The sequence below is a fragment of the Rhizobium leguminosarum bv. viciae genome, from assembly GCF_012276115.1.
In the GTDB taxonomy this organism is placed as follows: domain Bacteria; phylum Pseudomonadota; class Alphaproteobacteria; order Rhizobiales; family Rhizobiaceae; genus Rhizobium; species Rhizobium leguminosarum_T.
Map to the genome: position 1 here is coordinate 454,569 of NZ_WIEU01000001.1, position 228,340 is coordinate 682,908.

The following is a 228,340-nucleotide window of genomic DNA, read 5'->3' on the forward strand; positions in this document are numbered from 1 at the left end:
TGTCAAAGTCCGCTCAGGACATTTCTCAAATAATCGAGGCCGAGGCGCTCACCGTCCTTGCGCGCGGCTAAGTCCTTGCCCGGCCAACCATAGGCGGCATCTTCGTGTTCGATCGACAGCGTGCCATCGAAACCGGCACCGCGGGCCTGGCGCAGAAACCTCGGCCAATCGATGAGGCCGAGCCCTGGCAGCTTGTATTGCCACCAGCCCTTGCCATGATAACCGACAGCCTGCAGGTTCTCCGGATCGATTGCCGTATCCTTGGCATGAAGGATGGCGATGCGATCCTTCACCGCCCCCATCGCCTGATAGGGATCGACGCCGATGCGGATGAGGTGAGAGGGATCGAATTCCAAGCCGAAGCGGGGGTTCTCGATCCTTTGAAAAAGCTCCTGCCATCCTTTCGGCGTCGTCCCGATGAAATTGTCCTTCGGACCCGGCCAGTTCTCGATTGCGAAGGTCAGGCCATAGGGCTGCGTCTGCGCGATCAGCCCGTTGGCGAAATCGGCGAAGTCATCATAGTTGGTTTCGTCGCTTGCGGTGTCGTCCCGGCCCGGGAAGATCACGAAGATCGGGACGCCCGCTTGCCCGATCGCGCCGGCAAATTCGGCGGTCTTCGCCCGAAGTGCCTCACGCTTTGCGCGGTCGGCATCGAGCTGATTGCCGAAATAGGTGATCGACGACACGAAGAGGTCGCGGCTGCGTGCGAGCGCGACGGCGGCCTCCACCCGATCGGGCGTCTTGATATGACCGCCGACATCGATCTCGATGGCGTCGAAACCGGCCGATGCGGCGAAATCCACCACTTCTTCCAGAGGGCGATCGTTGAACGTCGAGGTGTAAAAGCCGATCTTCACCAAAATCCTCCCATCTTCACCAAAATCCGTGGGCCTTGCGGCCGTTTCAACCGTTCAGGCGATCCATGTTCTTGAGTGGCGAACGTGTGCGTTGCGCAGCGTCCGCCGATGCGAGCATGAGGGCGGCTGCCATCGGCATGACCGCCGCCCCCATGGCAGAGGCATCCTCTCCGAGCGAGGCGCGATGGAGCGAGGGAAGGTTGGTGTCCTCGGCATCGAGATGCTCGTGCACATAGCGCAGCAATTCGTCGACGATGCGGATCGGCAATCTGCCGCCGACGAGGACGGCGTCGGGGTCGACGACCATGCCGATATGCTTGACGGCGACAGCCAGATGCGCGCTCATTTCCTTCAGCCATTGCGACACAAGGCGCCTGCCATGCGCATCCAGCGTCAGGAGATCGTGGGGAACACTCACCTCGACGCCGTGCCGCGCAAGAAAATCATAGAGGAAGAACAGCGAGAATATCTCGCCGAGAAGCTGGACCTTATGGGCCTTCCCATCCCCGCCGTCGGCGATCGGCAGCCACCCGATTTCGCCGCTGAGGCCCATGGCGCCGCGATGACCGTTGCCGTCGAGCACGAGGCCGCCGCCCGGGCATGGATTGATGGCGATGTAGAAGAAGCTGCTGCTTTCAGCACCCAATCCATAATCGAGTTCGGCAAGGGCTGCGGCATTGGCTTCGTTTTCGATGAAGACGGGATGCTGCGTCAGGTTCTCCAGTGCGGCGCGCACATCGAATGCCGTCCATTCCTGATAGGCCTCGGGCTTGCCGAGGAGCGAAATCTCGCCAAGCCAATCCGGCATCGCCAGACCGATGCCGGCGAGGCGCGCGTCGTCGATGAGCCGGCTGCGCTGGAAATGCGAAATCGCATCGGCCGTGAGCTGTAGAAATTCCGCCGGCAGGATGAAGCGTTTCTCGTGATGCACGCGGGCGCGGACATTGCCGACGGCATCGACGGCCAGGATCGTCAGATGGTCGCGATCAATGTTGATGCCGATGGCAAAACAGGCATCCGGATTGATTTCGAGTTCGATCGCCGGCTGACCTCTCAGCCCATGCCGCCGGCGGGCTTCCATGATCAGGCCCTCATCGAGGAGGCGATCGACGATTCGGGCGATCGCCGGTTTGGTAAAACCCGTTCGCCTGGCGATTTCGGCTCGCGAAATCGGCGCCTGGCGATGAATGAAGCGCAGGACGACAGCCCTGTTGTGCTCGCCTGCATCTTCGACATTGGCGCCGGTCAGATCCGGGGACAGCCTGGCGCCGAGTGTCTGGTTCATGCTCGAAGTCCTTCCTTGCGCATAGGCTGAACCGCTCGTCATCCCTTGACCGCGCCGCTGGTCATTGCCCCGAGGATCAGCCGCTGGAGCGACAGGAAGGCGACGATCGCCGGAACGACCGCGATCAGGCAGGCGGCGGCAAGCAGCTGGATGGACGAGTCGGTTTGCATGCCGCGGAAGTTAAAGATCCCGACGCCGATCGGCATCAGATCATTTTTCGTGAGCAACAGAAAAGGCACCAGAAATTGCGACCAGCCGGCAATCACCGTGATGATGAAGACGGAGGCTATGCCCGGCGCCGATAATGGCAGAATGATGCGCCAGAAGACCGAAAATCGATTGCAGCCATCGATCATCGCCGCTTCGTCGAGGCTGCGCGGGATGCCGTCGACCGAGCTCTTCAAGAGCCAGGTCGCCAGCGGAACGCCAAGCGCGATATAGACCATGACGACGGCAAAATGCGTATCCAGCAGGCCGAGGCGGTTCATGTAGCGGTAGAGCGGCACCATGATGACAAGCGGCGAGATCATCTGGAACAGCAGCAAGCCCATCATTGACAGGCCCTTGCCCCGGAACTGAAAACGGGAAAAGGCGTAAGCCGCGGGCAGCGCGACGATCAGAACGCCCAGTCCGCTGAGGGCGGCAAGCTTGAGGCCGTTCCAGAGATAGATCGGAAAATAGCTGTTGTTCAAAACGGTGATGAAATTGTCGATGGTGGGATTGTTGGGAATATACCGCGCCGCGCCGCGATAGATCTCGCGCTTGTCGCGCATCGCCATCGACAGGAGATAGGTGAGGGGGCCGGCGAAAAACACGAACATTACCAGCATGAACAGATAGCTCATGGCATCACCGAGCCGCGTTCCGGTCCGTCCGCTCATTGCTCTTCCTCCTTCGGCAGGAACGACGCATAGATAAAGGCGAGCCCGAGGCTGATGATCAGCATGAGCACGGAGAGCACGCTGCCGCCGGACAGGTCATAGTTTCTAAAGACGATATTGAAGACGTAGAGCGAGATGACCTCGGTCGCACGCCCCGGACCGCCGCCCGTCAGCGTGATGATCGCATCGAAGGTATTCACCGTCTGGATCGTAATGAGGATCATGTTGACCAGGATTGCCGCGCGCAGCTGCGGCAGCGTGACGAAGAAAAACTGCTGCGATGCCGTCGCACCGTCGACCTCGGCCGCTTCATAAAGCGAGGGATCGATCGACTTCAGCGCCGCATACATGACGACCATCGAAAATGCCGTGCCGCGCCAGATGTTGGAAATGAGGGTGGACCAGGGTGCGATTGAGGGATCCGAGAGCCAGGCGACAACAGGCATATGCATCAGCCGCAGAATGCTGTTCAGCGCACCATAAGGCGCTTCGGAAAAGAGCATCTGCCAGATGATGCCGCCGGCAATTCCGGGGACGACCCAGGCAACGAGCGCCGTCGTCCTCAAAATGGTGGTGCCGAAAAGGCCGCGCTTTTCGCCGCGGATGACCACCACGGCCACCGCAAGACCTAAAATCTGCTGGCCGATGACGCTGCCGCCGACGAAGATCAGGGTCGCCCATAAAATGTCAGGCAGCTGCGGCGAGCTCAGGGCATTGGTGATCGATCCGAGCGTGTAGTCCTGATTGTCGCCGATCAGCGTGGCATTGGTGAATGAAAGCCTGAAAACGTCGATGACGGGATAAAGGTAGAAGATGCCGATGACGACGATCACGGGCATGATCCAGGGCAGGGGCGCACCGGCGAAACGGCGCATGAACGTTCTGCTTTGAGGCGGGCTGTCAGCCTCGATGGCAATGGGGCTCATTGGCTTCTCTGTCCGGGGTTGGCATTTGAGCACGACTGACCTGTTCGTGCCGGTGGCTGTCCCTCACCCTAACCCTTTCCCGCTCGCGGGGAGAGGGACGTGCCCTGCGAGAGGTAGATGGGTACGGAGAGATCCGCGGCACATCCCTTCTCCCCGCAAGCGGGGAGAAGGTGGCGGCAGCCGGATGAGGGCAGGTCGCGATTTAGCCGTGGCATCACAGACGCTTGTAAGCCTCCAATGCTGCGTTGAAGGCGGCATTCAAAGCGTCTTCCGGCTTTTTGGTCCCCGAGAGCACGTCGCCCATCATGATCTGGATCTGGTTGGAGATTTCAGGATAGATCGGCACGCCCGGGCGTGCCTGTCCGTCGACCAGAGCCTTGGCGAAGGTCTTGTTGGCTTCGGTGGAGAAGACCTCATATTTGTCGAACAGCGACTTCCTGGTCGGCAACTGCTGCTGCAGCGCGTTTGCCGGCCCCATATAGACCTCGCGTGCTAGGTTGGCGCACATCTCGACCTTGTCCTTGTCCTTGCTGAAGGAGGCGATCGTCCAGCCACCGGTGCCAGTCGAACGCTGATCGGCGCTGGGACCGGGGATCGGCGAGAAGGTCCAATTGTTGAATTCGTCTTCTTCGAGCGTGGCCTTCAGCTGCGCATATTGCCAGTTGCCGCCGATGAAGAGAGCCGTCGTCGCCGCGGCGGCCGCCGCATTCATATCGTCGTAATTCGCGATCGTGCTGACGCGCTTCGGCGCGGCACCCGAATCGACGAGATCCTTGAAATAATTCAGCGCCTTCAGGAATTTCTCCTTGTTCTCGCCTTCGCCGAACACTGGCTTGCCTGAGTCGTCGACGAGCTTGCCGCCCAGCGCCCAATAATTCGCGAGCCAGTCGAACGTCGTCCCTTCCCAGCGCCCGCCGTTGAAGAGAACGCCTTCCATGCCTTCCTTGGTGGAGGCGAGCGCGGCCGTTTTCAGGTCATCCCATGTCTGCGGCGCATCCGCGACGATCGACTTGTTGCGGTAGAGCACACGAAGATCGGTATCCCACCACCAGGCGCGGACCGTCTGGTCCTTATCCGTGATGCCGCTGCGGATGAAGGGGAACAGATCATCCACTTCCTCCTTCGAAAAATACGGCGTGAAGTCCGCAAGAACTTTATTGACCATGAACTGCGAGAGGACGAAGGAGTCGACAGCAGCGCAGTCAGGCGCGTTGCCGGCCTTGGCCTGCTCCAGCATCTTGGCCTGTTCGGTGCCGATGTCCGAGGACATGAATTGCATCTGCAATTTCCAGTCCGGATGCTTCTTGATGAAATCGACGAACAGCTTCTGATAGCCCTCGGCGATCGCCGGATCCGAATTGTTGGGACTATCGTTCGTCAGACGGACGACGAGGGATTTCGGCGCATCGGCAAGGCCGATCCTGTCCTTCGTGGCAAGTTCCTGGGCAAATGAAACGGATGCTGAAAATAACATGGTGCTCAGCGCAAATGCGCTGACGGTGGCACTCTTCATGATGGGTCTCCTCCCCATTTTGAACGGATACAGCCTAGCGGTCAGTTGACCTCTCCTCATTTCCGTGCTGCATTAATTAGATTAAGTTACTTTGATTTGATGTCAAGCCACAGCTTGGAAGGCCAGACCTGGGAGGTTGAGATGCTGGCGACAATCAACAGCAGCTAGCGCACAATTCCGGAAAATCGAGATCGATTTCCGGAAAAGAACATACGCCGTGAAAGTGATGGAGCGTCCCGCACGCGCGGCGCATCCACCGCAATTTTCCTGAAGAAGAGCACGAGGCAATCGCGGATGGCTGCGATGGCGCGAGTGCGGTTTTGCCCGGCTGAACTGCCGCGGGCAGTTAATTCCATGGAGGATAAGATGCGTCTACTCATTCTCGGTACCGGCGGAATGGCCAACCAGCATGCCGCCAACTTCAAGGCGATCGAAGGCGTCAGTGTCGTGGGCGGCGTCGATGTCGTCCCGGAAAGGCTCGCGGCCTTTTGCACCGAACATGGCATCGCCAATCATTTCACGACCCTCGAGGATGCTCTCGCCTGGGGCGAGTTCGACGCAGTGGCAAACGTCACGCCGGACCGCATTCACCACCCGACGACGCTGCAGGCGATCGCAGCCGGCAAGCATGTCTTCTGCGAAAAGCCGCTCGCCACCGATGCCGTCAAGGCCATGGAGATGACCGAGGCCATCGAGCGATCGGGCAAGGTCGGCATGGTCAACTTCACCTATCGCAATTCGCCCGCTCTTCAGAAAGGCCGGCAGATGGTGCTCGCCGGCGAAATCGGGGAGATCAGGCACGTCGAGGCCTCCCACCTGCAAAGCTGGCTGGTCGGTCGTCACTGGGGCGACTGGAAGAGCGAAAGCAAATGGCTGTGGCGGCTGAGCAAGAAGCACGGATCCAATGGCGCGCTCGGCGATATCGGAATTCATATCGTCGATTTCGCATCATACGGTTCCGGGCTCGACGTTGCTCATGTCTTCGCCCGGCTGAAGACCTTCGACAAGGCGCCTGATCATAAGATCGGCGAGTATGATCTCGATGCGAATGACAGCTTTACGATGAATGTCGATTTCTTCGGCGGGGCGATCGGGACGATCCAGGCGACGCGCACGGCGGCCGGACAGATGGATCAGCTGCGCCTCAGGGTCTATGGCGAAACCGGCTCGATCGAGATGATCTACGACACCGGAAAATCGACGCTACGTGCCTGTCTCGGAGAAGACGTCCACACGGCGACCTGGCGTGACGTCCCCTTCGATCCGGTCGAGACGAACTACCAGCGTTTCGTCCAGGCCGTGCGGGCGGGCAGGACCCAGGAACCCTCGTTCCGGCGGGCGGCCAATATCCAGAAAGTCTTGGACAAGGCGCTGGCCTCCGATCTCAGCCACGCCGATGAAGCGCTCGGCTGAGTCACGCCAAAGCGGCTGGTTGGGCCATCAGGCCGAAGCCGGCGGCAGCAGCAACGTGTTGAGGAAGGGCAGGAGGGCTGCACCGAGCGCAACGCCGCCGCCGCTGAAGCTCGCGGGTTTCATCGGCGAAATCCAGGGCGTCAGCAATGGTCTCGTCGAGGTGTCGCGCCGCTCGATGGAAAGCTGATGGATCAGCGCTTCGATCACGCCCTGCGGCAGGTCGCTGCCGATCATGACGACGCTCGGGGCGAGAAAACCGGCCATGGCGATGATCGGGTCGAGCAGATGGCCTGCGGCTTCCCGTATCCATTGCGACAGTAACGGCGAGGAGAATTCCTCTCCTTGCAGCAGGCGAGTGAATGCCTGGTCGCCGATCCGTGAACGCAGGGATTCGAAACCGACGACGGTGTTCAATTGTGCATTGTCGGGACCGGTCAGCATTTCGCCGATGCTGCCTGCCCGGCCATGCACGCCGGAATAGGGAATACCACGAATGAGAAAGCCGGCCTGAACGTCGTCGTCGATGATGATCATCGCAAGTCCGCCTTCCCTGCCGGAGCTGCCGATCGTGCGTTCGGCGAGAAGGCTCGCCGTGCACTCGTTCTCGACATAGGGACGCGCAATCGTCGACATCGCGGCGATCTGCTCGCTTTGAGCCTCTGTCCAGTCGTTGGCGGCGATGCCGAGGCCGATGATCGGCAATGCGGCGTGGCGATCGACCATATCCCTGACCGCCGCATGCACCACGCCGACTTTGTCTGCGGGATCCAGCTCGATATAGGCCCGGTCATGAACCTGGCCACTCAGATCAATGAGCACTGCCTCGCCACGCCTTTGGCGAAGCTTGACGCCGATCGAGAAGGCACCTTCCGGGCGCAAGGCAAACTCGGTAGCGGTGGCCCCTCCGCCAACGCCATTGCGGCGGTTGGAGGTGACAAGCTTTTCGTCAGCCAACCGGCGGAGAATATTGGTAATGCCGGGGCCGGTCAGGCCGCAATGCCGGCCGAGTTCCATCCGCGTCAGCGGGCCATGGCGGCGGATGGCTTCCAGAATGACGCGAATGTTCCTGTCGGCGATTTCGCCGGACCGCAGACCGACCGTTTTGGCGCGCTGGGCGCCCATCTCCTGAGTGTGAAGCCGACGCGGCCCTGACCGAAGATACCGCATGACTGTCTTCCCTAGAGCACCATCTCGGTTGTGTACTTCATCCACGGGCTATGGGAAAGCCGGGCTTAGCAGCCGCTTTTTGGGCTGAACGTCCTATCAATCGGGATCAGGCCATCACGGCGCTGACGACGCGCGGCGGGCGAATGCCGCAAAATGCGTCAACAGACCCTCGAAACGACACGGCAATCGGAGCTTCACTCTATCGGTCGTTAGTAGCTGCAAGGACGATCGTTGCCGAAGCCGTCGCGGCAGGCAGGTCTGAGCCCATAGTCGACGCTGCTATATCCAACCGAGCCAGTTTGCATCGAGTCATTCGAGGTCGTCGTGCAGGATGACGACGATACGGCAATCACGATGACGGCTATCGTGGCTGTCAATAATTTGCGGACTTGAAACATCCCACCCTCCCCAGCTACCTGAAATCTGCGATATCAGTGCAATTCTCGGTCAAATAGGGCCGACAGGGGTTTCGATAACTATTGTCGTCGATCAAGATCTCGTTATTCGGTGAAGGCCCAAGCGTTTCATTCAATAGCTCGTGTCGCGACAGCACAGCAGCGTTTCGCATCCCTTTCCAGCACCCGCGTTGAAGCGGACGATGAGATTTCCAGGTAATCGGGGTTGATATTCGCATAGCCGCGACGGGTTCCACAAACAGTTCCGCCATCGGCGAAAATCTCGACGATTCCGCAATCATGAAACAGACGAAGGTCCTTTCCGTCGCCAAGCTCCGCCACGTAATGGATCGAGCCGTCGTCCTGGGCGAGCCGGATCGAGAGAATACCGCCGGCGACGCCCACCTCGAAGGCAAGTTCGCCGCCCTGTGTCGCAACGACCTTGCTGCCTTCCAGGGTTCCGGAAAGGCGGATTTCAATGGGAGCCATCGGTAGCGAGAATTTGCCGCTTTGTTCCTCGACGACAGGGGCAGCGGCAAAGTGATCGTCGACTTCGATCGTCGGCAGCATACGCAGCCTCTTGCTGTCTTCACTCAAACTTAGAACACGTGGGAGGGACATCTCCCCGGAATAGGCTGAGCCCTCGGGCTTGCGATATTCCCAATTGAAAAGCCAGGCAAAGGCGATCTGGCGCCCTCCCGCTTCGAAACTCTGCATCGCGTAATAATCGGTGCCGAAATCCAGCAATTGCAGTTCCGGCATGTCGGATACGAAGCAGTCGTCGATAAACTCGCCGATCAGGGCGTAAAGGAGATTGTGGCGCCGTGTTCGTGGCTCGACATGGCCAACAAAACCCATCACCAGAACCCACTTTTCCTCCAGCCGAAAGAAGTCCGGGCATTCCACCGCACGCGCGCCTTCTTGGCGGAAGTTAACCGGCGCACGGTAGAGCGGCCTGAGATATTGCCAATCGAGGCCATCGCCGGAGCCGAACAACAACACCGCGGGATCGCCTTGGATCGATGCGCCGAGTATCATGCGATAGGCGTTGGCTGCGTCGTCCCACCAAACTTTTGGATCGCGGAAATCGTGCTCGACACCGTCGGGACGCTGCTCCAGCACCGTCACAATGCCTTCCGCCTTGATCATCAGCCGATCAGGGCGCGCTATTTTCTGAATTTCCCGATAGCCCTTGAAAAGGTCATAGGCAGGCAGGCGCTCGGTGTAAAAGAACATCAAACTTCCGTCTCGATCCCGAAAGGCATTGCCGGAGAATGCGCCTCCTGTGGCGCCGAGACGCCACAGGTTCTGTTCTGGATGCAGAAATACCGGCATGTGAAGCCAATTGACCAGATCGCGGCTGGTCGCATGTCCCCAGTGCATCGGTCCCCAATCACTGCCGCCGGGATGGAATTGATAAAAAAGGTGCCATAGCTCGTCGATCTTGCAGAGACCGACGGGGTCGTTCATCCAATGCCGAATTGGCGAGAAATGAAGCACAGGACGATCGGGATCGGACAGAAGCCAATCTTCAATTTCCGGGCCGGTGCGCTGAAGTATCCCTTTTTCTGAGAACTCAAACACAGTTATGCCGGTCTCGTTCACGGTTTGAGGCTGATATCCGTAGGCCCACAGAACAGCTTCCGGCGCATTGGTGACAATGGTGACCGCGCAAGCTTCCCTGTGGTGATATTTGAAAAACTCCGGATTGATGGCAAATGACCGAACCTGCCAAACCGTTTTCCCGTCAATGTCGATACGAAAAAAGCCGTCGCCCGCGGCCCAAAAATCCAAGCGGTACCCAGAGGGTAGGAACAGGTCTTGCTGCATCAACGGGTCACTTTTCCGGTCCATTTGGTTCGCCATGAACACAACTCCGAATAATCACTGGATTTTCGACCGACGGCCTGGCTATGCTCGGTCTAGTGAAACTCTGCCGACGATTGCCCGGGAACTGGAGTGCCCCTGAAAGCATTCACTGTTCTGTCCATCTCGACCTGTTCGACACTGCCTGAATCCAGAATTGTATTCCGCACCGAACCCTGTTGCACCAGTACCGCCGTTACCTCGAGCGCCTTCAAATTGCCCGTTGAAAGCAACGCGCCCACTTGCGTGGAAAAACAGGCGCTGTTTGGTGCGTCGTTTATCTGCGACATTTCGGTTGTGGCCACGATGTGATTATTGGCGATGTAGTTGCCGCTGCCGGAAACGACATTGATGATCACAGGCTTTGCTGCGAGAGGCTTGATATATTGAGTATCGATCGTTTCTGAAATGTGGTTGGCGATGACCGAATTGTTGCTGCCATCAATGTGCAAAAGTCCGAACAGGTCATCCAGGCCGTTATCGTACTTCTGCATGGGCGTCCACGGCTCGCGATCTCGCAAGAAGTGATTTGAGGACACCAGGTTTTCGCAACAATTCGCAGCAAAAACCAGCATTCCGGGATAGAAGGAATGGAATCTGTTTCCTGTGATCGAGGAACGCACCACGCCGGAAAAATGGACGCTGCTCGCGCCGCGCGGGAAGACGTTGTTTGAAGAGACCAGGATGCCGCCGTAATTTTCAGCGTAGACGGAATGTCCCCTATATCCGGCTCCGACAAAATTATTCGCTATCCTCGAGGCCTGCCCCATACCTTTCAATTCGATACAGTTGCCGCACTCTGCAATGAAATTATTGTCTATTGCCAGCGCATCCGCGTCATGAACAGTCACTCCATGTTCCAGGTAGATAAGGCCCATCCCCGTTATTCGGAATGAGTCATTGGCGCTGCCCACATAGATTCCCGTTTTGCCATTCCTGTAGGTATTTTCCGCATCATTCTGCCCCGAACCGTCGTCCATGAAGTGCAGGCCGTCGATGCAAAAATCGGCAAACTCCACGGAGCTTATGCGAGGATTGCCGCTGCGCTTGACGTAGAACGCGGCTCCGGCAGCCTCACCGCTGGCGGCGTCCGGAGACATGTCCACACGTATGCGACTTCCGCCCGGCCACACTTCGCGCCACTGCGCCAGCTCGTTTGCGGGTGTATTGAAACGGATGCTCGAAGACGTAAAGCCATGTCCCGAGCCCACAATCTTCAGGTAGCTCAGGTCAATAACGACCTGGGTGACAAGACGATAATCGCCTGGCGGAATGTAGATCACTGCTCCAGGTTTTCCGCCATCGTTTAGATCGGAAACCGATTGCCTGCTTTTAACATCCGCAATGATGCTGTTAATGACCGCTCCGATATCCTCGTAGGGGTTCCCTACCGGATACTTTGTTACATCGTACGAGTTTTCGCTAATCAGTTGCAGGCGACTGGTGGCGATGGATGGGCTCGTCATTCTTGTTTTTCTCCTGGCTATACAATCACCAGATGCTGGTGCGGGTATCCGGTTCAAAGAAGTGAAGTTCGTCGGCGTCGACAGCGATGCGCGCAATGTCACCGGCGCGGACTGTGCTCTTCGGAGAAAAGCGGGCTACAGCAGCCTTTTCGTTGCCGATGTCGACGACGGCGTCCGGGTCGCCGGCATCCACCCGGGTGGCGTCGATATTCAGATGCACCATGGATTCAGAACCTAGCGCCTCGACAAGGGTAACCGGGGCCGAGATCTCGGCCGAAGAGGGCCGGATTGCGGCGTCGTTCATATGCTCGGGCCGGATACCGACAATGACCTGACGGTTGGACGCACCTTTGAGCGAGGGGCGGTCTTCGAAAACCTGGTCGGGGATTTCCAAGCTGTTGCTGCCCAGGGTCAGCGTCCTCCCATTCAGAACGGCCTCGTACAAATTCATCGAGGGCGATCCGATAAAGGTGGCGACAAAGACATTGTCAGGACGATTGTACAGGTTTTGCGGTGTGTCGACTTGCTGCAGCACGCCGCCTTTCATGACAGCGACGCGGTCACCCATCGTCATCGCCTCGACCTGGTCGTGGGTCACGTAAATCGTCGTGACATTCAGTTTTCTCTGGAGACTGGCGATCTCGGCGCGCATCTGCACGCGCAGCTTGGCATCGAGGTTCGACAACGGTTCATCCATCAGGAAGGCTGCTGGTTTGCGGACGATCGCCCGTCCCATGGCGACACGCTGACGCTGGCCTCCTGAAAGAAGTGCCGGCCTGCGGTCGAGCAAAGTCGTCAGTTCGAGGATGCGGGCGGCTTCGTCTACGCGGCTGGCAATCTCGGTCTTCTGCAGGCCAGCCATCAGCAAGGGGAAGGCAATGTTCTCCCGCACTGTCTTGTGCGGGTAGAGCGCATAGGACTGAAAGACCATGGCGATGTCGCGATCCTTGGGATCGACATCGTTGACGAGCCTGTCACCGATCCTGAGTTGACCGCTCGTAATGCTCTCCAGGCCAGCGATCATCCTGAGCGCCGTCGACTTTCCGCATCCTGACGGACCGACAAACACCATGAACTCGCCATCCCTGATGTCGAAGCTCAGATCGTGCAGAGCGTGAAAGCTGTTTCCGTAGACCTTGTTGATATTGCGCAGTTCTATGCCGGCCATGCCTTTGCCTCCCTCATCCCTTTACAGCGCCGAAAGTCAGGCCGCCGACGATCTGTTTTTGCAGTGCGAGCGTTACGATGATGACCGGCAGCGAGTAGAGGACGGCGGCGGCGGTCATCGCCCCCCAGGCGAGCCCATAGACCGAATTGTATTCGGCGATGACGATCGGCGCCGTTTTGGTCGCCTCGGACGTCAGCAGCAGCGCGTAGAGGAACTCGTTCCAGCTTGTGATGAAGGTAAAGAGCGCGGTGACTGCTATCCCCCCTGTCATGACCGGAAGCACGATCTTTCGAAACGCCTGGAATCGTGTGCAGCCATCCATGCGCGCCGCTTCTTCCAGCTCCTTCGGTATGCCCTCGAAGAACGCCGACATGAGCAACAGTGCCAGTGGTACCGCGGCCGATGTGTGAGCGAGCACCAGGCCTGGAATGGTATCGAGCAGACCCAGCGACTTCAAAAGCTGGAACAGCGGAACGCCGAGCGCCACCGCCGGCACCATACGCGTCACCAGGGCGAAGAGCAGGAAAATGGTGGTGATCCGGCGCCGGTACTGCGTGGCGACGTAAGCGGCAGGCACGGCCACCGAAAGCGAGAGAGCAGTCGTCAGCACCGCGACGGTGAGGGAATTGACGAAGGCTCTCGGCAAAGTGGAGGATCGCAGCACCTCGCTGAAATTCTCGAACGAGACAACGGCCGGAAAGAAGCTTGGCGGGATCTGCTGGACATCAGCCGCGGGCTTGATGGAGGTCATGAGGAGATAGATGTAAGGCAACGCGTAGGATAGCACCAACACGAGGGCTGCCGCGTTGATCAAGATTCCGCTGAGATTGAGGCTGGGAGCTCTACGCATGGACCGGCCTCCATATCTTCCAATAGGCGACTGCCGCCAAGAGCATCATGACGATGAGAAACAATGTTCCGGACGCGGAAGCCTCGCCAAGATCGCCGAACCGAACCATGCGCTGGTAGATGTTCATCGAGAACACTTCAGAAGCGTGACTGGGACCACCCTGCGTTTGTATCCAGATCAGGTCGAATGTCTTTGCAGCATCCACGCCCCGCACGATCACCACGACGGCGATCACCGGCCGCATGAGGGGAAGGGTGACATGCCAAAAGCGCTTGAGCGCATTCGCCCCGTCGATCCGCGCTGCCTCCAGCAGGTCTTTCGGGATGTTCGTCAGCCCGGCATAGGACACAAGGGCGACAAAGGAAGTCGTCAGCCAGATGTCGGCAAAGGAAACAGAATAGATGACGATATCTTCGCTGGACAACCATGCGATGGCTTCTGGATCGCTAATCAGACCCAAACGGACAAGCCCGTAGTTCAGAATGCCGATATTGCCGACGAGCAAAAAACGCCAAAGTAGACCCGCGACGATGGGGGGAACCATCAACGGCAGAGCGAAGATCGTGCGATGCCACCGCGAATGATCGGCAAGCGCCGAAAAAAGCAGCGCCGCACAGAAGCCGAACGTGAACTCGAAGAACAGCGCGAAGAGCGAATACTGAAGGGTCCGCAGAGCGCTTTCCGCGACACGTTTCGACGTCAACGCGTCGACATAGTTCTGCAGCCCAACCCATTCGCGAATATGGGGCGTGATCGTATCGACCTTGAAAAAGGAATCGAATACCAGGAGCCCCACCGGGTAGGCGACCAGCACGCCAAGGATGGCGACTGCAGGCGCGAGCATGCAAAGTACAAATCGGTCTTCACCCGACATGTCCGTCTCCGAAAGCTAAGGGTGGGGCATATTTTGCCCCACGATGTGAAGGAATGTACGAGGTTAGTTGAGAATGTCCTCGATCGTTTCCTTGGCTTCCGTCAGGACCTCCCCGATATCTGCCTTGCAGGTGAGTGCCTGCTGGATCGCGGGCAGCACGGCTTCATCGACGATTTCCTGATATTTTTCATTGATCGGCCGGCCCTGGGTGGCAGGCGCGCTCAGCGTCTCAAGAAGTGGGGGGAAGTGCTCATAGCCGGCCTTGCCTGAATAGCTCCGATAGGCGGAATTCGTCGCTGCAAGGCCGAGGGGAGCTTCGATACCCAGGGCATTATTGGCGATAGCAAACGCGATGAATTTTTTCGCTGCGTCCTTGTGCTCGGATGTCGAGGGAACGACGTTGTACCAAGGGCCGGGAACAGCGGCGATCCCGGCGTCACCGGCCAGCATCGGCACCACGCCGACCTTGCCGCTGACCTTTGAATCCGGAGGCGTCATCTTGTAGGCGTGCGCCCAGAACTTCATCATGGCTGTTTTGCCCTGGTAGAACAGGTTCTGCGCCTCGCCCCAGCCGATTTCGTTCACATTTTCAGGAACGGAATGATCAATGCAGTGCGGCGCGATGTAGAACTCAAGTGCCTTCTTGTGCGCCTCATTGTCGATAATGACCTGCCCGTCCTTGTCGAGGATCACCCCTGGCGAACCCGCTTGCAGCACATGCGCCATCCATTCCTCTGAAAACGTGCCGATGGTGTCGGTGCCCCAGAAGTCGGTCTTTCCATCGCCGTCGGTGTCACGCGTGAAGAATTTCGCAATGTCACGCCACTGCTGCCAGGTTTTTGGCGGCGCCAGAGGATAGCCATACTTGGCCTGAAAAGCCTCTTTTTCCTCCGCCTTATCGAACAGATCCTTGCGATAGAACACGATTTCGGCATTGGCCCAGGCAGGCATACCCATCAACTTGTCACCGACCTTCGCATCGGCAAGCAAGGAAGGCGGCAGATCTGCACGAACCGCATCGGTGAAAAGAGCCGAAAGATCCTCGACGTGGCTCGCGAATTTCGCATTCCACACGACGTCGATCGTCACGACATCGAACGCGGAAGAGCCTGAGGCGATTTCGGCCGAGAACTTGTCAAAGACACCCTGATAGGGAACGGTCGTGAAGTTCACCTTGATGCCGCTTTCGGCAGTAAACTTCTCGGCGACCGCCTTCTGCAACATTTCGCCACCGCCTTCGACCAAGATATTGATGGTTTCGGCATTGGCAGTGGCAGCCATGAAAACAAGCGCAAGTGCGCTGGCACCAAGCAATTTCTTCATTGATTCCTCCCATTTGGCTCGCTGCACTTGCACTGAGCCCTCCTTCTTGCTGCGAAGGTAGTCCTCGTATGACGACGTTGTCAACTCGAAATGACGACGTTGTCAGAAAAATATGTCGACGTTGTCATGCGTCTGGTTTAAAACGAATCCCGGCAAGGAGATTGGCGTACATGGTCAGCATAGTCAGCGTCGCGAAAGTGGCGGGGGTTTCGAACAAAACTGTGTCTCGCGTCATTAACGGCGAACCATATGTGACCGAGGAAACGAGGGAGAGGGTCGAAAGGGCAATTCGAGACCTCGGATATGTGCCGAATATGGCCGCGCGCCAAATACGCTCAAGTCGCTCCAACACGTTTGGTATCATCGCTGACTACGTGTCGACGACGCCTTATTCAGTGGATATCGTTCGCGGGATCCAGGATTGGGCTAATGCCAACGGCAAGACCATTCTGATGGCAAACACCGGCGGTGCCTCCGAACAGGAAATTAAAATTTGGAAAATGTTCCAATCGCACCGCATTGACGGTGTTCTCTATGTAACGATGTACCATCGCATCGTTGACCCCGAAATCGGCGACGTCGCTATCCCCACAGTCATGATCAACTGCCGACCAAAAACGAGCGAATTGTTGCCGTCGATCGAACCCGATGACTATCAGGGTGCGCGAGATCTTACCCGCTATCTGCTTGAGCGGGGTCATCGAAAGATCGGCTACATCCGGCTCAATCCCATTTTGTTGGGAGCGGAACTGCGCCTCGATGCTTTCCGCAAAACCACCGGAGACTTTGGCCTTGCGGAGAGCGACCTAAGTATCCGTCTAGGCATGGAAGGACCGGTTGGAGCAGAGAAGAACTACGTTTTTGCCGCCGCCACCGAGATGCTTCAACAAAGAGATCGACCGACCGCAATCATGAGCGGCAACGACGAAATGGCGATCCAAATCTACATCGCGGCCATGGCATTGGGTCTCCGGATTCCCGAGGATGTCAGTATTGTCGGCTTTGACGATTTCCGGACGGTTTCCCTGGCGCTGAGGCCGGAGCTGACCACCGCCGCTTTGCCATATTACGATCTCGGTCTGCAAGGGGCGGAATTGTTGAATAGCGTCGTGGCGGAAAGCGAAGTTTGCCCGAGCAGTCGAGTTATGTCCTGCAATTTGGTGGAGCGACTTTCGGTATCCTCCTTGTAATCTAACCTCATGCACGAGAGCGTCTGGTCGAGCAAGCAAGCTTTCGCAAGGCCATGGCGTGACGGTGACATCCGGTAAACCCGGAGCGGTTCACTTCTTCCGGGCTTGACGCCAAATCAAAGTTACTTAATCTAAGACTCTGCAAGCCCGCTTGGAGGAGGGGCCGGGCAATCGCGATGTCGGTCGCGCCATCTACATCTCCCCCAAAACCATGACCACGACCCCAAAAGCATGACGACAAATTGTCAGCCGTCGATTTTCAACAGGATAAGCCATGCCTCTGACCATTGCCCAGCGCCTCGATCGTCTCAAAGTTCGCATTGCCGAGTTGGCGCATTGGCGCGATCGACAAAGTGCTGCGATCGACGGCTGGACTTTCGAGGGCGAGCCGATCGGCCATCACCAGGATTGGCCGCACCGCCAGGGGGTGGTGCATTTTGCCGCGACCGCTGAAGCGCCGGAGGCGTGGCCTCTCGACGATATTCGCCTGCAGCTCGATCTCGGCGGCGAGAGCCTGATTACGTTGAGCTATCCCGATGGCGAGACGGAAACATTCGGTCTCGATCCCTATCATCAGGAATTCCCGGTGAAGGGCCACCGCTTCTCGATCGCGACAGAAACCGTCGCCCGCTTTCCGTTCGGCGAGCCTAATCGCGCTCCGAGGCTCAATAAGGCCCGGTTTATCTGGCTCGACGGTCCCGCTCACCGCCTGCATCTTCTGTTGAAGCAGGTTGCCGAGGCAATCGATGCGCTCGGCGAGCATGAAGTCGTGCCGCACCTGATGGATGCCGCCGAACATTCATTGCGCAGCCTCGACTGGCCGTCGGATACGGCGGCCTATATCTCCCGCACATCGAGCGCCGTCATGCAGCAGAAGATTTGGGAACTGCCGGAGCTTGAGATTGATCCGGCAGGTCTCACGGATGAGCAGAGCGCATCGGCAGCCACAGCCTTCGAGGCTCTGACGGCGAGGCTGAAGGAGCTGCAGAAGCGCTTCCCGCCGAATGGAGAATTGCTGCTGACAGGCCATGCACATATCGATCTCGCCTGGCTTTGGCCGTATCGCGAGACGCGGCGGAAAATGCGGCGCACCTTCAATACGGCCCTGTCGCTGATGGAGCGCTCCGAGGATTTCCGCTTCAATCAATCGACCGCTCATTATTACGCGCAGATGGAAGAGGAAGACCCGGATCTTCTCGAGCGCATCAAGCAGAAGGTCGCGGACGGAAAGTGGGAAACCGTCGGCGGCATGTGGGTGGAGCCCGACACCAACATGCCGACCGGCGAAAGCCTCGCCCGTCAGGTTCTCTATGGCCAGCGTTATTTCGAAAAGACCTTCGGCACACGCCATACGGTCTGCTGGCTGCCCGATTGCTTCGGCTTTTCAGGCGCGCTGCCACAAATCCTGAGACAGGGCGGCATCGACAGCTTCTTCACGATCAAGGTCAATTGGAGCGAGACCAACCATATCCCCTCCGATCTCTTCTGGTGGAAGGGCCTCGACGGCAGCCAGGTGCTGACCCATACGTTCGACAATCCGATGCAGGGTTATAACGGCTTCGTGCAACCCGATTGCTACGTGCCGACATGGAAGAATTTCCGCGGCAAAACGCAGCATGATACCTCGCTGCTGGCCGTCGGCTATGGCGACGGCGGCGGCGGCGTCACGCCGGAGATGGTCGAGCGTGAGGTGCAACTGCGCGATTTCCCGGCTATCCCGCAGGCACGCTGGGGCACCGTCAAAGGCTATTACGAACAGGCGCACCGCACCGCAGGGGAAAAGAACCTTCCGGTGTGGGATGGTGAAATCTATCTCGAACTGCACCGCGCCACGCTGACGTCGCAAAGCGGCGTCAAGCGCAAGCACCGCCAGGCCGAACGGGCGCTGATCACCGCCGAAACCATTGCTTCGCTGGCGCATATGCTCGGCGCAGACAGGCCCCGAAGCCTCGAAGCGGATTGGCGCGTGGTGCTGAAGAACGAATTTCACGACATTCTGCCGGGCTCGAGCATCCGCGAAGTCTATCAGGATGCCGAGCAGGAACTGGACGGCGTCATCGAACATGGCAAGACCGAACAGACGGCGGCATTGCAGGCGCTGTCGGCCAATCTGCCGAAGGGTGGGATTGGCGATGCCCTCGTCGTCGTCAATCCGTCTCTTGCGGCCAGACCGCTCAGCGCGACACTCTCCGACGGCACCGTCATTGCGGCCGCCGATCTCGTCGCGCCCTTGTCCGTCACGGTCTTCGGCAAGGGCTCGCTCAAGCCGGCGGGCGGACTGAAAGCTGGCCCCGACCGTCTCGAAAACGACCACCTCTCGGTCTCCATCGGCAAGGACGGGGCGGTTGTAAGCCTCCTCCATAAGGCAACGGGCAGGGAAGCGGTCGACGGCTCGGCAAACCAGCTCTGGGTCTATCCGGCCGACAAGCCGCGCAACTGGGACGCTTGGGATATCGACGCGGATTATGCCGAAAAGGCCGTCCGCCTCGATGCGCCTGACAGTATCACCCTCGTGGAAGACGGCCCGCACCGCGCGGCGATCCGCGTCGTTTACCGCTACCGGAATTCGAGCGTCACGCAGACCTATGTGCTGACGGCCAACGCCAGGCGGCTCGACATCGAAACGACGATCGACTGGCATGATCGCCGCACGCTTCTGCGCACCCTGAACCCGGTCGCCGCGCAGGCCCGCAAGGCGACCTTCGAATGCGCCTTCGGCATCGTCGAGCGGGCGACGCACACGAATACGACCTGGGAGCAGGCGATGTTCGAGGCCGTCGCGCACCGCTTCGTCGATATCAGCGAACCGGACTTCGGGGTCGCGCTGCTCAACAATGCCAAATACGGCCACAGCGCGCGCGGCAATGTGATCGGCATGAGCCTCGTGCGCGGGCCGATCTATCCGGATCCGCTGGCCGATGAAGGCGAGCAGAGCTTCACCTATGCGCTGATGCCGCATGAAGGCGCCTGGCATGAAGGCGGCGTTCTCGACGAGGCGATTGATCTCAACCAACCGCTCGTCTCGGCGGAAGCCAGCGGTCTCTCCGCCGGCACTTTCGCGCCGCTTGCGATCACCGGAATCCCCGTCGCGTTCTCAGGCCTGAAGCCGGCGGAAGAAGGCGAGGGGCTCATCTTGCGCCTTTACGAACCGGCCGGCCGGCGCGGCAGCCTCTCCCTCAACCTGCCTTCCGGATGGGCAGCATCGCAGCCGCTGAACATTCTCGAAGAGCCGATGGAGCGGAAGGGACCTGCCGACATCATGCCGTTTGAAATCCGGACCTGGAAGCTGCAGAATGGCTGACGCCTGACTGCCCATACGTGCCGGGAATCAAATGGCCTATGGCGAGCATGTCGCACCATGATTTCAAGAACTGGCGGGCGCTCCTGAAAGCGGCCGTTATCCCCTAGAATTCGATGAGACGCCTGCCGCATCCAGCGGTCGAAAAGCGTCGGGTCGGGCGGCAAAGTTCGCAACTACGAAATCCACGAAAGCGCGGACTTTGGGTGAAAGCTGACGATTGGACGGCCAGACGAGCGAGAGCGAGCCGTACGGCACCATGAAGGAGGTCAGGACGGGGACCAAACTTCCGGTTCGCACATGGGGCTCTGCGACGTAAACAGGCAGATGCGCGAGGCCCAAACCGTCCCGTGCTGCCCGCAGCCCTGCGTCCGTGTTGTTGAATGTAAGGCTTCTCGGTAGAGGTAGCCGCTCATGCCGCTCGTATGGTGAGCGGAATGCCCACGGCGCGAGCCGGCCGCTGGATGGGTATTTGAAGTGAATGCAAGCATGTTGGGAGAGGTCATGCGGCGTTTCCGGTTGTCCATGGCGCTTGAGATAATCGGGACTTCCGCAAACGACGAAATGCTGATCGCCAAGAGGGCGGGCAATCAATCGTGCATCGGCAAGCTCGCCACTCCGCACGACGACATCCAGGCCCTCTGCCACCAGGTCGATGACCTTGTCTTCGAAATCGATGTCCAGTTCGATCTCCGGAAATTGCTCGGTAAAAATGGGTAGAATCGGCATGAGAAGGTGATGCCCGACGATATGCGGCACGCTGACGCGAAGGCGCCCCCTTGGTCGTTCCCGGCTTCGTGAGATTGTAGCCTCTGCGTCGTCCATGTCATCGATGATGCGTTTGTAGCGCTCGTAGAGGACCGCTCCTTCCTCCGTCAGGCTGATACTGCGCGTCGTCCGGTTGAAGAGCCGCACGCCCAGCCGGCTTTCGAGACGCGCCACCGCCTTTCCGATCGCAGACGGCGAAACTCCGGCAACCCGGGCGGCTGCGACATAGCTCTGCTGTTCAACGGCGTGAACGAAGGCGACAACGCTTGCTAGACTGTCCACAACAACACCCGATTGAAGATATTTTGTCCTTTATGTACGTCCATAAGCCGCAATTGATCAATATTGCATAGCAAATATCCTCTGTCTCGATGCGCAGCCAGCCAATATCAAAGGAGTGAGCGGTATGCGGGACTATGCAAAAGAACGACCCGAGCACACGGAAAAATACGTCGGAGAGAATGACCTATTTCTGGAAATATTTCATTCGCACGGCGCTTCGAGGCAGTCCATTCGACCGCCTTTGCTCTTTGTTCACGGCGCCTTTACCGGGAGCTGGATGTGGAGCAAATACATTCCGCATTTCATATCGGTTGGATGGACCTCTTATTGCGTCAACCTGCGAGGCCACTACAAAAGCAGGTCGATGGATTTAACAAAAATCCTGTTTGAAGATTACCTGGAAGACATCCGGCTGGTGATCTCCGAAATCGTCGAAGAATGTGGAACTCCTCCCATCGTGATCGCTTTCAGCATGGGAGGAATCCTGAGTCAGAAACTGGCGGAAAGTGTGAAGATTGCCGGGCTGGTCTTGATCGATTCCAGCATTTGCAAGCAAGTGCATGCGGAGGCGCCCTATCGCGATCTCGCGTTGCGAATGCCCGGCCTCGTCGTGCCTGCTCCCGTGCGCGACGAGCTCAGTACCGATGAAACATTCGAGGATATCGAATTCCAGCGGAAGTACCTGTCCATGGAATCTGCAAAGGCATTCAGCGCATTCTCCTTTCATTTCGGGGCGGAGGGGATTTCCATCGAAGGCGAGAAGATCGCCTGTCCCAGCCTCGTCATTTGCGCCGTCAACGACGAAACCGATCAACATCAAGGCCGGGCGACAGCGCGTCACATCGGTAGCGAATATCTAGGTCTCTGGGGTACCACGCATACGGGCCTGCTTGTTGGGCAGAGGTATTACGAAGCCGTAAGCCGCATTATGGCCTGGTTGGCACGCTTTGATAGATGATAGATCTTCCGATAGAGCATCATCCGCGACCGGCTCCCGAGCGCAGATTCGCAAGCCAAAACTCAATCCTCCAGGCCAAGGCTCGCCAGCAGGCGGCTGATATAGGCTTCCAAGCCGCCGACCATGTCGAAGCGGGTGGGATCGCGCAGCCAGAGCATCTGAAGGCCGTCCATTACCGCGATCAGCTCGGCCGCCATCGCCCGACCGTCGATCTTGCCGTCGATCGAGCCATCGGCGGCGGCCAGTTCGAAGGTGGCGGCGATGTCATGCTGCAGCTGGGTGGCACGATCGAGAAACCATGCCTTGGCCGGGTGATCCTTCACAAGGCTCTCGGCGTTCAGGATGGCGAAGGCCCTGACGACCTCGATCATTTCGGCGTTGCGGCGGAAGACCTCGACCATGCCCTTGAGCAGGCCGCGGAGATCGGAACGATAGGGCCCGATGAAGCTTTCACATTCGAGATCGCGCTTGTCCAGAATGGCAAGCAGGAGATCGACCTTGGTCGGGAAATGGTGCAGCAGGCCCGGCAGCGACAGGCCGGCGTCGCGAGCCACATCGCCGATGGCGGCATTCTGGTAGCCGTCTTCGGCAAAACGTCGCATCGCAGCCAATAGGATCTCCGCACGGCGCGCTTCGCCCTTGCGAGATCGGCGCCATCGCTTTTCGTCCTGTCCGGTCTTCGATTCGAAAAATTCTGCCATGGTCTCTTCCGTCTGCCTCTTTCTCCCGCGCTCCATCCATACATCACGGCTCAGCGGTTGACATCTTAAAAATACCGAGTAATCGGTAGGTTTAACAACTGCGTGGCGCGTGGAGAAGTTGGCGTCGCCGCCGGATGAATTGGCATCGAGCATGCTCGGCCAGCACTTCGCAATGCCCGAATTCCGTTGAAGGAGAGGTTTGCATGATCGATTCCATTCTCGACAAGATGACGCTCGAGGAGCAAGTCTCGCTGCTGTCAGGCGCCGATTTCTGGACGACCGTCCCCGTCGAGCGTCTTGATGTGCCGAAGATCAAGGTGACGGACGGGCCGAATGGGGCTCGCGGCGCGGGTTCGCTGGTCGGCGGCGTCAAGGCGACCTGCTTCCCTGTCGCCATCGCGCTCGGCGCCACCTGGAATCCAGATCTCGTCGAGCGCATGGGCGTAGCGCTTGCCCACCAGGCGAAGAGCAAGGGTGCCGCCGTGCTGCTCGCTCCCACGGTGAATATCCATCGTTCCGGTCTCAACGGGCGAAATTTCGAATGTTATTCCGAGGATCCGTTGCTGACCGCGGAACTCGCCGTCGCCTATATCAAGGGCGTGCAGAGCCAGGGGATCGCCGCAACCATCAAGCACTTCGCCGGCAACGAATCCGAGATCGAGCGGCAGACCATGTCTTCCGATATCGACGAGCGGACGTTACGCGAAATCTACTTTCCGCCTTTCGAACAGGCTGTCAGGCGCGCCGGCGTAATGGCCGTCATGTCCTCCTACAACCGCCTCAACGGCACCTATACGAGCGAGCATGCGTGGCTGTTGACCAAGGTGCTGCGCGAGGAATGGGGATTCGACGGCATCGTCATGTCCGACTGGTTCGGTTCGCATTCGACGGCCGAGACGATCAATGCCGGTCTCGATCTCGAAATGCCCGGCCCGGCGCGTGATCGCGGCGAGAAGCTGGTCGTGGCCGTGCGCGAAGGCAGGGTCGAGGCGGCGACCGTCCGGGCGGCGGCGCGACGCATCCTGCTGCTGTTAGAGCGGGTCGGTGCGTTCGAGAAGAGGCCCGACCTCACGGAGCAGGCGGTCGACCTGCCGGAAGACCGGGCGCTGATCCGGCGTCTCGGCGCCGAAGGCGCAGTCCTTTTGAAGAACGACGGCATCCTGCCGCTTGCCAAGACGTCGCTCGACCGGATCGCCGTGATCGGGCCCAACGCTGCGAGCGCGCGTGTCATGGGCGGCGGCAGCGCGCAGATCGCGGCGCACTATACAATCAGCCCGCTCGAAGGGATTCGAGCCGCCCGTTCCAATGCCAACAGCGTCAGCCACGCGGTCGGCTGCCGCCACAATCGCCTGATCGAGGTGGCCAAGGGAAAGATCACCGTCGAATATTTCAAGGGGCGTGGCTGCCAGGGCAATCCACTTCATGTCGAGACCGTCGACAAGGGCGAGTTCTTCTGGTTCGAACTGCCGTCAGGCGATCTCGACCCCACCAATTTCTCGGCGCGAATGACGATGCAATTCGCGCCGGAAGAGAGCGGCGATCATGTCTTCGGCATGACCAATGCCGGACTGGCGCGGCTCTTCGTCGATGGCAGGCTCACGGTCGACGGCCACGACGGCTGGACACGTGGCGAAAACTATTTCGGCACCGCCAATGACGAACAACGCGGCACGGTGGCGCTCGATGCGGGCAAGGCCCATACCGTCACCGTCGAGTACGACACGCCGGTGGCGACCGGGGAGGGGATCAACCTCACGGCCATCCGCTTCGGCGTCGAAAAGCCCTTGGGAGAGGCCGATATGCGGCAAGCCGTCGAGACGGCGCTGAATGCCGATGTGGCGCTGCTCTTCGTCGGCCGCGACGGCGAATGGGATACCGAGGGCTTGGACCTGCCCGACATGCGGCTTCCCGGCCGGCAGGAGGAACTGATCGAGCGGGTTGCGGCCGTCAACGCCAACACCGTGGTCGTGCTGCAGACCGGTGGCCCGGTGGAAATGCCCTGGCTCGGCAAGGTTCGCGCCGTGCTGCAAATCTGGTATCCCGGACAGGAGCTGGGCAATGCCGTCGCCGATGTCCTCTTCGGCGATGTCGAGCCCGGCGGACGCTTGCCGCAGACATTCCCGAAGGCGCTTGCCGACAATTCCGCAATAACAGACGATCCAGCCGTCTATCCCGGCAGGGATGGCCATGTGCGCTATGCCGAGGGCGTGTTCGTCGGCTACCGTCACCATGATACACGCGCCGTCGAGCCGCTCTTCCCCTTCGGTTTCGGCCTTGGCTATACGCGCTTCGGCTGGGGCGAGCCGCGGCTCTCAGCCAGCGAAATGGGTGCCGAAGGCGTGACTGTCAGCGTCGATCTGACCAATATCGGCGACCGGGCCGGGTCGGAACTGGTCCAGCTCTATGTGCGTTCGCCAAAGTCCAAGGTGGAGCGGCCGGACAAGGAACTGCGCGCCTTTTCAAAGCTTTCGCTGCTGCCCGGTGAAACAGGGACAGCCGTGATGAAGATCCTGCCGCGTGATCTCGCTTATTTCGACGTCGAGGCCGGCGCCTTCCGCGCCGAGCCCGGCGACTACCAGCTGGTCGTGGCGGCCAATGCCGCGGACATCAGGTTCATCATCGATCTGCCGTCACCGCTCGACACGCTGTTGCCGCCTGCATACGCAGCGGCCAGCCTCATCGGATAGTTCGCCGCCTCGACTATGCCGACTATTCGACCGACGAGGTGCGCGCTCGACAGGGCAATTCGGGCGCGACCATCTCTCAACCGAATTTCAACCGGCTTGGACCCTGGACGTCATCCAGGGAAGCGCGTCACAGTCCCGTGCCATTCGATTTAGGTGAAGGAAAACAGCGTTCAAGAGGCTTGCGGTCTGCCTGAAGCGTCGACCAAAAAATTTTTAAGATGTCCTCTTGAATCGAAAAACGCTCGAAACCAGATCATTTTCGTCGACAGCGCAAAGGCGGGTCGACCAGACCTGGGACGCGTTTCCGACGCGTCTCCATTCCATGTTGCTTTACGGAGGATATGGCTATGAGAAACGAACTTGACTTCGCACCCCTCTACCGGTCCAGCATCGGCTTCGACCGGGTCTTCAACCTCTTGAACAACGCGCAGCGGCTGCAGGCGATCGAGACCTGGCCGCCCTATGACATCGTCAAGACGAGCGAAGACGACTATCGTATCCAGATGGCAGTCGCCGGTTTCGCCGAGGCCGATCTCGAGATCACCCAGGAGCGGAACGTGCTCGTGGTGAAAGGCCAGAAGGCCGAAGGGAAGGATGGCGAATATCTGCATCGCGGCATTGCCGGGCGCGCGTTTGAACGTCGCTTCGAACTCGCGGACCACGTCAGGGTCGAGAATGCGTCCCTGACGAACGGTATTCTCTCGATCGCGCTGAAGCGTGAGGTGCCGGAAGCTATGAAGCCGCGCAAAATCGCCATTGGGGACGGCTCCTTTCAGCAGGCGCCTCTTCAGATCGAAGCCGAGCGCCAGGTGGCTTAAGGAGCGCTTCTCGATGAAGTCTCGGAAAAAGCCGTTCACGGTCGAAATCAGGAAACGCCGCGGGGCAAGTGCAAAGGACGCGGGAAAGCGTGCGCTCTCGAAGCTTCTTGACAAGCTCCGCTCCGGAGCCTCTGTTCCGGTAGCGCGATCCTGAATTGAGTTGGATGCAGGAGGGCCGGCTTGGTGGCCGGCCCATTGTCTGGCGAACCACCCTACTGGCTTCGCCGCATCCCCCCAAATGCTCCTAAGCGACGTCATCTTGCCGCGAATTACGTGGCTTCATCCCCTTTTTCACAAGGGCATTCGCGAAGAGATCAGACGGCGTCGGGCTGTTTGCGGAGATTGGAGACGACGCGCCGGTTCTGCACTTTGCAGGAGCGCTCCGTGCAGTCGCGGACTTCGCGCTCATTCCCGTAGCCCTTGGCCCACATCCGCTTTGCGTCCACACCCTTTGAGATAAGATAAGCCATTGCCGCGTCGGCACGCTTCTGCGACAGCGGCTCCATGTTAGACGCGGACCCTGAATCGTCGGCGAATCCTTGCAGCTTGAGCATCCAGGAGGGGTTGTTGTTGAGCCAGCTGGCTTGGTTGTCCAACGTCGCCATCGCGACGGAATCGAGCTTGGCAGAGTCCTGCGTAAAATAAATCCGTCGGCCGACATTGAGGATAAAATCTTGCTCGCTGCCAGCCGCGACGTTTTCGAAACCAGGCGCCGGATCGTTCGTCTGGCCGGTCATTGGCACCGCCGCAGGTTCTTCGAGCGAGGCGAGTTCGGTGGTGGAGCAGGCGGCAAGCGCCAAGAGCATTGTCGCGGCGAGAAGGCGCCTCGTAAATCCGGTCGCAATAGAGATCAAGGTGAAATTCCTTATTCGACCGGGGTTGTCTGGCTGACCTGAGTGGCGCTTTCAGCCTGGTCTGCGATATGCGGCAGGACCTGCACCGCAGTGCCGATGGGGCAACGCTGGTAAAGATCGATGGCGTCTTCGTTAAACATACGGATACAGCCGCTGGAGGCATCCTTGCCGATGCTCCACGGCTCCAGCGTGCCGTGGAAACGATAGCCGGTGTCGACGCCGTCGCGATGCAGGTACATGGCGCGTGGCCCGAGTGGGTTTTTCGGTGAGCCTCCCGCCACGAATTCGGGCAGTTCCGGATGGCGCTTGCGCATCTCCGGCGGCGGCGTCCAGCGCGGCCAGAGCGATTTGCTGTCGATCGTCGCGCGGCCAAACCATTTGAAGCCCTCGCGACCGACGCCGACGCCGTAGCGGATCGCCGTCTTGTTCTCCATGATCACGTAGAGAAAATGGTGCCTCGTGTCGACGACAACGGTGCCGATCGGCTCGCTGCTGAAATATTTGACAACCTGGCGGTGCCACTGTTTGTCGATCTTGGCGAAGTTGGTCCTTCGGAACGTCACGCCATTGTCGACAGCGGTGCCGTCGAAATAGGAAGACGCCGCGGCAAATGCCGGTTTCCGGACTGCACCGGCGCCAAGTAACGCCAAACCACCCAGCACAATATTTCTGCGAGTCCACGCCATCGGCAATATCCCCCTTAAAGCCAAGCAGCGAAAGCATCACTAAATCAGATTTTTCATTTGCGACAACAGAAAAATCATCTCCACACTAAAGGCAGAGATCGGCTTGCGGCCTTCTGGTCTGGTATTGCCCTATCGTTACTCTGGGAGAATAGCGTTGCACCCAACACAAGATGGGCGGCTTCGGGTACGTCGTCGCAACGTCGAGGGCGTCAACGTCTTCGACAAGGGTGTCCGAACGCCGAGATTTCTGGATCCGTCCGGCCGCGCTTCGAATTAGAGGGCCGGGGATTCACCTCCCCTCAAGATCGGCACGCATTCTTTGCGAGATGACGCTTCCGCAACCGCCTGCGAGCCGATGCTCTTCACATGCGGCAGTTCCGTTTCTTGTGCGAATGCCTCCACAAGATCATAGAGCATCTCTCGCGCAACGCCAGGGACCACATGATGGGGCAAATGCCCGACACCTTCCAGCAATCTGACGATCGGCCCCGGATGCTTCCTCCAAAGCCAATCAATATGCCAGTTCGGTGAAATCACGCGGTCCTCCATCCCGAAGAGAACGTGCAGGGGAAGATCGCCAGGCAGATCTGGAAGGCGCTCCATGTCTCGGTTGAAGGCGCGCAACTCGTCGGCCATCGTGCGGATGGTAATGGGATTGACCACGTGAGAGGCCGGCAGGTCCGAGAGATGAGAAGGCAGGGGATTGGGAAAAGAAGACGACCTCAGGCCCCGATCGAGAAAAAACGCGGGCCACCGGCCGATGACGTGCTGGCGGATCAACGGCCCGACCACCGGGGCGACCGCCGATCTAAGCACAATCAACGGCTTCGATGGCACAGGCGCGCAACATGGAGAAATGAGAAAAAGTCCCCTGACGAGGTCTGGTCTTCTTGCAGCAAGGTATAACGCCGCTGCGCTGCCGATCGAGTGCGCAACGATCCTCACCTGCGGCAGGTCAAGAGATGCGAGAAGGCGTTCAAGCCAGAAGGACTGTCCCTCAGGTCCACGCTCCGCCGGTGCAAGCGCCGTGCTCAGTCCATAGCCAGGGCGGTCGGGCGCAATGATCCGGAAGTCGCTGTTGTCGAAGGGAAGGAAAATTTCCTGCGCAAGGCTGCCGCAGCCATGCAGGAGGAGGACTGGAATGCCATGTGGGTTGCCACCGTCAAGGATGTGAACATCCTGATCTTCAATGTTAATTGTTGTTCCGAGCGTCGGCCGGGCTGATGGTTTCATTAACATGAGCCGCATAACGAAAATCGGAAGAAGAAGTTCCAGTCGGCTGCGAGACGACGCCTGCGGCATCGAGCCGCCAAAGTAGGATGCGGGGGAGGCACAGCGCTGCCGCCTTATCTGTGCTACCATCATCGCGGTCTCGAAGCGGAAAGATCGAATGCTCCTTCAGCGTGTCAGTTTCTATGTGCTTCTGGTCCTCGTGACCATTGCGTTCGTCGCCGTCGTCCTGCCGTTCTATTCGGCAATATTCTGGGCAGTCGTCCTCGCTATCATCTTCTTCCCGCTTCACGCCCGTATGGAGGCCCAGCTGCGTGGGCGGGCAAACCTTGCTGCAGCGCTCTCCGTGCTGGTCTGCCTTTGCGTCGTGATCATTCCGGGGTTGATCGTCCTCAGTTCACTCGTCCAGCAGGGCAATCTTCTCTACCAACGCATGGACAGCGGCGAGATCGATGTCCGGAGCTTTGTCCAGAAACTGCAAGAAGCGATGCCCTTGTTCCTCCGCGACTGGCTCCGGAGGATCGAGCTGAATGGCGTCGATACGTTTCAGGATCGCGTTTCCTCGGCATTGATGCAGGGCGGCGGCTTCTTTGCCGGGCGTGCCTTGAGCCTCGGCCAGAACACCGTGCGGTTCTTCGTGACCTTCGGCGTGATGCTCTATCTCCTGTTCTTCATATTCCGGGATGGGCGTGTCCTTGCCAGTGTCATCAGAAGAGCGCTGCCTCTCAGCGACGCCCATACCCTGCGCTTCACCTCCAAATTCACCTCGGTCATTCACGCGACCGTGCGAGGCAATATTATCATCGCCATCATCCAGGGTTTGATCGGCGGCATCGCCTTTTGGGCCCTCGGCGTCGAGCCAGCCCTGCTGTGGGGCGTATTGATGAGCTTCCTGTCGCTGCTACCTGCGGTCGGCGCCGCATTGATCTGGGTGCCCACGGCCATTTACCTGGCCCTGGCCGGCTTTTGGGTGAAGGCGATTGTGCTGGTTGCGGTCGGCGCCCTCGTCATCGGTCTTGTCGATAATCTTCTGAGGCCATCCCTGGTCGGCAGGGAGACCAAGCTTCCTGACTATGTCGTCCTCATCTCTACCATTGGCGGCATTTCTCTCGTAGGCGTCAATGGTTTCGTGATCGGGCCGTTGATAGCCGCTCTCTTCATCGCCGCTTGGGGAATATTCGTGGAGGAGGAGGGCACGTCGGATTCCTGACGAAGCGGCCGGTGCATTTAACGATGGCTTCCGGAACTTTCATCTCCCTGATTGGTTCAACAGATTCGAACCATCATCATGGAGGTGAAGCCATGAGCGCTTCGGGTGTCGCCGTCTTCGATAAGACGCTGCAAACCACAAATATATGGCTCGACGATCTGATGGCCGACCAGGGACCTGATCGGCAGCTCGCCTGGCACGTGCTTGGCGCGGTTCTTCATACGTTGAGAGATCGTCTGCCGATCGATCTGGCTGCGCATCTGTCGGCCCAGCTGCCGCTCCTCGTGCGCGGCGCCTATTACGACCGCTACGATCCTTCCAAACAACCCGTCCGCTCCCGTTCCCTGGATGAGTTCCTGGAGCAGGTGAACCACGAGCTTTCATCGACGCATCCGGTAGACGCGAAGGAGGCCGTGCGGTCGGTTTTCCGTGTGCTTTCCCACTACATCGATCCGGGCGAGGTGCGGAAAGTGCGCCACGGACTGCCGGCAGAAGTCCAGGCGCTCTGGCCGGATCCGGATATGCGCCATTAGGGCCTCAAGAGAGTGGCAGGAGCCGCAACCACATCGTTTCGGAAACGACTCTCGCCGGAACATTCGACGTCCACTAACCGCAAAAGGCAGGAGGAAAGACCATGAAAGTGTCAGAGATCATGTCGCGCGATGTAGAAATCGCCAACCCTAATCAGACGATAGCCGAAATCGCGAGATGCATGGCCGACAGGCAGATCGGCTTTCTGCCGGTCGGCGACAACGACCGGCTCGTCGGAACGATCACCGACCGCGATCTCGTCGTGCGCGGGCTTGCCGACGGATTAGGGGGCGATGCAAAGGTGCGCGAAGTTATGACGCGCGATGTCAAATATTGTTTCGAAGACGAAGATGTCGACGACGTGACCCGCAATATGGGGCAGGTCCAGGTCCGCCGCCTTCCCGTCGTCAATCGTGACAAACGCCTTACCGGCGTCATTTCACTCGGCGATGCGTCCCTGGCGGACACCGCTGCGGCGGGAGCCGGGTTGAAAAAAGTTTCCCGACCGGGCGGCGCTCATGCACATTAGAGGAGGATGATTTTAGGCCTGAAGCAAACAGCATCCTATCGTTTGAGATCATTCATCGTTGAGGTGGCAAGCTGACAGGTGCCCCGGTGCAATTTCCTTTTTCACCGGCACTTCCACATGACAGCGGTCCATCGCAAACGGGCATCGCGGATGGAAGTGACAGCCTTTTGGCGGGTTTATCGGGCTGGGGAGTTCGCCATCGACGGGCTTGAACTGTCGCTTGCCGGGTTCGATGCGCGGCACCTCGGCCAAGAGCGCTTTCGTGTAAGGATGGTTGGGCCGCCTGAAAACCTCCTCGACGGGCGCCTCTTCGACGATGCGGCCGAGATACATGATCGCAACGCGGTCGGAAATATGTTCCACGACGCCGAGATCATGGCTTACGAACAAATAGGTCAGGTCGAGCTTGTCACGAAGTTCCATGAACAGGTTGATCACCTGGGCCTGGATGGAAACGTCGAGTGCCGCGACGCTTTCGTCACAGACGAGGAATTTCGGCTGCACGGCGAGCGCGCGCGCAATATTGACGCGCTGCCGCTGGCCACCGGAAAACTGGTGCGGATATCGCTTTTTCATGGCCGGGTCGAAACCGGCCAGCATCAAGTATCTGTCGACATAGACGTCGCGTTCCGTCGAGCGGGCAAGCCCGTGGGTTCGAGGCGCCTCCCAGATAAGCTCCTCGACGGTCATGCGCGGATTGAGAGCCGCCATCGGATTCTGGAAAATCATCTGGCTGGCGAGACCGAACTGATGCTGCTCGCCTTTCGACATGGCGCTTCGGTCCATCCCTTTCCAGAGAATTTGGCCCTGGCTCGGCGAAGTGATCCCTGCAATAGCGCGGCCGAGCGTCGACTTCCCGCAGCCGCTTTCGCCGACAAGGCCGACAACCTCTCCGGGCCGGATGCTGAGGCTGACATTATCAAGCGCGTGAACGACAGGCGCCGGTTTGGCCAGTTTGAGCTTGAGCGCGATCTTAGCGGCGAGATCGGGCTTGGCTCCGAAGCGCTGCGACACGTTCCTCGCTTCGATCAGGGGCGCGGCGGTCGCCGTCATCATGCTACCTCTTTCGTTACGGGATGAATGCAGCGGAAGGAGCGATCGCCTTCCGGCATGAGCGCCGGCATGACCAGACAGCCGTCGGTTGCCCTATCACAGCGCGTACGAAAACTGCATCCCTGTGGGAGGCGGTTGATCGCCGGCGTCATGCCGCGGATCTGGTGAAGGGGCTCTCCGCGTCTGTTTTGCGAAGGCACCGACGCGATCAGACCGGCGGTGTAGGGATGGTGGGGATCGGTCAGAACCTTGCCCACCGGTCCGGTCTCGACAAGGCGGCCGGCATACATGACGGCGATCTCGTCGGCCAATCTTGAAACGATCGCCAGATCGTGGGTGATCCAGATCACCGCCGTATTTCCCTCTTCGGTGAGTTTCTGAAATTCGGAAATGATCTGGCTCTGGATCGTCACATCAAGCGCCGTTGTCGGTTCATCGGCGATGATGAGGTCCGGCTTGTGAAGAAGCGCGATGGCAATTGCCACGCGCTGGCGCATTCCGCCGGAAAACTGATGTGGGTAGGCGGCAAGCCTTTCTTCAGGGCTTGGTATTCCGACCAGTGCCAAAGCATCCCGCGCCCGCTGCCGGGCGGTATCCTTCGAGACCCGCTCGTGTGCTTGGACGGCTTCCACCATCTGCGTGCCGACCGTCAGGACCGGGTTGAGCGTCATCATCGGATCCTGGAATACCATGGCGATCCGCTTGCCGCGCAGCTGCCGCATCTCTTCGTCCGAATATTTCGCGATGTCGGCGCCGTCGAAGATGACCCGGCCGCCGGCAACCCGGCCGGGCTTATCGAGGAGCCGCATGATCGAGAAGCCGGTCACCGACTTTCCGGATCCGGATTCTCCCACAAGACCAAGGACCTTGCCGCGCTCCACCGTGAACGACACATCATTGACGGCGCAAAGGCTGGGGCGGCCCCTGCCGCTGCCGAATTCTGTGACGAGATTGCTCACTTGCAGCAATGGGGTCATGACATGTTCCTCGGGTTGAGGACATCGCGCAGCCGGTCGCCGACGAGATTGATCGCCGCGATCGTGACCAGAAGGGCAATGCCGGGGAAGAAGCTGATCCAGTAAAGGCCCGTCAGAAGATACTGGTAGCCCGTCGAGATCAGCATGCCGAGCGAGGGTTCGGTCACCGATGCACCGAGACCGAGGAAGGACAAGGTCGCCTCGAGCCCGATTGCCCGGGCGATCTGCATGGTGGCGATGACGATGACCGGCGCAAGACAGTTCGGCAGCAGATGCCTGAAGAGGATGCGCCACCCGGGCAGGCGCAGCATCCGAGCTGCCTCGATATATTCCTTCTCGCGCTCGACCAGAGCGGTGCCGCGCACCGTGCGGGCATAGGTGGCCCACTCGGCGATGATCAGTGCGATCACGACATTGGGCACGCCCTTGCCCAGGACGGCAAGCATCATCAGCGCCATCAATATGGTGGGAAACGAGAGCTGCAGGTCGACGAGCCGCATCATCGCGGTTTCCGTGCGCCCTCCCATGTAAGCGGCGAACAATCCGGCCGATGTTCCGATGATGGCAGCCGCGAAAGCCGATAGAACGCCCACCAGTAACGAGGTGCGCAGCCCATAGAGGATGCCGGACAGAATATCGCGGCCCTGGCTGTCGGTGCCGAGGTGATAGACAAGCCCGGTCATGGATTCGGACCCCGGCGGCAGCCGTCCATCCATGATGTCGAGCTGCATCAAATCATATGGATTTTGCGGAGAGATCCATGGCGCGAGCAGCGCTAGCCAACAGATGATCACCAGCGTGAGGAGGGCGATCGCGGCTGCGGGAGAGCTGAAGAAATCCGCGATCCCTTTCGACAGACGACTGGGTTCGGGCGCTGGAGCACTTGTATCTTGCGTGTTTGGTTCGGCCATGGGGTCAAGCCTTTCCTTCCAGCCGGACCCGCGGATCCAGAAGGGTGTAACAGATATCGATGATGAAGTTGAGGACGACGAAGAGCAGCACCATCATCATCAGGTAGGCGACGATGACAGGGCGATCGAGAAGATTGATCGAGTCGATGATGAGCTTGCCCATACCAGGCCACGCAAAGATGCTTTCGGTGACGACCGAAAAGGCGATCAGCGACCCGAACTCGAGGCCGATGATCGTCACCACCGGGATCATCAGGTTCTTGAGAACGTGCACGGAAATGATCCGCCGCTCTCGCAAGCCCTTGGCGCGGGCAAACTTCACATAGTCCTGGGGAAGGACCTCCTGCACACCGGCGCGGGTCAGCCGAAGAATGAGCGACGTCTTGAACAGAGCCAGGTTGAAGGCTGGCAATAAAAGGTGCCGGATGCCGTCCCCGGTCAGAAACGACCATTGTGCGCCGAGCAGTTGTTGCGTCGGGCCGCGGCCATTCGTCGGCAACCAGCCAAGCTCGACGGAAAACACCATGATCAGCATAAGACCGACCCAGAAGGTCGGAAGCGAAAAGCCCAGAATCGAGCCACTCATGATCAGCTTGGAGGAAATTCGGTTGGGGTAGAGCCCTGCATACAGCCCTAGCGGCAAGCCGAACAGTAGCGCAATGCCGAGAGCCGTGATCGCCAGTTCGAGCGTTGCCGGGAGACGTTCGAGGATCAGGCCCAGCGCCGGGCGCCCGTAAACGAAACTGTTGCCCAAATCCCCGTGCAGAAGTCCTTGGAGAAACAGCAGATACTGTTTCCATAGCGGCTGATCCAGACCGTAATGGGCGATGACGAGTGCCCGCTCCGCCTGATTGGCGTCCGGGTTGATAAGGATGTCGACCGGATTGCCGATCACATTGACGCCGATGAAGACAATGATCGTCATCGCGACAATGACGAACAGCGCCTGTATCAACCGCCTGATGATGGATGTGACCATTGAACCTCTCCCTACAGTGCCGCACGTCGTTGTCGCAAAACCGCTGCACACTTTTGCGCGACATGCTTTAGGCGACGGAGATCGCCATCCCGTCGCGCTGCGGATCGGCCGCGCCTTTCGAGATGCCGCCGTCGATCTTGATCGCGTGGACGGCGGCGAACGCATATGTCTGCGGCGACCGCGCCACCTGGTAGCCCTGCGCCCGCAGCTCGTCTTCGACAGAGTGTCGAATGCGATTGCAGATGTCGATCGTGTTTGACACCCCTACGATCCTTGGCGCCGAGACGGCCTCGAGCACGGACATGTCGAAATCGATCATGTTCATCAGGCATTGCGCAACAGCCGGCGCGATATAGCTGCCGCCTGGCGCTCCGATGACGATGCTCGGCTCGTCACCCTTGAAGACGATCGTCGGTGCCGCCGAGCTGGGACGCCGCTTGCCGGGTGCGATGGAGCCGGGTTTGCCCGGAAGCGGATTAAAGCGGCTCATCGTGCCGTTGTACATGAAGCCGAGGCCATCGGTGATCGCGCCCGAGGGACTGCCGAGGGTGTGGGTCATCGCGACGGCATTGCCATCCTTGTCGATCACCGAGATGTGGGTGGTGTCGCGTTGCGACTGATCAAGACGCGATACGCTGGCGATCTCACCCGCCTTGATCGCGCCGGCATGCGCCTTTGCATGCTCTTTCGACAGCAGCTTTTCATAGGGCACGTCGACATAGACGGGATCGCCCATATGCGCGTCCTTGTCGATCGTCATCCGCTTCATGGCTTCGAACAGGATGCAGACATGTTCGGCGCTGCCATGCTGCAGCGAGCCGACATCGAACTGCTCCATGATGTGCAGGAGTTCCAGCATCGGGAAGCCCGAGCCTGGTGGAGGCGAGGTGGCGATGCGGTTGTCGCGGTAGTCGCCCCAAACCGGCTCTACCTTCGACAATTCGTAACGCGCCAGATCCTCCCGATCAATCAAGCCGCCATTTGCCTTGAAATCGCCGGCGATCTGTTCGGCCAGTTCGCCGTGATAGAAGATGTCCGACCCGCCGCTTCGCGCGATGCGTTCGAGGGTCTCTGCCATGTCCTTGTTGACGAGCAGGTCGCCGACATTCTTGAGCGTGCCGTCGGCGTGGAAATAGGTTTGCCGGCCCGTTGCAGAAAAGCGCAGCTTGTCGAGCGTGTTGGCAAAACCGTCATTCGACTGGTCCTTGGCCCAATACCAGTGCATGTGGTTTCGGATCATGAAACCGTTACGGGCAAGGCGGATGGCCGGCTTGATGAGATCGGCCCAATCGAAGGTTCCGTAGTCGCGCAACGCGGTTTCATAGCCCTTGAGCGAGCCAGGGGTGCAGACGGCAAGGTAGCCGATATCGGAAATATTGCCTTCAAGCACGTAGCCGAAGCCGTCGCGGCTCTGGTGCTTGATCTTGTCGAGCCACATGTCCGGCGCAGCCTTCAACGGCGCGCGCGCATAAAATTCGAGGATCTCGTGCACGCCCTTTTTCGGCATGTAGACATGCATGGAGCCGAAGCCGCCGATGCCGGCCATCTGCGGGTCGACCACGCCCTGGACGAAAGCACAGGCAAGTGCTGCGTCGATGGCATTGCCGCCGTGTTCGAGAACTTCCGCGCCGGCTTCGACTGCCTCCGGCTGAGGCGCCACGATCGTTGCATTTCTCATTTCGCGCGACGGCCCTCCAGTACCTTTGCCAGGAAGGTCTTGACGTGACCGAGAACCTTCATCCGGTCGTGAGAGACGCCCGGAACACGATCGAATGTCACATCGACACCCGCTTTGCGGAATGAGCTCGCCAGGGCGGCAAGGCGCTCTGGCCGGGTTTTGCCGGCGTCGTTTGCGCCATCCATATAATATTTGCCGCCCGGCTTGTGGGTGATTTCCCAGGTCTCCAGATCGGCGTCACCGACGATCATGTGCACCGGCACCTTGGCGAGATCCTCGGGCCGGAAGGACTTGGCGAAGCGCGCCTCCAGATCCCGAATGCCGACCCACCAGTCCCGTGTCGGATCCAGAAGGGTGACGGAACCAGGTGCGCCAATCGATGCCGCCCAGAGCTTTTCCGGATGCAGGATGGTGAAACGGTGCACGAAATGCCCGCCACCGGAGAAGCCGAACATGGCAAATTTGGACCAGTCCTGGCGGTATTTGTCGGCCATCTCCGCGACCATGGCGAGGACGACCTCATCGTAGCGGATGTCGCCTTCCTTAAGAAACTTGTAGCCGGAACGCGCACCATCGCCGAGAACGCCAACCGGGAAGATCGGGCAAAGGATGGCGCAGTCGTTGTAGAGTCCGAATTCGGCAAAACCGTCGCGGAAGTCGATGGCCGACGTGCGCCCGGTGCCATGGACCGCGACTAGGAGGTCGAGCTTGCGGCCGTCTGCCGCCGTCGGCGGCACATAAAGCACCATATGGAGGCGGGGATCGGCCTGAGAGGCGAAGATGGCCGTCTGGCCATAGTCATAGATGGCCTTCGCCCGGGCGACGGCTTCGCCCGTTCCAAGTTCCTGCATGAATGTCTCCTGGGAGATGAAGAAAGGGGCGCCCTCGGGGCGGCCCCAATGCTGCTGTTCTTAAACCGCGTCGCATCGAATGGATCCATGCGACGCACTTCAAGTCTTTATTGGATGCGTGTCGCCCAAAACAGCTGCGCGCTTTTTGGGCGCCATGCATCAGTCCGCCGGCTTCACGTCGTAAGCGAGCGTATATTTGTCGCCGCGCGGGGTGTAGGACACGGTCTTCTTTGCGCCCAGCACGACGTTTTCGTAATGCATTGGGAGGAGCCAGAGGTTGTTGAAGGTCTCGGTCGACAGCTCCTTGAGAAGGGGCGCGCGTGCAGCTTCATCGAGTGTCGAACTCGCCTTGGCCAGCACCTCGTCGATCTTCGGATCGGACACGCCGCCGCCGTTATATCTGCCGGTCCCCTTTTTCTCGTCGCGCGTGGCGACGAGTGCAACAGTCGGATTGGTGGTTTCGCCGGTGTTCACACCCCAGGAGCCGAAATAGGTGCTGTAGGTGCCCTTTGAATAGGCTTCCGAATACATCGACCAGGGCAGGACCTCGACTTTCGATTTGATGCCGATGCGCGTGAACATCTGGCCGACCGCCTGCAGAACTTCGGCATCCTTGACGTAACGGCCAGAGGGGCCATGCAGGGTCAGGCTGAAGCCATCCGGATAACCGGCCTCAGCCAGAAGCGCCTTGGCTGCAGCAGGATCATAGCCCACCTTCTCGACTTTTTCGGAATAGCCCGCATAGCCTTGGACGACGAATTGGTCGGCCACCGTGCCATTCTTCTGCATGACGCGGTCGACGATTGCCGGCCGGTTGATCGACATCAGCATTGCCCGACGCACCCGTTCATCCTTGAGCGGGTTCTTGTCGAGATCGGAACCATCCGCAGCCTTCACGAAAGGCGAAACATCGCGGCTGACATCGAGGCCAAGATAAACGAAGCGGGAAGACAGGCCGTTGATGACTTGCAGATTATCGCTCGCTTCCACGCGTGCCATTCCATCGGCAGGAAGGGTTTCGACAATGTCGATCTCGTTGGAGAGAAGCGATGCCAGACGGGCGCCGTCATCGGGCAGGAAGCGCAGCGTGACGTTCGACCAGTGCGAGGGGCCCGCGAAATAGCCGTCATTGCGCTTCAAGGTCAGGTTGCTGCCTGGCGAATAGAAGACGAAGGAATAGGCCCCGGTTCCGATTGCACACTTGCCGTTGTCGAAATCCTGGACTGGCGCCTCCTTGCAATCGGCGCTGATAATGCGAATTCGGCTGACGGAATTCAGCAGGATCGGATCCGGAACCTTCGTCTCGACGACGATGGTATAGGGATCCGTGGCCGTGACATTGACAATATTGCGGGTGTAGGAAGCAAAGCTCTGGCTGGGCTTGTCGCGGGCACGCAGAAGCGAAGCAATGACGTCATCGGCGTTGAACTCGCTGCCGTCATGGAATTTCACGCCCTTCCGCAGCTTGAATTCCCAATGGGTCGGGTCGATGACCTTCCATTCGGTGGCGAGTTCCGGCGCATTTGCCGACGTTCCCGTGAGGTTTATGAGGCTGTCCCAGATATGGCGTGAGGTCGCATTGTTTGGCGCCGAACTATCTTCATGAGGATCTAGCGTCGTCGGCGTCGTCGACATCCCGATCGTCAGCGGGGTTTCCTGTGCGGCGACAATCGCAGGAATAGCAATCGTACCAAGCAGCCCGATCGCTGCCCGCGTCAATGTTTTTGCGGCCATTTCTTCAATCCCGGTTTAGCGTTTTTGGGCCGACCTTGCTTAGTCGGTGCGAGCAGGTTCCCATCCACTCTTGACACAAATTGGTAAGGGGGCCTCAAGGGGGCTGTCAAACGGAAAACAAGCGCGTTACGATAGGCGTAACTTGAAATTATGCCACTCCTTCAGCCTTGGTCGCGGAGAAAATTCTGGCCCCATGGACAAAAGAAATCCGTCAAAAAGCGATATCGTGCAGTCTGTTGATGTCTGCATCGAGGTATTGCTGAATGTCGCCAAAAACCCGGACATCAGACTGACAGAGGTGGCGCAGAACCTCGGGGAAACCAAGCCAAGAATTTTGCGCATGTTACGCACACTGGAACGGCGCGGCCTGGTGCGGAAGAGCGATACGGGCACTTACCGGCTGGGGACGACTGCGATCATTCTCGGGACCGCTGCCTCGACACAGGTTGATCTGGTGCGCATAACCAATCCTATTCTTGAAGAAGTCGGCCAGAAGGCGAACGAAACGACCCAGCTCAGGATCATCGACAATGGGGAATCCCTGTGTATTGCGAAGTTCGAACCGATGCGCGACTTGCGGGTGCAGGCGATGATCGGTCGAAGACGGCCGCTCACGGCCGGCTCGTACAAGGTGCTTCTCGCCTATCTCCACCCCCAGGTGCAGTTGCAAATGATCCCCGAGACTTTACCGCGGCTGACCAAGCGCACGATCACGGATCGTGGCAAGCTGGTTGCTGAATTGGATAAAATCCGCCGCCAGGGATTTTGTGTGAGTTACGGTGAAGTCAGCGATCAACTCGTCTCCGTCTCGGTGCCGGTTCTGGCATTCGACGGATCCGTGATCGCCGCGGTGAATGTCGGCGCCCCGGCCTTTCGCACGCAAAAAAGCGATGTCGACCGCTTCATCGTTCTGCTGAAGGAGGCCTCCAGCAAGATATCGGCCCGGCTGGGATGGTAGCGGCTTTTCGGCATGCCATATCGGATCTTGTCACGAGGTCTTCGGTTCGATTCTCATCAAGATCTGCGCGTCATGAATGTGCAGATGCCTCGCTCCAGATCGAATTCAGCGTTGATATCGTTTTGCATTAAGGCCGTCCAGGTCTGAGCGCCGCGGGGACTAAGGCAGGCGACATTGGAAAGGAGCCAGCTGCGACACCGAAGGCGTTCCTCCTTCTTGAAGCGGGGCCGGGTTGAAAAAAGTTTCCCGCCCGGGCGGCGCCCATGCACATTAGAACAGGATGATTCAGGACTGTTCGGCCTAAAGTCTGAATCCTGCTCTGATTTAAATAGTGGGAGCATGATGTCGTCCGAAACCGCGCACAGTTTCGGCATCATACCCTGGCAGCAGAAAGATGGCAGCATCGTATAGCGTCGTCTTCTCGATCGAAGATGTCAGGGGGTAAGGTCCATGAGCACGGTTCCGCTCCTGAAATCGACGGGCAAAGAGATATGTTCGTGCGTGATCAGCCATTTGCTGTTTGCGCGTTGGCAGCAGACGGTCGAACGCAGCCAAAATTCCTGCGGTCCCGACAAGTTGGTGTTGCCCTTGTCCTGGTGAAGCATATGCGCAAAGGCGACATCGGCGTTTATGGCGATGTTCAAATCGCGGGTTTCCAAGCCGATCGGGCCTTCGTATTCATTGAACCACCGCACAAAATTACTCCGGACCGCCTCAGATCCGATAAAGCGGAGAGGTGGCACGACATCGAAATAAACAATCTCGGGGGAATAGAGCGACATGAGCCGATCGATGTCCTTTGTCCGGCATGCCTCGACTCGACTGTCCAAAAGCGCTCTGAACTCGAATTCTGCTGAAGCCATTGCGCACTCCATGCGTGTGAACTGACCAAGAGACCCTCTCTTTGATGGATCGGCGGATGGGCGCATGTGTTTCGTCACGAACGCCGATTGCTGTTCAAAGTTCCCGCAATTCCTTCGTCCGGACGGCCGCTAGGATGTCATTCCCCGGCTTCCCCCGGGAACAGCGTCTTCAATCTGTGCTCGGCCGCTGCCCAAGCTCGAACGTGATAGCGCCGCAGAAGCAAGACGCTTAGAGCGAAGACAGAAACTCCGGAAACCACGCCGGGAGCCACCCCTGCATGGATGAGCGATGTGACCGCTATGCCTGTGAAGACGCCTGCGATTGCGCCATCGATCGTGCTTACCATTCCGGCCGTCGTTACGAAGAACTGCCACGGCGACGGCCTCAGTCCCTTGTCGACGAGCACGGCCGAGCGATCATCGTGGGTGGAATGAATGAGGTACTTCCGCATGGCGGGCGCTAACTCGGCATAATAATGCCGGATCCGGGCCATGCCACGGGCGTACACCATGTCTTCGATGGCGACCTGCACAGTGCGCACGAAAGTGACAAGACCGATGAAGAAGAGGCAGGGCAGCAGGATCAGGCTGAACAGCACGAAAGGCGTGCCCATCTGAGTGACTTGCGCGACGAAGGCCAGAGCGATCGTGCCGCTCGAAACCGATGTCAGGAACAGATTGGCGCGCTGATTGGCCTCCTGAATCGTGGCTGCGCGGGCAGTCTGCAGCACGAAATGCTCTGTTGTCATGCACTGCAGGATTTGCTTTGCACCATTGCTATCATCCGCCATCGCATCCTCCTTGCGCGGGCTCAGCAATTAGCCCATCAAAATCGACTGCGATCGGCGCGTCGCGTTCGTTTGCACCTCAATCTCACGCCAAATCGCTCCGGGAGGGGCCGCCCAAACCGCACGGCTTTCGACGGGAAGCCGAGAGCTGTCGCGACCTTATCTTTTGCCGCATATCTTGGGAGAACGCCGAGAGCCCCAATGTGTTGCGACTGGCCTGGGAGATTGCTCCATCTCGGGATAATTCTCGTTTCTGCTAGCCAACGAAGTTGATTTCGTAACCAAGCCCAGGCGCAGATTGCTCTCAGCAAACTCAGGGGAAAAGATCGGGGAGTTCGGCGCGTGCGATGCGTCGCAATCTGACCGCTTCTGCCATGTCTATCGAGCGATAGGGAAACCGCAAACGGGTGCTTACGGGTCCCCAATTGCCGATCGCACTCAAAAGTTTGTCGAGAGCGGCGTTCGAATAGCCAAATTCCTGGCGAAAGGGGACGATATGCGCGTCCATAAACGTGCAGATGCGTCGCTCCAGATCGAGTGCGGCGTCGATATCGTTTCGCATCGAGACCGTCCAGGTCTGAGCACCGCGGGGACTAAGGCAGGCCACGTTGGAAAAAGAGCCTGCTGCCACACCTTCCTTGGTGCCGGTTGCGAGATGATGGCCGGGGACGAAGAGCGAAAGCCCGGACAGATGCCGGCGTGCCTCGGCATACCAGGAGGCGTCGCCATCGGCGAGCTTGATGCCGATCACTTCAGGCACTGCTGCGCAGACCATGCCGAGGTCCTTTGGCGCCAGCACCCGTTTTGCATGCGGCGGATTGTAGAGGATGAGCGGAATGCCGTCGGCAGCCTCGGCCGCTCGTTTCAGGAAGTCGACCGCTTCGGCATCGTTGAGCGGCCACCAGTCCGGCAATATGACCTGAATGGCGCGGGGATCGAGCGCGGCGGCGCGGCGGACGCGATTGAGCATGATCAGCGGGTCGGGCTGGCAGGCGCCGATGACGAACGGCATAGAGGAAACCTTGCAGCGTTCGGCCAGCATTGCCTGGATACTGTCGAACTCTGCCTCCGTCTGATTGTGGAATTCGCCGGCCGTGCCATTTGAGTAAATACCGTCGACGCCGGCATCGATGAGGATGTCGACCTCTTCACCGAGCTTGTCGAATTCGATGCTGTTGTCGGCTGCGATCGGCAAAAGCAGGCTCGCCCAATTTCCGCCGATGGCGGGGCGCGGCGTCTTTGCGTTCATCTCGTGTTTCTCCGATGGATGACGGATCAGTTGAGGTCGTCGCGGATGCAGGCCTTGAAGTGTCCGGAAGCAATTTCCCGCAATTGCGGAACGGCGCCGGCACAGGCATCGAGAGCGCTCGGACAGCGCGTGCGAAAAACACATCCGCTCGGCGGACTGGCCGGACTTGGAATATCGCCTTTCAGGATCTGCCTGTTACGGCGGGCATCCGGGTCGGGCGACGGAATCGCCGAGAGCAGTGCGCGCGTATAGGGATGCTGCGGCCTCGCATAGAGATCGGCACTCGGCGCAATTTCCATGATGCGGCCGAGATAGAGCACGATCACCCGGTCGCAGATATATTCGACGACGGCAAGGTCATGCGAGATGAACAGCATGGTCAAGCCAAGCTGCTGCTGCAGGTCGCGCAGCAGGTTGATCACCTGCGCCTGGATCGATACGTCCAGCGCCGAGACCGGCTCGTCGGCGACGATGAATTCTGGCGATAATGTCAACGCACGGGCAATGCCGATGCGCTGGCGCTGGCCACCTGAAAATTCATGGGCGTACCGATTGATCGCATCGGCGGGCAGGTCGACCTCCGCCAAGGCCGACCGCGCCCGTTCAAGCCTGTCGCGGGCGGTGCCGATCCCCTGGATCTTCAGGCCTTCCGTCAGGATCTCGCCGATCGTCATACGCGGCGACAGGCTGGCGAAGGGGTCCTGGAAAATATACTGCATGCGCGGCCGTTGCCGTCTCAGCGCCGAGGCGGAAAGTGCTGTGAGTTCCGTCCCGTCGAAACGGACGCTGCCTGACGACGGCTCGACGAGGCGAAGGACGGAACGCCCGATCGTGGTCTTTCCGCTGCCGGATTCGCCGACAAGCCCGACGACTTCACCCTTGCCGATATCAAAGGAGATGTCCTGAAGAATGTTCAGCCGCGTGCCGCGGGAAGTATAGTGTTTCGAAAGGTCGCGGACGGAGAGCAGCGGTGCGCTCATCTAGATCTCCTGCCATCTGATGCAGCGGCTGCGGTGCTGCGGATTGACCTGTTCGAGCGCGGGAACCGCGATGCGACAGGCTTCGATCGCGAATTTGCAACGCGGGGAAAAGGCGCAGCCACTCGGCATGTTCATCAGGCTCGGGACCATGCCGGGAATGGCGGCGAGCTTTTCGCCGGCCTGTTTCATCCGTGCCGCATCGCCAAGGCGCGGCATGGAGGCGAGGAGGCCCATCGTGTAGGGGTGCCTGGGATTGCGGAAAACCTCGCCGACCGGCCCTTCTTCGACGATCCGGCCAGCATACATCACAGCGACGCGATGGGCGATTTCGGCGACGACGCCGAGATTGTGGGTGACAAAGAGCATGGCCATGCCGCGCTCGCGCTGCAGTTTGAGGAGCAGGTCGAGAATCTGCGCCTGGATCGTCACGTCGAGCGCCGTTGTCGGCTCGTCGGCGATCAGCAGCGCCGGATCGCAGGCGAGCGCCATGGCGATCGTGGCACGCTGGCGCATGCCGCCCGAGAGTTCGTGCGGATATTGGCCGGCGCGGCGTCGGGCGTCCGGTATGCCGACGCTTTCAAGCAGCGCGACGGCTGCGTTCGTCGCCGCTTTGCGGTCGCTACCGCGATGGATGCGGATCGGCTCGGCGATCTGATCGCCGATGGTGAAGACGGGATTGAGGCTCGACATCGGCTCCTGGAATATCATGCCGATGTCGTCGCCCCTGATCCTGCGCATGCTCTCTTCGTCGAGGGAGACGAGATCGCGGACCACGCCGTCCCCCGTCGCAAGGCGGATGCTGCCTGCGGCGATCACGCCGATGTTGCGGGTGAGCAGCCGCATGACCGACAGGCTGGTGACCGACTTGCCGGAGCCGGATTCGCCGACGAGCGCAAGCGTCTCGCCGGCGGCAACGGTCAGGTCGATATTGTTGACCGCCGTGATCTCGCCGCCGCGGATGCGGAAGATCGTTCGCAATCCTCTGATATCGAGCACGGGTTCGGCGGTCTGTTTCATCAGCCGGCTCAGTTCAGCAGGCCGGTTGCACGCAGGATCTCGTCGATCCGCGCCGTTTCGGCATCGTTGAGGGAGGCACGCGGCCGCGGCATGACGGCGGAATCAATGATGCCGAGGCTACGCATGGCTGTCTTGAAGGCGCCGATACCCGATGCGCCGCCACTGACGCGGCCCTGCGCGACCCAAACGATTTCGAACAGGCGGCAGAGGCGCTCCTGTTCCTTCTTCGCGGCCGCCCAGTCGCCGCGCTGGGCAGCATTCCAAAGGCGGACATAGCCGTGCGGATCGACATTGGCGATACCGGGGACAACGCCATGGGCGCCCATCAGCAGGGCGGTGTCGACGACGATCTCGGAGCCGGTCATCAGGAAGACGTCCTTGTGCTCGGCAAGATCGAGGAGCGCATAGCGGAAGTTGCCGTCGTCGCCGCTGGAATCCTTGAGACCGATAATCGCGCCTTCCCTGGCGAGCGTGACCACGGTCTGGCGCTGCAGCTTGACGTGAACGCAGACGGGAATGTCGTAGGCGACCAGGGGAACATCCACCGCGTCGCGGATATAACGGAAGTGGTCGAGGATCTCGGACTGGCTGGTGACCGTATAAAATGGCGCCGTCACCACGATCGCGTCGGCGCCGGCCGCCTTTGCGACCTTCGCATGGGCGATGACGCGATCCGTGGTCGGATCGATGACGCCGACGATCAGCGGCACCCGGCCATTCACCACCTTGGCCGAATGTTCGATGATTTCCCGCCGGGTCTTCTCATCGTGGAAGATCACCTCGCTCGTCGAGCCGAGCACGAATACGCCATGGCAACCGGCATCGATCAGATGCTCGAGCACGCGCGTATAGGATGGGTAGTCGACGGTGAGATCCGGATTGAGCGGTGTTACGACGGGAGGGACGACACCCTTGAATTTGGTCATTTTCGCTTCTTTCGATTGTCAGTTCAGTTCGGCACGCGGGTCGAAGGCATCTCTGAGGCCATCGCCAATGAAGTTGATTGCCAGCACGGCAAGGATCAGCGCGGCGCCGGGGAAGAGCCATTGCCACGGATATTGTTCGAGCACGGCGGTCGAGCGGGCCGCGTTCAGCATGTTGCCCCAGCTTGCCGCGGGCGGAGCGATGCCGAGACCGAGGAAGGACAGCCCCGCCTCGAGCAGTATGGCATTGGCAATCTGCAGCGTTGCATAGACCACCAGGATATCGATCGAGTTCGGCAGGCCGTGGCGAAAGAGCAGATGTCCGATGCCGGCGCCCATGCCGCGGGCAGCCATGACGAAGTCGCGTTCACGCAATTCCAGTAGCCGCGAACGGATCATGCGCGCCAGCAACGGCCAGGAGAGCAGCGAGATGACCAGCACCGTCGGCCAGATGCCGGTGCCGGCGATCGAGGCGAGCACAAGCAGGAAGATGACGGGCGGAAGGGTCATCACCAGATCGACGAAGCGCATCGAGACGGCGTCCGTCCAGCGGCCTGCAAGCGCCGAAATTGCCCCGAAGAGAAAACCGATGACTGCCGAAAGCGCGGTCGATGCAACGGCGACCAGCAGCGAAATCCGGCCGCCTTCGAGCACGCGCGCGAAGACGTCCCGGCCGACGCCGTCGGCTCCGAACCAGTGCTTTGCCGTCGGGCCGCTATTCATCGCCAGAAGATCGATGTCGTTCGGCCGGAAAGCCCACCATAGCGGATAGGAGAGGATCAACAGCAGCATTGGAACGGCAATGCAGACGCCGGCAACGGCTGCGCGATTGAGCAGAAACCGACTGAAGGCGCGGGCAAGTGGTCCGGGGCTCCGGCGTTCGGAAGAGCGTGCCAGCATGATCAACTCACCTTGATGCGCGGGTCGACGACCGCATAGGTGATGTCGGTCAGAAGGTTGACGACGATAACGCAGGTACCGATGATGAGCGTCGCGCCCATGATGACGGGGTAGTCGCGGGTCTGCACGGCATCGACAAGCAACAGACCCATGCCCGGCCAGTTGAAGACGCTCTCGATGAAGATGGCACCGCCGATTGCAAGCCCGATGGTGGAGCCGATCAGCGTCACGATCGGAAGAAGCGCATTGCGCAAGGCATGCTTGGTGATGACCCAGAACTCGCGAACGCCCTTGGCGCGGGCCGTGCGCACGTAATCCTGGTTCAGGACCTCGAGCAGCGAAGCGCGCATGTAACGCATGATCAAGGCGGCTTGCGCGACAGACAGAAGTGCCGCCGGCAAGATCAAATGGTGGAGGAGATCGCCCACCGAGAATTCCTCACCCGGCGTCAGCATGCCGCCTGATGGCATCCAGTGCAGGCGGACGGAGAAAATATAAAGGCCGATCAGCGCGCTGAGGAAGGCCGGGCTGGAAATCCCGGCAAGCGCAATCACCGACAAGGAGAGGTCGGCAAGCGAATTGCGGCGGACGGCGCCGATCACCCCGCAGGTGATGCCCGCGACGACGGCAAAGGCAAGTGCGGTGCCCATCAAGAGCACTGTCGGACCGATCCGTGACAGCACTAAACCCAGAACCGGCTGATCGAGACGCTTGATCGAATAGCCGAGATTGCCGGTCAGCGCCTGCTGCAGCCAGCCGAGATACTGCACGGGCAAGGGCTGATCGAGCCCGAGGCTTCGGCGCAGATCGGCAAGGTCTGACGGCGACATCGGCAGGTTCGGATCGATATAGGCATCGATCGGATCGCCGGGCGTCAGGCGCAGCAGCAGGAAGATCAGCATGCTCAGGGCGACGAGCATGCCTATTCCTATGATCAGGCGTCTGAGACTGTATTGGAGCATCGGCAATCCGTCTTATCGGGCCGTCTTGTCAGGCCGTCTTGTGAGGGTGGCCGAGGCCACCCTCGAGGCTTTCCCGGAAAACGCCTATTCGGCGATCGACCATTTCTGCGGGTTGGCCTGGTAGGGGCCGCCGCCCGGCGCAGGCGTCCAGACGAAATCCTTCACCTTGGTCGAGACGATGCCGTAGCGGTTTGCCACCCAGAGCGTCGCCCAGGGCAGGTTCGTGTTCATCACCTTGCAGACGTCCTGGTAGGCGGCATCCCGTTTGGTGCTATCAGGCTCGGCCAACGCGCTATCGAGCGCCTTGGTGAGGTCAGGCATGCGAACCCTGGCGACGTTCGGTCCGGCGGGAGGGATCTGCTTCTCGTTGAGGCCGACATTGATGCTTCCGGCATCCGGTCCATTCTGCAGCCCGGCATAAACCAACTGGAACTGGGCAATATCCGGCGTCGCATTGAGCACGATGCTGTTATAGGTCGGCGCATCGACGGCGCGCGGGACGATGTTGATGCCGACCTGGGCAAGCATCGCCTGGACTGCGGCAAGCACATTGGTCGCCAGCGGCGTGGTGTAATAGGTCAGAAGGGTGATCGGCTTGCCGCCATTGATCTGGTCCCAGCCGGCATCCGTCAGCAGTTGCTTGGCCTTCTCGGGATCATAGGTATAGCTGTCGATGCCTTGCGGTATCAGCTGTTCGGCGACATAGGCGCAATTGGCAGGCTTGGCCGCACCGCCATAAAGGCTCTGGATGATGGCATCGCGATTGATCGCGTACATCACCGCCTGGCGGACGCGCACGTCCTTCCAGAGCGGCGAATCGTGGTTGAAGCCGAGATAGTTGACGACGAAAGAGTTGCCTTCGATGACCTTGAAGTCCTTGTTGTCCTTGAAGGTCGGCACGTCGTTGGAATCGACATAGGTGAACTGAATTTCGCCGGATCTCAGCGCAGCGATTGCTGCGGCCGGGTTGGCGAAATAGCGATTGATGACGCGTTCCAGTGCGGGTTTGCCACCGCGATAATCGGTGTTTGCGGCAAGTTCGACATATTGATCCGAGACGTATTTGGTGAATTTGAACGGACCGGTGCCGATCGGAGCCGTGGACCACCACGCGTTCTTCGCCAGCTGGTCGGCCGGGATCGAGGAGAGCGCATGCTCGGGCAGCATCATCACCTTGGTCATCGTGTCGGGAAAACTGCTGCTCGGCGCGCTGAGCTTGATAACGACCGTGTGATCGTCCGGCGTCTCGACCGACGATATGCCCTTCAGCCGGGCAGCGAGCACCGAGCCGGTTTTCGCATCCATCGCAAGGCCCATGGTGAACTTCGTGTCCTTGGCGGTGAACGGTTTGCCGTCATGCCATTTGGCGTCCGCCAGCTTGAACGTGTAGGTCATCTGGTCGGAGCTGACCTCGTAGGAGCTTGCCAGCGCGCCGACGACCTTCTGCAACTTCTCGTCATAGGTGATCAGCGGTTCGTAGTAGACGCTGAGCCAGGTGAAGCCGGCGGTCGCGGCGAGCGGATTGAAGTTGCCCTGGAAGCCTCCGGGGCCGACATCGAAACCGCCCGACAGCGTGGCTGCCTGAGCCTCAGCTGCAACGCCGGAAACGACAAGAGCCGGAACGGCAGCCGTCGACAGCAGGGCGCCAAGCGCAATAACGGATAGTCTAGACAGTCTTTTCATGTGTTCCTCCCACGTTTGAACTCGTCTTGTTGTTGGCAATCACCCGGGCAATGCCTTCGTAGTGACGATCCAGGCGTCTGCGCGCCTCCTCCAGATCTTTTGCCTCGATCGCATCGACGATGGCGGCATGGTCGCGCCACGTCGCCATCGGATCGGCATTTTCAAGGTTGACGAAATCCGACGCCTTGTAGAAGGCGAGCCAGAAGACATCGATCAGCCGCACCAGCGTTTCATTGTCCTGGCAGCGAAACAGCAGTCGGTGGAACAGCTGGTCGTCTTCCGCAAAGGTTTCGCCCCGCTCGGCATGGGCGCGCATCCGATTGACGGTGGCGCGCAGCTCGGCGATGTCCTCCTCGCCGATCACGTCGATCGTTTTGCCGATCAATCCCACTTCCAGCGTGCGCCGGATTTCGAGGACCTCCTCGATCTGCCGCAAGGCGCCGCCGAGGCCATAAGCGAGGTTGTCGAGAAGCGGCTCGAAGGAAAAGGCCTTCACGAAGATGCCGACGCCGCGCCGCGTCTCCAGCACGCCGAGCGATTCCAACGCCTTGATGCCTTCCCTCAGCGAATTGCGGCTGACGCCGAGCTGGGTGGCGAGCTCTCCTTCAGCCGGAAGCAGGGTGCCGGGCGCAAGGCCATTGTCGTCGATATAGGCGCGAAGACTTTCCTGCACGGAGACATGCAACAGCGGCGCGCGCGTCAGCGGCTTCATCGATTTCAATGTCATGCCCGGTCACTTTCCCGCATCGCCGATAAGATGCATGTTACATATCGACTTGTAGAATATCTGTCAAATGGGCAAGTTTAAACGGCTGCCCCCAAACCTGCTCGAAGCCGTTTGAGGCGGTCGTTCTTGGGCGCCAGAAGGACAACAGGAACGGCGCGCTTTTGCTGGAATTACTTCATTGGAGACTTTGATCGACCTCTGGAGAATGGACCACCACCCGGTTGCGGCCGGTCTTTTTGGCAAAATAGAGGGCCGCATCCGCTTGTCGCTGCATGTGCTCTGCTGACACGAGTTCACCGTTTTGCATCGATATCGCTAGTCCGATGCTGACAGTGACCCAGGGACCGACGCGGGAGGTAGGATTTGGAAGAGACGCAGCTTCTACTCGGCTGCGAATTCTCTCAGCGATCACCCCGGCCTCCTGTTGGTCGGAGCCTGGGAGAAAGACGAGAAATTCTTCGCCTCCGTACCGGGCGACATGGTCCCGCTCGTCTCTCATGCTGCTCTGAATGATGCCAGCAACCTTCACCAGGCAGCGGTCGCCTTCGGCATGTCCGAGATTATCGTTGAGATGTTTGAAGTCGTCGATATCGCACATCAGCATCGCCGCGCCGCTCGTTCGTTTCAGCTCCTCGTTCCAGAAATGACTTAGCGTTTCCATCATCGAACGCCGGTTGGCGACACCCGTCAGCGGGTCGGTTCGTGCCAGCAATTCCAGCTGCGAGTTGGCGTCGGTAAGCTCCGCGAGGCGACTTCGATCTCGTAACTCGAGCAAGAAGGTCTTCTGAGCGAAGATGGTGGCGGTGCGTCGAGCAACCACGGTTGCAGCCACACCGCTTGCGAAAAACAGCGTCCCGGCCAGAGCGCTTCCCGCTTCAATGTCTGGATTGCGTAGCTGAAACACAAGGTAGATACCGAGGGCAGCAGCACCGATCGCCATCGCCCATCCGAGTGGAATCGGAAATATGATAATGGCAGTGACGGCCACAAAAAGCATGATGGTTAAATGCCGCTCGTAAAACTCGCCACCGGTGTTGACGCCCACCAAGGCGACCGACAGGAGGATGAGAAAAACAGCAGAGAGAAGGAAAACTCCCTGCACCCACAAAGCATGCGGCCGCAGGAAAGCTATCGCGGCGACAAGAGCTGCGGGGGGAAGGATGGAAGCCGGCCAAAGCATCGACATCACGGTTTCGGTCGGAAGCAAGATCGCATTGAGGCCCAACGTCAGGACGTCGAGCACGATAACCCAAACCATCCACGCGCGGATGATCTTGGCAGTCCGCGGCCAGGAGCGTTCGCCAAAAAGCCTAGCCAGCTCGCCATTGAGGCGGATATCACGCGTGCGTCCACCGAGCAGGCGCTCGACTTGCTCTACAATGGCCGGGCTCAACCTCTGGAGAAGTTTCCGCGAAGACGCCCTTACCGGTTTGATAGGAGCTGTGGTTCGCTCGGTATCCATGTGTCGGATCTAGGGAGCAGACGGTCGGAGACAAGACAAGCCGCGAATTCCGCCCCAAAGACGATATGCTTGCCCTAATGATTTTGCACCGGGGGACGACAGCATGTCGTTACCGTGTCATATCGGGCCAAAGTCTCACACGTGACAGGCCGAATTCAGGATTTGACTCCTGTCACCGCGATCACCTTTCAGTCGGTCGACCGACGCGTGATTTGCCCTCCGGTCAGAGCGGGATAGCAAGCGCTCGACTTGACGTCTCGTTTCCGAATGACGGCCGCTCACACCGTGACCTGATTTCGCAGCCGGCCCTCGTCGAGCAGGATCTTGACCGTCTGCGCTGCGTTGTGGCGCATCTCGATGGCTGCATGATCGGAATAGAAGGCATTGTGTGGCGTTATCACCCAGCCACCCCTCAAGCCAGTCGCTCCTAAACCAACTCGAGGAGTTGCCAGGTGATATCGAATTCCATATATTGATAGCATTACCATCAGTGCTAAGGAGTGCAATCATGGCAGCAGTTACAATACGCAATTTGTCTGAGGAGACACATCGTGCCTTGAGAGTGAGGGCAGCTCATCACGGCCGCAGTACAGAAGCAGAAATCCGTGACATTCTAGAAACAGCGGTACGGCCAGCTGAGCGCGTCATGTTGGGCTCGTTGCTAGCATCGATCGGCCGCGAGGCAGGGCTTTCCAACAACGACGTGGATAGTCTGCAGCTCGTCCGAGACAAAGCAGCTGCGGAACCCATGAGTTTCGAATGATCCTGATCGATACCAACGTCATCTCGGAGCCATGGAAGCCCACACCCGATAATCACGTGCTAGCGTGGATCGATGCTCAAGCAGTGGAAACGCTGTTCGTTTCGGCGATTACAGTCGCTGAGCTACGGTTCGGCATTGCCGCGATGCCTAGCGGAAGACGAAAGACCATCCTCTCCGATCGACTAGAACAGGAAGTTCTGCCTCTATTTTCAGGACGCGTTCTATCCTTCGACATGGCTGCGTCACAGAGCTATTCGGAACTAATGGCGCGAGCACGCGTAGCAGGTCGGGCAGTCGGTAGAGCAGATGCTTATATCGCCGCAACTGCCGCGGCGAACGGATTTATTGTCGCCACCCGCGACACTAGCCCTTTCGAAGCCGCAGGACTTAACGTTATCAACCCGTGGTTCGCAAGAACATAGCGGCGACAAAGCGTCAATGATTGCCCAGCCGCATCGCCAGCTCGCCCCATCAAGACCGGCAGATTGACAGCCGCCCCGGCCCGCACTTGGTCGCTCGCACGACAGAATCGCCTCCCTTGGGAATTTACTCATGTAGAACGCTGTGGGCCTCGATGCTCGGCGCAACCTTTTCGGGAGCGTCGAAGGCAGCAATTTTATCGATTAAAAGATGACTAAAATAATCATCTTATGTTGACAGGGCCAATTTCGCTCCATAGGTTCCGCCCGCATTCGTGACGTAGGGACCAAGCAATGGCGCGTATTTTTTTGAATGTTTCTAATATTCTATCACGATCGTATAGGGATAGCCTATCCGTCACTACCGCGATCGTACTGATCGGCATCGCATCATCGCCGGCTTCGGCCCAGAGTGCATCCACAGATGCAAGCGCGACGACGTTGGAACCGATCGTTATTCAAGGTGCAGCCTCTGATAGCAAGACCGACCGGACGTCCGTTGCTGCCAAGAACAGCTCGGCCGCGACCAAGATCAACACGCCGCTGGTCGAGACGCCGCGTTCGGTCTCGGTGACCACCGAGAAGGAAATCGAGCAGCGTGGCGCCCAGAGCATCATCGAGGCCGTGCGTTATTCGGCCGGCGTGACGACGGGACCGAACGGCTTCGATCCGCGCTTCGACCAGATCTACATTCGCGGCTTCAACGTTACGACGGTCGGCGACTATCGTGACAGCTTGCGCCAGCCCTACATCAATTACGGCATGTTCCGCACCGATCCTTATCAGTTGCAGCGTGTCGAGGTGATCAAGGGGCCGGTATCCGTTCTCTACGGCTCGGGATCGCCTGGCGGTCTCGTCAACAAGATATCGAAGCTTCCGACCGAAGAGCCGATCCGCGAGGTGGGTCTCTCCTACAGCACCAAGGATCGGGCTCAGGCGATGTTCGATTTCGGCGGGCCGATCAGCGAAGGCAACGACGATTTTCTCTATCGCATCGTCGGCCTTGCCCGCCACGGCGATACCAATTTCGATATTGCCGACGACCGCTATTTTCTGGCGCCCTCCTTTACCTGGAAGCCTGACGAAAGCACGACCTTCACGCTGTACGGTCTGGCACAGGCCGACGAGACCGACTCCAATGTCGGCGCGATCACGACCCTGGACGGCAGAATCCTCGACATCAGGCAGAGCGATCCCGATTACGACTACCAGAAGGTCAAGCAGCAGCAGATCGGCTATCAGTTCGAGCATGAATTCGACAATGGCCTGACGTTCCGGCAGAACCTGCGTTATTCGCATCTCGATCTCAGGGCTCGCTACCTCGGCGTTTCCAGCTGGACCGGGACCGTCGCACATCGCAACGCAAGTTCGATCCGGGACGAGATGAACGTCTTCCAGGTCGACAACCAGCTCGAGGCGAAGTTCGATACCGGCCCGCTTGCCCATACGATGCTGTTCGGGCTCGATTACACCAATCTCCAGTCGAACTGGGGCTACGGCATCGGGGCGGTGAACTCGGCCTTCGATTTCGATATCGCCAACCCGACCTATGGGGTGTCGGGCGCTACGCCGGACTATAACTTCATCGTTGCCGATGCCGATATGCGCCAGGTCGGCGTTTACGCCATGGACCAGATCGAGGCCGGCAACTGGCGCTTCAATCTCGGCGGCCGCCAGACCTGGGTGAACCAGACGCGTGACACGACCTACCCCTCCTTTGGGTTGAACGAGTCGGAAGACGTCAACAAGAATGCCTTCTCCTGGCAGACCGGCGCGCTTTACCTCTTCGACAACGGCATCGCGCCCTTCGTCTCTTACGCAACTTCGTTTGATCCGGTGACCAACCGGTCGACATCCGGCAAGATCCTCGAGCCGACAGAGGGTGAACAATACGAACTCGGCGTGAAATATCAGCCGCCTGGCACAGATATCCTGCTGTCGGCGGTCGCCTATCACATCGTCGAAAAGAATAAGCCGGTGCTGGTTAATCCGGTTACCCTTGCGTATGACTCGCTCGGCGAGGTGACGGGAAAGGGCATTGAGCTTGAAGCCCGCGCGGCTGTGGCCGATGGCCTGGATCTCATCGCAGCCTACACCTACAATCATTCCGAGGTGACCGGGGGTGGTGAAAACGAGGGCAACACGCCGGCTGTGACGCCCTCCCATGTCGCAAGTCTCTGGGCCAACTATACGTTCCAGGAAACCAACCCGTTCAACGGGCTGTCGGTCGGCGCGGGTGTCCGTTATGTCGGCGAGAATTGGACAGATACAGCCAATACGTCGAAGAATCCCTCGAGCTTCTACATCGATGCATCCGCCGCTTATGATTTCGGCGCGGTCGACAAGAAGTATGAGGGCCTGACGGCCGCCTTCAACATCCGCAACATTGCCGACGAACGCGACACTGTCTGCAACGAAGGCTTCTGCTATCTCGGCCAGGGCCGCAACATGACCGGAACCCTGAAATACCGGTGGTAAGGCACGGCAATGGAGACAAACGGGGTCTTCCAGCGCCCGACCTTGATCGCTGATCATCCCGTCGCCCACCAGGCCGTCGACCTCGACGGTCTGGTGGGCGACGGCCCGTTCTCCTATTGCCGCGGCAAGCTGCTCAGCGCTCTCCCGCAGACGGGCATCGTCGTTTCCTGCAGGGATCTTTGCGACCGAGCGATCTTCGACGAGATCATTGGCCGATATGCGCAAAAATTTCCGGGCAGCGACCGTCGTGCGATCGTCTCCATGTGGACGCTCTATTATTTCAGCATGCTGACGATTGCCCCCAGCGTCCACATGTTCGTGCACCGGATAGGGCTGTCGTTGGAGATCGATCGACTTTCGCTCGTCTGCAACGAGCAGACGGGCGAGCCGGAAGCATTCGTGATGTCCGGCAGGCCCGAGGCGACGAGTGACCCGGCCGGCGAGCTTCACCGGCTGATGCGCGGCCACGCCGAGCCTGTCATCGCGGCGATCGCCGTCAACGCCGGCGTTGCGCCGAAGCTTCTCTGGAACAATGTTGCGGCATATCTCTCCTGGATTCTGAAAGAGATCGCTCATCGCCACGAGCCCGCCCTCGTCGAAGGCGGCCTGGCGCTTCTGGACGAAGCTCAATGGCCGGGCGGCGGGCGCAACCCGATGTTCGGCATGATCCGCATTGCGCGCCAGCAATGCGGGCTCGAATTCGTCCGCCGGAAAGTCTGCTGCCTGCGCTATAACCTGCCGGGCGTCGGCGGCTGCGGCGAAGCCTGCCCGCTGCCGGAGGGGCGCCACTAGCTCCTATCGTCCCCGCGTGCAGAGACGGGTGCCCTGCGCACCAGTTATTGCCAATGCCCGCCAACCAGAAGTCTCGTCGTCAAAGCGCAGTCTCACCTGCCTGGACACCAGCGAGTGGCTTGACCATGAACAGGCATGGATGGTCCTCGTGCCAGAGCTTTGCAAAGACCTCTGCCCGCACAAACCCGTTCCGGTCATAGAAGCGCCGCGTCGCCTCGAATTGCGGTTCGTCGAGGCCGCGCGGGGCGAGCGTCTTGACCGTCAGCAGCCGCGCACCCGATTCATGTCCGAAACGTTCGGCCGCATTGATGAGATGGCGTCCGGCGCCGCGACCGTGATGTTCCGGTCGTGTCGCAATCAACGCGATCTCGATGGCGCCGGGCGGGTGCGGCTTCAAGGCCATCAACGCGGTCACCACATCCGCTTCGACATAGCCGAACACCGGCAGGTCTTCGATCGCCTGGGCGCTCGCTTCGATGACCTCGGGTTCTGAAAACCAGTCCGGCAAAGCCCCCATGATCGATCGGCAGAGCTCTGCCTTGCCGGTCAGGATCTCAATTGTTCTTCCCATTTTTTCTCGCCTCCGCTCGGTCGATTTAAACTTGACTCTTGTTATCACCTTAAAATAGACACTGCAATCACATCGTGTACTTCAGCTCAGCAAAGGAGCCCGAGACCGAACCGGCCAGCAACGACAGAGCCTGATTTTCCATTTGTAAAAAGGGTACAGGACTATGCAAGCATTGCATCGTGATGTGAACGGAAATGCCGTGGTCAACGCCATGATCGAAAACAAGGAAAAGCTCCTTAAAACGATTGAAAGCGTTGTCAAATCAAAGTCATATTCCGAGGATATCTTTCAAGATGGAGTCATTAAAGCCTATGGGGTCAAAACCGACGACATTCGTTGCCCGATCGGCTACGCCTTCCGGATGGTCTACAATCTCGCACTCGACGAGAGCCGCCGGCGACGCCAGAAGATGAACAACCATAGGTCGATAGACCAGATTCAGGAGATCACGGCTCCCGTCCCCACCGTGCTCGACCAGCTCGTCGCTGCCGAGACCCTGCGCAATGTGCTTGCCTCGCTCGAAGCGTTACCGAAGCGAACCAACGATGCCTTCATTCGCCATCGCCTCAACGGCGTGCCGCAGAAGGATATTGCAGCCGAACTCGGCGTCTCAAGGACGCTCGTCAACTTCATGATCAAAGCGGCAGAGGAGCATTGCCATCTGGCGATCGCCGAACCTGCCTTCCGCCCCGATCATGCACACCGACGGGAGCCTATCGTTTCGCCGCGTGCAGCGCCTGCTGCAAATCGCTCCACAGCAGTTCCGGCTCTTCCAGGCCTACGGCGAAACGAACCGTCTGCTCGCTCACGCCGAACCGGATGAAGGAGGTCATCCGGTCGGGGATCTGCAGCGCGACCTTAGCGGGGACCACCAGCGTTTCTGGTCCCCCCCAGCTGACACCGAGACGGATGTCGCGAAGGCTATTTACAAAGCGTGCGACATCGATATCGGGGTTGAGGTCGAAGGCAAACAGCCCGGCATAACCCGTCAGCGTCGCCTTTCCGGGATGCTCCTCGAATGCCGGGTGACGAACGCGTCCGATCGCAGAATGCTCCTTCAGCCGCCCGGCCAGCAAAAGCCCGCTGCGCTCATGCTCCTTGAGACGGACACGCAGCGTGCGCATGCCGCGCAGCAGCAGCCAGGCCTCGAACGGTGACAGTTTGGCACCGACATAGGGGTAAGACGTTGAATTGATCCTGGCGATGGCCTCTTTCGAGCCGACGACGACGCCGGCGACCGTATCGCTGTGACCGCCGAGATATTTCGAGGCGGCGTGAATGACGATATCGACGCCATGCTGGATCGGTTTCTGAAAGAGCGGCGTTGCCCAGGAATTGTCGATGATTGTAGTAACGCCGGCCTCCTTTGCCATGGCCGACAGCGCCGCAATGTCCTGCAGCTCGAAGACGAAGGATGTGGGGTTTTCAAGGTAGAGCAGCTTGGCACCCGACAACGCCTTGCGGACCTCGTCGTGGTCGGCGGGATCGACGAAATCCACTGCGACACCGAGCCTGGCGAGCAGCTTCACCAGAAGGCGGTAGACATCGTTGTAGAGATGGCGGACCGCAACGACCCGGTCTCCCGCCTCAACAAGACTGAGAATTGTCGATGTAATGGCGGCCGTTCCGCTGGAGAAAGCACGTCCATCCTCTGCGCCCTCGAGGCGGGCGACCAGGAGTTCGAATTCGCGAACCGTCGGATTGTCGCCGCGCGAATAGATGTAGTTGCGCGTGCGGCCGGCGAAAACATCCTCCATCGCCTCGTAACTGTCGTAGGTGAAGAGCGATGTCTGGAAAATCGGCGGAGACACGGCGTTGAATGCCGCCGGATCGACAGGCGTAAAGAGATCGTCAGCGACCGCATGGGCGCCAAGGTCGTGCGGGTTGATCGACTGGTTCATGGTCATCCTCTCATGGACAAAAGCTGGGATATGGACGGATGGAAGTCAGACGGTCGGCGGAGCGCTGCCGCAGCACGCGAAGTGCCCACATCAGGCAGACGGCCGATAACAAGCCGGTGAGGGCCGAGGCCAGGAACATGGCTGCCAGCAAGCCTGAAAAGCCAAAGAACGGCGGCAGTAGAGCCAGCAGCGGAAAAAGAAGATATCCATTCTGCGCCAGACCGATGGCAACCGCCGCTTTCGGTCTGCCCTGGGCCTGGAAGAGGATCAGCACCGTCTGCCGCAGGCCGAACAGCAGAAGGGGAAGGTGGGTTGCGACGATCGCTTGTCCCGCGATCCCGATCACCATCGCATCGTCGGTGAAAAACGAGGCAAGCTCTTCGGAGAAGACGAGCGCGGCCAATCCATAGGCGCCACTCACCGCACTGGTGACCACTGTGAGGATGCGGGCTGCCGACAACATCCGGGCCGTATCGCCTCGACCCCAGGCAAAGCTCAGGATCGACTGGGCCCCAAGTGAAATGCCGATGACGGGCAATGTTCCGACCGCGAGCAGCCGCAAGGCAATTCCGACGCCGGCGATGCCGGCTTCTCCGTGATAGGTGCCGGCGAGCGACACCATTGCCGCAATCGCGCCCGCGGTTGCGAGACTGGTCAGCGTCGTCGGTGCTCCCACAGCAAGGACAGGTTTGAGATAGCCGATATCTCCCCACCGCCAGCCAAACGTCAGCCGGACCGTCCCAAGTCGCCTGGCGTGGTAGGCGCCGTAGATGCAAAGCGCGACCAGTTGGGACAGGATGGTTGCGATTGCAACGCCCTGCAGGCCGAGACCGAAGCCGAAGATCACGATCGGGTCGAGGATCATGTTCAGCGCAAAGCAGACGACCAGCGTCCACATGCTGAAGCGGGCATTGCCCTCTGCGATCGCCAGGAAATCGAGAATGATCTGCGCCATCGTCAGCGGCACCGAGACCGCAATGATCATCAGATAATGTTGCGCAAGCGGCTGAAGGGCAGGTGTGGCGCCGAACAGCAGCAAATCTGGAAATGCGATGATTGCGACGGCACTTGCCGCGCCGAAAACAACGCCGGCAGCAAGACTGATCGAGGCAATGGCGCCGGCCCGGGATCGGTTGCCGGCTCCGAGCGTGCGTCCGACCTCCGTTGCGACACCGACGCCGATCCCCTCGCCGAAGGCGGCGACGAGCATGAGGACCGGCAGGACAATCATGATCGCCGCGATCTGGTTTTCACCGATCATCCCGACGAAGATCATGTTGATCGTATGATGGGCGGCGTTGATCGACAGGCCGAACATGGCCGGCAATCCTAGCCGAAGCAGCAGCCTGAGAAGCTCCGGACTGGCAAGGTCTTCCGGGGCGAGGCGCTGCCGTTTCCGGAAGCTGCCGCTTACGTCGCTCATATCGTTCATGACGCAGGCACCCAGAGACGATCGCCGAAGAAACGTTCGCGGCCGAGCATTACCAGGAGCGCCCGCTTGTGCGGAAAATCGAAATGCTTGACCTTGGCAAAACCGGAGCGGTCGAGATTGCGAATCTGCTGCTCGTGGCTGGCGCGTGGCTCACCGACGATGCGCTGCGTGCGGGGATCGTCGAGGAAGATGAAATGCATCAGCGAGGGAAGCCATGCGCTGATCCATTTCTTGCCGCGATAGCCGGGCTCGCCGATCGCCACATGCCATCCGCGATCATAGTCGTCGGCGTCGTAAAAAGGGCCGAGCCGGTTCTCTTTCGCCCAATAGACTTCGAAATAGCCGAAGGGAATGTCCGCGAAACTGCCGATCAGCGGCAGGACATGCGGATCTGCGATCCTTTCTTCCAGGATCTCGCGATGTTTGTCGATCGAACCCGCATCCTCCCAGATCGTGTTGACCTGTTCGTCGTTCATCCAGCGATGAAATGCTGCAAGATCGGTCTCGGGATCGGCCACCGTGAAGGCGATTTCCCGTTCCAGCCAGGGGATGAAACGCCGGTAGACCGTACCCTTCGGCTTTGCGGGCCGGCGCGGATGATAGCGGCCCGCGGTCATCTCCTGCACGGGCGGCAGCGGATAGGACAGCTGCGGCAGCCAGAGCGAGGGCCATTGCCATAGGATCGCCGAATCGAGCCTTCCGCCTGCATCCGCAATGCGTCTGGGAAGGCTTGTCTGATGCCCTTCGAAGACGACTGAGGTGATCGAGCGATCTTCTGCCGTCACGGCTTCGGCGGCTGCCATCAGAAGCTCTGCCGATTGCACCGGATCGCCATGGTAGAAGGTGACCGACGCGATGCCGGCATCGACCTCGAATGCGGCTTCGTGGTGGCCGTAAGCGGTCTTGAGGTGGATGAGATTGGGGGCGAGGCTGACGTAGCTGCGCGACTGCAGCACGCGCCTTTGTTTGCCGGCGTCGAAATCCATAATGTTCTCCTTGGCCGGTCGAGGACCGGTCGGGCTTTTGGCGCTGCGAGCATGAAGCGTGCTCTCGCGCCGATTTAGTAGAATGACGATCCATCTCCCGCTGAGTTTAGGGGTAAGTGAAGAAAAAAATTCTCATCAATTTTCTAAACTGCAGCCTGCCGGATCCGTCACTTGCGCATGACCTTCATCACCGCAGGAGCTGCGAATGGACAATCTTGAACCTCACGACGATCTCTGGATCGCCGTCATCGACACCGAGCGTCGCTACTCGGTCTGGCCGCAGGACAAGCGGATTCCCCTGGGCTGGGAGCCGGCGGGCTTTGCCGGTTCGCGCCAGCAATGCCTAGCGCATATCGCTGACGTCTGGGCGGATCCGCGCCCCCTCTCCTTGCGCTCGGCAATCGCCGGCGATGCGCGTCTCTGAAAACGGCTGGATGGCACGGATGAACAAACAGATCACAAACTTTGCAGATGCCTACCCGACCGATGTCGCAACGGACGCGGTCTTCGAGAGCTTCCCGCTGACGATCGCGCAGAAGCGTATCTGGTCGCTGGAGCAGATCGGCAATGACACGGTGTTTCCAGACCAGGTCATTTCGCTGCGATTAAGCCCGGCGGTCGACGTCAAGACTATTACCGGCGCCTGCCGGACGCTCGTGGCGCAACATCCGTCGCTTGCCACTCGCTTCCGCCGGCTGGCGGGCGGCCGCGTCGAGCAATACAGCGGCGCATTGAACGCGGTACCGATCGAGATTGTCGGTGAAGGCGCTGCTGTTGCGGAGGCCGATGCGTTGACCGCCCAGAAAGCCTTCCGCGACAGGCGCTTTGATCTGCTGGAGGGCCCCGGTGCACGCATCCAGATCGTCCTGCTTTCCGACGGGCAATCGCTTCTGGCGATCGTGCTGCATCCGATCATCTGCGACGACCGCGAAAAATCCGTTCTTGCCGGGTCGCTGGCGCGAATTCTCGATGGCAAACTCGTCGGCGACATGCATCCGCTAGAAATCTCGGCCGGGACACGGGAGGCCGATTGGCTGGAGACGGATGAGACGCGGGAAGCACTTGCCTATTGGCGCGACACCATCGGCCTCGACTATGCGGCCTCGACCTTTCCCACCCGCTTCAACAGCGGCGGGCTGGCAGGTGTGGCGCGCGCTCAGCATCGATTTTCGATCGAGCCCGATCTCTGGGAAAAGCTCGGGCGACATGCGAAGCATGGGGGATATGAGATCGAGCGCGTACTGCATGCCGGCTTTTGTGCGCTGCTAGCACGCTACAGCGGCAACTACGCTTTATTGACCGGGCTCCTGATCGCGCGGCCGGAGAAGCAACACCTTGCGAACCGCGGCCGTGCCGAACAGGTCCTTCCCCTCATCCTGTCGCTGACATCAAAAAGCTCTCTCGACGATGTCATCGCAGCGATCTCAACGGCAACGGAGGAGGGGCTTGCCCGGCTCGTTCCGCTGGAGCGCATCATCCAGGAGCTGGTCGTCGACGAAGCGGCTGCCCAGGAAGCCGTGGTCAAGGCGTTGTTCGAATTCCGCGAGCCGTATCCGGTCCCCAGGCACGCAACCAATCTGGAGCCGCTGGGGGCGCGCGCCGACAGCGAGTTATCCCTGGTGATCGAGGCGGGCCTGGATGGGGCCGCATCCGGGCTGATCGATTATGCCCAGGATCTCTATGACAGCGCGCTGATTGCCCGTGTCTCCCGGCATTTCACCCTTGTGCTCGAACAATTCGTCGCACAGCCGAATGTGCGGATCAAGGACATCGAACTCGTGGGGAGCGACGAACTCGACCAGTTGTCGGCGCCCTACGAAGACGAGGTCGTCAACGATGACAGGCCGGTCCACGAGCTGATCTCAGCCCATTCGCGCCAGACGCCCGAGAAGACGGCGATCGTCTACGGCGACGAGGAGTGGAGCCACGGCTGGCTGGAGGCAAGCACCAACCGACTTGCACATCGGCTGCGTCGTCTAGGTGTTCGCGCCGAGGTGACGGTTGCCATCTTCATCAAGCGATCGCCGGAGGCAATCGTCGGGATCCTCGCGACGCTGAAGGCGGGCGGTGCCTATATCCCGGTCGAGCCGGATCATCCGCCGGTCCGCAACCATCACATTCTGCGCGACGGTGGTGTCAAGATCGTTCTGACCCATAGCTGGCTTCGCCATCGGCTGCCGGAAGAGCTCGACACGATTATCCTCGAACTCGACAAGATCGACCTCGACGGCGAGCCGGATACGCCGCTTGATATTCCCACTCACAAGGATCAGCTCGCCTATGTCATGTACACCTCTGGATCAACGGGGTTGCCGAAGGGCGTGGCCGTCGAGCACGGCCCGCTGACGCACCATCTGCAGAACACCTCGCGTGTCTACGGCATGAGCTCGGCGTCGCGGGAGCTGCCGTTCCTGCCTTTCAGCTCGGATGGCGGGCACGAGCGATGGATGAACCCGCTGATGGAGGGCGGCAGTATCATTCTTCCCGATCAGCCGCTGTGGACCCCGGAAGAAACATTGACGGCCATGCGCAAGCACGGCGCCAACAATGCCAGCATTCCCACAACCTATCTGCAGCAACTGGCGGAATGGGCTGACATTACCGACGGCGCGCCGCCGATGCGGCTTTATTCCTTCGGCGGCGAGGGGCTGGCGCAACCGACCTTCGATCTTCTGTCGCGGGCGCTGAAATCGGAATGGCTGATCAACGGCTACGGGCCGACCGAAACCATCATGACGCCGATGGTCTGGAAGGTGAGGGCCGGCACGAAATTCCAGGGGGTCTATGCTCCGCTCGGTCGCGCTGTCGGGTTAAGGCGCGTCTATGTGCTCGACCCCGATCTCAATCCGTGCCCGATCGGCGTGACGGGCGAGCTCTATATCGGCGGCGAGGGTATCGCACGCGGCTATCTCGGCAAGCCGGACACGACGGCGGACCGCTTCATCCCCGACCCGTTCTCCAAGGATGGCGGCCGACTTTATCGCTCCGGCGATCTGACGCGTTGGCGTGATGACGGAACCGTCGAATTCGTCGGTCGTGTCGACCACCAGGTGAAGCTTCGCGGTTACCGGATCGAGCTCGGCGAGATCGAAGCGGCTCTGCTCCAGCAACCTGATGTCGGCGAAGCCCTAGTGATCCTGCGCGATGACGATGCCGGCGGCGACAAGGCGCTCGTCGCCTACGTCGTTCCCAAGAAAGACGAGAGGTTGGACGTCGAGACGATCCGCGCCGGCCTCGAGCGCAGCCTGCCATCCTACATGGTGCCGTCTGCCGTGGTCGAACTGGAGAAAATGCCGACCAATCCGAACAGCAAGCTCGATCGATTTGCGCTACCAGCGCCACAACCGGTCAAACGCACAATCGTCGAGCCGGCGACCGCGCTTGAAGAAGAGGTGCTGGATGTCTGGCGCCAGGTTCTCAAGCTGGAAGCAATCAGCGTAGAGGATAATTTCTTCGCGATCGGCGGCAATTCGCTCGGCGCGATCCGCATCCTTTCGCTGCTGCGGCAGCGCCGGCCGAAAATCCCGCTGATCGTCGCGGACATCTTCAACAACCCGACCATACGCTCCTTTGCCGGCGTGATGGAGCAGGGGGACGAGCGGGATCTGTCGGAGGTGATCGTGTTGCGCGCATCCGGCGCCAAGCCGCGACTCTATTGCTTCCCGGGCCTTCTCGTCAGCACCCGTGAATATGTCAAGCTCGTCGACTATCTCGGAGCCGACCAGCCGGCAACCGGCTTCATCTGCCACTCGCTTTCCGAGAAAAAGGCAGTCGGTGCTCCGGTCGAAGAGATCATCGAGAGCTATGTCGATTATATCAGGACGCATAGCAAAGACGTGCCCTGCTATTTCCTCGGCTGGTCGTGGGGCGGTCTTCTGGCCTATGAGGCTGCCCGCACCCTGGGCAACGAAGTTGACGTCAGGATGATGGCGATGGTCGACGTTTGCGATCTCGGATCGGAATTCGCGATCGGCGCAAAGCCGAGGTTCCGGCCGGGCGAGCGCGATGCGCTCCATCGAGACGTAGAGGCATGGCTTGGAAGAACGGCGATGCGCCCCGAATGGGACCGGCTGCTGTCGACGATGGACGCGGATACCTACGATCAATTCCTGCGTTTCGTCGGCGACGAGAAGGACCCGCTTCCGACCGACGGGCCCGATATCAGCAGTCGCGAGCATACGTTCTGGGTGCTGATCGACAATGCCCTGATCTTCCGCAAACATCGGCTCGTTCCTCACGATGTGCCGATCTATCCCTGGGCTGCCGACGACAGCCTCAATCGCGGCCTCAACCTGATCGACTGGCGCCGCCTGTCGCCGCGGGCGCGTGCGGCCGAAATCATCACCGGCACCAACCATCTGCACATGATCGGGTCTCCCGCCTTCCACTCAAGGCTCGCCCTGCGTCTCAAGGAAACAGAGAAGGATATCGCATGACCGTCGCTTTTGCCCGCAGGGATACCGAGCCGCTGGATATTGCCGGCATCGGCATCGGTCCCTCCAATCTGAGCCTCGCGTGCCTGTTCGAGTCGGTGCCCGAGATCAGGAGCCGTTTCTTCGAGCGGCGCCCGTCGTTCGACTGGCATCCCGGCATGATGATGCCCGGCGTCGAACTGCAATCGTCCTTTCTGAAGGACCTCGTCACCCCGGTCCTGCCGACCAGCCGCTGGTCATTCGTCTCCTATCTGGTTGCCCATAAAAGGCTCTACGCTTTCCTGAACGCCAATTATGACGCGGTTCCCCGGCAGGAGTTCGCGCGCTATCTAGCCTGGGTCGCCAACGGCGTGGACGGCCTGCGCTTTGGCACGGAGATCCGCGACGTCGAGCATCGCGACGACCGCTTCTTGCTGCGTTTCGACAACGGGCAGGAGGAGGCGCGAAACCTGGTGATCGGCACGGGGTCGTCGCCCTTCGTGCCCGACTGGGCAAAACCGTTCCTGGGTGCCGATTGCTTTCATAACAGCGAGGCCAAGTCGCGTCTCAGCGATCTCGGCGCTGCCCGCATCGTCGTGGTCGGCGGCGGCCAAAGCGGCGGCGAGGTCGTCGAAGCCTTGCTTACCGATCCCAGTTCCATGAAGGAGCTGACATGGATCAGCCGGCGTCACAATTTTGAGCCGATCAACGATACACCGTTTTCAAACCAGGTCTTCTCACCGGAATACGTGCAGGCCTATCTGAAACTTAGCGGCGAGCAGAAGCAGGCCGCGTTGAGGAACTCGATCCTGACCAGCGACGGCTTGTCGATTTCGACGATTCATTCGATCTATCGCCGCCTTTATGCGTTGCGTTATCTCGAACCGAGCACGCTCAATGCATCTTTGGCGCCAAATCGCGATGTGATCCAGATGGAGCGGGACGGCAATGCCTATCGGCTGATCGTCAGGAACCAATTCGACGGCGGGATCGAGGTGCTTCATGCGGATGCGGTGGTTCTGGCAACCGGCTACCGGTTCCGATTGCCGGATGCTCTCGGCTCGCTGGGCGACAGGATAACGCTCGACAGAAACGGCTATCCGCTTCTCAATGACGACTACACGATGCAGTGGACGGGTCCGAGGGCCAACCGGCTGTTTGCGCAGAATGCGGGGCGATACTCGCATGGCATCGCCGACTCTCAGCTCAGCCTGATGGCCTGGCGCAGCGCAACCATCGTCAATACGCTTCTCGGCCGGCAGCACTTCGATGCGGAACCCGACAACGGGCAACTCGCCTGGGCGACGGAGACCGCTTCCGCAATGCCTCATCAGCTCCGGACCGGCTATTCGGACGGCATGCTGTCGTCCTGAAACAGGCGTGTCGAAATGCCGGGGAACCCGGATTGAGAGCAAACAGCCAGCGCAACGACGTGCTGGCTGCCGCTTTCGACCAGACGGTGATGCCAGCGCCGGTCACGATCGCCGCCATCGACCATGACTGGGATGCCATCCTTCCAGGAAAAGGCGACGTTGCGGGGATCCTCGCGCAGCCCGACGCCGAGTGCCTTCAGATGGCTCTCCTTGAGCGTCCAGAGTGCGGCCGCCGCGCGCCCGCGTTCGGACGCAGGCAATTCCGCGAGCCAGCGCCGTTCGTCTGCACTGCAATAGCTATCCACTGCCGCCGCTTCGATCTCGGTATCGGCGCGCTCGCAGTCTATTCCCAGGTGGTCACATGCTGAAGCGACAGCGACCGCCACAAGCCCGTCGGTATTTGCGAGGCTGAATTGCGGCCTCTCACGCCCCTCAAGCCTCAGCTTGCCGCGGTTGTCCGGGGACAACAGGAGCTTGCTCGGCGATATCCCGGTATGCACGCTCAACAGCCGCCGCAGGAGATACCGGCCGGCAACGAAGGAGGCCCGATCCCGGTCAAAATAGTAGGTCGCGGCGCGCTCCCGTTCATCCGGTGAAAGCGACTGCATCCAGCGGTTTCGGTCGCCTTCGTTCTTAGAATACTGCCAGAGCGCGATTTCAATGCCGGCGGCTTGGTCTTCAGGTTGGTGCATTTTTGCTCGCCGTGGCTGCTATCTTCCTGAATTTTCAAGAACTCTGGGTCGTAACGCGTTTAATCGATCGCGGAAGTATTGGTCAACTCAGAAGATCTTCGAGAGTGAAGCGGGAACATTGTTTAGTTAATACTAAATTATTGAATCCGGTGCGAGATCTTGCATCAACCGAGTCATCAGCTGATGTGGAAAATGGCGTGAAACTGGTTCTTGAAACCGGAACATCGCTCAAGTCGATCGGTGAGTACGTTGTCCAGATCAACCAACTGATGGATGCGATTGCCACATCGGCGCGCGAGCAGTCGACTGGACTTGCCGAGATCAACACGGCCGTCAATCAAATGGACCAGGCGACCCAGCAAAATGCAGCGATGGTCGAGCAGTCGACAGCTGCCGTTGCCTCATTGTCCTCCGAGGCGGGCCCTCTGCGGGATCTGGTCAATCAGTTTCAATTGGACGACGAGAAAAGCACGGCGGACGTGCAGCGCATCATGAAGACTGCTGTCATCGGTGAAGGCGACGCGGGAGGATTGTTTATAATCGTGCTTTGCTCGACATGGCACGGCATGCTGCGACCGCTTTCTCCAGAGTGGCGGCCTGCCGTTCCGTCCGTCCCGGCGGCACAAAGGAAATGCAGCGCCACGCTGCGGTGTTATGGCTCCCCGCCGACCTGCCGCCGGCGCCAAGCCGCAGGTGCCTCTCCTGCACGGTTGCGGAAAAATCGGGAAAAATAAGCCGGATCCTCGAATCCAATTTCCCGGCCGACATCCTCGACAGAGCGGATTGTAAACTTCAGCAATCGCTTGGCCTCCAGTAGGCGTCGATCGAGCAGCAGATCCTTGACCGATTGGCCGAATACCTCGCGCGCGGCCTTGTCAAGCAGATGGGGTGTGGTCGCCAGATAATCGACATAGCGGCTGACAGGCCAGTCCTCTTTGTAATGATTGTCGATGGCTCGCCGAAGAGCAATGCCGAGAGCGCCCGCTGGTGATGTCATCTGGACATCTCTCGCCCCAGCAAGACGGGCCAACATCGACAGAGCGACCGAGACAAGACCGACGACAACCTTGTCCTCCTTACCGCCGCTGCCCCGATATTCGTCGGCAATCATTTCAAGCGTCGCCCCGAGCCGTGACCAGCCCGGATCGTGCGCCTCGCCAATGAGCAGTATTGGTGTGTCAAGATCGAGTGCCACCTGTGGATCTATCGCACCCAGTAAATCGTCAGATACCGACACAACGATCGCATCGGATTGCTCGCCGACATCGAAAGCATGAACCACGTTGCTCGGCACGAAGCTGATCGTTGGAGCCGAAAAATTCCAAGTCTGGTCGTCGATGCGATAGACGCCGCCGCCTCGAAACCAATAGGTGATTTGCCCCATGGAGGAATGCTTATGCGGCGCAACATGGCCGAAATGCACGCTTCTGCGCGCCATAACGGTCTCAACATGGAGGAACCCAACATCGAGTGAACGGCTCGGCTCGCCATAGACGAAGAATGAGGGAATATCGTTTTTTGCCATCGTACCGGAAAAAGTACCAGCGAATTGCCTGCTTTGTCCATGGCTCGAAATCACGCGCGGTCTTACCTTCCTGTCACAATCTCAAGGGAGGAACACGGGATGCGACCTGAAGATCACCGGGCAGACAAGACCCGCCCGTTCACCGGCGCCGAATATCTGGCGAGCCTGCGCGACGGCCGCGAGGTCTATATCAATGGCGAACGTATCGCCGACGTCACCACGCACCCGTCGATGCGCAACTCTGCCCGCTCGATTGCCCGCATGTACGACGCGCTTCACGACGAGAAGACCAAAGCGCGCCTGACGTCACCGACGGATACCGGATCCGGCGGATACACCCACAAGTTCTTCCGCGTCGCCAAATCGTCCGAAGACCTTGTCGCACAGCAGGGAGCGATCGCCGACTGGGCGCGCATGTCCTATGGCTGGATGGGCCGCACGGCCGATTACAAGGCCGCATTAATGAACACGCTCGGCGCCAATGCCGACTGGTATGGCCCGTTCAAGGACAATGCGCTCGCATGGCACAAGCGCGCGCAGGAAGCAGCATTGTTCATGAACCACGCGATCGTCAACCCGCCGATCGACAGACACAAGCCGGCCGATGCGGTGAAGGACGTGTTCGTCCACATCACCAAGGAAACCGACGCCGGCATCTATGTGTCTGGCGCCAAGGTCGTCGCGACCTCTTCGGCCCTGACGCACTACAACTTCCTCGCCCAGAGCTCGGCAACCATAACCGAGGACCCTTCGCTGTCCGTCATGTTCATCGTTCCGATGAATGCGCCCGGCATCAAGATGTTCTGTCGCGTCTCCTACGAACAGACGGCCAATGCGGAAGGCCAACCCTTCGATTATCCGCTCTCCTCGCGCTTCGACGAGAACGACGCCATCCTGGTGCTCGACAATGTGTTCGTGCCGTGGGAGGACGTTCTGGTGATCCGGGATGCGGCGAAGATCCTGTCCTTCCATCCGGCCTCAGGCTTCATGCACGGCTACTGCTTCCAGGGCTGCACGCGTCTTGCCGTGAAAATGGACTTTCTCGCAGGTCTCCTCGCCAAGGCGCTCCGCGCGACAGGCGGCGATGCCTTCCGCGGCAACCAGGCCATGCTGGGCGAAGTGATCGCCATCCGCCACCAGTTCTGGGCTTTTTCCGATGCAATGGCGCACAATCCCATTCCTTGGGCGAACGGCGCCGTGCTGCCGAACCTGGAGGCCGCGCTCTGCTACCGGACCTTCATGTCCGAAGCCTATCCCAAGGTCATCGACATCGTCCGGCGTACTGTGGCGTCCGGCCTCATCTACCTGCCGTCCTCGGCAAAGGATTTCCAGAACCCGGAGATCAATCGTTATCTCGCGCAGTATGTCCGCGGTTCCAACGATATGTCTCATATTGAGCGCATCAAGATCATGAAACTGCTCTGGGATGCGACGGGAACGGAATTCGGTGGGCGCCATGCTCTTTACGAGCTGAACTACGCCGGGGCGCCGGAAGAGGTTCGCTTGCAGGTCCTCAAAGGCGCCGAACGTGGCGGCCGCTTGAAGGAGATGGAAGCGCTGGTCGATCAGTGTATGTCAGATTATGACGAAAACGGCTGGACCGGCGACACCTGGCTGCCGCCGCTCAACGATATCCGTCCACTGCGCGATGCGGCCGAGTGAGGGTGGTGTGATGGCCGCTTCTGTCTCGAAGACCGAATTTCGCAATGCGATGGCGAGGGTATGCGCTCCCGTCAATGTCATCACCACCAACGGATCCGCCGGCCGCGGCGGGTTCACGGCGACAGCCATGTGCTCGGTCACGGACGAGCCCCCAACCTTGCTTGTCTGCATGAACAGCCGGTCAGCCCAGACGGGTATCTTTGTTGAAAACCGTCGGTTCTGCGTCAACGTCCTGACGCCGGAACACAAGGATCTGGCCAGCTATTTTGCCGGACAGCAAAGCGACATGGATGCGCGCTATGCAGCCGCCGACTGGATCAACCTGTTGTCCGGGAACCAGGCTCTCGCCAACTCGATCGTCTCCTTCGACTGCCGCCTGATCGAGGCGCGGCCGGTCGGGACGCACAACATTCTGATCGGAGAGGTCGTCGAAATCCGCTCGCGCAAGGACGGGCACGCGCTTCTGTATTTCGACCGTAACTATGTGCATGTGCCGACACAGACCGGCAGCTTCGGCGGTTGATTCCAGGCAGCCGCTCATGTCGGGAACCTTCAAAGGGATTTCAAAATCTCCCTTGACATGCGACTAAATAGTTAACATGTTAAAGATATCGGCGTCTGGGAGGACACATGCCACATTTGACCGTCGAATATTCGGCCAACCTGGAAGGTCGCGCCGATATGGGAGCCCTTTGCGGCACCTTGCTTGAAACGGTTCTGGAAACGGGCCTGTTTGAAATCGGAGCCGTCCGTGTGCGGGCGCTGAAAGCTGATCACTACGCCGTCGCCGACCGACTTGCCGAAAACAGCTTCATCGACCTCAATTTCCGTGTCGGCGCGGGCCGCAGCGCAGAAGAGAAGAAGCGTACGGGCGACGCTTTGTTTGCCGCGGCAAGCGCCGCCCTGGCTCAGCTCTTTGACACCCCCCACTTCGCGCTGTCGCTGGAAATCCGGGAGATCGACGCGGAGTTGAGCTGGAAGAATAACGCCATCCATCCGCGCCTGCGCGGCAAATAACCCAGACTGCCGCTGGTATCGCGAGCGGTTGAGCCAAGGATCATTCCATGTCCATACTTGAGGAAAACATCACCAAGGCGCAAGCCTATCTCGCCCGGTTCAGGGACAACGGCGTCTTGAATCGCATTGGAGGCGAGGACGTCGCTGCAGCCGACGGTTCGACGTTTGAAACGATTTCGCCGGTCGATCTGAAGCCGCTTGCCAACATCGCTCGTGGCAAGGCGGAAGATATAGACCGCGCGGCGAAGGCCGCCAAGGCTGCGTTCCCGGCCTGGGCGGCCATGGATGGCACAGCCCGCAAGAAGCTGCTGCACAAAATCGCCGATGCCATCGTGGCGCGGGCTGAGGAAATTGCCTTTGTCGAGTGCATGGACACCGGACAATCGTTGAAGTTCATGGCCAAGGCTGCCTTGCGCGGCGCTGAGAATTTCCGTTTCTTTGCCGACCGTGCGCCGGAAGCTCGTGACGGCAAATCCTTGCGCGCCGATGGCCAGGTGAACATCACAACGCGCAACCCGATCGGTCCGGTAGGCGTCATAACACCGTGGAATACACCGTTCATGCTGTCCACCTGGAAGATCGCGCCGGCGCTCGCGAGCGGTTGCACGATCGTCCATAAGCCGGCCGAATTTTCGCCGCTGACTGCTCGCCTGCTGGTCGAAATCGCAGAAGATGCCGGGCTGCCCAAGGGTGTATGGAACCTCGTCAACGGGTTGGGTGAAGATGCTGGCAAGGCTTTGACCGAACATCCGCTGATCAAGGCCATCGGCTTCGTCGGCGAAAGCCGCACCGGCTCCATGATCATGAAACAGGGCGCCGACACCTTGAAACGGGTCCATTTCGAACTCGGCGGAAAAAATCCCGTCATCGTCTTTGCCGACGCCGATCTCGAACGCGCTGCCGATGCGGCCGTATTCATGATCTACTCGCTGAACGGCGAACGCTGCACCTCGTCCTCGCGACTGCTGGTCGAAGCGAGCGTCTATGACACGTTCACCACGATGGTCGCCGAGAAAGCCACGCGCATCAAGGTCGGCCATCCGCTCGATCCGGAAACGGTGATCGGCCCGCTGATCCATCCGGTGCATGAGACGAAGGTTCTCGAATATATCGGCGTCGGCAAGGCCGAAGGCGCAACCGTTGCAGCTGGCGGGGCGAAATTCGATGGACCGGGCGGTGGCTGCTATGTCTCGCCGACGCTTTTCACCGGTGCCCACAACCAGATGCGCATCGCGCAGGAAGAGATTTTTGGACCGGTGCTCACAGCGATACCGTTCAGGGATGAAGCCGAGGCCCTCGCGCTTGCCAACGACGTCCAATACGGCCTGACGGGCTACCTATGGACGTCGGATCTCACCCGCGCCTTCCGCTTCACTGACCATCTTGAGGCGGGCATGATCTGGGTGAATTCGGAAAATGTGCGACATCTGCCCACGCCCTTCGGCGGCGTCAAGAATTCCGGCATCGGCCGCGACGGCGGCGACTGGTCCTTTGATTTCTACATGGAAACGAAGAACGTCGCCTTCGCCACGAAGCCCCACGCCATCCAGAAGCTGGGTGGCTGATTTTCAGAAAACCAACGAACACGAGTGCCTGTTTCATGGAGTGAGACAGGCCGGAGGAGGACTCAATGGCACTGCCTGCACCCAATCTCTACCCGCCCTTCAACATCGTGCGCCTCAGCCATGTCGAATTCGGCGTCAAGGATCTCGAAAAGTCGCGCGCCTTCTATGTCGATACGCTCGGCCTGCAGGTGACGGACGAGACCGCCGACACGATTTATCTGCGGGCGATGGAAGAGCGCGGGCATCACTGCATCGTGTTGAAGAAATCCGATAAGTCGGAAGCGCGCGACCTGGGCTTCAAGGTCTATGACGAGGCAGAACTCGACAAGGCAGCGCATTTCTTCAAAGGCAAGGGCTTGCCGGTGGAATGGGTCGAGCGTCCCTACCAGTCGCGCACCTTCCGCACCCGCGACCCGCACGGAATTCCGCTCGAATTCTATTCCAGGATGGACCGCCTGCCGCCGATCCATCAGAAATACGCACTCTACAGGGGCGTGAAGCCGCTGCGGATTGATCACTTCAACTGCTTCTCGCCCAATGTGGACGAGTCGGTCGCCTTCTACAACGAGATCGGCTTCCGGGTGACGGAATACACGGTGGACGAGGAAACAGGCCGCCTTTGGGCTGCCTGGACCCACCGAAAGGGCGGCGTGCATGACATCGCCTTTACCAACGGCACCGGCCCGCGCATGCATCACACCGCCTTCTGGGTTCCGACGCCCCTCAACATTATCGACCTGCTCGACCTGATGGCGACGACCGGTTGGGTTGCCAATATCGAGCGTGGCCCTGGCCGCCACGGTATTTCGAACGCCTTTTTTCTCTACATTCTCGATCCGGATGGTCATCGTATCGAGATTTACTGCTCGGACTACCAGACGGTCGATCCGGACCTCGAGCCGATCAAGTGGGACCTTAAGGATCCGCAGCGCCAGACGCTCTGGGGAGCGCCCGCGCCAAAATCCTGGTTCGAGCATGGCAGCGTTTTTGCCGATACGCCGGTACGCGATTCCGACCTCAAAGCCCAGCCGATCATCGCTCCTTAAACTTCCCACACCTCCCCACCTGGCGGACCTTCGGGTCTGCCATTTTTTGCACAGCAAGCGAGAAGCGACCATGCAGCTCAAGGATCCGACGCTCTTTCGACAGGCCGCACTGGTCGGGACCCAATGGATCGAGGCCGATCCGGACAATGCCATTGAGGTTACGAATCCGGCAACAGGCCAAATCATCGGCCGCGTGCCGAAGCTCGGCGCGACGGAGACTCGTGACGCTATCGTCGTGGCCGAACGCGCGCAAAAAGAATGGGCTGCACGCACCGCCAAGGAGCGCTCGGCCATCCTGCGCAAATGGTTCGAGCTGATGATGGCGAACCAGGATGACCTCAGTTGCATCCTGACGCTTGAGCAGGGCAAACCGCTGGCCGAGGCCAAGGGTGAAATTGCCTATGGCGCAAGCTTCATCGAGTGGTTCGCGGAGGAAGCGCGTCGCGTCTACGGCGACATCATTCCCGGACACCAGATTGACAAGCGAATCCTAGTGCTCAAGCAGCCCATCGGCGTGGTGGCCGCTATCACACCCTGGAATTTCCCCAATGCCATGGTTACCCGCAAGACTGGCCCGGCACTGGCCGCAGGCTGTGCCGTGGTTCTGAAACCGGCGTCTCAGACCCCTTTTTCTGCCATTGCTCTGGCCGTCCTTGCCGAACGCGCCGGCCTGCCTCTCGGTCTGTTCAGCGTGCTCACCGGTTCAGCCCGCGAGATCGGCGGCGCACTGACAGAGAGCTCGATCGTCCGCAAGCTGACATTTACCGGTTCGACTGAGATCGGAGCCGAACTCTATCGCCAGTGCGCGCCGACCATCAAGAAGCTGGGCCTGGAGCTCGGCGGCAACGCGCCCTTCATCGTCTTTGACGATGCCGACCTCGATGCTGCCGTCGAAGGCGCCCTGATCGCCAAGTTTCGCAACAACGGCCAGACCTGCGTCTGCGCCAACCGGCTCTATGTCCAGGAGGGTGTCTATGACGCCTTTGCCGAGAAACTGGCAACGGCCGTCGGCAAGCTGAAAACCGGCAGCGGCCTGGATGAAGGCGTTATCCTCGGGCCGCTGATCGATGAAGCTGCCGTGGCTAAGGTCGAGGAGCATGTCTCCGACGCGCTGGCCAAAGGCGCGCGCCTGATCCAGGGCGGCAGGCGACACGAACTGGGCGGCACCTTCTTCGAAGCGACGGTGCTCGCCGATGTCACGCCAGACATGGTGGTGGCGCATGAAGAGACTTTTGGACCGCTTGCGCCTCTCTTCCGGTTCAAGGACGAGAATGATGTCATCGCGCAGGCCAATGACACCGAATTCGGCCTGGCGTCCTATTTCTATGCAAAGGACCTCGCCCGCGTCTTCCGCGTCGCCGAGGCACTCGAATACGGCATGGTCGGCGTCAATACCGGTCTGATCTCGACCGCCGAGGCGCCTTTTGGCGGCGTGAAGCTTTCCGGCCTCGGACGCGAGGGGTCGAAATACGGTATCGAGGACTTCATCGAAATCAAATATGTTTGCCTCGGCGGCATCGCCTGAGGAGGCAAGGAGAAACCATGTCTCATCCCAAGTTCGTCAGCTTTTCCCGCAATGGCAGCACCGGTTATGGCCTTCTGATCGAGACAGGAGTTGTCGATCTCTCCGCTCGTCATGGATCGAAATGTCCGACCTTGCGGGAAGTTATCGAAGCAGGCGCACTCACCTTGCTGGCCGAAGACGCAAAGAGCCTTCCTGCCGATTTCCCGCTGTCCGAGGTCACTTACGAAATCCCGATTCCCCAGCCGGAAAAGCTGATCTGCGTCGGCGTGAACTTCCCGGACCGCAACGAGGAATACAGGGACGGCCAGTCGGCGCCCGCCAATCCGTCCTTGTTCATTCGCTTTCCGCGGTCCTTCACCGGCCATGACCAACCGTTGATCCGTCCACCGGAAAGCCCGCAGCTCGACTACGAAGGTGAGATCGTCATCGTTATCGGCAAGGGCGGCCGGCGCATTCCCGAAGCGCAGGCGCTCGATCACGTTGCAGCACTTTCTCTCTGCAATGAAGGCACGATCCGCGACTGGGTCCGCCATGCCAAGTTCAACGTGACACAGGGCAAGAATTTTGACCGCACCGGCTCGATCGGCCCTTGGCTCGTGCCCTACGTCGACGAAAACCAACTGGCTGACATCGAGCTAAAAACCCGCGTCAATGGCGAGGTTCGCCAGTCGGATCGTACAAGCCGCATGATCTTCTCCTTCCGCAAGATCATTAACTACATCTCGACCTTCACCACGCTGGTGCCGGGCGATGTAATCGTCACGGGTACTCCGACCGGCGCCGGCGCGCGTTTCGATCCCCCAATCTGGCTGAAGCCCGGTGATGTCGTGGAAGTCGAAGCCGACGGCATCGGCATCTTACGCAACACGATCGCCGACGAGGTTTGAGCATGCTGACGAAAGACCAGATCGAGGAAGCCGCAACCCGTCTCGACGAGGCCGAGCGCACCCGCGTGCAGACCGGGCTCCTGTCCCTGCAATACCCGCAGATCGTTATGGACGATGCCTATGCGATCCAGGGCACCTGGGTGCAAAGGAAGATCGCCGCGGGCCGCAAGGTGATCGGCTGGAAGATTGGACTGACCTCCAAGGCCATGCAATATGCACTGAATATCAATATCCCGGATTCCGGTGTGCTCTTCGATGACATGGTTTTCGAGGATGGCGCGACCGTTTCCGAAGACCGTTTCATCCAGCCCCGCATCGAGGCCGAAATCGCCTTTGTGATGAAGGCGCCGCTGAAGGGGCCGGGCGTCACCGTCTTCGACGTGCTGAACGCCACCGACTATGTGACACCGGCGCTCGAAATTCTCGATACCCGCATCCTGCGCATCGACCCGGAAACGAAAAAGGCCCGCACGGTCCATGACACGATTTCCGACAATGCCGCCAATGCGGGCATTGTTACCGGCGGGCGCGCGGTGCGCCCGGACCAGATCGACATGCGCTGGATGGGTGCGATCGTCAGCCGCAACGCCGAGGTCGAGGAAACTGGACTTGGTGCTGGCGTGCTCAACCAACCAGCGCGCGGCATCGCCTGGCTTGCCAACCGGCTGGCGCAATACGGCGACGGCATCGAAGCGGGACAGATCGTGCTCGCCGGCTCCTTCATCCGGCCGATCGAAGCCCGGCATGGCGACACCATTGTCGGCGACTTCGGACCCTACGGCACCGTCAGCCTGTTCTTCGAATAAGGATCGCCATCATGCCTGCCCCCAAGAACACTTTCAAACAAGCACTGCGGGAAGGCCGGCCCCAGATCGGTCTCTGGCAGGCGCTGGCCAATCCCTACACGGTCGAAATCTCCGCTGGAGCCGGCTATGACTGGCTTCTGCTCGACGCCGAGCACGCGCCCAATGACATCCCGCTTCTGGTGTCCCAGTTGCAGGCGATGAAGGGAAGCGACAGTCATGCGATCATCCGCCCGCCGATCGGTGAGACTCATATCATCAAGCAGTTGCTCGATATCGGCGCGCAAACCCTGCTTGTGCCGATGGTCGACAGCAAGGAACTTGCAGACGCCATGGTGAAGGCCGTGCGCTATCCGCCGCACGGCGTGCGCGGCGTTGGCGCTGCCCTGGCGCGGGCCTCTGCGTTCAACCGTATTCCCGACTATCTGCAAACCGCCAATGACGAGATCTGCCTGCTATTGCAGATCGAAAGCCGGGCGGGTCTCGCGGCGCTGGACGCTATCACTTCCACCGAAGGCGTGGACGGCGTGTTCATCGGGCCCGCCGATCTCGCTGCCGATATGGGCTATCTCGGTAAGCCAGGCGCATCGGAGGTCCAGGCCGAGGTCGAACGCGCGCTTTTGCGAATCCAGAGCCATGGCAAGGCTGCGGGCATTCTCACTGGCGACCTTAATCTTGCCAAGCGTTATCTTGAACTGGGCGCGACCTTCGTTGCTATCGGCAACGATGTGACGCTGCTCGCCAATGCCACGACAAAGCTGCTTTCCGATTTTCGGGTTGCCACGACGGCCAAGGCGGTGGCGACTGCAAACACCTACTGAGCTAAACGTCTTCGCCGCTTGGCTTGCCGTCAAGTTTCAGGGCGGCAAGGTCGTCAAGCATGTTGAGCAATTCTTCGACACGGCTTGCACCGAAGCGGGCATCGATGTCCGCATAGACCCGACGGCTGTCCGGCATCACCTCGTCAATGATGGCTTTGCCGGGCGGCGCAAGCTTTAGAAGCACCCGCCGCCCATCCGCCTTGTCCTTGTGCTTGGTGATGAAATCACGCTCCTCGAGCGAGCGGATCATGCGGGTGAGGCTTGGGGCCAGAATGAAAGCCTTTTCCGCGACTTCGGTGGCATCCAGCGTTCCTGCCTCAGCCAGCGCGCGGATCACCCGCCACTGCTGCTCGGTCACGTTATGGGCCGCAAGGATTGGCCGAAAGTGGCTCATCACCGCTTCACGGGCGCGCAGGAGCCCAATCGCAAGCGAGCGCCGCTCGCGGGAAGCGGGGCCGGCAGAACCCATGCCACTTTCTCTATCGTCGATCGGTTCATTCTTCATGCTGGTTCTTTCTATCCGGTGTTTCGGCGCTTGTGCAATCGCGGGCATTCGCAGATCCTGCTGGATCGAACCGCAATTAAGTTGACAAATGCCGCGAAGAGTATTTCCTTAACATAGAAACTATCTCGGCGGAGCCCGCGATTTTTCATTTAGTCTTTGGGAGGAGGCTAACATGCAGCAAATGGTGGAATTGGGGGCCCTGATCCCCAAGCAATGGCCAGTAACTCCCGTGGACGACTGGACTGATCAACTGAAATCAATCTGCGGGAGCTTCAATTCGCGCCGCGTCGAATGCAAGGTCGTCACCGGCAGCGCTACGATCATGGACGCTGGCGGTCTGGAACTGGCACAGGTGGCCAACGATCTCGACATCATCCATCGCGACTTCATCGACATCAAGCGTGACTACGGCGAGAACCTGTTCCTGTTGTTGCAACTGGAGGGAACCTGCGGCATCGAGCAGCGGGGTCGCCAATCAATCATCGCGCCGGGCGACTGCATTCTGGTGGACAGCTCGGCACCCTCCATCTTTCATTTCGGCGGTCATTTTTCCAACCATCTGTCCGTCCACCTGCCGCGCCAGTTGATCGTCGCCGGCAAGGCCGCACAGGTGGAGATCTCGCGGCGGCTCGAAGCCGAAGACCCCATGTCGGCGATGTTGCGGGCGCTGGTCGCCAAGCTGATCCGCACCGATGCACAGGACAAGCGGGCACAGAATTTGAGAGAGTTGCTGTTCAGCGCCACGCGTCAGGCCTTTGCAATGGATGAGGACCCGGATCAGTCTTTTCCGGTTGATAGTCCAGGCGGGCGACTGGAAATCGTCCAGATTCTGATCGACCGGCACCTCACCGACGAACACCTGACGCCTCAGTGGCTGGCCGACAAGGTTGGCATCTCGTTGCGCACGCTGCAGGATGACTTCTCGGCACTCGGAACCACGGCGACATCTCTTATCCGCCTGCGGCGCCTGCACCTGGTTCACGAACAGCTGCTCCAGATGAAGAACGGACCGTCCGCGCCAACTATCGCCGAAGTTGCCTATTCCGCCGGCTTCAACGACATCTCCTATTTCAACCGCTGCTTCCGCAAAGCCTTCGACTGCTCGCCGAAAGACATCCTGCAGCACTAGAGTCGCGTTTTTGTCCTATTCAGACCGCGCCGGAGCCCAAGACAGCGCGGCGCACATGGAATTGAATGCCTCTCGAAACATTGCTTTGGGAGGAGTTCGACATGAAGCGCTATACGCTGCTCATCGGCGGTACCGCGGTGGAAACCGCACATCACGTAGACATTCGCAACCCATCCACCGGCGACATCGTCGGTGCCATGCCGATGGCGACCCAGGCCGACCTTAATGCCGCAGTGGAAGCAGCCGGCCTGGCATTCGCGACGTGGAAGCTGAAATCCAGCACCGAGCTTGCCGACGCGTGCCGGGCCGTTGCTGCCAAAATCGAAGCCCATGCCGAGGAACTCGCGCAATTGCTGACCCTCGAGCAGGGCAAGCCGCTCAACGGTCTCGGTTCGCGTTTTGAAATCGGCGGCGCGCTCGCCTGGACCCGCCATACCGCGGAAATCGAACTTCCCATCGAGGTGCTTCAGGATGCGCCGGAGGGCCGCGTCGAACTGCATCGCAAGCCAATCGGCGTCGTCGCCTCGATCACGCCATGGAACTGGCCGGTGATGATCGCCTGCTGGCACATCATACCGGCGATCCGCACCGGCAACACCGTCATCATCAAACCATCACCGCTGACGCCGCTATCGACGATCCGACTCGTGGAGTTGATGAACGAGGTTCTGCCGCCCGGTGTTGTCAACGTCGTTACGGGCGAAAACGAGATCGCCGCCGCACTGACCGCCCATCCCGGCATCGCCAAGGTTACCTTCACCGGCTCCACTGCTACCGGCAAGAAGGTCATGGCCAGCGCCGTCGATACGCTGAAGCGTTTGACCCTGGAACTCGGTGGAAATGACGCCGGGATCGTCCTGCCCGATGCCGACCCGAAAGCAATCGCCGAGGGGCTGTTCTGGGGTGCCTTCATCAACAACGGCCAGACCTGTGCCTGCCTGAAGCGCCTCTACGTTCATGACAGCATCTACGACGCCGTCTGCGAGCATCTCGCCGCCTACGCCGCCAACATCCCGGTCGGCGACGGCATGGAGGAAAGTTCGGTGCTGGGTCCGGTGCAGAACAGCATGCAGTACGAGATCGTCGCCTCCTTTGTCGAGGAGGCGAGAGCCAGAGGTGGGCGCATTCTGACCGGTGGCAATCCCAACGGCGGCCCCGGCTATTTCTATCCGGTGACGCTGGTCGCCGACATCGATCATGGTGCCAAGCTCGTCGATCTTGAGCAGTTCGGCCCGGCCCTTCCGATCATCCGCTACAGCTATGTAGAAGAGGCGATCAGAAAGGCCAACGACAATCCGGCCGGTCTCGGCGGCTCGGTATGGGGGGCGGATCTCGCCAGGGCGAAAGAGGTCGCAAGCCGTCTCGAATGCGGTTCGGTCTGGATCAACAAGCATGGTGCAATCCAGCCGAATGCTCCGTTCGGCGGGGTAAAGCAATCCGGTATCGGCGTCGAATTCGGTGCCGACGGATTGAAGGAATTCACCACTATCCAGACCGTCTTCTGCTGACGTGAAACACCCGGCACGCGCTGTTTTTCCTGCGCTGCCGCGATGGAGCCTATCATGAACGAATTTGACTACATTATCGTGGGCGGCGGCTCGTCTGGTTGCGTCGTTGCCGCGCGTCTCTCCGAGAACCCCGGCAACAAAGTGCTGCTCATCGAGAGCGGCACGCGGGATGCCGACAAGTTCATCCATATTCCGGCGACATTTTTCAAAGTCATCGAAAGGGGCAAGGACGTCCAATTCTATGTCTCGGAACCGGACAAGGGCCTGAACGGCAAGCCGAACGTCGTGCCGCAGGGCCATGTCATCGGCGGCGGCAGTTCGATCAATGCGATGATCTACATTCGTGGCCAGCGGGAAGATTATGACACCTGGGCCCAGATGGGCTGCCGCAACTGGTCCTACGACAAGGTGCTGCCGGCATTCCGGGCTGTCGAGGGCAATCAGCGTCTCTCCGGCGAATTCCATGGCGCAGAGGGCGAACTTAAGGTTTCCGACCGTCGCTTCGGCCACGCCCTGTCTTGGGCGTTCATCCGCGCTGCGCAGGAAGCAGGCATCCCCTATAACGAGGATTTCAACGGCAAGGTCCAGGAGGGCGTCGGCTTCTATCAGACGACGACCCATAACGGCCGGCGCTGGAGTTCCGCGCAATCCTTCCTGCGCGACGCCGAAAAGCGTCCCAATCTAACGATCCTGACCAGTACGCGCGTTCACAAGGTGCTTTTCGAGGGCAAGAAGGCCGTCGGCGTCCTGACGGAGACAGGCACAACGTACAAAGCCCGCAGCGAGGTCGTTCTGACGTCCGGCGCACTCGCTACGCCTAAAATCCTGCAGCTGTCCGGGATCGGCGACGCCGCCCATCTGCAGAGCCATGGCATCGGCGTCGTTTCCGATCTGCCCGGCGTCGGCGAGAACTACCAGGACCATCTCGAGGCCACCGTTCAGGTCGAGGTCAAGGATCCGATCTCCATGTTCGGGCAGGACAAAGGGCTCAGGGCCGCTGGCCACATGCTGCAATACCTGCTGACCAAAACCGGCTTGCTGACCTCGAGCGTCGTGGAATCCGGTGGTTTCGTCGATACGGCCGGCGCCGGACAGCCCGATGTCCAGTTCCATGTGCTGCCAAGCTTCGTCGGATTTGGCGAACGCGCCGCCGTCCTCGGCCACGGCATTTCGATCGGCCCCTGCTTCCTGCGGCCCCAATCCCGTGGCACGGTAAAGTTGCGCTCGGCCGATCCGAAGGACAGAGCCCTGTTTCACGCAAATTCCTTCTCCAATCCGGCTGATCTGGAAACGCTTGTGCGCGGTGTCGAATGGGCGATCCGGATCACCGAGGCTCCGTCCCTTGCGCGGATCGTCAAGCGGCGGGTTCTGCCGGAACCTGGCATCGAGAAAGATCCGACTTCCCTGCGCAACTATATCCGGAGCATCTCCAAAACCGTTTTCCATCCGGCGGGCACCGCCAAGATGGGCCCCGCCGAAGATCGCATGGCGGTCGTAGGAGAGGATCTGAAAGTGCGCGGCGTCGAGGGACTTCGGGTCGCCGATGCCTCCATCATGCCGACGCTCGTGTCCGGCAACACCAATGCGCCCTGCATCATGATCGGCGAGCGCGCATCCCGCTTCATTCTCGGCAAGGAGGCCGCCGCATAAGCGAAAGCGGCGCCCTTTTTGACTTTCATGCAACGTTTCTTTGGGAGGAGAACACATGACCAAGACAACTCTGTTTCTTGCTGCATCGACCGCCGCGATCATCTTCAGCGGCGGCTCGGCCTTCGCAGCCCCCGCCTGCGGGCTCAGCAACGGCCAGAAAGCGGCCGGTGAACCGATAAAGGTGGGCGCCGTGGTCGGCCAGACAGGCCCCGATGACTTCTCGTCGTCCGCCGACGCGGCGCGAGCCTATTTCAATTGCGTCAACGAAAACGGCGGCATCAATGGCCGACCGATCGAGTATTTGGTTGAAGACGACCAGTGGAATCCGGAAGTCGCCAGTCAGGTCGCGACCAAGCTGGTAAAGGACGAGCAGGTCGTAGCCCTTGTCGGCAACGGGTCGTTCGTCGAAATGGGCGTCAACGCCAAACTCTATGCCGACGAAGGCGTCATGGCGATGGCCTCGGCGTGTGCCGTGGCGGAGTGCTTCGAATCCTCGAACATCGTTTCCACCAATGAAGGGCCTTTGCCCTCCAGCGTCGGTGCGGCGCAATGGGCCGTCGGCAATCTCGGCGCGACGAATGTCGTGTGCATTGGCCTCACCATTCCGTCGGTCGGCCCCTATTCCTGCGGCTGGACGGAAAAATACATGCAGGCAAAGGGGCTGGCAGGAACAAGCATCCTGCTTGACCCCGCCGCCGCCGACATGAATGCTTCTGTGCTGGAAACGGTCGCCAGCGGTGCCGACACGGTCCTCGTGAATCTGCCCGCCGGCATGGCGGCCGCCTACCTCAAAGCGGTCGAGGAACAGAATCTTCGCGACAATTTCAAGTGGATCTCCTCGACCCCGCTCTATGATGCCGACGTCCCCGGCATGCTTGGTGCCTATTGGGACGGCGTGATGAACGTCAACATCGAGTTGACCCCGATCGACGGCACAGAACCTGACGCCGCCAACTGGCGGGAGGTCATGCAGAAGCATGCCCAGCCAGAGGATCCCCGCGACACCTTCAGCCAGTCCGGCTATCTCTCGGCACGTTTCTTCGTCGATGCCCTGTTGAAGCTCGATCCGGCCAAGATCGATCGGGCCTCGGTGACCGAAGCCATTCAGCAGATCAAGAACGAGAACTCCGACCTGTTGTGTGGACCATACTATGTCGGCAAGGCGGACCGGCATATGCCGAACCATGCCAACATGATGGTGCAGATCTCAGGCAACGGCTTCAAGGTCATCAGCAAATGCGCGGACGTCGACAGCGCCTATCTCGATCCGATCCGCGCCGCTGAAAAAGAACTCGGCATCACCAACTGATTGGATACGCGATGAACGCTCTCGGCCTGTTCCTGGTTTCCGGCCTTGCCGTTGGGGCGCTTTATGCCCTCGGCGGCGTCGGGCTGGTGCTTCTCAACCGCGCCACGGGCGTGCTGAATTTTGCCTACGGCGCCATGGGCGCCGCAGGTGCCATGACCGCCTGGCAACTGTTGCAGTGGAACTGGCCGGAACCCATTGCCTGGCTCGCCTGTATCGGCATCGCGCTGGTCCTGTCTCTGGCGTTCGGCCGGCTGATCGCCCCGGGACTTGCCCATCGTGAACCGGTGGTCAAGGCGGTGGCGACCCTCGGGTTAGCGCTTGCACTGCTCGGCGTTATGAACCTGATCTGGACCGTCACGCCGCGCAAGCTTTCGTTGACACCCGACAGCCTCTCACTGTCGGTCGTCGGTTTGCGCGTGACCGCGACGCGGTTGATCGCACTGGCTGCTGGCATCGGCGTGACACTCGGCATGGGATTGTTCCTCGCCCGCACGCGCATGGGCCTGATGATGCGTTCGCTTGCCGACAACCGCGAAATTGCGGCCATCCTCGGAACACCGGTCAGGCGCGTCGAAACTTTCGCCTGGGGCATATCCGGCGTTCTTGCCGGCTTCACCGGTCTGTTGTTTGCCACCCTCGTCCGGCTCGATCCGGCGGTGCTGACCTTTCTTGTGATCCCGATCATTGCCACGACCATCATCGGCCGACTTGCCTCAATCCCCGCGACCTTCGCCGCCGGGCTCATCATCGGCATGTTCGAAAGCCTGCTGACCCTCTACAAACCGTTGGCGCCCTTCCGCGTTGCCACCCCCTTCATTGTCGCGATTATTGCGATGATGTGGATGCAGCGCGGCCGCAAACTGACATTCGCCGGACAGGATTGACGCCATGCAAACCGTCATCGAACCGCTCGCCGCTAAAATCTCCACACCCCCTACGGCCTTGAGACCACTATTGCAGAGATACGCGCCACAGATGTTTTTCACTGCGATGGCCGTCATCGTGCCCCTCGCCGCCAATGCGCTCTGGGTGAAGGTGTTGACCGGCACGGCAATTTATACGCTGACCGCCGCCAGCATCGCATTGTTGTATCGCCGGCTGGGGCTGGTATCCCTTGCGCAGGTGGCGCTGATGGGCTGCGGCGGCTGGATCGCGCTACGCCTTGCCCATGGCCTCGGCCTGCCGTTCGAACTGAACCTCCTGTCCGGCGGCTTGTTTGCCGGAGTGATCGGCATGGTCCTCGCCTATCCGGCGCTGCGCATGCGCGGTCTCTATCTGGCGCTGATCACCCTAATGGCCGCTGGCGGTTTCGGCATCCTCATCAACGTCTTGCAGTTCCCCAACGGCGGCGGCGGCCTGACCGGTTTTGCCGTCCAGGCCGTCACCTACATGCCGCGTCCATACCTGGCGGCGTCGGACAGCGCCTATTTCCGCTATTGCATGGTGGTCGTGGCGTTTGGGTTCCTGCTGATCGACTGGCACGAGCGCAGCCGCGCCGGCCGGGGCTGGGCGCTGATCCGCAAGAGCGAGGCCTCAGCCATGGCAGCGGGGGTGGACGTTACACGCTACAAGGTCTGGGGTTTTGCCCTGTCCGGCTTTCTGGCCGGAATCGCCGGCGCTCTTCTGGCGGGCAATCTCCAGCTTCTCGACGCCCGTTCCTTTCCGCCAGCAGAATCGGTGATGATCTTCGCGCTGACCATCGTTGGCGGTGCATGGCACTGGTATGGCGCGGTGATTGCCGCCCTGCTCTACCGGCTGGTACCGGCCTACCTCAACGACCTCGGTATCAATGGCGATACCGCCTATGTGATCTTCGGCCTTGCCCTGATCCACGCCCTGATCACCGCGCCGAAAGGCCTCGCCGGTCAGTTGACCGATGCGGTCAGAGTTTTGCGCTCACGGGAGGAGAAGCGATGATCTCGATCGACGACGTCACCGTCACCTTCGGCGGTGTCACCGCGCTCAACTGCCTGACCGTCATCCTCGATAAGCCGGTCTTCGGCATCATCGGCCCGAACGGAGCCGGCAAGACCACCTTCCTCAATGTCCTGTCCGGCTTCGTCACACCCCAGTCCGGCCAGATCACTATGGATGGAGCAGATATTCTCCGGCTCGCACCGCATCAGCGGGCACGCTGGGGGCTGCGCCGTTCCTTCCAGAAGGAGCAGGTGGTCGATGAACTGTCGGTCGAGGACAATGTTCGCGTCGTACTCGACCCCCTTCCAATGTCGGGAAACGATCGCGAACGTGCGCTGATGGCCGCTCTGGAGTTCGTGGGCCTTTCCGCCGTTCGTGGTCTGAACGCCGCTGGCCTCAACGCCTTCGAACGCCGGATGGTCGAGATTGCCCGCTGCGTTGTCGGCAAGCCGAGGCTGATCCTCCTCGATGAACCCGGCGCCGGGTTTTCACAGGGCGAAGTTGACAGGCTTCGCCAGATCATCGACGGCATCAGGGCGTTCAACAGCGCAACGACGCTGCTGATCGACCACGACGTCGATCTCATTCAGGCTGTCTGCCAGGACACGATGGTGCTCGATTTCGGGTCGCTGATTGCCGTTGGCGCGACTGCGGCTGTGCTGACGGATCCGAAGGTCCGCGCAGTCTATCTCGGCGTGGAGGATGTGGCTGCATGAGCACGTTTACGGTCAGCAATTTGTCAGTCGAGCGCGGCGGCAAGCGGGTCATCGATGATCTGAGCTTCACATTGCAAAGCGGTCGCATCACCGCCCTTCTCGGCCCCAATGGCGCCGGCAAGAGTTCGCTGGTGCTGGCGATTGCCGGTGCGCAGCCGGTCGCCTCGGGTACGGTGGCGGTCGATGGACGGGTCGTTTCCGGGCAATCGCCGGAGGTTGTGCGGGCCGCGGGCATTGCAGCGGTACCGGAAGGCCACCGCGTGCTTTCAGGCCTCAATGTCGAGGACAACCTGCAGGCCGCAGGCTTTCAGCAATCGGCAGCAGACGCCGCAAAGGCGGTGGACGAGGTCTATGCCATCTTCCCGGAACTGGCAGAGCGCAAGAAGCAGCGTGCCGGCTCCATGTCCGGCGGTCAGCAGCAGATGCTAGCTCTGGGCCAGGGCCTCGTTGCCCGCCCGAAATTCATCCTTGCCGACGAGATGTCGCTTGGGCTCGCGCCGCTGGTCGTCAAACGGCTGATGGCCGTGCTGTCCCGTCTCGCGGCCCAGGGAACCGGTATCCTGCTGATCGAGCAGTTTACTGCTCTCGCGCTTAAAGAGGCACACGACGCGCATGTCCTGTCGCGCGGCCGGTTTTCTTTCAGCGGGGCGCCGGAGATACTGCGGCAAAATCCCGACATTCTGCACAAGGCCTATCTCGCCTGAGTTCCACGTCCTGCCGCCCATCATCGGAGCGATGGTCGGGGAGACAGTTGCATCGATACTGGCAGGTTAGGCCGAACCGCTCTTCGACCCTCCTTGTAACCCGATCGTTTCCCGGCGGTTTCGTTCCGCCGCGAGAAGCAGAGTCAAGAAACATCCTCACCTTGGTTGGCCGGAAACGGGCTGGCGGAAACATAGCGTAAATGCCGCCCACCGGCAGCGACCATTCAGGAAAGAGTGGAGCAAGCTTTCCGGCACGGATATCCGCTCACCAGATAGGCCCGTTTGCGATTCGCAGCATGGGTATTCGTCATTTTAGGTCGAAGTAGCACGCGACCTACACCACCTCCCGGGACACGATCCAATGGAGTCCAATCCATCGCGTGCCAGGATTGCCGTGTAGCATCCTTCGATCTCGCCTCCCTGTCCCGCTATAAGTGGCGCGAAGTGAGGTGGCGGGCTTCGTCCTCCGCGGCATTCACAGCCGTCGCAAGCAGCGCGGATAGAGCAAAAATGAGCGATCTAGATTTCATTTCCCACTCTCTGCGATTCCGGGACACACAATACCGAAGCAAGTCGACAGCTCTTTGACTCCTGCCGCATTGAACCTCAGGCTCGCCGGTCTGCAACGCGTGCCATAGTGTCGGCGGGGGCCGGCAGGACAGCTCGGCCATTTGAGGCGGGCACCCGATAGGGTTAGCGTGTTAAGTATTGTAGAATATGCGGATATGCGCATAATTTCCGCGGCTGCCGCTGCTAGGCAAGATTGATCGAGGGCTCTGGAGATCCCATGGAAACAATCGTCGAGGACGCCCGTGTTGACGTAGTGTCGCCCGAACTCGTAGTCGATGCACTGTTTGCGTGCCGAAAGACGGCGGCGATAAGGGCGGCCATCGAGCTTGATCTCTTTACTCATATAAACGAGGGCGAGACGGCAGCATCGCTGGCGTCGGCAACAAGCGCCTCGGAGCGTGGGGTGCGCATCCTGTGCGACTACCTTGTGGTACATGGTTTTCTGACAAAGGAGAGCGGACAGTACCGAATGACGCCCTCGACCAGAATGTTCCTCGATCGCAATTCGCCGGCCTATATGGGCGCGGCCGTCGAGTTCACGGCCGCACCCGAAATACTGGATAATTTTCTGCGCGATCCGGCCGCCGTCGTGCGAAACGGCGGTTCGGCCGGGCTTGCGAACGTGTCGGCAGACAACCCCGTCTGGTTGAAGTTTGCGCACGGCATGGGCTCCTTTACCGGGCTCAGCGCCAAAATGCTGGCTGGCGAAATCTCCGGCTGGCCGAGGCCTCCCAAAAAGGTGTTGGACATCGCTGCAGGTCCAGGCGTTTTCGGGATCGAAATTGCGAAGGCCTTTCCAACGGCGGAGATCGTCGCCGTCGACTGGGTCGCAGTATTAGCGCTGTCGAGGCAGAATGCGGAAAAAGCCGGCGTGGCTGACCGGTACCAGACGATAGCCGGCAGTGCTTTCGATCTTGAGTGGGGCACGGGTTATGACCTTGTCCTGCTTCCGAATTTTCTGCACCACTTCGATTTGCCGACATGTGCCCAACTGTTACGAAAGATCATCGCCAGCCTTGCAGAGCATGGTCGGATCGTCGCGGTCGATTTCGTGCCGAACGAAGATGGCGTGTCGCCGCCTTTTCCCGCAGCGTTCTCCTGGGAGATGCTCGCCAGCACGCCGGCTGGCCAGGCTTATACGCAAAGTGAGTTGACCGAGATGGCAAGACTTGCCGGCCTTGTCGGCGTCACGGTCAAATCGATGCCACCAACTCCGGCAAGCGTTATTCTCTTTGAATAGCCGGTCGACCGTCATCTGCGTCGCCTAGCTGACACCTGCCGAGTCACTGCGCTGAAGCATGTGGCCGCTACAAAAAGCGCTTATCGTTCGCCGCATTTGCTCGTGCCCGGCGGTTCGATTCCGTTCAAGGCGGTCGTCCTGCTTTTTGTGGCAAAGCATTATGGACACAGCGATATTCTCATATCCCGCCGCATCCTGTAGGCTCGATATCTGCAGCCCTCAGGAATTTTAGATCGATGAAGAAAACTTTCAATCCGGCCTCGGTGCGTCGGCCTTTTGGAAATTACAATCACGGCCTGCTGGTGCCGCCCGGCGCATCGCTCCTGGTCACATCGGGCCAGCTCGGCATCGGTCTCGACGATGCTGTTCCGAGCGACATCACCGCGCAGGCGGAGCTCTGCTTCGAGGCGATCAAGGCGATCCTGCAGGAGGCGGAGATGAGTTTTGCCGACGTCATCCGTATTTCGGGCTTCGTCACCCGCCGCGAGGATTTCCCGGCCTATATGGCCGTGCGGGATCGCTATACGCTCGATCCGAAGCCGGTTTCCACCTTGCTTGTCATCGGCGGCTTTACGCGCCCTGAGTTCCTGGTCGAAGTGGAAGTGACGGCCGCGAAAATTTTCTAAAAGCGCTCCATCGCGTCTCCGACGCGGGCGAGGAATTTTGCCCGCGTCTCCGGCGTGCAATTGTTCATGTCGTAATGGGCGAGGAACGTCACCGGCCTCACCGGATTGATCTGCGCCCTCAGCACGCGCTTGACGATTTTCTTCGGCGGGTTGCCGGCGGCGAAGGCGCGGAAGGGCGTTGCGCCATAAGTCAGGACGGCTGCGAGCTTGCGGATGTGGCGCAGCCGCGATTCCACCTTGCCGTTGACCAGCTCGAAGGAAACGCCCGGCAGCCACACGCGGTCGAAATATCCCTTCAGGATCGCCGGAAAGCCGAAATTCCAGATCGGGGTGCAGATCACCAGCCCCTCGGCCGCCTTCAACCTTTCGACATGCGATCCCACCAGCTTCAGATTTTCCGGATAGTCGTGATAGACGAGCCGGTCGCGGCGCGAGAGCACCGGATCGAACTGCTCTTCATAGAGGTCGCAGCCATCCACCGTATGCCCGGCCTTCTGCAGACTCTCGACGGTCTGCCGGTAAAGCGCCTTGCCGTAACTTTCCTCGACCGGGTGAGAGTGGAGGACGAGAACCCTCATGAGGCCTCCATCAGGGCCGCCAGGCCGGGGAAGAGATAGTTCTTACCGGCGTTGAAGTCGAAATCGGGATTTTCCCAGGCGATCATCTTGCCGGGATTGAGCAGGCCCTTCGGATCGGTTTCCTGCTTGAAAGCGAGTTGCACAGCGTCGGTGCGCTTCATGCCGCCTTCTTCGAGCGTATAGCGGTGCGGGTTGAAGATCGGGCATCCATTGTCCTGATGGATCTTGATGATCTCCTCCAGCCGCTCCTCGGTGGTGTAGCGCACCAGCGGCAGGCCGGAGCACTGGATCTGGCCGTCAAATTTGATGAATTCGAGATGACCCGGCACTTCGTCACCAAAGATTTCGACCATCTTCCGAACCTTGGCGACATGATCCGGTCCCGGATATTGCACCTGCAGATAGGTGAAGCTCGGGTCGACCTTCAGCGCGCGCAATGTCGTGTGGTTCCAGGCAAGCTCGTAGGCATGCGGGATGCCACGCATGCTTTCCACCTTGTCGGAGCGGAACATGATCTCGCCCTTCTGCGCCGCCGTAAAGGCCAGAAAGGCATCCATGGAGTGCGGCGCGATCATCAGCACGACGATCGACTGGCCCTGACGGATGTAGGGTTTGTGGCGGGTGAAATAGTCGTGAGGGATGGGAGCGGCGATCGGGGCAATTTCCTTGACGAGAATGCCGTTGCATTTCGCCAGCGCGTCGGAAAAGCGCACCGCTTCCATGAAATCGTCATAGCCGACCAGCACGTCGACCCAGTCATAGGCAGGCGCAAGCGGCATCTCGATCTCGGTGATGATACCGTTGGTGCCGTAAGCGTGGCTCACCTTCTGGAGATCCCAGCCGGTGAGGTCGAGCACGCGCGGTTCGGCTTCCATGGTGATGACGCGCAGGCGCAGGATGTTTCCGAGGTCGCGCAAGCCGCCCCAGGTGATCGAGCCAACGCCGCCCGAGCCGCCGGCGATGAAGCCGCCGACCGTCGCCGTCTGCGCGGTGGAGGGGTGGAAGCGCAGCTCCTGGCCGGAATGGGCCTTTGTCTGCTTGTCGAGCTGGGCAAGCACGATGCCCGGTTCGCAGATGACGCGGCCGGGATGGATCTCCTTGATCTTGTCCATGGCGGCGAGGTTGAGCACGATGCCGCCGGAAAGCGGCATGGCCTGGCCGTAATTGCCGGTGCCGGCGCCGCGCGGCGTGACCGGCACGCCATGGGCATAGGCGACCTTCAGCGTCCTTATGACCTCTTCCTCGGTCTTCGGTGTGACGACGAGATCGGCGGAAACATTGTCGAGTTGCGCCTTCAGGATCGGCGAGTACCAATAGAAATCCCGGCTCTTCTGGCGCACCAGCGCCGGATTGTCCTCGACGGCGATGCCTTCGAGTTCCTTTTTGATCTTCTGATAATCGGCCATGTCAGGCTCCAACGACGCTATCGAGTTCACGGTAATCCGGCAGGCTGCGGTCGATCACCTTGCCGCGGCGAAGCACGACGCGGTCAGACTGCGGACGGGACAGGAATTCACTCCAGCGCCGCGCGCTGAAGAGCACGAGATCGGCCGGATCGCCGGCGGCGATGCGGCCCTTGTCCGGCCGTCCGACGATGGCGGCGGGCGAGGTGGTGACGACACGGGCGGCGGTATCGAGGGGGTGGTCGAGATGCAGAATCCGGACGGCCTCGCGGAAGACCTCCACCGGATCGAGATCGCCATAGGCATAGAAGGGGTCGCGGGTATTGTCGGAGGCGACCGCGGTCGCGACACCGGCGGCGGCCAACTCCTTGAACAGGGTGACGCCGCGCCAGCGCGGGGTGCGGCCGGGATAGCGGTCCTGCAGATACATGTTGCACATCGGCAGCGCGATGACCGCGATACCTGCCTTGGCGACCAACTCGACGGTGCGCGCGGCAGTGTCTTCGTCTTGGCGGGCGAGCGAGCAGCAATGACCGGCGGTCACCTTGCCCTCGAACCCGTTGCGCAACACGGCCTCGGCAATTGCCTTCAGCGTCTCGGCGCCGCGATCATCCGTCTCGTCGACATGCAGATCGATATCCAGGCCATGCTCCGCGGCAGTCCTGAAGAGCGTGTCGAGCTGCCAGACAAGCTCCGGCACCATCCTGGTGACACCGCCAAGCAGGCCGCCGGCCTGTCGGATTGTTGTGACGAGATCGGCAAAGAAGATGCTGTCTGCCATGGCATCCAGCGGGAAGAGGGCGACCGCCTGCAGTGCAATCCTCTCCTTCCAGGCATCCCGGATTTCGGAAAAGACCTCGAAGGAGATGCGATGCTGGGGCGCAAGCGAATCCAGGTGCGTGCGGATCAGGCTGGTGCCATGGGCATAGGCGGAGCGGAGCGAGAATTCCATGCGCCGTTTGACGTCTGCCGCCGACCAGTTGGCTTCCCGGTCGGCCCTGACCGCATCGAGCGCCCCCATGAAGCTGCCGTCGGGATTGGCCTGGCGCGGCCAGATATGGCCTTTGTCGAGATGGGTATGGATATCGGCGAAGCACGGCCAGACCATGCCGTCCTTAAGATCGGTCCTGGCATAATCGGCGGGTGCGGCGCCGGCCGGCCGGATGGCGGCAATGACGCCATCGGTAATGACGATATCGGCCTTGACGAGCCCCTCGACGGCGGGCGCGTCAAATCCCACAACGGCAACGGCGGGCAGCGTTGCATTGCTCAGCACGAAGCGGCCGGCATTGGGCGGGGAGATGAAGGAATAGGTCATCAGTTTTCCCGTTTCAGGCTGCTCTCATGCCAACGGTGCAGGCTCAGCCAGGAAATGAAAGAGGTGATAGCGAAGATCGCTACACCGAGCAGGGAGAGCATCAGCAAGGCTGCAAAGAGACGCGGGATATTCAGCCGATACTGTGCTTCGAGAAGCCGGAAGGCGAGGCCGGATCCCGCGCCTGCCGAACCTGCCGCAAATTCCGCGACGACAGCGGCGATCAGCGCAAGGCCACCGCCGATCCTGAGGCCGGTCATGAAATAGGGTTGGGCGGCAGGCAGTTTGAGAAAGAGCAGCGTCTGCCAGCGCGAGGCGCCATAGAGCTCAAAGAGGTTGATCAGATTGTGGTCGACGCTCTTCAGTCCCTGGACCATATTCGAAAGGATCGGGAAAAAGGCGACGAGGAAGGCGCAGATCAGCAGCGCTACCTGCGTCGACGGCGCATAGATCAGGATAAGCGGCGAGATGGCGACGATTGGCGTTACCTGCAGGATGACGGCAAGGGGATAGAAGGCAAGCTCGACCCAGCGTGACTGCACGAGAAAGATCGCAAAGCCGACGCCGCCGACAAGCGCCAGCATCAGCGACATGAAGGTGATCTTGGTGGTGACCCAGAGGGCAGGCGCAAGCGTACCCCAATCCGTCACGAAGGCGTTTGCCACAGCGGCCGGTCCTGGCAGGATATAGGGTGGCACGCCGGACAGTTTCACATAGGCGTACCAGACGAGGATCAACAGGGCGATGACGAGGAAGGGGATGGCGATGCGCAGCGCAAGATCGCGGCGCCTTGCGCTTGCGGTACCCTTAACCAGCAGCGGCGATGTGTCTGTTTCGTCACTCATCAATGATCCCCTGCCGAATTGATCGCCCCGATCAGCGAATGCGATACCGTTTCGCAGGCCCTGCGGTATTCTTCCGAAGTGCGGTAGTGCGCGTCGCGTTCGAGGCTGGTGATCAGCGGGACGTCGGCATGCACGCGCCCCGGCCTTGCCTTCATCACGACGATGCGGTTCGAGAGATAGGCCGACTCGAAGACCGAATGCGTCACGAAAATCACCGTAATGCCGGTCGCCTTCCACAGCCGCAGCACGTCGTCGTTGAGCTTCTGGCGGGTGATCTCATCGAGTGCGGCGAAAGGCTCGTCCATCAGCAGCAGCTTCGGCTTCGTCACCAGCGCACGGGCGATCGAGACGCGCATCTTCATGCCGCCGGAAAGTTCGCGCGGATAAGCCTTGGCAAAATCCTGAAGGCCGACGGTGGTCAGCACTTGCATGATCTGGTCATGCGCGGCGGTCTTCGAAACGCGCCTCAACCTCAGCGGCAGATGGACATTGTCGAACACGTTCTTCCAGGGCATCAACGTCGGCTCCTGGAAGACAAAGCCGATATCGCCCTCCGGCAGACCTCTGGAATTGATGCGCGAACTGGGCCAGTCGATCGTTCCCGAGGTGACATCGCCGAGACCGGCGATGATGCGCAGTGCCGTCGACTTGCCGCAGCCGGAAGGGCCGAGCAGGCTGACGAACTCGCCGCTTTCGACCGTGAGCGACATGTTCGAAAGGGCGACAGTGCCGCTGGAAAAGACCTTCGAGACCGCCTGCATGACGACCAGTGGCCGCTTTCTCGCTTCCTTCGAAGGCGCCGGCTTGGTTTCGGCTAGGGACATTTTCTCGCTCATCTATCGAAGGGGATGCGGTCCGCCGCCAGAGAAGCGGCGGACCTGGCCTGGGAGGCTTATTTCTTCAGCGCCATTCCGGCGCCCTTGCAGACGAACTTCGTCGTGAAGGCCTTGGTGTAATCGGTATCGGCCTTGAACACCTTGATGGCGGTCATCTCGTCGAAGAACTTCTTGTAATGGGCGTCGGTAATGCAGCCGATGCCCTTGTCGAGGCTGTCGCCGGATTCGATGATGCCGTATTCCTTCATCTTGGTGATCGAATAGGCGATCTGGCCGTCCGTTATTTCAGGATTGTCCTTCTTGATCAGCGCGTTCGCCTTGGCGTTGTCGCCGTAAAGGTAGTTGTACCAGCCCTCGATCGAGGCATCGACGAAGCGCTGCACGACGTCGGACTTGCCGTCGATCATCGCCTGCGTCGTCGTGATCATCGTCGAATAGGGTGAATAGCCGTTGTCGGCGAGCAGGAAGACCTTCGGTTCGAAGCCTGCCTGCTTCTGGATCTCGTAGGGTTCGGAGGTCAGGTACCCCTGCTGCGCAGACTCCTTGTCTGCGAGGAAGGGGGCGGGACTGAAGTTATAGGGCTTGTACTGCTCGTCCTTGAAGCCTTTGAAGTTGGCCTTCATCCATTCGAAATAGGTGAGGTAGCCGTCTTTGCTGAGGAACAGCGTTTTCAGCTTGGCGAGATCCTCGAACTTGTCGACGCCGTTGTCCGGATGAGCGATCAACACCTGCGGATCCTTTTGGAAGATCGCGGCGACATCGACCAGCGGAATGCCCTGCTCGACGGCGGATATCTCTCCCTGAGGACCACCCATGTAGAAATCGAGCTTGCCGGAGATCAGCAGCGCGCTGCCTGCAGCATTCGGGCCGCCCTGGACGATGGTGACATCGAGGCCGTATTTTGCATAGGTGCCGTCGGCGACGGCCTGATAGAAGCCGCCATGTTCGGCTTGGGCAAGCCAGTTGGTCCCGTAGCTCACCTTATCGAGGGCAAGCGCCGGCGAGGCGGCGGCAAGCATCGAGGCGAGGCCAAGGCAGCTCAGGAATTGTCTGTTCGTCTGTGCTTTCAACATGGTCGGCAGTTCCCCTTTTGTGGCAGAGGGAAGCCTTATCCGGCTCCCTTTTGAGAGAATTTGAGCCATTGCCATGCGCTTTGAAAAGCATCAAAATTCGTGCGCATTGATGCCTTTTCGGCATCTGTCGGAAAGCTGAAGATAATTTGTGCGGCCTGCGCAAAATTTATGCATCGGAGAGACCATGCTGCACTCCAGACGCCTTCTTTACATCAACGAGATCGCCCGTTGCGGTTCGATCCGCAAGGCGGCCGCGCGCCTTAACGTGGCGTCGTCGGCGGTCAACAGGCAGATTTTGGCGCTGGAGGAGGAGATCGGGGCGCCGCTTTTCGAGCGGCTGCCGCGTGGCCTGCGGCTGACGGCTGCCGGCGAGCTCTGCATCGAGCATATTCGCGATGTGCTGAAGAATTACGAGCGCCTGGAGGGACGCATCCGCAGCCTCAAGATGCAGCAGGCAGGCAAGGTGCGCATGGTGACGACCGTTGGGCTAGCCGCCGGGCCGCTGCCCGAAATCATCGCGCGCTTTCTTTCCGAGCATCCGCGCGTCTTCGTCCAGCTGCGCAACGACACTGGCGGCACGACGGCCAACCCCGTTGTATCAGGCGAGGTGGATATCGGTCTTGGCTTCAATATCCCCGCCATGCCCGGCATCCGCACGCTTGGAAATTTCGATATCCCGATCGGCGTCGTGCTGCCGCCGGGGCATCACCTGATCGGTCCCGGGCCGATCAACCTCGCCGATGTCACCCAGGAAAAACTGGTTCTGGCGCAGCCGGGCACCAGCCTGCGCGAGGTGATCAACCTTGCTTTTGCGCGCCTGCCCATTTCGGTCGAGCCGGTGCTGGAAACCAATGCATCGGAGATGCTGAAACAGCTGGTCAAATGCGGCACCGGGCTGACGCTGCTCAATCCGCTCGACGTCATCACCGAATGCCGGCGCGGTGAACTCGTCTTCCGGCCGATCGCCGAGCCGCATGCGCGTTACCAGCAGATGAAGCTGTTTGCCCGTGCCCGTGCGCCGCTCGACGCGGCCACCAGCCTTTTCGTCGAATATCTGCTCGCCGAACTGCTCGGCCTGGTGCAGGAATTGCAGGCCAAGGGTCATATCCCACCAGATGTGAAACCCGCGGCTGAACCTATTTCACATAGAGATTCGAAAGCGGATAGGCCTTGAGGTCCCGGAGCAGCCCGACGAACCCGTTGACTTGATGGCGGCAGATCGCCTCGCCCTTTTCGGCAGTGGCAACCGAGGCATCGCCGACCACACCGAAGGGATTGAGGTCATGCGCGATCCAGGCCAGCGAATGCGGCGGCAGAGGCTGAAGAAATTTGGATTGCTCCCGCATCCCTTCGGCCTTCGAGGAGAAATTCTGCGCCTTGTCCATCCGCACCAGCTCGGGGCGAAAGTGCAGCATCAACGACGTCTCGACATCGCCGCCGTGGATGCCGTATTTGCTCTCGTGATCGCTGACCATGCCTTCCGGATGGCCGAAACGGCCCCATTGCGTGGAGACCACCGCCATTTGATAACGCACGCGCAGTTCGCGCGCGACGATGCTCATGATGTCGACATTGCCCCCGTGGGAATTGACGATCACCATCTTCCGCAGCCCGGCTTCGGCAACCTTTGCGCCGATCGCCGTCCATACGGGGATGAGCAGCTCGGCACCGAGCGACAGCGTGCCGGGGCCGTAGATGTGTTCGTTGGCCTTGCCGATCTCCTGTGTCGGAAGGACCAGCATGTCCAGATCCTCCGGCCGCTGTCTCTTCAACTCCGCCAGCATGCCGGTCGCGATGGCGACATCCGTTGCGATCGGCAGATGCGGGCCGTGCTGTTCCGTCGAGGCGATGGGCAGAACGGCAATCGTGGTCTCGGGGGAGAGGCCGGCAAAATCATATGTATTGAGCTCGTTCCAGTAAAACGGCGTGGGCATGCGGTCTTCCCCTTTCGTCACCTGCTTCGATAGGGAGTAGGGAATAATGATGAGCCCGAAAAGCATCATTTTTTGCGCATGGCGCTGCTTTTTTTCGCGCGCATCGGCGGGCGTTGCTCCGCTGGCGCTTCCGCGTCCAAGGCAACCTCATTGAAGTTGTGGCTCGGGGCATCTTATGACCGCGGCTCGGAGAATTCATGAGCCAGATCGATAACCGTATGCAACGGAAGGGGTCTAATCAGGAGGCGGAGTTGCACTACCTCAGCAGACGGCGTTGACGCGCCCATGTCCAACAAGCAAGGTGGAACAGTTCATGCCAAGCCAGACACAACTGGAACTTTCCCGTCGAGATCTACTTATCTCGTCGGCCGCAACGATTGCGGTCACCGGAGCCGTCGCGCCCGCGGCGGCACAGTCCCCAGGAAATGACATGGCCTATACATCGAAAGTTTCCTTCGCGGTGAACGGTGAGAACCGCGATCTCGAGGTCGACAACAGAACGTCGCTGCTCGACGCACTGCGCGAGCACCTGCATCTCACCGGCACGAAAAAGGGATGCGATCACGGCCAATGCGGCGCATGCACCATCATGGTCGACGGCCACCGCATCAATTCCTGCCTGACACTGGCGGTCATGCACGAAGGCGATCAAATCACCACGATCGAGGGCCTCGGCCAGCCTGAAAACCTTCATCCGATGCAGGCGGCCTTCGTCAAGCATGACGGCTTTCAGTGCGGCTACTGCACGCCGGGACAGATCTGTTCCTCCGTGGCGGTGCTCGAGGAGATCAAGGCGAATATACCGAGCCACGTCACCGGCGATCTTACGGCAGAGGCGGCCGTCACTGCGGTCGAGATTCGCGAGCGCATGAGCGGCAATATCTGTCGATGCGGCGCCTATTCCAACATTATCGATGCCATTTCGGAAGTCGCGGGGATTAAAGCATGAGAGCCTTCACCTATGAACGTGCCTCATCCGTCGAGGCCGCAGCCAAAGCAGCCTTAAATCCTGAAACCAAGTTCATCGCCGGCGGCACCAACCTCCTCGACCTGATGAAGCTCGAGATCGAGACACCGGCGCATCTGATCGATGTCAACGGCGTCGGCCTCGACAAGATCGAACCCACGCCGGAGGGCGGGCTGCGCATCGGCGCCTTGGTCCGCAATACCGATCTTGCAGCTCATGAAACCATTCGCCGCGATTACGGCCTGATCTCCAGGGCGCTTGTCGCGGGTGCCTCCGGGCAACTGCGCAACAAGGCAACCACGGCCGGCAACCTCCTGCAGCGCACGCGCTGTCCTTATTTCTATGACCCGAACCAGCCGTGCAACAAGCGGCAGCCGGGCAGCGGCTGTTCCGCCATCGGCGGCTTCAGCCGCCAGCATGCGGTGGTCGGCACCAGCGAAGCTTGCATCGCCACGCATCCGAGTGACATGGCCATCGCCATGCGGGTGCTCGATGCTGTTGTGGAAACTGTCAAGGCCGACGGCAGTCGCCGCGCGATTGCGATCGCCGACTTTCATCGGTTGCCCGGCGACACGCCTGATATCGAAACCGTTCTTGAGCGCGGCGAGTTCATCACGGCGGTCCTGCTGCCACCCCCGGTCGGCGGCAAGCACATCTATCGCAAGGTGCGAGACCGCGCCTCCTATGCCTTCGCGCTGGTCTCGGTCGGAGCGGTGATCCAGCCGGACGGCACAGGACGGGTCGCCGTCGGCGGCGTCGCCCACAAACCGTGGCGCATCGAGGCAGCCGAAGCCGAGCTGCCGAAAGGCGCGCGAGCGGTGGCAGGCGTGCTTCTTGCCGGCGCCCGTCCGACCGAACAGAACCGTTTCAAGATCGATCTTGTCGAGCGCACGCTCGGCGCCGTCATTGCCGAAGCAAGGGGTTGAGCCATGCAGTTCGATACGCCAGCGACAACCAACCCGATCGACAATCTGAAGGTCGTCGGTCAGCCGATCCACCGCATCGACGGTCAGCTCAAGACGACCGGCCGCGCGATGTACGCCTATGAGTGGCACGATCCGAATATGCGCTATGCCTACGGCTATCCCGTCGGCGCGGCCATCGCCAAGGGCCGCATCACGTCCATGGACGTTTCCGCCGCCAAAAAGGCTCCGGGTGTGCTTGCCGTCGTGACGACGCTCGACATCGGCGAGCGGAAGAAGGGCAGGTTCAACACCGCCAAGCTTTTCGGTGGCGACGAGGTTCAGCACTATCACCAGGCAATCGCGGTCGTCGTCGCCGAGACCTTCGAGCAGGCACGCGCCGCAGCCTCCCTGGTCAAGGTCGACTATGCCGAAGAAAAGGGTGTGTTCGATCTCGGCCAGGCAAAGGATTCGGCCGTCAAGCCGGATGAATCGCAGCAGCCCGATACAGCGGTCGGCGACTTCGAGGCTGCCTTCGGGTCAGCTCCCGTCACTGTTGACGCGTCTTATACGACGCCCGACCAGTCGCATGCGATGATGGAGCCGCACGCATCGATCGCGGCCTGGAACGGCGACGAGGTGACCGTCTGGACCTCCAGCCAGATGATCGACTGGTGGCGCTCCGACCTTGCAACGACGCTCGACATCGACAAGGAGAAGATCCACCTCATGTCGCCCTTCATCGGCGGCGGATTCGGCGGCAAGCTGTTCCTGCGGGCGGATGCCGTGCTGGCCGTTGTCGGCGCGCGTGCGATTGGGCGCCCCGTCAAGGTTGCTTTGCCGCGACCGTTCATGATGAACAACACGACCCACCGGCCGGCGACGATCCAGCGGATCCGCATCGGAACCGAGCGTGACGGCAAGATCACCGCCATTGCGCACGAAAGCTGGTCCGGCGACCTTCCGGGCGGAGGACTGGAGACCGCCGTCAACCAGACGCGGCTCCTCTATGCCGGTGCAAACCGGATGACCGCGATGCGTCTTGCGACGCTTCATCTCCCGGAGGGCAATGCCATGCGCGCTCCGGGCGAAGCCCCCGGACTGATGGCGCTCGAAATCGCCATCGACGAGATTGCCGAAAAAGTTGGGATCGATCCTGTGCAGTTTCGGATCGTCAACGACACGCAGGTCGATCCGGAAAAGCCGCAGCGGCCTTTTTCCCAGCGCAATCTCGTCGGCTGCCTGACGCTCGGTGCCGAGCGGTTTGGCTGGGGTGAAAGGGGAAGGCCGGGTTCCAGGCGGGACGGCAGCTGGCTGGTCGGCATGGGCGTCGCCGCTGCCTTTCGCAACAACCTCGTCCTTCCCTCCGGAGCCCGGGTAAAACTCGACCGGGAAGGCGTCGTAACGGTCGAAACCGACATGACCGACATCGGGACGGGCAGCTACACGATCATCGCCCAGACCGCCGCCGAGATGATGGGAGTGACGATCGACAAGGTCGCCGTCCAACTCGGCGACTCGCGTTTTCCGGTTTCTGCAGGTTCCGGCGGACAGTTCGGTGCAAACTCTTCCACGTCTGGCGTCTATGCAGCCTGTGTCAAGCTGCGTGAAGCCATCGCCAAGAAGCTCGGCTTCAACTCCGAAGACATCGTCTTCGAGAATGGCGAGGTCCGCTCGGGCAATCGTTCGGTGCCTCTTGCCGAGGCCGCCGGTCCGGATGGTCTTGTCGGCGAGGACACCATCAAGTGGGGCGAGCTCACCGAGACGCATCAGCAATCGACATTCGGCGCGCACTTCGTGGAGGTTGGCGTCGACATTGCCACGGGAGAAAGCCGTATTCGCAGAATGCTCGCAGTCTGCGCGGCAGGTCGGATCCTCAACCCGATCACGGCCCGCAGCCAGGTGATCGGCGCGATGACGATGGGGGCCGGCGGCGCACTGTCCGAGGAACTGGCGGTCGACACCCGTCGCGGCTTCTTCGTCAATCACGATCTCGCCAGCTACGAAGTGGCGGTGCATGCCGACATTCCGCACCAGGAGGTGATCTTCATGGACGAGACCGATCCGATGTCCTCGCCGATGAAGGCCAAGGGCGTCGGTGAGCTCGGCCTTTGCGGCGTCGCGGCAGCAATCGCCAACGCCGTATACAACGCGACCGGCGTCAGGGTTCGGCACTATCCGCTGACGCTTGACAAGCTCATCGGCGGCTTGCCGGACGTGGCCTGATCACGTCGACGGCGGTCCGAAAGCCGGACCGCCGTTAATTCCTGTAGGATTTCCCATGCATCAGACACTTGCGCCCATCACAGCGCCAACTCCCGTCAGAGCCTCGTCCACCGACGATCCGGCGGAACTGCTTCGCTTCGCGATAGACGCCCATGGTCTTGGCGTGGCGGCACTTGCCACCCTCGTCGAAATCCGAGGCGGGGCCGCGCGGGCGCTCGGCGCTCATATGGCGGTTGCCGCAGACGGACGGTTCTGCGGCTATGTCTCCGGCGGATGCGTCGAAGCCGCCGTCGCTTCCGAAGCGCTCCTGGCAATGGCGCAAGGACGGGACCGTATGGTGAAATTCGGCGACGGCTCGCCCTTCTTCGACATCGTTCTTCCTTGCGGCGGAGGAATCTCCATCGCTATCCATGTTCTGAAAGATGTCGGCGCTCTGCAGCATGTTCTGGATCGTCTCGGACAAAGGCAGGCAGCCGGTCTTGTCTACTCGCCGGAGCGGCAGACGCTTATATCGGTCGACCCGCCGCTGCGGACGTGCTGGACCGAGGGTGATTTCCTGACCGTCTATCGTCCTCGCACTCGTGTCGTCCTTTCCGGACAGACGCTTGAAGCGCAGGCCGTCGCACGATTGGCCGAGGCTTCCGGCTATGATGTGATTGCCGTGGCGCCGGAGCGGCCGGTTGCCGATACCATCGATCCTTTCACCGCCGTCGTGCTCCTGCATCATGACATCGACGCCGAAGCCGCCATTCTCGAGACCGCGCTTCACTCGCCGGCGTTCTATATCGGCGCGCTCGGCAGCACTCGGACGCACCGTCGACGGGTCGAGCGATTGACAGCCATGGGTTTCAGACGCGACGACATCGGTCGTATCAAGGCGCCCATCGGGATGTTCGGCCCGACTCGGGATGCAACCTCGCTCGCCCTGTCTGTTCTGGCTGATGTCGCCGCGGCAAGACTGGTGGCTTATGCGTAAGGCGTCAGTCGCGATCGTCATTCTCGCTGCCGGCAAGGCAAGCCGGATGGGTGAGGGCGGGAAGCACAAGCTGCTGGCCGCGTTCGACGGCGTGCCGCTTGTGCGGCGGTCGGCATTGACCGCGCTCGCTGCGGATGCAGCCTCCGTTATTGTCGTCACGGGGCATCGCAGGAGCGAGATCGAGGCCGCGCTCGATGGGCTCGATCTGACTTTCGTCGACAACCCCGATTACACCAGCGGCATGGCAAGCTCGCTCATAGCAGGATTCTCATCGGGGGACGCTGACGGCGCCGACGGCATTCTCGTCATGCTGGCCGATATGCCCGGCATTTCCACGACGCATCTCGATGCCCTAATTTCCGCCTTTCGCAATGCGGGCGGCGAGGCTGTCGTGCGCGCTGTTTCACAGGGCAAGCCGGGCAATCCTGTCATCTTGCCCCGTTCTCTCACTCAGGCAGTCCTCAGGCTTGAAGGCGATGTCGGCGCGCGCGATATCATCGCCACATCAGGCCTGCCCGTGCTTGATGTCGATGTTGGCGACGCGGCCTTGCTCGACGTTGACACGCCGGACGAGATATTGGCGGCCGGTGGCGCGTTGAACTGACCCGCGGAAAATACAGTGAGATGAGGATGATTTGACGCAACGGTTCGAGCTGGATTCTCCGCGGCTTTGAATTCGCCACTCTCAGCCGCGGATATGCCAAGCCGTCATCTTGCAGCCGATGTCATCAACGCACCGACCTGAATGCCTCTCGCAGTTCCTCAGCGAAAAGCTGGGGCTGTTCCCAGGCTGCGAAGTGACCGCCCATATCGACACGGTGGTAATAATGCAGCGTGGGGTAGGCCTCCTTGCTCCAACTCTCCGGCGCCTGGTAGATCTCCTTTGGGAATACGCTGATTGCCACCGGGATCTTGATCTCTTTGGTCTTCTGGGCGTCGGAGCTGAAGTTGTTGTTGTTGTTTTCCCAATAGAACCGCGACGAGGATGCCCCAGTGTTGGTCAGCCAGTACAATGTGATGTCATTCAGCATTTCGTCCTTGGAAAAAACACGCTCGGGAATGCCCTCGCTGTCGCTCCATTGAGCAAATTTTTCGTAGATCCAGGCAGCCAGACCCGACGGCGAGTCGGAAAGCGAGTAGCCGATCGTCTGCGGACGCGTCACCATCATGGCCCCATACGCCGCATTCCGGCCGAAAAAGGTGCTTAACGAGTCATAGGCTTCCCGCTCGGGCGCCGAGAGCCCCTCAGGAGCCGGGTCTCCACTGTTGATCGCCTTGGTGAGATTGCCCGGAACCGTCGCCGGCATATTGAGATGGATACCAAGCAAGCCCTTCGGTGCCTGGCGCGCCAGCGCGTCGGAGATAACGGAGCCGTGGTCGCCGCCCTGGGAAACGTAGTGCGCGTAGCCGAGCCGCTTCATCAGGATGTCCCATGCTCGCGCAACGCGGTCAGGCCCCCAGCCAAGCTCCGTCGGTTTGCCCGAAAAGCCGTAACCGGGGATGGAAGGGATGACGACATCAAATGCGTCCTCCGCTTTACCGCCATAAGCAGTCGGATCTGTAAGAGGGCCGATCGCCTTGATGAACTCGAAGGTCGAACCCGGCCAACCATGGGTCAGAATGACCGGAAGCGCGTTGGGATGACGGGACCGCACATGAATGAACTGGATATCGACCCCGTCGATCGTCGTGATGAATTCCGGAAGTGCATTGAGCTCAGCCTCGGCCTTGCGCCAATCGTATTCAGTGCCCCAGTAACGGACCAGATCCTGGACGCGCGAAAGTTGAATGCCTTGCGAGGTGTCGCTCACGGTCTCCTTGTCTGGCCAACGCGTTTCGGCAATGCGCTTGCGCAGATCGTCAAGCTGTGACTGCGGAACGTGGATCTGGAACGGGCGGATCGTTTCGTCGGCCTCGATCGGCGTCGCCGGCCCGTCAGATGTGACGTCGGCGGCACTCGCTGGCACAAGGTAACCGGCTGGGAACAGCAACATCGGCCCAACCGCCATCACCATTGCTCCGCGGGCAAGCCGGCGCCAGGCGAGAATATTGTCAAACTTCTTCATGAGGCACTCCATGTTCTTGTCGCCCGGGGCGACATTTCGTGACGGAGTGATCTCTGACGGGTCTGCGTATCTGGCATGTTTCAAGAAATGCCAAAAACGTATCAAAGTGAGTGGCGGCTACACACACATGGAACGCGATCGTCAGCGCCAGAATAGGAAATCAAACACCTATTCCTGCCTGCGGAGGCTGCCCAGCATAGCCTTGAATCCCGCAACCGCCCGCTTCGAAACCGCCTCCGGGTTCTCGGCATTGGCGATCCACAGCGCCATATGGCTGCTGGCGCCATTGATGAGGCGAGCGGCGGTTTCGGTATCGATGTCGATGACCTCGCCATCGGCCTTGAGACGGTCGAGGCTGCGGGAGAGGGCGGCGATACAGCCGGGGGTGTTCTGCCATTGCGAGATGTCGCCGAGTACAGCCGGGCCATCGCGAAACATGATACGCTGGATTTCGGGCTCCAGCGCCATTTCGATATAAGCGGAGCACTCGTCGACAAAACCCTGCCAGCGCGTCGGAGCGGCGGCCGAGACCTCGTTCAGCCGTTCGGTCATTTCCGCATCGATTTCGATGATGACGGCCTGGAGCAGGCCCCTCTTGTCACCGAAGTGGTGATAGAGGGCCCCGCGCGTCAGTCCCGCTTCGCCGGTAAAATCGTCCATCGAGGCTTCCGCATAGCCGATCGTGCCAAAGGCACGCCGCCCGGCTGCGATAAGTTTGCCGCGGGTCTCTGCGATCATCTCCTGGCGCGGTTTGCGCATGGCTACTCCAATTGGCATACGCCGCGTATCTTTTTCATTGACATACGAGGCGTATGCATTATCTAAACACATACGCTCCGTATATAAGTGTTCTGTCCGATAGTTGGAAGGATCGTCCCATGTCAAATCCGTATAAGCAAATATTCGCGGCACCTGGAGCCAAGGGCTTCTCCGCAGCCGGCTTTTTCGCACGCCTTCCCATCGCCATGGCGCCGATCGGCATCGTTGCCATGCTCTCCCAGGCACATGGCGAATATTGGCTGGCAGGCGCCGTGTCGGCGACCTATGCGCTCACCAATGCGGTGATCTCGCCGCAGATTTCGCGAGCGGTCGACCGACTGGGCCAGACGGCAGTCGTCGTTCCCACAACCATCGTATCCGTGCTGGCGTTCATCGCGCTGATCACCGCGGCCAACCAGAACTGGCCGGTATGGACGCTATTCGCCTCAGCCTTCCTCGCGGCGGCTATGCCAAGCATTCCGGCGCTGATGCGGGCGCGCTGGACGGAACTCTTTCGCAACCAGCCCGAGCTCAACACCGCCTTCGCGTTCGAAAGTGCCGCGGACGAACTGGTCTATATCGCCGGCGCCTCGCTGTCGGTCGGGCTGGCCGTGGCCCTATTCCCCGAAGCCGGCATGATGGTCAGCACAGCTTTTCTGGCGCTCGGGACGACCGCCTTCATCGTGCAGCGCGGCACCGAGCCGAAGGTGCGTCATGTCGCCGGCGCGGCTTCGGTTGGCTCCGCCATCCGCCAACGCCCGGTGCAGCTCATCACGCTCGCGCTGATCTTCGTCGGCGCGATCTTCGCAACCGCTGAAGTGACTGTTGTCGCCATCACCAAGGAGCTTGGTCAGCCGAATGCGGCAAGCCTGGTCATCGGTGTCTATGCCCTCGGTTCCTTCCTAGTGGGCTTGACCCTCGGCGCGCTTAATCTGCGCATCCCCTTGCACCGTCAGCTGCTGATCGCTGTTGCGATCCTCGCACTGACCTCGCTGCCGCTGCTCGTCGCCGGCAGCTCGGTAACCTTGCTTGCTATCGCCGTCTTCGTCAGCGGCATCGCGATCTCGCCGACCTTTATAACGGCCTTTGGACTGATTGAGCGTCGCGTGCCGGAATCTGTGCTGACGGAGGGCGTCACCTGGGTGATGACCGGCATCGGCATCGGTATGGCGCTCGGCGCCTTCGTCTCGGGCTGGGTCGTCGACAGCTACGGTCCCCAGAGCGGATTCTGGGTGTCTGCAGCCGCCGGTGCAGCGACTGTCCTTATCATTGCCCTCGGTCAGCGTACCCTCTCGGGGGAGTGCACCGGCGGGGAAGATTGCGCGATGCTGGAGCCGGCGCAGTAGCAGGGCGGGCGGTGAGCGACGCAGGAGGCTGCCGACACGCGCGATGTGACGGACCTTGTCCGGCAGGATATTCTGCCGGGCGTTCTGTTGCCGGGAACATAGCTGAAGCAGATTGATCTGGAGCAGCGCGCAGGATGCTGGAACTCTGTCAGGCAAATCTTGCCTTCCACCGCCACCTACTTGTCCTCGCCGGCAACCTGGACTGGTCGACCTCATCACCGAAACCCGCCAACGCACCTCGTCAGCAGCGGTATCCTAATGGCGCACACGCGCCCGCGTCGCGAAGTCTGGCCGCGAATACCACATGATGATCGACGCCATGTTGCGCGGCGTGGGCAAGGGCACGGCCGCCGCGTCTGCTCGAGAGCTTCTTTTGACCGATATCCCGGTACGGCGCCCACCTAGAGGCACCGTCAAAAGGCGCAATGCGTCGATCGCGTTGTGCTCTTGCCGTCATTGTTCGCGCCAGCGAAGACCGTGAGATCCCGCTGAAGTCGGACTTGGCTTACAGAAATAGAGAAAATTATTGATCTCTTTGTGAAACATCGAATCCGGGGGGGCCTGACGACAGTCCTAGCTAGGACATAAATGTCATGCCGTCGCGCCAACTAAAAATTATCCGGCTCCCAACAGGGCCGATGCTGTAACAAGGGATCAGCTTTATGCAGCGGCCCACGAACATCACTCCGCCATTTGCATTGCTTCCGATATGGGTCGGAACAGTGCCTGCCCAACAACCCAAGCCCCGTGACCGGAACTGAAGTATTTCCAAAGGAGGTCGAGGTCCACGGATGTTGTTTTCAGTTCCTCCAGGAGTGCTAGGGCCATTTCGATAGCGGCCAGACCGATGGCGCTTTCCGCAAATGCGGATAGACCCGAGGGCCGGCTTGGGTCTTCGGCGATCTGCGCGGCGAGGATCGCGATAATCGGTTTCATGTGGGGGCCGTCGCCCGCGCGCGCGTTGAGACCGTCCACAACATAACGAGCCAGTCGCAGCACACGCCCGGCTTCTTCACCGACAATCTTCTCAATTTCGATAGTGAGCTTATTCCGATCCGAGATCACGGAAGCGATACGCTGCTTGATTGGCTCCATATCCAGGTCGAACTTCCATCGCTCGATCTTCTGAAACAGCGCGCTGAGAGCTACCTGACCCTCTCCGCCATAGATGGTTTGCTGGAGATGGGCCTGAAGAGGCTCCGGCTTCTTGAGGTTGCTCTTGACCTCGTTTGCGGTCTCTACGCGAATGTCGTCTGGAGGGTGGTCCGCATGGGGATCAATAAATACCGTTACAATTCTGGATGGCATGTCTACGAGTTTCCCAAGCGTTACGCCGAATGTCAGCGCTTGAAACAGGCTGACGATTACCCATGCCTCCTGCGTCTCGCCGTTTGTGATCAGCTGGATTGTGTGGCCGAATTTGAAGGGATTCGCCGGAAGGCTTTCCGCTATCTCGGTGGACTCCCACCATACGAAATCGTTGGGCGCTTTTCCCAGGACAAACTCTTTGAAGGGAAGAAGTTCATCGAGGCGAGCGAATTCCTGGAAATGATGGGCAAAGAAGGTCAAACCAATATAAGCGATGGCACGGAGGCCCTCGGATCCTCCAAGCGACAGTTGGACCCTCATCGTCTCTTTTGGGTCTGCGACACTATCCGTTCGCTGCACTGATCCCGCATACAGGCGTAGTCGCTCACCCGTGTCCGTCTGGTAGAAAAATGGCTCAGCCTTGTCGGCCCGATCCGGCCGCACTGCTAGTAGTGCGTTTATTGGCTTAAGCTGCTGCGCAATTACGCCCGCAAGCGGGCCGAAGCCATTGTTATGAGGACCACAATAAATTTGTTTGTTCGTCCGACGTCCACCCAAAGCGGCGGGGAATACATGTTCGCGCGAACCAGCAACTTGGTCGCAGATGATGCACTGCCTAGGCATGCGTTTTCCTTGTCGCCAACCTTCACGAAAATGGGAATACCTGAATTGACGTGATAGTAGTAGTTGAGTTCTGGCGAGATCGAAGTTTTCGAGGGCATAAATATGAGCATACTTGATGAAATTTTTCCGGCCGCTGAGATTTCCGAGAAGCTGCCCGATGCACAGGTTTCTGTTTTGGGGGTCAAGGATCTGCCCGAGATCATTCGCCTTAAGGGAATGACGATGTTCGAAATGGGGCTGACTACCTGGCACGCCGCCATGATTTCCGGGCAATTCGAGGTTTCACCAAATAGTTTGGGAGATTTAGTTGATCGCGGGGAACCAAACCTTCTGAAGTATGTGAGCCGAGCATTGAACAGAAAAGTCGTCTTCGACATCAGCTACCGATATGCGACGGTCCCAGGCGCAGCGACAATGGAGCCAAAAATGCAAGTGCTCGTTGCTCATCTTTTTCCTAACCGTCTACACATCGCAGATGTGCAACTCCTTGATCCTAGAAAGCCCAAGAAAAATTCTCAACTTAACGACGATCAATCCCACGAAAGCTTACGATTGTTCGGAGTATTGATCGCGAACGCCGAAAGGGTGGCTAAAGAAGTTCAAGCTGAACAGATAACTCTCACTGCCGCAAATAGGCGTCTCGTGACGACCTTCCAAAAATATGGGTTCAAAGTAGAAGACTCGGGGATGGCCCGACAGGCTATGGCGTTTGACGCGGGCATTCCCATGGAACGTACGATCTAGGTTTGCCAATGGAGAACCTGCCGAAGTACCATCATTACTTGCCTTCGTTCTACCAATCTCGTTGGGCGTCGGATGATGGGCGACTGCGACGATTTTCTAGGCCTCGCGATCAGATCGTGGCGAAATGGGTTTTTCCTACCCAGTCCGGTGGCGAAAACAACCTCTACTCAGATCCCGAGGCCATACCAGACAAGGCTCAGGTCTTAGAGTCGGAATTCATGTCGCCTTTGGACTCTCTTGCGAGCCAAGCGCTGGCGATGATCGAGACGGGTGACACCAAAATCAACCGCGATCCGAAATTCCGCAGTGCATGGTCTCGCTTCTTGATGTCATTGATGATGCGCATGCCGGACGACATCGACACTCTAAAGATTAGTCTGGTCGAGGAATGGGCTAGAGCCATTCCCGAGTTAGAGTTGGTATATGCGGCCGACAGACAAGACGATTGGCCACCTACATTTCAAGAGTATCTTGCGCAAAGCCCAAATAGGTTTTCAAGTTGGGCATCTTCTCTATTGAGAACGCTGATCGATCATCAGAATATCGGCGCCCTGCTCAACAACATGCGGTGGTTCATCCGAGAGATCAGCGGGGATGCACAGTTCCTGACAAGTGATCGACCCTTGATCACGTGGTACGATTTTGCAGAACCTGACACTTACATTTTCGTCCCGATTGGTCCAAAACGAGCTTTTGTGGCCGTTAATAATTTGGAGACCCAGCGGCGTATCGAGGCGCAGCCGGCAGAAGAGTGGGTCCTGAACCTGAATAAATTGGTTGCCGGCGCCGCCAAGAAGTTCGTCTTTGCCACCGACGACCAGCCAAGAAAATTAGTCGAGCAGCATTTCGGCAGCCGCCCACGCACGACCCTTTTCCAATACCTGCTACGTCATCGACGAAAAGTCGGAAGGTGAAGACCGGTGAAATCCGCTCGCAGCAAACGAAACTATGTGCCCCGTATTCGAATCCCCTCAACCCAAACCTCACAACCTCACGGCACCTGAGCCCCGCTCACCGCAACGTACACCGAATAAACCGACCGCGTCGCCGCAATGAACAGCCGGTTGCGTTGGGGGCCGCCGAAGGTGAGGTTGGCGACGGTCTGCGGTACGCGGATCTTGCCGATCAGTTTGCCCGTCGGGTCGAAGCAATGCACGCCATCGGCCGCACTCGACCAAAGGTTTCCGTTCACGTCTGTGCGGATGCCATCCGGGATGCCGTTGTCGATGAGGCAGAAGACACGGCCGTTGGCCAGCCTATTGCCGTCGATCACGTCGAAAGCGCGGATGTGGCGTGGCAGGCTTTCGTCATGGCTAGCGGCCGAATCCGCCACATAGAGGATGGTCTCGTCGGGCGAGAAGGCGAGGCCGTTCGGCTGGGTGAAATCCGTGACGACAGCCGCAAGCGCGCCGGTCGTCGGATCGAGCCGATAGACGTTGCGGGTCGGTTGCTCCGGCTCGGCGCGAAAACCTTCATAGTCCGACATGATGCCGTAGGTCGGATCGGTGAACCAGATCGTGCCGTCGGACTTCACCACCACATCGTTCGGCGAATTGAGCCTGGCGCCCTCGAAACGGTCGGCGAGCACGGTGATCGAGCCGTCGGTCTCGGTGCGGGTGACGCGGCGCGTCCCATGTTCGCAGGAGATCAGCCGTCCCTGCCGGTCGCGCGTATGGCCGTTGGTGAAGTTGGAGGGTTGCCGATAGACGGAGACGCCGCTCTCGGGCGTCCATCGCAGCATGCGCTGGTTGGGAATGTCGCTCCAGAGCAACTGGTTCGCGTCGTTGAACCAGACGGGACCTTCCGCCCAGCGGCAGCCGGAATAGAGCTCGTCGAGACCGGCGCTCGTTACGATCATCTGCCGGAAGCGCGGGTCGTGGATTTCGTAGATACTGGCCTCGGCCATGGGGATCTTTCCGTTTATCGCATGCCGGCCCGGCGACCGCCGGCGAGCATGATGACGCTGATGATGATGAGGCCGGTCATGATCAGGCGGATGCCCGCGCCGAGCCCGTAAGTGTTGAGCATGGAGACGACCAGGAACATGAAGAGCGATGCGCCCCAGATGCCCGGCACGTTGGAATCGCCGCCGGCGACCGCCGTGCCGCCGATCACGACGACAGCGATCGACATCAGGAGATATTCCGAGCCCATGTTGAGCGCCGCGCCGCCGGAGAAGCAGGCGAGCAGGTAGCCTGCGACCGATGCGAGCACCGCGCAGAAGAGGTAGGTGACGAAACGCGTGCCGTCGACCGGTATGCCGGCCATGCGCGCAGCCGGCATGCTCTGGCCGATCGCCGAGATCCAGCGTCCGTAGATCGTCTTCTCGAGCAGGAACCAGGCAAGCAGCGAGATGAGGAGTGCCACGATCGCCACATTCGGCACGCCGAGCGTGCTCGACGTGGTGAATTCCGCCAGCACGCTCGGCGGCTTGATGCGCAAGCCCCGATTCGTCCAGATCGCGGCGGACTGGACGATGAAGCTCATGGACAGCGTGGCGATGATCGGCGGAATGCGCAGCGCCTTGATGAGCGCATAGTTGCCGAGGCCGACGACAAGGCCGATGACGATGGCAACGAGAAGGCCGGGCAGGATCATGCCGTTTTCGACATTCATCAGCTTCAGCGCCACCGTGCCGGCAAGCGTCATGGTGGCGGGAACCGAGAGATCGATATTGCCGGGACCGAGCGTGATGACGAACATCTGGCCGATGCCGACGATGACCGAGAAGGCCGCGAAGGTGAGGGCTGCCTGCGACAGGCCGAGCGCGCTGGCGCCGAGCGTCACCATGATCGTCAGGAACCAGACGACGAAGGCGGCAAGCCACGACCAGATCCAGGGTTTGCGGAAGAGGCGAAGGAGCGGGGTCATCGGCGTTTCTCCCGCTTCTCCAGGCGGTTCAGCATCAGCCGAAGTGCCAGCACGATGATCAGGATCGCGCCCTGAGCCCCGATCTGCCAGTCCGGCGAGATGCGCAGGAAGGACAGGAACGAGCCGGCAAGCGTCAGCGTCAGCGCACCGATGACGGCACCGATCGGGGAGACACGGCCGCCGATGAACTCGCCGCCGCCGAGGATCACGCCAGCGATCGACAGCAGCGTGTAGCGCAGCGCGATATTGGCATCGGCCGAGGTCGTCAGGCCGACGAGGGCGATGCCGGCGAGCACCGCGAAGAGACCGGCAAGACCATAGGCGCTCGCGCGCGCCCCGACAATCGACCAGCCGGCGCGCTCGACCGAGCGTTGGTTGCCGCCGATGCCGCGCATCAGCACGCCGAGCGACGACCGCATGACGAGAAGATGAGCGACCAAGGCGATGACGATGCTGGCGACGATCGCCATCGGCGCGAGCGGCGGCTTGACGGTCATCAACCAGCGCACCCAGTCCGGCGCCTGCCCGCCCGGTGCCGGCAGCAGCAGGACGGCGAGGCCGCCCCAGACGAAGCTCATGCCGAGAGTCACGACGATGGACGGCAGGTTGCGCAGATAGATGATGACGCCGAGGCCCGCATAGGTTGCGATCGCGCCGGCCAGGATCAGGACACCGATCAACGGGGCATCCCGCAGAAAGGTCGCGGTGACGCAGGCGACGAAGCTGACGAAGGCGCCCATCGAGAGATCGAGATCGTTCACTGCCATCACGATCATCTGGGCGATCGTCGCAAGCGCGATCGGCACAGCCAGGTTGAACAGCAGGTTGAGCCCGACATAGCTCATGGCGCGCGGCTGCAGCCAGAAGACGGCGGCGAGCAGCAGCGTCAGCGACAAGGCGGGAATGGCAAGACGCAGGGCGTCGGACGACAGCCGGAACGTCATGCAGTGGCCCCCTCGAAGGAGGCGGCGATGATACTCGTCTCGTTGACGGCATCACCGGCAAGTTCGGTGGTGATGCGGCCTTCGCGGAAGACGTAGACGCGGTCGCAGAGGCGGACCTCGTCCATCTCCGTCGAGTACCAGATGAAGGTGCGGCCGCGCGCCGCCTCCTCGCGGATGATCGCGTAGACTTCCTGCTTGGTGCCGACGTCGACACCGCGCATCGGATCGTCCATCAGCACAACAGGCGCGCGCGTCGCAAGCGCGCGGGCAAAGAGCACCTTCTGCTGGTTGCCGCCCGAAAGTGACAGGATGCGGTTGTCCATATCGGGCGTGCGGATCTCGATCCGCCGCTTCCAGTCGGCGGCTTTCGTCTCCTCTTCGTCCGCCAGGATGAGGCCGCGCCGGGAGAGGTCACCGAGGGAGGCGATGGAGAAGTTGCGCAGGATGCTCCAGAGTTCGAAGACGCCGTTCAGGCGGCGGTCGCCGGCGACGAAGGTGACGAGCGGATCGCGCTCAGGCAGCCAGTTACCGGACTGGGCCGCATGCAGGGCGAGCAGGAGCTCAGTCTGCCCATGGCCCGCCAGACCCGCCAGTCCGATGATCTCGCCCTTGCGCGCCGCAAAGGAAAGGCCCTTCGCCTGATGGGACAGAATGAGCGGAGCGGCGGACAGTTCGCGCACTGAGCGCTGCCCGGTCTCCTCCTTCGCAACGGTGCCCATGGCTTCGACGAGGCCGTGGTGGTCAAAGCCCCGCGCCGGGCGCTCGGCGACGACGCGACCGTCCTTCATGACGACAATGCGGTCGGCGGTTTCAAGGATCTCGTGCAGGATATGCGAGATGAAGATGACGGACCCGCCCGCGGCAATGAAGCGGCGGACATGGTCGAGCATCTGGCGGGCAAGGCTTGCATCGAGCGACGAGGTCGGTTCGTCGAGGATCACCAGCCTGGGTGCAATGCCGGAGTCGGAAAAGGCCATTGATATCTCGACCATCTGCCGCTCGGCGATCGAAAGATCTCCCACCGTCCGGCTGCTGTCGATGCCGTGGCCGGGAAAGACGGCGTCGAGGCTCGTCTCAATGATTTTTGCGGCGCGCCTTCGCCAGCCGAAGCCTCCGAGATGGCGATGCATGATGCGCGTGTTCTCGATGATCGAAAGGTTGGGGCAGAGCGAAAGCTCCTGGAAGACGCAGCGCACGCCGCGGGCACGCGCAGCGTTGATGCCGTAGCGCTCCAGCCGCTCGCCGTCGCTCGCCACACTTCCTTCATGCGGCGCGAGACCGCCGTTGATCACGCTGACGATAGTGGACTTGCCGGCGCCATTGTGTCCGACAAGCCCGACGCATTCGCCCGGCATGACGTGGAGGGTCACGCCATCGAGTGCCCTGACCGCGCCGAAGCTCACCTTGGCGCCATCGACGGCGATCACCGCCTTCAAAACGTCATCCATGCTGCCCGCCATGCCTGCTTGCAAAAAATGCCGCGCGACCTTCTGCGGCCGCGCGGCAGTCGCCGGGAGAATTACTTTGCCGACTCGATGACCTTGATTGCGTCTGCCTGCGTGTATTCCACGTTGGCGACGCCGCCGGCCTGGGTATTGGCGAGGTTGGTTTCGAGATTGTCCTGGTCGATGCGCAGGAAGGGCACGACGAGGTCCTTCTTGACTTCCTTGCCGTCGAGGATCTGTTGCGCCACCCAGAAGGCGAGCGTGGAGACGCCGGGCGCGATGGACACGGACATGGTCTCGTAGCCCTTCGCGTCCTTCTGCTCCTTCCACCACTTCAGTTCGTCTTCGCGGTTGCCCATGATAATGATCGGCATCTTCCGGTCGGTCGCTGCAATCGCCTGTGCGGCGCCATAGCCGTCGCCGCCCTGCGTTACCACGCCAGCGATGTCAGGCAGGCTCGGCAGGATACCGGCAACAGCCTTCTGCGCCACGTCCTGCGCCCAGTCGCCGTGAACGGAGCCGACAATCTTGAACTGCGGGAACTGCTTGACGCCCTCGTGGATGCCCGCCGAGATTTCGTCGTCGACGAAGACACCGGCAAGGCCGCGGATCTCGAGCAGGTTGCCGCCGTCCGGAAGTTTTTTCGACAAGTACTCGACCTCACTGCGGCCCATTTCCTTGAAGTTGACGGCGATGCGCCAGGCGCAGGGTTCGGTGACGATACCGTCGAAGGACACGACGGTGATGCCGGCGTCGCAGGCTTCCTTGACCGCACCGTTCAGCGCCGTCGGCGAGGCAGCGTTCAGCACGATGGCGTCATAACCCTGCAGGATCATGTTCTGGATCTGCGCGGCCTGCTCCGTCGCCTGGTTCTCGGCGGTGGTGAAAGGGTCGGCTGCGGCAACGGTGCCGGCCTTCACGGCTTCACCCGTCACCTTGCCCCAGCTCGTCAGCATGGCCTGGCGCCACGAATTGCCGGCATAGTTGTTGGAAAGAGCGATCTTCTTGGCCGACGTGTCGGCAAAGGCGGAAACGGGCATCGCGGCGCAAGCAATAGCGGCCGATGCCAGAAGCATCTTACGGATTGTCATGTCTTCCTCCCTGATGATCGCGCTGGTCGGCGGATCGCTTCACTCCTGCCGGCCCAATTGGGTCCGAGTGAAAATTGTTCTTGCACTGAGCTTCCTCCTCTCAGTAAGGGCAGGATGCGGGAGATCGACCGGCCTGTACAGGGGCAAGGCGGCAATCCGTTTGCGGGATTTGCGCAACAAGCTGCGGGTTTACGCAAGACGGCGGCGCTTCCGCGGGCGCTTACTGCGAAGGGTCGCGGCGGGTTGAGGAGCCTGCTGCCGCCTCGGGGAGGAACTGACGATGCTGCATCTCGTACCCGCAGCCATGTTCGACCATTATCTCGGCATTTCCCGGCTGCTCGCGGGCCAGCTCGACTTCCGCTCGGCTATCCGTTCCGTCGCGGCCGAAGTCGCCCATATCATCCCGCACGACCATCTCGATGTCTGCGTGCTGCTTGAGGGCGGCAACTACCACACGGCCTATGAGACGGGCATCGAGACCGCCTGGGGCGGCCTTGCCGGCGCGCCTGTCGTCAACAGTCCCATCCGCTCGCTGCTCTGGGGCGAGGTGGATTTTCTGCTGGCGGACGACGCCATGACCGACCCGCGTTTCCACTTCGAGGGCGCCTTCAAGCGGCCGATCGTCGAACAGTCGCTGAGGAGCCGCTTGCATGTGCCGATGAAGGTGCAGGGCACGATCATCGCAGCACTCTCCTGTTCGTCGCACAGGGCGGGCGTCTATACGATGGAGGATATCGAGCGCGCCCGCATCATCGCCGACCTGCTGACGCCCTATTTCTTCGCGCTGCAGGCGGCCGAGCAGGCGCAACGCTCGGCCATTGTCGAGGCAGAGGCCCGCGCCCGCGAGGAGGGTTTGCGGCAAGGTGCGCTGAAGCTTACCGAAGCGCTGGAGCAGGAACGCCAGCGCATCGGCATGGATCTGCACGACCAGACGCTCGCCGACCTGACGCGGCTCGCCCGCCGGATCGACCGGCTGTCGCGCAACGGCGAGGTGGCGCCCGAGGCGCTGGAGCCGATCTCCCGTTCCCTGCAGCATTGCATGCAGGATCTCCGGCAGATCATCGAGCAGGCAAAACCCTCCGTGCTCCAGCTCTTCGGCCTCGCCCAGGCAATCGAGCATCATCTGGACCGATCGACCCGCGACACGGGATCGGGGATCGAGTGGGGCCTTGTCGACGAGACGCACGGCGCATTGGAGCGACTGGAACCGACCGTCAGCGTCGCGCTGTTCCGGATCGCCCAGGAGGCGATCAACAATGCGGTGCGCCATGCCGCGCCACTGGCCGTCACGGTGCGGCTCGAGGCCGATGACGACCGGCTATCGATCGAAATCTCCGACGACGGAACCGGGCTTGCCAAGGCGCGGGGACGGATCGGCGGCGGCATCGACAATATGAAGACCCGTGCGCGGCTGATTTCGGCGCGGTTCACGACCGGCCCCGGCCACAACAATCGCGGGACTGCGGTGCGCGTCGTGCTACCGCTCGTACCGAACGACCCGTCGAGCGGGCCAAACTGAGGAGAAGGGCATGATGAAGGTTCTGATCGTCGAGGACGACCCGCTGCACCGGTCCTATCTGCACGAGGCTGTTAACGCGGCTCTGCCGGAATGCGACACGGTGATCGAGGCGGAGAACGGAACCGTCGGCGAGAAGCTCGCCCGCGACCACAAGTCGGCGCATATCGTCATGGACCTGCAGATGGCCAACCGCAACGGCATCGAGGCGGCGCGCACCATCTGGAAGGAGCGGCCGGAGACCCGCATCCTGTTCTGGTCGAATTACTCGGACGAGGCCTATGTGCGCGGCGTCTCCCGCATCGTGCCGGATGGCGCCGCCTATGGTTATGTGCTGAAATCCGCTTCCGACGAGCGGCTGAAGCTTGCGCTACGCTCGATCTTCATCGAGAGCCAGTGCGTCATCGACCGCGAGGTGCGGGGCCTGCAGCAGAAGAGCCTCGGCCAGACGAACGGCTTTACCGATTCCGAATACGAGATCCTCGTCGATATCGCGCTCGGCCTCACCGACCGGGCCATCGCCAAACGTCGGGGCCTTTCGCTGCGCAGCGTGCAGAACCGCTTGCAACAGCTCTACGACAAGCTCGACGTCTACCAGAGCGCCGGCGACGACCACGAGGACGGCCGCTTCAATCTGCGCGCCCGCGCCGTCACCGTCGCTTTCCTGCGCAAACTCCTGAACTATAGCGCTCTGGAGCGGGCCGAGGCAGAGCTGCAGGAGTGGCTTGAGGGAAAGTAGTAGTTTCCGGACTTACGAGGAATGACCGGGGATCAGAGAGGTGACTGCGGCTCTGCCTTCACGGCGCATGCGCCAGCGCGATCGCATCGGCGGCTTCCTCGCAGCGATCACGGAGCGTGCTTGTGGCCACTCGAATATGACTGCTTGGCAAGACGGAGAATTTGCTGCCTGGATTGACGGCGATATTGCGTGCGGCGAGCGTCACCATCGCGAATGGTTCGGAAACGACGGGCACCCAGAGGCACAGGCCCTGGCCTGCAGGGATCGCTATCCCCCGTTCGCTCAGCGCATCGGCAAGAGCGTCTCGCCTCTGCTGATAGATCTCACGCGCCTCGGCGATGAGCCGCCAGGTTGCCGGATCGCGCAATAGCCAGGCGGCGGCACCTTGCAGGATACGGCTGGTCCAGCCGGCGCTGAAGGAGCGGTAAGACTGGATCTGGTCGACGATCGGCGCGGAACTCGACAGAACCGCGAGACGCAGATCCGGGCCGAGGCTTTTCGAGAGTGAGAGGATATGGATCGTCCGCTCCGCAAATCGGCCGCCCAGCGACTGCGGAGGTGCCGCCGACACGTCGCCGACGCCGTCATCCTCGATAATAAGCGTATCGCTGTCTTCCAGCACATCTCCGAGCTGACCGAGGCGGGATGAACTGACCGCAACGCCGGTCACGGAATGCAGCCGTGGCTGGAATAGAAAAGCCGCCGGACGTTGCTGCAATGCTTCGCGCAGCGAATCCGGCAAGGGGCCTTCGCCGTCGCAGGCGACAGGGATGATTTTCACGCCGAGATCTTCCAGAATATCGAGCAGCCGCATCGCGGTCGGATGTTCGATCGCGACCGACGAACCCGAGGAAACCAGAGCATGCAATATCGTATAGACGGCGTTGTAACCGCCATTGGTGGCCAGAAAGGCTTCCGCCTCACAGGGCCATCGCTCTGAAACGGCGTCCTTCAACTCAGGGACGATCCGGCTGCGCTCATAGCTGTTGAGGTCATCGACGGACGCGCCATAGGCCATTGCTTCGGCGAGACGAGGAAGAAGTGCTGCATCCGGTCCGGCTAAGGTGAGGTCGAGCACACCTGCCGCATAATTTCCCGAACTGGCAAGACGTTCCGGCTTGGCGACAAAGCGGTCGCCGCTGACCCAGGTGCCGTTGCGCCCCCGGCCGCTGATGATCTTCTGCCGCCGCAATTCGCTCCAGGCTTCGGAGATCGTCGCCGGACTGACATGCAATTCGTAAGCGATATCGCGGATCGCCGGCAGGCGCGTCCCAATGGGCAGGACACCGGCACGGATCAGCGCGCTGGTTTCGAGAGCGATCCCTCTGATGCTGCGGTCGGCTATTTTTTCGGCAAACCAGGAGGCTTCGACCGTGTCGCCCATTTTTCTCTCACTTTAAATGTTCAATAACGTAATAACATTTGTACTCTCTATTTTGAACATTTAATTTGCCACTCGTCGAGCAATTTTGTGAGTTTTGCATGCCTGTGACGCTTCGCATCGCCCTCCGGGACTGGGATTACATGACACCGCTCGTGCTCGGTGACGTCAGTTCCTCCCGTCTCGATATCAAAGTGGATCGTGTGGGCACGCTGGTCTCCAGCCTCGCCGATGATGCCGCGCATGATGCCGCGGAAATGTCCTTCAGCCGCTATTCGCAGATGCGCCATGACGGCGATGATCGGGTTCTGGGCATGCCGAACTTCATCATGCGCGGCTTCCGCCATCGCTGCATCATCACCACCAAGAATAGTCCGATCCGCAAGCTCTCCGATCTGGCCGGCAAGAAGATCGGCGTGACCGGCTGGCGCGATTCCGGAAATACCTGGACCCGCGCCGCATTGCGCCGGGAAGGCGTCGGCGTCGAGGATGCGATGTGGTATGCCGGGCGCCTGACGGAGGCTCATCCGATCGTCGACCGGCTCGATGGTTTTGGACGGCCTGGCCGCATCGAGGCTGCTCCCGGCGAGCGCCCGATGGTCGATCTTCTGATGGATGGCGGGCTCGATGCCGTGTTCACCCCTTTCATGCCGAAGGGCTTCTTCGATCAGGAATCGCCGCTCCGCCAGGTGCTGGATGATTTCCGTGCCGCTGAAGTCGCTTACCTCAACGAGGTCGGCTATGTCCCGGGCATGCATCTGATCGGCTTCAAGGCTGATATCGTCCGGGAGCACCCCTGGATCATGGCTGAACTCAGCGAACTGATCGACGAGTCCCAGCGTATCTGGCTGGAAAAGCGTGAGAAATACGCCGACACCACGCCCTGGATGATCGACGAACTGCGCCGCTGCGCAGCCGACCTGCCGCCGACCTGGAGAGCCAGCGGGCTTGCTGAGAACGAGGCAATGATCGCCGACTTTGCCGAGGAACTCTACGAGCAGAAGATCATGCCGCGCCTTTTGACGCCAGCCGATCTGTTTCCGTGGCACGCCAAAGCCCGATGAACAAGGCCTGGGAAGCCCTTCGCAGGCCTCATCGTTGAACCACCCACTTTCGCAAACCAAAAAAGGGGAATGACATGCATTCGAAACTGATCGCTTCCGCCGCCCTGCTGGGTCTGATGATGACGACGTCGGTCTTCGCTGAGGAGGCGGCCGTGCCAAAACAGACAGTCAACGACGCTCTTCGCGCCCGCCTGCCGGAGAAGATCCGCACGGACGGCAAGATGATCTCCGTCAACAACGGTTCCTTTCCTCCCTATGAGATCGTCACCGGTACGAAATTGACCGGCGCCAGCGCCGATCTGACCGATGCGATCGGCCAAATGCTTGGCGTCGAGATCGAGCACGAAACCGTCAGCGGGTTGAGCGCCTTGCTCGCCGGCATCAACTCCGGCCGATACCAGTTCGCCTTCGGCCCGATCGGTGACTTCAAGACCCGTGAAGAGGCCAATGATTTCGTCGACTGGGTTCAGGAATACGTGGTCTTCTCCGTCCAGAAGGGCAATCCGAAGGCCATCACCTCCCTCGACAGCGCCTGCGGCAATCGCATCGCCGTCATGGCCGGCGGCTCCGCCGAAAAGGTGATCCAGGCCCAGGTCGAAAAGTGCAAGACGGCCGGCAAGCCCGCGCCCGAAGTGCAGTCCTACACCGACCAGCCGAGCTCGATCCTGGCGGTCCGCTCCAAACGCGCCGATGCCTTCTTCTCCTCGCAGGCGCCGCTGACCTATTTCGTGTCCCAGGCAAACGGCCAGCTGGAATTGAGCGGCGTCGGCCAGAAAAACGGGTTCGAGGATCTCTATCAGGGCGCCGTCGTGCCGAAGGGCTCGCCGCTCGGCCCCGTTCTGCTCGACTCGATCAAGGTGTTGATGGATAACGGCGCCTATGCCGCCATCATGAAGAAATGGGGTCTTGAGAACAACATGATCAAGCAGCCCGGCCTCAATCTTGGTGGAGCCCTGCCGAAATGAGCAATGACCGCACGACTGCCGCACCGCCTTTGGGCGGTGCGGACTTCCGGGATGTTGCACATGCCCACAAGCCCTTTCAAACCGGCCGGCTCGTCCTGTGGGTGGTCGTGCTCCTGATTGCCGCAAACTTCCTGTGGATCGTCGCCCATAATGAGAATTTCGGCTGGCCTGTCGTCGCGGCTTATTTCTTCGATCCGACTGTTGTCAACGGCCTTTACGTCAGCTTGGGCCTCACAGTGGTCGCGATGGCCATCGGCATCGTTCTCGGCCTCGGACTGGCGATCGCCCGGCTGTCGAATGACCGGCTCGCACGTTCGCTGGCGTCGCTGTTCATCTGGTTCTTTCGCGGCACGCCGCTCCTGGTACAGCTGATCTTCTGGTACAATCTCTCGACCCTCTTTCCCGAACTTTCGATCACCATTCCGTTCGGCCCGACGCTCGCCAGTTGGGAGACCAATTCGGTGATTACGCCGATGACGGCGGCAATCGTCGGCCTGGCCTTGAACGAAGCTGCCTACATGGCCGAGATCATTCGCGGCGGTCTGCTCTCGGTCGACCGCGGCCAGTTCGAGACGGCGGAAGCCTTCGGCATGACCAAGGCGAGGGCGCTGTGGCGGATCATCATTCCGCAGGCGATGCGCTCGATCGTGCCGCCAACGGGCAACCAGCTGATCAGCATGATCAAGGCAACCTCGCTCGTCAGCGTCATCGCCATGGCCGATCTGCTCTATTCCGTCCAGTCGATCTACAATCGCACCTTCGAGATCGTGCCGATGTTGCTGGTCGCGGTCCTCTGGTACTTGCTTATCACCTCCATCCTCAATCTCGGCCAGAGCTATATCGAGGCCTATTACGGCCGCAGCGAACGGCGCAACAATGCCGCTGCCGCCAAATCCGAGACCCTTGCCGAGGAGGTAAGCCATTGACCGGTGCCGAAATTGCAAAGCCTCTCGTCAGAGCCCGCAACGTCCACAAGTCCTTCGACCAGCTCGAAGTGCTGAAGGGGATCGATCTCGACGTCATGCCGGGTGAAGTCGTCGTGGTGCTCGGCCCGTCCGGGTCGGGAAAGTCGACCTTCCTGCGCTGCATCAACCATCTCGAGGCGATCAACAAGGGGTTCATCGAAGTCGATGGCGAACAGATCGGCTATCGCCTTCGCAAAGACCGGCTGGAAAAGCTGTCGAGCAACGGAATCGCCAGCCAGCGGCGCAAGATCGGCATGGTGTTCCAGCAGTTCAATCTCTATCCGCATATGACGGTGCTGCAGAACATCGTCGAGGCTCCGATCGGCGTGCACGGAGAAAGCCGCACGGCCGCAACCGAGAACGCCCTGCGGCTTTTGGAGCGGGTGGGTCTGTCGGAAAAGGCTGGCAGCTATCCCCGCCAGCTCTCCGGCGGTCAGCAGCAGCGCGTCGCCATCGCCCGCGCCCTGGCGATCAAGCCGAAGCTGATGCTGTTCGACGAGCCCACCTCGGCGCTTGACCCGGAACTGGTGGGCGAAGTTCTCTCCACCATGCGCGATCTCGCCAAACAGGGCCTGACGATGATCGTCGTGACCCACGAGATCGGTTTCGCCCGTGAAGCGGCCGATCGGGTCGTGTTCATGGACGGCGGCAATGTCGTCGAGATGGGCAAGCCCGAGGATGTCATCGGCAATCCGCAACATCCCCGGACCCAGGCTTTTCTCGCCCGTTTTCTCTGACTGGTGTCAGCTTCTGCTTCGACCCTCGGGCCGGAGCAATCGTCCTTTTCGACCAATACTGGATGTTTTCATGCCCACGCTCGACAATGCCTATGCCCGCCTTTCCGATTTCGAAGCCATGGAGGCGGAGCTGAAGGCGACCCGCCAGTACCTGCACGCCCATCCGGAACTCTCCTTCGAAGAAGCGGAAACAGCGCGTTATGTCGCGGAAAAGCTGGAAGGCTGGGGTTATGACGTGACCCGCAATGTCGGCGGTCACGGCGTTGTCGCCCGCCTCAGCGCCGGCAAGGGCAGCAAGGGCATCGCCATCCGCGCCGATATGGATGCGCTGCCAATCGTCGAGGAAACCGGACTTGCCTATGCCAGCGGCACGCCCGGCAAGATGCATGCCTGCGGCCATGACGGCCACACGACCGTGCTGCTCGGCGCAGCCGAATATCTCGCCCGCACCCGACGCTTCAACGGCACGGCGACGCTGATCTTCCAGCCGGCGGAAGAGGCAAGCAAGAATAGCGGCGCCCAGGCAATGATCGCCGACGGCCTGTTCGAACGCTTTCCGTTCGACGCGATCTTTGGCCTCCATAACCACCCCGGCGCTCCCGAAGGCACCATCCTGCTGCGATCCGGCCCGATGATGGCGGCGTCGGACACCGTCGAGATTACCATCAAGGGCAAAGGCGGCCACGCCTCGCGGCCGCATCTGACCGTCGATCCCGTCGTCGTGGCGTGCAACCTTGTCGTCTCGCTGCAAACCATCATCTCGCGCAACCTCGACCCGACCCAGACGGCGGTCATTACCGTCGGCACCATCCATGCCGGCGATGCAGTCAACGTCATTCCGGAATATGCCAAGCTCGCATTGAGCGTGCGCTCCTTCGAGCCTGGCATTCGCGACCTCCTGCAGGAACGCATCACCAAGCTGGCCCGCTCGGTGGCAGAAGGGCACAATGCTTCCATCGAGATCGACTACGATCGCGGCAATCCTGTCGTCGTCAATTCGCCTGATGAGACGGATTTTGCCCGGATCGTCGCGGCGGAACTGGTCGGCGAAGACAAGGTCGCGACGTGCCCGCTCATTCCCGGCAGCGAGGATTTCTCGCACTTTCTCGAGCACAAGCCGGGTAGCTTCCTGCGTCTCGGCAATGGCATGAATTCCGCCATCCTGCATAGCCCCAAATATGATTTCGCCGATGCCAGCTTGACGGTTGGCGCAGCCATGTGGGCAAGGCTCGCGGAACGCTACCTCCAGGATGACGCCTGAAGTTCCGATCGCCCAGCTTGACCGCGTCGCATTTGGAGCTAGCCTTTCAAGCGAGAACATCACTTTCGACATTTCTCGCTGCTATCCAGGATGCGAAGCATGATTGCCAACTATAACGCCGGCCTCGACTTGTCTTACGATCCCGAATTTTACGCATTGATGGCGGAAAGCTTCGAACGAAGGGTGGGACGCAGCCTGACGTCGGAAGGCCAGGGTGCCGAATGGCTTTACGACCAGTCGCCGGCTGTCGTCCTTGCTCACAATACCGACGCCGATCCGCGCTTTATCTACGCGAACCGCGCTGCCCAGGCCTGCTTCGAATATTCATGGGACGAGTTTATCACTTTGCCATCGCGTCTTTCGGCGGAGGCGCCCGATCGCGCCGAACGTGAGAGGCTGTTGAACGCCGTGGCGGCGAATGGCTTTATCGCCGACTACCGCGGACTTCGCATCGCCAAGTCAGGGCGGCGTTTCTATATCGAAAAAGCCATCGTCTGGGATCTTGTCGACCGCAGCGGATGCCGTCGCGGTCAGGCTGCGACATTCGACTCCTGGCAAGACGTGCAGGCGGATTGAGCGCCGGCTGCTGAGACGCCAACCAGGCGCCGGATATGTCCGCAGCTTTGCAAACCATGTCGTTTGCCATTTGGTTGCCAAAAAACCATGATTGCGTCACATAGATCGCACATCGACACTCGGCATTAACAATTGGATCAACGCTGAATGCGCATAGCCTACTTTTTCCTTGGTGCATTTCTTGCAATTGCACAGTCCGCATATGCTGAAGTTGCATCACCGCCTGCTCTGGCGCCTCTCAAGCGACAGGCGCAAGCCGCCGAGTTGAGCGCACAATTTCTTTCGCGGTATAGCTACAAGCCCGTTCCACTCGACGACGCCTTGTCGGCCAGGGTCATGGATGGGTTCATCAAGTCACTTGATCCGGATCGCATGCTCTTCCTGCAAGCCGACATCGACGGATTCATGTCTGACCGCAGCGAAATCGATGATGCCATCGAGCGGAAGGACTTGAAGATCCCGTTTGCGATGTTCAAAGCGTATCAGCAGCGCGTTGTCGACCGCATGAACTATGCGCGCAACCTGCTTAAGCAAGGCTTCGATTTCAGCGCGCAGGAAGATTATTCGGTGCTGCGCGATAAAGCGCCGTGGCCGCAGTCGGAGGCCGAGAGCAATGACCTTTGGCGCAAGCGCGTCAAGAGCGACTGGTTGCGGTTGAAACTGGGCGGCCAAAACGACGCGGCCATTCGAGAAACACTCGACAAACGTTATGAAAACACGCTCGAGCGCGCTTACAAGTTCAAAAGCGACGACGTTTTCCAGTCGTTCATGGATGCCTACGCAACGTCGATTGATCCGCACACGGACTATTTCGGTACGGCCGCTTCAGCCGACTTCAATGTCTCGATGAAGCTTTCGCTGTTTGGTATCGGTGCGGTCCTGCAGGAGCGCGACGACTACACGACGATCCGCGAGCTCGTTCCTGGCGGACCGGCACAGCTGTCCGGCAAGCTCTCGGTCGGAGACCGGATTACCGGCGTTGGTCAAGGCAAGGACGGCGCGATCAAAGACGTGGTGGGCACGCGCCTTGATGAAGTCGTGCAGATGATACGCGGGAAAAAGGGTTCCGTCGTGCGTTTGGACATCCTGCCGGCAGATGCCGGAGCTGATGCCACGCATCGCGTCATCAACCTGGTGCGCGATAAGATCAGTCTCGACAAGCAAGCCGCCAGAAAGGCTGTGTTGTCCGTAAAAGCGGGCGACGTCGCGCGTAAAATCGGGATCATTACCCTGCCGGTATTCTATGAGGATTTTGAAGCCAAGCGCAAAGGAGACAAGGATTACAAGAGTGCAAGCCGCGATGTCGCCAAGCTTCTCGGCGAGCTGAGCCAAGAAAAGGTCGACAGCGTTCTCATCGACCTGCGCAACAACGGCGGCGGTTCATTGGACGAGGCGATCGATTTGACTGGCCTGTTCATCGGCGATGGTCCGGTCGTTCAGCAACGCGGCAGCGATGGCAAGGTCGAGGTCAAGAGCTCGGAGCTTGCAGCGCCTGTCTGGACAGGCCCGGTGGGTGTCCTGATCAATCGCGGGTCGGCGTCGGCTTCGGAGATTTTTGCCGCGGCAATCCAGGATTACGGCCGAGGCGTGATCGTCGGCGAACCCAGTTTCGGCAAGGGCACCGTTCAGACCGTCGTCGATCTTGACCGGATCGTCCGCAACAGCAAACCCGAGTTCGGGGAGCTAAAGGTGACGATTGCCCAGTTTTTCCGGGTCAACGGCGGTACGACGCAGCTGCACGGCGTGACGCCCGATATCAGCTTGCCAGGACTCTTCGATCCGGCGAGCTTCGGCGAGACCAGTTATGACAATGCCCTGCCGTGGGCGCAGATCAAACCTGCGAAGTACACGGCTGTCGACACGGTCACGACGTTGCTGCCGACATTGCAAAGCCGCCATGATGCGCGGGTTGAGAGCGATCCGGACTTCCAACGACTGATAAAAGACATTGCCGACCTCAAGGCGCAGCGCGAAAAAGGGGTTGTTTCCCTCAATGAAGCCGAACGGCGCAAAGAAGCGACGGCTCGCGAGAAACGGTTCAAGGATCGAGCGAATGAAGGGGATGGCGAGGATCTTGGAGATGATGGCCTGGAGGCAGGCGAGCGCAGCCTGAGTGCCGATATTGCCATCGAGAATGCCCGCAAGAATGCAAAAGACGTCTTGCTGGACGAGGCCGCCGCCATTCTTGCAGACCAGGCGGATCTGCAGGAAGGCGTGCTCAAGGCAGCTATAAAACAAACGGGAAACACGAACGGAAAATAGTCATAGCTGACCGGCGTGACAGTATGCGCAGCTTTGCGATCACCTTGGCATAATGGGCCTGGGTTCAGGTCCTTTCAAAGACGAGGGATCTCGGTGGCGATTTCCGGATTGGCGTGATGACAGGCGGTCAGAAGACCAGGGGCCGCCGTTCGCGTGGTCAGCGTAGGCTCCTGTTCTGCGCAGATCGACGTTGCTTTCCAGCAACGCGTTCGAAAACGGCATCCGCTAGGCGGATTTGCGGGACTCGGCAGATCGCCCTGCAGAACGATGCGCTTGCGCTGCGCGCGACGCCTCGGATCCGGTGTCGGGACCGCCGACATCAGCGCCTGCGTGTAGGGATGGGCCGCCGCGCTGAAGATCGATTGCTTCGGCCCCGTTTCGATGATCCTGCCGAGATACATGACCATGACACGGTCCGAGACATGCCGAACAACGGCGAGATCATGCGCGACAAACAGCATCGCCAGGTTGCGCTCGCGCCTCAGTCCGGCGAGCAGGTTGATCACTTGCGCCTGGACCGAGACGTCGAGGGCCGAAACAGGCTCGTCGCAGACAAGAAGTGTCGGATTGAGCGCGAGAGCGCGGGCAATGCCAAGGCGCTGCCGCTGGCCGCCTGAAAATTCCGAGGGATAACGGTCCGCATGTTCGGCGCGCAGCCCGACGGATTCGAGCAGCTTGACCGTCTCTTCACGCCAGCTGCTCTTGGGCACGAGCCCCGGGTGCAACGCCCAGGGTTCTGAAATCAGCCGGTCGACCCGCATGCGGGGATTGAGCGACTGGTAGGGATCCTGGAAAACGACCTGCATCTTGCGGCGCAATTCATGCAGCCGCCGGCCGCTGGCTGTCGTAATGTCCACGCCGTCAAGCAAAGCGCTGCCGCTTGTCGCCGGCCCAAGCTTCAAGAGCGTCCGAACCAGCGAGGTTTTGCCGCAACCGCTTTCGCCGACGAGGCCGAGCGTCTCTCCCTTGGCAATCTCGAAGCTCACATCGTCGACGGCACGCACCGGTGCCGAGGCGCTGCCGAAGTGCCGGGAAAGGTTTTGGACCTTGAGCAGAGGTTCGATCATACTGGTGATACCGGGAAGTGGCAGGCGGCCTGGCGGCCCGGCCCTACGGTTTCAAGAGAGGGGACGATCTCGGCACAGAGCCCTTCGGCGCGTGGACAGCGGGTTCTGAAGGCGCAGCCGGAGGGCAGGGCGACAGGATTGGGGGCGGAGCCGGGGATCGGCACCAATTCGTCTTCATCCGTGTCCATGCGCGGCTGCGAGGCAAGCAATCCGACGCTGTAGGGATGGCGGGCATCTTCGAACAGTTCGAAGACGCTTGCGGTCTCGACGACGCGGCCGGCATACATGACGGCAACCCGATCGGCGAGTTCGGCGACGACGCAGAGATCATGGGTGATGAAGATCATGCTGGCATCGCTGCGTTTGCGGATCGTCTCCAGAAGATCGACCACCTGCGCCTGGATCGTGACGTCGAGCGCTGTCGTCGGCTCGTCCGCAATGATGACATCCGGTTCCAACGCCACGGCCATGGCGATCATGATGCGTTGGCGCATACCGCCCGAAAACTCATGCGGATATTGCCTCGCACGGCTTTCAGGGTCGGGAATGCCGATGGCCGTAAGAAGGTCGATCACGGCTTTTTCGACACCGCCTTCCGGAGTACGGCCGTGGATGCGGAACATTTCGGCGATCTGCCAACCCACCGAATAGACCGGGTTGAGCGCTGCGAGCGCATCCTGAAAGATCAGGGCGATCCGATCGCCGCAGAGATCGCGCCGCTCGTTTCGCGAGAGCTGCAACAGCTCGACACCGTCGAAACGGATCGATCCTTGATTGATTTCGCCCGGCGGGTTGGGAACGAGATCCATGATGGCCGATGCGGTCACCGACTTGCCGGAGCCGCTTTCGCCGAGAAGCGCCAGGACCTCTCCACGCTCGAGCGAGAAGGAAACGCCGTTGAGCGCCAGGATGCGGCCGGCGGCCGTATCGAAACTGACCTGCAAGTCCTTGACTTCGAGAAGAGCCATCAGCGCCTCCGGCTGACAAGACGCCAGTGCTGCGACGGGTCATTGACGATCCGGAACCAGTTGGCGAGGAGATTGAAGGACATGGTCGTGAGCATCACAGCCAGGCCGGGGAAAAAGCCCAGCCACCAGGCCGATGACAGATATCCCTGGCCCTGCGCCACCATCAGACCCCAGCTCACGGCAGGTGGCTGGATGCCGAGACCGAGATAGCTCAGCCCGGATTCGAACAGCATCACCATGGCGAGATTGACCGAGGCGAGCGTCAGCATCGTGGGAGCGACGCTCGGGAGAATGTGATTGCGCAATATCCAGACAGGCCCGCCGCCGAAGACGCGCGCCGCATCAACGAAAAGCCTCTCCCGGACCTCCAGAGTTTCGGCTCTTGCGACGCGGATATAGGCAGGCATGCGGGTAACGGCGAGCACGATGATGAGGTTGCCGACGCTCGGGCCAAACAGGTAGAGCCCGAAGAGCGCCACCAGCAGCGTCGGGAAACCCAGGATGATGTCGCAGATCCGCATGACCAGGTTGCCGATGATGCCACCGAAGTAACCGGCGATCACGCCGAGCAGCGTTCCGCCGATCAGGCTCGTCAGAACAGTCACAAGCGCTATGCCGATCGTCGTCGATGCCGCCTGGATGAGGCGAACGAGGAGCGGGCGCCCGAGGGCGTCGGCGCCCAGCCACAACGTCCAGGACTGGCCGAAGTCGAAGGGCGGCAGGTTGCGCGCCTTCAGCGAAATGCGATTTTCTCCCAGCAGCGACGATGCATCCGCAAAAATGGCAAGGACGACGATCAGCAGCCAGATTGTCGCAGCGACCGCCATCGGGTCGCCTGCGAGCGCGCGCATGAACCACAAGATGCGGCGGCTTCGGCGCTCGCGGGCGGGGAGGAAGTCGGCGGACGTGTTGATCATTCGACCCTCACGCGCGGATCGATCGATGCATAGAGCATGTCGACCAGGATATTGATGAAGAAAATGACGACGGCGACCGCGAAGATCGATGCCTGGACGATCGCGAAATCGCGCTTCAGGATGCCGTCGATCAGCAGCTTGCCGATGCCGGGAAACCCGAAAACAACCTCGACGACGCCACCGCCGCCGGCGAACTGGGCGGCGAGGTCACCGGTCACGGTCACCGCGGGCAGGAGGGCATTGCGCAGCGCATGCACGAAGGTAACCCGGCCGCCGCGCGCGCCTTTGGCCCGCGCAGTCCGGACAAATGTCGCGTTCAGTGCTTCGATCATCGAGCCGCGGACGATCTGCACCAGCGTCCCGAACGGTCTGGCAAAAAGACAGGCAACCGGCAGGATCCAATAGATCGGACCGCCGAAACCCGATGTCGGCAGAATGCGCAAGGTGACGGCAAACAGCAGGACGCCCATCAGCCCGAGCCAGAAATCCGGCACGCTGGCCGCTGCCTGCGACAGCACGTTGATAGCCCGGTCGATCCAGCCGCCGGCGTTCACAGCGGCAATCGATCCAATGATGACGGCAGCGATGAAGGCCAGGGTCAAGGCAATGGCACCGAGCGCCAGCGTATTCGGCAACGCCTCCAGAACAACGTCCATGGCCGGGCGGTTGTGCCAAAGCGACGTGCCGAAATCGAGGCTCAGCATGTCCCCGGCCCAATCGAGGAATTGCCACGGGAGGGAACGATCGAGGCCGAGGCGGACGCGCATGGCTTCGCGGGCCGCATCCGAGGCATCGACGGGCAGGTAGAGATTGACGGGATCGCCCGTCAATCGCACCAGGAAGAAGGCAGATGTCATCAATGCGGCAAGTGCGAGTGCCGCAAAGGCCGCACGTTTAAGGAAGTAGGTGAAGGACATCCGCTCTCCTCAAGGGACGTTCGGCGACCAGTCTGGCGGTCAGCGGTAGCTGATCGATTTAAGCTTGATCTCGTTGCCGGCCTGCACATCGGGCGTATAGGTGACGGTCTCGGCGACGCGGGCAATCGTGACCATGTGGAACAGCGGGACGATATTGACCGCATCGACGGCGATGTAGCTGAACGCTTCCTCGAACAGTTTCTTGCGTTCGTCGCCGGTTGCCTTCGACGCGTCGCCAATCAACGTGTCGAGCCTGGTATCGGCGATGGTCGACTGATTGCCGTCGGTGGTAAAACGGTTCGGCAGCGTGAATACGGCGTCGCCCTCGGTGTTGTCGATCTGCGTCTGCAGGACCGACGGCTGACGGTCCTTGTCCCAAGGTTTCAGCAGCCTCTTCAGCCACGGGCTTGTCTCAAGCATTTCGAGCCGGGCATTGAAGCCGGCATCCGCGAGCATCGCCTGAATGGCTTCCAGGCTTTCGGACGAATTGGGATAGATGCCGATGCGGCCGTAGATGACGATTTCCTTGTCGACCGGCACGCCATCGGCTTTGGCCGCGTCGAGCAGGGATTTCGCTTTTTCGGGATCATACGTCCAGACGGGGATGTCGGGATTGAAGCCGAAGACGGACGGCGGCACCGCCTGCATCGCCTTTTGGGCATCCTGGTGGAAGATGGTGCCGACTAGGCCGTCCCGGTCGATCGCAAGATTAAGGGCTTCACGCACGCGTTTGTCGTTGAGCGGCGGAATTTCCGCGTCGATCCTCAGCAGCGAGGTTTCGGCGTTTGGGAAGGCATGATCCTGTTCCGTGGTGCCGTCCTGGGGCGCTATTTCATATGCGATCTGCGCTTCCCCAGTGGCGACCATCGCCGCGCGAACAGCGGATTCGGCCCGCCAGATGATGGTTGCGTTCTTGATCGCCGGCTTGTCGCCCCAATAGCCGTCAAAGGCCACGAGGTCGACCGATTGCCCTGGCGTCCACGCTGCAAGCTTGTAGGGTCCCGTTCCGGCCGGGGAGCGCGACTTGCCGTCGTTCGGGGTCGCCGGCGAACCGATGTCCACGGCGGACATCTTGTTCGGCAGGATCGGCTCGACGATATCAGTTTTGATGAGGAGGGTCGTCGGGTTCACCGCTTCTGCATTGAACTTGACGCCCTTCAACGTCGCAAGTCCGACTTCGCAGGCCAGTGCCGGATCCTGCGCCCGCTTGAGAGCGGCAACGACTGCACTGGCATCGAACGCCCTGCCGTCGTGGAAGGTGACGTCGTCGCGGAGCTTGAATTCCCAGGTCAACTCGTCCACTTGCCGCCAGCTGGTGGCAAGGCTCGGGACGACCGATCCGTCGGCCGGGCTCAGATTGACCAGCGCTTCCGTGATGTTGTTGTGTAGAATGCGAGAGTTGCCCGAAAGGTCGGTGTCACAGGGATCGAGCGACTTCGGTTCGTCGGTCACCACCACCGTCAGCTTATCCGAGGCAGCGTCGGCGCGAATTGCGCTGCCCGGAGCCAGCAGAAATGCCAGTCCGATGCTCAGCGCACCAATTCCCTTCATCTTCTTCATGAAATCCCTCCTCCAGATCCAAACGAGCGGCATCCCGTCCATCGCAGTGCCGTCTCGTGAAAACCATCCGGTTGCGCACCGCCGCAGCGGGTATCCAAATGGCTTTACTTCCTCCGCCAAGCGCGTAGTGTCAAATGTGACACTCACACCACTGAGCATGCTCGCTCAGTCCTGCGAAGTCAATATTATAATTCTCATATGGAATTTATAGTTCATGATTGAACCAAAACATGGATCACCTGTCGTCGAAAAGACCGCCCACCTGCTTGAGGCCGTTGCCGATGCGAAGACGGGAATTTCCTTGGCCGCGCTGGTTGAGCAGCTTGGAGTTCCGCGTTCGACCGTCTACCGGATCCTCAATTCATTGGCCGCGCATGGGCTTGTGGCGCGGGTGAATGGTGGAGCGTCCTACGAGCTGGGGCCAAAATTCGTCGAGCTTGCGCGGCGCATCTCGCCCGGCGCCGACAGGGCAACGGTGATCGAGGCGGCAAGGCCGATCCTGACGGCTGCGGCTGACCGCATTTTCGAATCCTTCAGGCTGGCTGCCCCCGAAGGCAACGAGATGATGACGATATTTGCAGCCTCCAGTCCCGGCGATTATTCGCTTTTCATCAAGGTCGGCAGCCGCTCGCGTAAACATGTCGGCGCTGCCGGCAAGCTCGCTCTTGCCTATTCGGACTACGGTGACATAGAGGCCTATTGCAGCGGCGGACTGGAGTCGAAGACGCCATATACGATTACCGATCCGGAGGCGCTGAAGGAAGCACTCGTTGAAATTCGACGCAATGGATGCGCCGAGGACAATCAGGAATCCAACCTCGGCCTCCGGGCCTTTGCCGCGCCCGTCTTCGATTCCGAAGGTCGACTCGTCGCGACGATCAGCGTCCCGTTTATTGGTGAAGCGACGCCGGACAGGGCACGGGCAATTAAGCGCGAGGTCGTGGAGGGTGCCGCCATCTTGACAAAGGCGATTAATGGCAAGCAACCTTTGTCCAAATAAGAAACATCAAATTCTTTATTGAACTATCTTCTCGTTGTGGTAGAGCTTCCACCGGACAATGGAGGATCTCATGACGGCGTTGGACCCATCAGTTTATGCAAAGCTTTTGCGGACGAATTCTGCAAGTCTCAGCACTCTGTTGCTGAAGCGTGGCCTGAAGAACACCGCGGTTCGCGGCGTGCGGCCGCTGGCCAGCGCCGGCGGGCCGATGATCGGCCCGGCCGTCACCGTACGCTACATCCCCGCACGGGAAGATATCGACGGTTCGACTTACAGTTCGGATCCATCCAATCAACAGCGCAAGGCCATCGATACGATCCCCGACGGCCATGTTCTCGTCTTCGATTGCCGCTCCTTGGCGGAAGTCGCCGGCATTGGCGCCATGCTTGCCCGTCGTCTTGTCTATCGTGGCGCCGCCGGCCTCGTGCTCGACGGCGGCGTCCGCGATACGGCCGATATCGCACAGCTGGGACTCCCGACCTACTGCATGGGACCGGCAGCGCCGGCGAACCTGGTTGCCCACCATGCCTCAGATATGAACCAGCCAATCGCCTGCGGCGGCGTCGCCGTTTATCCCGATGACATCATCTTTGGCGACAGCGAAGCGGTGATCGTTATTCCGCGGGAATATGTCGATGACATTGCCGAGGAAGCTGTTGCGATGGAGGAGCAGGAAGAGTTTCTCAAGCTGGAAATCGAGTCAGGCAAATCGACCTTGGGGGTATACCCGCCCAACAAGGAGACCCTCGAACGTTATGAGGCCTGGCGTCAAGCGCGTCATATGACGGCATGACACCATTGCTTCGAAGTATTGTCTAAGGCTGTCGTCTGCTCGCAGATTAACCCGTGCGTTCGTTCTTTTGAAACGCTCGCCGATGCTGCCGACATTGCAAAGCCGCCACGGGAATATTAGGGGACGAGCGCTATCCACTGGGGTAGCTGCTTGACGCTCGACACACGCAACTTCACACTTACATTGTCGAAGGTGAGTCGGACAGACTGAACCGTTTTCGCATCCGTTGCTCATCTCAGAGGGAGTTGTCAGCAGGGTTGATTGGTCCATGCGCCGACCGACACCGGTTGATCGCAAATAGGATCGAGATTGATTGAGTTCGAACTCGCAGCCGCTCCTATTTGCTTGTGAGGTTGCGCCGTGGATAAAGTGCCATCAGCAGTCGATCCTCCTCGCGACAGCCCGCCTTGGCACCGGAATTTCCCAATGCCGAGCAACCGCTGGTCCCTGCTTTGGCCAGGGCTCTTGATATCAATTTTGCTTCTTGCAGGCACCGTCGTTTTTTACCGTGAAATCCATCACCTCGAAGATCCGGTCGGCCCCTTCGAAAATCGAGCTCTCAATAAGGCTGCCCGATCATCTCGCATAGCCGCCCGCCCTGATCCGGCGGTTCCTTCTCCCCTCCCGCCGACGTCGATACCGTTGCAGCTGATCGAGGCCCCGAAGCTGGAGTTGGCAAGTCAGTTTCTGCGGATCTGGCGCGTCTCGGGGTCGAGCTTTTGCGGTGCTCTTCGAGAAGCCGGCATCGAGATGAGCGAATGGAAAGCCGCATCGATGCGCAATCGCAGCTATGAATGTTATTTTCAGCGCATCTACGAACGGGACGAGGTACGTCCACTCAGCTCGACCTTCGTTAAGGTTCGTGGAGATGAAATGGGCGATATTCTTGAGATCCGCGCCAAGATCATTGGGCCGACGACCGACGCCCAGGGACGTCTCGCCCCGGCCGTCCTGCGCATTTTCGAGATCATCGTGAAGCAGGCGTGCTGGCGTGATTTCGAAGATACTCTTGCCTCAATCCAAAACCTTCGAAATGTCGAATACGAACGATTCGGCTCCTATCTCAGCTTCACGCGCGAAGCAGGCGGCGCAAATATCTTCAATTTTGTTCTTGGTCTTAAGGCGACTTCAAGTTCGCAGGTGAGGACCAAGACGTATTTTTCGGCTGATCGCTGGCTAGCCGCAACAAATCCCCGCAATGTTCCCGCGAACTTCATCCTCACGGACCGCTTGGGCACGTCGAAATCTGCCAATTGCGCTCAATGACGTCGCAAGTACCAGTCACATCCAGGATCAGGTTGGAGCTTGTCTGAACATCGACGATTTGAGCGTCACCACCTTTGAGTGTGAGCCGCCGTGTGATTTCGGCCATGAATGCTGCGATCGTACCTGAAGCCGAAGCCGTCATCCAGGCTGCTGAAGTTGAGACCGTGTCGAGCCGCGATTTCATCCGCATCCTCGATCTGCTTGAACACCCGCCCAAACCGAACGCGAAACTACGCGCCGCGATCTCTGCTCTACCGGATGCCTTGTGACCCTCCCCGTCTGGCATGAAGAGCCGATCGCTAAGTCGCACGATCGGGCCGCATTCGATTGCGGTGATGCGGCAATGAACGAGTTCATTCGGCGCTTCGCTCGGCAGAGCCATGAGCAGAATGCGGCGAAGACCTTCTGCGCTATCGACAAGGCCCAACCTCATCGCATCCTCGGATTCTACACAGTCGCGCCTTCGGCCGTTACACATGAGGCCGTGCCTCCAAAGCTGACCAGAGGCCTCGCACGCCATGAAGTCGCAGGCTTCAAGCTTGCGCGCTTGGCAACCGACATAAAGGTGGCGGGAAAGGGTTTAGGCGGCCAGCTCATCGCTGCTGCAGCGCTCCGTTGCCTGCGGCTCGCCAGCGAGGGCGGCGGGATACTGCTCATCATTGATGCCAAGAGCGAACGCGCCGCCCATTGGTATGCCAGCTATGGCGCCGAACCGCTGCAAGGGAAACCGCTCCCCCTCGTTATGCCGCTTGCCACCTTCGCCGCCGACTTCAAGGCCAAGGGGCTCTTGTAGCCGCGTTGCCGCCAAGCCATTGATATCCTCGATACACCAAAACAGGGCTCTGCGCGCTGCGGGCGGGAGGCGCCGGCCTGAACCGCAACATCTCACATCATCAGTCAAAGCTGTTTGCCAGCAGAATCGCGGAGAGCCTTTTTATCCCGCGGCAAATCCTATGTAGAAATTCTCGGCGGGATTGAGGACAACCGCCGATGCCGGCGAACGCATGGACAGGCCTGGAAAAGAACATATCTTCAAAGGGGCCTTCCTTTCTGGAGGCCTCGAACCAAACAGCACGGGCAAACATCAATGACCAAAGGCTCCGATCTTCTAGTGGCAGCGCTTGAGAACGAAGGTGTCGAGCGCATCTTCGGCATTCCCGGCGAAGAGAATCTCGACGTCGTCGAAGCTATCCGCAAGTCTTCGATTGAGCTCGTCCTCACCCGGCACGAGCAGGCGGCGGCGTTCATGGCCGCGACCTATGGCCGCCTGACTGGAAAGCCCGGCGTCTGCCTGACAACGCTCGGGCCTGGCGCTCTGAACCTCTCGACAGGTGCCGCCTATGCCTTGCTCGGCGCGATGCCGATGGTGATGATAACCGGTCAGAAGGGGATCCTCTCGTCCCGCCAGGCGCGTTTCCAGGTGGTCGATGTCGTCGCGTCGATGAAGCCGCTGACCAAGCTCGCAAGGCAGATCGTGTCGCCGCAGATGATCCCGACGACGGTCAGGGAGGCGTTCCGCATCGCCCAGGAGGAAAGGCCGGGGCCGGTGCATCTGGAGCTTCCGGAAGATATTGCGGCCGAAGAATGCCAGGAGGTGGCGCTGATTGCGCCGCATCAACTCGAACTGCCGACGGCAAGCGATGCGGCCCTCGATCGCGCTGCCGCCCTCATCGCCGCAGCCAAACGTCCGCTTCTGATGTTCGGGGCCGCCGCCTCGCGTCCCCGCTCGACATCGGATATTGCGCAGTTTGTGATCCGTACGCGCATTCCGTTCTTTACCACCCAGATGGGGAAGGGAACGGTGCCCGGCGGAACCGAACTTTATATGGGCACCGCCGCGCTGTCGGAGCGGGATTATGTCCACGAGGCCATTGAACAGGCAGACCTTATCATCACGATCGGGCACGACACGATCGAGAAACCACCCTTCATCATGGGCAAGGGCGGCCCGAAGGTCGTTCATGTCGGATATCAGCCGGCGACCGTCGAGCAGGTCTATTTCCCGCAGTCCGAGGTCATCGGCGACATCGGCCCTTCGCTGAAGGCGCTGGCGGATCGCCTCGAGGGCAAGCTGCCAAACGCGCAGGCGCTTCTTCATCTCCGCGAGCGCATTCTCGAGCGCATCGCCGCGCGGGCAACAGAAGATCGCTTCACGCCACAGCGGCTGGTCCACGACATAAGAGAGGTGATGCCGCATGATGGCATCCTGGCGCTCGATAACGGCATGTACAAGATCTGGTTTGCCCGGAACTACCGGACGCGGATGGCGAACACGCTACTGCTCGACAATGCCCTTGCAACGATGGGAGCCGGGCTGCCATCGGCGATGGTTGCCTCGATGCTCTATCCCGAGCGGCGTGTCATGGCGATTTGTGGTGACGGTGGCTTCATGATGAACTCGCAGGAACTCGAAACCGCCGTCCGGCTGAAACTCAACCTCGTCGTCCTCGTCATCGAGGACAATGCCTACGGCATGATCCGCTGGAAGCAGGCGGTGGACGAATTCCCGGATTTCGGGATGACCTTCGGCAATCCCGACTTCGTGAAATATGCCGAATCCTACGGCGCCAAGGGAACCAGGGTCGACGATATCAGCCGGTTCAAACAGGTGCTCGAAGAGGCTTTCTCCGGCGGCGGTGTGCATCTGCTGAATGTGCCGGTGGACTACTCTGAAAATGAACGCGTGCTGGTGAAGGAGCTTCGCGAACGGCTCCCCGCGATATTGGAGGCCTGAGATGCCGCGCGCCATGAAGGTCTACCAGGCGTTCGACCGCGAGCCGATTGCAGAGCTGCCGGCAGACGACGCGGCCGCGCTCGAGCGCAAGCTTCAGTTCGCCGCCAAAGCCTTCGCCGATCGCGACGGCTGGCTGCCCGCGCATCAGCGGTTGGCAATCCTCAGAAAGGCGTCGGCACTTCTGCAGGAGAACCGCGATCGTTTTGCGATGATGATCGCCCGTGAAGGCGGCAAGCCGCTGACGGATGCGATCATCGAGGTGACGCGCGGGATCGACGGCCTCCTCAATGCGGCGGACGAGCTGCGCAACTTCGGCGGCAAGGAAATCTCCATGGGGCTGACTGCGGCCAGCGCGAACCGATGGGCCTTCACCACCAAGGAGCCGATCGGCGTCGTGGCGGCGATATCGGCCTTCAACCATCCGCTCAATCTCATCATCCACCAGATCGCGCCGGCGATCGCCGTGGGTTGCCCGGTGATCATCAAGCCGGCAGCGCCGACCCCGATTTCCTGCATCGAGATCGTCAAGCTATTCTGAGAGGCCGGTCTCGACGAACGCTGGTGCCAGACCCTCATCACCGAGGACAATGCGCTTGCCGAAGCCTTCGCAACCGATCGTCGTGTCGCGTTTCTGAGCTTCATCGGCTCGGCAAAGGTCGGCTGGTACCTCAAGGCCAAGCTGCCGCCGGGCACCCGATGCGCGCTTGAGCACGGTGGAGCAGCACCCGTCATCGTCGACCGCAGCGCCAATGTCGATGCGATTGTCGGTACCATCGTCAAAGGCGGCTATTATCACGCCGGGCAGGTCTGCGTGTCTGCCCAGCGTCTCTTCGTGCATGAAGATATTCTGGCTTCCTTCACCGAGGCTCTCGCTGCAAGGGTGGCAGCCCTGCATGTCGGCGATCCCACGCTTATGCAAACCGAGGTAGGGCCGCTCATCCTGCCACGCGAGGCAGACCGCGTCACGGCCTGGATCAAGGAGGCGACGGACGCCGGAACCAGGCAGATCGGCGGCGGTCGGATGTCGGAGACGACACTTCTGCCGTCGGTTTTGCTGGACCCGCCTGCTGAGGCTAAAGTATCCATGCTCGAGGTCTTTGGACCGCTGACCTGCGTCTACGGCTACCGCGACCTCGACGAAGCGATCCGCATTGCCAACTCGCTGCCCTATGCCTTCCAAGCGAGCGTCTTTTCCGCCGACATAGCGGTTGCTCTCAAGGCGGCAAAACATTTGGATGCATCGGCCGTTCTCGTCAACGACCACACCGCGTTCCGTACCGATTGGATGCCTTTCGCCGGACGCAGGCAGTCAGGATACGGGGTCGGCGGCATTCCCTGGACGATGGAAGAGATGGCCGACGACAAGATGGTGGTGCTCAACCAGGTGACTTAGGGGCAGCGATGATGGGATCAACTGTTCGATTTCCATCGGCAGGTAAAACTCTTGGATAATAGATGATACCTTCGCCGACGTGGTCGGTCACCGCGTCTGCATAATCCTCGTACGACGACGGGATGGGTGTCGTGCACCGCTCAAAATCAGACAAACATTGGATAACCGCTTGCTCGGCCAGGATGGACTTGCCTCGCCCATAGCCGGGAGGCATGGTCTGCCTCGGAACAACGGAATCACAAAACTGCGGACGAGAGGTCTTTGGCCATGCTCGAAAGCTCGTGGCGCATCGCAAACATGGCTGGTTGATGTTTTCCTTCCTGCACAGTTCGGACCTTCATATTGGCAAGCGATTTGGCAATCTTCCCGAGGATTTGAGAGGGCGCCTGCGCGAGGCGCGGCATGGCGTGATCGCCAGGCTTGCCGGTGCGGCACGAGAGCATGGGGCTGATGTCATCCTGCTCGCGGGCGACACGTTCGATACCGAGACGCCGACGCCTGCCGTGCTTCGCCAAGCGCTTGGCGAGATGGCCCGGAATACGCCGCTGCGCTGGGTTCTGCTTCCGGGCAACCACGATTCGCTGCTGGCGGACCAGCTCTGGAGTGCGGCGCGCGGCGTGCTGCCAGACAATGTCATCCTGGCGACGGAGCCGGCGCCTCTTTCGCTTGGACCGGATGTCGTCCTGCTGCCGGCGCCTTGCACGACCAGGCGGCCGGGCCGTGACCTCACAGAATGGATGACGGGTGCTGCCACACCGGACGGCGCTATCCGCATCGGCCTCGCCCATGGGCCGATCCAGGAATTTTCGGAGGATGCCACAGCCACCAATGTGATTGCGCCGAACCGTGCGGCGTTGGCCGGCCTCGATTACATGGCGCTCGGCGATTGGCACGGATCGGTGGCGGTGGATGCCAGAACATATTACAGCGGCGCGCCCGAGCCGGACCGTTTCAAGCATGACCGGCCGGGGCAGGCGATGGTCGTTTCCATTGCCGGGCAGGGGGCGATGCCGACGACGACGGCTGTCGCGACCGCCAGCTTTTCCTGGCAGACATTGCAGCTTCCGCTGCTGGCGTCGGAAGACGGCGTTGAAGCGCTGAAGGCCGCACTGCCGGAACCGTTCGCGCGGCGACAAACCCTGTTGCGCGTCGCGCTGTCCGGCCGTGCCCGATTGAACGGGCGCACGGCAATGACCAGCCTGCTGCAGCAGGTCGCGCCGGAATTTGCGCATCTGGAGATCGATACGGAACTGCTGGGGACCGATTGCGAGAGCGACGATCTCGAGATCATCGACCGAGCCGGTGCGCTGCGCGATACTGCGGATTTGCTGCTTGCCGAAAGCCTCGACCAATCCCGCTCGGGCGATGACAGGGGTGTGGCGCGTGAGGCGTTGATCCGCCTGTTTTCCTATTGCGAGGCGATCGATCGATGAAACTCAACGCTCTTCGCCTTCACAACGTCAAACGCTTCGCCGGCCGCGGCATATCCGTCGAAGGAATCGCCGACGGCGTCAATGTGCTGAGCGCTGCCAACGAACACGGCAAATCAACCTGTTTCGAGGCGCTGCATGCGCTGTTCTTCCAGCCGCACGGCGGCACGCCAAAGAGCGTGCAGATGCTACGCCCCTATAGCGGCGGCAATCCGATCGTCGAGGCCGATATCACGATCGAAGCCGGCCGCTACCGCTTGACCAAGCAGTTCTATGGCGGACGGCGCGCCAGCGTCACCGATCTCGGCAGCGGCCGGCTCGTCGCCCAGGCCGACGAGGCCGAGGCTTTCATCGGCGATCTCATTTCCGGCGGAACTGCCGGCCCGGCAGGCCTGCTCTGGGTGCGCCAGGGCGTCACCGGCATCGAAAATCGCAGCAAGAGCGAGGAAGAAAACGACAAGCGGGTGCGCGAAAGCCTGCTGTCTTCGGTGCAGGGCGAGGTGGAGGCCCTGACGGGCGGACGGCGCATGTCGGCAGTGCTCGAAGCCTGCGAGGAAGAACTCAATCGCCTGGTCACAGCGACGCTCCGGCCAAAGGCCGGAGGCCGCTTTGCCGCCGCGCTCGACGATCGTGACCGGCTGCAGGCGGAGGAGGCGCGGCTGGCCAAGGAGGTGGAGATGCTGCACGGCGCGCTCGACCGCCGCCGCTCAGTGCAGGCGAGACTCAGCGAACTGGAAAATTCGGACGAAGAGGCCGGCCGGAAGGCGGCGATTGCCAATGCCGAGTCTGTGCTCGAGGCCGCTAAACTGCACGACAGGGAACTCAAGGCACTCGATGCCGAAGCTGCTCTTGCCGCCAGCCGTCGCGATGAGGCGCAGCAGGCATTCGACCGCTTCCACGCGGCATTGAACCGCAGTGACGAACTCGCGCGGCGTTTCGCCGTGACGGAAAAAGAGCTTTCAAATGCAGCTGAGCGACGCGCGGCATCGCTGGCCGAAAGCGAGGCCGCAACGGCGGAGGTTCAGGCAGCCGAAGAGGATGAGCGGGTAAACCGCGAATTGCTGGCGCGGCTGGAGGCAGCACTCCGTTCGCGTCACGCCGCAGAGCGGCTGGCGGAGGTCCGTCTGCATCTCGAACAGGCGGAAGCGGCGCGGCGGCAGATCGAGGACGGGGAGGCTGCGCATGCATTGCTCGCCATTCCAGCCGATGCGATCGAACGGCTCGAAGCGTTGGACCTCAAGATCGTTGGCTTGCGTGCAGCAGCCGAGGTCGTTCTTCCCAGGCTCAGGATCGACTACCTGAAAGACGCCTCCGGATCGGTGAGCATGGACCGCCAGCCTTTGCCGGGGGGCGAGGACAAGAGCTTTGCCGGGGTGGCGAAACTCGACATAGCAGGCGTCGGTACCCTGACGATCCATTCCAGCCGGCAGGCAGAACAGGACGGGGCGCTCGAAACCGCGGAAGCCGCGCGCCAAACATTGCTTGCCAGGCTCGGTGTCGACAGTTTGCGGGCGGCGCGACAGCGCGATATTGCCGCCCGGAACAAGCAGGAGGAACTGGGGCGGGCACGCCAGCGGTTCGCCGACGTGGCTCCGAATGGCATCGACCAGCTTCACCTCGATGCCGCACGCTTTGCGGAACTCAGCCAGGGTCCAGTCGAACTCGACGCCGACCCAGAAGAGGTGCGCGCCCGTCTCGCGGATGCGACGCAGCGTATCGACCTGGCGCGAAACCGGGCGCGGGAAGCGTCAGTGATGCGCATGGAGGCCGGCGAGGCAATATTGCGAGCGCAGACGGAGCACGCCAAACTTGGCCAGGAGCTCGAGGCCATCGCGGCGATCATCGGTCCAGAAGCCGGCCGAACGGAATTGCAAAGGGACCTTGCGGCAAGGCTCTCCAGCGCCAAAGAACAATGCGACACGGTTGAGCTCCGGGCCGGGCCTGTGCGCAGGGCCGGGCGGGACCTCGCCGGCGCGGAAGCCGCCCTTGCCAGGGCACGTTCGGTCGCCGACGCCGCGGCACGCGAAATTGCCAGGTTACGCGAGGAGCTTGCCGACATCGGCGGTCAGATCCGCACCCGCTCAGACAGTGCCGTGGAAGAAACCTGGTTGGAAACTCGCGGTTTGCTCGACGCTGCGCAGGAACAGGTGAAGCGTTTCGAGGCGGAGGTCGCCGTACTGGATCGCCTACGCAAGGCGCTGACGGCGACGCGAGCAGCCGCGCGCGACCTCTATCTCAAGCCTGTCATGAACGAACTCGCCCCGCTGGTCGGCCTGCTGTTCGACGATATCTCGATCACCTTCGACGGCGACACCTTGCTGCCGCAGATCGTGCACCGCAACGGCCTCGACGAGGATGTCGACCGGCTGAGCGGCGGTATGCGGGAGCAGCTCTCGGTACTGACCCGCCTCGCATTCGCAAGGCTGCTCGCCCGCGACGGCCGGCCGGCGCCTGTCATCCTCGACGATGCGCTTGTTTATTCCGACGACGACCGGATTGAACGGATGTTCGATGCGCTGCACCGCCAATCGCGCGACCAGCAGATCCTGGTCTTCTCCTGCCGCCAACGCGCCTTCGCCAAGCTGGGCGGCAATGTGCTCACCATGCAGCCATGGCAGCCGGATTGATGAGGATCGATGCTCAGGCAAGCACTCTGCTACGCTCAAGCCAAAGATAGGCTGCAGCCGTCCAGGAAAAGCCGAGGCCGCCGCAACCTTCGCCGGTGACCGGATCGAAATATTCGGCGAAACCTTCCGTCTCGATCGCCGCGATGGTGGATTTCCGCAGCTCTTCGGCCGCATCCGCATGGCCATTGCGCCTCAGTCCGTCGATCAGCAGCCAGTTGATGATCGCCCAGGCGGGGCCGCGCCAGTAGCGCTTCGGCTCCCAGCTGGCGATGCCGGGTTTGGTCGTGGGGAAGGCAACTTTGAGATCCTTGGACCAGGCATTCATTTCCGAGACCAGGGCGTTCGCAACCTGCTGGTCGAGGTCCAGCGAGAGGAGGGGGATGAAGCCGGCTTGCGTGGCGGCTTCGACATCTTCGCCGGAGATCAGGTCGCGCGAGACGAAGCGGGCAAGCTCCGGCCGCCATTGGGCCCTTATCGCCTTGCGGGTACGGTTGTTGAAGGCAGCAATCTCGATCGCGTCCTCCGTCCGCCCGAAGAGGCGGGCGAGGTGTTCCAGATCTTCGCCCGCCTTGAGCAGGATCGCGCTCGTCTGGATTTCGGCGACCTTAAAGGGCGCCTTTTCCCATTGCCGCGCCGGCTCCCAGCCGCAAGCGGCATAGGTATCGACGAGATGGATGAAGCGGCGGTAATCCTCGTCGCGCGGGCGCATGCCGGCATCGACATGGCCGGTGTCCTTGCGCACGACAGGCGTGTCGGTTGTGACGGGCACGCGGGCAAGCGCGATGTCCCAGGCGGGAGAATTGTCGCTGCCGCTTTCCCAGGGATGCAGGAGTGCTACGAGCCCCGTGCCTTCAGGGTCGCGGGCGGAATACCACCAGCGGTGCCATTTCAGCGCCGCCTCGTAAAGGGGCAGGGTGCGCGTCTCGTCCTCCTTGCCGGCGACCTCATGCAGCTTGCGCAGTGCGATCGCGAAGACCGGCGGTTGGGTTATGCCGGAGGTCGGGATCGTGTGCTGCGTGCGCCAGACGTTCGGTCCCGGGAAATAGGTTTCGCTTGGCGCGTGGAAGACGATATGCGGGATCATTCCATCCGCCCACTGGCCCTCGACCAGCCGTTCCAGCTCGCGATAGGCGCGATCGATATCGTAGAGCGCGAAGCCCATGGCGACGAAGGCGGAATCCCAGTTCCACTGGAAGGGATAGAGCCGGTCGGTCGGCACGGTATAGCCGCCGCGATCGTTCACGGCGAGGATGCGCTTCGCCTGGTCGATATGCGTGTTCATTCTGGATGCTCCGGTATTCTTAGGCCAAGACGGCCGGAAAGGACTTGCCGCTTTCGGGCGAAAGCCAGGTGATGCGCTTTTGGTCGAGCTTTAGGCCGATCGTCTCGCCGCTCTTCACGGTCTCCGAAGCCGGCAGGATGACGCGGACCGGCTGGTCATGGATCGACCCAGTCAACAGCAGATGCGAGCCCATCGGCTCGGCAACGCGAACCCGCATTTCGAGACCCTGCGGCAGCGGCGCGAGTTCGACGGCCTCGCCGCGCAGGCCGAGGATGATTTGATCGCCGGATTCCTGCGGCGCCACGAGCCGTTCCGCGCCTGCCGCCACCTGGCCGTTCGAAACCGGCACCTGGATGAAGTTCATCGGCGGATTGCCGATGAAGCCGCCGACGAACCGTGTCGCAGGGTGATTGTAAATCTCGACCGGATGACCGACCTGCTCGACCACGCCGCCATGCATGACGGCGATGCGGTCGGAAAGGCCCATCGCTTCCGTCTGGTCGTGGGTGACATAGATTGTCGTCGTGCCTGCCGATTGCAGCACGGTCTTGAGTTCGGTGCGCATTTCGAGACGGAGCAGCGCGTCGAGATTGGAAAGCGGCTCGTCCATCAACAGAACCTTCGGTTCGACGGCAAGGGCGCGAGCGACCGCCACGCGCTGGCGCTGGCCGCCGGAAAGCTTGTTCGGGTAGCGGTCGAGATATTGCTCGATATGCAAGAGGCCGGCCGCCTTCTCGACCTGCGCCTTCACGCGTGCGTCATCGGCCTTCTGCATCCGCAGCCCGAAGGCGACGTTCTCATAGACCGTCATATGCGGAAAGACCGCATAGTTCTGGAAGACCATCGCAAGGCCGCGATCCTTGGGAGGCAAGCCGATCACCGACTTGTCGCCGATACGGACATCTCCCGATGTTGCCGTCTCGAGGCCGGCGATGATGCGCAGCAGCGTGGTCTTGCCACAGCCGGACGGACCGAGCAGCGAGACGAATTCGCCGTCGTTGATCGTCAGCGAGACCTCTTTCAGCGCCTGGAAGGCTCCGAAGCTCTTGCGGATGCGGTCGATGACAATATTGGCCATATCTCTGGTCCCGTTACTTGGAGGAAATGCCCCAGATCGCGAAGAGGTAGCGCCTGACCGCGAAGATGAAGACAACCGAGGGAAGGATGAGCATCAGGCCCCCGGCAAAACGATAATGCATCGGGCTTTCCGACAGCACGGTCAGCAAGTAGGCGGTCAGCGTGCGATTGCGCACCGTCAGCACCGAAGCGGCAAAAACCTCGTTCCAGGAGATGACGAAGGCAAAGACCGCGGTTGCGACGATGCCGGGAAGCGCCAGCGGTGCCACCACCTTGAAGAAGGCCTGGATGCGGGTGCAGCCGAATACCCAGGCGGCTTCCTCCAATTCCCTGGGCACACCGAGGAAAATCCCCTGGGTGACGAGTGCCGCGAAAGGCAGCGCCAGAACCGTATGGATCAGGCCGACGCCGAGGATCGTATCGTAGAGGCCGAGCCGGATGAAGGAGACCGTCAGTGGCAGCGCCAGGATTGCCAGCGGAAAGGCGCGGGTCAGCAGCACCAGAAGCCGGTAGCTGTCCTTGCCGTGGAAATCGTAGCGGGCGAGCGCATAGCCGGCCGGCGCGCCGAGCAGGATCGAAAGCGCGACCGTAATGCCGGCTGCCCCCAGCGAATTGAGGAAGGATTGCACGACGCCTTCGGTCTTCAGGAAGAGAATGAAGGGCTCCAGCGACAGACCAGTCGGCAATCCCGTCTTCGGCCAGACATAAACACCCTGGCGGCCGCCGAGTGCGCCGAGCGCCACCAGATAGATCGGCACCAGCACCCAGGCGCAGAGGGCGGCGATGCCGCTCCAGAGCAGCCAGCGCCGCGAGGAGACGAAGCCAGCGGCGTGGCGGGTGTCCGCGGCCGTGTTGACGATATCCGTGGTCATGGCAGGCGCTCCGGATCGACCTTCAAGGCTTTGAGATAGATGAGCGTGGCGGCAAGCGAGATGATCATGATCAGCACCGCGTAGGCGGCGGCGACGCTGTAGTTCTGGTTCTGGTTCTGCCAGTTATAGGCCTCGCCGACGAGAACCGGGAAATTGCGTCCGCCGAGCGCATAAACCACCGCGAAGACCTCGAAGGCGAGCACGGTGCGCAGGATGAGCGCCGATTGCAGGGCGGGGCGGATCAGCGGCAGGGTGATGCGCCAGAAGCGCGTCCACGGACCGGCGCCGAAGATTTCGGCGGCTTCCTTGAATTCCTTCGGCACCTGGTTGAGACCGGCGACGATGATGACCATGACGATGGCCGTGCCGCGCCAGATTTCGGCAACCGCAATCGCGAGGAAGAGCGCGACCGGCGTCTGGTAGGAGAGCCAGCTTGCCTGCCTGCCGATGATGCCGAGGCCGAAGAGCAGCGAATTCAGATAGCCGGTATTCTGCAGGATCGACAGCCAGACGAGACCGGCGGCGAGATCGGAAATGCCGAGCGGGATTGTCCAGATCCACAGGATCGTCTCCCGCCCGCGGCCGATCTTGGCGACCATCGTGCCCATGGCCAGCGCAATGGCGATCTGCACCGGCACGACGGCGATCGTCAGCAGGAAGGTATTCTTCACCGAACGGGTGAAATTGATGTCGGTGACCATGCGCTCGGCATTGGCGAGCGATGGCGCGCCATTGTCCGACACCGCCAGCCAGACCGTCTGCACCAGCGGCACGACGAACAGCAGCGCCAGAAAGGCGACGGATGGCAGGATCAGCAGATAGGGGATCCAGGGTCGGCTATTGGTCATCGGCTCCCGCCTCGACGAGCAGAATGGTGAAAGAGCGCCCGGGCATTCCGCCCGGACGCTTGCTACGTGGATTTATTGAACCGGGCAGGGGCCATCGCTCTTGGCATCGGGCGCCCAGCAGGCAGCCTTCGTGTCGGCCATCAGCTTGGCCATCGTGGCGCCCTGCGCCTTCAGCACGTCTGCAACGGGCTCGTTCTGCAGCACGATACGCTGAAAACTGTCCATGTAGACCTTGTTGAACTCGCCGCCCTTGTCGCCGAGACCGACCGGGAGCAGCGAAATGATCGCGTCCTTGGAAGCCTGGGTGGCGGTGACCGCACCGGCAAGCAGGGCGACGCCGGCATCGAGATCCGGCGGCAGCTTGACATTCAGCGTCGGGAAGAAGCCGACCTTTGAGGCGGTCAAGAGCTGCGTGTCCGGCGTGGACAAGTGCTCGATGATCTTTTCTGCGCCGGCCTTGTCGGGCGCGCCCTTCGGAATGGCGAGACCGGCAACGACTGGCATGTAGCCGCGACCCTTGGGACCGGCGGGGGCGGGGAAGACGACATAATCATCCGGTGCGGCAGAAATGGCATTCTTCAGGCGGGCGATATGGTCCCAGGCGACCATGACTTCGCCGGCGGCGAGCGGCTCCTGCATGAAGTCGTAGCTGGTCGAATTCGGTGTCACATGGGCCCACAGCGCCTTCAGTTTCTCCCAGCCGGCGGCAGCGTCGGCACTCTGGAAGGTGCGCACGACACCGCCCGTGAAGGAGGGGTAGAAATAGCCCTGGAAGTAACGCGCCATCAGCCCCTTCGGGCCGGCCGGGAAACCGATCTGCGGCTGGCCCGTCGCCTCCTGCATATTCTTGCCCCACTCGATCAGTTGATCGTAGCTCAGCGCGTTCACGTCCGCGCCATCAGGCAGGTATTGCAGGGCTTCCTTCTTGGCAGCCATCACATAGGTTGCCTGCATCCACGGAATGTACTGCTGGGTTGATTTGCCGAGCTTACCGAGGTCGAGCAGCGACTGCGGCATGCCGCTCGCTGCCAGCTTCTTGGCAAGATCGTCGAGCGGTTCGAGCGTGTCCTTGTCGGCAAGCGGCGAGAGTTCGCCATGCAGCGCACCGACCAGGCTGACGGTGTGTTTGCCGGCCTGGCGTTCGGCCTCCATGCGCACGGCAAACTGTGGCGGCTCCTCGACTACGTAGTCAACCGGGCCGACGTCCTTCAGGAGTTCCTCGCGAACGACGGTCGCCTCCTCGATCGGACGAAGCTGGGTGGATACGAAAACGGTCTGGGCAAGCACCGGCGAGGCGAAGGCCAGCACGGTGGAAGCCAGAATTCCAAATGACATGATATGTTTCATCTTCTCCTCCTTCATTGTTCTTTGTTTGAGATGCACTGCTGTCTATGCCGCTCTAAGCGGACGGCGATGGCTGTCGCGATCGACGAATTCGATCGCGTGAAGTTCCTGAAGTTCTTCGGCAGGTTCGCCGGCAATGGCGCGCAGCAGCAGCGAGGCGAAGCTCGCGCCGAGGTTTTCACCGGTCATGCGCATGGTCGAGAGCGGCGGGCTGGTGAAGGCGCCCATCGGCAGGTCGTCGTGGCCGACAATGCTGATCTGGTTGCCGCCATCGACCTCGCGCAGCGCGCGGAGTGCCCCGATCGCCATTTCGTCGGTGGAGCAGACGAGTGCGGTCGGACGCGACGGTTGGCGCAGAAGTTCGAGTGCTGCGAGATAACCGCCCTGTTCCAGCGGTGCGCCTTCGGCGCAGAGGTCGGTCGCAAGGCCGCATTCCTCCATCGCCGCCCGCCAGCCGCGGCAGCGGTCATGTGCGAAGTAATATTCCTGCGGGCCGGCGACATGGCCGATGCGCCGGTGGCCGACGGCATGGAAGCGCAGCGTCGCAGCCCGGAAGCCGGCAAAACCGTCGCCGTCGATATAGGGATGGGGCAGCAGGCTTTCCGTGCGGCCGTTGGTGACGAAGGGGATGCCGCGCGACTGCAGGAATTCGACGCGCTCGTCCTTCCGCTTGGTGCGGACGAGAAGCATGGCATCGACGCGGCGGCCATCGACGAAGCGCCGGCAGATGTCGAGTTCGCTCTCGCCGCGCGGTACCGGCGCAATCACCAGATTGAGGCCAGCAGCAGCAAGATGTTCGGCGCAGCCGGACAACATATCGAGGAAATGCGGAGGGCCGATATGGCCGGGATCGCTCGGCAGCGTGACGGCGACGAGCTCGGCGCGTTGTCTGCGCAGGCGGCGGGCCGAAGCATTCGGCCGGTAGCCGACCTTGTCGGCGGCCTCGCGAACCCGCTCGCGCGTGGCAGCCGACACATCGGCATAACCGTCGAGCGCACGCGACACCGTGGTGATCGACAGTCCCAGCGATTGCGCGAGCTGTTTGAGATTGGCCAAAGATCTTCCTCCCGAAAGTGAGAAAAGGATTCTCCAAAACGTTTTGGGAGTCAAGCCAAAACGTTTTGGAAATCCTGCGATTCCCTCTGGCTGGGTAAAAGCGCGGGAGCTGCAGGAGACAGCTGAGAACGCTCAACGCAGATTGGGAGGGACCACTATCTTGTGTATCTGGATACGCTCCGGAAGTTCGCACAGCAGTTCTGCATCTCGCGCCAGATGATGAACCTGCTCCGGATCACCTTTCGTAAACGCCGTCATCGATTCCATGTCGGCCCAGTAGGAGATCGTCGTGAACCATGTTTCATCCTTTCGATCTTCGCGCAGCAATTGGACGCCGATCGCCGTCTTTAGCAGCGGCGGAATTCCCTCAGCGCGATTGTAAGCTTCATATTCATCAGCAAATTCCGGCTTCGTACGACCGCGCCAGATACGGGCGATAGTTGGAACTTTCGTCATGTTCTGCTCCCCGTGAATGTGAATGAGGCAGGCCGACAGGCGAGGACGTCCGCCTCAAACGGCATGGCATCGTGGAACAGGGCTCCAAGCCCTGCCAAACCGAGGCGGTTATGCGCCGGGCAGGCGCCAATCCGGGCATCACACCCGTTCACAGCCCGGAACGGCTGTTCCACGAGCAAAAGGAGATGAGTCCCACGATCGATTATTCAAGGCCTGCGTGCCGATCGACCCTGCCTCGGGTCTGGACTTTCTAACTCCGCTTCGAGGCTCGGTCGCTGATGGCTCGCGAGGTGCGTTCATTCGATCAAAATCTAATCAACGGCGTAACCTGATTTGAAAGTCGGTTTGGTACGGAGAGTCTCCTTCCGGGAAGTGACGTCATGATCCTTGAGTTGCAGAATGCCATTCTGGAAATGATTGCCAAAGGGGAACCGCTGGCAGCAACGATCGAGCAACTTTGCCTCAAGGTTGAGGCCGCCGTTCCTGGGATCATCGCTTCGGTGCTGACGTTCGACGGCAGCCGTCTTCACACACTTGCTGCACCCTCCCTTCCGCCTGATTATTCAGCGGCCGTCGACAATCTTGAAGCCGGTCCTCTTGCGGGCTCCTGTGGCGCTGCTGCCTATTTCGGAGAAGCGGTCGTTGTCACCGATATCGAGACCGATCCTCGTTGGCAGGACTTCAAGTCCCTGGTCCTTCCGCTGGGGTTTAAGGCTTGCTGGTCCAGCCCGATCAAGCGTGGCGAGCGGGTGATCGGTAGCTTCGCCTTCTACTATCGAGACCACCGCGGTCCAAAGGCCCTCGAACGAGACCTCGTCGAGGCTTGTGTCCATCTCTGCACAATCGCCATCGATCGCGAAGAGCGGGTGATGGAACGTCAGCGGCTGACATACAGCGACGCCATGACGGGACTGTCGAATCGCGCTCGTTTCAACCAGCTTGTCACCGAAGAGCTGCCTCGATCCCGGCGCGCCTGGGGCATCTTGCTTGTTGACATCGACAACTTGAAACTCGTGAACGACACGTTCGGGCACGCAGCCGGCGACGCATTGATCCAAGTGGTTGCAGACCGGGTCGCTACGACGGCAGGCTTCAAAAACACCTTTAGGCTCGGTGGAGATGAGTTTGCTGTCATTGTGTCGGACGCTAAAGACCTTGATCTGAATGCGAGAGCATCCGACATCCTCAAAGCACTGTCTTCTCCTTCAACGTGCGACGGTCATGTCGTCTTTCCCGCCGCCACGATTGGCGGCGCGTTGGCGGAGACGGAAACAAACCCTGACCAGACCCGTCAGAACGCCGATGTGGCGCTCTATCATGCGAAAGAACACAATCGCGGCCGCTACGTGCAACACTATCCCGGCCTGGGCACCGCCCTGACCAGACGCTTCAGGGCGGTTCGGGACGTGGGCGTCGCCCTGGAAGACGATCGGATCGACGCGCACTACCAACCGATCTTGCGCCTGGATACGCGGGAAATCGTCGGTTTCGAAGCCTTGTGTCGAATGACCACGCCTTCCGGCGAAACCATAGCTGCAGCGCATTTCCATGAGGCGACGAAAGACGCGCATATTGCTGCTGAGCTCACTCAACGCATGTTGGTCAGGGTTGCAAGGGACATCCGGAGCTGGCTCGCCCGGGGCCTTCCTCTCCAGCATGTCGGCATTAACCTGTCCGCCGCAGATTTTCGTGGCGGCAATCTGCAAGACAGGCTGTGCCGAATTTTCGCGGAGGCGGAGGTTCCTCTCAAGCACATCATCCTCGAAGTGACGGAATCGGTTTATCTCGGACAACGGGACTACGTCGTAGCGGACGAGATAAAGGCTCTTCGGTCCAAGGGCTTGCGGGTTGCCCTCGACGACTTCGGCACGGGCTACGCGTCTTTGACCCATCTGCTGACGGTGCCGGTCGACATCATCAAGATCGACAAGTCCTTCATCGACCGCATGGTGCCGGGCGACGCTGGGACCTTCATCGTCGAGGGCCTGATCGGAATAGCTCACAAGCTGGGAATCCGGGTCGTCGCGGAGGGGATTGAAACAGAACCCCAAGCTGTTCAATTGAGCCAGCTCGGCTGCAAGCTCGGACAGGGCTATCTGTTTTCGAAAGCAGTCGATCGAACGGTTGCTGCGGCCATTTTAGAGCAGCATGGACAACGGCTCAACCAAGACAAGACCCGTGCCGGAGCCCTATAGCCTGAGCGAGGTTTTCGCGCTCGGGCCAGCCCCGGATATCTGAGACAACGCTTGAGTACCAAGATCATTTTGAACGGATCAGAGATGCGAAAACGGATACATGTCAGCCAGCTGCGGGTCGGAATGTATGTCGAGGACGTCGAAATCGAGGGAGAAGACAGGACACGCCGGTTCAAGCCTTTCCTGATCTCGGCCGCCGGTCAGGTCGAGAGTTTGATGGCAAACCGCCTGATGACTGTTGTTATCGACGTCGGAAAAGGCGCGGATGTCGACCCGGGCGGGGCACAGGACATCGACCGGACTGCGTTTGAGGCCCAGCTTCGCGCCGTGTTTTCGGCAAAGGATATCAAGCAGGCGAGGGAATGCGTCGAGGATACAAGACCGCAGATCCGTCAAATGCTTGCCCACGCCAGGATCAAAGCCTCTTTCGCCAGTGATGCGGCAAGCGCAGCTGTCGAGCGGATCATGTCGGCAGCCTTCGACAATGCCGGTGCGCTGATCGCAGTCGCAAAGCTGAAGGAAAAGGATGAGCTGACGTTCCTCCACTCGCTGGCGGTTAGTGCATTGATGATCACCCTAGGGCGCAGCCTCGGTCATGGAGAAGAGGAGGTGCGGGTATTGGGACTGGGTGGACTGGTTCACGATCTTGGAAAAATGGCGCTGCCGGACGACATCTTGACGAAACCCGGCAAGCTGACGGCCGAGGAAATGGATCTTGTCCGCGGGCATCCTCAGCGGGGATATGAGCTGGTTTCCCATGTCGCGCATATCCCGAAGCCGGTGCTCGACATTTGTCGCTACCACCACGAAAAATTCGATGGCTCGGGCTATCCTGGCCGGCTCGCCGGAAAGAAGATCCCTTACGTCGCCCGGCTTGCGGCGATTTGTGACGTTTACGAAGCGCTGACCACGATCAGGCCGTATAAGCGCGCCTTCTCGCAAGCAGAGGCGATCAACATGATGATGAATTCGCCGGGCCATTTCGATAGCCAGCTTCTTTCCGCATTCGTTTCAAAAATGGTGATCAGCGGCACGCTCCACTAAAGCCGTACCGCGGTCGCACTGGGGGAACATGGTCAGAAGTGATTTCTGTTGGCGGGGGCGATCTTGCGTTCCGCGATCATCGTTGGTGGCGCGATCCTCATACGCCCCTCCGATTTTGATCGGTGCCTGGCGGTGATTTCCGCCGAGATCTGTCACCGGGACCAAACGGCGACGCTTGATCCGCGTGAGGTCGACGCGCAAGCGGCATGCATCTGCTCGGGCAATGAGCCGAGATAGGTAAGCACCCAGAGCATCTGTTAGGGCGCTGGAGTGTTCTTGGAGTTCACCGCTTCCCGGAAATGACGGGGGGTCGTGCCCGTTCGCTCCTTGAAAATCTCATAAAAGCGACTGCTGGAACCAAATCCGCAGTCAAAACCGATCTGGAGGACCGGATCGTCCGTGTCCGTCAGTAGCTGCATCGCCCGGGCAATCCGATGTCGGGTCAGGTATTCGTTGACTGATATTCCCAGAACCTTTCGGAAGGCGCTGTTGGCTGTGCTTGGATGCATGCCTGCGAGTTTTGCGAGATCGGGTACGCCTACTGGATCTGCGTAGCGGGAATTGATGAGGTCGATCAGCAGCTCAACGTGTCGCACCGCCTGGCCGGCCAACGATGTCGGAGAGACATGGGTTGGCGAATTGTCGCTTTCAGCATTGTCCAGGATCAGACGTCGAATTCGCAGTCGAACCTCCTCCACGACCAATTTCCGTCTGGCCGCACTGCCGCACTGCCACTCCTTTTCCCATCGTGGGACGGTCAAAGCATCCATCGTTTCTTGATTTCCCTGCGCCAGAAATCTCCCCTGCATGATCGACTGCCTTGCCTTTCTGTCCACCGGCAGACCCAGAAAATCGACAAGGGGGAGATAGAGGCACACCAGCGGCGCGTTTTCGGCAACAGCGATCGTCTGATGGGGAATCGCGGCCCAGAATAGAACGAGGCGGCCGGCCTCAACCTGTTCCCGCCTTCCATTAAAAAGGTAGGTCATCTGGCCTGCCATCAGCAGGTTTAATTCAACGTGGTCGTGCCAATGCGGCGCGGCCATCGCATCAGCGATGTGACGCTCAATCAGGAACTCCCCTCGGGATCCAATCCATTCGCCGCGGCTTTGGGTATGTTTCATGTGTCTGAGACTCGAATTCCGGAATTATTACGCCGATACCGGGAAGAAGTTCTGATCTAGAAGGAGCAATAAGCAATCACAACCGATGGGGAGATTGCAATGCCGAAGATTTGCCTAGTAGGTGCTGGTAGCACCGTTTTTGCACAGAACATTCTGGGAGACGTCCTGTCCTCGCAGAGAGGCGGCGACTACGTCATCAGCCTCTTCGATATCGATCCCGAGCGACTGAAGACCTCAGAGATCGTTGCTCGCCGAATCTGCGAGTCGCTTAAGCTTTCAAACATCAGGATAGACGCCACGCTCGACCGGCGGGAAGCGCTGCGCGGTTCCGATTTCGTCATCCTCATGATGCAGGTCGGTGGCTACAAACCGGCGACCGTCACGGACTTCGACATTCCCAAAAAATATGGCTTGCGTCAGACGATCGCCGACACCCTTGGCATCGGCGGCATTTTCCGCGGTTTGCGGACGATACCAGTCCTTGAGGCGATCTGCCGAGACATGCAGGAGGTCTGCCCGCAGGCTCTTCTGATGCAGTACGTCAACCCGATGGCCATCAACTGCTGGGCGATCAAGGATCTGGCTCCGGAAATCCGCACCGTCGGCTTGTGTCACAGTGTGCAGCACACAGCCGGGCATCTCGCGCAATGCCTCGGCGAGGACATTGCCGACGTGAACTATGTTTCGGCTGGGATCAACCACGTCGCCTTCTTCCTGAAATATGAGAAAATTCATAGCGACGGGCGGCGGGAAGACCTTTATCCGAGACTGAACGCTCTCGCCGCCGATGGCCGCGTTCCACCCGACGATCGGGTGCGGTTCGATGTTCTCAAACGGCTCGGCCACTTCGTCACCGAATCCAGCGAGCATTTCTCCGAGTATACCTCCTGGTACATCAAGGAGGGACGAGGGGATCTGATCGATCAGCTGAATATTCCGTTGGACGAATACATCCGGCGCTGCGAGGTGCAGATCAAGGAGTGGCATGCCCTGCGCAAGGAACTGGAAGGCGACAAGCCGATCGAGGTGTGCCGCAGCAATGAATATGCGGCCGGCATCATTCATGCCGCGGTCTCTGGCAGCCCGGCGCTGATATACGGCAATGTCCCAAACAACGGCCTGATCGAGAATCTGCCCGATGAATGCATCGTGGAAGTGCCTTGCCATGTCGACAGAAACGGAATTCAGCCGGTCCGGGTCGGTCGGATCCCCTCTCAGCTTTCCGCCGTCATGAACTTGAGCGTTTCCGTTCAGCAGTTGACGGTCGAGGCGGCTCTTACAAGAAACCGCGAGCGCATCTACCAGGCCGCTCTGCTCGATCCGCATACGTCCGCGGAATTGTCGCCAGACCAAATCTGGAACCTTGTCGACGATCTGATCGACGCGCACGGCGATTTGTTGCCGAGATATCAGTGAGATCCCGCGGGTAAGCCAGCCACAAGCACTGGCGCGGATGGCAGTTCATTCGTTTTAGACGCGCCGTGAATTCACGGCGCGTCTTTTTTCATATCCGGATTTCAGCCAATAAATCAAAAAACGTCAGCAAATTGATTGACACTGATCATTTGAAATGAAACCATGATCGAAATTGGGATCGGCCGTGAGGGAGGTTTTCGTTGAGCCAGGCAGTTGGAGTGAAGGTCGATCGACTGGATGCCATTCGCAGCCACCTCTACGCGAACGGCTTTTCGACCATTCAGGCGCTTGCCGATGCGATCGGAGCATCGCTTGCCACGGTTCGTAGAGACCTGCAGATCCTTGAGCAGGAGGGCGCCATTGATCGCGTGCATGGTGGAGCGCGCATTGCCGAAGGATCGTCGGTTGAGGTTGCATTTCAGGAGCGCGAAAAACGCCATCTATCGGCCAAACGGGCAATTGCCACCGCGGCCTACGACCTGCTTCATCCGCGTACGGCAATCTTTCTCGACGCGGGAACCACCGTCCTGCAGCTTGCGCGCCTCGTTCGCATCAACCCCATGCCGCTCAGGATATTCACCAACGGCCTGACGGTAGCGCAGGAATTCCTGAATATTCCGAATTTGGAGGTGGTGCTTCTCGGCGGTCAGCTGCGCAGCGAAAATGCGTCGCTCGTCGGACCTCAGGCGGAGGCAATGCTGGAAACTTTATGGTTCGACCAGCTCTTTCTTGGCGCCAGCGCCATCAGCTCTGACGGTGCGATCTACAGCGTGGACAGTGCGGAAGCGAGCCTCAACCGGCGCATGCTGGCCCGGTCGGCCAATCGTTTCGTCCTGGCCGATTCCTCGAAATTCGGAACCACGGCGACCTACAAAGTCGCGCCGCTGGACACCGCGAAAGTCATTACCGATTCCGGGCTTTCGCGGCATTGGCGTGACGAGCTCGTCAACTTCGGCGTCGACGCAACAATCGCGGATCTGAGGGCGAAAGAGTGAGCGACGCGCTGATCCTCGGCATCGACGGTGGCGGAAGCAAGGTGCTGGTTGCCCTCGCGGACAAGCGTGGCCGGATATTGCGGCGTTCCCGCGGCCATGGCGTCAATCCCATGGACAATCCGAATTGGCTCCACGAGCTGGAGCAGCATCTCCTTCCCTTTCGCGATGAAGGCAATCTGGCGGCCGTCGCCGCAGCGCTGCCCGCCTACGGCGAGGTTGAGCGCCTGTCGGCTCTACAGCGCGATGCGATCGAGCGCCTGTTCCCGAACGTCCCCCGGCGCGTCCTCAACGACGTCGACGCGGCGCACCTCGGTGCTTTTGCGGGCAAGCCGGGTATCCTCATTCTTTCCGGCACGGGTTCGATGGCATGGGCGCGTAATTCCTCAGGCCGGTCGGCGCGCACTGGCGGCTGGGGAGATCTCATCGGTGACGAGGGCAGCAGCCATTGGATCGGGCAGAGGGCGCTCAATCTCGTCAGCCAAAGCTTGGACGGGCGTGCTCCGGCAACGGCTCTTGCAATGGCCCTGTTTGATCACCTTCGCATCGACTTGAGCAATCCAATGAATGGGCTCGGCGATTGGGCCAGCTCCCTGGCGAACCCACGGGCGGACATTGCAGCAATTTCGACCCTCGTCGATCAGGTCGCACTTGGCAGCGATAAAGGGGCGGTCGGGTTGATCGAGCAGGCGGCCGATGAACTCGCGAAGCATCATGCGACAATTGCCGGCCATTGTGATCCGGATGCCGACTGGACCTATGCCGGCGGTACTTTTTCGAGCCGACTTCTTTTGGAGGCGCTTGAACGGCGAATTGGCAGGCCTCCGGCTTTGCCGAAACTTCCCCCGATTGGCGGCGCGCTCCTGGCTGCCGCCCAACTTCTCGACTGGCCGTTAGACGACGGCTGGTTCGGGCAAATCGTGGCCACGGCCGAAGGCGGTGACTGCGCATCCCAGTAATTGAGCTCAAGAATAATGAAGGATGGGAACATGCATAAATTGATCTTGCCTCTACTTGCATCGGCGGCCTTGGCAATCGCCGCACCGGCTCTTGGCCAGGACGCCAAGCCGCTTGCCGGTCAGTCGATCACGGTGCTCATGCCATCGCCGCAGGGACCGAACATCGCCGCTGACTTCGAGGCCGAAACCGGCATTCACGTCGACCTGCAGACCCTGTCGTGGGACGACATCCGCCCGAAGCTGGTGACAGCCTTGGTTGCCGGTACAGCGCCAGCGGATGTGACCGAATTCGATTGGTCCTGGACCGGTCAGTTCAGCGCGGCCGGTTGGTATATGCCGCTCAACGACGTGATCGACGCCGATGCGGTGAAAGATATCGGCGTTGCCAAGATCTTCACGGTCGACGGCAAATTATTGGGAATTCCCTACACCAACGACTTCCGGGTGATGCTCGTCAACAAGAAGCATTTCACGGATGCAGGCATCACCGAGATGCCGAAAACATTGGACGCCCTGGTCGCCGCAGCCAAGAAGATCAAGGAAAAAGGCATTGTCGAGTATCCGATCGGCCTGCCAGTTTCAGCAACGGAAGGCGCATCAACGAGCTGGTACCTGCTGACCAAGGCCTTCGGTGGCGAACTCTTCGACAAGGACTTCAATCCGCTCTTCACCTCGCCGGATTCGGCTGGTTACAAGGCGCTTGCTTTCGAATTGATGCTTCTCAAGGACGGGCTGGTCGATCCGGCGTCTACCGGCCTGAAGGACAGCCAAATCAATGAGAGCATGTTCGCGCAGGGCATCACCAGCATCATGATCTCCGGCGAGCCTGGTCGTCTTGGCCAGATGAACGATCCCAAGCAGTCGAAAGTCGCCGGCCAGGTAGAGGCGATCCTCGTGCCGACGGCAAGCGGTGAAACGCGCAGTTTCGGCCTTCCGGAAGCGCTGGCCATTCCAAATGTCTCTGCCAACAAGGAGGCGGCAATCGCCTTCGTCAAATGGTTCACCAGCAAGGACTTCCAGAAGAAGAATGCCGTGAACGGCTTCCTGCCGACACGCACCTCGGCGCTTTCCGAACTCAGCGAGTCCGGAAAGCTGAACAGCGGCGACGCTCTGGTGGCGCAGTCGAAGACGGTCGAGCCGCTGTTCCCGCAAGGCACGCCGCCTTGGTACCCGCAATTTTCCAGCGGCGTAAACACCGCGATCAACAGCGCTGCCAAGGGACAGATGAGCGTCGACCAGGCGATGGAGGCCATCGCTTCCGCCGCCAAGCAGGCGATGGCGCAATGACAGCTTTGGCGTCCGAAGGGGCCACGAGCAAGCGTGGGCTCGGCTTCAACGCCGACGCCACGCTCGGCTTGCTGTTGGTGTCGCCCATCGTTCTCACGATGGCAGCTTTGGTCTTCTACCCGATGGGAAGAACCGTCTGGGACAGCCTGCACAGGGTCAACCCCATGCAGGCCGGCACGCCATTCGTCGGCCTGGAAAACTACAGCCGAATGCTGTCGGATGGCCAGCTCGCGACGACCTGGAGCAACACGCTCACATACGTTGTTCTGGCCGTCGTCGCCGAAACCGTGTTCGGCGTTCTTGCCGCCGCTCTCATCAATCAGATCAAGGTCGGGCGGCAGTGGGTGCTCGCAGCAGTGATCTTGCCCTGGGCGCTGCCCGGCGTTGTGAATTCGGTCATTTGGCTTTGGATTTATCAACCGGGCGCGGGCCTGTTGAACGGCATCCTTTCGGCGCTCGGGCTTCCCTTCGAAAATCACGTCTGGTTCAACGATCGCACCAGCGCCATCGTCGCCGTAACGGTGGTCCACGTCTGGCGCATGATGCCTTTGACGATCGTCATCGTCCTTGCCGCGATGCAGAGTATCCCTGCGCATCTCTATGAGGCTGCGCGGATCGATGGGGCCACGCGCATTCAGATGTTCGGATGGGTCACCCTGCCGCTGGTTCGCAGTGCGATCGCTGTCGCCATGACCAACGCAACCGTGAACGCTTTCAATCTCTTCGACGAGGCCTGGGTTCTCGCGGGTGCCAGCCTCGAGACCCGACCGGTGCTCGTCCAGATCTACCTCGAAACCTTCCAGAATCTCCGCTTCTCGTATGGCATGGCGCTATCGGTCGTGATCACTCTCGTGTCTCTACTGATTTCGCTGGTCTACGTCCTTCGTGTCTACCGCAACACACGGTTCGACTGATGAAATCCACTATTGCCTATCGAATGATGATTTGGGCCGGCGTCGTCGTCCTGTTGATCTGGTCTTTAGGGCCGATCTACTGGACCATCGCCAGTTCGGTTACTCCAAGCGAAGACTTTTCGACCCGTCCGATCAACTTCTTCCCGCAGCACTTTACGCTCGATCACTACTCGCGGCTGCTCGGCATCAATATTGCGCGGATCGGAGGTGTGGAGGTATTCAAACAGTTCCGGGCCGCATTGCTCAACAGCGTGGTGACATCAATCGCTGCCACCCTGCTTTGCGTCGCGATATCCTCTCTTGGGGCTTACGCGTTCACCAGGCTTCAGTTTCCCGGCCGCAAAGTGCTTTTTGTCGCTGTTGTCGCGACCCTGGCTATTCCTGCCTACGCAGTCTTGATCCCGCTCTATCAGATCATGATCAAGCTGCATCTCGTCGATACCTATCTGGGCGTCTCGCTGATCTATGTCTCGGCGTTCCTGCCACTGTCGCTATGGCTGCTGCGGAGCGTGTTCGAAGCTCTTCCGATCGCACTGGAAGAGGCGGCGCAACTCGACGGAGCGGGCAGGCTCTACATCTTCTTCAATATCGTCCTGCCGCTGGCCGGGCCGGGTCTGACGGCAGCGGCAATCCTTACGTTTCTGGGTGCCTGGGGACAGTATCTCGTGCCGCTCATTTTTTCGCCGCAGGCAACGAAGCCGCTAACGGTTTTGATCCCGGAATTCGTAACGAAGAACTTCATCGACTACGGGCTCATCACCGCGAGCGGCTCGATCGCCATCGTCATCCCCGCCCTCGTCGTCATTTTCCTCAACCGTTACCTCGTCAGCGGCCTGTTGGCTGGTTCGGTCAAATAATCGGAGACTTCATGAACACGACCGAAAAAGTCATTTTCGAGCAATTTCCCTACTGGGAGAAGGCGATCGGCTCGAATTCAGCTATCGATGGCGCGGAGCTGTTGGTCTTCGTCGGCTGCGGCACGTCCTTCAATCTGGCGCTTGCGTTAGCATCCTATGCCAATATGGCCGGACGCAAGGCAATCGCGGTCCCCGGCGCCGAATGGCAAACCCGACCCTCGGCCTTCTGGCCGGAGTGGCGCAACACGCACGTCGTTGCACTTTCCCGCAGCGGCGAGACGACAGAAACAGTCGCCGCAGCAAAGGCAAGCCGCGCCGCCGGCGCCTTCGTGACGGCGATAACCGTCGAACCGGAAAGCTCTCTCGCGAAAAATTGCGATCGGATGGTCGCTGCCGAAACTCATCCCGACGAAGGTATCGTCATGACGGTCTCGGCTAGCCTCATGGTCCTTCTCGGTTTGCAGATGATCGGGCAGAAGGTTCCTGCCTCTGTCGTGAATTCCGCCCGGCAGCTCGCGAGCGCTCTCGATGCGGCGCTTCCTGGAATTATCGCCGACCGGTCGCATTTCGTCTTTCTCGGTGGCGGGCCGCTCTTCGGCATCGCCCTGGAAGGAGCGCTCAAGCTCATGGAAATGAGCCAGATCATGACCCAGGCCTTCCACCCGCTGGAATACCGGCATGGGCCGATCAGCCTCGTTGACGCAAAGACGGTTGCGGTCATGCTGTACAGCTCCGACCAGAGGGAGGCGGAAACGAAACTGGTGGGAGAACTGAGAGAAAAAGGCGCGGTCGTCATCGGTGTGGGTGGTCCAGGCGATCTGGAACTCCCCGTCGATGTCGATCTATCGCTTGCGGGTCTCGTTGTCCTTCCGGCGCTGCAGATCCTCGGCGAACGCGCCGCGCAGGTCCGGCAAATCGACACGGTCTCTCCTCGTCACCTGACGAAGGTTGTAACGCTCGCATGACGTCGATCGAAGAAAACCGGCAGAGCGCGCTGCGAAAGCTTTTCGGCGCCCGAAACCTGCCTTTTTCCCATGGCGTCACTTCGGTCTGCTCGGCGCATCCGCTGGTTATCGAGGCAGCCCTGCGGCGTGCCGGCATGGAGCACCGGGCGGTCCTCATCGAAGCCACCTGTAATCAGGTCAATCAGGAGGGCGGCTATACCGCGATGACGCCGGCGGACTTTCGCCGGTTCATCGAGGACATCGCCGCAGCGACTGACTTTCCAGCCGAACGCATCATGCTGGGAGGCGATCACCTCGGCCCCAACCCATGGAGAAAATTGGCGGCCGAGGAGGCAATGCTGCGCGCCGCGGCTATGGTGACGGCCTATGTCGAGGCAGGGTTTGAAAAGATTCACCTGGACACGTCGATGGGCTGTGCCGGTGAACCAACGGCGCTCGATGATGAATTGACCGCGGCGCGGGCCGCTCGATTGGCAAAGGCCGCTGAGGAGGCCGCTCTTCGTTCAGGCCGCCGTCCGCCGGTCTATATCATCGGAACCGAGGTGCCGCCTCCGGGTGGTGCAACGCACGCACTCGAAGAAATCGAAATTACCCGGGCCGATGCGGCGATGAAAACGCTGGCGGTTCACCGGGCGTCGTTTGCCGAAGCAGGTTTGACGCCGGCAATGGAGCGGGTCATTGGGATCGTGGTTCAGCCGGGCGTGGAATTTGGCAACACGGACGTGGCGCTCTACAGGCCTGAACGGGCCAAGAGCCTCATTCGTTCGCTGGACGACATGCCGGGCTTGGTTTTCGAAGCACATTCCACCGACTACCAGCCGGCCGAAGCCTTGTCTGCTCTCGTCGACGGCGGCTTTGCAATCCTCAAGGTCGGACCGGGGCTGACTTTCGCGCTGCGCGAAGCGCTGTACGGTCTCGATGCGATCGCTGACGTGCTTACAGGGAGGACGCCGCGAACCGGACTGGTGGCGACCATGGAAAAGATCATGGTTGAGCAACCGGCAAGCTGGGCAGGCCACTATGGCGGCAGTCCCGATGAGGAGCGACTGCAACGACATTTCAGCTATAGTGATCGAATTCGCTATTACTGGCCGGATCCTCGCGCATCCGCCGCGGTCGGCGAATTGTTCAGCCGGCTCCCCAATGAAATTCCCGAAACTCTGATCAGCCAATATCTCGGCCGACTCTATTCCGACGTGGTGTCAAAGCGGGTCGCTCCGAAGGCCCGCGAACTCTGCCTTGCTGCGATCGACGCGGTACTGGCGCCTTATTCAGCCGCCACGGCAATCCGATGAGCAATCGACAGCCGTGTCCAACGAGCGGCTGCGTCCCGAAGATACCAACATTCAGCCGGAGAAAGTTATGGCGTCAGTAAGTGTGGCGAATGCCCGCAAGAGCTACGGTCACTTCGAAGTTCTGCATGGGGTGGATATTGATATCCAGGACGGCGAATTCGTGATCCTGGTCGGTCCCTCCGGGTGCGGGAAGTCGACATTGTTGCGAATGATCGCCGGCCTCGAAGAGATTTCAGCTGGCCGGATATCGATCGGCAGCAAGGTCGTAAACAATGTCGCGCCAAAAGAACGCGATATCGCGATGGTTTTCCAGTCCTACGCGCTCTACCCCCATCTGACCGTCGAGGCGAATATGGGTTTTTCGCTCAAGCTGGCGAAAGCACCCAAGCAACAGACCAGGCAACGTGTTCGAGAGGCCGCTGAAATTCTCGGGCTCGCGCATCTGCTCGACAGATATCCGAAAAACCTGTCGGGTGGCCAACGCCAACGTGTGGCGATGGGCCGTGCCATCGTCAGAAATCCGCAGGTCTTCCTGTTTGACGAACCATTGTCGAACCTGGACGCGAAGCTGCGTGTCCAGATGCGTTCGGAAATCAAACAACTGCATCAGCGACTGAAGACAACAACCATTTACGTTACCCACGATCAGATCGAGGCCATGACGATGGCCGATCGGATTGTTGTGATGCGGGACGGCTTCGTCGAGCAGATAGGCTCGCCGCTCGATCTCTACGACCGGCCGGCAAACCTTTTCGTGGCGGGCTTCATCGGTTCGCCGGCAATGAACCTTATTCGAGGCCAGGTCAGCACTTCAGGGCCGCTGGAGTTGATCGCGGACGGCGGAGGTAGGCTGCCGCTGCCCGAAGCAGCGCCATTGGAACGCGGCGCACAGCTTATCTACGGCATTCGCCCTGAGCATCTTGCAATCGGACAAGGTCCCGTTGCCGCTGAGGTCGTTCTCGTCGAGCCTACCGGTGCTGAGATCCAGGTGACCACGAAGTTTGGTGCGGATCACCTCGTTGCGACGGTAAGAGAGCGCCTTGATCTCCGCGCCGGCGACCAAATCGTCATTAGCCCAGACCTCAGCAAACTGCATCTGTTCGACGCAAAAACCGAACAACGGTTGAAGTCTGTCTAACATGACTATTTTTTCGGACTGGCGGAACGTGGAGGTCAAACTAATGACAGGTCGGAGACGAGTTCGCCAACGCTGGCCAATGGTTGGCTGAAAGTCAGCGTTCAAGGCTGCCGGCGGCGGCGATTATCTCCGCCGCAGTCGGGAAGATGCAAAGACTGTTCGGTCCGTCCAGCGCCTCAATTTGCGACCAGGCGATGGTGCCGTTCGCATTGACCAGGAAGTGCCCGACGAGCTGGGTGGCGTGGTTCGCGAAGATCGCCATATCGGCTTCATCAAGCTCGAAGTGGTCCTTGGCGTTGAGTATAGTATTGGCTTCCATCGGCTGTAGCAATTCCGGCAACTCGCCCGTGGGGTTGATGCGCGCCGCCTGGAACTGCGCCATCGTCGCGCTATAAGGCCATTCGGGCTGCTTGCTGCTCCCATCGGGCAGGAACTCCGCATGGGGCACACCATAGGCCCGATGTGTATGGCAGTCGGGATCGCATAGCAGCGTTACTGGCGTCGGACGGTGGCGGAAATACAGGCGAGCGCGTTCTACCGGTGTGTTGATAACGGCCACGGTCTCCACTCCGGAGGCGCGCAGGGTGGGCTGTATGCCAGCAAGCTGTTCTACCTGGCGCCGACAGAACGGGCAGTGCAGCCCGCGAAAGAACCCGATCAGGAACGGGCGACCGCTCAAATCGGCGAATGAGACCGTTCCGTCGAAGTTGGCGGTGGCGAGTGCGAAGGCGGGGGCGGTTTCTCCTGGTTGCAGCGGGCGATTCTGGTCTCCCATGGAGTAATTCCTTTGTCGTATGGTCCAGGTGGACGACCGAAATTCAACTATATCACTTGTCGCAAGGAGGCCCAGCGTTCGCTGCTAAGATCGCCGAATGTGATTCGGCAAGCCATTTGCCGCTCCGACCGGCGTCGAAGCTGACCCTTTCATTGAGCCGCCTGCCGTCGTCGAGAGCTTGCCGGTATCGATAGCCGTACCTATCTTTATTTAGAACAGGCTAATGGAGCAACGAGATGGCGGAACTTGAGGCTGATACTCCATTCGACTCGACGATCGAGATCATTCCTCCGGAAGACGCAAAAGAGCAGCCGGATAGTCGTGCTTGCCTTTGCTGCAAGCGGCGGCGTCAGTGGATGGACGACGACGGGTGCGGCATCTGTGAGGAGTGCCTGGCCTCGTGATCGATACAAGAAGGGCACAACGCGATGGTCATTCGCAGCGCCGGACTTCTCATCCACCGGCGCATTTCCAAGGACTACGAAGTCCTTCTCGTCCATCCGGGCGGTCCTTTCTGGGCTAGGAAAGATGAGGCTGCATGGTCGATCCCCAAGGGGCTGATCGAGACCGGCGAAGATGAGCTCGCGGCCGCAATCAGAGAGACTGCCGAGGAGCTGGGTGTCGCAGTCGATGGCAGGTTCACACCGTTGGGCGAATACCGACAACCCGGCGGTAAGATAGTCGTCGCGTGGTCGATCGAAGCCGATCCGGTACTGGACGTGAACGCGATACGGAGTTCCAAATTTGAAATAGAATGGCCACCACGGTCAGGCCGGCTAAAGAGCTTTCCAGAGGTCGATCGCGCGGGTTGGTTTTCCCTACGCGAAGCGGCCACAAAGCTGTTGAAAGGGCAGCGACCGATGCTTGCCGACCTCCTGACGCATCTGGAATGATAGGCCCGAATTATTGATTGAGCCGCGCCATTTCGCTGCACCCATGCATGAGGTGCGCGGCAGCCATGAGTTGCTTCTGAAGACAGCCATCCTATCTGACAGTCACCGCCATATGACTGAAATCGAGCTGCGATGCGCCTTGAGCACGCGCGAGGAGACAATCATGAATGTCATTTCCAAAACCCTGAACGACATGACGCTTGTCGAACGCTCGAGCCTGCTCGACACCGTCGCCGATGCCTTGGAAGCAACGGCCGAGGAGGCGGAAGGTGAGGGCGACACCCGCTTTGTCGCCAACTCCATCTGCGTCGCCAATACGATTCGCGGACTATCCGGCGATCTCACGCCCCGCGATCTGCAGGCGGTCGAGTTGCTCCTTGAGCAGGGCATCATGCTCGTCCACCAGTTCTCGAACCGGGCGAAGACGAACGGAGTGATCCACTAACAGTGAACGAGGGCGCGCCCGTCAGCAATGCGCTCTGTCAGTGTGGACGGCGGCTGAAGGATTGAGATAAAGCCGTTGATCCGCACCGGGGATAGCGGATGCCGCCGGCCCCTGGTGAGAACGAGTAGTCTCCGCTGCGGCAAACCGCGGGAGCGGGAGATTAGCAGAAACGCCAGGAAGGCTTTATTTCCAATGGATTGCCGGTTCAATGCGCTACCGTGTCGAGTGGCCGATATAGCAGGGTTCACCTTTGTTCGGTCAGGAGAAGCGTAATGCAGCCTGGTCGCACAGGCCTTGCTGTCTGCTTGATGGTGGCTGCCGCTTTTTTAAATAGTCTCGACGCGGTCATCGTGCGTTTGCTGGCCGGCGACGTGCATCCATTGATGATCGGCTTTTTCCGATCGTTTTTCGGGCTTCTTGTCGTCACGCCCTGGATCGTGTCACGGGTCGACCTGAAATCCTCTCCCTATCGTGTTCTGCATGTCGTGCGTGCGGGTCTGAAGCTTGCCTCACTGGTTGCTTTGTTCGTCGCCTTTGCGCACGCGCCACTCGCCGATGCGACGGCGATCAATTTCACCATGCCGATGTTTCTCGTTCTCGGTGCGTGGCTGGTACTCAAGGAACATGTCGGCATCTCCAGCGTGGCCGGCATTGTCGCAGGTTTTATCGGCGTCATGATCATCATTCGCCCCGGAGCGTCCGGTTTCGACCAATGGCTGCTTTTTGCACTGGCAGGAGCGGTCTTGACGGCGGCCAGCCAATTGATGCTGCGGCGGATGGCATTGAGGGATAGTGCCGACCGGCTGGTTGCATGGAATCTGATAGCGACGGTGCCGCTAGGCCTGATCGTCATGCTGCCGGTCTGGTCAATGCCGACCTGGAACCAACTCGCACTGCTTGCCCTGCAAGGGGCACTCGGCGCTCTCAACATGACGCTGATCACGCGCGCCTTCGGCATGGCGGCCGCAAGCGTCCTGGCACCGCTCGACTTTCTCCGGCTGCCCGTCGTGGCCCTTATGGCCTTCTCATTTTTCTCGGAAGTTCCGGCCGCACAGACGTGGATCGGCGCGGCGGTGATCATCGGCGCTGCCATTGTCGGAACCCGCGGCATGACATGGCGACGCAAACCGCCGCGATAAGCCCTGATCATTTTTGGGGTTCACAAAAATTTTAGATGCACTAATATTTCAGTTATAACGCCGGTCGTCGAGCCGTGCCTGTTGCCGGAGGGGTATTACAGGCAGCACAGACGAAGACGAAACCGGACATCACGAACCCCATGGGGTTCACTCGGGAGGAGTGGCATGAAGAGTTTCATCGGCAAACGCGCGATCGCCAGTGGCGTGTCGCTCGTGGTGCTTATCGTCATCGTGTTCTTCCTGTCCCGGCTGACGGGCGATCCGACCGACCTCTATCTGCCGATCGATGCGACCACCGAAATGCGCCAGCAATTCCGTGAGATGAACGGTTTCAACGATCCGTTGATCATCCAGTTCGGCCGTTATGTTTCGGATCTCGCCCAGGGCAATTTCGGTCAGTCACTGCGACAGGCCCGTCCGGCCATGGATGTCGTGCTGGAGGCTTTCGTCTGGACCTTCTGGCTGGCCGTCATCACCATGGCGCTGGTCACGGTCGCCGCGATCGTCATCGGTTCGCTTGCGGCGTTTCGCGTCGGCGGCGTCTTCGACCGTCTCGCCACTTTCTTCTCGCTGATCGGCGCTGCGGCGCCGGATTTCTGGCTGGCCATTGTGGCGATCGTCATTTTCGCCGTCAAACTGCATGTCCTGCCGACATCGGGAACGGGAACTTTCTGGCACTGGGTCCTGCCGGTCAGCGTGCTGTTCATCCGGCCTTTCGGCCTGATCCTTCAGGTGGTCCGCGGCTCGATGATCAGCGTTCTGTCTTCCGCCTATGTGAAGACGGCCCGCGCCAAGGGGGTCCGTTCGAACTCAATCATCTTCATTCACGGACTGCGCAACGCCATGCTGCCGGTGATCACAGTCATCGGCGACCAGGCGGCCGCCATCCTGAACGGTGCCGTCGTCGTCGAGACGGTGTTTGGCTTTCCGGGTATCGGCAAGCTGATGATCGATTCCATTTTGCTTCGCGATTTCGCCGTCGTGCTGGCCGTTATCATGGTCTCGGCACTGGCGATCTTCATCATGAACCTGTTGATCGACATTGCCTACGCGCTGCTCGATCCGCGCATCCGGTATTGAGCGATGACGATGGCCGACACACAAATCCTCGCCGAGAAAAAACCAAGCGGCCCGATCGGACGCTGGCTGACGATGCTGTGGGCGGACAAGCTCGCTTTTTTCGCGGCTCTGTTCCTCTTGATCGTTCTGCTCTGTGCGCTGTTTGGCCCGTTCCTGCTGGAGGCCATCGCCACCAAGCAGAACCTGCGGGGCCGCAACGCACCGCCGTTCGATATCACCCGCGGATTGCTTTATGTCCTCGGCGCCGATGCGCTCGGCAGACCGCTTCTTGCCCGCGTCATCGTGGCGGCGCAAAACACCATCCTGGTGGCCGCGGCAGCCGTGCTGGCATCATCCGTCGTCGGTACGGCGCTCGGTCTGGTGGCAGGTTACAGCCGCTCCTCCGCGGCTCAATGGATCATGCGCCTCGGCGACGTCATCATGTCCTTTCCGTCGCTGCTTCTGGCGGTGATCGTGCTCTACATGCTCGAGCCCTCGGTCACGAATATCGTCCTCGTCCTGGCGATCACCCGCATTCCCATCTATCTGCGCACCACGCGCGCCGAGGTGCTGGAAGTGCGTGAGCGGATGTTCGTGCAAGCGGCGAAGGTCATGGGAGCATCATATTGGCGCATTGTCTTCCATCACATCCTGCCGGTGATCTTCCCAACGCTGGTGACTATCGCGACGCTGGATTTCGCTTTCGTCATGCTGGCGGAGTCCTCCCTGTCGTTCCTGGGCATCGGCATTCAGGCGCCAGAGATCACCTGGGGTCTCATGGTTGCTCAAGGACGACCCTATCTCACCAATGCCTGGTGGCTTTCCTTCTGGCCGGGCCTTGCAATCATCCTGACGACGCTGTCGCTGAACCTTCTGTCGAATTGGCTGCGCATCGCGCTCGATCCGACGCAACGCTGGCGCCTTGAAATGAGGGGCAGGAAAAATGGCTGAACATCTTTTGGAAGTGCGTGACCTCTCGGTCGAGTTTCACACCGCCAGCGGGACCGTCAAGGCGGTGCAGGATGTCGGCTGGCATCTCGATCGCGGCGAGACGTTGGCGATCCTTGGGGAAAGCGGTTCAGGCAAATCCGTGTCGGCCTCGGCGATCATGAATCTGATCGACATGCCGCCCGGTAAGATCACCAGCGGCACCGTTCTCCTCAACGGTCGCGACATGCTAAAAATGACGCCCGAGGAGCGGCGCTCGATCAACGGCGCCAAGATCGCCATGATCTTTCAGGACCCGCTCGCCCACCTCAATCCGGTCTATCCGGTCGGCTGGCAAATCACCGAGATGATGACGACGCATGGCCAGTCGGCGGAGCGCGCCGGCGCGAGGGCGCTCGAATTGATCGGGCGCGTCGGCATAACCGATCCGCAGGCGGCGATGCGAAAGTATCCGTTTCAGTTCTCCGGCGGCCAACGGCAGCGCCTGATGATCGCCATGGCAATCGCCTGCAAGCCCGATATCCTGATTGCGGATGAACCTACCACCGCGCTTGATGTGACGGTGCAGGCGCAGGTGCTGGAACTTCTGCAGGAGTTGCAGCAGGAAACCGGCATGGGCCTGTTGCTCATCACCCACGATTTGGGGGTCGTTGCCGAGATCGCCGACCGGGTCGTGGTGATGAATTCCGGCTGCGTGGTCGAAACCGGCAATGCGGCCGAAGTCTATCGCAACCCGCAGAACGCCTACACGAAGAAGCTGATAGCCGCCGCACCGGGGAAGGGTGCGATGGCGCAAGAGCGTGACCGGCAGGGCGAACCGCTGCTGCGCGCCATCGGCTTGAAAAAGAGTTTTGGCGCATTCCAGGCGCTGAAGGGCGTGGATTTCGTCATTATGCCCGGCGAAACGGTTGCCGTTGTCGGTGAGAGCGGTTCCGGCAAGTCAACCCTTGCCCGGGCAATCGTTCGCCTCGATGATCCGCAGGAGGGCCAGGTTCTCTACCGCGGCAACGATCTGCTTGCGATGACCCCGAGGGAAATATTCGGGCTGCGTCGCGATTTGCAGATGGTCTTTCAAGACCCGACCCAGTCACTGAACCCGCGGATGAGCGTGTTCCGGTTGATTTCGGAGGCCTGGGTCATTCACCCGGACATCCTGCCGAAAGCGAGATGGAAGGAGAGAGTGGCCGAGTTGCTGGTCAAGGTTGGCCTGAAACCGGATATGGCCGACCGGTATCCACATCAGTTTTCCGGCGGCCAGCGCCAGCGCATCGCGATTGCCCGGGCGCTGGCGATGGAGCCGAAACTGATCATCTGCGACGAGGCGGTTTCGGCACTCGACGTGTCGATCCAGGCGCAGGTGATCGCCTTGCTTGAGGGCCTGCGTCGCGAATTCGGCCTGTCTTACCTCTTCATCGCACACGATCTGCCGGTGGTTCGCGATTTCGCCGATCGCGTCATCGTCATGAAGGCCGGCGAAATTGTCGAGGAGGGTCCGGTGGAACAGATCTTCAACGCGCCCTCCCACCCCTACACGCAGGCGCTTCTTGCCGCGAGCCTCGATCCCGATCCGGAGATCCAGGCCACCCGACGCGCCGCCCGCCAGCTACAGGAAGGACTCGTTTCCGCATGAAGCCCGATGTCATCGTCGCCTATCCGCTCCGGCCCCATCAGATGGCAATGCTGGAGGAGACCTACACGCTGCACCGGCTCGATCTTGTCAAAGGCGAAGAGCGGGATGCTCTCTTGCAGCAAGCCGGCCCGATCTCTTCCGCGCTGGTCTGCAACGGCCACGTGACGATCGACGAAGCCCTGCTTTCGAAATTGCCGGCACTAAAACTTGCCGCCTGTTCCTCGGCTGGCTACGACCAGATGGACGTCGAGGCGATGACACGGCGCGGCATCAAGCTCACCAACACATCCGAAGTGCTGTGCGATGACGTTGCCGATATGGCACTGCTTCTGATGCTGGCGGCACGCCGGCGCCTGCCGGAAGGCGATCGCTATGTGCGCTCCGGCGATTGGGGTCAGAAAGGCATGATGCCGCTGACGACATCGACGTCGGGCAAGAAGGCCGGGATCGTCGGCCTCGGCCGCATAGGGATGGCCATTGCCAGGCGATGCGAAGCTGTCGGGCTGACGGTCGGCTATTACGGCAGGACGAAGAAAGCCGGCAACGATTTTGCCTATTTCGACACGCCGGTAAAACTGGCGGACTGGGCCGATATCCTGATCGTCGCGACGCCTGGCGGCCCCGCCACCGAAGGATTGATTTCGGCGGACGTACTGAATGCGCTCGGACCGACCGGCAGCTTCATCAACATTGCCCGCGGCACCGTGGTCGACGAGCCGGCCTTGATCAAAGCCTTGCAGGAAAGGCGGATCGCCTCGGCCGGCATCGATGTCTACCTCAACGAACCCAATCCCGATCCGCGCTTCGCAGCGCTCGACAACGTTGTGCTCTATCCCCACCATGCCAGCGGTACCGAGGAAACGCGCGACAGGATGGCGCAATTGACGGTCGACAACCTTGCAGCCTTCTTCGCAGGCAGGCCGCTGCTGACGCCGGTCAATTGACTCCGGCAAAACCCGCGGCGCGGCGGATCAGACGAAGTAGTCCGGGAACTCCTTCCGCAGGTCTTCCACTTTTGCGACGGTGCGGCTGAGATGCTCACGGATCGCGTCGACGGCACCCTGTTCGTCGCGAGCGGCAATCGCATCGATGATTGCGTGATGCCCATCGAGAATGCTGACGATCTTGCCCTTCTCGGGCAGATGCAGGCGACGAATACGCTCGAGATGGCCGGAGCGCTCGCGTATCAATTGGTGGAGGCTGCTGCGCTTGGCGCCTGCGAACAATGTCTGGTGAAAGAGCTCATCGAGCTCCTGGAAGATCGCGATCTGATCGGCGTCGTCGGCGACTGCCGCCTGCATCTTGATGATCGATCGGGCGCGGGTAATGACGCTCGGATCCGGATCCGGATCGGTTGCGAGGCGGCGGCAAACCTCCGTTTCCAGTGCAACGCGGAGGAAATGCGCCTCGTAAATCTGCAGGACGTCAATCCTGGTCACCACAGTGCGGGACTGCGGATAAATGCGAACCAGACCCTCCTGTTTGAGAAGCTGCAATGCGTCACGGATGGGAGTCTGGCTGACTTCATAAGTCTCAGTGAGTTCGGTGCGCGACAGCGTGGTGTCCGGCGGCAGCTGAATGGTGATGATGCGCTTTCGCAGATCATCATAGACCCGCTGGACGGTACTGCCGGCAACGACCGGAAAGCCGGGTGCAGTCAGGCCGAATGTAGAGGCGAACTGGGAATTCATGTGAGGTGTCCTTTTCGACTCCATTCATAGCTTTGCACGACCTAATGCACAAGAACGCAAACTTTCCATTGATATATATGTCAAACTAAAATATCAGTTGGTGCAACGCTGATTAAACAAGCGAAAAGGTGGGAGAAAGCCGTGACCGCGAGGAAAACCTACGAGCAATTGCGGTCCGCCCGATGGATGCTGCCGGATGATCAGCGCTCGTTCGGCCACCGGTCGCGGACCATGCAGATGGGTTACGCGCCGGAGGATTGGCAGGGAAAGCCGATCATTGCCGTGATCAACACCTGGTCCGATGCGCAGCCGTGCCACATGCATTTCCGTGAACGCGCCGAATGGGTGAAGCGGGGAATTCTTCAGTCGGGTGGGTTCCCCATGGAACTACCCGCTCTTTCCCTTTCCGAAAACTTCGTCAAGCCGACCACGATGCTCTATCGCAATATGCTGGCGATGGAGACCGAGGAACTGTTGCGGAGCCATCCTGTCGATGGCGCCGTTCTGATGGGTGGCTGCGACAAGACGACACCCGGCCTTGTCATGGGCGCAGTCAGCATGGGCATTCCCTTCATTTATCTGCCGGCCGGCCCGATGCTTCGCGGTAACTATGCCGGCAAGACGCTGGGCTCCGGTACCGACGGCTTCAAATACTGGGACGAGCGCCGCGCCGGCACGATCACCCAGGAGGAGTGGCAGGGCATCGAAGGCGGAATCGCCCGCAGCTACGGCCATTGCATGACCATGGGCACGGCGTCGACGATGACGGCGATCGCCGAGGCTATGGGATTGACGCTGCCGGGCGCATCCTCGATCCCCGCAGCCGACGCCAACCACCAGCGCATGTCGGCGGCCTGCGGCCGCCGCATCGTCGATATGGTGTGGGAGGATCTGACGCCGGACCAGATCATCACGCCCGCGGCCGTCAACAATGCGGTCACCGTCGCCATGGCGACCGGCTGCTCCACCAATGCCATCATTCACCTGATCGCCATGGCGCGGCGCGGCGGCGTCCCGCTGGAGCTCGATGATCTCGATCGCATCGGTCGCACGACGCCGGTTCTCGCCAACATCCGGCCTTCCGGTTCGACCTACCTGATGGAGGATTTCTTTTATGCGGGTGGCCTGCGCGCTCTGATGAAGCAGCTCGGCGACAAGCTGGATCCCACCGCGATCACCGTGACGGGCAAACCCTTGGTGGATGGTCTGGACCAGGTGAAGATCTACAATGACGACGTTATCCGGCCATTGTCGAACCCGGTCTATCACGAAGGTTCGCTGGCCGTGCTCAAGGGGAACCTGTGTCCCGACGGCGCGGTCATCAAACCGGCGGCCTGCGACCCGAAATTCCATCGCCATTGCGGCCCGGCGCTGGTCACCGACTGCTATGCGGAGATGAAGAAGATCATCGATGATCCAGACTATCCGCTGACGCCGGACACGGTTCTCGTTCTCCGCAATGCCGGCCCCCAGGGCGGACCGGGCATGCCGGAATGGGGGATGATCCCGATGCCGAAGGCGCTGTTGAAGCTCGGCCTGCGCGACATGGTGCGGATCTCGGACGCCCGCATGTCCGGAACCAGTTTCGGTGCCTGCGTGCTGCATGTCGCACCGGAATCTTATGTTGGCGGGCCTTTGGCGCTGCTGAGAACGGGGGACATGGTCGAGCTTGATATTCCGGCACGCAGCCTCAATATGCTGGTTTCCGAAGAAGAGATCACAGCGCGGCGGGCCGCCTGGGTGGCGCCGACGCGGCATTACGAGCGCGGTTACGGCTTTATGTTCTCCGGCCATATCGAGCAGGCCGACAAAGGCTGCGACTTTGATTTCCTGACCACGGAATTCGGTGGCAAGACGCCGGAACCGGCTATCAACTGAGGCACCACGATGTTTGATCCCGATCGACGTACGATTCCCGCACAGCCTCCCAAGGCTGGCTTTGCTGCCGGTCCGTCCAAGCTGGACGCCATCCGATCGGTCACCCTGTCGCTCGTTTACCTGCCTTTGGCGCGGCCGATCAGCGATGCCAAGGTGTTGACGGGCCGGCAGAAGCCGCTGACCCAGGTGGCTTTTCTGTTTTGCGAGATCGTCTCCGAGGCCGGCCATAGCGGTCTCGGTTTCAGTTACTCGAAGCGGGCAGGCGGGCCTGCCCTTTATGCACACGCCTGCGAGCTTGCCGACAACCTGATCGGCGAAGATCCCAACGATACCGCGCGCATCTGGGACAAGCTCTGCTGGGCCGGGGCTTCGGTCGGCCGCTCCGGCATTGCAACGCAGGCAATCGCCGCCATCGACATCTGCCTCTGGGACCTGAAGGCGAAACGCGCCGGCCTGCCGCTCGCAAAACTGCTTGGCGCCCATCGCGACAGTGTCGCCTGCTACAACACCTCCGGCGGCTTCCTGTCGTCGAGCGTCGAGGAAATCCGCGATGCCATCGACCACTCGATCGCTTCCGGTATCGGTGGCATCAAGATCAAGGTTGGACAGCCAGACCCGATGATCGACCTTCGCCGGCTTGATGCGGTGACCAGCCATATCGATGGCCGTGTCCCGCTGATGGTCGATGCAAACCAGCAATGGGACCGCACGACGGCCTTGCGCTTCGGCCGGCTGGTCGAACCGCTCAACCTCGAATGGATCGAAGAGCCGCTCGATGCCTATGACGCCGAGGGCCATGCGGCCCTGGCGCGGGAACTTGCCACGCCGATCGCCACCGGCGAAATGCTGGCAAGCGCCGACGAACACATGGCGCTGATCCGGGCCGATGCGGTCGACTTCATTCAGCCGGATGCGCCGCGTGTCGGCGGCATCACCCCCTTTCTGCGCATCTGCACGCACGCCGAGGTGAAACGCATGCGCCTGGCCCCGCATTTCGCCATGGAAATCCATCTGCATCTGGCCGCCGCCTATGCGCACGAGCCGTGGGTCGAGCATTTCGATTGGCTGGCGCCACTGTTTAACGAAGAACTCGACATCAAGGACGGCCGGATGATCGTGCCGGCACGTCCGGGGCTCGGCTGCAGCCTGACGGGCAAAGCCCGCGACTGGACTGTGGAAGCCCGCAGCTTCGGCGCCTGAACGAGAACGAGGAGGAGGAAATATGAACCCCGCAACCCGTGAAAAGCTGATGGGTGTCTCCGTTGCGACGCTCTGCTCGGCCCTATTCAAGCGCGGCTTGAGAAACCAGACGATCCAGGATGTTCGGCCGGTCCAGCCGAAGGGCCGCAATATGGTCGGACCGGCCTTCACGCTGCGCTACATGCCGGCGCGCGAGGACCGCAACGCGATGAACGTCTTTCGCAACCCGAAACATCCGCAACGGCTTGCGATCGAGACTTGCCCGGACGGCGCTGTTCTGGTGATGGACAGCCGCAAGGATCCGCGCGCAGCCTCTGCCGGCGACATCCTGATTACCCGCCTGATGATGCGCGGCGGCGCCGGCGTCGTCACCGATGGCGGTTTCCGGGACGCCATGACGATCGGCGGCCTCGATATCCCCGCCTATCACCACCGTCCCTCCAGCCCGACGAACCTGACGTTGCACGAGGCGATCGACATCAATGTGCCGATAGGCTGTGGCGATGTGGCGGTCTTCCCAGGCGACATCATGGTCGGCGACGACGACAGCGTGATTGTCATCCCAGCCGAGATCGCCGACGAGATCGCCGATGAAGCGATAGAGATGACCGCTTACGAGGATTTCGTCACCGAGCGCGTCAAGCAAGGTCATACGATCATTGGCCTCTACCCGGCCACCGACGAAAGCAATCTGACGCTCTTTACCGAATGGCGGAAGGTGAATGGCCGCTAAGGCGGCGCATCTTGAACAACGGAACCAGGACGGAGCAAGGCTCCGCCGAGGAGAATCGCAATGAACTGGACCCCTTCAGGCAGGCATTTCATCGCCGGCGAGTGGATTGCCGGAACGACGACATTTCGGTCCGAGCCGGCGCATGGGCAGGCTCATGACTTTGCTGTCGGCACAACGGAACTGGTCGACCGCGCCTGCCGCGCTGCCGAAGCTGCTTTTGCAGCGTTTTCGGCAACGACACGCGAGGAGCGCGGCATTTTCCTCGAGACAATCGCCGAGGAGATCGACAAGCGCGGCGAGGCCGTCACCCTCATCGGAACGCAGGAAACCGGACTTCCGGAAGGCCGGCTCAACGGCGAAAGTGCTCGTACCACCGGCCAACTCAGACTGTTTGCCGACCATATCCGCAAGGGCGCGCACCTCGACGCTCGCATCGATGCGGCGCAACCGGACCGGCAACCGGCGCCGCGGCCCGAGATTCGCCTGGTGCAGCGGCCGATCGGCCCCGTCGCCGTCTTCGGCGCTTCGAATTTTCCGCTGGCATTCTCGACGGCCGGCGGCGATACGGCAGCAGCACTTGCCGCGGGCTGCCCGGTCGTGGTGAAGGGACATTCAGCCCATCCCGGCACAGGTGAGATTATTGCCGAGGCGATTGCAGCCGCTATCGAGCGCACTGGAATGCCGGCCGGCGTCTTCAGCCTGATCCAGGGCGGCCGCCGTGATGTCGGAACGGCGCTGGTGACCCATCCGGCCATCAAAGCCGTTGGCTTTACCGGCTCGCTTGCCGGCGGACGGGCGCTCTTCGACCTTTGCGCCCAGCGCCCTGAGCCGATCCCGTTTTTCGGGGAATTGGGCAGCGTTAATCCGATGTTCCTGCTGCCGGCCGCTACCGCTGCCCGGGCGGAGGCAATCGGTTCAGGCTGGGCCGGTTCACTGACGCTCGGTGCCGGCCAGTTCTGCACCAAGCCCGGCATCGCCGTCGTCGTCGACGGGCCGGAGGCGGACAAGTTCACCAGTGCCGCCAAGGCGGCTCTTGAAAAGGTGGCGACGCAGACGATGCTGACCAAAGGCATCGCCACAGCCTATCACGACGGTGTGGAGCGCCTGCGGGCAAGCAATGCCGTCGCGCCGGTTCTCGCTGCAGAGCGTGCCGGCCGCGACGCAGCGCCGAACCTGTTCGAGACCAACGGCTCGGCCTGGCTTGCCGATCACTCGCTCAGCGAAGAAGTATTCGGTCCTCTCGGCCTCGTCGTGCGCGTCGGCTCGCCTGAAAAGATGCTCGCCCTTGCCGAAAGCTTCCAGGGACAGTTGACCGCGACGATCCATATGGACGACGCCGACCTTCGCCTTGCCCGCGACCTGCTGCCGATCCTCGAACGAAAGGCGGGCAGATTGCTGGTCAATGGCTTCCCTACCGGTGTCGAGGTTGTCGATTCCATGGTGCATGGCGGACCCTACCCGGCCTCGACCAACTTCGGCGCAACCAGCGTCGGGACCATGTCGATCCGCAGATTTCTGCGACCCGTTGCCTACCAGAATTTCCCCGCGGACCTGTTGCCCCAAGACCTGCGCAATTGAAGGAGTGCCAAATTGATTGCCCCGACTGAACTTCGCGAGATCATTCGCAACGGCCTGCTGTCCTTTCCCGTCACCCCTTTTGATGCCGAAGACCGGTTTGCCGCCAAGCCATTTTCAGCGCATCTGGAATGGCTGTCATCCTACCCAGTTGCCGGCCTGATCGTTGCCGGCGGCACCGGCGAACTGTTTTCGCTGACGCCGGGTGAGGTGGTTGAGGTGGTAAAGGCCGCCCGCGCCGTGTCCGGCGACGCACCCGTTATTGCCGGATGCGGCTACGGCACGCGGATTGCCTGCGACATGGCGCGCGAGATCGAGGCGGCGGGCGGCGACGGCATTCTTCTGCTGCCGCATTACCTGACCGAGGCGCCGGCAGATGGCATTGCCGCGCGTGTACGGGCCGTTTGCAAGGCCACCAATATGGGCGTCATCGTTTATAATCGTGGCCAGGCGCGGGTGTCGGCCGAGCAGCTTGCTCAGCTTGCGGACGAATGCCCAAATCTGATCGGCTTCAAGGATGGAACCGGCGACATCGATACGGTGCGCCGTGTCACGATCGCGCTCGGCGACCGCCTTTCCTATATCGGCGGCATGCCGACACACGAACTGTTTGCCCAGGCCTATCGCGGAGCCGGCATGCCGACCTATTCCTCGGCGGTCTTCAATTTCGTGCCTGAAACGGCACTGAAATTCCACAAGGCATTCCTCGCCGGTGACGACGCGGCCTGTGAGCAGATGCTGCGCGATTTCTACTATCCCTTTGCCCGCATCCGCGATCGCAAGGCCGGTTATGCGGTATCCGCGGTCAAGGCAGGCGTGCGTTTGCGCGGCTTTGATGCCGGTCCGGTGCGGGCGCCGCTGACGGATCTTACCGACGAGGAAGTCGAAATGATGCGCGAACTGATTGCTTCGGCCAAGTAAAATTTCGGACCCCAGACAAGATTGAAGGCTCCGGACTTTGGAGTGCCAGAGTTGAAGCTTAGCTAAAACTAGTATATTAGTGCACTTGTGCTTTCACCCAGCTATTGAGAAAATAGATGCTGGAGCACCGGAAACGGGACGCAGATCTACTGTGAGGAGCGCCAATGGCGCATGGGAGGAGAACGAAATGAAACTGCATTTGTTAGCAGCCTGCTTTTCAACAACGGTGCTCGCGCTGAGCTTCGGCTCGGCTCAGGCGCAGGATGCCAAGAGCAACGTCACTATTGTGCTCGCCGAAACCGTCGATGTCGTCGAACCCTGCATGGCAGCGCGCCAGGACGTCGGCCGGGTCATTTCTGAAAACGTCAACGAGATGCTGGTGGAATTCGACTACGTCAATGGCGGCCTCAAGCCCCGCCTGGCGACGGAATGGTCGAAGATCGACGATGACACCTGGGAGTTCAAGCTGCGCCCGAATGTCAAATGGCATGATGGCAAGCCGTTCACCGCCAAAGATGTCCAGTTTACCATCGAGCGCAACAAGAACAAGAAGCTCAGCTGTGAGACCGGCGGCAAATATTTCGGCGGCACCGAGTTCAGCTTCGAAACCCCGGATGCCAACACGATCCGGATTACGACAAAACCGGCGCAACCGATTCTTCCGCTTCTGATGACCGTGATGGCGGTGGAATCGGCCGAGACGACGCCAGCAGACGAATTCACCCGCAAGCCGATTGGTACCGGCCCCTATACGTTCGACAAATGGGAAATCGGCCAGTCGATCGTGCTGAAACGCAATCCGGAATATTGGGGGGAAAAGCCGCAGGTGGAACAGGCGACCTATCTGTTCCGCTCCGACAGCGCCGTTGCTGCCGCGATGGTCGATGCCGGCGAAGCCGATATCGTCCCGGCCGTCTCCGTGCAGGATGCCACCAACAAGGAAACCGATTTCGCCTATCCGAATTCGGAAACGACATCGCTGCGCATCGATACGCGCGCAGCACCCCTTAGCGACCGGCGTATCCGTGAAGCGATGAACCTCGCCATCGATCGTCAGGCGATGCTCGGAACGCTGTTCCCCGAACAGGCGAAGATCGCGACACAGCTCGTCGTGCCGACCACGATCGGCTACAATGCCGATATCCCCGCCTGGCCCTATGATCCCGAAAAAGCAAAGGAACTCGTCGCAGCGGCGAAAGCCGACGGCGTGCCGGTCGATCGCGAGATCCGCATCATCGGTCGCAATGGGCAATATCCCAATGCCACCGAAGCGATGGAAGCGATGATGGCGATGCTTCAGGAAGCCGGCTTGAACGTAAAGCTCGACATGTATGACGTTTCCGTGTGGAACGGCTACTTCGTTGCACCCTTCGTCGCCGACTCCGGTCCGACGCTGACCCAGTCGCAGCACGACAATGCGACCGGCGATCCCGTGTTCACCGCATTCGTGAAATACGCGACCGACGGCTCGCACTCCATGGTTCGCGATCCCGCCGTCGACGCGCTGATCGCCAAGGCGACATCTGCCACCGGCGACGAGCGCACAAAACTCTGGAAGGAGCTGTTCGCCAAGGTGAACACCGAAATCATCGCCGACATCCCGATGTTTCACATGGTCGGTTTCACCCGCGTCTCGCCGCGTCTCGACTTCAAGCCGACGATCGCGACGAATTCCGAACTGCAGCTGTCGCAGATCCGCTTCAAGTAAGCCGGTATGCCGCACTTAAGCACGGGCCGCCCGCAAATAGAGGCCCGTGCTTTCCATGACGTGAGGGAGGAATGCTCATGCCGCTGATTGACCGCATTGCCCTGACCCAATTCGCCGAGCAGATATTGACCCGCGCCGGCATGGAGCCCGACAAGGCCGAAACGACTGCCGCGGTGCTGGTGGAAGGCGACATGATCGGCCACGAAACCCATGGCGTCAGCCTTTTGAACTGGTATGTCGAGGCGTTGGAGGACGGTTCCCTGGCTAAGTCCGGCAGTTATGAGGTCGTCAATGACCGCGGCGCAGCCTTTGTTTGGGATGGCAAATCCCTGCCGGGCGCATGGCTGCTGACGAAGGCGATCGAGCAGGCCTGCGAACGGGTCGGCGATCATGGCGTCGTCACCGCCGCGATCCGCAACTGCCACCATACCTGCGCTCTTTCAGCCTTCATGCGGCACGTCACTGACCGCGGTCTGATCGTGCAGCTGTCGGTCTCGCATCCCGCGGCGAGCCGCGTTGCGCCCTATGGCGGCACGAAGCCGCTTCTGACACCCAACCCGATGGCGGCCGGCTTTCCGACGTCCAAGGATCCGATCCTGATCGACGTCTCTGCCTCGATCACCACCACGACCATGACGCAAAACCTGGCCAAGGCCGGCAAGAAATTTCCGGAGGCCTGGGCTTTCACCGCCTCAGGCGAGCCGACCGATGATCCGCGCGAGGTGACCGAACGGGGCGGGACCATGATGCCACTTGGCGGCCAGTTGAAGGGGCACAAGGGTTTTGGGCTCGGGCTGATCGTCGAATTGCTGGGGCAGGGGCTTTCCGGCAAGGGACGGGCGAACGCGCCTTCTGGCGTCTTCTCGCAAAGCGCCTTCGTCCAGATCATAGACCCCGCCTTTTTTGCCGGGCTGGATGCCTTTACGACGCAATCCGATTTTCTCGCCTCTGCATGCCGCAGCAATCCTCCGGCGCCCTGGAACAATGGTCCTGTCCGCATGCCGGGCGACAGCGCAGCGCAAAGGCGCCGCTCGGCGTTGGAAGAGGGCGTGCCGGTCGGCGATGCAGCTTGGCAGAAGCTTTGTAAACATGCCGAGATCCTGGGCCTGCCTATTCCCGACGTCGCCGCGTGAGGAAAACATCTCGGCTTCGAAACTCCTATCGGTCACCGCAATGGCCGGTGTCAGGTGCAATCAGATCGGCCAGACCAACAACAGGATCGGCACACTGACGACCACCACAATGAGCGAGAGCGGCAGACCCAGTCGGGCGTAGTCACCAAATCGATATCCGCCCGGTCCCATCACGAGCGTGTTGCACTGGTGTCCGATGGGCGTGAGGAAGTCGCAGCCGGCTCCAATCGCCACCGCCATCAGAAAAGCATCGGGTCTGAAGCCCAGCTTCTCGGCAAAGGTCGCAGCGATCGGCGCCATGACCAGAACCGTCGCTGCGTTGTTCAAAAACGGGGTTACGGCCATGGCCGCAACCAGGATGAGAGCCAAAGCCCCGAAGGGCGGGAGCATTTCGGCGGCTCGCGAGAGGAGGTCCGCGATGATGTCGGTGGTTCCTGTGGTCCTGAGCGAGTCGCTGATCGGAATGAGAGCGGCCAGCATGATCAGAATGGGCGCATCGAGATGCTGATAAACTTCCCGCAAGGGAATGGATCGGGTGACCACCATCATAAAAGCGGCCGCGAAAAACGCTGCTGCAACGGGGATCCCACCAAAGGCTGACGCCGCCATCGTTGCCACGAGGATAATGACGGGGACCAGGCCATTCCGGGCGCTGCCGAGTTTCAAATTTCGTTCGACGAGCGGCAGGCATCCCCATTCGCGCAAAAGATCCGGTAACTTCTGCAGATTGCCCTGCAAGACCAGGACGTCGCCGTTGCGGATCTTGATCTCCCCCAGACGCTCGGTGAAGCGTTTGTCGCGGCGGCTGACGGCAAGAAGGTTGAGGCCGGTGTTGTCGAAGAGTGAGATGTCTTTTGCGCTAACGCCGATCAATCGGGAATGTTCGCCGACAATGGCTTCAACGGAACCTATGTCGCGGCGTACCTCGGGCTCGTGCTTACGATCGGACAGTTGAAGCTTGGCTTCGCTGACGATCTTGTCGAGCGCGCTCTGCTCGCCCTCGATAATAAGAAGGTCGCCCTCCTTGAGGACGGTGTCGGGAAGTGGCGTGCGCTTTTGGCCGCCGCCTCCGATAATTGCGGTGACCATCGCATCGCCGCCAGCAGGCTTCTGCAGCCAACTGATCGACTGCCCGATCGCGCCGGACGGCGCAGCGACCTTGGCTTCGGTGGTATAGTTTTTGATCGCTACCGCCTCGTCCATCGACGTCTCTACACGCGATCTTTCAGGCAGCAGCCTGTAGAAGAGCGCCAGAAAAACAACGCCCGCGACTGCGAGCGCCAGACCGACGGGTGTATAATCGAACATCGTGAATGGCTGCCCGGTGATCTCTTCTCGCACCCTGGACACGATGATGTTCGGCGACGTGCCGATCTGCGTCATCAGCCCTCCAAGCAGGGAGGCGAAAGACATCGGCATCAAGAACATGGACGGTGATACGCTTGATTTTCGGGCCATTTGCACAGCCACCGGAATCATGATCGCCAGCGCACCGATGTTTTTGATAAAGGCCGACAGCGTTGCGACAATGGCGACCAAAATGATCAGCTGCATCCGCGGCCCGCGTCTTTCGGGAGAAAATCTGCGCAAGGCGACATCCATGATCCCCGATCTGGATATTGCCGCACTGACGATGAGCGCACTGCCCACGATGATAACAATGTCATCGGCAAAGCCGGAAAAGGCATTTTTGGTCGGGACGACCCCCACGGCGATGGCGGAGAGAAGTGCGGTTACGGCGACGATATCGTATCGATAACGACCCCATAGGAAGGCGCCCATCATCAGCGCAATGATAAGAAGAGATAGCCATTGATCCGCGCGCATGGTTGCATCCTGGTGGTAGCAACTAACGCTTGAAGCGAGATAACGATGCGAAAGAGCGAGAAATTTTTTCTCGTCGATCCGACGTTCCATCTGCTGACTTTTCCGGCGAGGTGAGACGATAAATGCGTGCCGATGCCGGCGCCGGCATCCAAGGTATCAGCGATGAGGCGAGGCCCGGCATAAGCGCGCTTTTCCCGATGATTGGCTGAACGAACGCCATGATGGAACTTCCAGCCGCCGGCCGGCATTTCGCTGTCGGGGTTGCTTTGGGGAACGACCATGGCCAGCGACAAACTATCGACTTATCGATCGAAGCGCGACTTTCAAAAAACGGCCGAGCCGAGCGGTGAAAAGCGCCTGGCGCGCAGCAACCGCCGTCGCTTCGTCATCCAGAAACATGATGCCACCCGGCTGCATTACGATCTGAGACTCGAGCTGGATGGCGTCTTCAAGTCCTGGGCTGTCACGAAAGGGCCGTCCCTCGATCCGCACGACAAGCGGCTGGCCGTCGAGGTGGAGGAGCACCCGCTGGACTATGGTGATTTCGAAGGCACCATTCCGAAAGGCCAGTATGGCGGCGGCACTGTCATGCTCTGGGATCGGGGCTATTGGGAACCTGAAGGGAAGAAGAGCCCGGAGCAGGCGCTGGCGAAAGGCGATTTCAAGTTTACGCTACAGGGCAAACGCCTGCACGGCAGCTTCGTGCTGGTGCGCATGCGCAATGATCGCAACGGCGGCAACCGGACAAATTGGCTGCTTATCAAACACCATGATGAGTTCTCCGTCGAAAACAATGGCGAAGCGATCCTCGAGGAGAACGACACCTCTGTCGCCTCCGGCCGAACCATGGAGATGATTGCCGCCGGCAAGGGACGAAAGCCCAGGCCTTTCATGGTCGAGGATGGCGACGTTCAGGCTGATGCCGTCTGGGACAGCAATCACGGACTGGCTGCCGAAGTGCGAAAAGAGGACGCCGGAGGCGGTCGGAAATCGAAACCGGCCACAAAGGTCGATCTGCCGGATTTCATTGCGCCGCAACTCTGCCAGACCCTGGAACGCCCTCCGGCCGGCACCGGCTGGATTCACGAGATCAAGTACGACGGTTACCGGATCCAGATGCGAGTGCTGGATGGTGAGGCGACGCTGAAGACCAGGAAAGGGCTCGACTGGACGGCAAAATATCCCGAGATCGCCGAGGCGGCATCGACACTGCCCGATGCGATCATCGACGGCGAGATCTGCGCCCTCGACGATCATGGCGCTCCGGATTTCGCGGCCCTGCAGGCAGCCCTTTCGGAAGGCAAGACCGGCGAGCTTGTCTATTTCGCCTTCGATCTTCTCTATGAGGGAGGCGAGGACGTGCGATCTCTGCCGCTCGTCGAGCGCAAGGCGCGGCTTCAAAGCCTTCTGTCCGACGCCGGCAGCGATCCGCGCATCCGTTTCGTCGAGCATTTCGACACCGGCGGTGATGCAGTTCTCCGGTCTGCCTGCAAGCTCTCACTGGAAGGCATCGTCTCGAAAGAAGCGGATGCACCCTATCAATCCGGCCGCACCGAAAGCTGGGCGAAGTCGAAATGCCGCTCCGGCCACGAGGTGGTGATCGGCGCCTATGCCAAGACCAACGGGAAATTCCGATCCCTGCTGGTCGGCGTCTATCACGGCGACCACTTCGTCTATGTCGGCCGCGTCGGCACGGGATATGGCGCGAAGAAAGTGGAAACGCTGCTGCCGAAGTTGAAAGCGCTCGAAACGGCGAAATCGCCGTTCACCGGCATCGGCGCGCCGAAGAAGGAGGCCGAGGTCACCTGGCTGAAGCCCGAGCTCGTGGCGGAAATCGAATTTGCAGGCTGGACCGCCGACGGCATTGTCCGGCAGGCGGCCTTCAAGGGACTGCGGGAAGACAAGCCGGCCAAAGAGGTCAAGGCCGAACGGCCGGCAAAGCCCGCACAAATTGACGTGCCGCAGCCGGCGGTGGAGGCGAAGGCCAGACCCGTCCGCCGAAAAAGCGCCAAGGCCGAGGTCATGGGGGTGCTGATCTCCAACCCGGACAAGCCGCTATGGCCGGATGCGAATGACGGCGGACCGGTCACCAAGGAAGAGCTGGCCCGCTACTACGAAGCCGTCGGTTCCTGGCTGATCGAGCACATCAAGGGACGCCCATGTTCGGTCATCCGCGCACCCGACGGGATCGGCGGTGAGCAGTTTTTCCAGCGCCATGCGATGCCCGGCACTTCGAAGCTTCTCGAACTGGTCAAGGTCTTCGGCGATAAAAAGCCCTATCTGCAAATCGACCGGGTCGAAGGCTTGGCCGCGGTCGCGCAAATCGGCGCGGTCGAGCTGCACCCCTGGAATTGCGAACCGCATCAGCCCGAGGTGCCCGGGCGCCTCGTCTTCGACCTTGATCCAGGTCCGGACGTGCCGTTCTCCGCGGTCGTTTCGGCAGCCCGCGAAATGCGCGACCGTCTCGACGCGCTGGGTCTGATCAGCTTTTGCAAGACGACTGGCGGCAAGGGTCTGCACGTTGTCACTCCGCTTGCGGTCAACAAGCGCAAGCCGCTTTCGTGGACCGAAGCGAAGGGATTTGCGCACGACGTCTGCCAGCAGATGGCGCGCGACAATCCCGATCTCTATCTGATCAAAATGACGAAGAGCCTGAGGAACGGCCGGATCTTCCTCGACTATCTGCGCAACGACCGGATGGCGACGGCGGTGGCGCCTTTGTCACCGCGCGCCCGGCCGGGCGCCACCGTCTCGATGCCACTGACCTGGACCCAGGTCAAGTCGGACCTGGACCCCAAGCGCTTCACCATCCGCACCGTTCCTGCTCTTCTGGCGAAATCGTCGGCCTGGGAAGACTATTGCGACGGCCAACGGCCACTGGAACAGGCGATCAAGCGCCTCGCCAAGGCGCGGGTCGCGGCTTGATTGAGGGGCTTACCGCGGACCGGGTTCGAGGTGATGGTTAGCGCGAACCGCAATTGCTTTGGGAGTTCGCGCCCGGCGATCCACCGTGGCGACAGCCGGGCCAGGCGTCGGATTAATGCCATGTGTTCAAGTTGGATTTGTTGCAGGCAACGACACTCGCCTGGCCACGATCGACAGTTTCCGTGGAGCAGTCCGAAAAGTCCATCGGTCGGAGGCTTTCGACGCTGATTGCTTTATCGCATCGTCGAGAGGTCAGTCGCCTATCGAGCCGCTGCCTCGTGGTACAGCTTCATCGCGTCTGACGCGATTCCGCCATGCGTACCCTCCCTAGAGCCTTTCCGGGTTAGATTGAAGCATTCTGCCGGAGCAGGTTTTCGTCAGGGCAAAGGCGATTGGCGAAGGGCATACCCCAAGGTACGTGCGAGCCGATCGCCTTTGTCCTGGCGGAAAGATGCCCGGCCCTTCGGGTTGGCTGAAACGGGCCGCCTGATCGACCGGCCGGCTTGGCCGTAGAGCTTGGCTACGACGCGCGCCGGCCGGTCGACCATCCGACTCCGTTTGAGCCAACAGAATGCTTCAATCTAACCCGGAAAGGCTCTAGGAAGCAGGTTTACCGCCAATCGAACCACGGTGTCAGCAGGCCCGTCTTGCGCCGATAGGCTTCATATTCGGATGCCAGCGGTGATAGGGAGAACTTCCTCTCCTCATTGCGGGCTGCAATCACGTAGACAACCGTAAAAAATAAGACCGGCAGGATCGACCATATCGACCAAGATGCCAGCGCCCACCCCGACCAGAAGAGCAGGTAGGACGTGTAAAAAGGGTGCCGCAGGTAGCGATAGGGACCGTCGGTGACAAGACTATCTGGATGATCGAGAGTGAACACGAAGCGCAACCTGGCCTGTCGCGAGGCCGACACCGCCCACCAGAACAAGCCCGCCGACCCGATTTCAAATCCCAGTCCTACTACCTGTCCCCATAGCATCTGGGTCCCGGACCAAACCAGGTACAGGAAAAACGCCGTCGTCGCGATGACGCCGATGGTGATCAGCTTTGCTCCGGCTTCCATCTTCGGTGAGTTGAAGTGGCCTCGCAACGACCACGCGTAGGACCCGACGATAGTCAGGCTGGTGATCGAAATAATGAAGTCCAGAAGAAATTGCATCTCGATACCCAGCTTGAAAGGTTGGTTACAATTGCTGCTGCGACAGACCTAACCCGTATAAAACGCCAAGGCAAATGATTGATGTATGATACGTAACCGCATCGAAACGTGTCGTGATTGCACGGCCTGGTTTAGATCTGGTTTACGATGATTATGCACCTGCCGTAGATATTTTTGTGCAAGATTTTGGCTGCGCTTTAGGGGTCGCAGCTTATGGACGTATTTCACTGTACAATCGACACCAGCCACGGCGCTGTGCGCATCAGTGACACTATCGATGGCGCTGCACCACTGCTTATGATACACGGTTCCGGCAGCTCACGGACGGTCTTTTCACGGCAACTACACAGCCATTTGTCCCGGAATTGGCGTCTGATTGCGCTCGATCTTCCGGGACACGGTGAATCGAGCGACGCTCGAGATCCACAGTCAACTTACACTGTCACCGGTCTTGCCGACTGCATAGGAGAGGTGGCAGCGCGCCTGGGGCTTCGTCGCTTTCCCGTGCTGGGATGGTCGCTTGGCGGTCACGTCGCGATTGAGATGGCGGGCAGCGGCAACGGCATTTCGGGCCTGATGTTGTGCGGCACGCCACCGGTCCCCAGCGGTCTCCTCGGAATGCTGCGGGGATTCCATCCATCATTTGATATTCTTCTGGCATCAAAAGAGAACTTTACATCGCGTGACGTGGAGCGGTTTCAGTCTCTTTGCTTTGGAGACACGAGCAACCCCTCCTTTCGCGATGCTATAGCGCGCGCAGACGGGAGACTAAGGAGCGTTTTTTCTCGCGCAATGTTGCGGGGGGAGGGGGTGGATCAGCGCCGCACCGTCGAACAGGCTGATATACCCATTGCTTTTGTGAATGGATTCCATGACCCCTTTGTCAAACTCAGCTATTTTTCGGGCCTGAACATCCAGTTGCTCTTCGAAGGCAAAGCGCATGTAATGGAAGGTGCTGGTCACGCGCCTTTCTGGGAAAAGCCGGAGAGCTTCAACTCGATGCTCGACCGGTTCCTGAACACAGTCGCCGCTCATGAAGCCAATATCGATCTGAAGAATCATCACTTTCTTTCGAACAGATCAGTGTTCTAAGAGCAATACGCGGAGCTGCGGTCTCCTGTGCTTACAGTTTCCGAAACATGTCGCGGGAAGATCGACGAGCGGCTCGAAAGACGACACAGGATCTTTCAGGGCAGGTAATCGGATCGGAATGCGAGGGATGTGGCTCGCCATTTGCCGCGGCCACGAGCTCGTACTGCAAACGACGTGGTTTCCATCGGTCGTAAAACAATATTTGACGTCTAAGTTCATTATGCGACGGTCATGGTCGGGCAACCGCCATTGCCTTTCCCGCAGACCGATCCCGCCCTATCATTCAGAGGCGCCTGCATGAAATCCAGGGAGATGGGAGAGCGATGCAGAATTGTTTAGGCCTGTTAGCGGCAGGAGTCTTTCTCCTCCAGCCATGCTCCTTCGCCAACGCACAGGCACCGAATGCCCTGGAGAGGGCCATCGGAGATGCGCAGCCATGCAGGTCGTTGAAGACCAAGGTATCGAGCTTCGGTATCAGTGTGGAGGTAGGCGTCGACAAGCTCGATTCGGTGAAGATCGAAAACCTGCAATTGTCGGTCAATGGCAACACCGCGGAGGCGAGCGCCCGCGGCACGCTTGCTTGCAAGACCTCGGACGAAGCGCTGGTACAAGGAGGGTTTTCAGCGACCGCTGAGGTTCGGCTGAAGGTCGACCTTACGACCTGCAAGATGACCGAGACCTCCATCGAGATCGTGAAGACCGGTGGCCGGTTCGGCGACATCGTCAAAGGACTTGAGACTGAAATCTCTGGCGCCCTCCGGCGAAGTCTGGAGAGGAACGTGGCCAAGCTTTGCGAGAAGTGATCAGCGGATCGACACCGTTAGACAGGAAGGGATCGAAGACTGCGTTGCAGAGGTGCCGCCGCCTCAGCGGAGCAACCCATCGCGACAGAACTCTTCCCAGCCGAGAGGTTTCGAACGTGACACATCGTCGGGGTCGGCATCAAGTTTCGAAGGGGTCTTGGCCTTGGTCTTCAACGAACGCGTCAACTTCGCTTTCAAGGCTGCCCGTCGTCGTTTCTCGGCCGTCGCTTCAGCATCCTCTTCGCGCCAGACTGTCACCATGTCTCGGTCGAGGATGTCCTCCACCACGCGCGGGTCGAATACGTGGAAGGTAATTTTCCTCGCCCGCCCACGCAGCTTCACCGTGCGGGTTCCTGCACTGGGCAAGCGCCCGTCGCTGAGCCAGCGATGTCTCTCGGTAGTAGAGATCGTCAGGATATCCTGGATTTCACGGGGGATCACAGGCAGGCTTTCGATGTCTTCGAGCGCGTTGGAAACGACTGACGAAGCAGCACGGAACGCACTCTTAGCCGTTTCAGCCATCGCCAGTGTCAGAGCACCCGCCTCGATTTCGAGCGACTTTCTCACCGCCAAAGGCAGACGTGCGCGAATCTCCAGCAGAATCCCCTTCGCGCGAACGGATGATCCGAGCGTGGCTGCGGTCGATAGGGGCCACTCCTTGATCAGCTCCGCATCGTCGGTGGTTTTGGGTTTTGCCATGTACGAGTAGATGGGCCTTCCGCTCTGCAGCGTCAACGACTACGCAGGACGGAAGGCATCATGTGATTACGCCCAGTCGCGGTACTCGGGCATCTGTTTGAACTCGTCCTTGGTCCAGCTCGTAACGGCATGAACGTCGCCGTCTTCATCGCGCATGAACTCAAGATCCGAGACCGGACTGCAACCAGGCTTCGCGCCGCAAGCCTCCGACGTCGATGACCGCGGAGCCGCCGGCGCCCGCGCCATGGATATGATCGACCTTGCCGACCTTGTGATCGTCGGCTCCATAGATGGCGGCACCTTCGAGGACGGCAGGCGTAAGTTCTGATGTCGTCAAGCGTACGTGGTTGGTGTGTTCCGTGATCGTTTCCTCTTTTGTGGAGGAGGGGTCCGTCCGTCCGGCGCTGTGATCAGCTGGTTTTCGCGGCGTGCTGATATTGCCATTCACAAAACTGCTCCAAATAACGGTTTGGTAAATCGCGTGCCATCATGCGTTGACAATCCTCTTTTGCTCAGGTCTACTGGTCCACTTACCGGACCAGTAGACCTGAGCGCGGGGAGGGGAAAAGCAATGGACGTTCGAGCGATGCTCGAAGACGAGGTTGCGGCGCTCGGTGGAGCGCCGAAGAAGTCGATGAAAGACTTCGTCGTCCAGAAGATTGCGACCTTCATTGCCACCGGCATTCTCAAGGTGGGCGATCCGCTGCCAAGCGAACGTGAACTCGCCTCCGCACTCTCGGTCAGCCGCGAGACCGTCCGTGGGGCGATCCTTATCCTTTCCACGCATGGGATTCTCTCGGTTGTGCAAGGAACGCGCACGGTGGTGGCATCAGAGGACGTCGGCGAATTGGCCGTTCAGGCTGCGCGGTATCGCGACATCGCGGCCTACAGTCTCGACAATGTTCATGAGGCTCGGCTTCTTATCGAAGCACAGGTCGTCAGGGCTGCCGCGCTCAAGATGGAACCTTCAACTTTTGATTATCTCCGCAAGTCGATCGCAGCGCAGGAGGCCGCCTGTGACGATCCTGTTCGTTTTTTGATATGTGACCGGGAATTTCACACCGTTATCTATCGTTCCGGCGGCAACGCGGTGCTGGCTGATATGGCCGCCGACCTCTATTCCTATCTTCTCAGCCACCGAAGGCGCGTCGTATCGCAGCCCGGGAGTATCGCAACGAGCGTCGCCGACCACCGGATGATCCTCGCCGGTTTGGAGACGCGGGATCCGGACGCCGCATGCGCGGCCTTCGCGATACACGAAACCCGCATTTATACGACCACCAAACTGCTCTTCTCGTAGTTCGCAGGGAGGCGAAACACGATGCATATTCTCATTATCGGGGCGGGAGGAATGATCGGCGGGAAGCTCGCCGCCACACTGGGGCGCAGCGGTTCCCTCGGCGATCATGCAATCACGCGCATGACGCTCGCGGATGTCGCGGCTCCGCTAGTGCCGGCCGGCGCCTCCGTGCCGGTCGAAGCACTGGCTGCCGATATTTCCGAAAGCGCCGCAGCGGAAGCCCTGGCGGCTCGCCGGGCCGACGTTATCTTCCATCTCGCCGCGATCGTTTCCGGCGAAGCCGAGCGCAATTTCGAACTCGGCTACCGGGTCAATCTCGACGGCACGCGATCGCTGTTGGAAGCGATCCGCCGGGAAGGAAGCCGCCAGGCCTATGTTCCCCGCTTCGTATTCTCCTCATCGATCGCGGTCTATGGCTCGCCGTTTCCCGATCCCATTCCCGACGATTACGTGCTGGCGCCTCTGACCAGCTACGGAGTCCAGAAGGCGATATCCGAGCTTCTACTTGCCGACTATTCGCGGCGCGGCTTTATCGACGGCGTCGGAATTCGGTTGCCGACCATCGTGATCCGGCCGGGTGCGCCGAACGCCGCCGCATCGGGCTTCTTTTCCGGAATCCTGCGTGAACCGCTCGCAGGCCAGCGGGCTGTTCTTCCGGTCGAAGAAACGGTCAAGCACTGGCTGGCAAGCCCGCGATCCGCCATCAACTTCCTGATCCATGCTGCGACGCTCGACACGGCGGCGCTGGGTGTTCGGCGCACGCTCACCATGCCAGGCGTCGCCGCCACCGTTGCCGACCAGATTGCCGCCTTGCGCCGTGCTGCCGGTCCCGAGGCGGCGGACTTGATCGATCATCGCCGCGACGAGGTCATTGAAGGGATCGTCGCCGGATGGCCGAAGTCCTTTACGCCCGAACGCGCGACGCAACTGGGTTTTTCCGCCGAAACCACGGTGGACGAGCTGATCGAGGTCTATCTCGCCGAAGACGCTCCGGGTGCGTCCGGATGAGATTGGGCTGGGCTAAAACCGCGCCATAGGAGGAGAGTACCGCCAGGGCACACCCGCATATGCGGGATTGCAACGGCAGAAGGACTTGAGAAGATAAGGCCGCCGGCAAGATATACGAAAATACGAAGACATAGCATGTAGCGCTCGATTTCTGGGAGGAGTGGGTATGGCAGGCGTTCAATTCGCGGATGTGCGGAAATCATTCGGGTCGTTTCCGGTGATCAAAGGCGTGGATATCGACATTGCCGACGGGGAGTTCGTGATCCTGGTCGGCCCGTCGGGTTGTGGAAAGTCCACTCTTCTGCGGATGCTGGCGGGACTTGAGAATATTTCCGGCGGTGAGATCAAGATCGGCGGGCGCGTGGTCAACACGCTGCCGCCCAAGGACCGCGACATCGCCATGGTGTTCCAGAACTATGCGCTCTATCCGCATATGACGGTACAGGAGAACATGGGTTTCTCGCTGATGCTGAACAAGGCGCCGAAGGCGGAAGCCGAGAAGCGGGTGAAATATGCCGCCGGCATCCTCGGTCTCGACAAATTGCTCGACCGTTATCCGCGCCAGCTTTCCGGCGGCCAGCGCCAGCGTGTCGCCATGGGGCGGGCGATCGTCCGCGATCCGGAAGTCTTCCTGTTCGACGAACCGCTCTCCAACCTCGATGCGAAGCTGCGCGTCGCCATGCGCGCCGAAATCAAGGAACTGCACCAGCGGCTGAAAACGACGACGGTCTACGTCACCCACGACCAGATCGAGGCCATGACCATGGCCGACAAGATCGTCGTCATGCATGACGGCGTCGTCGAGCAGATCGGCACGCCGCTCGAGCTTTACGACAAGCCGGCCAATCTCTTCGTTGGCGGGTTCATCGGCTCGCCGGCGATGAACATGATCAAGGGCAGGCTCGACCCCGAGAACCCGACAAGTTTCAAGGCGCCTGATGGCACGGCGCTCCCGGTTTCCAACCCGCCTGCCGACGCCCTGGGCCGCGACCTCGTCTACGGGCTTCGCCCGGAATACATCCTGCTCGATGCCAATGGCCTGCCCGGTGAAATCGTGGTGATCGAGCCGACCGGCTACGAGACGCATCTTATCCTCAGGCTCGGCGGCAGCGACCTCAGCTGCGTCTTCCGCGAACGCGTCAGCGCGCGGCCGGGCGAGACCCTGCGCGTTGCGATCGACGCCGCGCATGTTCATCTCTTCGATGCCGAGAGCGGCTGGAGATTGACCGACTGACGCCGTCCGGCGGCTGCGCGGGGCGGAGGAGCCCCCGTCGCCCGCAGGCCGGCAGCACCCCGCTTCAGGGATGCAAGGACCGTCGTTCACAATGCGGGAGGTGAACGTCGGGGAGTTCGCACCCGCTTTTTTGAAGAGGAGGAATATCATGAGTTTTAAGAGACGTGACTTTCTTGCCGCCTCGGCTGCCGTTGCCGGCGCCGCCGGCCTCGGCATCCGGCCGACCTTCGCGCAGGCCGAACCGACCTATACACCGGAAAGCGGCGCCAGCCTGCGGCTGTTGCGCTGGACACCCTTCGTCAAGGGCGACGAGGAGGCCTGGATTGCAAACACCAAGAAATTCACAGACGCGACCGGCGTAGAGGTGCGCATCGACAAGGAAAGCTGGGAAGATATCCGCCCAAAGGCTGCCGTCGCGGCCAATGTCGGTTCCGGCCCGGACCTCATCATGTGCTGGTTCGACGACGCGCACCAGTATCCTGACAAGTTGGTCGACCTGACCGAGCTCGCTAACTATCTCGGCAACAAATATGGCGGCTGGTATGACGGTGTGAAGGGCTATGCGGCGCGCGGCGACACATTCATCGCCATGCCGCTGGCCGCAATCGGCAATGCGGTGGTCTATCGCGACACTCACGTGAAGGCGGCCGGCTTCAGCGAATTCCCGAAAGACACGGCAGGCTTGCTTGAGCTTTGCAAGGCGATGAAAGCCAAGGGCACGCCGGCAGGCTTCCCGCACGGCAAGGCCGTTGGCGACGGCAACAACTACGCCCATTGGCTGCTTTGGAGCCACGGCGGCAAGATGGTCGACGAAGGCGGCAAGGTGACGATCAACAGCCCGGAAACGCTGGCGTCGATCAACTATGCCAAGGAGCTCTATGCGACCTTCATTCCAGGCACGGAAAGCTGGCAGGACGTCAACAACAACCGGGCCTTCCTCGCCGGCCAGGTTTCGCTGATCGCCAACGGCGTCTCGGTCTATTACACGGCCAAGAACGACCCGAAGCTCGCCGAGATCGCCAAGGACATCCGCACGACGAATTTCCCGGTCGGCCCAGTTGGCCAGAGCGTCGAGCTTTTCCAGACGAGCTCACTGCTTCTCTTCAAGCACACCAAATATCCGGAAGCGGCGAAGGCCTACATCAAGTTCATGATGGAAGCCGACCAGATGAATGCCTGGATCCAGGGCTCCAGCGCCTATTGCTGCCAGCCGCTCAAGGCTTTCGCCCAGAACCCGATCTGGACCTCCGACCCGATCCACGCGCCTTATGCGCGCGCCTCGGAAAAATTGCGCCCGAACGGCTATGGCGGCCCACTCGGTTATGCCTCGGCAGCGACCATGGCCGACTACGTTCTGGTCGACATGTATGCGGCCGCCGTCACCGGCCAGATGTCGCCCGAAGATGCGATGAAGGAAGCTGAACGGCGGGCAAACCGCTACTATCGCGTCTGAGCCGCGCTTCAAAACAAGCGGCATGCCGGCTTCGGCATGCCGCAAAATCCTCTGGGAGTTCAAGTGCAATCTGGGAGATAGCAATGTCGATGGTGAATTCGGAGGATAGACGCGGGCCGATCTCTTCGCTCCTGCAGAACAACAATGTGCTCGGCTTCCTGTTCATGTTGCCGGCGGCGGTGTTCCTCGTCTGCTTTCTCACCTATCCGCTGGGGCTCGGCGTCTGGCTCGGTTTCACCGATACGAGGATCGGCCGCGACGGCATCTTCATCGGGCTGGAGAACTACCAGTTCCTGATGGACGACAGCGTCTTCTGGCTGTCGGTCTTCAACACCATTCTCTATACCTCCGTTGCCTCGGTGCTAAAATTCGCGCTCGGCCTCTGGCTGGCGATGCTGCTCAACCAGCACCTGCCGTTCAAATCCTTCTTCCGGGCCATCGTGCTGCTTCCCTGGGTCGTGCCGACGGTGCTTTCGGCGCTGGCCTTCTGGTGGATCTACGATTCCCAATTTTCGATCATCTCCTGGTCGCTGATGCAGCTGGGGCTGATCAGCGGACCGATCAACTTCCTCGGCGACCCGATCAATGCGCGCATATCCGTCATCATCGCCAATGTCTGGCGCGGCATTCCCTTCGTGGCGATCTCGCTGCTTGCGGGGCTGCAGACCATTCCGGCATCGCTGCAGGAGGCCGCCTCGCTCGACGGCGCCACGAGCTGGCAGCGTTTCCGCTATGTGACACTGCCGATGCTGACGCCGATCATCGCCGTGGTGATGACGTTTTCGGTGCTCTTCACCTTCACCGATTTCCAGCTCATCTACGTGCTGACCAAGGGGGGACCTGTCAACGCGACGCATCTGATGGCGACGCTATCGTTCCAGCGCGGCATTCCAGGCGGTCAGCTCGGCGAGGGTGCGGCAATCGCGGTCGCCATGGTGCCCTTCCTGCTCGGCGCCATCATGTTCAGCTTCTTCGGCCTGCAACGGCGCAAATGGCAACAGGGCGGCCAGGATTAAGGCCAGGGTTAGAGCCAAATTGGGGTTAGGGAGAGTGATGATGTCGATAAATTCAAACGCCGCCGATCAGGTCGTGACCGACAATGCCGAAGGCATGAGCTATCTGAACCGTCTGCCGCGGCGGATCGTGATGCTCTACCTGCCGATGGCCGTCTTCGTCGTCGTGCTGCTCTTCCCGTTCTACTGGATGGCAATCACCGCGGTGAAGCCGAACGAGCAGCTGACCGACTACAGCAATTACAGCCCCTTCTGGGTGGTGGGACCGACGCTCGCGCACATCAAATATCTGTTCCTTGAGACATCCTACCCGGGCTGGCTGTGGAACACGATGCTGGTGGCGGTTTGCTCCACCTTTCTCTCGCTGGTAGCCTCGGTCTTCGGCGCCTATGCGATCGAGCGCGTCCGCTTCACAGGCTCCCGTTCGGTCGGCCTCGTCATCTTCCTCGCCTATCTCGTGCCGCCGTCGATCCTCTTCATTCCGCTTGCCTTCATCGTCTTCAAGCTCGGGATCTATGACTCGCGGCTGGCACTGATCTTCACCTATCCGACCTTCCTCATTCCCTTCTGCACCTGGCTGCTGATGGGCTATTTCCGCTCGATCCCATTCGAGCTGGAAGAAAGCGCACTGGTGGACGGCGCCAATAGATGGCAGATTCTCACCAAGATCATTCTGCCGCTCGCCGTGCCGGGGCTGATTTCAGCTGGCATTTTCGCCTTCACGCTGTCCTGGAACGAATTCATCTATGCGCTGACTTTCATCCAGTCCTCGGAAAACAAAACCATCCCGGTCGGCGTGCTGACCGAACTGGTGCGCGGCGACGTCTTCGAATGGGGGGCACTGATGGCGGGCGCGCTGTTCGGCTCGCTCCCGGTGGTCATCCTCTACTCGTTCTTCGTCGACTACTACGTCTCATCGATGACCGGCGCGGTAAAGGAGTGACAGCCTTCCGCGGACACGCCCCTGCTTCCTGCAGCAGTTGCGACTGCTTGTTATCGTGTGCAGGAGGAGTGTCCGCAAAATGAGATCGGGTGCCTTCCCATCATGTATCGAAACCTCGTCTTGCCGAGATCGAATAATTGTAAATTGCCGCGTAGCCCGTCGATACGAGCAGCGGAAATGCGATGGTCTTGAGTATTTCCGGTGTGCCGGTCGCCGCATGGATTGCCACGAGAATGCTGGCTGAGCCGAGACAAGCAATGAAAGGCGGCGCCCAAAATCGCGCAGATCCGACGAAACGCTTGGAAAGCCAGTCGATCACAGATTTCAGGAAAAGCGTCAGGCAGGCGGATATCGTACCCTGCACAAGCCCGGCATAGAGCGGCAATGGCATGGCGTGCGCGCGATTGGCGAAGACCGCCCAGCTGCCCATTGCCAAAGTGGCGAAGAGAACATGGACAACGCCGCTGCGGAGAAGCCGGTGCAGTGCATTCGGCATCACAACGACCACCCGTGGCGGACAAGACGGTGCAACAGGGTCAGAGCCTGTTCTTCATCGCGGCGCGCAATATATCGTTGATCCGATCCTGCCAGCCAGGGCCATCTTCCTGGAAATAGGCAAGCACATCACTGTCGATCTTGAGCGAAACGAGCTCCTTTGTATTCGGCAGCGCCGGCCGCTCAACAGCTTGCTCCGGCTTCTTCTTCGCGGGTTTGAACAATGCTTCGGCAGCATCCATTGGATTGACAGGTCTGCGGGGCGAGCTTGCCATCGTTATGACTTTCTATTGCCTGTCGGATCGACATATGAGCGGCATACGGGATCTCGGCTGCTTCGTCGACTATTTAGCTCGTTTCATCAGGGCAATCTAGCCGACCTGCTCGACCGCCGGCGTGCGGGAGCCATTGCCGGCAGGTTCTGGATGTCAGCCCTGCCGGCAATCTGGTCGTCAATCAGCCTTTTTGCGATACAGCAACGTCATGAGCGCGAGGACGCATCCCAAGACTCCGACGGATGCAAAGATGTAGAAGTTCCACTGCGGAGCCAGGCCTGCACCCAGAACCGCACCGCCGATCGCCGGTCCTATCATGCCTCCGATACGGCCGATGCCGAGCGAGAAGCCAAGGCCAGTTCCACGGATCTCGACCGGATAGAGGTTTCCAACGAGAATGTTGGCGAGGATCTGCGTACCGATCGTTCCCGTACCGGCAAGTGCGACGAGACCATAAACCTGGAGGCCTTGATCCACCTGCGTCAGCAACCAGATCGAGCAGGCACCGAGAAGAAACATTCCTGCCACGACTATTTTGACATTTCCGCGGTCGGCAATCCTTGCGCCGATCAGGAGGCCGACGGCCGCTCCGAGATTGAGCGTTACGGAGAAGAGGAGGGCAGAACCGAGGTCATAGCCCATCTTGTTCATGATGGTCGGAAGCCAGTTGACCATGCCGAATGTGAGCAGAAGCGAACAGAAGTGAATGCCCCATGCGTTCAATGTCGGCAGCAGGCGACCTTCGGAAAACAGCGACCGGATGCCCACCTGGCGTGACGCAACGGGCCTGGCTACGGGATTGGGCAGCCCGTACTGGTTTGCGATTTGGTTGGCTTCGGTCTGGCGGTTCTTCGTTGCCAGCCATTCGGGGGACTCGGGGATGAGGCGGATGAAGAAAGGCAGAAGCAGGATCGGTGCACCGCCGATGATCATCAGTGGACGCCATCCGTATTTCTGTATCAGCAGCATTCCGAGGATACCCGAGATGATGCCGCCGGCCAGATAACCGAGAAGAGCAATCGAATAGGCCATTGCCTTCCGTTTCGGCGGAGAAAACTCGATGATTAGAGCGGTTACCGTCGGAAAAAGAGCGCCAAGGCCGAGGCCCGCGAGAAAGCGTGTTCCCTCGAAAGCGAGAAAGTTCGGCGCAAGACCGCTGCCGATCATCATCACGGAAAAGCTCAGCAGACTGCCGATGATGACCTTGCGACGACCTATCCTGTCAGCAAGTGTTCCGGCAATGAGCGCGCCCAGCAGCATACCGAACAGGGTGATGGAGGCAGCGCGCCCGACCATGCCCGGCGTCAGGCCCCAGCTGGCTTCACCGAGCAACGCCGGCGCGACTGCGCCGTAAACGATCAGGTCATAGCCGTCGAACAGGATCAGCAGACCGCAAAGGGCGATGATGATATTCGGGCTGCGAACACGTTCGTTGATAATAGCGAGATCTTGTATGGCCAATGTTCCCTCCCCATACATTTGCGTACAGGAAGTACGCTCCTGCCAGCGGCAGGTCCGCGTCGATCCGTGTACAAATCCTCCTGGATCGTTGCCGGCGTGGTTCCTCCCAGCGCCAGACTCACCCGCAAACGGGCTATGTCAAGACAACGATGACACGCTATTAAATACTTGCGAATAAAATATTTGCAACTGCAAACTTTTCAGCCCGCAACTTTTCCCTTTCCGGACATTGCAGGCAGGTTGCTGTGCATGCGGCGCAGCGCCTTCTTCAGTGCTGCGACCTCCTCGTCCGACATGTCCTGAACCGCGGTGCGTTCAAGCTCGACGGCAAGCGGCATGAGCCTTTCCGTCAGCGCCTCTCCCTGCGGGGTCAGCCTTACGATGACGATACGGCCATTATCTTCCGGACGTGTTCTCGACACCAGCTTGCGCTTGGCCAGTGTGCCGACGAGGCGCGAAAGCGTCGAAATCTCGACAGAGACAACGTCGGCGAGATCTCCAAGGGTGCTTTCCCGGCGCTCCTTGAGCATGGCCAGAACCCGGTACATCGCCACGCTGAGATTGTCTTCGGCGATTCTCTGCGCGAATACCTCGGCTATCCGCACGCCGGCGCGATTGAGAAGATAAGGAACGGAATCGGTAAGTTTGTACATGTCTCTGTCTGCTGGCGGGATTTTGCTTGCTGAGGGCTCTCTCCGACATGCACCTAAATGACCGGAATGACAACACGATTGGCTTTCAGCCGTCGAGAAAGGCTGAGTAAGGCAAGCATTTTCCCGCTCAATTTATAAACTTGCATTGACAATAGTTGCAAATGCAATAATCTAGATGCTGAGGAGACACGGGAGGAAATCATGTCTGCCACTGCTGCCCTTGGCATAGCGCCGGCCCCTGCACCGATCAGCGATGCGTTTCGATTGACCATGCGCCGTTTCCCGGCGACGGTGACAGTCATTTCTGCCTGTCGCAACGGTGCGGATCATGGAATGACGGCAACTGCCGTCACATCACTTTCGATGGATCCGCCATCTCTCATCATCTGCCTGAACAATCGCACCTACCTGCATGACATGCTGCTCGAGGTGCCGGAATTCGCAGTCAGCATTCTGACTGACAGGCAGGCAGCCGTATCGGAAGGTTTCAGCGGCAAGATTGCGCCTGAGCGTCGGTTCGACGCTGCCGATTGGGTTCGCCATGAGCGCGGCATGATGGTGCTGAATTCCGCTCATGCCTCGGTTGTCTGCCGCCGCATGGGCGCAGTTCCCTATGGAACGCACACGATCTTCATCGGGCAGGTGGTGGATACACGCCATTCCGAAAACACGATCGCGCTGATGTACGAGAATTCGAAATATTGCGCGCCACAGCACGCGCTTCCTGCATCCCAGAACTGAAGGTAGTTCCATGAACAATACAGCCGCCCTGTTTCCCGCCTCGGCGCGGGTCAAGACCGCATGTCTTGCAGATCGCATCGCCCCGGTGCTGGACGAAATCCGTGCCGGCGCGCGCGATACCGAAAAATCCGGCCGTGTGCCGGCGCGCGCTATCGATCTGCTGCGCTCCGCCGGCTATTTCGATATCGTCAAGCCGGCCCGTTTCGGCGGCGACGAAGGATCCTTTGCCGAGCTTGTCGATGCAAATATCGAGCTATCGTCGGCCTGCGCCTCCACCGGCTGGGTTGCCGGCCTCCTTTCCGCGCATCAATGGCTCCTTGCCATGTTCGATGAAAGGGTTCAGCAGGAGGTGTGGGGCAGCGATCCGGATGCGCTGCTCTGCGGTTCCTATGCGCCGGTCCGTATGGCGGAACGTGTCGAGGGTGGTTTCCGGCTATCCGGCGATTGGGCCTTTGCGAGCGGATGCGAAAATGCCCAATGGGCGCTCTGTGCGGCGATCATTCCGCCGAACGGCGAGGGGGAGCGTCCTGTGCCGGCGTTCCTTCTGGTTCCCGCCAACGACTATACCATCGCCGAGACCTGGGATGTGGTCGGCCTCGCGGGCACCGGCTCAAAAAGCCTGATCCTCAAGGATGTCTTCGTTCCGGATTACCGCATGCTGAGCTTTCCGGATGCGACCTCCGGCAGAACGCCGGGCGGACGTGGCTACAAGGGTATCGGGCTTTTCAACATTCCGCTGCTCATGGGGGTTCCGTTCTGCCTCGGCAGCGCGGCCGTCGGTGCGGCCAAGGGCGCACTGGATAGCTATATCGACCAGATCGGGACCCGTGTGACACGTGGTGCAGTGGCCGGTGGCAACAACAAGATCGCGGAGTTTCCGACGATCCAGCTTCGCGTGGCGGAAGCCTCCGCATCCGTGGATGCTGCCCGCGAAATCATTCTGCGCGATATTGCCCGGGCGCAGCAACTAGCCCAGGCCCGCGAGGATGGCACCGGCGAGATCACCGAGGAAGATCGGATTCTTGCCCGCCGCAGCCAGTCCTTTGCGGTCAGCCTGGCCCTTCGGGCGGTAGAAGCACTCAATGCATCGACAGGCGGCCTCGGCCTCCAGATGTCCAACCCCGTCCAGCGGGCGTGGCGCGATGCAAATGCCGTCGGGCGCCACATTTCCATGAACTGGGATGCCGTCGGCACCATGGCCGGCCAGCAACTGCTCGGTCTTCCGCCCAAGGGACAATTCTGATCCGCCATCCTCAGCATTTCGATTCAAGACAGGAAAGAGAACATATCGTGCAAGGCAAGATCGCGCTTGAAGAACATTTCGCCATTCCCGAGACGCTGCAGGATTCGGCTGGATTCGTGCCGGGCGACTACTGGACCGAACTGTCCGCCCGTCTTCTGGATATCCAGGAAAAGCGTTTGCGGCTGATGGATGCCCACGGCATCGAGAAGATGATCCTGTCGCTGAACGCTCCGGCCGTGCAGGCGATCCCGGATAAGGCAAAGGCCCTGGAGATTTCCCGACGCGCCAACGACTTTCTGGCGGAGCAATGCGTCAAGAACCCGAACCGTTTCCTCGGATTTGCAGCTTTGCCGCTGCAGGATCCGGATGCCGCAACACAGGAATTGCAGCGCTGCGTGACGACGATGGGTTTCGTCGGCGCACTGGTCAATGGCTTCTCGCAGGAAGGCGACGGAACGACGCCGCTCTACTACGACCTGCCGCAATACCGTCCGTTCTGGGCCGAAGTCGAAAAACTCAACGTTCCCTTCTATCTGCATCCGCGCAACCCGCTGCCGCAGGATAGCCGGATCTATGCCGGCCATTCCTGGCTGATGGGTCCGACATGGGCGTTCGCGCAGGAGACCGCTGTTCATGCGCTGCGCTTGATGGGATCCGGCCTGTTTGACGACCATCCGGCTTTGCGGATCATCGTTGGTCACATGGGCGAGGGGCTGCCATATATGATGTGGCGCATCGACAACCGGAATGCGTGGGTCAAGGTGGAAAAGAGCTATCCGGCCAAACGCCCGATTGCCGATTATTTCAACGAGAATTTCTACATCACGACGTCGGGGAACTTCCGCACGCAATCGTTGATCGATGCTATGCTGGAAATCGGCGCGGACCGAATTCTGTTCTCGACAGACTGGCCATTCGAGAACATCGACCATGCTGCAAACTGGTTCGACAGCACGACCATCTCCGAAGCCGACCGGCTGAAGATCGGTCGCACCAACGCGGTTTCACTCTTCAAACTCGATCGATAGCATGGTTGCACCTTTCAGATACACGGTCAGCGCGGCCCAGGTGATATTCGGGAGCGGTTCTTTGAACCGTCTCGCCGAGGCGATTGCAGGGCAGGGCGGCAAACGCGCCCTGATCCTTTCGACCCCGCACCAGAAAGCGGAGGCTGAACGGATCGCCGCTTCCCTCGGCTCGCTTGCGGCGGGACTATTCCACGATGCGACGATGCATACGCCGGTCGATGTGACCGAGCGCGCGATGGCGGCATACAACGCAGCCGGCGCCGATTGCGTCGTCGCGATCGGCGGCGGATCGACGATCGGTCTCGGCAAGGCGATCGCCTATCGCAACGACGCGCCACAAATCGTGGTGGCGACGACCTATGCCGGGTCGGAGGTTACACCGATCCTCGGCCAGACAGAGAACGGGCAGAAGACGACGGTCCGTGGGTCCGGCATCCTGCCCGAAGTGGTGATCTACGACCCTGAATTGACATTGGGATTGCCAGTCAACATCAGCGTCAGCAGCGGGCTCAATGCGATGGCGCATGCGGTCGAAGGTCTCTACGCGCAGGATCGCAACCCAATTTCGTCCATGATGGCGGTCGAGGGCTTGCGCGCGCTGAAGCAGGCTTTGCCTCAAATCGTCAATGCACCTGGGGACATCGAGCCGCGAAGCGAAGCGCTTTACGGCTCCTGGCTGTGCGGCACGGTGCTCGGAGCGGTTGGCATGGCCCTGCATCACAAGCTTTGCCATACGCTGGGCGGTAGCTTCGACCTGCCGCATGCGGAAACTCACGCGGTCATTCTTCCCCATTCTGCTGCCTACAACGCCGCAGCCGCAGCGGATGCGCTGAAGCCCGCCGCCGATCTTTTTGGCGGCTCGCTGGGCAGCGGTCTTTATGATTTTGCCGCTTCGATCGGCGCCCCCCTGGCGCTGCGGGATCTGGGTATGAAGGAAGCCGATCTGGATCATGCGGCGGAACTCGCCGCCCGGAACCCCTACTGGAACCCGCGCCCGATCGAACGGAAAGCGATCCGGGCTTTGTTGCAAAGCGCCTGGGAGGGCGCGCGGCCGCGTTAATGCCTTAGGAGGATGGCCACGTGCCTGAATATTTCACCGAAGAGAGATCCGTGGAAGCCGTCAACTCGCGGATGGGGCAGGACGTTGATCCGCGCCTGGCCGAAGTCATGGCGTCGCTTGTCAAACACCTGCATGCCTTTGCCAAGGATATCAGCCTGACCCAGGAGGAATGGGAGCTGGCCATCGGCTTCCTGACCCGTACCGGCCATCTCTGCCATGATGAGCGGCAGGAGTTCATCCTGCTCAGCGATACGCTGGGTTTGTCAATGCTGGTGGATGCGATCAACAACCGGCGCCCGCCAGGCGCCACGGAAAATACGGTGTTTGGACCATTCCATGTCGAAGGGGCGCCGGTACGGCAGATGGGTGAAAACATCTCGCTCGACGGCAAGGGCGAGAGCTGTCTCTTCATCGGGCGGGTGCTGGACCTTGACGGCAATCCGATCGAGGGAGCCCGGATTGACGTATGGTCGGATAATTCCGATGGCTTCTACGACGTCCAGCAGCCGGATATCCAGCCAAAGTGGAACAACCGGGGCATTTTCGTCACCGGCGCAGATGGCGCCTATAGCTTCGTCGGCATAAAGCCGGTTTCCTATCCGATCCCGGATGACGGCCCGGTCGGCCAGATGTTGACGTCCCTCGGCCGCCATCCCTACCGTCCTGCCCATACCCATTACCTGATCACCGCTTCAGCTTATCAGAAGCTCGTAACTCACACGTTTGTCGGCGACGATCCCTATCTGGAATCCGATACGGTGTTTGGTGTCAAAAACAGCCTGGTCGCGCCTTTCGAGCGTGTCGATCGTCCGACGATCTGGCGCTCCGATTTCGATTTCGTGCTGACGCCAGTGGAGAATAGACGCGGAGAATAGACAATGATCGTAGCCCGCTATGCGGTATCCGACCCCGGCAAGGCTGCCGAACGCTCAAGATTGCTCGAGGAGCACAAGGCCTATCTGCATGGCGCGGCGATCCGCATCCTGCTGTCCGGGCCTTCCGCGCCGCCGGCGGAGGGCAAGGGTTCCACCGCAATCGTGATCGCAGAAATCGAAACGCTCGTCGAGTTCGAGGCGTTCAGCGCAGGAGACCCCTTCGTCCGCTCCGGCGTTTACGCGAGCGTCGACATATTCGAATGGCGGCCCAGTTTTGGGCTGCTTCTGGAGAGTCTCTGATCGGTGTTTTGACCTTAGAACAGGATGATTTTAGGTCATATCGAAGACCGCGGCGTTGTCCTGAACCTCGCGCAGTCCCTTGTACGAGGCATGGCGGAGATTGCCGTCATCCGTCCAGCCGCGAAACTCGATCTCGGCGATCAGCGTCGGCTGCACGAGGACGAGACGCTTGCCCTTCAGCGGAACAACCGGCCGGCTCGTCTTCAACCGGTCCAGCGTCTTTTTCAGGTATTCAGCATCGCTGGCACGGAAACCGGTTCCGACGGAGCCAACGTAAATCCAGTCGAGCCCTCGTCTGCCGGCCAGCAGCAGCCTGCCGATGCCGCCGCGGGCGGATGCGGACTGCTCGTAACCGACGATCATGAAGCTCTCGCTCTGGACGCATTTGATCTTCAGCCAGTCGCCCGTGCGGCCACTGCCGTAGGGCCGGTCGCGATGCTTGGCGATGATGCCTTCCAGATGACGATGGCAGGCGTACTCGAGGAGTTCTTCGGCCGGCAGCTCTATCTCCTCGGAGAGGCGGATCGCCTGATCGTCGCCGTCCGGTATCAGGTCTTCAAGCAGGTGCCGGCGTACCTCAAGCTCGGTGCCGGTCAGATCGTGTCCATCGAGATAGAGAAGGTCGAAGGCGACGAGGATCGACTCGGCCGATACGCGGTTGCCGCCCCGCCCGCCGAGCGAACGCTGCAGGGCGCCGAAATCCGAGCGGCCGTGATCATCGAGTACAACGGCCTCGCCATCGAGAATGGCGGTCGTTACGCCAAGCTCTTTCGCTGCGGCGGCGATGGTGGGGAAGCGGTGGGTCCAGTCATGGCCGCCGCGGGTGATGACCCGCACGCCCTTCGGCTCGATGTGGATTGCCAATCGATAGCCATCCAGCTTCACCTCATAGAGCCAATCCGGCCCCACGGGCACAGTCGGCTTCAGCAGTGTGAGGCAGGGCTCGACGCGCGACGGCATAGGATCGAAGGGCAGACTGGGCTGGTCAGGATCGCGCTTGCGGATCGGACGAGACTGCAGCGTTGAGTGAGATTCATCGAGCAAGGGCAATGGGCGGCGCGGGCGCTTCATGATTAAGTCTGACGCCTCCCCGAGCGGTTTTCCACTTCGACCGGCTTGCGCCGAGCACTCATGATTCTGATGACATTGCCCGCTGCCGGCTCTTGCTTTTCCCTGGTCTTGGGCTTTGCCCTGCTCGGCTTTTTCATCTGCTTCTTCTTCGCGTCGATGGCAACAACGCGACTCAACCGAATCACCCGGCCGATTGTTCCGAGTCGAAACGAATCTCAATTCAAAGACCTAACGCGGCCCGACATCACCGCCAGCATTTTTCAACGGGCGCTGTACTTTGCGTCGAGATCATCCATGGCCTTGACGTTACCGGCAGACCGGCCGTTCTCGTCGAAGGTCTGGGCAAGAAATGCATCAGCGATCGACTTTGCAAGCTCGGTTCCGATGACGCGGGCTCCCATGGTGATGATCTGCGCATTGTTGGAAAGTGCTGCACGCTCGGCAGAATAGGTGTCGTGCGTCAGGGCGGCGCGGATGCCCGGAACCTTGTTGGCCGAGATGCAGACGCCGATGCCGGTGCCGCAAACGAGGATCGCCTTGTCGTAGGTGCCGTCGATGACGCCTGAGGCGACGCGGTCCGAGAGGTTGGCGTAGAAAGGATCGGCACCGGCGCTCGTCCGCGAGACTTCATACACGTCGAAGCGGTCCTTCAAATGGTCGGCCAGAACCTTGGCAAGGCCTTCGCCGGCGCTGTCTCCTGCAATGGCAAGCTTCATTGTCTTTCTCCTCAGAGTTTGGCGGCGCATCTGGCCAGGATGTCGAGGTAACCTTCGACATCCCAGGCCGAACGGCCGATGAAGAGCCCGTCGATATGCGGGCTCGAGATCAGTTCTTCGCAGTTCTGCGGGTTGACCGACCCCCCATAAAGGCAGGGGATCTTCCGGCCCAGCACAGCTTCGGCAACGGCGATGATTTCAGACTGGCGCGCATCTGCATAATCCGCGGTCGCCGGAATACCCTTCTCGCCGATCGCCCAGACTGGCTCGTAGGCCAGGAGGATTTCGGCGCTTTTCTGGGCGCCCGAAAGTTTCGAAAGCGCGCCGCGCACCTGGCTTGCGAGGATGTCGGCGGCCTTTCCGCTTTCGCGGTCGGAAAGCGTCTCGCCAATGCAGATCAGTGGAATGAGGCCGTGGCGAACGGCTGCTTCGGTCTTCAGCCCCACAGTCTCGTCGGTCTCTCCAAAATGTTCGCGCCGCTCGGAATGACCGAGCTCGACGAGATCGAGATTGCAGTCTTTCAGCATGACCGGCGAGACTTCGCCGGTCCACGCGCCCTGGTCGGCCCAATGCATGTTCTGCGCGCCGACCTTCACCGAGGTCTTGGCAAGCATCGCCTTGACCTCGCGCACGGCCGTGAAAGATGGAATCACGAAGCGCTGGATGCGTGGGTCACGCGCGCCATCGGCGGCTTCGAGACCGTGCGCGAATTGCTCGGCTTCAGCAAGCGTCTTGTTCATCTTCCAGCTGGTGCCAATCCAGAAGCGCGGCTTTTCGGTCATGTCGGATCCTGCGTTGATGCGATGGTGAGCGTAATGCCCGCCTGCTCGAATTCCTCCAGGACAGCAGCATCCGGTGCGCTGTCAGTGATAATCGCGTCGAAATCGGCCAGATCCGCCATGACATGCAGGGCGGTGTGGCCGATGCGCTGATGATTGACCAGAAGGCACGTCCTGGTCGACGACGCGATCATAGCCCGCTTGGCGCGCACGACGTTATCGTCCATGTGATAGGCGCGCCCGCCGCTGACGGCGGGTGTCGAAATGAAGGCGATGTCGGCTCTCAGCCGCGACAGCGCCTCCTCGGTGACAACGCCGAGATAGGCGTTGAATTTCGCCGAGTAGATGCCGCCAAGCGCGATCAGCGTGATGCCGGTTTCGCCTTTCAGCCGCTCCATGATCGCCGCATTGTTGGTGATCAAGGTCAGCGGCCGCTTCTGCAGCAGCATTTCGCCGAGCACGGCCGCCATCGAGCCGTCGTTTACCATCACCGTCATCCCCGGCTCGACCAGCTCCAGCGCGGTCTCAGCCATTGCCAGCTTGGCCTCGTTGCCCTGGCGCTCGCGAATGCGGAAGTCGCTTTCGAACTGCGTTCCGGCATCAATGGTCGCGCCGCCGCGAACCTTACGCAGGACGCCCGCCTGCTCGAGATCGTCGAGATCGCGATGGATCGTCATCTTTGACACGCTGAAGCGATCGGCAAGGTCGTCGAGATCGACGGTCTTGTTTTCGACGAGCAGGTTGACGATCAACTGCTGCCGCTCTTCCCGCCTCATCCCCGATCTCCACCCTCGTTTGATGTAAGATAACGGAATATGCGTGATAATCAACATTTATCATGTTATTTTGCGATCAAATGTTGTTGCTTTCGATCGTTACTTCAGCAGTGCCTGGGCGGTTCGCTCGTCGGTGATCAGCCCGAAAAGACGGCGGCTATTCAGAATTGCCCGGATGGCCGGCACTTTCGACTGTCCGCCCGCCAGCGCCACGAGCCGCTCTTTCTTGGTCTTGGGAAAAGACGCGGAGAGCGTGCGCGCCGTCAGCGCGGTGTCGAGGATATGGCCGTCGGCGTCGAAAAAATGACCGAGGATTTCGCCGACGCCGCCTGCGGCAGCGATGTCGTCGATTTCACCGGGCTCGACCATGCCGGACAAAACGAGCTGCGCCTCGGCATCGACAGTTCCAAGGCCGACGAGCTTCAGATCGGCATTGTTGGCAAGATCGAAGACCTCCTTGACGGCACGCTGCGCCTTCAGCACTTCGCGGTCCTCGCCGGTATTGGCGAAAAAGGGAACCGGCATGACATAGGCATGGGCACCGGTCTTTTCGGCGATGCGATGCATCACGTCATAGGGATTGGCGCCGTAGTTTCGTGTGAGCCCGCCAAGCAACGAGACAAAGCGCAGGTTCTTCGCGCTCACCCTCGGCATATATTGGACGGCGGCGGAAAGCGTGCGGCCATGACCAAGGCCGATGACCGTATTGTCGCCGCGCTCGATCTCGCGCTTGAGATAGCCGGCACCGGCATGGCCGAGCGCACGCAGCGGCAAGCCTTCCTCGCCGAGATCGGGTGCGACCTCGCAATATTGAAGCCCGAACCGTTCCGAAAGCCGCATCTCCAGCTCGACGCATTCGACGATATCCCCGTCGATGGTGACTTTGACGACGCCATCGGCGACCGCTCTGGCGATCAGGCGATGGGCCTTTACCGACGGCACGCCGAGGCGGCGCGCAACGTCGGACTGCGTCAGGCCACCGGCATAGTGAAGCCAGGCAGCACGCACGGCAAGCGTATCATCGGCGTCCGTCATCACGGCTCCCTTTCGAATGGCATGCGGCGATTCCGCCGTATCGCAGTGCTGCCTTTTAAAGATCTCCGCCTCAGATGTTCAAGTCAGCGACGCCGGTGTCGACATGCGGCGCCCAGAAGGCGACGCTTTCGGCGATCTGCGGGATGACCTGGCGATCGTTCGGCTCGCGTTCCTTGAAGGAGAGTTCCAGGCAGATTTCATTGTCTTTTGCTCCACCTTCGGCCAGCGCCTGGAGCAGCGGTGCCGGCTGGATGCGGCCCTTGGCGTTGAATTCGGCGGTAAAGGGCCGGTGCCCACCCTTGTCCATCAGGCTCTGTTTGATGTGGATGATCGGCGATACCGGCGGGACAGCGCGCGCCCAGGCATAGGGGTCGTAGTCATCGGGATCGGCGGAGGTGATGTCGCCATGATCGATATCCGCCATCATCCACATCGGAATGGCCATTCCGGCTGATGTCAACCGCTCCTGCAGCGACAGGCAAGCGCCGATCGTCTCGCCGAACTCGCGGCCGATGCTCATCGGCTCCCAGAACATGTAGGAGAGGCCTGCAGCGCGCGCGTGCTCGGCGACATCAGCCCAACAATCGATGGCGATCTTGATCAGTTCCTCGCGTCTGGCCGGATCGTCGAAGTCCTTGTAGGTGAAGATCGCAAATTGGGTTCCGACCGAATGGCCGCCGAGATCGGCGGTAATGTCGGCAAAGGTCTTGAACCAGTCGACGTAGTAGCGGCGGACATCGGCATCCGGATGTCCGAAATGATTGAGGCGCCCATAGGGGCCCGTCATGCCCGAGGTGACCCGTACGCCGGTGCGCTTCAGCGCAGCGCTCATCGTGCGCGTCAGACGGCTAATCACCGGCGCCTGCCAGCTCGGATTGATGAACTCGTGGGTCAGCTGGAGGTCGCGGATCCGCAAATCATGCGCAACCGTGTCGATGAGGTCGTCTGGGTCGGCGAAGCGGTTCACCAGCGGATTGGTATTGAGCGAAAGGGTCAGCGGCATGGCGGCGTCCTTCAGGCGGCGGCAAGGCGGGTTGAAGCAAACCACTCGCCAAAGGCCGCGCGCTCCGCTTCGTTCAGATGGAGGTAGTGTTTGGTGCGGCGATAGAGGATGTCGTCGGCCGTTTCGGCCCATTCCGTGGCAACGAGATAGCGGGCCTCGGCCTCGTAGAGCTGTCCGCCGAAATGCCGCCCAAGCCCTTCCATGCCAGTCGCGCCGGCAACCACATTCCTGGCGCGGGCGCCATAGAGACGGCCGTAGTGATGCACGAGCTTACGCGGCATCCAGGGATAGATATCGCGCAGGCTGTTGGCGAAGCTCTCGTAGTCGGCATTCGGAATTTCGCCGCCCGGCAGCGGCGCTTTCCCCGTCCAGTCGCCTCCCATGTTCGGGAAGATGTGCTTCAGGCGCTGCATGCCGCGTTCAGCGAGCTCGCGGAATGTGGTGATCTTGCCGCCGAAGACGTTGAGCAGCGGAGCGCCGCCTGTCTCGTCGAGATCGAAGACATAGTCGCGGGTAACGGCGGACGGATTGCCCTTGCCGTCGTCAAACAGCGGGCGCACGCCGGAGAAGCTGTGCAGCACATCGTGGCGACGCAGCTTTTCCTTGAAGTAGCGATTGACCGCCTGGAGCAGATACTCGATCTCCGTCTCGTCGGCGGCAACATCCTCAGCCTGGCCTTCGTACGCGATATCGGTTGTCCCGATCAGCGCCTTGTCGCCCTCATAGGGATTGATGAAAATGACGCGTTTGTCGTGGTTCTGCACAAGATAGGCATTGGCGCCGGCCCAGAACTTCGGCACGATGATGTGGCTGCCCTTGACGAGGCGGACGTTGCGGCCGGAATTCGATCCGGCGACGCGATTGATGATGTCCATTACCCAGGGGCCGGCGCAGTTCACCAGACATTTGGCACGGAAGGTTCGCGTCTCTCCCGTGGCGTTGCTTTTGGTGACCACGGTCCAACCGCCATTCTCGCGGCGGGCCGACACGGCGGGCGAGCGGGTCAGCACCAGGGCGCCGTTTTCCGCTGCGCTGACCGCATTCAAGGTCACGAGGCGGGCGTCGTCGACCCAGCAATCGGAATATTCAAAACCGCGTGTGTATTGATCGAGGATCGGCGTGCCTTCCGGGTCGCGGAGCAGGTTGAGCGTGCGCGTCCCGGGCAGCTTCTTGCGGCCGCCGAGATGATCATAGAGGAAGAGGCCGAGCCGCACGAGCCATGCGGGGCGATCCTCTGGGCTATGCGGCAGGACGAAGCGCATCGGCCAGATGATATGCGGCGCGGCATTGAGCAGCACTTCACGCTCGATCAGCGCCTCACGCACCAAGCGGAATTCGTAATATTCGAGGTAACGCAAACCGCCATGCACCAGCTTGCCCGAACGCGACGACGTTCCCTGTGCCAGATCGTCCTTTTCGCACAGCACGACCTTCAAGCCGCGGCCCGCGGCATCGCGTGCTATCCCCGCGCCGTTGATGCCTCCGCCGATGACGAAGAGATCCAGGAGTTCGGGTTCAGTCATGTCGTACTCCTTCGATGCGTGCTGCATCAGAACTTGATTACTCGCCCACCGGCGATGTCGTTGCGGCTTCGGCGAGCTTGTCCCAGGCGGGCGCCATTGCCTGGCGTACATCGGTGTAGGCAGAAAAAAGCCGGTCGAATCGGTGGGCCTCGCTGGCATCCGGTGTTTCCGGATCGCCGAGCAGCGGCGTCACCCAGTCGGCAATGCAATCGTCCATGCTGGAATAGACGCCGACAGCCACCGCGGCCATCATCGCCACGCCGGCCGCCCCCGTCTCCTCGCGGCGCGACTGGCGGATCGGTGCGTTGACGGCGGCCGAGAGTGAACGGCGAAGGGCGACGGAGCGTATTGCGCCGCCCGTGACCCGCAGTTCTTCGGGCATCGCACCCATCGCCGCGTAGCAGTCGCGGGTGGCAAGACCCAACCCCTCGATCACGCTGCGCAGCAGGTCGGGGAAGCCGTGACGCATCGAAAGCCCGGTGAAGCCCGCGCGCGCATTGGCGTTGACGAAAGGCCCACGTTCGCCCGCTTCGGAAATGTAGGGATGATAAAGCACCGACCCCGGTCGGCTTTCTGCAAACCAGCCGTCGATGCGCGCAATGAGATCTGCATGCGAAGCAGGCTTGCCTGCCTCGGCCATGAGATAGGCGGCGACATCGAGGATCCAGTCGATGTTGATCGTCGCGCCCATATTCGTCTGGACCTGGGTGACGATGCCGGGGATGGGCAGGGCGATCACATAGCCGGTGCCCTCACGATTGAGCTGAACGTCGGCAACGGACTTGGCGCGCAAGTGCACGCCGGTCGAGCCGATCGTCGAGCAGGCGGCGTTGCGAGCGCCGCTGCGCACGCCTGCACCAAGCGCCGTCATCACCATGTCGACATAACCGAGGCAGACCGGCGTTCCGGCAAGAAGCCCGCAGGCCTTCGCCGCCTCCGATGTCAGCGGGTGGCTGATCTCGCTGCCGTCGATGATTTCGGGCAGGAGCCTGCGTCTGTGGTCAAGGCCGAGCGCGTCGATCACCACTGCATCATACTGGCGCGTTCTGAAATTGCCGAAGGTGAAACTCGCCTCCGATGGATCGGTCGCCCGCACGCCTGTGAGGTTGAGATAGAGCCAGTCCTTGCAGTGCAGCGCCGTCTCCGCCCGATCGAGAAGATCCGGCGTGAAGCGGTCCATATGGGCGAGTTGCGCGCCCTGCTGGCAAGTATTGAGGCCGGTGCCCGTCGCCTCGAAGCGGGCACGGTTCTGGGTTCCGCCGGCGAGTGCCGTAACCGTCGGCGCGGCGCGCGCGTCGAGCCATAGCCAGGCATCGGCGACCGGCCTATTGCCGCGGCCGACGAGCCAAGTGCCGTCGCCCTGTCCGGTGACGGCGATGGCTGCTGTGCGGGATGCAAGATCAGGGACCTTTTCGCCGAGGCCACGCAACGCGCTAGCGCAATCGAGCCAGGTCTGATCCAGCGACTGCGTTGCCGAGCCTTCGTCTCCAGTCATGTATCGGTTGCGAACGGAGGCCGTGGCAATCTGGCGTCCGGACAGATCGAAGGCAACGGCCTTGATGACCGAGGTGCCGGCATCTATGCCAATGATGATCTTCTGGATCGATGTCATCGCAGGCCTATCTCGCCACCACCGCAAGCGCCGCGGCGGGCAATATGCGCATCAAATTCATCTGAAGTCCTCCCGATCCCTAAACACTCTGGGATGATGCATCCGGCTGCCAACTTCGGCCCTTCCACGGGCAACGGCAAGCGCGCCGCCTTTGACAAATCCCAGATGGCGCGCAGCCGAAACCTCCCTAAGCTCGCTCGAAAAGATAACATAAAGATACCACAATGCCAGTAAGATTTTTCTAGCGATGTAATTTTTTTCAGCTAAAATAAAAGAGTAAGGAGTTTGCTTCCGCGCCGCCGCGCCAGCGGTGGGCGGCATCAAAAGCGGCAGCGCGCGCAATGCTCTATCTGTTACATATTGCATTAAAAACAGATAGATGGTGCCATTGGGCGGCTGAATGACAAATGTCAAAATGCCTGCATTTGCCGTCGCTTTTTGCTGCGCCGCAGCGTGATGAACAAGATGTGAGGTCGTGCATTTCAGTCGAGTTGCCGCGAAAGTGCCGTTGACAGCTTATAAAATATATAACATCATTTACGGCATAACTAACATACTTCTATCACGGAAGTGCGCTTCCTGATGGAGAATTTGCAGGCCTAAGCGGTTGGAGGAGACAGCCGCTGGTCTTGTTGAGGAGGCTTTCAATGCGAATTTTCGTCCAGAGTTGCGCTCTTGCGGGCGGCCCGCCGGCTTCCGTTCCGGTGCGACGCAATGCTTCAGCCCGTCTGCGGTCATCATCGCGCTAGCCCTCTCCACCTCGCTATTCCAAGCCCAAAGGCCGAACGGACATGAGTACCTCGCCCGATCATCCAGCATCAAAGCCGAGCAGCAGCAATCGCGGGCTCCTTGTCAGCGCGGCGTTGGCGGCCATCATCGTTGCAGCGATCGCGTTCGATACGACGGTCGTCAGGATCGGCTCCGAAAACGATGTCCGCCAGCAGGCATTCTCTCCGGAAACCTTCGGCGCCGACCAGTTCCCGAAGATCAAGGCGAATGTCGAGGAGCGGGCCGTTGCGGCCGCCGATCTCGCGGCCGCCATTGCCGCCGACAAGAAGGCGGCGGCCGAGAAATATGATACCGCGACGAGCACCGGACCGGTCATCCCCGTCACGCTGACCGGCGTTTTCGGCGCTCGCAAGTCGAACACCAACGAAATGAAGATCGATGGATTGCCTCCCGAGACGGTGGTCCGTGTCCAGACCGGCCCTGCGGTCAACGGCACGGACCTCCGCGATGCAACCGGCAGCATCGAATTCGGCCAGTTTACCAACCAGATCCAGTATCAGGATGCCGGCTCGGCCATCAATAACGAGATGAAGAAGGCGGTTTTCGCGGGCCTGGATGCTGATGCCCTGGATGGAAAGCAGGCGACCGTCGTCGGCGTCTTCAAGCTCATCAACCCGAAGAACTGGCTGGTCACGCCGGTGAAGGTCGAGCTCAAATGAGCCAGCCGCAACGCAGCAACGGGGCGAAAGGCGAGGTCGTCCTCGCAGCCCGCAACATCGCAAAGTCCTACGGCAGCGTTCACGCCCTCAAGGGAGTGAACTTCGACATCCATCGCGGCCAGGTCACAACCCTGTTCGGGGAGAACGGCGCAGGCAAGTCGACCTTGATGAAAATCCTTTCGGGTGTGGCGCAGGCAAGCTCCGGCGAGATCATTCTCGACGGCTCGCCGATCAGCTTTACCTCGTCGACCCATGCGCGCGAGTGCGGGATCTCCATCATCCATCAGGAGCTCAGCCTGGCCCCCAATCTCAGTGTGCGCGACAATATTTTCATGGGCCGCGAGATCATCAAGGGCGGTGTCGTCGATTTCGCTGAAGAGGAGCGTCAGACCCGGGCGCTGATGGAAGAGCTCGAGGAAGACATCGATCCGCTGACGCGGGTCGAGGATCTTCGCCTCGGCCAGCAGCAGATTGTCGAAATTGCCCGGGCACTCTCCGTCAATTCGCGCATCCTGATCATGGACGAGCCGACCTCGGCGCTGAGCGCGACGGAGGTGGAAGTGCTCTTCAAGGTCATCCACGACCTGACGAGCCGTGGCGTGTCGATCGTCTACATCTCGCATCATCTGGAAGAGGCGCTGCAGATCACCCATCACGCCGTCGTTCTGCGCGACGGAAACATGACGGCCTATGCCGAGCGCAAGGACATCGATCTCGAATGGATCGTCCGCAACATGGTCGGCGAGAATTTCGACCTTGGCAGCCCGCCGCAAGGTCACCCGTTCGGAAACCTCTCGCTTTCCATCGAAAACCTCAGTGTCCCCGGCCCCTCCGGCGCTGCCTATAATGCAGTCGATCGTCTGTCGCTCAAGGTGCGTGCCGGCGAAATCGTCTGCATCTACGGGCTGATGGGCGCGGGGCGCACGGAACTGCTCGAGTGCATTGCCGGACGTCTGCGCGCAAGTGGCGGACAGGTTCTGCTCGAAGGACAAGACGTCAGCGGGCTCAGCATCGCCGGGCGCATTGCCAGCGGTCTCGTGCTCGTGCCCGAAGATCGCCAGCGCGACGGCCTCGTCCAGACGATGACGGTCGGCTCCAATCTGTCGCTTGCGAGTATCCGCGCCTTCACCAAAGGGCTTTTCACCTCCGGCCATCGGGAGCGCGATCTCGTCAATGACGCGATCCGGCGGGTGCATGTGAAAACCGATGGCGGTGCTGCGTCGATCGGCTCGCTCTCCGGCGGCAACCAGCAGAAGGTCGTCATCGGCAAGATGCTGGCAACCCAGCCAAAGGTCATCCTGCTTGATGAGCCAAGCCGCGGCATCGACATCGGCGCCAAGGCGGAAGTTTTCAAATTGCTCGCGGAGCGCGCCAAGCAGGGATTGGCGGTCATCTATTCGACGTCCGAAGTCAATGAATGCCTGAGTATCGCACACCGCATCATCGTCATGCACCGCGGCAGGATATCGGCCGAGTTCGGCTCGGATGTCACCAAGGAAAAGATCATGGCCGCCTCCGGCGAAGCCGTGATCGCGCACTAGCCTGGATTATGGAGCACTGATTATGTCAGTCACGAACGTCACCGAAAAGAAATCAGTTTCCAGCGGGCCGAAGCGCAATACCAATATCGTGCGTCTCATCCTGGAGGGCCGGGCCTTCTTCGCGCTGATCGTCATCATTGCGGTCTTCTCGTTCCTGTCACCCTATTACTTCACGCTGAACAACTTCCTGATCATGGCGTCGCACGTCGCGATCTTCGGCATTCTGGCGATCGGCATGCTGCTCGTTATCCTCAATGGCGGTATCGATCTGTCGGTCGGCTCGACACTGGGGCTTGCAGGCTGCATCGCCGGTTTCCTGATGCACGGCGTCACGCTCACCTATTTCGGCGTCATCCTCTATCCGCCGGTCTGGGCCGTCGTCGTCATCACATGTGCGCTCGGTGCGCTGGTCGGTGCGGTCAACGGCGTGCTGATCGCCTATCTCAAGGTGCCGGCCTTCGTCGCCTCGCTCGGCGTGCTCTACGTCGCCCGCGGTATCGCGCTCTTGATGACCAACGGCCTGACCTACAACAATCTCGGTGGCCGTCCGGAACTCGGCAATACCGGTTTCGACTGGCTCGGCTTCAACCGGCTCGCAGGCATTCCGATCGGTGTCATCGTGCTTGCGGTTCTCGCCATCATTTGCGGCATCGTGCTGAGCCGCACCGCCTTCGGCCGCTGGCTCTATGCCTCAGGCGGTAACGAGCGGGCCGCCGACCTCTCCGGCGTCCCGGTCAAGCGCGTGAAGATCATCGTCTATGTGCTTTCGGGCGTCTGTGCTGCGATTGCCGGCCTGGTCCTCTCCTCGCAGCTGACCTCCGCCGGCCCGACGGCAGGCACAACCTATGAGCTGACGGCGATCGCAGCCGTGGTCATCGGCGGGGCGGCGCTGACCGGCGGCCGCGGTACGGTTCGCGGCACCATGCTCGGCGCCTTCGTCATCGGCTTCCTTTCGGACGGCCTCGTGATCATCGGCGTCTCGGCCTACTGGCAGACCGTGTTCACCGGCGCTGTGATCGTTCTCGCCGTCCTCATGAACAGCATCCAATACGGCCGCCGGGTCAAATCGTCCTGACGGCTGAGACCGAAACTTATCCACGACGGCAGGCTGGAGTCCAGGAACGCCGATTGGGGAAAGCAACGCCGGATCACCGGCAATAACTGAGCTCACGAATGGGAGAGAGACTATGTTTAAGAAAGGCATGCGCATACTTCTGGCCGCCGCGGCCGTAGCACCGCTTCTGGCAAGTTCGGCTTGGGCAGCGGGCATGATGACGATCATCGTCAACGATCCGTCGAATCCCTATTGGTTGACGGAAGGCAATGTCGCCAAGGCTACTGCCGAAAAGCTGGGCTACACCGCCTCGGTCAACGCCCACAAGGGTGACACCAACACCGAAAGCAACCTGATCGATACCGCGATCACCAACAAGTCGGTGGCGATCATCCTCGACCCGGCAAACGCCGACGGTTCCGTCGGTGCGGTGAAGAAGGCCGTTGCTGCCGGCATCCCGGTCATCCTCGTCAACGCCGAAATCAACCAGGAAGGCCTGGCGAAGGCGCAGCTTGTTTCCAATAACGCACAGGGTGCCGCCCTCGGCGCACAGCAATGGGTCGAAGCGATCGGCGACAAGGGCAGCTATGCCGAGCTCTTCGGCGCTCCGTCCGACAACAACGCGGCAACGCGGTCGAACGGCTACGAGACTGTCCTCTCGCAGTATCCGGATCTGAAGAAGGCCGCCAAGGAAGTTGCCAACTGGGACCGCACCCAGGGCCACAACAAGATGCAGTCCATGCTGCAGGCCAACCCGGATATCGTCGGCGTCATCTCGGGCAATGACGAAATGGCGCTCGGTGCGATCGCCGCGCTCAAGGAAGCCGGCAAACTCGCCAATGTAAAGGTCGGCGGCTTCGACGGTTCGCCGGATGCCGTTGCTGCCATCAAGGCGGGCGAACTCCAATACACCGTCCTCCAACCGGTTGCCGTCTTCTCCGAAGAAGCCGTCAAGCAGGCCGACAATCTGATCAAGACAGGTAACACCGGCGCCAAGAGCGAGAAGCAGCTCTTCGATTGCCTGTTGATCACCAAGGACAACATCGACAAGTACACTGGCCCGTTCGTTCTGGCCCAGTAAACGGAAGAGGGCGCTCGCAAGAGCGCCCTCATTTTCATGCTGGAAGCGATGGCCGACGATCCAACCGCCGGTTGCGCTTCGCCTTTTTGCCTTGGCGCGGCAATCACTGTACGAAGCTGGGATCCATAATTCAGCGACAGGGGTGACCCGTGACACAGAAGACCAGTCGGGACGACGATCTGTTGGACCAGCTCACCAGCGACAGCCGGCAGACGCGCCAGATCGCGCGCCGCCGCATGATTGCAGAGGCCGTGATGGGTGAAGGCTCGATGCGGATTGAAGACCTGACCGACCGCTTTGGGATCAGCCTGATGACGGCTCATCGCGACGTCGATGAACTCGTCAGCCGCGGCCTCTTCAGGAAGACGCGCGGCATCGTCACGGCGGCGGCGACCAATCTCATCGAATCCAGCGACGTCTACCGCTCGAACCGCCAGTCGGCCGAAAAGAAGCTAATCGCCGAGGCGGCAATGCAATTCGTCGAACCGGGGCAGGCGATTTTTTTCGACGACTCGACCACGGTTCTTCAAATGGCGGCACATCTGCCTTCGAAGGCGCCGGTCACGGCAATCACCAATTCCCTGACCCTGATGAATGCGCTGACGGGCCTGCACGACGTGACGCTGCTCGCCCTCGGCGGCCAATATTACAATTGGTGCAATGCCTTCATGGGTCGCATGACCATCAACGAGATCAAGGCTCTCCGGGCCGATGTCGCGTTCATCTCGATGTCGGCGATCAGCGATGGCACGGTGCTGCACCAGTCTCCTGAAACAGTCGATACCAAGCGCGCCATGTTCGATTGTTCCGTAAAACGCATCCTGCTTGCCGATCATACCAAGTTCGAACGGCGTGCGCTCCACAGTTTCGCAGCACTGGATGAGTTCGACGTCGTTATCGTCGACGACAAGACCCAGCCGGTGCACATCGACCGCATGCGGTCCAGAGATATCAACGTGGTCATCGCCAAGGGCGCCGGAGGGCGCTCCTGACGGCGCGGGCCTGTTGCTCCTCATGAGGTAAACCTGAATGCCGACACTGCTTGGGATCGATAGTGGTTTGACAGTCACCAAGGCGGTCATCTTCGATATCGACGGCACGCCGCTTGCAGCCGCCCGGCGCCGCGTCACGCAGTTCATTCCGAAGGCCCGTCATATCGAGCGCGACATGGATGAATTGTGGAACGCGACGGCCGATGCCATCGGCGAGGCGATTTCGCTCAGCGGGCGACCGGCAAGCGACATAGAGGGCATTGCCGCTACCGCACATGGAGACGGCATCTACCTGCTCGATCACGCCCGGAAGCCGCTCGGCCGGGCCATTCTCTCGCTGGACAGCCGGGCAGGGGCAATCGTCGACCGGTGGACGCAGAGCGATGTCGCCGACCTGGCAATCGAACTGACGGGGCAGATCCCGCACGTCTCCGCGCCATCGGCATTGCTTGCCTGGATCCGCGAAATGGAGCCTGAGCGCTACAAGCGCATCGGCCATTTCTGCAGCTGCAAGGACTGGCTGCGGTTCTGCCTGACCGGGATCATCGGTACGGACCGCACCGAAGCCAGCACCTCCTTCACCAATGTCAAAACGCAGAACTACAGTGAGGATGCCCTGCAGCTATTTGGGTTGCAGGATCTCGTCCACGCCCTGCCGCCAGCCTCGCGCTCCGACCAGATCGTCGGGCGCGTGACCCGTGAAGCCGCGCAGCTGACGGGCCTTGCCGAAGGGACGCCTGTCGTTGCCGGTCTGCACGACGTCACGGCCTCGGCGCTCGGGGCAGGGGGCTATGCCAAGGGCGTTGTCGCGGTCATTGCCGGGACCTATTCGATCAACGAGACGCTTTCGTCGGAACCGCGTGTCGACCGACGCTGGTTCTGCCGCAACGGGATTGCGCCCGGCATCTGGAACAGCATGTCGATCTCCCCGGCATCGACAGCCAATTACGACTGGTTTCTGGACACGCTCTGCGCTGCCGAGCGAACGAATGGCGAGGTGCAAGGCAACTCGATCCACGCCCTGCTGGCGCCCGAGATCGACGCCGCCTTCGAACGCCCTTCGACGGCGCTCTTCCATCCCTATCTGTTCGGCTCGCCTTATGGCGCGGCGGCGAGCGCCGGCTTCTTCGGGCTCGGTGGATGGCACGACCGCGGCGACATGCTGCGCGCCGTGCTTGAAGGCATCGCCTTCAATCATCGCATCCATGTCGACGCGCTTCGCGACGGCTTTGCCTTCGATCAGGTGCGGCTCGCCGGGGGCGTCTCGCGCAATCCTGCCGTCGTGCAGATGTTTGCCGATGTGCTTGGCATGCCGGTCACTGTCACCGAGACGGATGAGGCGGCCGCCTGGGGCGCTGCGCTTTGTGCCGGCTCGGGCGCCGGTATCTTTGCCGATCCGCAGAGCGATCCGCGCGACACGGCTTCCATCGCGAAAACTTGCCGGCCCGATGCAGTGCGCAGCGCGGATTATGAAAAGCGTTACCAGGTGTTCCGCGATATTGCCGACGCGATGATCCCCCTTTGGCCTAGGATTGCCGCGCTTGCGCCGGGGCAATCGGCAAACTGAAAAGACAAATGCTTGCTGCGGCGGGCGATTTAGGACGATGAGCATGACCCCCGATTTGCAGCAGCGCTTCTCGAACCTCGGCGAGAACGATATCGACGTTTTGATCATCGGGGCGGGCATCAACGGTGCCGGCCTGTTCCGCGACCTCTCGCTACAGGGTGTCAATTGCCTGATCGTCGACAAGGCCGACTTTGGCTCCGGCACGAGCGCCGCACCATCGCGGCTCATTCACGGCGGCCTGAAATATCTGGAAACGGGTGAGTTCGGACTGGTTGCGCAGTCGACGCTTGAGCGCAACCTCCTGCTCAAGAACGCGCCGCATTGCGTCGAGCCGCTGCCGACTTTCATTCCGGTCTTTTCCTGGACGCGCGGCATCTGGGCAGCGATCCGGACGCTCTTTGGCTCGAAGACGGCGCCACGCAGCCGTGGCGCGGTTCTCATCAAGATCGGGCTTCGGCTCTACGACTTCTTCGGTTCGCGCGACCAAGTCATGCCGCGCCACCGGCTGATCCTGAAGAAACAGGCGCGCAGGGAGATGCCGCATATTACCCCCGCCATCGTCGCCGGCGGCATCTATTACGATGCCAAGATCAGCAGGCCGGAGCGGCTCGTCTATGAACTCGTGCGTGATGGTCTCGATGCGAATGCGAGGAGCCTCGCGGCAAATTTCACGACGCTGGCTGCTGTTTCACAAGGGCGTTTGACCTTCCGTCAGCCCGATGGTCGCGAGCTCACCGTCGCTCCCAAGCTGGTCGTCAATGCCGCAGGTCCTTGGATCGATCACGTCAACACTTTGCTCGGCGCTCCATCGCACCTGATCGGCGGCACGAAGGGTTCCCATATCCTCCTTGACCATCCCGAATTGGTGCGAAGCCTCAACGGCCACATGATCTATTTCGAGGCCGACGACGGCCGCATCTGCCTGGTCTACGACTATCTCGGGCTGGCGCTGGTCGGCTCGACCGACATTCCCGCGGATGATCCGGACAACGTCTCCTGCGAAGAGCCCGAAACGGAGTATTTCCTCGAAAGCCTCCGCTCGCTGCTGCCGACGCTGCGCTTCGACCGCAACCAGATCGTTTACAGCTATAGCGGCATCCGCCCGCTGCCGGCATCGGATGCGACCGTACCGGGGCTGATCAGCCGCGATCACTCCGCGCCGGTGAAGGAGCCAGAGGACGGCAGACCTTTTCCGATCATTTCGCTGGTGGGAGGCAAGTGGACGACATTCCGCGGCTTTGCGGAAGAGGTCGCCGACACCATTCTCTCCCGGCTGCAGCGCCGCCGCAGCCAGTCGACGCGCTATCTCGCGATCGGCGGCGGCAAGGCCTTTCCGGCTGATGCTGAGCAGCGTCACGCCTGGATCAGGGATATGGCGTCACGCAGCGGCGTTGCTGCCGAGCGAGCCGACGAACTGCTCGGCCGCTACGGCACGACGGCTGTGGCCCTGCTTTCCTCCCCTTCAAGCTATTCCGACGAACAGCGCCTGACCGGTGCGCCGCGTTACAGTTTCCGGGAGATCGACTGGATCGCCCGGAACGAACTCGCCGTCCACCTGTCGGACATCATGATGCGCCGCACGACGCTTGCGATCGAGGGCCGGTTGACGCTCGCAGGCCTGCGGGAAATCGCCGGCGTTGTCGGGGCGGCGCTCGATTGGAATGCCGAACGAACGGCAAGCGAAATCGAGGATGTTGTTAGCCAGCTGAGCCGCTTCCACGGCCAAGCACTGACGGGCGGACCTGTCGCCGCCGAGCCGGAAAAGGCACCCCGCCCGGCCTCGGGCTAGCCCAATTTCAGGAGAAAGCCGGATCGAGTGAACCGGACTTGTAACGCTTCGCCATTTCCGCAACGGGAAGGGGCGTGATGCGGCCCGCCATACCGGCCGTGCCGAACTGTTCGAAGCGCTCCTTGCAGAGCTTGGTCAGCGCCGTCATTGCCGGCTTCAGATATTTGCGCGGGTCGAACTCGCTCGGGTCCTCCTGCAGCACGCGGCGGATCTGACCGGTCATCGCCATTCTGCCATCGGTATCGATGTTGACCTTGCGCACGCCGTTCTTGATGCCGCGCTGAATTTCCTCGACCGGCACTCCCCATGTCGGCTTCATCTGACCGCCATATTTGTTGATGATCTCCTGCAGCTCGATCGGGACCGAGGACGAGCCATGCATGACGAGATGCGTGTTCGGGAGCTTGCGGTGAATTTCTTCGATGACGTTCATCGCCAGCACCGAACCGTCCGGCTTGCGGGTGAACTTGTAAGCGCCATGCGATGTGCCCATCGCTATAGCGAGCGCATCGACCTTGGTTTCGCGCACGAACTTCACGGCTTCGTCCGGGTCGGTCAGCAGCTGGTCGTGCGAAAGCTTGCCCTCGGCGCCGTGGCCGTCCTCGGCCTCGCCCATGCCGGTCTCCAGGGAACCGAGAACGCCGAGTTCGCCTTCCACCGAGATGCCGCCGAAATGCGCCATATCGGCCACCATCTTGGTGACGCCGACATTATAGGCCCAATCGGCGGGCGTCTTGGCGTCCGCCTTCAGCGAACCATCCATCATCACCGAGGTGAAGCCCGCCTGGATCGCCGTCATGCAATTGGAGGGATCGTTGCCGTGATCGAGATGCACGCAGACCGGAATATGCGGATAGATTTCGACGACGGCATCCATCATGTGCTTCAACATGATGTCATGGGCATAGGCGCGGGCTCCGCGCGACGCCTGCATGATAACCGGCGCATGACACGCGTCGGCGGCTTCCATGATGGCGAGCGCCTGCTCCATATTGTTGATGTTGAAAGCGGGAACGCCGTAGCCTTCCTCCGCAGCATGGTCGAGCAGTTGCCTCAGCGTAATGCGTGCCATCCAAGATTCCCCCATGTCGATGGTCGATCGAAACGCCGCCATCTCTGCGAAACTAGAGCCCAGGCGTGAGCCGTTCAAGCGTCTTATTTTAATAGGCAAAATGGCATAGGAGGAGGAATGTAACAAGCAGCAATAACAATATCACAACGGGCATGATATTTCTCGAGAGACATTTCGCCTGCCCCAGCCGAATGAAATTCAGGCATGCGCTAAAGAGACGGGCCGCCGTCACGGTCCTTGCCGGCGATGGCGAGATCTCTTGAGCTAGGCACCCATGTGGCCGCGCGGTTGTGGCTTCTGGCCAATGGCAGAGGCGACATCAGCCTCGATTTAAGGTTGATGCAGCCGAATGGGCAACATCCGGAAACCGGGTCAGATCAGACCGTATTGTTCCGCCTTATTGCGCAGGAACGGCAGGCCTTTGCCCATGACCTCTTCCATATCGCGTGCAACGGGGCGCCAGACGGCCAGGCCATAGGCCACCTCAACCGGCATGTTGATGAAGCTTTCCATCGCGAGTCCGCCCTTGAAGCCGATTGCGGCGAGCGCGGCATAGATCGCATCCCAAGGAATATTGCCGTAGCCCGGCGTGCCGCGGTCGCTTTCGGAAAGATGGATGTACCTTAGGTGATCGCGGGCGATCAGGATGCCGTTTGCCGCACCCTTCTCCTCGATATTCATGTGGTAGGTGTCGAGGTGGACGAAGATGTTGTCGGCGCCGACTCGCTCCACCATGTCGACGGCCTGCTGTGCCGAATTGATCAGGTGGTTCTCATAGCGGTTCACGGCCTCGACGCCGAGCTGGATGCCGTACTTCCTAGCGTGTTTTGCCGCCGCGTCGAGCACCTTGGCGATGTTGTCGTATTCGCCTTGCGTCGGCGGCAGGCCGGTGCGTTCGCCGATGCCGCCGAAGATGACGCCGGACAGAGCTTCCGCGTTCATTTCCGCGGTCTTTTCGATCGCGACCTTCAGGTGTTCGATCGCCGCATCCGGGCGAACGGATGCCCAGGCATGTTCCGGCAGGCCGAGCGAGCAGACGGCGCGCAGCTTGTGCTTTTCAAGCAGGTCGCGGGTGTGTTTGGCATCGACGGCCGGCGCATTGAGCAGCGCGATCTCGATGAAGTCCATCTTGTAGTGCACGGCTCCGGCAATCGCCTTCTCGGCGCCTGCGCGGTCCCAGTTCATGGTCCACATGCTGGTGTGAACGCCGAAACCTTCCATGGTCATATCTCCTATTTCACAATTCTGATGATCTTGGCCGAGAGCCACCGCAGCACCATCACGACGATGAGCAGGATGCCCCAGACGGCAGTGGTGAGATGCTGGTTGGCGCCGAGCAGGTTGAGCCCCGAAGAGAGAAGCTGCAGCACGATGAGCGCCACGAAGACGGGCAGGACGCGGCCGAAGCCGCCGAAGGGATTGATGCCGCCGAGGAAGCAGGCGAGCACGGTGATCAGTAGATAGGATTCGCCGTGGCCGACGC

204 protein-coding genes and 5 pseudogenes (1 of these 209 running past the window's edge) are annotated in these 228,340 nt (G+C 60.4%); 113 read left to right on the forward strand and 96 right to left on the reverse strand.

Going from position 1 to position 228,340, the window contains the following annotated elements; all coding sequences use genetic code 11:
• Positions 1-2 precede the first annotated feature (2 nt).
• The 5 genes from GFM02_RS02125 to GFM02_RS02145 all read right to left on the reverse strand — a co-directional run bounded on the left by GFM02_RS02125 (position 3) and on the right by GFM02_RS02145 (position 5,462).
• The gene (locus GFM02_RS02125; RefSeq protein ID WP_168320631.1) at positions 3-857 is read right to left on the reverse strand and encodes a TIM barrel protein; all 855 of its coding nucleotides are present in this window, start codon (positions 855-857) and stop codon (positions 3-5) included.
• Between the two features lie 46 nt (positions 858-903).
• Complete coding sequence (locus GFM02_RS02130; RefSeq protein ID WP_168320632.1) at positions 904-2,142, reverse strand: ROK family transcriptional regulator; 1,239 nt, start codon at positions 2,140-2,142, stop codon at positions 904-906.
• A gap of 38 nt (positions 2,143-2,180) precedes the next feature.
• Complete coding sequence (locus tag GFM02_RS02135; protein WP_011649125.1) at positions 2,181-3,023, reverse strand: carbohydrate ABC transporter permease; 843 nt, start codon at positions 3,021-3,023, stop codon at positions 2,181-2,183.
• Entirely contained in the window at positions 3,020-3,949 is a 930-nt protein-coding gene (locus GFM02_RS02140; RefSeq protein WP_131643434.1) for a carbohydrate ABC transporter permease, read from the reverse strand. The genes GFM02_RS02135 and GFM02_RS02140 overlap by 4 nt, the downstream gene beginning before the upstream one ends.
• Before the next feature lie 214 nt (positions 3,950-4,163).
• Positions 4,164-5,462, reverse strand: coding sequence for an ABC transporter substrate-binding protein (locus GFM02_RS02145; RefSeq protein ID WP_026264586.1), 1,299 nt, complete (start codon positions 5,460-5,462; stop codon positions 4,164-4,166).
• Between the two features lie 366 nt (positions 5,463-5,828).
• Between GFM02_RS02145 and GFM02_RS02150 the strand changes: the two genes are divergently transcribed.
• On the forward strand, positions 5,829-6,875 hold the full coding sequence (locus tag GFM02_RS02150) for a Gfo/Idh/MocA family protein (protein WP_168271932.1): 1,047 nt from the start codon (positions 5,829-5,831) through the stop codon (positions 6,873-6,875).
• A 27-nt stretch (positions 6,876-6,902) separates the two neighbouring features.
• Here GFM02_RS02150 and GFM02_RS02155 read toward each other — a convergent pair whose 3' ends face one another.
• From GFM02_RS02155 to GFM02_RS02190, 8 genes are all read right to left on the reverse strand, one after another.
• Positions 6,903-8,042 carry an ROK family transcriptional regulator gene (locus tag GFM02_RS02155; protein WP_168320633.1) on the reverse strand — a complete coding sequence of 380 codons (1,140 nt, stop codon included), beginning with the start codon at positions 8,040-8,042 and terminating at the stop codon, positions 6,903-6,905.
• A 209-nt stretch (positions 8,043-8,251) separates the two neighbouring features.
• Positions 8,252-8,440, reverse strand: a complete 189-nt coding sequence (locus tag GFM02_RS34920) for a hypothetical protein (protein WP_168302618.1) — start codon at positions 8,438-8,440, stop codon at positions 8,252-8,254.
• Positions 8,441-8,566: 126 nt separating this feature from the next.
• Complete coding sequence (locus GFM02_RS02165) at positions 8,567-10,267, reverse strand: glycoside hydrolase family 32 protein (protein ID WP_168320793.1); 1,701 nt, start codon at positions 10,265-10,267, stop codon at positions 8,567-8,569.
• Positions 10,268-10,359: 92 nt separating this feature from the next.
• On the reverse strand, positions 10,360-11,733 hold the full coding sequence (locus tag GFM02_RS02170) for a NosD domain-containing protein (protein WP_205930166.1): 1,374 nt from the start codon (positions 11,731-11,733) through the stop codon (positions 10,360-10,362).
• A gap of 61 nt (positions 11,734-11,794) precedes the next feature.
• Positions 11,795-12,937 carry an ABC transporter ATP-binding protein gene (locus tag GFM02_RS02175; RefSeq protein ID WP_168320635.1) on the reverse strand — a complete coding sequence of 381 codons (1,143 nt, stop codon included), beginning with the start codon at positions 12,935-12,937 and terminating at the stop codon, positions 11,795-11,797.
• Positions 12,938-12,950: 13 nt separating this feature from the next.
• Positions 12,951-13,787, reverse strand: a complete 837-nt coding sequence (locus GFM02_RS02180) for a carbohydrate ABC transporter permease (RefSeq protein WP_168320636.1) — start codon at positions 13,785-13,787, stop codon at positions 12,951-12,953.
• A complete protein-coding gene (locus GFM02_RS02185) occupies positions 13,780-14,661 on the reverse strand; it encodes a carbohydrate ABC transporter permease (protein ID WP_168271938.1) in 882 nt (293 codons plus the stop codon). Before GFM02_RS02185 ends, GFM02_RS02180 begins: the two co-directional genes overlap by 8 nt.
• A gap of 63 nt (positions 14,662-14,724) precedes the next feature.
• The gene (locus GFM02_RS02190) at positions 14,725-15,984 is read right to left on the reverse strand and encodes an ABC transporter substrate-binding protein (RefSeq protein ID WP_168320637.1); all 1,260 of its coding nucleotides are present in this window, start codon (positions 15,982-15,984) and stop codon (positions 14,725-14,727) included.
• Between the two features lie 170 nt (positions 15,985-16,154).
• Between GFM02_RS02190 and GFM02_RS02195 the strand changes: the two genes are divergently transcribed.
• Together GFM02_RS02195 and GFM02_RS02200 are read left to right on the forward strand one after the other, a co-directional pair.
• A complete protein-coding gene (locus GFM02_RS02195; protein WP_168302613.1) occupies positions 16,155-17,174 on the forward strand; it encodes a LacI family DNA-binding transcriptional regulator in 1,020 nt (339 codons plus the stop codon).
• A 274-nt stretch (positions 17,175-17,448) separates the two neighbouring features.
• The gene (locus tag GFM02_RS02200; protein ID WP_168320638.1) at positions 17,449-20,475 is read left to right on the forward strand and encodes an alpha-mannosidase; all 3,027 of its coding nucleotides are present in this window, start codon (positions 17,449-17,451) and stop codon (positions 20,473-20,475) included.
• 96 nt (positions 20,476-20,571) lie between these two features.
• On the opposite strand, the gene GFM02_RS02205 is transcribed toward GFM02_RS02200, so the two are convergent.
• Positions 20,572-21,522, reverse strand: coding sequence for a LysR substrate-binding domain-containing protein (locus tag GFM02_RS02205; protein ID WP_168320639.1), 951 nt, complete (start codon positions 21,520-21,522; stop codon positions 20,572-20,574).
• Positions 21,523-21,646: 124 nt separating this feature from the next.
• Between GFM02_RS02205 and GFM02_RS02210 the strand changes: the two genes are divergently transcribed.
• On the forward strand, positions 21,647-22,480 hold the full coding sequence (locus tag GFM02_RS02210; RefSeq protein ID WP_168320640.1) for an alpha/beta hydrolase: 834 nt from the start codon (positions 21,647-21,649) through the stop codon (positions 22,478-22,480).
• Between the two features lie 62 nt (positions 22,481-22,542).
• On the opposite strand, the gene GFM02_RS02215 is transcribed toward GFM02_RS02210, so the two are convergent.
• Positions 22,543-23,181, reverse strand: coding sequence for a TetR/AcrR family transcriptional regulator (locus tag GFM02_RS02215; RefSeq protein ID WP_168320641.1), 639 nt, complete (start codon positions 23,179-23,181; stop codon positions 22,543-22,545).
• A 203-nt stretch (positions 23,182-23,384) separates the two neighbouring features.
• Between GFM02_RS02215 and GFM02_RS02220 the strand changes: the two genes are divergently transcribed.
• Positions 23,385-25,868 carry a beta-glucosidase gene (locus tag GFM02_RS02220; RefSeq protein WP_168320642.1) on the forward strand — a complete coding sequence of 828 codons (2,484 nt, stop codon included), beginning with the start codon at positions 23,385-23,387 and terminating at the stop codon, positions 25,866-25,868.
• A 347-nt stretch (positions 25,869-26,215) separates the two neighbouring features.
• Positions 26,216-26,686 carry an Hsp20 family protein gene (locus GFM02_RS02225; RefSeq protein WP_025396923.1) on the forward strand — a complete coding sequence of 157 codons (471 nt, stop codon included), beginning with the start codon at positions 26,216-26,218 and terminating at the stop codon, positions 26,684-26,686.
• Between the two features lie 314 nt (positions 26,687-27,000).
• Here the strand turns inward: GFM02_RS02225 and GFM02_RS02230 are convergent, their stop codons facing one another.
• From GFM02_RS02230 to GFM02_RS02240, 3 genes are all read right to left on the reverse strand, one after another.
• Positions 27,001-27,537 carry an OmpA family protein gene (locus GFM02_RS02230; RefSeq protein ID WP_168320794.1) on the reverse strand — a complete coding sequence of 179 codons (537 nt, stop codon included), beginning with the start codon at positions 27,535-27,537 and terminating at the stop codon, positions 27,001-27,003.
• Between the two features lie 14 nt (positions 27,538-27,551).
• Positions 27,552-28,226 carry a L,D-transpeptidase gene (locus GFM02_RS02235; RefSeq protein WP_168320643.1) on the reverse strand — a complete coding sequence of 225 codons (675 nt, stop codon included), beginning with the start codon at positions 28,224-28,226 and terminating at the stop codon, positions 27,552-27,554.
• 273 nt (positions 28,227-28,499) lie between these two features.
• Positions 28,500-29,474, reverse strand: coding sequence for an alpha/beta fold hydrolase (locus GFM02_RS02240; protein WP_205930167.1), 975 nt, complete (start codon positions 29,472-29,474; stop codon positions 28,500-28,502).
• A gap of 142 nt (positions 29,475-29,616) precedes the next feature.
• On the opposite strand from GFM02_RS02240, the gene GFM02_RS02245 reads away from it, so the two are divergent.
• From GFM02_RS02245 to GFM02_RS02255, 3 genes are all read left to right on the forward strand, one after another.
• Entirely contained in the window at positions 29,617-30,666 is a 1,050-nt protein-coding gene (locus GFM02_RS02245) for an AI-2E family transporter (RefSeq protein ID WP_168320644.1), read from the forward strand.
• Between the two features lie 92 nt (positions 30,667-30,758).
• The gene (locus GFM02_RS02250) at positions 30,759-31,199 is read left to right on the forward strand and encodes a DUF2267 domain-containing protein (protein ID WP_131641184.1); all 441 of its coding nucleotides are present in this window, start codon (positions 30,759-30,761) and stop codon (positions 31,197-31,199) included.
• Positions 31,200-31,300: 101 nt separating this feature from the next.
• Complete coding sequence (locus tag GFM02_RS02255; RefSeq protein WP_168320645.1) at positions 31,301-31,726, forward strand: CBS domain-containing protein; 426 nt, start codon at positions 31,301-31,303, stop codon at positions 31,724-31,726.
• A gap of 48 nt (positions 31,727-31,774) precedes the next feature.
• Here the strand turns inward: GFM02_RS02255 and GFM02_RS02260 are convergent, their stop codons facing one another.
• From GFM02_RS02260 to GFM02_RS02290, 7 genes are all read right to left on the reverse strand, one after another.
• Entirely contained in the window at positions 31,775-32,779 is a 1,005-nt protein-coding gene (locus tag GFM02_RS02260) for an ABC transporter ATP-binding protein (RefSeq protein WP_168265862.1), read from the reverse strand.
• A complete protein-coding gene (locus tag GFM02_RS02265) occupies positions 32,779-33,756 on the reverse strand; it encodes an ABC transporter ATP-binding protein (RefSeq protein ID WP_168320646.1) in 978 nt (325 codons plus the stop codon). The genes GFM02_RS02260 and GFM02_RS02265 overlap by 1 nt, the downstream gene beginning before the upstream one ends.
• A complete protein-coding gene (locus tag GFM02_RS02270) occupies positions 33,753-34,667 on the reverse strand; it encodes an ABC transporter permease (RefSeq protein ID WP_168320647.1) in 915 nt (304 codons plus the stop codon). The genes GFM02_RS02265 and GFM02_RS02270 overlap by 4 nt, the downstream gene beginning before the upstream one ends.
• Positions 34,668-34,671: 4 nt before the next feature.
• Positions 34,672-35,646 carry an ABC transporter permease gene (locus GFM02_RS02275; RefSeq protein WP_168320648.1) on the reverse strand — a complete coding sequence of 325 codons (975 nt, stop codon included), beginning with the start codon at positions 35,644-35,646 and terminating at the stop codon, positions 34,672-34,674.
• A gap of 67 nt (positions 35,647-35,713) precedes the next feature.
• Positions 35,714-37,324 carry a gamma-glutamyltransferase gene (gene ggt / locus GFM02_RS02280; RefSeq protein WP_168320649.1) on the reverse strand — a complete coding sequence of 537 codons (1,611 nt, stop codon included), beginning with the start codon at positions 37,322-37,324 and terminating at the stop codon, positions 35,714-35,716.
• The gene (locus GFM02_RS02285) at positions 37,321-38,175 is read right to left on the reverse strand and encodes an alpha/beta hydrolase (RefSeq protein WP_168320650.1); all 855 of its coding nucleotides are present in this window, start codon (positions 38,173-38,175) and stop codon (positions 37,321-37,323) included. Before GFM02_RS02285 ends, ggt begins: the two co-directional genes overlap by 4 nt.
• A gap of 159 nt (positions 38,176-38,334) precedes the next feature.
• Positions 38,335-39,909: an ABC transporter substrate-binding protein gene (locus GFM02_RS02290; RefSeq protein WP_168320651.1), complete on the reverse strand. Its 1,575-nt coding sequence runs from the start codon at positions 39,907-39,909 to the stop codon at positions 38,335-38,337.
• Positions 39,910-40,102: 193 nt separating this feature from the next.
• Here GFM02_RS02290 and GFM02_RS02295 point away from each other — a divergent pair, with 193 nt between their 5' ends.
• Positions 40,103-40,867: an IclR family transcriptional regulator gene (locus GFM02_RS02295; RefSeq protein ID WP_027664457.1), complete on the forward strand. Its 765-nt coding sequence runs from the start codon at positions 40,103-40,105 to the stop codon at positions 40,865-40,867.
• A gap of 71 nt (positions 40,868-40,938) precedes the next feature.
• On the opposite strand, the pseudogene GFM02_RS34925 reads toward GFM02_RS02295, so the two are convergent.
• The 13 genes and pseudogenes from GFM02_RS34925 to GFM02_RS35425 form a co-directional block, all read right to left on the reverse strand.
• Positions 40,939-41,066, reverse strand: a pseudogene (locus GFM02_RS34925) (dihydrodipicolinate synthase family protein); the annotation flags it as partial.
• Between the two features lie 235 nt (positions 41,067-41,301).
• Positions 41,302-41,730: a YybH family protein gene (locus tag GFM02_RS02305; RefSeq protein WP_168281315.1), complete on the reverse strand. Its 429-nt coding sequence runs from the start codon at positions 41,728-41,730 to the stop codon at positions 41,302-41,304.
• 137 nt (positions 41,731-41,867) lie between these two features.
• Entirely contained in the window at positions 41,868-42,548 is a 681-nt protein-coding gene (locus tag GFM02_RS02310) for a hypothetical protein (RefSeq protein ID WP_246732070.1), read from the reverse strand.
• 283 nt (positions 42,549-42,831) lie between these two features.
• Complete coding sequence (locus tag GFM02_RS02315) at positions 42,832-43,767, reverse strand: dihydrodipicolinate synthase family protein (protein ID WP_168320652.1); 936 nt, start codon at positions 43,765-43,767, stop codon at positions 42,832-42,834.
• A gap of 26 nt (positions 43,768-43,793) precedes the next feature.
• Positions 43,794-44,747, reverse strand: a complete 954-nt coding sequence (locus tag GFM02_RS02320; RefSeq protein ID WP_168320653.1) for an ABC transporter ATP-binding protein — start codon at positions 44,745-44,747, stop codon at positions 43,794-43,796.
• Positions 44,748-45,764 (reverse strand): ABC transporter ATP-binding protein, encoded by a 1,017-nt coding sequence (locus GFM02_RS02325; protein WP_168320654.1) that lies wholly within the window; start codon positions 45,762-45,764, stop codon positions 44,748-44,750. It abuts the gene before it with no gap.
• An 8-nt stretch (positions 45,765-45,772) separates the two neighbouring features.
• Positions 45,773-46,690, reverse strand: a complete 918-nt coding sequence (locus tag GFM02_RS02330; protein WP_168320655.1) for a dihydrodipicolinate synthase family protein — start codon at positions 46,688-46,690, stop codon at positions 45,773-45,775.
• An 18-nt stretch (positions 46,691-46,708) separates the two neighbouring features.
• Positions 46,709-47,587: an ABC transporter permease gene (locus tag GFM02_RS02335; RefSeq protein ID WP_168320656.1), complete on the reverse strand. Its 879-nt coding sequence runs from the start codon at positions 47,585-47,587 to the stop codon at positions 46,709-46,711.
• A gap of 2 nt (positions 47,588-47,589) precedes the next feature.
• Complete coding sequence (locus GFM02_RS02340; protein ID WP_168320657.1) at positions 47,590-48,549, reverse strand: ABC transporter permease; 960 nt, start codon at positions 48,547-48,549, stop codon at positions 47,590-47,592.
• Between the two features lie 84 nt (positions 48,550-48,633).
• The gene (locus GFM02_RS02345; RefSeq protein WP_168320658.1) at positions 48,634-50,232 is read right to left on the reverse strand and encodes an ABC transporter substrate-binding protein; all 1,599 of its coding nucleotides are present in this window, start codon (positions 50,230-50,232) and stop codon (positions 48,634-48,636) included.
• A complete protein-coding gene (locus GFM02_RS02350; protein ID WP_003550551.1) occupies positions 50,216-50,959 on the reverse strand; it encodes a FadR/GntR family transcriptional regulator in 744 nt (247 codons plus the stop codon). The genes GFM02_RS02345 and GFM02_RS02350 overlap by 17 nt, the downstream gene beginning before the upstream one ends.
• Positions 50,960-51,134: 175 nt before the next feature.
• Complete coding sequence (locus GFM02_RS02355; protein ID WP_432444442.1) at positions 51,135-52,421, reverse strand: GGDEF domain-containing protein; 1,287 nt, start codon at positions 52,419-52,421, stop codon at positions 51,135-51,137.
• 278 nt (positions 52,422-52,699) lie between these two features.
• On the reverse strand, positions 52,700-52,822 hold the full coding sequence (locus GFM02_RS35425; protein WP_281411253.1) for a hypothetical protein: 123 nt from the start codon (positions 52,820-52,822) through the stop codon (positions 52,700-52,702).
• A 107-nt stretch (positions 52,823-52,929) separates the two neighbouring features.
• On the opposite strand from GFM02_RS35425, the gene GFM02_RS02365 reads away from it, so the two are divergent.
• The 4 genes from GFM02_RS02365 to fhuF all read left to right on the forward strand — a co-directional run bounded on the left by GFM02_RS02365 (position 52,930) and on the right by fhuF (position 56,873).
• Positions 52,930-53,184 carry a FitA-like ribbon-helix-helix domain-containing protein gene (locus tag GFM02_RS02365; protein ID WP_168320660.1) on the forward strand — a complete coding sequence of 85 codons (255 nt, stop codon included), beginning with the start codon at positions 52,930-52,932 and terminating at the stop codon, positions 53,182-53,184.
• Entirely contained in the window at positions 53,181-53,606 is a 426-nt protein-coding gene (locus tag GFM02_RS02370) for a type II toxin-antitoxin system VapC family toxin (protein ID WP_168320661.1), read from the forward strand. Before GFM02_RS02365 ends, GFM02_RS02370 begins: the two co-directional genes overlap by 4 nt.
• Before the next feature lie 291 nt (positions 53,607-53,897).
• The gene (locus GFM02_RS02375) at positions 53,898-56,081 is read left to right on the forward strand and encodes a TonB-dependent siderophore receptor (RefSeq protein WP_168320662.1); all 2,184 of its coding nucleotides are present in this window, start codon (positions 53,898-53,900) and stop codon (positions 56,079-56,081) included.
• Between the two features lie 9 nt (positions 56,082-56,090).
• Positions 56,091-56,873, forward strand: coding sequence for a siderophore-iron reductase FhuF (gene fhuF, locus GFM02_RS02380; protein ID WP_168320663.1), 783 nt, complete (start codon positions 56,091-56,093; stop codon positions 56,871-56,873).
• Positions 56,874-56,952: 79 nt separating this feature from the next.
• Here fhuF and GFM02_RS02385 read toward each other — a convergent pair whose 3' ends face one another.
• On the reverse strand, positions 56,953-57,444 hold the full coding sequence (locus tag GFM02_RS02385) for a GNAT family N-acetyltransferase (RefSeq protein ID WP_168320664.1): 492 nt from the start codon (positions 57,442-57,444) through the stop codon (positions 56,953-56,955).
• A 163-nt stretch (positions 57,445-57,607) separates the two neighbouring features.
• Between GFM02_RS02385 and GFM02_RS02390 the strand changes: the two genes are divergently transcribed.
• On the forward strand, positions 57,608-58,267 hold the full coding sequence (locus tag GFM02_RS02390) for a sigma-70 family RNA polymerase sigma factor (RefSeq protein WP_168320665.1): 660 nt from the start codon (positions 57,608-57,610) through the stop codon (positions 58,265-58,267).
• Here the strand turns inward: GFM02_RS02390 and GFM02_RS02395 are convergent.
• Genes GFM02_RS02395 through GFM02_RS02405 form a run of 3 tightly spaced genes read right to left on the reverse strand, consistent with a single transcriptional unit; the run spans position 58,158 to position 61,763 of the window.
• On the reverse strand, positions 58,158-59,345 hold the full coding sequence (locus GFM02_RS02395; protein WP_168320666.1) for a PLP-dependent transferase: 1,188 nt from the start codon (positions 59,343-59,345) through the stop codon (positions 58,158-58,160). The genes GFM02_RS02390 and GFM02_RS02395 overlap by 110 nt on opposite strands.
• Before the next feature lie 10 nt (positions 59,346-59,355).
• Entirely contained in the window at positions 59,356-60,777 is a 1,422-nt protein-coding gene (locus tag GFM02_RS02400) for an MATE family efflux transporter (protein WP_168320667.1), read from the reverse strand.
• Complete coding sequence (locus GFM02_RS02405) at positions 60,774-61,763, reverse strand: GNAT family N-acetyltransferase (RefSeq protein WP_168320668.1); 990 nt, start codon at positions 61,761-61,763, stop codon at positions 60,774-60,776. The genes GFM02_RS02400 and GFM02_RS02405 overlap by 4 nt, the downstream gene beginning before the upstream one ends.
• Before the next feature lie 205 nt (positions 61,764-61,968).
• Here GFM02_RS02405 and GFM02_RS02410 point away from each other — a divergent pair, with 205 nt between their 5' ends.
• From GFM02_RS02410 to GFM02_RS02420, 3 genes are read left to right on the forward strand one after another with little or no spacing between them, the layout of a single operon-like run.
• Complete coding sequence (locus GFM02_RS02410) at positions 61,969-62,187, forward strand: MbtH family protein (RefSeq protein ID WP_017991742.1); 219 nt, start codon at positions 61,969-61,971, stop codon at positions 62,185-62,187.
• Between the two features lie 19 nt (positions 62,188-62,206).
• Entirely contained in the window at positions 62,207-66,199 is a 3,993-nt protein-coding gene (locus tag GFM02_RS02415) for a non-ribosomal peptide synthetase (protein ID WP_168320669.1), read from the forward strand.
• A complete protein-coding gene (locus GFM02_RS02420) occupies positions 66,196-67,548 on the forward strand; it encodes a lysine N(6)-hydroxylase/L-ornithine N(5)-oxygenase family protein (protein ID WP_168320670.1) in 1,353 nt (450 codons plus the stop codon). Before GFM02_RS02415 ends, GFM02_RS02420 begins: the two co-directional genes overlap by 4 nt.
• Here the strand turns inward: GFM02_RS02420 and GFM02_RS02425 are convergent.
• Positions 67,521-68,240, reverse strand: a complete 720-nt coding sequence (locus GFM02_RS02425) for a 4'-phosphopantetheinyl transferase family protein (protein WP_168320671.1) — start codon at positions 68,238-68,240, stop codon at positions 67,521-67,523. The genes GFM02_RS02420 and GFM02_RS02425 overlap by 28 nt on opposite strands.
• A 170-nt stretch (positions 68,241-68,410) precedes the next feature.
• Between GFM02_RS02425 and GFM02_RS02430 the strand changes: the two are divergent.
• Positions 68,411-68,728 (forward strand): annotated as a pseudogene (locus GFM02_RS02430) (methyl-accepting chemotaxis protein); the annotation flags it as partial.
• Between the two features lie 164 nt (positions 68,729-68,892).
• On the opposite strand, the gene GFM02_RS02435 reads toward GFM02_RS02430, so the two are convergent.
• Entirely contained in the window at positions 68,893-69,765 is an 873-nt protein-coding gene (locus tag GFM02_RS02435; RefSeq protein WP_168272008.1) for a helix-turn-helix domain-containing protein, read from the reverse strand.
• A gap of 99 nt (positions 69,766-69,864) precedes the next feature.
• On the opposite strand from GFM02_RS02435, the gene GFM02_RS02440 reads away from it, so the two are divergent.
• The 9 genes from GFM02_RS02440 to hpaI all read left to right on the forward strand — a co-directional run bounded on the left by GFM02_RS02440 (position 69,865) and on the right by hpaI (position 79,091).
• Entirely contained in the window at positions 69,865-71,427 is a 1,563-nt protein-coding gene (locus tag GFM02_RS02440; protein ID WP_168271969.1) for a 4-hydroxyphenylacetate 3-hydroxylase N-terminal domain-containing protein, read from the forward strand.
• 10 nt (positions 71,428-71,437) lie between these two features.
• Entirely contained in the window at positions 71,438-71,950 is a 513-nt protein-coding gene (locus tag GFM02_RS02445; RefSeq protein ID WP_168271970.1) for a flavin reductase, read from the forward strand.
• 107 nt (positions 71,951-72,057) lie between these two features.
• Entirely contained in the window at positions 72,058-72,444 is a 387-nt protein-coding gene (locus GFM02_RS02450; protein ID WP_168271971.1) for a 5-carboxymethyl-2-hydroxymuconate Delta-isomerase, read from the forward strand.
• Between the two features lie 47 nt (positions 72,445-72,491).
• Positions 72,492-74,009, forward strand: a complete 1,518-nt coding sequence (gene hpaE, locus GFM02_RS02455; protein ID WP_168271972.1) for a 5-carboxymethyl-2-hydroxymuconate semialdehyde dehydrogenase — start codon at positions 72,492-72,494, stop codon at positions 74,007-74,009.
• Positions 74,010-74,074: 65 nt separating this feature from the next.
• On the forward strand, positions 74,075-75,055 hold the full coding sequence (gene hpaD / locus GFM02_RS02460; protein WP_168320672.1) for a 3,4-dihydroxyphenylacetate 2,3-dioxygenase: 981 nt from the start codon (positions 74,075-74,077) through the stop codon (positions 75,053-75,055).
• A 70-nt stretch (positions 75,056-75,125) separates the two neighbouring features.
• Positions 75,126-76,580 (forward strand): NADP-dependent succinate-semialdehyde dehydrogenase, encoded by a 1,455-nt coding sequence (gene gabD, locus GFM02_RS02465; protein WP_168320673.1) that lies wholly within the window; start codon positions 75,126-75,128, stop codon positions 76,578-76,580.
• A gap of 17 nt (positions 76,581-76,597) precedes the next feature.
• On the forward strand, positions 76,598-77,467 hold the full coding sequence (locus GFM02_RS02470; RefSeq protein ID WP_168320674.1) for a fumarylacetoacetate hydrolase family protein: 870 nt from the start codon (positions 76,598-76,600) through the stop codon (positions 77,465-77,467).
• Between the two features lie 2 nt (positions 77,468-77,469).
• Positions 77,470-78,273, forward strand: a complete 804-nt coding sequence (gene hpaH / locus GFM02_RS02475; RefSeq protein WP_168271976.1) for a 2-oxo-hept-4-ene-1,7-dioate hydratase — start codon at positions 77,470-77,472, stop codon at positions 78,271-78,273.
• Between the two features lie 11 nt (positions 78,274-78,284).
• Entirely contained in the window at positions 78,285-79,091 is an 807-nt protein-coding gene (gene hpaI / locus GFM02_RS02480; protein WP_168320675.1) for a 4-hydroxy-2-oxoheptanedioate aldolase, read from the forward strand.
• A gap of 1 nt (position 79,092) precedes the next feature.
• Here the strand turns inward: hpaI and hpaR are convergent, their stop codons facing one another.
• Positions 79,093-79,560, reverse strand: a complete 468-nt coding sequence (gene hpaR, locus GFM02_RS02485; RefSeq protein WP_246792051.1) for a homoprotocatechuate degradation operon regulator HpaR — start codon at positions 79,558-79,560, stop codon at positions 79,093-79,095.
• Between the two features lie 208 nt (positions 79,561-79,768).
• Between hpaR and GFM02_RS02490 the strand changes: the two genes are divergently transcribed.
• The 10 genes from GFM02_RS02490 to GFM02_RS02535 all read left to right on the forward strand — a co-directional run bounded on the left by GFM02_RS02490 (position 79,769) and on the right by GFM02_RS02535 (position 90,965).
• Positions 79,769-80,725 carry a helix-turn-helix domain-containing protein gene (locus GFM02_RS02490; RefSeq protein ID WP_246792007.1) on the forward strand — a complete coding sequence of 319 codons (957 nt, stop codon included), beginning with the start codon at positions 79,769-79,771 and terminating at the stop codon, positions 80,723-80,725.
• Between the two features lie 101 nt (positions 80,726-80,826).
• On the forward strand, positions 80,827-82,233 hold the full coding sequence (locus GFM02_RS02495; RefSeq protein WP_168320677.1) for an aldehyde dehydrogenase family protein: 1,407 nt from the start codon (positions 80,827-80,829) through the stop codon (positions 82,231-82,233).
• Positions 82,234-82,287: 54 nt separating this feature from the next.
• On the forward strand, positions 82,288-83,883 hold the full coding sequence (locus GFM02_RS02500; protein ID WP_168320678.1) for a GMC family oxidoreductase: 1,596 nt from the start codon (positions 82,288-82,290) through the stop codon (positions 83,881-83,883).
• A 55-nt stretch (positions 83,884-83,938) separates the two neighbouring features.
• Positions 83,939-85,192 carry an ABC transporter substrate-binding protein gene (locus GFM02_RS02505; RefSeq protein ID WP_168271981.1) on the forward strand — a complete coding sequence of 418 codons (1,254 nt, stop codon included), beginning with the start codon at positions 83,939-83,941 and terminating at the stop codon, positions 85,190-85,192.
• 11 nt (positions 85,193-85,203) lie between these two features.
• The gene (locus tag GFM02_RS02510) at positions 85,204-86,076 is read left to right on the forward strand and encodes a branched-chain amino acid ABC transporter permease (protein WP_168320679.1); all 873 of its coding nucleotides are present in this window, start codon (positions 85,204-85,206) and stop codon (positions 86,074-86,076) included.
• Positions 86,077-86,167: 91 nt separating this feature from the next.
• Positions 86,168-87,109 (forward strand): branched-chain amino acid ABC transporter permease, encoded by a 942-nt coding sequence (locus GFM02_RS02515; RefSeq protein WP_168320680.1) that lies wholly within the window; start codon positions 86,168-86,170, stop codon positions 87,107-87,109.
• Positions 87,106-87,825: an ABC transporter ATP-binding protein gene (locus GFM02_RS02520; protein ID WP_168320681.1), complete on the forward strand. Its 720-nt coding sequence runs from the start codon at positions 87,106-87,108 to the stop codon at positions 87,823-87,825. The genes GFM02_RS02515 and GFM02_RS02520 overlap by 4 nt, the downstream gene beginning before the upstream one ends.
• The gene (locus tag GFM02_RS02525; RefSeq protein WP_168271984.1) at positions 87,822-88,529 is read left to right on the forward strand and encodes an ABC transporter ATP-binding protein; all 708 of its coding nucleotides are present in this window, start codon (positions 87,822-87,824) and stop codon (positions 88,527-88,529) included. Before GFM02_RS02520 ends, GFM02_RS02525 begins: the two co-directional genes overlap by 4 nt.
• 787 nt (positions 88,530-89,316) lie before the next feature.
• Positions 89,317-90,339, forward strand: a complete 1,023-nt coding sequence (locus tag GFM02_RS02530) for a class I SAM-dependent methyltransferase (protein ID WP_168320682.1) — start codon at positions 89,317-89,319, stop codon at positions 90,337-90,339.
• A gap of 236 nt (positions 90,340-90,575) precedes the next feature.
• A complete protein-coding gene (locus GFM02_RS02535) occupies positions 90,576-90,965 on the forward strand; it encodes a RidA family protein (RefSeq protein WP_168320683.1) in 390 nt (129 codons plus the stop codon).
• Here the strand turns inward: GFM02_RS02535 and GFM02_RS02540 are convergent.
• From GFM02_RS02540 to GFM02_RS02565, 6 genes are all read right to left on the reverse strand, one after another.
• Positions 90,962-91,543 carry an NAD(P)H-dependent oxidoreductase gene (locus tag GFM02_RS02540; RefSeq protein ID WP_168320684.1) on the reverse strand — a complete coding sequence of 194 codons (582 nt, stop codon included), beginning with the start codon at positions 91,541-91,543 and terminating at the stop codon, positions 90,962-90,964. The genes GFM02_RS02535 and GFM02_RS02540 overlap by 4 nt on opposite strands.
• Positions 91,540-92,949: an FAD-binding oxidoreductase gene (locus tag GFM02_RS02545; protein ID WP_168320685.1), complete on the reverse strand. Its 1,410-nt coding sequence runs from the start codon at positions 92,947-92,949 to the stop codon at positions 91,540-91,542. Before GFM02_RS02545 ends, GFM02_RS02540 begins: the two co-directional genes overlap by 4 nt.
• Position 92,950: 1 nt before the next feature.
• Positions 92,951-94,264 (reverse strand): cytosine deaminase, encoded by a 1,314-nt coding sequence (locus GFM02_RS02550; RefSeq protein WP_168320686.1) that lies wholly within the window; start codon positions 94,262-94,264, stop codon positions 92,951-92,953.
• Positions 94,264-95,106, reverse strand: coding sequence for an ABC transporter permease (locus tag GFM02_RS02555; RefSeq protein ID WP_168320687.1), 843 nt, complete (start codon positions 95,104-95,106; stop codon positions 94,264-94,266). The genes GFM02_RS02550 and GFM02_RS02555 overlap by 1 nt, the downstream gene beginning before the upstream one ends.
• On the reverse strand, positions 95,106-95,930 hold the full coding sequence (locus GFM02_RS02560; RefSeq protein ID WP_168320688.1) for an ABC transporter ATP-binding protein: 825 nt from the start codon (positions 95,928-95,930) through the stop codon (positions 95,106-95,108). The genes GFM02_RS02555 and GFM02_RS02560 overlap by 1 nt, the downstream gene beginning before the upstream one ends.
• A gap of 68 nt (positions 95,931-95,998) precedes the next feature.
• Positions 95,999-97,015 carry an ABC transporter substrate-binding protein gene (locus tag GFM02_RS02565; RefSeq protein WP_168320689.1) on the reverse strand — a complete coding sequence of 339 codons (1,017 nt, stop codon included), beginning with the start codon at positions 97,013-97,015 and terminating at the stop codon, positions 95,999-96,001.
• A 184-nt stretch (positions 97,016-97,199) separates the two neighbouring features.
• On the opposite strand from GFM02_RS02565, the gene GFM02_RS02570 reads away from it, so the two are divergent.
• Positions 97,200-98,189, forward strand: coding sequence for a LysR family transcriptional regulator (locus GFM02_RS02570; RefSeq protein WP_020046900.1), 990 nt, complete (start codon positions 97,200-97,202; stop codon positions 98,187-98,189).
• Here the strand turns inward: GFM02_RS02570 and GFM02_RS02575 are convergent.
• Positions 98,152-99,018 carry a creatininase family protein gene (locus tag GFM02_RS02575; RefSeq protein ID WP_205930130.1) on the reverse strand — a complete coding sequence of 289 codons (867 nt, stop codon included), beginning with the start codon at positions 99,016-99,018 and terminating at the stop codon, positions 98,152-98,154. The genes GFM02_RS02570 and GFM02_RS02575 overlap by 38 nt on opposite strands.
• A gap of 232 nt (positions 99,019-99,250) precedes the next feature.
• Between GFM02_RS02575 and paoA the strand changes: the two genes are divergently transcribed.
• The 5 genes from paoA to GFM02_RS02600 are packed head-to-tail and all read left to right on the forward strand — an operon-like array spanning position 99,251 to position 104,624.
• On the forward strand, positions 99,251-99,898 hold the full coding sequence (gene paoA, locus GFM02_RS02580) for an aldehyde dehydrogenase iron-sulfur subunit PaoA (protein WP_348643947.1): 648 nt from the start codon (positions 99,251-99,253) through the stop codon (positions 99,896-99,898).
• Complete coding sequence (locus tag GFM02_RS02585) at positions 99,895-100,842, forward strand: FAD binding domain-containing protein (protein WP_168320692.1); 948 nt, start codon at positions 99,895-99,897, stop codon at positions 100,840-100,842. Before paoA ends, GFM02_RS02585 begins: the two co-directional genes overlap by 4 nt.
• Positions 100,843-100,845: 3 nt before the next feature.
• Positions 100,846-103,044 (forward strand): aldehyde oxidoreductase molybdenum-binding subunit PaoC, encoded by a 2,199-nt coding sequence (gene paoC / locus GFM02_RS02590; protein WP_168320693.1) that lies wholly within the window; start codon positions 100,846-100,848, stop codon positions 103,042-103,044.
• Between the two features lie 55 nt (positions 103,045-103,099).
• Entirely contained in the window at positions 103,100-104,020 is a 921-nt protein-coding gene (locus GFM02_RS02595) for an XdhC family protein (protein ID WP_168320694.1), read from the forward strand.
• Complete coding sequence (locus GFM02_RS02600) at positions 104,013-104,624, forward strand: nucleotidyltransferase family protein (protein ID WP_168320695.1); 612 nt, start codon at positions 104,013-104,015, stop codon at positions 104,622-104,624. The genes GFM02_RS02595 and GFM02_RS02600 overlap by 8 nt, the downstream gene beginning before the upstream one ends.
• Before the next feature lie 124 nt (positions 104,625-104,748).
• Here the strand turns inward: GFM02_RS02600 and GFM02_RS02605 are convergent, their stop codons facing one another.
• Positions 104,749-106,086 carry an epoxide hydrolase family protein gene (locus GFM02_RS02605; protein WP_168320696.1) on the reverse strand — a complete coding sequence of 446 codons (1,338 nt, stop codon included), beginning with the start codon at positions 106,084-106,086 and terminating at the stop codon, positions 104,749-104,751.
• 168 nt (positions 106,087-106,254) lie between these two features.
• The gene (locus tag GFM02_RS02610) at positions 106,255-106,845 is read right to left on the reverse strand and encodes a TetR/AcrR family transcriptional regulator (RefSeq protein WP_168320697.1); all 591 of its coding nucleotides are present in this window, start codon (positions 106,843-106,845) and stop codon (positions 106,255-106,257) included.
• 119 nt (positions 106,846-106,964) lie between these two features.
• Between GFM02_RS02610 and GFM02_RS02615 the strand changes: the two genes are divergently transcribed.
• Positions 106,965-108,191 (forward strand): MFS transporter, encoded by a 1,227-nt coding sequence (locus tag GFM02_RS02615; RefSeq protein ID WP_168320698.1) that lies wholly within the window; start codon positions 106,965-106,967, stop codon positions 108,189-108,191.
• Positions 108,192-108,872: 681 nt separating this feature from the next.
• On the opposite strand, the gene GFM02_RS02620 is transcribed toward GFM02_RS02615, so the two are convergent.
• Positions 108,873-110,123 (reverse strand): HNH endonuclease, encoded by a 1,251-nt coding sequence (locus tag GFM02_RS02620; RefSeq protein ID WP_168320699.1) that lies wholly within the window; start codon positions 110,121-110,123, stop codon positions 108,873-108,875.
• A gap of 102 nt (positions 110,124-110,225) precedes the next feature.
• Between GFM02_RS02620 and GFM02_RS02625 the strand changes: the two genes are divergently transcribed.
• On the forward strand, positions 110,226-110,867 hold the full coding sequence (locus tag GFM02_RS02625) for a hypothetical protein (RefSeq protein ID WP_168320700.1): 642 nt from the start codon (positions 110,226-110,228) through the stop codon (positions 110,865-110,867).
• A gap of 8 nt (positions 110,868-110,875) precedes the next feature.
• A complete protein-coding gene (locus tag GFM02_RS02630; protein WP_168267637.1) occupies positions 110,876-111,781 on the forward strand; it encodes a DUF4238 domain-containing protein in 906 nt (301 codons plus the stop codon).
• Positions 111,782-111,858: 77 nt separating this feature from the next.
• On the opposite strand, the gene GFM02_RS02635 is transcribed toward GFM02_RS02630, so the two are convergent.
• From GFM02_RS02635 to GFM02_RS02655, 5 genes are all read right to left on the reverse strand, one after another.
• Positions 111,859-112,773 (reverse strand): SMP-30/gluconolactonase/LRE family protein, encoded by a 915-nt coding sequence (locus tag GFM02_RS02635; protein WP_168320701.1) that lies wholly within the window; start codon positions 112,771-112,773, stop codon positions 111,859-111,861.
• Positions 112,774-112,787: 14 nt separating this feature from the next.
• A complete protein-coding gene (locus GFM02_RS02640) occupies positions 112,788-113,738 on the reverse strand; it encodes an ABC transporter permease (protein ID WP_020046912.1) in 951 nt (316 codons plus the stop codon).
• Positions 113,735-114,682 carry an ABC transporter permease gene (locus tag GFM02_RS02645; protein ID WP_168320702.1) on the reverse strand — a complete coding sequence of 316 codons (948 nt, stop codon included), beginning with the start codon at positions 114,680-114,682 and terminating at the stop codon, positions 113,735-113,737. The genes GFM02_RS02640 and GFM02_RS02645 overlap by 4 nt, the downstream gene beginning before the upstream one ends.
• Positions 114,679-116,130, reverse strand: a complete 1,452-nt coding sequence (locus GFM02_RS02650; RefSeq protein ID WP_168320703.1) for a sugar ABC transporter ATP-binding protein — start codon at positions 116,128-116,130, stop codon at positions 114,679-114,681. The genes GFM02_RS02645 and GFM02_RS02650 overlap by 4 nt, the downstream gene beginning before the upstream one ends.
• A 71-nt stretch (positions 116,131-116,201) precedes the next feature.
• On the reverse strand, positions 116,202-117,218 hold the full coding sequence (locus tag GFM02_RS02655; RefSeq protein WP_025396862.1) for an ABC transporter substrate-binding protein: 1,017 nt from the start codon (positions 117,216-117,218) through the stop codon (positions 116,202-116,204).
• Between the two features lie 280 nt (positions 117,219-117,498).
• Here GFM02_RS02655 and GFM02_RS02660 point away from each other — a divergent pair, with 280 nt between their 5' ends.
• Together GFM02_RS02660 and GFM02_RS02665 are read left to right on the forward strand one after the other, a co-directional pair.
• Positions 117,499-118,737, forward strand: coding sequence for a GAF domain-containing sensor histidine kinase (locus GFM02_RS02660; protein WP_168320704.1), 1,239 nt, complete (start codon positions 117,499-117,501; stop codon positions 118,735-118,737).
• Positions 118,738-118,750: 13 nt separating this feature from the next.
• Entirely contained in the window at positions 118,751-119,473 is a 723-nt protein-coding gene (locus GFM02_RS02665) for a response regulator transcription factor (RefSeq protein WP_003562390.1), read from the forward strand.
• Positions 119,474-119,531: 58 nt separating this feature from the next.
• Here the strand turns inward: GFM02_RS02665 and GFM02_RS02670 are convergent, their stop codons facing one another.
• The gene (locus tag GFM02_RS02670) at positions 119,532-120,857 is read right to left on the reverse strand and encodes a PLP-dependent aminotransferase family protein (protein WP_168320705.1); all 1,326 of its coding nucleotides are present in this window, start codon (positions 120,855-120,857) and stop codon (positions 119,532-119,534) included.
• 98 nt (positions 120,858-120,955) lie between these two features.
• Here GFM02_RS02670 and GFM02_RS02675 point away from each other — a divergent pair, with 98 nt between their 5' ends.
• The 7 genes from GFM02_RS02675 to GFM02_RS02705 all read left to right on the forward strand — a co-directional run bounded on the left by GFM02_RS02675 (position 120,956) and on the right by GFM02_RS02705 (position 128,684).
• The gene (locus GFM02_RS02675; protein WP_168320706.1) at positions 120,956-121,918 is read left to right on the forward strand and encodes a nitrate ABC transporter substrate-binding protein; all 963 of its coding nucleotides are present in this window, start codon (positions 120,956-120,958) and stop codon (positions 121,916-121,918) included.
• A gap of 74 nt (positions 121,919-121,992) precedes the next feature.
• Positions 121,993-122,883 (forward strand): ABC transporter substrate-binding protein, encoded by an 891-nt coding sequence (locus GFM02_RS02680; protein ID WP_168320707.1) that lies wholly within the window; start codon positions 121,993-121,995, stop codon positions 122,881-122,883.
• Positions 122,880-123,809, forward strand: a complete 930-nt coding sequence (locus GFM02_RS02685) for an amino acid ABC transporter permease (RefSeq protein WP_168320708.1) — start codon at positions 122,880-122,882, stop codon at positions 123,807-123,809. Before GFM02_RS02680 ends, GFM02_RS02685 begins: the two co-directional genes overlap by 4 nt.
• A complete protein-coding gene (locus tag GFM02_RS02690) occupies positions 123,806-124,585 on the forward strand; it encodes an amino acid ABC transporter ATP-binding protein (RefSeq protein ID WP_168320709.1) in 780 nt (259 codons plus the stop codon). The genes GFM02_RS02685 and GFM02_RS02690 overlap by 4 nt, the downstream gene beginning before the upstream one ends.
• Before the next feature lie 70 nt (positions 124,586-124,655).
• Positions 124,656-125,846, forward strand: coding sequence for a M20 aminoacylase family protein (locus tag GFM02_RS02695; protein ID WP_168320710.1), 1,191 nt, complete (start codon positions 124,656-124,658; stop codon positions 125,844-125,846).
• A 99-nt stretch (positions 125,847-125,945) separates the two neighbouring features.
• On the forward strand, positions 125,946-126,422 hold the full coding sequence (locus GFM02_RS02700; protein ID WP_168320711.1) for an MEKHLA domain-containing protein: 477 nt from the start codon (positions 125,946-125,948) through the stop codon (positions 126,420-126,422).
• Positions 126,423-126,569: 147 nt separating this feature from the next.
• Entirely contained in the window at positions 126,570-128,684 is a 2,115-nt protein-coding gene (locus tag GFM02_RS02705; protein ID WP_168320712.1) for a carboxy terminal-processing peptidase, read from the forward strand.
• 74 nt (positions 128,685-128,758) lie between these two features.
• Here the strand turns inward: GFM02_RS02705 and GFM02_RS02710 are convergent, their stop codons facing one another.
• Genes GFM02_RS02710 through GFM02_RS02730 form a run of 5 tightly spaced genes read right to left on the reverse strand, consistent with a single transcriptional unit; the run spans position 128,759 to position 134,113 of the window.
• Positions 128,759-129,751: an ABC transporter ATP-binding protein gene (locus GFM02_RS02710; RefSeq protein WP_168320713.1), complete on the reverse strand. Its 993-nt coding sequence runs from the start codon at positions 129,749-129,751 to the stop codon at positions 128,759-128,761.
• Positions 129,748-130,719 carry an ABC transporter ATP-binding protein gene (locus tag GFM02_RS02715; RefSeq protein ID WP_168320714.1) on the reverse strand — a complete coding sequence of 324 codons (972 nt, stop codon included), beginning with the start codon at positions 130,717-130,719 and terminating at the stop codon, positions 129,748-129,750. Before GFM02_RS02715 ends, GFM02_RS02710 begins: the two co-directional genes overlap by 4 nt.
• Positions 130,719-131,636: an ABC transporter permease gene (locus GFM02_RS02720; RefSeq protein ID WP_163873898.1), complete on the reverse strand. Its 918-nt coding sequence runs from the start codon at positions 131,634-131,636 to the stop codon at positions 130,719-130,721. The genes GFM02_RS02715 and GFM02_RS02720 overlap by 1 nt, the downstream gene beginning before the upstream one ends.
• Positions 131,633-132,553 carry an ABC transporter permease gene (locus tag GFM02_RS02725; protein WP_062941637.1) on the reverse strand — a complete coding sequence of 307 codons (921 nt, stop codon included), beginning with the start codon at positions 132,551-132,553 and terminating at the stop codon, positions 131,633-131,635. Before GFM02_RS02725 ends, GFM02_RS02720 begins: the two co-directional genes overlap by 4 nt.
• 39 nt (positions 132,554-132,592) lie before the next feature.
• On the reverse strand, positions 132,593-134,113 hold the full coding sequence (locus GFM02_RS02730) for an ABC transporter substrate-binding protein (RefSeq protein WP_168267605.1): 1,521 nt from the start codon (positions 134,111-134,113) through the stop codon (positions 132,593-132,595).
• 214 nt (positions 134,114-134,327) lie between these two features.
• On the opposite strand from GFM02_RS02730, the gene GFM02_RS02735 reads away from it, so the two are divergent.
• The 9 genes and pseudogenes from GFM02_RS02735 to GFM02_RS02775 all read left to right on the forward strand — a co-directional run bounded on the left by GFM02_RS02735 (position 134,328) and on the right by GFM02_RS02775 (position 145,356).
• Complete coding sequence (locus GFM02_RS02735; protein WP_168267602.1) at positions 134,328-135,113, forward strand: IclR family transcriptional regulator; 786 nt, start codon at positions 134,328-134,330, stop codon at positions 135,111-135,113.
• Between the two features lie 70 nt (positions 135,114-135,183).
• On the forward strand, positions 135,184-135,906 hold the full coding sequence (locus GFM02_RS02740) for a ribonuclease activity regulator RraA (protein ID WP_020046929.1): 723 nt from the start codon (positions 135,184-135,186) through the stop codon (positions 135,904-135,906).
• 426 nt (positions 135,907-136,332) lie between these two features.
• A complete protein-coding gene (locus tag GFM02_RS02745) occupies positions 136,333-137,172 on the forward strand; it encodes a DUF6030 family protein (RefSeq protein ID WP_168320715.1) in 840 nt (279 codons plus the stop codon).
• Between the two features lie 116 nt (positions 137,173-137,288).
• Positions 137,289-137,441, forward strand: a pseudogene (locus tag GFM02_RS02750) (DUF1778 domain-containing protein); the annotation flags it as partial.
• Positions 137,438-137,965 (forward strand): GNAT family N-acetyltransferase, encoded by a 528-nt coding sequence (locus GFM02_RS02755; RefSeq protein WP_168267599.1) that lies wholly within the window; start codon positions 137,438-137,440, stop codon positions 137,963-137,965. The pseudogene GFM02_RS02750 and the gene GFM02_RS02755, both read left to right, overlap by 4 nt.
• Before the next feature lie 294 nt (positions 137,966-138,259).
• Complete coding sequence (locus GFM02_RS02760) at positions 138,260-139,906, forward strand: acetolactate synthase large subunit (RefSeq protein WP_168267597.1); 1,647 nt, start codon at positions 138,260-138,262, stop codon at positions 139,904-139,906.
• Position 139,907: 1 nt separating this feature from the next.
• Positions 139,908-141,299 (forward strand): annotated as a pseudogene (locus GFM02_RS02765) (aldehyde dehydrogenase family protein).
• Between the two features lie 308 nt (positions 141,300-141,607).
• Entirely contained in the window at positions 141,608-142,732 is a 1,125-nt protein-coding gene (locus tag GFM02_RS02770) for a metallophosphoesterase family protein (RefSeq protein WP_168267686.1), read from the forward strand.
• The gene (locus GFM02_RS02775; RefSeq protein ID WP_168267594.1) at positions 142,729-145,356 is read left to right on the forward strand and encodes an AAA family ATPase; all 2,628 of its coding nucleotides are present in this window, start codon (positions 142,729-142,731) and stop codon (positions 145,354-145,356) included. The genes GFM02_RS02770 and GFM02_RS02775 overlap by 4 nt, the downstream gene beginning before the upstream one ends.
• Positions 145,357-145,369: 13 nt before the next feature.
• On the opposite strand, the gene GFM02_RS02780 is transcribed toward GFM02_RS02775, so the two are convergent.
• The 7 genes from GFM02_RS02780 to GFM02_RS02810 form a co-directional block, all read right to left on the reverse strand.
• Entirely contained in the window at positions 145,370-146,638 is a 1,269-nt protein-coding gene (locus tag GFM02_RS02780; protein WP_168267592.1) for an MGH1-like glycoside hydrolase domain-containing protein, read from the reverse strand.
• A gap of 19 nt (positions 146,639-146,657) precedes the next feature.
• Positions 146,658-147,716, reverse strand: a complete 1,059-nt coding sequence (locus GFM02_RS02785) for an ABC transporter ATP-binding protein (RefSeq protein WP_168267590.1) — start codon at positions 147,714-147,716, stop codon at positions 146,658-146,660.
• Positions 147,717-147,729: 13 nt separating this feature from the next.
• Positions 147,730-148,587: a carbohydrate ABC transporter permease gene (locus GFM02_RS02790; RefSeq protein WP_168267588.1), complete on the reverse strand. Its 858-nt coding sequence runs from the start codon at positions 148,585-148,587 to the stop codon at positions 147,730-147,732.
• Complete coding sequence (locus GFM02_RS02795) at positions 148,584-149,435, reverse strand: carbohydrate ABC transporter permease (protein WP_168320716.1); 852 nt, start codon at positions 149,433-149,435, stop codon at positions 148,584-148,586. The genes GFM02_RS02790 and GFM02_RS02795 overlap by 4 nt, the downstream gene beginning before the upstream one ends.
• A 72-nt stretch (positions 149,436-149,507) precedes the next feature.
• Positions 149,508-150,782: an ABC transporter substrate-binding protein gene (locus GFM02_RS02800; RefSeq protein WP_168267585.1), complete on the reverse strand. Its 1,275-nt coding sequence runs from the start codon at positions 150,780-150,782 to the stop codon at positions 149,508-149,510.
• Between the two features lie 42 nt (positions 150,783-150,824).
• Positions 150,825-151,835, reverse strand: a complete 1,011-nt coding sequence (locus GFM02_RS02805) for a LacI family DNA-binding transcriptional regulator (RefSeq protein ID WP_168267583.1) — start codon at positions 151,833-151,835, stop codon at positions 150,825-150,827.
• A gap of 132 nt (positions 151,836-151,967) precedes the next feature.
• Positions 151,968-152,291, reverse strand: coding sequence for an antibiotic biosynthesis monooxygenase family protein (locus GFM02_RS02810; RefSeq protein ID WP_020046948.1), 324 nt, complete (start codon positions 152,289-152,291; stop codon positions 151,968-151,970).
• 380 nt (positions 152,292-152,671) lie between these two features.
• On the opposite strand from GFM02_RS02810, the gene GFM02_RS02815 reads away from it, so the two are divergent.
• Positions 152,672-154,486: a putative bifunctional diguanylate cyclase/phosphodiesterase gene (locus GFM02_RS02815; protein ID WP_168267581.1), complete on the forward strand. Its 1,815-nt coding sequence runs from the start codon at positions 152,672-152,674 to the stop codon at positions 154,484-154,486.
• An 84-nt stretch (positions 154,487-154,570) separates the two neighbouring features.
• Positions 154,571-155,530 carry an HD-GYP domain-containing protein gene (locus GFM02_RS02820; RefSeq protein WP_205930132.1) on the forward strand — a complete coding sequence of 320 codons (960 nt, stop codon included), beginning with the start codon at positions 154,571-154,573 and terminating at the stop codon, positions 155,528-155,530.
• Between the two features lie 257 nt (positions 155,531-155,787).
• On the opposite strand, the gene GFM02_RS02825 is transcribed toward GFM02_RS02820, so the two are convergent.
• On the reverse strand, positions 155,788-156,654 hold the full coding sequence (locus tag GFM02_RS02825; RefSeq protein WP_168267577.1) for a helix-turn-helix domain-containing protein: 867 nt from the start codon (positions 156,652-156,654) through the stop codon (positions 155,788-155,790).
• A 99-nt stretch (positions 156,655-156,753) separates the two neighbouring features.
• Between GFM02_RS02825 and GFM02_RS02830 the strand changes: the two genes are divergently transcribed.
• The 9 genes from GFM02_RS02830 (at position 156,754) to GFM02_RS02870 (ending at position 166,477) form a co-directional block, all read left to right on the forward strand.
• Complete coding sequence (locus tag GFM02_RS02830) at positions 156,754-158,070, forward strand: alpha-glucosidase/alpha-galactosidase (protein WP_168320717.1); 1,317 nt, start codon at positions 156,754-156,756, stop codon at positions 158,068-158,070.
• A gap of 200 nt (positions 158,071-158,270) precedes the next feature.
• Positions 158,271-159,065 carry a DeoR/GlpR family DNA-binding transcription regulator gene (locus GFM02_RS02835; RefSeq protein WP_011649031.1) on the forward strand — a complete coding sequence of 265 codons (795 nt, stop codon included), beginning with the start codon at positions 158,271-158,273 and terminating at the stop codon, positions 159,063-159,065.
• On the forward strand, positions 159,062-160,021 hold the full coding sequence (locus GFM02_RS02840; RefSeq protein WP_168320718.1) for a BadF/BadG/BcrA/BcrD ATPase family protein: 960 nt from the start codon (positions 159,062-159,064) through the stop codon (positions 160,019-160,021). The genes GFM02_RS02835 and GFM02_RS02840 overlap by 4 nt, the downstream gene beginning before the upstream one ends.
• Before the next feature lie 30 nt (positions 160,022-160,051).
• A complete protein-coding gene (locus GFM02_RS02845; RefSeq protein ID WP_168320719.1) occupies positions 160,052-161,308 on the forward strand; it encodes an ABC transporter substrate-binding protein in 1,257 nt (418 codons plus the stop codon).
• The gene (locus GFM02_RS02850; protein ID WP_168320720.1) at positions 161,305-162,222 is read left to right on the forward strand and encodes a carbohydrate ABC transporter permease; all 918 of its coding nucleotides are present in this window, start codon (positions 161,305-161,307) and stop codon (positions 162,220-162,222) included. The genes GFM02_RS02845 and GFM02_RS02850 overlap by 4 nt, the downstream gene beginning before the upstream one ends.
• Before the next feature lie 23 nt (positions 162,223-162,245).
• Positions 162,246-163,079, forward strand: coding sequence for a carbohydrate ABC transporter permease (locus tag GFM02_RS02855; protein WP_205930169.1), 834 nt, complete (start codon positions 162,246-162,248; stop codon positions 163,077-163,079).
• 11 nt (positions 163,080-163,090) lie between these two features.
• On the forward strand, positions 163,091-164,044 hold the full coding sequence (locus GFM02_RS02860) for an SIS domain-containing protein (protein ID WP_168320722.1): 954 nt from the start codon (positions 163,091-163,093) through the stop codon (positions 164,042-164,044).
• A complete protein-coding gene (locus GFM02_RS02865) occupies positions 164,041-165,339 on the forward strand; it encodes a D-tagatose-bisphosphate aldolase, class II, non-catalytic subunit (RefSeq protein WP_168320723.1) in 1,299 nt (432 codons plus the stop codon). Before GFM02_RS02860 ends, GFM02_RS02865 begins: the two co-directional genes overlap by 4 nt.
• Positions 165,340-165,406: 67 nt before the next feature.
• Entirely contained in the window at positions 165,407-166,477 is a 1,071-nt protein-coding gene (locus GFM02_RS02870; RefSeq protein WP_168320724.1) for an ABC transporter ATP-binding protein, read from the forward strand.
• Positions 166,478-166,571: 94 nt separating this feature from the next.
• Here the strand turns inward: GFM02_RS02870 and GFM02_RS02875 are convergent, their stop codons facing one another.
• Complete coding sequence (locus tag GFM02_RS02875) at positions 166,572-167,252, reverse strand: redoxin domain-containing protein (RefSeq protein ID WP_168320725.1); 681 nt, start codon at positions 167,250-167,252, stop codon at positions 166,572-166,574.
• Between the two features lie 236 nt (positions 167,253-167,488).
• Between GFM02_RS02875 and GFM02_RS02880 the strand changes: the two genes are divergently transcribed.
• The 8 genes from GFM02_RS02880 (at position 167,489) to GFM02_RS02915 (ending at position 174,310) form a co-directional block, all read left to right on the forward strand.
• Positions 167,489-167,656, forward strand: a complete 168-nt coding sequence (locus GFM02_RS02880; protein ID WP_020046963.1) for a hypothetical protein — start codon at positions 167,489-167,491, stop codon at positions 167,654-167,656.
• Between the two features lie 24 nt (positions 167,657-167,680).
• The gene (locus GFM02_RS02885; protein WP_168320726.1) at positions 167,681-168,145 is read left to right on the forward strand and encodes an NUDIX domain-containing protein; all 465 of its coding nucleotides are present in this window, start codon (positions 167,681-167,683) and stop codon (positions 168,143-168,145) included.
• A 163-nt stretch (positions 168,146-168,308) separates the two neighbouring features.
• Positions 168,309-168,590 (forward strand): hypothetical protein, encoded by a 282-nt coding sequence (locus GFM02_RS02890; RefSeq protein WP_168320727.1) that lies wholly within the window; start codon positions 168,309-168,311, stop codon positions 168,588-168,590.
• Between the two features lie 272 nt (positions 168,591-168,862).
• Positions 168,863-169,729, forward strand: a complete 867-nt coding sequence (locus tag GFM02_RS02895) for a DMT family transporter (protein WP_168320728.1) — start codon at positions 168,863-168,865, stop codon at positions 169,727-169,729.
• A 165-nt stretch (positions 169,730-169,894) separates the two neighbouring features.
• Entirely contained in the window at positions 169,895-170,809 is a 915-nt protein-coding gene (locus GFM02_RS02900) for an ABC transporter permease (RefSeq protein ID WP_003550760.1), read from the forward strand.
• Between the two features lie 3 nt (positions 170,810-170,812).
• Positions 170,813-171,739, forward strand: a complete 927-nt coding sequence (locus tag GFM02_RS02905) for an ABC transporter permease (protein ID WP_020046967.1) — start codon at positions 170,813-170,815, stop codon at positions 171,737-171,739.
• Positions 171,732-173,366 (forward strand): ABC transporter ATP-binding protein, encoded by a 1,635-nt coding sequence (locus GFM02_RS02910; protein ID WP_168320729.1) that lies wholly within the window; start codon positions 171,732-171,734, stop codon positions 173,364-173,366. The genes GFM02_RS02905 and GFM02_RS02910 overlap by 8 nt, the downstream gene beginning before the upstream one ends.
• Positions 173,363-174,310 carry a 2-hydroxyacid dehydrogenase gene (locus GFM02_RS02915; protein WP_168267549.1) on the forward strand — a complete coding sequence of 316 codons (948 nt, stop codon included), beginning with the start codon at positions 173,363-173,365 and terminating at the stop codon, positions 174,308-174,310. The genes GFM02_RS02910 and GFM02_RS02915 overlap by 4 nt, the downstream gene beginning before the upstream one ends.
• Positions 174,311-174,337: 27 nt before the next feature.
• Here the strand turns inward: GFM02_RS02915 and GFM02_RS02920 are convergent, their stop codons facing one another.
• Positions 174,338-175,057, reverse strand: a complete 720-nt coding sequence (locus GFM02_RS02920) for a GntR family transcriptional regulator (RefSeq protein WP_017956478.1) — start codon at positions 175,055-175,057, stop codon at positions 174,338-174,340.
• Between the two features lie 141 nt (positions 175,058-175,198).
• On the opposite strand from GFM02_RS02920, the gene araD reads away from it, so the two are divergent.
• The 7 genes from araD (at position 175,199) to GFM02_RS02955 (ending at position 184,205) form a co-directional block, all read left to right on the forward strand.
• A complete protein-coding gene (gene araD / locus GFM02_RS02925) occupies positions 175,199-176,935 on the forward strand; it encodes an L-arabinonate dehydratase (protein ID WP_168320730.1) in 1,737 nt (578 codons plus the stop codon).
• A gap of 9 nt (positions 176,936-176,944) precedes the next feature.
• On the forward strand, positions 176,945-178,135 hold the full coding sequence (locus GFM02_RS02930) for an L-talarate/galactarate dehydratase (protein WP_168320731.1): 1,191 nt from the start codon (positions 176,945-176,947) through the stop codon (positions 178,133-178,135).
• Positions 178,136-178,157: 22 nt separating this feature from the next.
• Entirely contained in the window at positions 178,158-178,868 is a 711-nt protein-coding gene (locus tag GFM02_RS02935) for a ribonuclease activity regulator RraA (RefSeq protein WP_168320732.1), read from the forward strand.
• A gap of 60 nt (positions 178,869-178,928) precedes the next feature.
• Entirely contained in the window at positions 178,929-180,446 is a 1,518-nt protein-coding gene (locus tag GFM02_RS02940; RefSeq protein WP_168320733.1) for an aldehyde dehydrogenase (NADP(+)), read from the forward strand.
• A 12-nt stretch (positions 180,447-180,458) separates the two neighbouring features.
• Complete coding sequence (locus GFM02_RS02945; RefSeq protein ID WP_168320734.1) at positions 180,459-181,364, forward strand: 5-dehydro-4-deoxyglucarate dehydratase; 906 nt, start codon at positions 180,459-180,461, stop codon at positions 181,362-181,364.
• Between the two features lie 187 nt (positions 181,365-181,551).
• Positions 181,552-183,072 carry an ABC transporter substrate-binding protein gene (locus GFM02_RS02950; RefSeq protein ID WP_168320735.1) on the forward strand — a complete coding sequence of 507 codons (1,521 nt, stop codon included), beginning with the start codon at positions 181,552-181,554 and terminating at the stop codon, positions 183,070-183,072.
• A gap of 71 nt (positions 183,073-183,143) precedes the next feature.
• The gene (locus GFM02_RS02955; protein ID WP_205930133.1) at positions 183,144-184,205 is read left to right on the forward strand and encodes an Ldh family oxidoreductase; all 1,062 of its coding nucleotides are present in this window, start codon (positions 183,144-183,146) and stop codon (positions 184,203-184,205) included.
• A 60-nt stretch (positions 184,206-184,265) separates the two neighbouring features.
• Here GFM02_RS02955 and GFM02_RS02960 read toward each other — a convergent pair whose 3' ends face one another.
• On the reverse strand, positions 184,266-186,032 hold the full coding sequence (locus tag GFM02_RS02960) for an SLC13 family permease (protein ID WP_168320797.1): 1,767 nt from the start codon (positions 186,030-186,032) through the stop codon (positions 184,266-184,268).
• Positions 186,033-186,311: 279 nt separating this feature from the next.
• Here GFM02_RS02960 and ligD (GFM02_RS02965) point away from each other — a divergent pair, with 279 nt between their 5' ends.
• Positions 186,312-188,957: a DNA ligase D gene (ligD, locus tag GFM02_RS02965; protein WP_168320737.1), complete on the forward strand. Its 2,646-nt coding sequence runs from the start codon at positions 186,312-186,314 to the stop codon at positions 188,955-188,957.
• A 610-nt stretch (positions 188,958-189,567) separates the two neighbouring features.
• On the opposite strand, the gene GFM02_RS02980 is transcribed toward ligD (GFM02_RS02965), so the two are convergent.
• Positions 189,568-190,122 carry a methyltransferase family protein gene (locus GFM02_RS02980; protein WP_168320738.1) on the reverse strand — a complete coding sequence of 185 codons (555 nt, stop codon included), beginning with the start codon at positions 190,120-190,122 and terminating at the stop codon, positions 189,568-189,570.
• A gap of 213 nt (positions 190,123-190,335) precedes the next feature.
• On the opposite strand from GFM02_RS02980, the gene GFM02_RS02985 reads away from it, so the two are divergent.
• Both GFM02_RS02985 and GFM02_RS02990 read left to right on the forward strand, forming a co-directional pair.
• Positions 190,336-191,214 carry an alpha/beta fold hydrolase gene (locus tag GFM02_RS02985; protein WP_168320739.1) on the forward strand — a complete coding sequence of 293 codons (879 nt, stop codon included), beginning with the start codon at positions 190,336-190,338 and terminating at the stop codon, positions 191,212-191,214.
• Positions 191,215-191,537: 323 nt separating this feature from the next.
• The gene (locus GFM02_RS02990) at positions 191,538-192,017 is read left to right on the forward strand and encodes a hypothetical protein (RefSeq protein ID WP_168320740.1); all 480 of its coding nucleotides are present in this window, start codon (positions 191,538-191,540) and stop codon (positions 192,015-192,017) included.
• 63 nt (positions 192,018-192,080) lie between these two features.
• Here GFM02_RS02990 and GFM02_RS02995 read toward each other — a convergent pair whose 3' ends face one another.
• Entirely contained in the window at positions 192,081-192,716 is a 636-nt protein-coding gene (locus tag GFM02_RS02995) for a hypothetical protein (RefSeq protein ID WP_168320741.1), read from the reverse strand.
• A gap of 66 nt (positions 192,717-192,782) precedes the next feature.
• Positions 192,783-193,080 (reverse strand): annotated as a pseudogene (locus GFM02_RS03000) (PRC-barrel domain containing protein).
• A 207-nt stretch (positions 193,081-193,287) separates the two neighbouring features.
• Between GFM02_RS03000 and GFM02_RS03005 the strand changes: the two are divergent.
• From GFM02_RS03005 to GFM02_RS03030, 6 genes are all read left to right on the forward strand, one after another.
• Complete coding sequence (locus GFM02_RS03005; protein ID WP_025397382.1) at positions 193,288-194,016, forward strand: FadR/GntR family transcriptional regulator; 729 nt, start codon at positions 193,288-193,290, stop codon at positions 194,014-194,016.
• Positions 194,017-194,037: 21 nt separating this feature from the next.
• Positions 194,038-195,024 (forward strand): D-erythronate dehydrogenase, encoded by a 987-nt coding sequence (gene denD, locus GFM02_RS03010; RefSeq protein WP_168302523.1) that lies wholly within the window; start codon positions 194,038-194,040, stop codon positions 195,022-195,024.
• A gap of 166 nt (positions 195,025-195,190) precedes the next feature.
• A complete protein-coding gene (locus GFM02_RS03015) occupies positions 195,191-196,258 on the forward strand; it encodes an ABC transporter ATP-binding protein (protein WP_168320742.1) in 1,068 nt (355 codons plus the stop codon).
• Between the two features lie 148 nt (positions 196,259-196,406).
• A complete protein-coding gene (locus tag GFM02_RS03020) occupies positions 196,407-197,711 on the forward strand; it encodes an ABC transporter substrate-binding protein (protein ID WP_168320743.1) in 1,305 nt (434 codons plus the stop codon).
• A gap of 83 nt (positions 197,712-197,794) precedes the next feature.
• Complete coding sequence (locus tag GFM02_RS03025) at positions 197,795-198,727, forward strand: carbohydrate ABC transporter permease (RefSeq protein ID WP_130746611.1); 933 nt, start codon at positions 197,795-197,797, stop codon at positions 198,725-198,727.
• 40 nt (positions 198,728-198,767) lie between these two features.
• Entirely contained in the window at positions 198,768-199,667 is a 900-nt protein-coding gene (locus GFM02_RS03030; protein WP_027664323.1) for a carbohydrate ABC transporter permease, read from the forward strand.
• A gap of 100 nt (positions 199,668-199,767) precedes the next feature.
• Here GFM02_RS03030 and GFM02_RS03035 read toward each other — a convergent pair whose 3' ends face one another.
• From GFM02_RS03035 to GFM02_RS03050, 4 genes are all read right to left on the reverse strand, one after another.
• Positions 199,768-200,163, reverse strand: a complete 396-nt coding sequence (locus GFM02_RS03035) for a hypothetical protein (protein WP_168320744.1) — start codon at positions 200,161-200,163, stop codon at positions 199,768-199,770.
• A 40-nt stretch (positions 200,164-200,203) separates the two neighbouring features.
• Entirely contained in the window at positions 200,204-200,437 is a 234-nt protein-coding gene (locus GFM02_RS03040) for a BrnA antitoxin family protein (RefSeq protein ID WP_168320745.1), read from the reverse strand.
• 177 nt (positions 200,438-200,614) lie between these two features.
• Positions 200,615-201,916, reverse strand: coding sequence for an MFS transporter (locus GFM02_RS03045; protein WP_205930134.1), 1,302 nt, complete (start codon positions 201,914-201,916; stop codon positions 200,615-200,617).
• Positions 201,917-202,098: 182 nt separating this feature from the next.
• Positions 202,099-202,551: a MarR family winged helix-turn-helix transcriptional regulator gene (locus GFM02_RS03050; protein WP_029871602.1), complete on the reverse strand. Its 453-nt coding sequence runs from the start codon at positions 202,549-202,551 to the stop codon at positions 202,099-202,101.
• A gap of 201 nt (positions 202,552-202,752) precedes the next feature.
• Between GFM02_RS03050 and GFM02_RS03055 the strand changes: the two genes are divergently transcribed.
• The 6 genes from GFM02_RS03055 to GFM02_RS03080 are packed head-to-tail and all read left to right on the forward strand — an operon-like array spanning position 202,753 to position 207,798.
• Positions 202,753-203,292, forward strand: a complete 540-nt coding sequence (locus GFM02_RS03055) for a flavin reductase family protein (RefSeq protein WP_168320747.1) — start codon at positions 202,753-202,755, stop codon at positions 203,290-203,292.
• A gap of 10 nt (positions 203,293-203,302) precedes the next feature.
• A complete protein-coding gene (locus GFM02_RS03060; protein ID WP_168320748.1) occupies positions 203,303-204,535 on the forward strand; it encodes a flavin-dependent monooxygenase in 1,233 nt (410 codons plus the stop codon).
• Positions 204,536-204,582: 47 nt separating this feature from the next.
• A complete protein-coding gene (gene tsdA, locus GFM02_RS03065; RefSeq protein WP_168267520.1) occupies positions 204,583-205,563 on the forward strand; it encodes a gamma-resorcylate decarboxylase in 981 nt (326 codons plus the stop codon).
• A gap of 1 nt (position 205,564) precedes the next feature.
• On the forward strand, positions 205,565-206,623 hold the full coding sequence (locus tag GFM02_RS03070) for a maleylacetate reductase (RefSeq protein WP_168320749.1): 1,059 nt from the start codon (positions 205,565-205,567) through the stop codon (positions 206,621-206,623).
• 20 nt (positions 206,624-206,643) lie between these two features.
• Entirely contained in the window at positions 206,644-207,498 is an 855-nt protein-coding gene (locus tag GFM02_RS03075; protein ID WP_168320750.1) for a dioxygenase, read from the forward strand.
• A 3-nt stretch (positions 207,499-207,501) separates the two neighbouring features.
• Positions 207,502-207,798, forward strand: coding sequence for a YciI family protein (locus tag GFM02_RS03080; protein WP_168320751.1), 297 nt, complete (start codon positions 207,502-207,504; stop codon positions 207,796-207,798).
• A 30-nt stretch (positions 207,799-207,828) separates the two neighbouring features.
• Here GFM02_RS03080 and ligD (GFM02_RS03085) read toward each other — a convergent pair whose 3' ends face one another.
• The 9 genes from ligD (GFM02_RS03085) to GFM02_RS03125 form a co-directional block, all read right to left on the reverse strand.
• Complete coding sequence (gene ligD, locus GFM02_RS03085) at positions 207,829-208,869, reverse strand: non-homologous end-joining DNA ligase (RefSeq protein ID WP_168320752.1); 1,041 nt, start codon at positions 208,867-208,869, stop codon at positions 207,829-207,831.
• A gap of 260 nt (positions 208,870-209,129) precedes the next feature.
• Positions 209,130-209,585 (reverse strand): RpiB/LacA/LacB family sugar-phosphate isomerase, encoded by a 456-nt coding sequence (locus GFM02_RS03090; RefSeq protein ID WP_003562478.1) that lies wholly within the window; start codon positions 209,583-209,585, stop codon positions 209,130-209,132.
• 11 nt (positions 209,586-209,596) lie between these two features.
• Positions 209,597-210,367, reverse strand: a complete 771-nt coding sequence (locus GFM02_RS03095; protein ID WP_168320753.1) for a triose-phosphate isomerase — start codon at positions 210,365-210,367, stop codon at positions 209,597-209,599.
• Positions 210,364-211,140, reverse strand: a complete 777-nt coding sequence (locus tag GFM02_RS03100) for a DeoR/GlpR family DNA-binding transcription regulator (RefSeq protein ID WP_168320754.1) — start codon at positions 211,138-211,140, stop codon at positions 210,364-210,366. Before GFM02_RS03100 ends, GFM02_RS03095 begins: the two co-directional genes overlap by 4 nt.
• A gap of 99 nt (positions 211,141-211,239) precedes the next feature.
• Complete coding sequence (locus GFM02_RS03105) at positions 211,240-212,175, reverse strand: sugar-binding transcriptional regulator (protein ID WP_027686361.1); 936 nt, start codon at positions 212,173-212,175, stop codon at positions 211,240-211,242.
• Positions 212,176-212,245: 70 nt separating this feature from the next.
• Positions 212,246-213,178, reverse strand: a complete 933-nt coding sequence (locus tag GFM02_RS03110; protein ID WP_168320755.1) for a sugar phosphate isomerase/epimerase family protein — start codon at positions 213,176-213,178, stop codon at positions 212,246-212,248.
• 11 nt (positions 213,179-213,189) lie between these two features.
• On the reverse strand, positions 213,190-214,701 hold the full coding sequence (locus tag GFM02_RS03115; protein WP_168320756.1) for a glycerol-3-phosphate dehydrogenase: 1,512 nt from the start codon (positions 214,699-214,701) through the stop codon (positions 213,190-213,192).
• A gap of 37 nt (positions 214,702-214,738) precedes the next feature.
• Positions 214,739-216,313, reverse strand: coding sequence for an FGGY-family carbohydrate kinase (locus GFM02_RS03120; protein ID WP_246792009.1), 1,575 nt, complete (start codon positions 216,311-216,313; stop codon positions 214,739-214,741).
• 57 nt (positions 216,314-216,370) lie between these two features.
• A complete protein-coding gene (locus tag GFM02_RS03125; protein WP_168302507.1) occupies positions 216,371-216,727 on the reverse strand; it encodes a hypothetical protein in 357 nt (118 codons plus the stop codon).
• A gap of 377 nt (positions 216,728-217,104) precedes the next feature.
• Between GFM02_RS03125 and GFM02_RS03130 the strand changes: the two genes are divergently transcribed.
• The 7 genes from GFM02_RS03130 (at position 217,105) to GFM02_RS03160 (ending at position 225,785) form a co-directional block, all read left to right on the forward strand.
• Entirely contained in the window at positions 217,105-217,761 is a 657-nt protein-coding gene (locus GFM02_RS03130; RefSeq protein ID WP_168320758.1) for a DUF2291 family protein, read from the forward strand.
• Entirely contained in the window at positions 217,758-219,302 is a 1,545-nt protein-coding gene (locus GFM02_RS03135) for a sugar ABC transporter ATP-binding protein (protein ID WP_168320759.1), read from the forward strand. Before GFM02_RS03130 ends, GFM02_RS03135 begins: the two co-directional genes overlap by 4 nt.
• 22 nt (positions 219,303-219,324) lie before the next feature.
• Complete coding sequence (locus GFM02_RS03140; RefSeq protein ID WP_003562489.1) at positions 219,325-220,377, forward strand: ABC transporter permease; 1,053 nt, start codon at positions 219,325-219,327, stop codon at positions 220,375-220,377.
• 112 nt (positions 220,378-220,489) lie between these two features.
• The gene (locus GFM02_RS03145; protein ID WP_168320760.1) at positions 220,490-221,437 is read left to right on the forward strand and encodes a D-ribose ABC transporter substrate-binding protein; all 948 of its coding nucleotides are present in this window, start codon (positions 220,490-220,492) and stop codon (positions 221,435-221,437) included.
• A gap of 149 nt (positions 221,438-221,586) precedes the next feature.
• On the forward strand, positions 221,587-222,429 hold the full coding sequence (locus tag GFM02_RS03150; RefSeq protein ID WP_062941572.1) for a DeoR/GlpR family DNA-binding transcription regulator: 843 nt from the start codon (positions 221,587-221,589) through the stop codon (positions 222,427-222,429).
• A gap of 37 nt (positions 222,430-222,466) precedes the next feature.
• Complete coding sequence (locus tag GFM02_RS03155; protein ID WP_168320761.1) at positions 222,467-223,996, forward strand: FGGY-family carbohydrate kinase; 1,530 nt, start codon at positions 222,467-222,469, stop codon at positions 223,994-223,996.
• Between the two features lie 37 nt (positions 223,997-224,033).
• The gene (locus GFM02_RS03160) at positions 224,034-225,785 is read left to right on the forward strand and encodes a glycerol-3-phosphate dehydrogenase/oxidase (protein ID WP_168320762.1); all 1,752 of its coding nucleotides are present in this window, start codon (positions 224,034-224,036) and stop codon (positions 225,783-225,785) included.
• A gap of 7 nt (positions 225,786-225,792) precedes the next feature.
• Here GFM02_RS03160 and fba read toward each other — a convergent pair whose 3' ends face one another.
• The 3 genes from fba to GFM02_RS03175 form a co-directional block, all read right to left on the reverse strand.
• A complete protein-coding gene (fba, locus tag GFM02_RS03165; RefSeq protein WP_168320763.1) occupies positions 225,793-226,857 on the reverse strand; it encodes a class II fructose-bisphosphate aldolase in 1,065 nt (354 codons plus the stop codon).
• A 372-nt stretch (positions 226,858-227,229) separates the two neighbouring features.
• Positions 227,230-228,078, reverse strand: a complete 849-nt coding sequence (locus GFM02_RS03170) for a sugar phosphate isomerase/epimerase family protein (RefSeq protein WP_168320764.1) — start codon at positions 228,076-228,078, stop codon at positions 227,230-227,232.
• An 11-nt stretch (positions 228,079-228,089) separates the two neighbouring features.
• Positions 228,090-228,340 carry the end of an ABC transporter permease gene (locus GFM02_RS03175; RefSeq protein ID WP_168320765.1) on the reverse strand. Its footprint extends 736 nt past the window's final position, so only the last 251 of its 987 coding nucleotides appear in the window; its start codon lies off the right edge, out of view; it ends in the stop codon at positions 228,090-228,092.

What these genes read in the sequence shown, in the direction of transcription:
- GFM02_RS02130 (WP_168320632.1), bottom strand. Translation starts at nt 2,142, where the DNA reads ATGAACCAGACACTCGGCGCCAGGCTGTCCCCGGATCTGACCGGCGCC.
- GFM02_RS02135 (WP_011649125.1), bottom strand. Translation starts at nt 3,023, where the DNA reads ATGAGCGGACGGACCGGAACGCGGCTCGGTGATGCCATGAGCTATCTG.
- GFM02_RS02140 (WP_131643434.1), bottom strand. Translation starts at nt 3,949, where the DNA reads ATGAGCCCCATTGCCATCGAGGCTGACAGCCCGCCTCAAAGCAGAACG.
- GFM02_RS02145 (WP_026264586.1), bottom strand. Translation starts at nt 5,462, where the DNA reads ATGAAGAGTGCCACCGTCAGCGCATTTGCGCTGAGCACCATGTTATTT.
- GFM02_RS02150 (WP_168271932.1), top strand. Translation starts at nt 5,829, where the DNA reads ATGCGTCTACTCATTCTCGGTACCGGCGGAATGGCCAACCAGCATGCC.
- GFM02_RS02155 (WP_168320633.1), bottom strand. Translation starts at nt 8,042, where the DNA reads ATGCGGTATCTTCGGTCAGGGCCGCGTCGGCTTCACACTCAGGAGATG.
- GFM02_RS34920 (WP_168302618.1), bottom strand. Translation starts at nt 8,440, where the DNA reads ATGTTTCAAGTCCGCAAATTATTGACAGCCACGATAGCCGTCATCGTG.
- GFM02_RS02165 (WP_168320793.1), bottom strand. Translation starts at nt 10,267, where the DNA reads ATGCAGCAAGACCTGTTCCTACCCTCTGGGTACCGCTTGGATTTTTGG.
- GFM02_RS02175 (WP_168320635.1), bottom strand. Translation starts at nt 12,937, where the DNA reads ATGGCCGGCATAGAACTGCGCAATATCAACAAGGTCTACGGAAACAGC.
- GFM02_RS02180 (WP_168320636.1), bottom strand. Translation starts at nt 13,787, where the DNA reads ATGCGTAGAGCTCCCAGCCTCAATCTCAGCGGAATCTTGATCAACGCG.
- GFM02_RS02185 (WP_168271938.1), bottom strand. Translation starts at nt 14,661, where the DNA reads ATGTCGGGTGAAGACCGATTTGTACTTTGCATGCTCGCGCCTGCAGTC.
- GFM02_RS02190 (WP_168320637.1), bottom strand. Translation starts at nt 15,984, where the DNA reads ATGAAGAAATTGCTTGGTGCCAGCGCACTTGCGCTTGTTTTCATGGCT.
- GFM02_RS02195 (WP_168302613.1), top strand. Translation starts at nt 16,155, where the DNA reads ATGGTCAGCATAGTCAGCGTCGCGAAAGTGGCGGGGGTTTCGAACAAA.
- GFM02_RS02200 (WP_168320638.1), top strand. Translation starts at nt 17,449, where the DNA reads ATGCCTCTGACCATTGCCCAGCGCCTCGATCGTCTCAAAGTTCGCATT.
- GFM02_RS02210 (WP_168320640.1), top strand. Translation starts at nt 21,647, where the DNA reads ATGCGGGACTATGCAAAAGAACGACCCGAGCACACGGAAAAATACGTC.
- GFM02_RS02215 (WP_168320641.1), bottom strand. Translation starts at nt 23,181, where the DNA reads ATGGCAGAATTTTTCGAATCGAAGACCGGACAGGACGAAAAGCGATGG.
- GFM02_RS02220 (WP_168320642.1), top strand. Translation starts at nt 23,385, where the DNA reads ATGATCGATTCCATTCTCGACAAGATGACGCTCGAGGAGCAAGTCTCG.
- GFM02_RS02225 (WP_025396923.1), top strand. Translation starts at nt 26,216, where the DNA reads ATGAGAAACGAACTTGACTTCGCACCCCTCTACCGGTCCAGCATCGGC.
- GFM02_RS02235 (WP_168320643.1), bottom strand. Translation starts at nt 28,226, where the DNA reads ATGGCGTGGACTCGCAGAAATATTGTGCTGGGTGGTTTGGCGTTACTT.
- GFM02_RS02240 (WP_205930167.1), bottom strand. Translation starts at nt 29,474, where the DNA reads ATGCGGCTCATGTTAATGAAACCATCAGCCCGGCCGACGCTCGGAACA.
- GFM02_RS02245 (WP_168320644.1), top strand. Translation starts at nt 29,617, where the DNA reads ATGCTCCTTCAGCGTGTCAGTTTCTATGTGCTTCTGGTCCTCGTGACC.
- GFM02_RS02250 (WP_131641184.1), top strand. Translation starts at nt 30,759, where the DNA reads ATGAGCGCTTCGGGTGTCGCCGTCTTCGATAAGACGCTGCAAACCACA.
- GFM02_RS02255 (WP_168320645.1), top strand. Translation starts at nt 31,301, where the DNA reads ATGAAAGTGTCAGAGATCATGTCGCGCGATGTAGAAATCGCCAACCCT.
- GFM02_RS02260 (WP_168265862.1), bottom strand. Translation starts at nt 32,779, where the DNA reads ATGACGGCGACCGCCGCGCCCCTGATCGAAGCGAGGAACGTGTCGCAG.
- GFM02_RS02265 (WP_168320646.1), bottom strand. Translation starts at nt 33,756, where the DNA reads ATGACCCCATTGCTGCAAGTGAGCAATCTCGTCACAGAATTCGGCAGC.
- GFM02_RS02270 (WP_168320647.1), bottom strand. Translation starts at nt 34,667, where the DNA reads ATGGCCGAACCAAACACGCAAGATACAAGTGCTCCAGCGCCCGAACCC.
- GFM02_RS02275 (WP_168320648.1), bottom strand. Translation starts at nt 35,646, where the DNA reads ATGGTCACATCCATCATCAGGCGGTTGATACAGGCGCTGTTCGTCATT.
- ggt (WP_168320649.1), bottom strand. Translation starts at nt 37,324, where the DNA reads ATGAGAAATGCAACGATCGTGGCGCCTCAGCCGGAGGCAGTCGAAGCC.
- GFM02_RS02285 (WP_168320650.1), bottom strand. Translation starts at nt 38,175, where the DNA reads ATGCAGGAACTTGGAACGGGCGAAGCCGTCGCCCGGGCGAAGGCCATC.
- GFM02_RS02290 (WP_168320651.1), bottom strand. Translation starts at nt 39,909, where the DNA reads ATGGCCGCAAAAACATTGACGCGGGCAGCGATCGGGCTGCTTGGTACG.
- GFM02_RS02295 (WP_027664457.1), top strand. Translation starts at nt 40,103, where the DNA reads ATGGACAAAAGAAATCCGTCAAAAAGCGATATCGTGCAGTCTGTTGAT.
- GFM02_RS02305 (WP_168281315.1), bottom strand. Translation starts at nt 41,730, where the DNA reads ATGGCTTCAGCAGAATTCGAGTTCAGAGCGCTTTTGGACAGTCGAGTC.
- GFM02_RS02315 (WP_168320652.1), bottom strand. Translation starts at nt 43,767, where the DNA reads ATGAACGCAAAGACGCCGCGCCCCGCCATCGGCGGAAATTGGGCGAGC.
- GFM02_RS02320 (WP_168320653.1), bottom strand. Translation starts at nt 44,747, where the DNA reads ATGAGCGCACCGCTGCTCTCCGTCCGCGACCTTTCGAAACACTATACT.
- GFM02_RS02325 (WP_168320654.1), bottom strand. Translation starts at nt 45,764, where the DNA reads ATGAAACAGACCGCCGAACCCGTGCTCGATATCAGAGGATTGCGAACG.
- GFM02_RS02330 (WP_168320655.1), bottom strand. Translation starts at nt 46,690, where the DNA reads ATGACCAAATTCAAGGGTGTCGTCCCTCCCGTCGTAACACCGCTCAAT.
- GFM02_RS02335 (WP_168320656.1), bottom strand. Translation starts at nt 47,587, where the DNA reads ATGCTGGCACGCTCTTCCGAACGCCGGAGCCCCGGACCACTTGCCCGC.
- GFM02_RS02340 (WP_168320657.1), bottom strand. Translation starts at nt 48,549, where the DNA reads ATGCTCCAATACAGTCTCAGACGCCTGATCATAGGAATAGGCATGCTC.
- GFM02_RS02345 (WP_168320658.1), bottom strand. Translation starts at nt 50,232, where the DNA reads ATGAAAAGACTGTCTAGACTATCCGTTATTGCGCTTGGCGCCCTGCTG.
- GFM02_RS02350 (WP_003550551.1), bottom strand. Translation starts at nt 50,959, where the DNA reads ATGACATTGAAATCGATGAAGCCGCTGACGCGCGCGCCGCTGTTGCAT.
- GFM02_RS02355 (WP_432444442.1), bottom strand. Translation starts at nt 52,421, where the DNA reads ATGGATACCGAGCGAACCACAGCTCCTATCAAACCGGTAAGGGCGTCT.
- GFM02_RS02365 (WP_168320660.1), top strand. Translation starts at nt 52,930, where the DNA reads ATGGCAGCAGTTACAATACGCAATTTGTCTGAGGAGACACATCGTGCC.
- GFM02_RS02370 (WP_168320661.1), top strand. Translation starts at nt 53,181, where the DNA reads ATGATCCTGATCGATACCAACGTCATCTCGGAGCCATGGAAGCCCACA.
- GFM02_RS02375 (WP_168320662.1), top strand. Translation starts at nt 53,898, where the DNA reads ATGGCGCGTATTTTTTTGAATGTTTCTAATATTCTATCACGATCGTAT.
- fhuF (WP_168320663.1), top strand. Translation starts at nt 56,091, where the DNA reads ATGGAGACAAACGGGGTCTTCCAGCGCCCGACCTTGATCGCTGATCAT.
- GFM02_RS02385 (WP_168320664.1), bottom strand. Translation starts at nt 57,444, where the DNA reads ATGGGAAGAACAATTGAGATCCTGACCGGCAAGGCAGAGCTCTGCCGA.
- GFM02_RS02390 (WP_168320665.1), top strand. Translation starts at nt 57,608, where the DNA reads ATGCAAGCATTGCATCGTGATGTGAACGGAAATGCCGTGGTCAACGCC.
- GFM02_RS02395 (WP_168320666.1), bottom strand. Translation starts at nt 59,345, where the DNA reads ATGAACCAGTCGATCAACCCGCACGACCTTGGCGCCCATGCGGTCGCT.
- GFM02_RS02400 (WP_168320667.1), bottom strand. Translation starts at nt 60,777, where the DNA reads ATGAACGATATGAGCGACGTAAGCGGCAGCTTCCGGAAACGGCAGCGC.
- GFM02_RS02405 (WP_168320668.1), bottom strand. Translation starts at nt 61,763, where the DNA reads ATGGATTTCGACGCCGGCAAACAAAGGCGCGTGCTGCAGTCGCGCAGC.
- GFM02_RS02410 (WP_017991742.1), top strand. Translation starts at nt 61,969, where the DNA reads ATGGACAATCTTGAACCTCACGACGATCTCTGGATCGCCGTCATCGAC.
- GFM02_RS02415 (WP_168320669.1), top strand. Translation starts at nt 62,207, where the DNA reads ATGAACAAACAGATCACAAACTTTGCAGATGCCTACCCGACCGATGTC.
- GFM02_RS02420 (WP_168320670.1), top strand. Translation starts at nt 66,196, where the DNA reads ATGACCGTCGCTTTTGCCCGCAGGGATACCGAGCCGCTGGATATTGCC.
- GFM02_RS02425 (WP_168320671.1), bottom strand. Translation starts at nt 68,240, where the DNA reads ATGCACCAACCTGAAGACCAAGCCGCCGGCATTGAAATCGCGCTCTGG.
- GFM02_RS02435 (WP_168272008.1), bottom strand. Translation starts at nt 69,765, where the DNA reads ATGGCAAAAAACGATATTCCCTCATTCTTCGTCTATGGCGAGCCGAGC.
- GFM02_RS02440 (WP_168271969.1), top strand. Translation starts at nt 69,865, where the DNA reads ATGCGACCTGAAGATCACCGGGCAGACAAGACCCGCCCGTTCACCGGC.
- GFM02_RS02445 (WP_168271970.1), top strand. Translation starts at nt 71,438, where the DNA reads ATGGCCGCTTCTGTCTCGAAGACCGAATTTCGCAATGCGATGGCGAGG.
- GFM02_RS02450 (WP_168271971.1), top strand. Translation starts at nt 72,058, where the DNA reads ATGCCACATTTGACCGTCGAATATTCGGCCAACCTGGAAGGTCGCGCC.
- hpaE (WP_168271972.1), top strand. Translation starts at nt 72,492, where the DNA reads ATGTCCATACTTGAGGAAAACATCACCAAGGCGCAAGCCTATCTCGCC.
- hpaD (WP_168320672.1), top strand. Translation starts at nt 74,075, where the DNA reads ATGGCACTGCCTGCACCCAATCTCTACCCGCCCTTCAACATCGTGCGC.
- gabD (WP_168320673.1), top strand. Translation starts at nt 75,126, where the DNA reads ATGCAGCTCAAGGATCCGACGCTCTTTCGACAGGCCGCACTGGTCGGG.
- GFM02_RS02470 (WP_168320674.1), top strand. Translation starts at nt 76,598, where the DNA reads ATGTCTCATCCCAAGTTCGTCAGCTTTTCCCGCAATGGCAGCACCGGT.
- hpaH (WP_168271976.1), top strand. Translation starts at nt 77,470, where the DNA reads ATGCTGACGAAAGACCAGATCGAGGAAGCCGCAACCCGTCTCGACGAG.
- hpaI (WP_168320675.1), top strand. Translation starts at nt 78,285, where the DNA reads ATGCCTGCCCCCAAGAACACTTTCAAACAAGCACTGCGGGAAGGCCGG.
- hpaR (WP_246792051.1), bottom strand. Translation starts at nt 79,560, where the DNA reads ATGGGTTCTGCCGGCCCCGCTTCCCGCGAGCGGCGCTCGCTTGCGATT.
- GFM02_RS02490 (WP_246792007.1), top strand. Translation starts at nt 79,769, where the DNA reads ATGCAGCAAATGGTGGAATTGGGGGCCCTGATCCCCAAGCAATGGCCA.
- GFM02_RS02495 (WP_168320677.1), top strand. Translation starts at nt 80,827, where the DNA reads ATGAAGCGCTATACGCTGCTCATCGGCGGTACCGCGGTGGAAACCGCA.
- GFM02_RS02500 (WP_168320678.1), top strand. Translation starts at nt 82,288, where the DNA reads ATGAACGAATTTGACTACATTATCGTGGGCGGCGGCTCGTCTGGTTGC.
- GFM02_RS02505 (WP_168271981.1), top strand. Translation starts at nt 83,939, where the DNA reads ATGACCAAGACAACTCTGTTTCTTGCTGCATCGACCGCCGCGATCATC.
- GFM02_RS02510 (WP_168320679.1), top strand. Translation starts at nt 85,204, where the DNA reads ATGAACGCTCTCGGCCTGTTCCTGGTTTCCGGCCTTGCCGTTGGGGCG.
- GFM02_RS02515 (WP_168320680.1), top strand. Translation starts at nt 86,168, where the DNA reads ATGTTTTTCACTGCGATGGCCGTCATCGTGCCCCTCGCCGCCAATGCG.
- GFM02_RS02520 (WP_168320681.1), top strand. Translation starts at nt 87,106, where the DNA reads ATGATCTCGATCGACGACGTCACCGTCACCTTCGGCGGTGTCACCGCG.
- GFM02_RS02525 (WP_168271984.1), top strand. Translation starts at nt 87,822, where the DNA reads ATGAGCACGTTTACGGTCAGCAATTTGTCAGTCGAGCGCGGCGGCAAG.
- GFM02_RS02530 (WP_168320682.1), top strand. Translation starts at nt 89,317, where the DNA reads ATGGAAACAATCGTCGAGGACGCCCGTGTTGACGTAGTGTCGCCCGAA.
- GFM02_RS02535 (WP_168320683.1), top strand. Translation starts at nt 90,576, where the DNA reads ATGAAGAAAACTTTCAATCCGGCCTCGGTGCGTCGGCCTTTTGGAAAT.
- GFM02_RS02540 (WP_168320684.1), bottom strand. Translation starts at nt 91,543, where the DNA reads ATGAGGGTTCTCGTCCTCCACTCTCACCCGGTCGAGGAAAGTTACGGC.
- GFM02_RS02545 (WP_168320685.1), bottom strand. Translation starts at nt 92,949, where the DNA reads ATGGCCGATTATCAGAAGATCAAAAAGGAACTCGAAGGCATCGCCGTC.
- GFM02_RS02550 (WP_168320686.1), bottom strand. Translation starts at nt 94,264, where the DNA reads ATGACCTATTCCTTCATCTCCCCGCCCAATGCCGGCCGCTTCGTGCTG.
- GFM02_RS02555 (WP_168320687.1), bottom strand. Translation starts at nt 95,106, where the DNA reads ATGAGTGACGAAACAGACACATCGCCGCTGCTGGTTAAGGGTACCGCA.
- GFM02_RS02560 (WP_168320688.1), bottom strand. Translation starts at nt 95,930, where the DNA reads ATGTCCCTAGCCGAAACCAAGCCGGCGCCTTCGAAGGAAGCGAGAAAG.
- GFM02_RS02565 (WP_168320689.1), bottom strand. Translation starts at nt 97,015, where the DNA reads ATGTTGAAAGCACAGACGAACAGACAATTCCTGAGCTGCCTTGGCCTC.
- GFM02_RS02570 (WP_020046900.1), top strand. Translation starts at nt 97,200, where the DNA reads ATGCTGCACTCCAGACGCCTTCTTTACATCAACGAGATCGCCCGTTGC.
- GFM02_RS02575 (WP_205930130.1), bottom strand. Translation starts at nt 99,018, where the DNA reads ATGATGCTTTTCGGGCTCATCATTATTCCCTACTCCCTATCGAAGCAG.
- GFM02_RS02585 (WP_168320692.1), top strand. Translation starts at nt 99,895, where the DNA reads ATGAGAGCCTTCACCTATGAACGTGCCTCATCCGTCGAGGCCGCAGCC.
- paoC (WP_168320693.1), top strand. Translation starts at nt 100,846, where the DNA reads ATGCAGTTCGATACGCCAGCGACAACCAACCCGATCGACAATCTGAAG.
- GFM02_RS02595 (WP_168320694.1), top strand. Translation starts at nt 103,100, where the DNA reads ATGCATCAGACACTTGCGCCCATCACAGCGCCAACTCCCGTCAGAGCC.
- GFM02_RS02600 (WP_168320695.1), top strand. Translation starts at nt 104,013, where the DNA reads ATGCGTAAGGCGTCAGTCGCGATCGTCATTCTCGCTGCCGGCAAGGCA.
- GFM02_RS02605 (WP_168320696.1), bottom strand. Translation starts at nt 106,086, where the DNA reads ATGAAGAAGTTTGACAATATTCTCGCCTGGCGCCGGCTTGCCCGCGGA.
- GFM02_RS02610 (WP_168320697.1), bottom strand. Translation starts at nt 106,845, where the DNA reads ATGCGCAAACCGCGCCAGGAGATGATCGCAGAGACCCGCGGCAAACTT.
- GFM02_RS02615 (WP_168320698.1), top strand. Translation starts at nt 106,965, where the DNA reads ATGTCAAATCCGTATAAGCAAATATTCGCGGCACCTGGAGCCAAGGGC.
- GFM02_RS02620 (WP_168320699.1), bottom strand. Translation starts at nt 110,123, where the DNA reads ATGCCTAGGCAGTGCATCATCTGCGACCAAGTTGCTGGTTCGCGCGAA.
- GFM02_RS02625 (WP_168320700.1), top strand. Translation starts at nt 110,226, where the DNA reads ATGAGCATACTTGATGAAATTTTTCCGGCCGCTGAGATTTCCGAGAAG.
- GFM02_RS02630 (WP_168267637.1), top strand. Translation starts at nt 110,876, where the DNA reads ATGGAGAACCTGCCGAAGTACCATCATTACTTGCCTTCGTTCTACCAA.
- GFM02_RS02635 (WP_168320701.1), bottom strand. Translation starts at nt 112,773, where the DNA reads ATGGCCGAGGCCAGTATCTACGAAATCCACGACCCGCGCTTCCGGCAG.
- GFM02_RS02640 (WP_020046912.1), bottom strand. Translation starts at nt 113,738, where the DNA reads ATGACCCCGCTCCTTCGCCTCTTCCGCAAACCCTGGATCTGGTCGTGG.
- GFM02_RS02645 (WP_168320702.1), bottom strand. Translation starts at nt 114,682, where the DNA reads ATGACGTTCCGGCTGTCGTCCGACGCCCTGCGTCTTGCCATTCCCGCC.
- GFM02_RS02650 (WP_168320703.1), bottom strand. Translation starts at nt 116,130, where the DNA reads ATGGATGACGTTTTGAAGGCGGTGATCGCCGTCGATGGCGCCAAGGTG.
- GFM02_RS02655 (WP_025396862.1), bottom strand. Translation starts at nt 117,218, where the DNA reads ATGACAATCCGTAAGATGCTTCTGGCATCGGCCGCTATTGCTTGCGCC.
- GFM02_RS02660 (WP_168320704.1), top strand. Translation starts at nt 117,499, where the DNA reads ATGCTGCATCTCGTACCCGCAGCCATGTTCGACCATTATCTCGGCATT.
- GFM02_RS02665 (WP_003562390.1), top strand. Translation starts at nt 118,751, where the DNA reads ATGAAGGTTCTGATCGTCGAGGACGACCCGCTGCACCGGTCCTATCTG.
- GFM02_RS02670 (WP_168320705.1), bottom strand. Translation starts at nt 120,857, where the DNA reads ATGGGCGACACGGTCGAAGCCTCCTGGTTTGCCGAAAAAATAGCCGAC.
- GFM02_RS02675 (WP_168320706.1), top strand. Translation starts at nt 120,956, where the DNA reads ATGCCTGTGACGCTTCGCATCGCCCTCCGGGACTGGGATTACATGACA.
- GFM02_RS02680 (WP_168320707.1), top strand. Translation starts at nt 121,993, where the DNA reads ATGCATTCGAAACTGATCGCTTCCGCCGCCCTGCTGGGTCTGATGATG.
- GFM02_RS02685 (WP_168320708.1), top strand. Translation starts at nt 122,880, where the DNA reads ATGAGCAATGACCGCACGACTGCCGCACCGCCTTTGGGCGGTGCGGAC.
- GFM02_RS02695 (WP_168320710.1), top strand. Translation starts at nt 124,656, where the DNA reads ATGCCCACGCTCGACAATGCCTATGCCCGCCTTTCCGATTTCGAAGCC.
- GFM02_RS02700 (WP_168320711.1), top strand. Translation starts at nt 125,946, where the DNA reads ATGATTGCCAACTATAACGCCGGCCTCGACTTGTCTTACGATCCCGAA.
- GFM02_RS02705 (WP_168320712.1), top strand. Translation starts at nt 126,570, where the DNA reads ATGCGCATAGCCTACTTTTTCCTTGGTGCATTTCTTGCAATTGCACAG.
- GFM02_RS02710 (WP_168320713.1), bottom strand. Translation starts at nt 129,751, where the DNA reads ATGATCGAACCTCTGCTCAAGGTCCAAAACCTTTCCCGGCACTTCGGC.
- GFM02_RS02715 (WP_168320714.1), bottom strand. Translation starts at nt 130,719, where the DNA reads ATGGCTCTTCTCGAAGTCAAGGACTTGCAGGTCAGTTTCGATACGGCC.
- GFM02_RS02720 (WP_163873898.1), bottom strand. Translation starts at nt 131,636, where the DNA reads ATGATCAACACGTCCGCCGACTTCCTCCCCGCCCGCGAGCGCCGAAGC.
- GFM02_RS02725 (WP_062941637.1), bottom strand. Translation starts at nt 132,553, where the DNA reads ATGTCCTTCACCTACTTCCTTAAACGTGCGGCCTTTGCGGCACTCGCA.
- GFM02_RS02730 (WP_168267605.1), bottom strand. Translation starts at nt 134,113, where the DNA reads ATGAAGAAGATGAAGGGAATTGGTGCGCTGAGCATCGGACTGGCATTT.
- GFM02_RS02735 (WP_168267602.1), top strand. Translation starts at nt 134,328, where the DNA reads ATGATTGAACCAAAACATGGATCACCTGTCGTCGAAAAGACCGCCCAC.
- GFM02_RS02740 (WP_020046929.1), top strand. Translation starts at nt 135,184, where the DNA reads ATGACGGCGTTGGACCCATCAGTTTATGCAAAGCTTTTGCGGACGAAT.
- GFM02_RS02745 (WP_168320715.1), top strand. Translation starts at nt 136,333, where the DNA reads ATGCCGAGCAACCGCTGGTCCCTGCTTTGGCCAGGGCTCTTGATATCA.
- GFM02_RS02760 (WP_168267597.1), top strand. Translation starts at nt 138,260, where the DNA reads ATGACCAAAGGCTCCGATCTTCTAGTGGCAGCGCTTGAGAACGAAGGT.
- GFM02_RS02770 (WP_168267686.1), top strand. Translation starts at nt 141,608, where the DNA reads ATGTTTTCCTTCCTGCACAGTTCGGACCTTCATATTGGCAAGCGATTT.
- GFM02_RS02775 (WP_168267594.1), top strand. Translation starts at nt 142,729, where the DNA reads ATGAAACTCAACGCTCTTCGCCTTCACAACGTCAAACGCTTCGCCGGC.
- GFM02_RS02780 (WP_168267592.1), bottom strand. Translation starts at nt 146,638, where the DNA reads ATGAACACGCATATCGACCAGGCGAAGCGCATCCTCGCCGTGAACGAT.
- GFM02_RS02785 (WP_168267590.1), bottom strand. Translation starts at nt 147,716, where the DNA reads ATGGCCAATATTGTCATCGACCGCATCCGCAAGAGCTTCGGAGCCTTC.
- GFM02_RS02790 (WP_168267588.1), bottom strand. Translation starts at nt 148,587, where the DNA reads ATGACCACGGATATCGTCAACACGGCCGCGGACACCCGCCACGCCGCT.
- GFM02_RS02795 (WP_168320716.1), bottom strand. Translation starts at nt 149,435, where the DNA reads ATGACCAATAGCCGACCCTGGATCCCCTATCTGCTGATCCTGCCATCC.
- GFM02_RS02800 (WP_168267585.1), bottom strand. Translation starts at nt 150,782, where the DNA reads ATGAAACATATCATGTCATTTGGAATTCTGGCTTCCACCGTGCTGGCC.
- GFM02_RS02810 (WP_020046948.1), bottom strand. Translation starts at nt 152,291, where the DNA reads ATGACGAAAGTTCCAACTATCGCCCGTATCTGGCGCGGTCGTACGAAG.
- GFM02_RS02815 (WP_168267581.1), top strand. Translation starts at nt 152,672, where the DNA reads ATGATCCTTGAGTTGCAGAATGCCATTCTGGAAATGATTGCCAAAGGG.
- GFM02_RS02820 (WP_205930132.1), top strand. Translation starts at nt 154,571, where the DNA reads ATGCGAAAACGGATACATGTCAGCCAGCTGCGGGTCGGAATGTATGTC.
- GFM02_RS02825 (WP_168267577.1), bottom strand. Translation starts at nt 156,654, where the DNA reads ATGAAACATACCCAAAGCCGCGGCGAATGGATTGGATCCCGAGGGGAG.
- GFM02_RS02830 (WP_168320717.1), top strand. Translation starts at nt 156,754, where the DNA reads ATGCCGAAGATTTGCCTAGTAGGTGCTGGTAGCACCGTTTTTGCACAG.
- GFM02_RS02845 (WP_168320719.1), top strand. Translation starts at nt 160,052, where the DNA reads ATGCATAAATTGATCTTGCCTCTACTTGCATCGGCGGCCTTGGCAATC.
- GFM02_RS02850 (WP_168320720.1), top strand. Translation starts at nt 161,305, where the DNA reads ATGACAGCTTTGGCGTCCGAAGGGGCCACGAGCAAGCGTGGGCTCGGC.
- GFM02_RS02855 (WP_205930169.1), top strand. Translation starts at nt 162,246, where the DNA reads ATGATGATTTGGGCCGGCGTCGTCGTCCTGTTGATCTGGTCTTTAGGG.
- GFM02_RS02860 (WP_168320722.1), top strand. Translation starts at nt 163,091, where the DNA reads ATGAACACGACCGAAAAAGTCATTTTCGAGCAATTTCCCTACTGGGAG.
- GFM02_RS02865 (WP_168320723.1), top strand. Translation starts at nt 164,041, where the DNA reads ATGACGTCGATCGAAGAAAACCGGCAGAGCGCGCTGCGAAAGCTTTTC.
- GFM02_RS02870 (WP_168320724.1), top strand. Translation starts at nt 165,407, where the DNA reads ATGGCGTCAGTAAGTGTGGCGAATGCCCGCAAGAGCTACGGTCACTTC.
- GFM02_RS02875 (WP_168320725.1), bottom strand. Translation starts at nt 167,252, where the DNA reads ATGGGAGACCAGAATCGCCCGCTGCAACCAGGAGAAACCGCCCCCGCC.
- GFM02_RS02880 (WP_020046963.1), top strand. Translation starts at nt 167,489, where the DNA reads ATGGCGGAACTTGAGGCTGATACTCCATTCGACTCGACGATCGAGATC.
- GFM02_RS02885 (WP_168320726.1), top strand. Translation starts at nt 167,681, where the DNA reads ATGGTCATTCGCAGCGCCGGACTTCTCATCCACCGGCGCATTTCCAAG.
- GFM02_RS02890 (WP_168320727.1), top strand. Translation starts at nt 168,309, where the DNA reads ATGAATGTCATTTCCAAAACCCTGAACGACATGACGCTTGTCGAACGC.
- GFM02_RS02895 (WP_168320728.1), top strand. Translation starts at nt 168,863, where the DNA reads ATGCAGCCTGGTCGCACAGGCCTTGCTGTCTGCTTGATGGTGGCTGCC.
- GFM02_RS02900 (WP_003550760.1), top strand. Translation starts at nt 169,895, where the DNA reads ATGAAGAGTTTCATCGGCAAACGCGCGATCGCCAGTGGCGTGTCGCTC.
- GFM02_RS02905 (WP_020046967.1), top strand. Translation starts at nt 170,813, where the DNA reads ATGACGATGGCCGACACACAAATCCTCGCCGAGAAAAAACCAAGCGGC.
- GFM02_RS02910 (WP_168320729.1), top strand. Translation starts at nt 171,732, where the DNA reads ATGGCTGAACATCTTTTGGAAGTGCGTGACCTCTCGGTCGAGTTTCAC.
- GFM02_RS02915 (WP_168267549.1), top strand. Translation starts at nt 173,363, where the DNA reads ATGAAGCCCGATGTCATCGTCGCCTATCCGCTCCGGCCCCATCAGATG.
- GFM02_RS02920 (WP_017956478.1), bottom strand. Translation starts at nt 175,057, where the DNA reads ATGAATTCCCAGTTCGCCTCTACATTCGGCCTGACTGCACCCGGCTTT.
- GFM02_RS02930 (WP_168320731.1), top strand. Translation starts at nt 176,945, where the DNA reads ATGTTTGATCCCGATCGACGTACGATTCCCGCACAGCCTCCCAAGGCT.
- GFM02_RS02935 (WP_168320732.1), top strand. Translation starts at nt 178,158, where the DNA reads ATGAACCCCGCAACCCGTGAAAAGCTGATGGGTGTCTCCGTTGCGACG.
- GFM02_RS02940 (WP_168320733.1), top strand. Translation starts at nt 178,929, where the DNA reads ATGAACTGGACCCCTTCAGGCAGGCATTTCATCGCCGGCGAGTGGATT.
- GFM02_RS02950 (WP_168320735.1), top strand. Translation starts at nt 181,552, where the DNA reads ATGAAACTGCATTTGTTAGCAGCCTGCTTTTCAACAACGGTGCTCGCG.
- GFM02_RS02955 (WP_205930133.1), top strand. Translation starts at nt 183,144, where the DNA reads ATGCTCATGCCGCTGATTGACCGCATTGCCCTGACCCAATTCGCCGAG.
- GFM02_RS02960 (WP_168320797.1), bottom strand. Translation starts at nt 186,032, where the DNA reads ATGCGCGCGGATCAATGGCTATCTCTTCTTATCATTGCGCTGATGATG.
- ligD (WP_168320737.1), top strand. Translation starts at nt 186,312, where the DNA reads ATGGCCAGCGACAAACTATCGACTTATCGATCGAAGCGCGACTTTCAA.
- GFM02_RS02980 (WP_168320738.1), bottom strand. Translation starts at nt 190,122, where the DNA reads ATGCAATTTCTTCTGGACTTCATTATTTCGATCACCAGCCTGACTATC.
- GFM02_RS02985 (WP_168320739.1), top strand. Translation starts at nt 190,336, where the DNA reads ATGGACGTATTTCACTGTACAATCGACACCAGCCACGGCGCTGTGCGC.
- GFM02_RS02990 (WP_168320740.1), top strand. Translation starts at nt 191,538, where the DNA reads ATGCAGAATTGTTTAGGCCTGTTAGCGGCAGGAGTCTTTCTCCTCCAG.
- GFM02_RS02995 (WP_168320741.1), bottom strand. Translation starts at nt 192,716, where the DNA reads ATGGCAAAACCCAAAACCACCGACGATGCGGAGCTGATCAAGGAGTGG.
- GFM02_RS03005 (WP_025397382.1), top strand. Translation starts at nt 193,288, where the DNA reads ATGGACGTTCGAGCGATGCTCGAAGACGAGGTTGCGGCGCTCGGTGGA.
- denD (WP_168302523.1), top strand. Translation starts at nt 194,038, where the DNA reads ATGCATATTCTCATTATCGGGGCGGGAGGAATGATCGGCGGGAAGCTC.
- GFM02_RS03015 (WP_168320742.1), top strand. Translation starts at nt 195,191, where the DNA reads ATGGCAGGCGTTCAATTCGCGGATGTGCGGAAATCATTCGGGTCGTTT.
- GFM02_RS03020 (WP_168320743.1), top strand. Translation starts at nt 196,407, where the DNA reads ATGAGTTTTAAGAGACGTGACTTTCTTGCCGCCTCGGCTGCCGTTGCC.
- GFM02_RS03025 (WP_130746611.1), top strand. Translation starts at nt 197,795, where the DNA reads ATGTCGATGGTGAATTCGGAGGATAGACGCGGGCCGATCTCTTCGCTC.
- GFM02_RS03030 (WP_027664323.1), top strand. Translation starts at nt 198,768, where the DNA reads ATGTCGATAAATTCAAACGCCGCCGATCAGGTCGTGACCGACAATGCC.
- GFM02_RS03035 (WP_168320744.1), bottom strand. Translation starts at nt 200,163, where the DNA reads ATGCCGAATGCACTGCACCGGCTTCTCCGCAGCGGCGTTGTCCATGTT.
- GFM02_RS03040 (WP_168320745.1), bottom strand. Translation starts at nt 200,437, where the DNA reads ATGGCAAGCTCGCCCCGCAGACCTGTCAATCCAATGGATGCTGCCGAA.
- GFM02_RS03045 (WP_205930134.1), bottom strand. Translation starts at nt 201,916, where the DNA reads ATGTATGGGGAGGGAACATTGGCCATACAAGATCTCGCTATTATCAAC.
- GFM02_RS03050 (WP_029871602.1), bottom strand. Translation starts at nt 202,551, where the DNA reads ATGTACAAACTTACCGATTCCGTTCCTTATCTTCTCAATCGCGCCGGC.
- GFM02_RS03055 (WP_168320747.1), top strand. Translation starts at nt 202,753, where the DNA reads ATGTCTGCCACTGCTGCCCTTGGCATAGCGCCGGCCCCTGCACCGATC.
- GFM02_RS03060 (WP_168320748.1), top strand. Translation starts at nt 203,303, where the DNA reads ATGAACAATACAGCCGCCCTGTTTCCCGCCTCGGCGCGGGTCAAGACC.
- GFM02_RS03070 (WP_168320749.1), top strand. Translation starts at nt 205,565, where the DNA reads ATGGTTGCACCTTTCAGATACACGGTCAGCGCGGCCCAGGTGATATTC.
- GFM02_RS03080 (WP_168320751.1), top strand. Translation starts at nt 207,502, where the DNA reads ATGATCGTAGCCCGCTATGCGGTATCCGACCCCGGCAAGGCTGCCGAA.
- ligD (WP_168320752.1), bottom strand. Translation starts at nt 208,869, where the DNA reads ATGAAGCGCCCGCGCCGCCCATTGCCCTTGCTCGATGAATCTCACTCA.
- GFM02_RS03090 (WP_003562478.1), bottom strand. Translation starts at nt 209,585, where the DNA reads ATGAAGCTTGCCATTGCAGGAGACAGCGCCGGCGAAGGCCTTGCCAAG.
- GFM02_RS03095 (WP_168320753.1), bottom strand. Translation starts at nt 210,367, where the DNA reads ATGACCGAAAAGCCGCGCTTCTGGATTGGCACCAGCTGGAAGATGAAC.
- GFM02_RS03100 (WP_168320754.1), bottom strand. Translation starts at nt 211,140, where the DNA reads ATGAGGCGGGAAGAGCGGCAGCAGTTGATCGTCAACCTGCTCGTCGAA.
- GFM02_RS03105 (WP_027686361.1), bottom strand. Translation starts at nt 212,175, where the DNA reads ATGACGGACGCCGATGATACGCTTGCCGTGCGTGCTGCCTGGCTTCAC.
- GFM02_RS03110 (WP_168320755.1), bottom strand. Translation starts at nt 213,178, where the DNA reads ATGCCGCTGACCCTTTCGCTCAATACCAATCCGCTGGTGAACCGCTTC.
- GFM02_RS03115 (WP_168320756.1), bottom strand. Translation starts at nt 214,701, where the DNA reads ATGACTGAACCCGAACTCCTGGATCTCTTCGTCATCGGCGGAGGCATC.
- GFM02_RS03120 (WP_246792009.1), bottom strand. Translation starts at nt 216,313, where the DNA reads ATGACATCGATCCAGAAGATCATCATTGGCATAGATGCCGGCACCTCG.
- GFM02_RS03130 (WP_168320758.1), top strand. Translation starts at nt 217,105, where the DNA reads ATGAGTACCTCGCCCGATCATCCAGCATCAAAGCCGAGCAGCAGCAAT.
- GFM02_RS03135 (WP_168320759.1), top strand. Translation starts at nt 217,758, where the DNA reads ATGAGCCAGCCGCAACGCAGCAACGGGGCGAAAGGCGAGGTCGTCCTC.
- GFM02_RS03140 (WP_003562489.1), top strand. Translation starts at nt 219,325, where the DNA reads ATGTCAGTCACGAACGTCACCGAAAAGAAATCAGTTTCCAGCGGGCCG.
- GFM02_RS03145 (WP_168320760.1), top strand. Translation starts at nt 220,490, where the DNA reads ATGTTTAAGAAAGGCATGCGCATACTTCTGGCCGCCGCGGCCGTAGCA.
- GFM02_RS03155 (WP_168320761.1), top strand. Translation starts at nt 222,467, where the DNA reads ATGCCGACACTGCTTGGGATCGATAGTGGTTTGACAGTCACCAAGGCG.
- GFM02_RS03160 (WP_168320762.1), top strand. Translation starts at nt 224,034, where the DNA reads ATGAGCATGACCCCCGATTTGCAGCAGCGCTTCTCGAACCTCGGCGAG.
- fba (WP_168320763.1), bottom strand. Translation starts at nt 226,857, where the DNA reads ATGGCACGCATTACGCTGAGGCAACTGCTCGACCATGCTGCGGAGGAA.
- GFM02_RS03170 (WP_168320764.1), bottom strand. Translation starts at nt 228,078, where the DNA reads ATGGAAGGTTTCGGCGTTCACACCAGCATGTGGACCATGAACTGGGAC.